Origin of the sequence: Achromobacter sp. GD03932 (genome assembly GCF_029839485.1) — a bacterium.
GTDB lineage: Bacteria > Pseudomonadota > Gammaproteobacteria > Burkholderiales > Burkholderiaceae_B > Achromobacter > Achromobacter bronchisepticus_A.
Genome location: NZ_JAOCAT010000001.1, coordinates 57,314 through 281,348, shown reverse-complemented (window position 1 = coordinate 281,348; position 224,035 = coordinate 57,314). Strand labels below are relative to the sequence as shown.

The window sequence follows — 224,035 nt, the reverse complement described above, 5'->3', positions numbered from 1 at the left end:
CCGAACCCGCGGTGCTGCAGTGCTACCGGGTGTCGCCGGGGCCGGATTTCGTGGTCATCGCCCAGGTGAAGGACATGCCGGCTTATCACGCGCTGGTGCACCGGGCCTTTACCGCGCAGGCCAATGTGCGCAACGTGCGCACCTTCTTCTCGGTGCATCGCGCCAAGTTCGAGACCCGGATAGATCTGCGGACCTGACGCGCGGCGGATCAGCGGCGGGCAAGCAGGCGCTCGAACTGCGCCAGGTAGCGGTTGCCCATTTTCTGCACGTCGTGCTCGTCGCGCACGTAAGCATAGGCGCGTTCGGTGACTTCCTGGCGGAAGGCCGCGTCGTCCAGGCAACGCGCCATGCCCTGCGCCATGGCCTGGAAATCGCCCACGGCGCACAGCACGCCGCGTCCGTCGGCCAGGCTTTCCTTCAGGCCGCCGGCATCGGTGGACACCACTGGCACGCGTTGCAGGAAGGCGTCCAGCACGCTGCTGCCCAGGGCCTCTTCCTCGGAGCTCATGACGAACACGTCGAGGATGCTGTAGAAATCTTCCACGCCCTTGCGAAAGCCTGCAAAGCGATAGACGTCCTCGATACCGAGCTTGCGCGCCTCGTCCTTGGCCTGCTGCTCGCGGTCGCCGCCGGCGCCGAAGTGCAGGAACACGAAGTCGCGGCGCGTCTTGGCCAATTCGGCTACGGCGCGCACCAGCGTGACCGGATCCTTGTCGCGGATCAGCGCGGCCGACGTGGCCATGACCTTCTTGCCGGTCAGGTCGAATTCGCGCACCAGCCGGGCGACATTCTCGGCGTCGATCTGGTGCGGCTCGACGGCGCTGCGGATGATGACGGGCTCGATCCCCAGGCGGCGCGGTTCGCCCGCGGCCATCTCGCTGATCGCCACAAACAGGTCGGCGTGGCGCCATTTGAAGCCGGTCTTCCATTCATCGCCGGGCTTGACCACGAAGGACGTGCGGCGGGAAAAAGCCACCGGCCGGCGGTGCAGCCATTTGGTCAGGACCGCCCAGGTGATGGTGTTGGCGGTCTGCGCGTGGACGATGTCGTAGCGGCCTGCGCCAGCCAGGAAGGCCAGCTGTCCGGGCACGTTGCGGCAGGTATGGGCCACGAAACCCTCCTGGCGCGCGCGCTCGGCCAGCGGCGCGCCTTCGCGGCACATCACTTCGACATCGTGGCCGGCCTTGCGGAATGCGCGCATGCAGTACAGCGTCTGCCGTTCGCCGCCGCGCCAGCCCTTCTCGAAGTTCAGCTGCAGGATTCTCATGCGCGGCCGATGCCCGAGTACTCGAAGCCCAGGCCGCGCACGTCCGCGGGCGTATAGAGGTTACGTCCGTCGATGATGAGCGGGGTCTTGAGCAGGGCTTTGACGCGGTCGAAATCGGGCGCGCGGAAGACCTTCCATTCGGTCGCGATCAGGAGCGCGTCAGCGCCGTCCAGCGCGTCGTACATGTCGGTGGCGAAGCTGATGCCGGGCTTGCCGGCCAGCGCGCGCGCGGCCTCGTGCATGGCGACGGGGTCATAGGCGCGCACCTCGGCGCCGCGGCGCGTCAGTTCGGCGATGACGGTCAGGCTGGGCGCTTCGCGCATGTCATCGGTATTGGGCTTGAAGGACAGGCCCCATAGCGCGATCTTGCGGCCCTTGAGGTCTTCGCCGAAACGCGCCACCAGTTTTTCGGACAGGCGGAATTTCTGCGCGTGGTTGGCAGCCTCGGCGGCCTCGATGACGCGCATGGGCAAGGCGTTCTCGGCAGCGGTGTTGACCAGCGCCTGCACGTCCTTGGGGAAGCAGGAGCCGCCGTAGCCCGCGCCGGGGTACAGGAAGTGATAGCCGATGCGCGGGTCGGCGCCGATGCCGCGGCGTACTTGCTCGATATCCGCGCCCAGGGCTTCAGCCAGGTTCGCCATTTCGTTCATGAAGGAAATGCGCGTGGCCAGCATGGCGTTGGCGGCGTACTTGGTCAGCTCGGCCGAGCGCACGTCCATGACCATCAGGCGGTCGTGGGTGCGCTGGAAGGGCTCGTAGATGCGGCGCATGACGCCGATGGTGTAGTCGTCGTCCGCGCCGACCACGACCCGGTCCGGGCTCATGAAGTCGTTGATGGCCGCGCCTTCCTTCAGGAATTCGGGGTTGGACGCCACGCTGAACGGAATGTCCACGCCACGCGCGGCCAGTTCACGCGCCACCACGTCACGCACCTTGTCGGCGGTACCCACCGGCACGGTGGACTTGTCCACGATCAGCTTGCGCGACGTCATGTGGCGCGCGATGTTCTGGGCGGCGGCCAGCACGTACTTCAGGTCGGCCGAACCGTCCTCGCCGGGCGGGGTGCCGACGGCGATGAACTGCACGTCGCCAAAGGCCACGCTCTGCGCGACGTCGTCGGTGAAATGCAGGCGGCCCGCCTGCACGTTGCGGCGCACCAGGTCTTCGAGGCCCGGCTCGTAGATGGGAATGCCGCCCTGGCGCAGGAGGGCGATCTTCGCCGCGTCCACGTCCAGACACATGACGTCGTTGCCCATGTCGGCCAGGCACGCCCCCGACACCAACCCCACGTAACCGGTACCCACGACCGTGATCTTCATGCCTGAACGCCTTCAAAATAGGTAATCGTTGCGCCGGGTGACTGAAACCCGGCGCCGGCCGTCATTATAGAAGCGGCCGAGGCCCGGGCCCGCCGGCGCCGTAAAGACGGTCCCTCGGGACCGCCCTAGGTCCGCAGCTTGCTGAAGCGGACCGTATTGACCACCACCGCCAGCCCGGCGCAAATGGTGCCCAGCACCAGCGCCAGGCCCGGGCCATGGGCCAGGCTGATGCTGAACGCGATCGCGACCAGCGCCGTGCCGAAACTCTGGCCGAAGACCCGGGTGGTGGCCTGCAGGCCGCCCGCCGCGCCGCTGCGCGAACGGGGCGCCGCCGACAGCATGGCGCGGTTGTTGGGCGTCTGGAAAAAGCCGAAACCCATCCCCGCCACGAACATGCCCGCGACGATGGGCCAGTTCGACACCGTGGCCGGCAGCGCCGCCAGCCACAGCATGCCGACCACCATCGCGGCCGCACCCATGCCGCTGAGCGTGGCGGCGGAGTAACGGTCGGACAGCCGGCCCGCCAGCGGAGCGATGAGGGCGGTACCCACGGGCCAGGCGCCCATCAGCATGCCCACTTCCAGATAGGGCCGGCCCAGCACCTGCTGGAAATAGAACGGCAGCGACACATAGGACGCCATCTGCGCGGCGAAGGTGCAGGCCGAGGCGCCCACCGCAAAGGCCAGCGGACGGATGCGCAGCAGGTCCACCGGCACCAGCGGCGCCGGCTGCTTGCCGACGCGGCGCACCAGCACGAAGCCGATAACCGTGGCGATCGCCACCAGGCCGATGCCGCGCAGCAGGTCCATGCCCATCATGTCCACGCCCGAAATGAAGACGCCCAGGGTCAGCATGCACAGCAGGGCGCTGATCCAGTCCAGCTTCACGTCGTTGCGCGGCACTTCCGGCAGATGGCGCAGGCCCAGCATCGTCAGCGCGCAGATCGGCAGGTTGACGGCAAAGATCCAGGGCCAGGGCGCCACCGACAGGATGGCCGAGCCGATGGTCGGCCCCAGCACCGACATGATGGCCACGGTGGTGGCGTTGATGCTGATCCCGCGTCCCAGCAGCTTCAGCGGATAGATGTTGCGCACCAGCCCGCCGAACATGCACATGAGCGACGCCGCGCCTATGCCCTGGAACACGCGCGCCGCCGTCAGCTGCCAGAGCGTGCCAGCCAGGGCGCAGCCCAGCGAGGCCAGGGTGAACAGCATCAGGCCGAAGGTGAACATGCGGCGAAAGCCGATGCGCTCGGCCAGCGCCGACAAGGGCAGCAGCATCATCACCACCGCCAGGTTGTAGGCGTTCACGATCCAGACCGCCTGGGCCGGCGACGCATTGAGGTCGACGGCGATCGTGGGCAGGGCCACGTTGGCGATGGTGGTGTCCAGAACCGACAGGCTGATGCCTGTCATCACGGTGGCCGCCGCCCAGTACCGGCGCGGCGTCGGCAGGCCGTCGGGCGGCGCGGGCTTGGCGCCGTTGGCCGGCGCCTCTCCGCTCTGCCCCGTCACGATTTCTTGACCGGGCGCTGCCATCCGTCGACGGTGACCTGCTTGGCGCGCGACACCGTCAGTTTCTCGGCCGGCGCGTCGCGGGTCAGGGTGGTGCCTGCGCCCAGCGTGGCGCCGCGGCCGACGCGCACCGGGGCCACCAGCTGCGTGTCCGAACCGATGAAGGCGTCATCCTCGATCACGGTGCGGTGCTTGTTCACGCCGTCATAGTTGCAGGTGATGGTGCCGGCCCCCACGTTCACGCGCGCGCCGATGTCGGCGTCACCGATGTAGGCCAGGTGGTTGGCCTTGCTGTCCTCGCCCAGCACGCTCTTCTTGATCTCGACGAAGTTGCCGACATGGCTGCGATCGCCAAGTTCGGCGCCGGGACGCAGACGGGCGTACGGGCCGACGCGCGCATCGCGGCCGACCTGGGCCTGCTGCAGATGGCTGTAGGCTTCGATGTGCGTGCCCGGGCCGACGCTGACGTCGCGCAGCACGCAATGCGGGCCCACGCGCACGCCGTCGGCCAGCGACACCTGGCCTTCGAACACGCAGCCCACGTCGATGAACACGTCGCGTCCGCAAGTGAGCGAGCCGCGCACATCAAAGCGCGCCGGGTCAGCCAGGGTGACGCCCGCTTCCAGCTGGCGGCGGGCCTGTTCGGCCTGCCAGCGGCGTTCCAGTTCGGCCTGCTGCACGCGGCTGTTCACGCCCAGCGTTTCCCAGGACGCACCCGGTTGGGCCGCGCCCACCGGCACGCTGTCGACCACCGCCAGGCCGACCACGTCGGTCAGGTAGTACTCGCCCTGGGCGTTGTTGTTGTCGATGCGGGACAACCAGTCCTTCAGCTTCGCGGTCGGCGCGGTGAGGATGCCGGTATTCACTTCCTTGATCTCGCGCTCGGCGTCCGAGGCGTCCTTGTGCTCGACAATGCGGCACACGTTGCCGCTGGCGTCGCGCACGATGCGGCCATAGCCGGTGGAATCATCCAACACTTCGGTCAGCACAGCGGCGCCGGCGCCGCGCGCTGCCAGCAGGCGCTGCAGGGTTTCGGGCTGTACCAGCGGCACGTCGCCGTAGAGCACCAGGGTCACGTCGTCCTTGCCATCGCCCTCAAGCAGCAGCGGCACGGCCTGCTGTACGGCGTGGCCGGTGCCTTGCTGCGGCTGCTGCAACACGAAGTGCAGGTCCGCCTGGCCTTCGTAGGCCTGCTTGACACGGTCCGCGCCGTGGCCGACCACGACGATGATGCGCGCCGGCTTCAGTTGGCGCGCGCTGTCCAGCACGTGGCCCAGCATCGGTTTGCCAGCCAGCGTGTGCAGCACTTTGGGGAGATCGGACTGCATGCGTTTACCCAGTCCGGCGGCAAGAATTACTACGTTAAGCATAGGTTCCAGTATGTTGAATGGCGACCGAGAGGCCTTGCGGCCATCTCGCCCGACGATTGAAAGAGAGGACCGACGCTAGTTGGCGTCCGGTCCGGTTTTCTTGGCGGCCTTGCGGGGCGCGGCGGACTTGCGGGCCGCCGGCTTGGATGCCTTGGCGGCGGGCGCGGCCGCGGCCTTGGAATCGCCCGGTTTGGGATTGGATTTGGCCGCCGCATCCGCGCCGGGAGCGGCAGGCGCCGCCGGCATGGAAGCTGCGGTAGCGGCGGCGATCTGGTTGAACTGCTGCTGCAGCAGATCCCACCAGGCCTTGGAAGCCGATTGCGCCGCGGCGCCCATCTGCTCGCTCATGCCTGGCGCGGCGGATTGCTGCTGTCCCGCAGCGCCGGTGGCTTCCTCGCCCTTGTTCTTGCCGCCCTCGGCGGCAGAACCAGAGGCCGCCGCCTTGGTTGCGGACTTGGGCGCAGGTTTCAGACCCAGCACCACTTCCAGCGGCGAGGCCGCGCCGCTGTCCTGGAAGGCGCTCATGTCCATGCTGGCCGCGCTGTCCACGAAGGCTCGCAAGGTGCTGATGGTGGAGCGTTGGACTTCCATGCCCTGGATCGTCCCGGACAGCATGGACAGGTTCATGCGCAGCCAGTTTTCCACCGAACGTAATTCGGCGATACGGCGGTCCAGGTCTTCCAGGTTCATCGGGGGAGCCATGGGCAGGCTGCTGGCCAGACCGCCAGGTCCGGTCAGGCCCGCCCAGGCCTGGCGCATCATTTCCATGCTGGCCAGGAGCGGGTTGCCCGACAGGTCGGAATGCTGGCCCATGCCGGGCAGAACGAACGGGTTCGTGTGTTGGTCGCTCATTCCTGGTCTCCCCTAAGACAGATATCGCCGGCAGGCGGGATCATCCGCGCAGCAGCTGATTGTTCTCCACGCGCACATGATCGCCGGACGCAAAAGCGAACGGCTGCGCGCTGCGGAACTGCCGCGTGCTGCCGTCATTCATGCGCACCGTGAGTTCATAGTGCGTCACCGTTTGTTGCTGTCTGATATTACGCTCAACTTCACGGCCTGCCAAAGCGCCGCCCACCGCGCCCAGCACGGTCAGGGCCGTCTTGCCGCTGCCGCCGCCGAACTGGTTGCCCACGACGCCGCCGACCACGCCGCCGCCGATGGTGCCGATGAGGTGGTCGCTATTGTCCTTGACGGGGACCTGCACTTGTCGGACCGATTCCACCACGCCGCAGGTCGCGCAGGCTTGCGGCGCGGGCGATTGGGGCGCGGGACGCTGGGCGGGAGCTGGCGCCTGCGCCTGAGCCTGCGGACGCGGCGCGGCGGACGCCTGGGCCCCTTGTTGCGCGGGCGCGGGCGGCACGGCGGCCTGCGGCGCAGGCGCCAGGTTGGCGCCTTCCGGCCCGGCCTCGGCCACCGGCTCGTCGGCATGCGGGTTGGCCGAAGGCGAGGGCAGCCAGCCCATCACGGCGGCCACGCCCACCGTGCACATGACGATGACGGCGATTGCGGCCGCGGCGACCAGGGGATGGATGGCGCGGCGCGCAGATTCAATTTTGGCGGATGTATTCATGACGATGCTCCATCGTTACTAACCGGCAGTGGTATAGCACCCAGGCACGGTTTCGGCGTGTTGCGATGGTGACGCTTCTTTGCAGGACTTGCGCGGGTGGACAGCATTGCCCATTCGTGGACAATAGCCGGATGGATCCCATTACCCTGCCCCAGCTCGAACAGGCCATCAACTACTGGCGCAATGTTTCGCCGTCGGTGGGCGACGAGTCCCGCCTGTGCCCCGAGGCTGCCGCGCTGGCCACCCCTTACGCGCTGATGATCATGGCGCATCGGCGCGAGATCCCCGCCGCCGAACTGAGCGAGCCGGCCCGCGCCGCGCTGGCCGGTTGGGCCGCCGCCGGCAAGTAGGCCAGGGGCGGGCGCGCCTGCTCAACCCTTGAGCAAGGCTTTGATGTCCTGCGTCAGGGCTTCCACCCCGATGTTGTTGTTGGCCAGCACGCGCGATTCGCCCTTGCCGTCCAGCAGGTAGAACGCGGCCGTGTGGTCCATGGTGTAGCTGCCGTCCTTGGTGGGCGCCTTGGCGTAATAGGCCTTGAAGGACGCGGCGGCCTTCTTCACCTGGTCCGGCGTGCCGGTCAGCCCCAGGAAGCGCGGATCGAAGGCGGTGACATACTGCTTGAGGACTTCAGGCGTGTCGCGCTCGGGATCCACCGAAATCAGCAACACCTGGACGCGGTCGGCGTCCGGTCCCAGCTTCTTCATGACCTCGGTCAGCTCGGCCAGCGAGGTCGGGCACACGTCCGGACATTGCGTGAAGCCGAAGAACACGACCACCACCTTGCCGGCGAAATCGGACAACTGGCGCGTCTTGCCGTTGTAATCGACCAGCTCCATGCCACGACCCAATTGGGTGCCGCTGATGTCGCTGCCCTTGAAGACGGGCTTGCTGTCGCCGCAGGCGGCCAGAGCGGCGGTGAAAGCGGCGGCTGCGCCCAGGCGCAGGACCAGCCGGCGGCTGGTGGAAAACACGGACATCGACAACCTCCAGGGAATCAGCGCAGCAGGCCGACCCAGTGGTCCACCAGCAGGGCGCCGAACAGCAGCGCCAGGTAGAGTATGGAAAAACGGAACATGCTGCGCGCCAGTTCGTCGCTGTAGGCGCGATACAGCCGCCACGCATAGGAAACGAACATGCCGCCCAGCACCAGCGCGGACGCCAGATAGAGTTCGCCGCTCATGCGGATGGCATAGGGCAGCAACGTGGTGGCGACCAGCGCCACGCTGTACAAGAGGATGTGCAGGCGCGTGAACTGGTTGCCATGCGTGACCGGCAGCATGGGCAGGCCGGCCTTTTTGTAATCGTGGTTGCGGTAAAGCGCCAGCGCCCAGAAGTGCGGCGGCGTCCAGATGAAGATGATCAGCACCAGGATCCAGGCCTCGGCCGGCACCGAGTCCGCCACGGTGGCCCAACCGAGCGCGGGCGGCATGGCGCCCGACAGGCCGCCGATGACGATGTTCTGCGGCGTGCGCGGCTTCAGGATGACGGTATAGATGACGGCATAACCCACGAAGGTGGCGAAGGTCAGCCACATGGTCAGCGGATTGACCAGGTGATACAGCACGAACATGCCGGCGCCGCCCAGCAGGCCGGACATGCTCAGCACCTGGAACGCCGAAATCGTGCCGCGCGCCGTGCCGCGGCGCGCGGTGCGCAGCATGCGGGCGTCGATTTCCTGTTCGATCAGGCAATTGATGGCGAAAGCGGCCGCGGCCAGCAGCCAGATGCCCAGCGTGCCGAACAGCACGCGGCGCATGTCGGGAATGCCGGGCGCCGCCAGGAACATGCCGATCACGGCGCAAAACACCGCCAACTGCGTCACACGCGGCTTGGTGAGGACGAAATACTGGCGGAACAATCCGGGCTGGGGAGCAGCAATACTGGTCATAGTGGGCCCTATTTTAAACGCGCACCGAATTGGGGCCGTAGCCCCCGGCGGGCGCACGTCCAGCTGTGGACAAACGCACCATCAACACCACCGCGGCCAGGGTCAGGCCGGCGGCGCCTCCATTGTGCAGCACCGCGATCAACAGCGGCCACTGGAAAAAGATCGTGGTCAGGCCGGTCAGCAGCTGCGCGCCCAGCAGCGCCAGCATCAGCGTGGCCGGGCCGCGCAGGCCGGGCTCGGCGCGCAGGCGCCAGGCCAGTATGCCCAGGTACAGGAACACCACGAAGGCAAAGTTGCGGTGGACCCAGTGGATCGCGGTCAGCGCCGGCTGGGAGATCATCTCGCCCGAGGGCAATTCGCCCAGCGCCCGGATGACCGAATAGCCGCCATGGAAATCCATTTCCGGCACCCAGGCTCCGTGGCACATGGGGAAGTCCATGCAGGCCAGCGCGGCGTAGTTGGTGCTGACCCAACCGCCCAGGGTCACCTGCACCAGCAGCAGGGCAAAGCCCCCGGCCACCCAGGGCTTCCAGCGCGCGGCCGCCGCGGCCACGGCCAGATGCGGACGCTCGCGCGCCGACAGCCAGGTCATCAACGCCAGCACCGACAGGCCGAACACCAGGTGTGCGGTCACGACGACGGGCATCAGCTTGTGGGTCACGGTCCAGGCGCCGAACGCGCCCTGCACGCAAACCGCGATCAGGGTCACGACGGCCAGCTTGGGCGAACGGCCCAGCTGGCTACGGTAGCGCCAGGCCATGTAGACGATGGCGATGATCAGCATGCCCAGGATGGTGCCGACATAGCGGTGGATCATTTCGATCCAGGCCTTGGACAAGGTGACCGGGCCGAAAGGCATGGCCTGCGACGCTTCGTGGATGTCGCCCATCGCGCCCAGCGGCGTCACGCTGCCGTAGCAGCCGGGCCAATCGGGGCAGCCCAGGCCGGAGTCCGTCAACCGCACGAAAGCGCCGAACATGATGAGGTCCAGCGTCAGGAACCAGGTAAAGAAAACAAGCTTGCGATAACGCGCTTTGATGCGTTCGATTTCCATAAACATCCAATCTGCGGCGCCGCGCGCGACGCATTAAAACCATCCTGCCCCAATCCGGGCCGCCATGGAGCCGGCTGTGCCGGTCCATGCACGGCGCCCGCTCGGCGCCCCCCCTTGAGGGGGAAGCGCCGCAGGCGCTCCGGGGGTGGTTACCCAATTCTCGAGCTGTACACCAGCTTGCTGATGTCCTTGCGCACCTTCACGCCATCGGCCTCGGCAGGGTACTGCATCATCAGGTTGCCCAGCGGGTCGATCACCCAGATCGGCGCCTCCAGCCCGGGCTGGCCCGCCGCAGTATCGCGCGCCAACAGGAACCGCGCCAATTGGTCCGGATTCGCGCGCACCATGACCGTGCCCTTGTAGGCTTCCAGCACCTTGTCCGGCACGGGCGCATCGTCCGTGATGAACCAGACACGCGCCAGCCGGTCGACGTTCTTGCCCTGGCTGGCATGGCTGTTGCGCGCGATGAAGAGCTTGCGGGCGCAGCTTTCCGGGCAAGCGCCGCCGTCGGCGGCCACCAGCAGCCACTTGCCCTTCAGGCTCTGCAGGTCGAAAGGCTGGCCATCCAGCGTGGTCAGGCGCAATTCCGCGGCCGCGGGCATGGGCCGCTGCGGATTCAGGAGCGCGCCGTAATTGCTGGACTCATCGGGCCACCACTGCGGATTCATGTAGACCACGACCGCCGCGACGATGGGCGCCAGCGAGCACAGGAACACCAGCAGCATCGGCATCAGGGAGCGCTTGCGTGCGGGCTTGGTAGAGGAAAGGTCGCGAGCCACTATGTATCCTGTCGTCTTGCGGGTTAAGAATCGGCGTCCCGGTCAGGCGCCGGGCGCGTTCTGCGCGCGCCGCATGCGCCGGATGGCGCCCCCCAGCACCACCAGCCATGCGACGGCGGCAATCGAGGCAAAGGCAAACCACTGTACGGCATAGGACGTGTTCTGCTGGAAGTCCACGGACGGCTGCGGCCAATCGCGCACCAGGCCGTCTTCAGCACCGCTTGCGGATTGCGACAGCACCGTGGGCAGCAGCGCCAGACCGGTGGACTTGGCGTATGCGTCCAGCGGCAGGTTCTGCACCTGCGGCAAAACGCCGCCAGCCGCGGGCAGCGATGCCGGCAAGGCGGATTGCTCCGTCCCGCCCAGCGACCAGATCTCGAACAGGCGCGGCACGCGCGGCGACAGTTCGCCCGTCACTGTCTGCTGCCCTTCGGGCGTGGCGGGCAGCGGTGGCTGCGCAGGACCCTGGCCCTGGATGCCCATGACGCGCGGAATCCAGCCGCGCAGCACCAGCACGGCGCGGCGCGCATCGGCGTCCAGCAGCAAGGGCGTGGCCAGCCAATAGCCGGGCTTGCCGTCGTGGTTGCGATTGTCCAGCAGTACACTGAATTGCGGCAGCCAGACCCCGCTGGCCTGGGCCGAACGCCAGGCGGTCATCTCGGCGGGATCGGTGGCCGGGGTCAAGGGCAGCGGCGCTTGCTTGCGGCCCGCTTCGATAGCGGCCAGAATGGCGCGTCGCTCATCGCCGCGGCGCAATTGCCATTGCCCCAGCGAAGCCAGGATGACCACGGCGACACCCAGCAACAGCAAGGCGGCTACCGTGTATCGGGTTGAATGCGGTCGGGCCATATTTCTACAATAACTACTCTGATTCGTCCGGAGACCACCATGCGCGTTTTCGTCGTCCTGGCCTTTATCGGGATTCTGGCCAGCCTGGCATCGGCTCTGGTCTACCTGATGCGGGACAAGGGAACCACCAGCCGCACGGTCAACGCGCTGACGGTGCGCATCGGATTGTCGGTGGCTCTGTTCCTGTTTGTGCTGTTCGCCCATTACATGGGCTGGATCGAAAGCACAGGCCTTAGATAGGCATCCGGGCCGCGGGTTCCCGCAAGTGCATCACGATCGCAGATGAGTAAAACGCGCCAGTTCTCACACAAGAACTGGCGCGCTTCATAGTTTCCGCGTAACGCTCAGAACCAGTACACGAACAGGTACAGGCCCAGCCACACCACGTCCACGAAGTGCCAGTACCAGGCGGCGCCTTCGAAACCGAAGTGATGGTCGGCCGTGAAATGCCCGCGGATCAGGCGAATCAGGATGACCGTCAACATGGTGGCGCCCAGCAGCACGTGGAAGCCGTGGAAGCCCGTCAGCATGTAGAACAGCGAACCGTAGGCGCCCGAATTGAACTTCAGGTTCAGCTCGGTATAGGCGTGGTGGTATTCGTAAGCCTGACAGGCCACGAAGACGAAGCCCAGGACCACGGTGGCCAGCAGCCAGAAGATGGTCTTGCCGCGATGGTTTTCGCGCAGCGCATGGTGGGCGATGGTCAACGTGACGCCGGAGCTCAGCAGCAGCGCCGTGTTGATGGTGGGCAGCCAGAAGGGTCCGACGGTCTGGAAGTGCTCGACCACGCCGGCGGGACCGAAGTTCGGCCACACGGCCTGGAAGTCGGGCCACAGCATCAGGCGGTGGTCCATGTCGCCCAGCCACGGCGTGGTGATGGTGCGCGTGTACCAGAGGGCGCCGAAGAACGCCGCGAAGAACATGACTTCCGAGAAGATGAACCAGCTCATGCCCCAACGGTAGGAACCGTCGATGCGCTTGCTGTTCAGGCCGATCTCGGATTCGTGGATGGCGTCGCCGAACCAGTAGTACAGCACCACGATCAAACCGATGAAGCCCGCCAGCAGGGTCCACTTGGCCCAGCTGACGCCGTTGATCCAGGCCGCGGCGCTCAGGCCCATGAACAGCAGCGCCACAGCCGTACGCACGGGATGACCCGAGTCGGCGGGCACGAAGTAGTACGGTGCCTCTTTACCTTGAACCGAGTGGCTTGCACTCATGGCTTTCTCCCTGGTACAGATTTATAGAATTAAGTGATTCAAGTCAGGCTGGAAACGGCCCAACGCACAATTAATACCAGCACAGTAACGAAGATAGCCGCTGCCAGCAGCCCCGCCACGATCACATGGACCGGGTTGAGCTTGGCGACGTCTTCCCGATGGCCCGCCCCCTTGCGCACGCCGAAGAACCCCCACGCCACCGCCTTCATGGTCTGAAGGAAACTCAGCTTGCGCTGGGAGGTTTCGCGCAGGTCGTCGCTCATGGCCCGCGCCTAACTGACCGCGACGCCAGACAGCAGGGCCGAGCCGCGCAGCACGGTCCAGGCAAACACGGCAATGACGAAAGCCAGCAGGACCAGACCTGCGATCTTGTTGCGGCGGCGCTGCTCGGGTGTCATTGCTGTGCTACCTGAAACATGAAAGGCTGCCTTACTTCACTTCGGGCGGGGTTTCGAACGTATGGAAGGGAGCAGGCGACGGCACGGTCCATTCCAGGCCTTCGGCGCCTTCCCACGGCTTGGCCGCGGCGGGTTCGCCCTTGCCCATGTAGCAACGCACCATCGCCCACAGGAAGATCAGCTGCGACAGGCCGAACCAGAACGCGCCGATGGTGGCCATCTGGTGGAACGTCGTGAACTGGCCCGCATAGTCGGCGTAGCGGCGCGGCATGCCTGCCAGGCCCAGGAAGTGCATCGGGAAGAAGGTGACGTTGAACGAGATCAGCGTCGACCAGAAGTGCAGCTTGCCCAGCTTTTCGCTGTACATGCGGCCGGTCCACTTGGGCACCCAGTAGTAGGCGCCGGCGAACAGCGCGAACAGCGAGCCCGCCACCAGCACGTAGTGGAAGTGCGCAACCACGTAGTAGGTATCGTGGACCTGGATATCGATCGGCGCCACCGACAGGATCAAGCCGGTGAAGCCGCCCATGGTGAACACGAAGATGAAGCCGATCGAGAACAACATCGGGGTTTCGAACGTCATGGAGCCGCGCCACATGGTGGCGACCCAGTTGAACACCTTCACCCCGGTGGGGATGGAGATGAGCATGGTGGCATACATGAAGTAGAGCTGGCCCGTCACCGGCATGCCGGTGGTGAACATGTGGTGCGCCCACACGATGAAGGACAGCACGGCGATGGAAGCCGTCGCGTAAACCATGGAGGCGTAGCCGAACAGCTTCTTGCGGGCGAACGCGGGCACGATGGCCGACACGATGCCGAACGCCGGCAAGATCATGATGTAGACCTCGGGATGCCCGAAGAACCAGAACACGTGCTGATACAGGACCGGGTCGCCGCCTGCGGCGGCGTTGAAGAAGCCCGTGCCGAAATGGCGGTCGGTCAGCACCATGGTGATGGCGGCGGCCAGCACCGGCATCACGGCCAGCAGCAGGAAGGCGGTGATCAGCCAGGTCCAGCAGAACAGCGGCATCTTCATCAGCGTCAGGCCGGGCGCGCGCATGTTCAGGATGGTGACGATGATGTTGATCGCGCCCATGATGGACGAGGCGCCCATGATGTGCAGCGCGAAGATCGCCAGGTCCATGCCCGGGCCCATCTGCAGCGACAGCGGCGCGTACAGCGTCCAGCCGGCCGCGGTGGCGCCGCCGGGCACGAAGAACGACGCGGTCAGCATGATCGCGGCCACCGGCAGCAGCCAGAAGCTGAAGTTGTTCATGCGGGCGAACGCCATGTCGGAGGCGCCGATCTGCATCGGGATCATCCAGTTGGCGAAACCCACGAAGGCCGGCATGACCGCGCCGAACACCATGACGAGGCCGTGCATGGTGGTGAACTGGTTGAAGAGTTCGGGGCGGAAGAACTGCAGGCCCGGCTCGAAGAGCTCGGTGCGCAGCAATAGCGCCAGCGTGCCGCCTTCCAGCAGCATGACGAACGAGAAGATGAGGTACATCGTCCCGATGTCTTTGTGGTTCGTGGCGAAAAGCCAGCGGCGCCAGCCGGTGGGGATGGCGTGGTGGTGGTCATCGTGACCGTGGCCGTGGCCCGGCGACACGTGGTCTACAGTGACGCTGCTCATGATGGACTCCTTCCTGCTGAGTGCCGGGCCCGATCGACGGGGCCGGCAGGGTATCTCTAACTAAACGGAACCGGTTCTGCGAGGGTGTGGCGAGGCGCGCGCAATCAGCGCGCAGCCTGCACGTCCTTCGGTAGAACCGTCGGGTCCTGCCCCTTGCCTGCATTGCTCCAGGCATGGCGCGTATAGCTGATGACCGCTGCGATTTCGACATCGTTGAGCTGCCCGCCGAATGCCGCCATCGCGGTGCCGGGCTTGCCCTTCAGCACGGTGTTGATCTGTTCGGCCTTCGGGCCCAGAACAACCTTGTCTCCGTCGAGCGGGGGGAAACTGCCCGGGATGCCCTTGCCGTTGGCCTGGTGACAGGCAACGCAATTCGCCGCGAAAACCTTTTCGCCGCGGGCAACCAGTTCGGCTTCCGTCCACTCTTTATTGGGATCGTCGGCGTTTGCCGCCATCTTCTTCTTTTGGTCTTCAACCCACTTATCGTAGTCGGCTTGCGCCATGACTTCCACGACGATGGGCATGAATGCATGATCCTTGCCGCACAGTTCCGCGCACTGGCCACGGTAGATACCAGGCTTGTCGGCGTTGAACCAGGTGTCGCGCAGGAAGCCGGGTATGGCGTCCTGCTTGACGCCGAAGTCCGGAATCATCCACGAGTGGATGACGTCGGCCGCGGTCAGCACGATGCGGATCTTCTTGTTCACCGGGACGACCAGATGGTTGTCCACTTCCATCAGGTAGAACTCGCCCTTGGGTTCGCGGTTCTCGATCTGAGCGCGCGGGGTCGAGAGCGTGGAAAGGAACTTGATGCCGGTGGCCGAGCCGTCGAGGTACTCGTAGCCCCACTTCCATTGGTAGCCGGTGACCTTCACGGTGAGGTCGGCGCTGGAAGTGTCTTTCATCGCAACCACCGTCTTGGTGGCGGGCAGCGCCATGGCGATGACGATGATGAACGGAATGACGGTCCAGGCGACTTCCACGCCCAGATGCTCATGGAAGGTCGCGGCTTTATGACCACGGGATTTTCGATGCGCCCAGATGGAGTAGAACATCACTCCGAAGACGCCGATGAAGATCACGATACAGATCGTGAGCAGCATCCAATGCAACCACATGATGTCGCGCGAGATTGCCGTCACGCCTTCATGCAGATTGAGCTGATTGACCTTCGGGCCGCCGGGCATATCTTGCACCTGAGCACCTGCCACGCTGCCAATCAGCATCGCACAAGCCCCCAGTATCCCTCTCCACTTCTTCATGCTTACCTCGAAACACGGCGCGAAGGTCCGTTCGCTAGTGGCGGAAGTCACCGGAACCGGGCAACGCGCAATTATTAGATGGTAGGGCGTGACGGGGAGATAGAGCGGCCCCTGTCGTTCCCACTCGAAATCACAAAGAAACTGGCGGATTATAGCGGACGCGCAAATAGATGTAAGTTAGTGCCCTTGAATTCGTCAGGCCCGCCCCCATCTCCGCGCGCCCCTTGACCGCGCGCGATAAACAGGGTGGCATAAAATCGTCGGCAACATCATCACCACGGTTCCACGATGCCCAAGCAGTTGTCCGACTTGTACGCCGACCTGCGTGCCCGCGCGCAAGAGCCCGCCCCGGAAGGCGCGCGCGCTTTATATATAGCGGGGCGTCGCTGCGGCTGGGCCACGCATGCGGCGTGCGACGCATTGCGCGATGCGCCCGGCATCGCAACGGACGGCGCAAGCCTGCGCATCGGCGCGGACCTGCAGCCCGGCGCAGACCTGAACGGCGTGCTCGAACAGGCCGCGCAACTGTTGCGCCAAGCCAACTGCCTACGTGGCTGGCGCGACGAATTGCTGGATGTTCTGGACGGCGACGAGCCGCTGGGCGTGATCGAACGCGCGGCGGTGCGGCCGCTGGGCCTGCTCACCAAGGCCGTGCATCTGAACGCATGGACGCCGGATGGCCGCCTGTGGGTCGCGCGGCGCGCGCTCAGCAAATCGACCGATCCCGGTATGTGGGACACCTTGGTCGGCGGCCTGGCCGGCAGCCGCGAAGACCTGGAACTGGCGCTGGTGCGCGAATGCGGCGAAGAGGCGGGCCTGGACGCGCCCGACCTGACACGGCGCTCGCCCCTGCGCACCATCCTGCGCATCCACCGCCGACTGCCCGAGGGCTATCAGGTCGAGGATGTCCTGACCAGCACCTGCGTGCTGGCAGCCGATGCCCGTCCTGCCAACCGGGACGGCGAGGTGATGGAGATCGCCACCATCGACGCGGCCACGGCCGTGCGCCAGGTTGCGGAAGGCGAATTCACGCTGGAAGCGGCGTTGGTGATCATCGAAGACATCATGCAACGCCGCGCGGCCGGCGAAATCCCGGCCTGAGCCTCGCGGCCCGCGGCTGCGCGGGCCGCCACGACTCCTGAATCAACGCGGAACGATGCCCGGCTCGCCCAGCGCCGGGGTGTCGGTGACGTTGCCGGCGAGATTCCCTGGCAGGCCGCTTGCAGGCGGCGCATCCGCCCCCGCGGCTTCGCGCGCCGCTTGGGTATCGGTGCCGGACGCAGCGCCCGCCGCTTCCGCGGCCTCGGCGGCCTGGGCCGGGCTCGGCGCCGAGGCCGGCGCGGGGACCGGGGCGGGCGCGGCATTGGCCTGCGAAAACTGCTTCCACACCTCGATTGCGCGCAGGCGTTGCTTGGCCACGACCTGGATACGTTCACGCAGATGCTCGTCGCGCGCCAGCAGGGCGTGGAAATCGCGCGAGGACAGCATCAGCAGCTTGCTGTAACCCAGCGACGTCACCTCCGGCATCAGCTGCTGTTCGCCCAGCAGGCCGAGTTCGCCGAAGAATTCACCGCTGCCCAGCTCGATCATGGTGTTGTCCGGCAGATGCACGGCCACGGCGCCCGAGGCCACGAAACACATTTCTTCGCCATGGCGGCCCTTGTTCAGCACGCGCTGGTCCGGCAGCGCCAGGCGCGGCTTGAGCAGCTTGCTGATGGCCCGCAGGGAATCGGCGGACAGGCCTTCGAACAGCGGCACGCGCTTGATCAGGTCCGCCGCGCTCATTTCGATGTCCAGCGGCGGGTGCTTGTCGATGTGGGCCCAGCGGCTCTTCAACTGCGCCATCAGGTCGGCGTAGACCTCGCCGCTGATCAGGAACTGCTCAAGCATGTCGCGGTAGCGGATACGCTCCATTTCGCGGGCCACGCGGCCCAGGTAGCTTTCCTGCAACCACTGGGCATAAGACGGATATTGCAGGTTGAGGGCCTGCATGGCGTTTTCGATCAGGTCCAGGCGGCGCTGATGCAGGGACACGATGCGCTGCGTGGCGTCCTCGCCCAGCAGGGGCGTGATCTGTTCGCGCGCGAAGGCGATCAGGCGCTGCGCGACCGACCGCTTGCTCATCAGGTTGGCGAAGCGCTGGCCCAGTTCACGCGCCAGCCAGCCCTGGAAGCCGAACAGGTAATGCAGCCGCAAGGCCAGCCGGAAACCGGTGGAATAGCGCACGTCGGCAACGATGGCGCGCTCAAAACCCGGAATGCCGCCCAGCCGGATCGCGTCCTCCAGCCGTTCGGCCCGCGCCAGCAGCGTTTCGGCCATGCGCCAGTCCACGATCTGCGCCTTCAGGATGTCGAAGAACATTTCCTCTTCGCGCTGGGCCACGATGGCCAGCCCCACCGCCACGCGCTGGTCGTCCGTCATCTGGCTGACCTGGCCGTCATGCACGCTGGTCAGGCTGGCGTCGAACACGGCGCGAATGCGGTCGCGGACCTCGGTGCCGATATGCTCGGTCTTGGCGACCTCTTCGGTCTTGCCCTGCAGGTCTTCCAGCGCCACGGCCAGCGCCTGGTTGCGGATGGTGCGCTCCACCGGCGACAACTGGTTCAGGCCCAGCATGCGAATCAGCGGCCGCAGGCTGATGCCGTTGATGAACAAGGTCAGCAGCACATAGCTGGTGGTGGCCACCGCGATGAACTGGCGCGCCTCTTCGGCCACCCCGGTCTGCTCCGTCACGGCCAGCGCCAGCGCCAGCGACACCGCGCCGCGCAGGCCGCCCCACAGCATGACAACCTTGTAGGGCCTGCTGACCTTGGTCCCCAGCCGGGTCAGGCCCAGCAGCGGCAACAGGCCGAAGACGACGATGGCGCGCGCGACCAGCGTCGCCACGAACACCACGGCCACCAGCGCCAGTTCCTGCCAGTCGGCGGCCGCCATCAGCTTGGGGATCAGCATGGCCGCGAACAGGAAGATCAGCGAGTTGGCCCAGAAGCCGAACTGCTCCCAGGCGCTGGACAGGTATTCGAAGGTGGTCGGCGACATGCGCGTGCGGCCGGTGGATCCCACCACCAGGCCCGCGATCACGGTGGCGACCACGCCCGACACGTTCAGGTAGTGCTCGGAAATGAAGAAGGACAGATAGGCCAGCGTCAGGGTCAGCGTGATTTCCGCGGTGGGAAAGCCGCGCAGCCAGGCGAACAGGAAGCAGGCCAGCCGGCCCATGGCGAAACCCGCCAGGCCGCCGCCAATGAAGTGCACGATGAAGTCGTTGAAGATGCCGCTGGCGGTGAGCTCGCCATGGCCGCCCAGCACGGCCAACAGCACGGAGTACAGGGCAATGGAGGCCGCGTCGTTGAACAGGCTTTCGCCTTCGACCAGGGTGGTCAGGCGCTTGGGCGCGCCCACTTCGCGGAAGATGCCCACCACCGCCACGGGGTCGGTGGTGGCGACGATAGCGCCCAGCAGCAGGCAGACCACCAAGCCGTAGGGCGAAATGGCGTCCAGCGTGACGCCGACCACCACGGTACAGACCACCACGGCCACGATGGCCATCATGAGGATGGGTCCGATATCGTCCATCAAGCGCCGCACGTTCATGGACAGCGCGGTCTCGAACAAGAGCACCGGCAGGAACACCATCAGGAAGGTTTCGGACGAAATCTCGAAGCGTTCCAGCGAATCCAGGAAGTCGCCGATCCAGCTGGGCGCCCAGCCGTGGACGTGCACGATGATGCCCAGCAGACAGCCGACGATGGCCAGCAGCACCGAATAGGGCAGCTTGAGGCGACCAGCCAGGGGCGGCATGAAGCAGACCAGCGTCAACAGACCCGCCAGGCCGAATACGAGAAAACCTACATCCATGTTCTGTGGGTGGAGCTTGTGTGAAGTTCCACAAGAATAGCGGCTTTTTCCTCCCGGACCGGAGCAGGAACTACCAGGAATCGTGGAGAATGCACGTTTCGTTACCCCAATGCGGACAAGCGATACGCGTCACGCCGTGTTTTTTGGGTAATGTGGAATCGCACAAACTTTGCAGGAGCGGCACTTGGCCCGGATTCATTCCCTGACCCGGCGCGACGACGCGCCCGCCATGCTGGTCCAGCTGACCGACAGCCATCTGTTCGGCGAACCTGAAACCTCGATGCTGGGCGTCAACACGGACGCCAGCCTGCGCGCGGTGCTGCGCCAGATCGAGGCGGACGGCAAGCATCCCGATCTGCTGCTGGCGACCGGCGACATGTCCCAGGACGGCGAGGCCGCAGCCTATCGCCGGCTGGCGCGCGTCCTGTCCGAGGCGCCGGCGCTGGCGCAGGCCTGCATCCGCTGTCTGCCCGGCAACCATGATCTGCCGGCCGTGATGCGCCAGGAACTGCCGCAATGGTCGGTCCCGGTGACGGACGTGGGCGCCTGGCGCGTGGTCACGCTGGACACCACCGTGCCCGGTTCCAACGCCGGCCATCTGCCCGCGAGCCAGCTCGACCTGCTGGAGGCCGCGCTGGTCGAGGCTCCGGGCCGCCACACGCTGGTCGCCATGCATCACAACCCCATGCAGATCGACAGCCACTGGCACGATTCGATGATGATCGACAACCCGCAGGCCCTGTTCAAGCTGCTGGCGCGCTGGCCGCAGGTCCGCGTGCTGCTGTGGGGCCATGTGCACCATGAGTTCGACCGCCGCCGCCACAACCTGCGCCTGCTGGCCACGCCGTCGACCTGCTTCCAGTTCAGCATCCGCGACGGCAAGCACGTGGTGGACAACATGGCGCCCGGCTACCGCTGGATCAAGCTGTACCAGGACGGTTCAATGGCGACCGGCGTACGGCGCGTGCAGGACGCGCTGTGGCATGGCGCCATGACGGCCTCCGACAACGCCCAGGCGGCCTAGACAAGCCGCGCTTCTTGCTCCGGCTGCGCACGGCGTTGGCCGCTTGAGTTCTGTGCAAGCGCAAACCGGACGCGCATAAAAAACGGGGCACCAGGTATGCATGGTGCCCCGCAAGCATCCGTCTCATAGGGGAGGGGAAAGAGGAGAAGCCGAGACGGATGACAAGACTGCTAACCGAAGTTCGCGGTCTACATGAAGTTAGGCGGTGCGATCCTCATTAAGTTTCTCGCGCCGCGCAAAATTTCCGCCCGAATTTGTATCAATATATTCATGCGCGGCCGCGGCGCGCCGGAAAAGCAAAAGGGCCGCTGATCGCGGCCCTTCGCATGGTTCGACAAGCGCCTCAAGAGGCCAGGTTGCCGCGCATCTTCTTCAGGGCGGCCGCTTCGATCTGGCGGATGCGCTCGGCCGACACGCCGAACTCCTGCGCCAGTTCGTGCAGCGTGGCGCCGCCGTCGTCCTGCAGCCAGCGGGCCTCGACGATGCGGCGCGAACGCGGATCCAGCGCTTGCAGCGCGTCGGTCAGGCCGGCGCTTTGCAGCTGGTCGCGGGCGGCGCGTTCCAGCACCCGGGTGGGTTCCTGGCGGCCCTCGTCGGACAGGTAGGCGATGGGCGCGTAGCTGTCATCGTCATCGTCCTGGTTTTCCAGCGACATGTCGCGGCCGGACAGGCGCACTTCCATTTCGCTCACGTCTTCGCGGCGCACGTTCAGTTCGCGCGCGATGTGGTCGACCTGTTCCGGATCCAGCGTCTGGCCGTCGGGGCGCATGCTGCGCAGGTTGAAGAACAGCTTGCGCTGGGCCTTGGTGGTCGCGACCTTCACCAGCCGCCAGTTGCGGATGATGTACTCGTGGATTTCAGCCTTGATCCAGTGCACGGCGAACGACACCAGGCGCACGCCGCGCTCGGGGTCGAAGCGCTTGACGGCCTTCATCAGGCCCACGTTGCCTTCCTGGATGAGGTCGGCATGCGGCAATCCATAGCCCAGGTACTGACGCGCCACCGACACCACCAGGCGCAGGTGCGACAGAATCAGTTCGCGCGCGGCGCCCAGGTCTTCCTGGTCGCGCAGGCGGCGGCCTAGCTCGGTTTCACGTTCCGCGGACAAGACCGGCAGGCGGTTGACCGAGGAGATATAAGCGTCGATCGTGCCAAGTGCGCCCGGATTGGCAATGGCCAACGCCAGGGCGTTGCCGGAAGCGGCCAACGAGGTACTGGGTTGCTTCATAGCGGGGGTCTCCGGATGGCGAAGGGATAACGACATGGATTCGATGTTAGCACTCTAGTATTGGGAGTGCTAATTCGACTATTGCGGCGCGTCAAAGTTTCATTCGTCGCATTGCGTCCCCGTTTATTTTTTCGGGGTGGTTTGCCGCCATGGGACAAACGAGCGCTGCCGGCGGATGGCCAGCCCCTGAATCCGGACGCGGTTGCGGCTTGCCCTACCAGCCCAGCCGCTTCAAGCCCTCGGCCGTAGCTTCGCCGTCGGGCCGCACGAACAGCGCCCCGCGCGGATCCATCAACACCTGGTAGCGGGCGCCATCGAACAGCGGCATATACGCAGCGCTGCCAAATTGGACATCGACGAACGGGAACCAGTTCGGGAAATTCTTCTTCAGCGATGCCAGATCCGGCGCCGGCCAGTCGTCCAGCGCGTGGACCGAGCGCGTGGCCGAGGCTTCCCGCGCCGCATCGCTATAGCGGCCGGACAGGCGCTCCAGCCGGTACAGCGGCGGCACGCCGGCCATCAGCGCCGGCAGGCGCCAGCGCACGACCCGCGCATCGATCTGCCACTGATCCCCGTAGAGGACGTACTGCTTGGTGCCGGTGCCAGGCGCGCTGGCGCTGAGCTGGAACTGGCCGTCGGCCACCTGCCGAACTTCAATATGCGCCACCGGCTCATCGGTCGTCAGGCGGAAGAATTGCACCAGCGAAAGGGCCAGCAGGCCCGACACGCATCCCAGCAGCACCAGCATCAGGCCGAACAGGCGGCGCACCGGCCGGAACTGGAACATCCTGCGGCCGCGCTCGTCTCGCGGGCCGCCGCGGCCCAGCAGCATGACGATGCCCGGCAGCAGGACGACGACGGCGCCCAGCAGTATCCAGACGAAGGGAGCGATTCCGTTGATCAAATCAGGCGTTCCTATTGAGCACAGACCGCAGGCGGCGCGCCGGGGCGCGCAAGCAGCCTGCCGCGGCAGGCCCGCCAGTATAGAAGCGCGCCCTCAGGGCGCCGGTTTTCCAAGCCGCTCGACGTGAAACCGGATGTGATCCTCGATGAACGTCGAGATGAAGTAGTAGCCATGGTCGTAGCCCGGATGGCGCCGCAGGTCCAGCGGCTGGCCAGCGGCGGCGCAGGCTGCCTCGAATACCTCGGGATACAACTGTTCGGCCAGGAATTGATCCGACTCGCCTTGATCGATCAGGATGCCAGCGGGAAACGGATTGGTGGCGCCGCGCATCAGCGCGGATGCGTCGTACGCGGCCCAATCCTCGGTCCTGTCGCCCAGGTAGGCGCCGAACGCCTTCTTGCCCCAGGGGCATTGGCAGGGCGCGGCGATGGGCGCAAACGCCGACACCGAGCGGAACTTGCCGGGGTTGCGCAGCGCCAGCACCAGCGCGCCGTGGCCGCCCATGGAATGGCCGAAGATGCCGGTGCGCGACGCGTCGCCGGGCAGGGCCTCGCCCGTGACGATGCCGTGCAGTTCCTGCGTCACGTAGCTGTACATGCGGTAGCGGTCGCGCCAGGCGGGGGTGGTGGCGTCCACGTAGAAGCCCGCGCCGGTGCCCAGGTCCCAGCTTTCGTCCTCGCCGGCCACGTTGGCGCCGCGCGGGCTGGTGTCCGGGGCGACCAGCATGACGCCAAGCTCGGCGGCCAGGCGCTGGGCGCCCGCCTTGATCATGAAGGTCTCTTCCGTGCAGGTCAGGCCCGCCAGGTAGAAGAGCACCGGAACCGGGCCTTGCTCGGCCTGCGGCGGCAGGTAGACGGAGAAGCGCATGGGCAGGCCGATCTCCGCGGACTCGTGGCGGTAATAGCGCTGCCAGCCGCCGAAGCAGCGATGCTGCGAAATGAGTTCCAGGGCGACTGCCATTGCTTTCCTCCGGTCGGAATGATGGGAAAGAACGTCTCGCGGATTAGGGGATATCCACGGTACGACGTTCCGTCGCCGAATGTTAACCTGGGCTTTATGGGGTACGAACGACAGAAAAAAAGCGATTTCCTGCCCTGACCATGATCACGGGACTTGACCAGCGCCCACCGTGGCACTATTTATATACCGTGAGCGAAGACAACCCGTTCTTCCAAATACGCAAGTCCTGACACTATGGCCCGTCTGCCCCGTCTGTACGCCCCTGGGCTGCCCCAACTGGTGCAGGCCAACTTCATCCAGCCGCTGGCGGCGCCGTCGCAGCCCGCGCCGGCCGACATATTGAACCAACTGGCCACGTGGCTGGGCGAATCCGCCCAACGCCACCGAGTCTCGGTTCACGGCTGGCTGCTTGCCAACGACCGCATCCTGCTGCTGGCCACGCCCGCGGACGAGGAAGGCCTGCCGCGCCTGATGCAGACGCTGGGCCGCAACCTTGCGGCGCGCCTGCGCGGCGGCCGGGTCTTCGCCGGCCGCTACCGCTCTGCCTTGCTGGAACCGGGCGCCTGGGTGCTGCCGTCGCTGGTCTGGCTCGAAACCTACCCGGTGCGCAGCGGCGCCTCGCAGGATCCCGATTCCTGGCCCTGGTCGTCCGCTTCCAGCCATACCGGCAACACCACCGCTGCGCCCGCGCAATGGCAGTCGGACCACGCAGACTACTGGGCCTGTGGCAATACCCCGTTCGACCGCCAGGCCAATTACCGCAAGCGCTTGCAGGACGGCCTGTCGCGCGAGGAAACGCAGCGCATCGACCAGGCTGTCTCCGGACAATGGGCGCTGGGCGGTCCCGCCTTCATCGCCAGCCTGGCCCATACCGCCAGCCGCCGGGTCGCACCTGGCCAGCGCGGACGTCCGCGCAAGAAGCCGGCGGCGGCGTCTACCGACGCGGAACCGAGTTCCTCGCCGCCCACCACGACGCCCACGTCGACATCCTCCTGATTACGGACCCGCCTGAACGGCGGGTTCTTTCATTGTGGCGTACCACTACGGCGCAGACCGCCGTGCGCATTGGCGTTTCCGCAACGCCGACGCTAGCCGCAGCTATCAAAATCCCTCAAATAATTGGGGACATATAACAAGAAAAAAGGCGATTTGTCGCATGAGCGAGCACCTTACTGGTGCATACCCTCCTGGCGAGGCCCATTTGGCGCGGTTCTTTATGCGTCACCGAATTAACCATCAATGACAGTCCATATTAAAAATAGGGGACATACCCTATTTATTCCTATTGCACCCTACTCATGTCGGGGGTATTGTCCGTCTCCTGCACTGCAACATTACGACGCAGGCCCACTGCGGAGCGCGCCATGCCCCAAATTACCCCGATCGACTCCTGTCCCCCGCCCAAGGCGACCCCCATCGATGCCAGCCGCATCGGGCTGCCTTCCGCCCAGGGCCTGTACAACCCCAAGAACGAGCATGACGCCTGCGGCGTCGGTTTCGTCGCCCATATCAAGGGCAAGAAAAGCCACGCCATCATCCAGCAGGGCCTGAAGATCCTGGAAAACCTGGACCACCGCGGCGCGGTCGGCGCGGACAAGCTGATGGGCGACGGCGCCGGCATCCTGATCCAGATTCCCGACGCGCTCTATCGCGACGAGCTCGGCCATCAAGGCATCACGCTGCCGCCTCCCGGCGAGTACGGCGTGGCCATGGTGTTCCTGCCCAAGGAAACGGCCTCGCGCCTGGCCTGCGAACAGGAGCTGGAACGCTCCGTGCGCGCCGAAGGCCAGGTCGTCCTGGGCTGGCGCGACGTGCCGGTGGACGTGGACATGCCCATGTCGCCCGCCGTGCGCGCCTGCGAACCCGTGATCCGCCAGCTGTTCATCGGCCGCGGCGCCGACGTGATGGTGCCGGACGCGCTGGAGCGCAAGCTGTACGTGATCCGCAAGACCGCCAGCCACGCCATCCAGAACATGCATCTGGCGCACGGCAAGGAATACTTCGTGCCCTCGGCCTCGGTGCGCACCGTGGTCTACAAGGGCCTGCTGCTGGCCGACCAGGTCGGCCGCTACTACCGCGACCTGGCCGACCCGCGCACGGTGTCGGCCCTGGCGCTGGTGCACCAGCGCTTCTCGACCAACACGTTCCCCGCCTGGCCGCTGGCCCACCCGTACCGCATGATTGCCCACAACGGCGAAATCAACACGGTCAAGGGCAACTTCAACTGGCTGCGCGCGCGCGAAGGCATGATGCAGTCGGCCGTGCTGGGCGACGACCTGAAGAAGCTGTACCCCATCGTCTACGAAGGTCAGTCGGACACCGCCACGTTCGACAACTGCCTGGAACTGCTGGTGAATTCGGGCTACTCGCTGGCCCACGCCATGATGATGATGATCCCGGAAGCCTGGGAACAGCACACGCAGATGGACGAAAGCCGCCGCGCTTTCTACGAGTACCACGCCGCCATGATGGAACCGTGGGACGGCCCCGCCGCGGTTGCGTTCACCGATGGCCGCCAGATCGGCGCCACGCTGGATCGCAACGGCCTGCGCCCGGCCCGCTACCTGGTCACCGATGACGACATGGTCATCCTGGCTTCCGAAGCCGGCACCCTGTCCATCCCCGAGAACCGCATCGTCAAGAAGTGGCGCCTGCAACCGGGCAAGATGTTCCTGATCGACCTGGAACAAGGCCGCATCATCGACGACGCCGAGATCAAGCTGCAGCTGGCCAACAGCCGGCCGTACCGCCAGTGGATCGAACGCCTGCAGATCAAGCTGGAATCGCTGCCGGCCCCGCGCCAGGCCGCCGTCGCCACACAGTCGCAGGTGTCGCTGCTGGACCGCCAGCAGGCCTTCGGCTGGACCCAGGAAGACTACAAGTTCATCCTGGAACCCATGGCCACGACGGGCGAGGAAGTCATCGGATCGATGGGCAACGACGCGCCGCTGGCCGTGCTGTCCGATCGCGCCAAGCCGTTCTACAACTACTTCCGCCAATTGTTCGCGCAGGTCACGAACCCGCCGATCGACCCCATCCGCGAACAGCTGGTGATGTCGCTGGTGTCCTTCATCGGCCCCAAGCCGAACCTGCTGGACATCAACAACGTCAACCCGCCGCTGCGCCTGGAAGTGTCGCAGCCGGTGCTGGACTTCGCCGCCATGGCGCAGATCCGCGACATCGAGCAGGTCACGGGCAAGAAGTTCCGCAGCTTCGAACTGGACATCACCTATCCCGCCGCCTGGGGCCCCGAGGGCATCGAAGCCCGCGTGGCCGCGCTGTGCGCGCGCGCCGTGGACGCGGTGCGCAGCGGCTACAACATCCTGATCGTGTCCGACCGCCTGGTCGACAGCGAGCGCGTGGCCATCCCCGCGCTGCTGGCGACGTCCGCAGTCCACCAGCACCTGATCCGCGCCGGCCTGCGCACCAACACCGGCCTGGTCGTGGAAACCGGCTCGGCGCGCGAAGTGCACCATTTCGCGCTGCTGGGCGGCTACGGTGCGGAAGCCATCCACCCCTACCTGGCGCTGGAATCGCTGGGCAAGATGAACGACCCCGAAAAGGCGGTCAAGAACTTCATCAAGGCCATCGGCAAGGGCCTGAACAAGGTCATGTCCAAGATGGGCATTTCCACCTACATGTCCTATACCGGCGCGCAGATCTTCGAAGCCGTGGGCCTGCAGACCGCGCTGGTGAACAAGTACTTCACCGGCACCGCCTCCAACATCGAAGGCATCGGCATTTTCCAGGTGGCCGAGGAAGCGCTGCGCCAGCACCGCGCCGCCTTCAGCACCGATCCGGTACTGGCCAACGACCTGGACGCGGGCGGCGAATACGCCTATCGCGTACGCGGCGAAGAGCACATGTGGACGCCGGATTCCATCGCCAAGCTGCAGCACGCTTCGCGCGCCAACAACTACCGCACGTACAAGGAGTACGCGCAGATCATCAACGACCAGAGCCGCCGCCACATGACGCTGCGCGGCCTGTTCGAGTTCCGCTTCGATCCGTCGCGCGCGATTCCGCTGGACGACGTCGAATCCGCCAAGGACATCGTCAAGCGTTTCGCCACCGGCGCCATGTCGCTGGGCTCGATCTCCACCGAAGCGCACTCGGTGCTGGCCGTGGCCATGAACCGCATCGGCGGCAAGTCCAACACCGGCGAAGGCGGCGAGGACGAACTGCGCTACCGCGCCGAAATGCGCGAAGGCAAGAGCACCATCAAGGACGGCGACACGCTGGCCTCGGTGCTGGGCTCGGACCGCATCGAAGCGGACGTCGAACTGAAGAAGGGCGATTCGCTGCGTTCGAAGATCAAGCAGGTGGCCTCGGGCCGTTTCGGCGTGACCGCCGAATACCTGTCGTCGGCCGACCAGATCCAGATCAAGATGGCGCAAGGCGCCAAGCCCGGCGAAGGCGGCCAGCTGCCTGGCCACAAGGTGTCGGAATACATCGCCAAGCTGCGCTACTCGGTGCCGGGCGTGGGCCTGATCTCGCCCCCTCCGCACCATGACATCTATTCCATCGAAGACCTGGCCCAGCTGATCCACGACCTGAAGAACGTGAATTCCAAGGCCTCGGTATCGGTCAAGCTGGTGTCGGAAGTCGGCGTGGGCACGGTGGCCGCGGGCGTGGCCAAGGCCAAGGCCGACCATGTCGTGATCGCCGGCCATGACGGCGGCACGGGCGCCTCCCCGGTGTCGTCCATCAAGCACGTGGGCACGCCCTGGGAACTGGGCCTGGCCGAGACGCAGCAGACGCTGGTGCTCAACCGCCTGCGCAGCCGCATCCGCGTGCAGGCCGACGGCCAGATGAAGACCGGCCGCGACGTCGTCATCGGCGCGCTCCTGGGCGCCGACGAGTTCGGCTTCGCGACCGCGCCGCTGGTCGTGGAAGGCTGCATCATGATGCGCAAGTGCCACCTGAACACCTGCCCGGTGGGCGTGGCCACGCAAGACCCGGTCTTGCGCAAGAAATTCCAGGGCAAGCCCGAGCACGTCGTGAACTTCTTCTTCTTCATCGCCGAGGAAGTCCGCGAAATCATGGCCCAGCTGGGCATCCGCAAGTTCGACGACCTGATCGGCCGCGCCGACCTGCTGGACATGCGTTCGGGCGTGGAGCACTGGAAGGCCCAGGGCCTGGACTTCGCCCGCGTGTTCCATCAAACGCAATCCGACGCCGACGTGCGCCAGACCGAAGAGCAGGACCACGGCCTGGCCGGCGCGCTGGACCACCAGTTGATCGAGCGCAGCAAGCCCGCGCTGGAACGCGGCGAGAAGGTTTCGTTCATCGTCCCCGTGCGCAACCGCAACCGCACCATCGGCGCCATGCTGTCGGGCGCGGTGGCCGCGCGCTACGGCCATGATGGCCTGCCGGACGACACCATCCACATCCAGTGCAACGGCACGGCCGGCCAAAGCTTCGGCGCGTTCCTGGCCCACGGCATCACGATGGACCTGGTGGGCGAAGGCAACGACTACGTCGGCAAGGGCCTGTCGGGCGGCCGTATCATCGTGCGCTCGCCCAACGACTTCCGCGGCTTCGGCCCCGACCACATCATCGCCGGCAACACCGTGCTGTACGGCGCGCTGGCGGGCGAGGCGTTCTTCAACGGCGTGGCCGGCGAGCGTTTCGCGGTGCGCAACTCGGGCGCGGCCACCGTCGTGGAAGGCACCGGCGACCACGGCTGCGAATACATGACCGGCGGCACCGTCGTCGTACTGGGTGCCACGGGCCGCAACTTCGCGGCAGGCATGTCGGGCGGCGTGGCCTACGTGTGGGATCCGGAACGCACGCTCAAGCAGCGCGCCAACCTGTCCATGGTCGAACTGGAAAGCATCGTGCCGCACGCGGAACAGCTCGCCCAGAACAACATCGACGTCTGGCACAGCGCGCAGCGCGGCGGTGAACGCGAAACGGACGAAACCATCCTGCGCCGCCTGGTGGAAGACCACTTCCGCTACACCGGCAGCTTCCGCGCCCGCGAAATCCTGGGCGACTGGGAAGCCTCGCGCGGCAAATTCGTGAAAATCATGCCGACGGACTACCGCCGCGCATTGGGTGAAATGTGGCGTGCAGCCAACCCGCAACAACTGGCTGCGTGAGGGATACCATGGGAAAGATTACCGGCTTTATGGAATTTCAGCGTCTGCAGGAGGCCTCCGAGGCCCCGCAGAAGCGGCTGAAGAACTGGCGCGAATTCGTGCTGCACCTGAGCGACGACCAGGCCAAGCAGCAGGCGGCGCGCTGCATGGACTGCGGCATCCCGTTCTGCAACAACGGCTGCCCCGTCAACAACATCATCCCGGACTGGAATGACCTGGTGTACCGGCAGGACTGGAAGCGCGCGCTGGACGTCCTGCACTCCACCAACAACTTCCCCGAGTTCACCGGCCGCATCTGCCCGGCGCCGTGCGAAGCTGCCTGTACCTTGAACATCAACAGCGACGCTGTCGGCATCAAGTCCATCGAGCACGCCATCATCGACAAGGGCTGGGCCGAGGGCTGGGTGTCGCCGCAGGTGCCGGCGCGCAAGACCGGCAAGAAGGTTGCCGTGGTGGGCTCCGGCCCCGCCGGCATGGCGTGCGCGCAGCAGCTGGCCCGCGCCGGCCATTCGGTGACGCTGTTCGAAAAGAGCGACCGCATCGGCGGCCTGCTGCGCTACGGCATCCCCGACTTCAAGCTTGAAAAGCACCAGATCGACCGCCGCATCTCGCAGATGGAAGCCGAGGGCGTGGAGTTCGCGCCGTCGACCTACATCGGCAATCCCAGCGACCCCGTGGCCGACGGCCTGACGGTGCGCACGCCGGAATCGCTGCTGGCCGAGTTCGACGCGGTAGTGATGAGCGGCGGTTCGGAAACGCCGCGTGACCTGCCGGTTCCCGGCCGCGAGCTGTCGGGCGTGTACTTCGCCATGGACTTCCTGCGCCAGCAGAACAAGGCGGTGGCGGGCGACCGGCTCACCAACCAGACGCTGGCCAAGGGCAAGCACGTGGTGGTGATCGGCGGCGGCGACACGGGTTCCGACTGCGTCGGCACCAGCAACCGCCACGGCGCAGCCTCGGTCACGCAATTCGAGCTGATGCCCCAGCCGCCGGAAAGCGAAAACAAGACCATGACCTGGCCGTACTGGCCGTTGAAAATGCGCACCTCCTCTTCGCACGAAGAGGGCTGCGAGCGCGACTGGTCCGTGACCACCAAGCTGCTCCAGGGCAGCAATGGCAAGGTCGAAAAGCTGATCGGCGCGCGCGTCGAATGGTTCAAGGACGAAGCCACCGGCCAAATGAAGATGCGCGAAGTCGAAGGCTCTGAATTCGAGATCAAGGCCGACCTGGTGCTGCTGGCCATGGGCTTCGTGTCGCCCGTGCAGACGGTGCTGGACGCCTTCGGCGTGGACCGCGATGCGCGCGGCAACGTGCGCGCCAATACCGACGACTACCGCACCAACGTCGAGAAGGTCTTCACCGCCGGCGACATGCGTCGCGGCCAGTCCCTGGTGGTCTGGGCCATCCGCGAAGGCCGCCAGTGCGCGCGCTCGGTGGACGCCTACCTCATGGGCAGCAGCGAACTGCCGCGCTGATCGCCACGATCAGGCTCAACCGGATCGCCGCCGAGCGCATTGCGCCGGCGGCGATTTTTTTGCCTGCCCTCCGGCCTGTTGCAACATAACCACTTTCCGATTGCGGTCTTTTCACGATTTGACACACATCAAGCGGGCCGGACGCCAGGTTTGAGAACCTGTCGTCTCACCCAATGGAAAGATCGGAGAAGAGAATGTTTTCGCTGAACGGCCGTATCCGCGCCACCGCCATCGCCGGCCTGCTCGCCGCTGGCACGCTCGCCGCCCCCGCGCACGCCCACGAAGCAGGCGACGTGCTGTTCAAGGTCGGCGTGACGCAGGTCCGCCCCTCGTCCAACAACGGCACCGTGCTCAATGGCAGCGTCGGACTCGACGTGAGCAACAACGTGCGCCCGAGCTTCACGCTGACCTACATGGCCACGCGCAACATCGGTATCGAACTGCTGGGCGCCTGGCCCTTCCAGCATGACGTCAGCGGCAGCGGCCTGGGCAAGATCGGCTCGACCAAGCAATTGCCGCCGACGCTGAGCCTGCAATGGCACATCCTGCCCGACAGCATGATCCAGCCCTACATCGGCGTGGGCATCAACTACACCCACTTCTTCGACACCCAGGCCGAAGGCGCGCTGAAGGGCTCGGACCTGAAGCTGGGCGACTCCTGGGGCGTGGCCGCGCAGCTGGGCGCGGACTTCAAGATCAACGAGCGCTGGTTCATGAACGCGGACATCCGCTACATCGACATCCGCTCCAAGGTGAAGCTGGACGGCCAGCACATCGGCACCGCGCGCATCGATCCGTGGGTCGCGACGCTGGGCGTCGGCTACCGCTTCTAAGCGCAAAAGGGCCGCGCATCACGCGCGGCATGCCTCAGCCTTGCGGCGAATCGAGCTTGTGCCGCAGGGCCTGCAAGGCCGGCGTGTCGTCATCGGCGCGCCAGACCAGCTGAGTCAGGGCCCTGCCATGCGAGCCGGACAGGGCGCCGATGCGCACCGTGTGCTCCGCCCCCAGCACCGCCAGTACCGAACGCGGCACGATGGCCACGCCCGAACCCGCCGCCACACAGGCGACGATGGCGTGGTACGAGGCGAACTCCATCACCTTGCCCGGCGCGACGCCTTCCTGGTTCAGCCAGGACTCCAGGATGCGCCGATATGAGCATCCCGCCGCGAAGGCGATCACGCTGCGCTCTCCCAGATCCTTGGGGCTGTCGATCGGGTCCCAGGCCAAGGGCGAAATCAGCGCCAGTTCTTCCTTGAACGCATCCATCGCCGCCAAGCCCTCGGCCGGAAAGGGCTGCGCCACGAACGCGGCCTCGATCTCGTAGTTGCGCACCTTGGCTGCCAGCGCCCCCGACGTGCCGGTCACCAGTTCGATCCGCACTTGCGGCCAGGCCGCGTGATAGGCCGCCAGAATGGGCGGCAGGCGCGCGGCGGCCGTACTTTCCATGGTGCCGATGCGCAGCACGCCCTGCGGGGAACCGTCGCGTACCGCGGCCTGGGCTTCGTCAGCCAGGCGCAGCAGGCGGTCGGCATAGGACAACAACACCCGCCCCTGGTCCGACAGCACCAGCCGGCGATTCTGGCGCCGGAACAGCGGCGCCTCCAGCGAGGCCTCCAGCTGCTTCAGGCGCGTCGACACATTGGACTGCACGCGGTTCAGGTGGGCAGCGGCGCGCGCCACGCCGCCCTGATCGGCAACCGCCTTGAAGATCTGCAGCGCATCGAGGTCCAAGTTTCTCATTTTGAGAACTCGCTATCTTAATAATTCACTATTAATGATATTAGTACAGCCGTAGAGTAGGGGCCATGTCAACGCCCATTTACCCTTCCGCCTCGCGCGGCGCCGCTGCCCTGGCATGGCCCGCAGCGCTGGCCCTGGCCGCCGCCATGGGCATAGGCCGGTTCGCCTTCACGCCGGTCTGGCCCCTGATGGCGCAGGAGGCCGGGCTGTCGCTGGCGCAGGGCGGCTGGCTGGCCTCCGCCAATTACGTGGGCTATCTGCTGGGTGCGCTGGCGGCGGTCGCCTGGCCCATCCGCCGGCTGCGCGGCACGCTGGCGGCCAGCCTGCTTGCGGTAGCGCTGCTGACGCTGGCCATGCCGCTCTGGCACGGCATGGCAATGTGGTGCGCGCTGCGGCTGGCCGCAGGCTACGCCAGCGCCAGCGCCTTCATCTGCGTGGCGGCATGGCGGGCGGTGCCTGCGGGCGATCCGCGCGAGGCGGACGCGTCCGCCGTGACCTACGCCGGCGTGGGCGCGGGCATTGCGCTGACGGGGCTGGCCTGCCTGGCGCTGGCGGCGTGGGGCGCGCGCGCCGACACGGTCTGGATCGCGCTGGGGGGGCTGGCGCTGGCGCTGTCCGCAATCGCCTGGTCAGGGCTGCGCCGCCAAGCCACGCCAATGCCGGCGCGATCGGCCAGCGCGGCTCGCGCCGCCCGGCTGCCGCGCGACATCCCTGCGCTGGCGCTGCACTACGGCGCGTTCGGCGTGGGCTACATCGTCCCAGCCACCTTCCTGCCGGCGATGGCCAAGGAAATCATTCCCGACCCGGCCATCTTCGGCTGGGCCTGGCCCCTGTTCGGCCTGGCCGCGGCGGTGTCCTGCCTGCTGGTGCCTCGCCTGGCGCGGGGCCGCGACAGCGTGCAAATCTGGCGCGCCGCCCAGGCTCTCATGGCGCTGGGCATGCTGGCCGTGGCCGTCTGGCACCACATCGCCGCCGTGATCGTGGCCGCTGTGCTGGTGGGCGGCACCTTCATGGTGATCACGCAGGCGGGCATGCTGGCCGCCAGGCGCTCGGCGGGTGCCTCCGCGCCGCGCGCGGCAGCCCTCATGACCGCGGCGTTCGCCGCCGGGCAGATCCTGGGACCGTTGCTGGCGTCCTGGGCCGCGCAGTGGAGCGTCGGCCTGCCGCAGGTGCTGGCGGCCAGCGCCACGCTGCTGATGCTATCCGCGTGGCGCTTGGGAAAGATCACGACAGATGACAATGCCGCTGGGCATAATGCGAACGGCCCGCGGGCCCGTTCACACTAAAAACAAAACCAGGAGTCATCTGCATGAAATCGTTGCGTCCCCTTATTGTCGCCCTGGCAGCCGCCACCGCCTTCAGCGGCGCCGCCCAGGCCCAGATCACCGACTGGCCGGCCAAGCCCATCACCATGATCGTGCCCTACGCGCCGGGCGGCTTTGCCGACACCCGCGTGCGCCTCCTGGCGCGCAAGCTGGGCGACTCGCTGGGCCAGCCTATCGTGGTCGAGAACAAGGCGGGCGCGGGCGGCGTGGTCGGCACCAACCTGATCGCGCGCGCCGCGCCCGACGGCTACACCATCGGCACGGGCAATCTGGCGCCCATGGCGGTCAACCCGACGCTGATGAAGGACATGCCCTACGATCCGCAGAAGGATCTGGCCCCGATCATCCTGATCGAGAACAGCCCGCTGGTGCTGAGCGTGAACAACGAGCTGCCCGTGAAGACGCTGGCGGACCTGATCGCGCTGGCCAAGAAGCAGCCCGGCAAGCTGTCGTTCGGCTCGTCCGGCGTGGGCGGCGCGCACCACCTGTCCGGCGAAATGTTCCGCGAGCAGGCCAAGATCGACATCGTCCACGTCCCGTACAAGGGCGGCAGCCTGGCGGCGACCGACCTCATGGGCGGGCATATCTCGATGATGTTCGAAATGGGCTATTCCGCGCTGCCCGCGATCCAGGGCGCCAAGATCCACCCCATCGCGGTCACCTCCGCCAAGCGCCTGGCCGTGCTGCCCGACGTGCCGACCATGGCCGAATCCGGTCTGCCGGGCTTCGAGTCCTATAACTGGCAGGGCATCGTCGCCCCCGCCGGCACGCCCGCGCCCATCATCGCCAAGCTCAATGCCGAGTTCAACCGCATCCTGAAGGAACCGGACGTGCAAAAGGCCATCGCCGACACCGGCAGCCAGGCCGGCGGCGGCACGCCCGAGGAATTCGGCGCCTTCATCAAGAGCGAAACCGAGAAGTGGGCACACGTCATCAAGGCTGGGAACATCCAGCTTCAGTAACTTTCCAGGAGTAATTCCATGGCTACCCGTCTGATTGATCTGCTCAAGCTGCACCATCCCATCGTCCAGGCTCCCATGGCCGGCGGCGCCACGACGGTGGAGCTGGTTTCCGAAGCATCGAAGGCGGGAGTCCTGGGTTCGCTCGGGGCGGCCTATATGAGTCCCGAGCAGATCGAGGCGGCGGCGCGCGACATCCGCGCGCGCACGCCGCTGCCGTTCGCCATCAATCTGTTCGCATCGGTGCCGGAAGAACCCATGCGCGGCGACACCGACCGCATGCTGGCGCTGATGGCGCGCTACCACCAGCAGCTGGGCCTTCCGGCTCCCGCCGAGCCCGGCCCGCAGGCCGACCCGCTGCCGCAACAGATTGAGGCCATCGTGCGGGTACGGCCGGCCGTCTTCAGCTTCACCTTCGGCCGCATGCCGGCCGCGGCCATCGCGCGCTGCCGCGAGCTGGGCATCCTGACCGTGGGTACCGCCACCACCGTGCGCGAGGCGGTCGCGCTGGAACAGGACGGCGTGGACGCCATCGTGGCGCAGGGCGCCGAGGCCGGCGGCCACCGCGGCACCTTCCTGGGCGGCTTCGAGGAATCGTTGATCGGCACCATGGCGCTGGTGCCACAGGTCGCCGACGCAGTATCCGTCCCTGTTATTGCGTCCGGCGGCATCATGGACGGCCGCGGCATCGCCGCCGCGCTCGCCCTGGGCGCCGATCTGGCACAAATGGGGACGGCCTTTCTGACCACCACGGAATCCGGCATCAATGAAGCCTACAAGGCGCTGCTGCCTGCCTCCCGCGCGGAGCAATCGCGCGTGACCCGGGCGTTCTCGGGACGGCCCGCCCGCGGCATCGAAAACGCCTTCATGCGCGAGGCCGACGCCATCGCGGCCGACATCCTGCCGTACCCCCTGCAGAACGCGCTGACGCGCCCCATGCGCACGGCGGGAGGCAAGGCCGGCAACACCGATGTGCTGTCCCTGTGGGCCGGCCAGGGCGCGCCGCTCGCGCGGCGCGAGAGCACCGCCGACCTGGTCGCGCGGCTGGTCCGGGAGACCGCGGCGGCACAGGCGCGGCGCTAAGCATATTGTTCCCTGAACCGAAAACACTGTTCCACGCGCGGGCTATCGCGTTGTGATTACAAAGCGTCGGGCTACAATGGCGCCTCGCCGCCGGGAGCCCAGGCCTAGTCTCGCCCCCGGCATATGAGTAACAGGGCGCTTCCCGACGCCGCCTGTCTTCGCCGCGCCGGCTATGAATTTTGCCGGTTGCATCGACCGGACAGCAGGGCAAGCTCCGCCGCCGAAACACCCTTTCGTTGCCCATGCCCGCTCAAACCAGCAAGACCCCGGACTTCGCCCTGCGCCTGGAAGGTGTGGCGCTAGGCTATGGTGATTTCACCGTCTTGCGCGACATTTCCATGGACGTACGCGCCGGCCAGGTCGTCGCCATCATGGGCGGCTCCGGTTCGGGCAAGACCACGCTGTTGCGCGCGGCCACCGGCCAGCTCACCGCGCAGCGGGGCCGGGTGCTGGCCTTCGGCCAGGACATGGCCCATGTCAGCCGCACCGAACTGCAATCGCTGCGCAAGCGCATGGGCGTCCTATTTCAACAGGGCGCGCTTTTCACCGACCTGAACGTGTTCGAGAACGTGGCCTTCCCGCTGCGCGAACATACCAAACTAACGGAACCCGAAGTCACCGAGCGCGTGCTGGATAAGCTCGACGCCGTCGGCCTGCGCGCAGCCGCGCACCTGAAAGTGGCGGAAATCTCCGGCGGCATGGCCCGACGCGTGGCGCTGGCCCGCGCCGTGGTGCTGGAGCCCGAACTCATTCTGTACGACGAACCGTTTGCGGGGCTGGACCCGATCTCGCTGGGCATCACCGCCCGCCTGATCCGCAACCTGGCCGACCGGCTCGGCTGCGCCTCGGTGCTGATCACGCACGACGTGCATGAATCGTTCGCCATCGCGGACCAGGTGTACCTGGTCGGGCAGGGCAAGCTTGCCGCCGCCGGCACGCCGGAAATGCTGTCGGCCTCGCAAGACCCCTACGTGCAGCAGTTCCTCAAAGGGGAGCCCGACGGCCCCGTCGCGTTCCAGTATCCCGAAACGCCCGCTTTCAAGAAGTGGCTTTCGCAACAGGAGGGCCGCCGCGCATGAGCGGATCCAACAACGCCATCGGCGCGCTGGGCGGCTGGGTACGCACCCGCGTTTCCGGCATCGGCTACTTCACCCGGTTCTTCGGCGCCATGCTGGCGCGCAGCGGCATTGCGCTGTCGCGTCCGCGGCTGGTGTCGCAGCAGGTCCATTTCATCGGCAACTACTCGCTGCTCATCATTGCCGTCTCCGGCATGTTCGTGGGCTTCGTGCTGGGGCTGCAGGGTTATTACACGCTGAACCGCTACGGTTCGGAAGAAGCGCTGGGCCTGCTGGTGGCCCTGTCGCTGGTGCGGGAACTGGGGCCCGTGGTCACGGCGCTGCTGTTCGCCGGCCGCGCGGGCACCTCGCTCACCGCGGAAATCGGCCTGATGAAAGCCGGCGAGCAACTCGCGGCCATGGAAGTCATGGCCGTCGACCCCATACGCCGCGTGCTGGTGCCGCGCCTGTGGGGCGGCATCATCGCCATGCCCATCCTGGCGGCGGTGTTCTCCATGGTGGGCATCCTTGGCGGCTGGGTCGTGGGCGTGCTGCTGATCGGCGTGGACGCCGGCGCGTTCTGGTCGCAGATGCAAAACGGCGTCGACGTCTGGAAAGACGTGGCCAACGGCGTCATCAAGAGCCTGGTCTTCGGCGTCACGGTGACGCTGGTCGCGCTCTACGAGGGTTGGCAGGCCAAGCCCACCCCGGAAGGCGTTGCCCGCGCGACCACTCGCACCGTGGTGGTGGGCTCCCTGGCGGTACTTGGGCTGGACTTCCTGCTCACCGCCTTGATGTTTGGAAATTGATACGGATCGATCATGTCTCGCGAAAAAACCGACTTCTGGGTAGGCCTGTTTGTATTGCTGGGCGCGGTCGCGCTGGCGTTCCTGGCGTTGCGCGCCGGCAACTTGAGCACCTTTTCTTTCGCCCCGACCTATACGCTGACGGCCAACTTCGATAACGTAGGCGGCCTCAAGGTGCGCGCGCCCGTCAAGAGCGCGGGGGTCGTCGTGGGCCGGGTTGCCGGCATCTCGTTCGATGACAAGACCTTCCAGGCGATCGTCTCGGTCAACCTGGAAACGGCCTATCAGTTCCCCAAGGACACTTCGGCGTCCATCCTGACGTCGGGCCTGCTGGGTGAACAGTACCTGGGCCTGACCGCGGGCAGCGAAGAGGAAAACTTTGTCGACGGCGGCAAGATCCGCTACACGCAAAGCGCCGTGGTGCTTGAACAACTGATCAGCCAGTTCCTGTACGGGTCGGCCGAGAAGCAAGGCTCGAGCGCGTCGGAACCCGCCGCGAAAACGCCAAATTAAAGACAATGCGACAGACGCGGTAACAGCAGCGCGTCCAAGGTACGCAATATCATAAGAATCGTTGATAGGGATGCCCTGATCATGAACAAGAAAGCTATTTGCAGGATTGCCACCGTCGCCGCCGCGGGCGCGCTGATGGCAGGCTGCGCCGCGCCGCAGAACCCGGATCCCCGCGACCCCTGGGAAGGCTTCAACCGGGGCGTGTACAAATTCAACGACACCGTCGACCGCGCCGTCTTCAAGCCGGTGGCGCAGGCCTATACCTTCGTCACGCCGCAGCCGGTGCGCAGCTGCGTGCACAACATCTTCAGCAACGTCGGCGACCTTTGGTCCGGCGCCAACAGCTTCCTGCAGGGCCGCGGCCACGACTTCGTCAACACGCTGGGCCGCTTCCTGTTCAACACCACCATGGGCGTGGGCGGCTGCTTCGACGTCGCCTCGGCCAATGGCGCGCGCCGCATCCCGAACGACTTCGGCACCACGCTGGGCGTGTGGGGCTTCAGCCAGGGTCCGTACCTGGTGCTGCCGTTCTTCGGCTCGTCGTCGGTACGCGACGGCGCTGGCCTGATCGGCGATTACGCCGGCACCACCTACGGCTACATGGGCGTCGATTCCATCGACAACGTCCGCCTGCGCAACTCGCTGTGGGGCCTGCGCGTGGTCGACACGCGCGCCAGCCTGCTGAGCGCCACCGACACCATCGACCGCGTCGCGCTCGATCCCTACAGCTTCGTGCGCGATGCCTATCTGCAGCGCCGCGCCGCCATGGTGCTGGGCCAGAAGGTGGACGACGAGTCCTCGCTGCCCAACTACGAAGACGACGAGGACGCCGCCGCCCCCGCCGCGCAGCCGGCGGCTCAACCCGCGGCGCAACCTGCGGCCAAGTAAGCCGCGGGGTTGCGCCCCAGTACAAGTAAGGAGTTTTGATGCGAGTTTCTTTTGTTTCCCTGCAGCGTCTGGTTTTCACGGGCCTGCTGGCCCTGGGCCTGACCGCCGGCGCGCAGGCCAAACCCGACCCCAACGGTTCTCCCGACCAGTTCGTGCTCGCCACGGCCAATGAGGCCCTGGACGTGCTGAAGGCCGACGGCTCCGTCAAGGCCGGCAACCCCGCCCGCATCAACCAGGTCGTCAACGAGCACATCCTGCCCTACGTCAACTTCCAGAAGACCACGCGCCTGGCCGCTGGCCGCTACTGGCGCCAGGCCAACGACGTGCAGAAAAAGGAACTGGCCGACGCCTTCCGCGGCACGCTGGTACGCACCTACAGCGGCGCGCTGACCCGCGTCACGTCCAGCACCACGGTGCGCGCGCTGCCGTTCCGCGGCGATCCCAAAGCCGACGACGTGGTCGTACGCACCCTGATCTCCCAGGGCAACGACCAGCCGGTGGGCGTCGACTACCGCCTGGAAAAGACGGCCCAGGGCTGGAAGATCTACGACATGAACGTCGAAGGCATCTGGCTCATCGAAAACTACCGCAACCAGTTCGCCCAGCAGATCAACCGCGACGGCATCGACGGCCTCATCAAGGCGTTGAACCAACGCAACCAATGACCGGCCTTGCGGCTGTCGCGGCCCGGCGCGCCCTAGTGGCCCGCCGGGCCGATTATTTTAGGGACAGACCAGCCGGATACCCAGGGGAATGCCAGGGCTACCGGCCAGGGCAGCGGCGGCGCGCTTATATAATGATCAATTCGCTCTTTCCGGGCCATTTCCCGCCGTCATGTCCGCCGTCAGTCTAGAAAACGTCTCCAAGGTCTATACCCCGCGCCAGCGCGGCTGGCAGAAGCTGCTCGGGCGCGCGCCCGCCGCCGGCTTCCAGGCGCTGGACAATGTCAGCCTGAACATCGAGCACGGCGAGTTCTTCGGCCTGCTCGGGCCCAATGGCGCCGGCAAGACCACGCTGATCTCGATCCTCGCCGGTCTGGCGCACGCCAGTTCGGGCCGCGCCACGGTCTGTGGATACGACGTCGTGGCCGACTACAAGTCGGCGCGGCGGGCGTTGGGCGTGGTGCCGCAAGAACTGGTCTACGACCCGTTCTTCACGGTGCGCGAGACCCTGCGCATCCAATCCGGCTATTTCGGCCTGCGCAAGAACGACGACTGGATCGACGAAATCCTGTTCAACCTGGGGCTGGCCGACAAGGCCAACTCCAATATGCGGGCGCTGTCCGGCGGCATGAAGCGCCGCGTGCTGGTGGCCCAGGCGCTGGTGCACCGTCCGCCCGTGATCGTGCTGGACGAACCCACCGCCGGCGTGGACGTGGACCTGCGGCGCACGCTGTGGGAATTCATTTCGCGCCTGAACAGGGCCGGCCACACCATCATGCTGACCACCCACTACCTGGAAGAAGCGGAAGCCCTGTGCGGCCGCATCGCCATGCTCAAGCGCGGCCGCATCGTGGCGCTGGACACCACCCAGGCCCTGATGGCCCGCGTCGGCGGGGTCGACCTGGAAGACGCTTTCGTGCGCATCATGCACGAAGGCGACGAGCAACCCGCGACCGCCCTGCAACCCGAAGAGATCTCGTCATGACCCAGCCCGCCGCGACCGCCAGCCAGCCGCTGGTGCAGCCCCGCCTGGATGCGGGCTCCGGCTTCCCGACCTTGCTGCGCAAGGAATTGCTGCGCTTCTGGAAGGTCAGCTTCCAGACCATCGCCGCGCCCGTCATCACCGCGCTGCTATACCTGCTGGTGTTCGCCCACGTGCTGGAAGGGCGCGTCATGGTGTACGGCAGCGTGCCCTACACGGCGTTCCTGATCCCCGGGCTCATGATGATGAGCATGCTGCAGAACGCCTTCGCCAATCCCTCGTCATCGCTGATCCAGAGCCGCATCACCGGCAACCTGGTCTTCATGCTGCTGCCGCCGCTGTCGCACCGCGACATCTTCGCCGCCTACGTGCTGGCGGCCATCGTGCGCGGCCTCGCGGTCGGGCTGTGCGTGTGGGTGGTGGCGCTGTTCTTTGTCTCGCTGGTCCCCGCCCACCCACTGTGGCTGGCCGTCTTCGCCGTGCTGGCCTGCGGCATCATGGGCGTGCTGGGCCTGATCGCGGGCCTCTGGTCCGAGAAATTCGACCAGCTCGCGGCCTTCCAGAACTTCCTCATCATGCCGGCCACATTCCTGTCCGGCGTGTTCTATTCCATCCACACGCTCCCCGCCTTCTGGCAGGGCGTGTCCCACTGGAACCCCATCTTCTACACCATCGACGGCTTCCGCTACGGATTCTTCTCGGTGTCGGACGTCTCCCCCTGGCGCAGCCTGGCGGTGGTGACGGGGGTGTTCCTCGCGCTATCGCTCTATGCGCTGCGGCTACTGGCCAGCGGCTACAAACTCAGGAACTGACGTCCATGCTTCCCACTCCCGCGCAAGTCCGCCAATACATCGCGGACGGCCTGCCCTGTGAACATCTCGACGTGCAAGGCGACGGCTCGCATTTCGACGCGGTCATCGTCAGCGCCGCCTTCGAAGGCAAGCGCCTGATCCAGCGCCATCAGCTGGTCTATGCCGCGCTCGGCGACCGCATGAAGGCCGAGATCCATGCGCTGTCCATGCGCACCCTGACTCCCGCCGAATACCAGCAAGCAGGCAAGTAATGGACAAGCTACGCATCACCGGGGGTTCGCGCCTGCATGGCGAAATCTCCATCTCCGGCGCCAAGAACTCGGCCTTGCCCATCCTGTGCGCGGGCCTGCTGACCGCCGACGCGCTGACCCTCAGCAACGTGCCGCACCTCAACGACACGGCCACCATGCTGCGCCTGCTGGGCCGCATGGGCGTGCGCGCCGAGCGTGACGCGGACGGCACGGTCACGCTGCAGGCCAACCAGGTCGACAAGCTGGAAGCTCCCTACGACCTGGTCAAGACCATGCGGGCCTCCATCCTGGTGCTGGGCCCGCTGTTGGCGCGCTTCGGCGAAGCCCGCGTCAGCCTGCCCGGCGGCTGCAGCATCGGCCAGCGTCCGGTGGACCAGCACATCAAGGGCCTGGCCGCGCTGGGCGCCGAAATCAGCATCGAACACGGCTTCGTGGTGGCGCGCGCCAAACGCCTGAAGGGCGCCTCGGTGCGCACCGACATGGTCACCGTCACCGGCACCGAAAACCTGCTGATGGCCGCCGTGCTGGCCGAAGGCCGGACCGTGCTGGAGAACGCCGCCTGCGAACCCGAAGTGGTGGACCTGGCGGAACTGCTCATCAAGATGGGCGCGCGCATCCAGGGCCACGGCACCAGCCGCATCGTGATCGACGGCGTGGAGCGCCTGCACGGCGCCGAACACCGCGTCATCTCCGACCGCATCGAGGCCGGCACTTTCCTGTGCGCGGTGGGCGCTGCGGGCGGCGACATCGTCCTGCGCAATACCGACGCGGACATCCTCGGCGCCACTCTGGGCAAGCTGACCGAGGCCGGCCTCACCATAGAGACCGGCCCCGACTGGATCCGCTGCGCCATGTCCTCGCGCCCCCGCGCCGTGGGCTTTCGCACGCTGGAATATCCCGGCTTCGCCACCGACATGCAGGCTCAGGTCATGGCGTTGAACGCCGTGGCCGAAGGCACCTCGGTCGTCGTCGAGACCATCTTCGAAAACCGCTACATGCACGTGCAGGAACTGCGCCGCATGGGCGCGGACATCGACATCGACGGCCACACCGCCGTCGTGCGCGGCGTGCCGCGCCTGTCTGGCGCCACCGTCATGGCCACCGACCTGCGCGCCTCGGCCAGCCTGGTCATCGCCGGCCTTGCGGCCGAAGGCGAAACCCTGGTCGACCGCATCTACCACCTGGATCGCGGCTACGACCAGATGGAAGTCAAACTGCGCGCGCTCGGCGCGAACATCCAACGCGTTACCGGCAAGGAACAGGCATGAACGATGCCCCCACCACCGTCGCCCCCCTGACCCTGGCACTGTCCAAAGGGCGCATCTTCGAAGAGACCATGCCGCTGCTGGCCGAGGCCGGCATCGAAGTCCCCGAGAATCCCGAAAGTTCGCGCAAGCTGATCCTGCCCACCAGCGATCCCGGCCTGCGCCTGATCATCGTGCGCGCCTCGGACGTGCCCACCTACGTGCAGTACGGCGCGGCCGACCTCGGCATCGCGGGCAAGGACGTGCTCATCGAGCACGCCAAGGAACAACCCGGCGGCCTGTACCAGCCGATCGACCTGAACATCGCCAAGTGCCGCCTGGCCGTGGCCGTGCGCAAGGGCTTCGACTACGAAGGCGCGGTCCACCAGGGCGCGCGCCTGCGCGTGGCCACCAAGTACGTGCAGTCAGCCCGTGAACACTTCGCGGCCAAGGGTGTGTACGTGGACATCATCAAGCTGTATGGTTCGATGGAACTGGCGCCGCTGGTGGGCTTGGCCGACTGCATCGTGGACCTGGTGTCCACCGGCGGCACCCTGCGCGCCAACGACCTGGTCGCGGTGGAAGACATCATGCCGATTTCCTCGCGCCTGATCGTCAACCAGGCCGCGCTGAAGACCCGCGGCGCCCGCCTGCAACCGCTGCTGGATGCCTTCGAAAGAGCCGCTGCCCGCAACGCCTGACCCTCGCCCGCCGCGACGCCGCGGCGGCCGTTACCTGCTTGCTCCATGACGCCATGGCCCTGATCAATCGTCTCGACTCCCGCGATCCCGGATTCAAATCCGCCCTGTCCACGCTGCTGGCCTTCGAAGCCACCGAGGACGAATCCATCGACCGCGCCGCGGCCGGCATCCTGGCCGACGTGCGCGTCCGCGGCGACGCCGCGCTGGTGGAATACACGCAGCGCTTTGACCGCATGCCCGGCGCATCGGCCCAGACGCTGGAGATCCCCAAGGCGGACTGGCATGCGGCCCTGGCCGCGCTGCCCGCGGCCCAGCGCAACGCGCTGGAAGCCGCCGCCGACCGCGTGCGCAGCTACCACGAACGCCAGCGCGCCGAGACCTGGACCTATACCGACGCCGACGGCACCATGCTGGGCCAGCAGGTGACCCCGCTGGACCGCGTGGGCCTGTATGTGCCCGGCGGCAAGGCCGCCTATCCGTCCTCGGTGCTGATGAACGCCATCCCGGCCAAGGTCGCGGGCGTGCAGGAACTGGTCATGGTCACGCCCACGCCGGACGGCGTGCGCAATCCCATCGTGCTGGCCGCCGCGGCCATCGCCGGCGTGGACCGCGTCTTCGCCATCGGCGGCGCGCAGGCCGTGGGCGCGCTGGCCTATGGCACCGCCACCGTGCCGGCCGTGGACAAGATCGTCGGCCCGGGCAACGCCTACGTCGCCGCCGCCAAGCGCCGCGTGTTCGGCGTGGTCGGCATCGACATGATCGCCGGCCCCAGCGAAATCCTGGTCATCTGCGACGGCAAGACGCCCGCCGACTGGATCGCGATGGACCTGTTCTCGCAGGCCGAGCACGACGAGCTCGCGCAGTCCATCCTGCTGTGCCCCGACGCCGCCTTCATCGAAGAAGTGCAGGCCTCGATCGAGCGCCTGCTGCCCACCATGCCGCGCGCCGACATCCTGCGCGTCAGCCTGGCCAACCGCGGCGCGCTGATCCTGGTCCAGGATCTCGAAGAAGCCTGCCGGATCGCCAACGACATCGCGCCCGAGCATCTCGAGATCTCCACCGAGCAGCCCGAAAAATGGACCGCGCAGATCCGCCATGCCGGCGCCATCTTCATGGGCCGCTTCAGCTCCGAATCGCTGGGCGACTACTGCGCCGGCCCCAACCACGTGCTGCCGACCTCGCGCACGGCGCGCTTTTCCTCGCCGCTGGGCGTCTATGACTTCCAGAAGCGCTCCAGCCTGATCCAGGTTTCGCACCAGGGCGCCCAGAAACTGGGCCGCATCGCCGCCGAACTGGCGCTGGGCGAGGGCCTGCAGGCGCATGCCGCCAGCGCCCAATACCGGATCGACCAGCCATGAGCGTGCCGGGCCGCATCGCCGGCACCGTCCGGGCGGACATCCGCGAACTGGCCGCCTATCCCGTGGCCCACGCCGAGGGCTGCATCAAGCTCGACGCCATGGAATGTCCCTACGAACTGCCCGAGGCGGTGCGCGAGGACATCGCCCGCGCCGTGCGCGACACGCCGCTCAACCGTTACCCGGCGGCCGACCTGTCGGCGCTGCAAGCGGCCGTGAAAACGGCCTTCGGCGTGCCGGATGCGGCGGACGTGCTGTTCGGCAACGGCTCGGACGAACTCATCCACATTGTGGTGCAGGCCTGCTGCAACCCGGGCGACGCGGTGCTGTCGCCCTGGCCGTCGTTTGTCTATTTCGACATGGCCGCGCGCTTCGACCACGCCCGCTTCGTCGGCGTGCCGCTGACCGCCGACCTGACCCTGGACTTGCCGGCCATGCTGGCCGCCATTCAGGAACACCAGCCCAAGGTGGTGTTCCTGGCCGTGCCCAACAACCCCACCGGCGGCCTCTGGTCCGATGAGGACGTAGCGGCCATCATCGCCGCCGCGCCCGGCCTGGTGGTGCTGGACGAGGCCTACCAGCCCTTCGCCGACCGTACCTGGATGCCGCAGGTGCTGGACGCGCCCAATGTGGTCGTCATGCGCACGGTGTCCAAGATCGGCCTGGCCGGCCTGCGCTTCGGCTACCTGGCCGGCCATCCGGCCTGGATCGCGGAACTGAACAAGGTCCGCCCGCCCTACAACCTGGACGTGCTGACCCAGGCCACGCTATCGGCCGTGCTGCGCCACAAGCCGGTGCTGGACGAACAGGCCGCCCGCCTGCGCGCGGACCGCGAACCGCTGGCCGCCGCCCTGGCCCAGTTACCCGGGGTGCGGGTATTCCCTTCCGCCGGTAACTTCGTTCTTGCCCGCTTTTCCGGCAAGCTGGACGGCAACGCCGTGCATCTTGCCCTGAAAACGCGCAAAATATTGATTCGCAACTTCTCCAACGCCCATCCGCTGCTGGCCGACTGCCTGCGCATCTCGGTGGGCGCCCCGGCCGAAAACGCCGCCTTGCTATCCGCCCTGCAAGAGATTTTGAGTGCTTAACATGCGTACCGCTGAGATCACCCGCAACACCAACGAAACCCGCATCCGCGTGGCCGTCAATATCGACGGCACCGGCAAGCAGACGATCGACACCGGCGTGCCGTTCCTGGACCACATGCTGGACCAGATCGCGCGCCACGGCCTGATCGACCTCGACATCAAGGCGGAAGGCGACCTGCACATCGACGCGCACCATACGGTTGAAGACGTGGGCATCACGCTGGGCATGGCCATTGCCAAGGCGGTCGGCACCAAGGCCGGCCTGCGCCGCTACGGCCACGCCTACGTGCCGCTGGACGAAGCGCTGTCGCGCGTGGTGGTGGATTTCTCCGGCCGCCCGGGCCTGGAATACCACATCCCCTTCACGCGCGCCCGCATCGGCGACTTCGACGTGGACCTGACGCGCGAATTCTTCCAGGGCCTGGTCAACCACGCCCTGATCACGCTGCACATCGACAACCTGCGTGGCGTCAATGCCCACCACCAGGCGGAAACGGTCTTCAAGGCCTGTGGCCGCGCCCTGCGCATGGCCATGGAAGTCGATCCCCGCATGGGCGACGTCGTGCCCTCCACCAAGGGCGTGCTGTAACACCTCCGCCATCCACCCGCAGCAGGCAGAAAGAAGTGACCACTATCGCCATCGTCGACTACGGAATGGGCAATTTCCATTCCGTCGCCCGCGCCCTGAAATACGCCGCCCCCGATGCCGACATCCGCATCTGCAGCCAACCCCAGGAAATCGCCGCGGCCGACCGCGTCGTGTTTCCCGGCCAGGGCGCCATGGCGGACTGCATGCGCACCCTGAACGAATCCGGCCTGCGCGAGGCCGTCGTGCGCGCCGCGCGCGAGAAGCCCCTGCTGGGCGTCTGCGTGGGCGAACAGATGCTGTTCGATTCCAGCGAGGAAGGCGGCACCTCCTGCCTGGGGCTGTTCCCCGGCGTGGTGCGCCGCTTCTCGGGCCCCAGCTTTGCCGACCCCGTCAGCGATGACGCGGCCTGCCTGACCGACACCGGCGCCGCCGGACTGGCCGACACCCGCCCCGAGCGCCTCAAGGTCCCGCACATGGGATGGAACAAAGTGCGCCAGACGCGCTCTCATCCTATCTGGGCCGGCATTCCGGACGAAACGCACTTCTATTTCGTCCATAGTTACTACGCCGACCCGGAAGATCCGGACCTGACTGTTGGTGAAACCGAGTATGGCCTTGCCTTTACCTGCGCGGTGGCGGCAGCTAACATTTTCGCGGTGCAGTTTCACCCCGAAAAGAGCGCCGAGCACGGTTTGCGCCTGTATCGCAATTTTGTAGACTGGCAGCCGTAGGCTCCGAGCCCACGCCCGCCAGCCCTTTCAACCCATATATTTTTTCGCTGCCCACCATGCTGCTGATCCCCGCCATCGATCTCAAAGACGGGCGCTGCGTGCGCCTGCGCCAGGGAGACCTGGACGATGCAACGGTGTTCTCTGAAGACCCCGCCGCCATGGCCACACGTTGGCTCGACCAAGGCGCGCGCCGCCTGCATCTGGTCGACCTGAACGGCGCCGTCGCCGGCAAACCCAAGAACGAAGCCCCCATCAAGGCGATCCTGGACGCTGTCGGCGACGACATCCCCGTGCAGATCGGCGGCGGCATCCGCGACCTCGACACCATCGAACGCTACCTCGACGCCGGCATTTCCTACGTGATCATCGGCACGGCCGCGGTCAAGAACCCCGGCTTCCTGCAGGACGCCTGCGGCGCCTTCCCGGGCCAGATCATCGTCGGCCTGGATGCCCGCGACGGCAAGATCGCCACCGACGGCTGGAGCAAGCTGACCCGCCACGACGTGCTCGACCTGGGCAAGAAGTTCGAGGACTACGGCTGCGAAGCCATCATCTACACCGACATCGGCCGCGACGGCATGCTGTCCGGCGTCAACGTCGAAGCCACGGTCCGCCTGGCCCAGCACGTGCGCATCCCGGTCTACGCATCGGGCGGCATCGCCGGCATCCAGGACATCGAAGCCCTCTGCGCCGTCGAGGAAGACGGCGTCGAAGGCGCCATCCTGGGCCGCAGCATCTACGAAGGCACGCTCGACTTCCAAGCGGCGCAGGCACGCGCCGACGAACTGGCAAAATGACCACCTCCAGCAGCACCCCCGCGGCCGGCGCGCCCGTGCAAAGCGCGCTGACCCGCCGCATCATTCCCTGCCTTGACGTCACCGCGGGCCGCGTCGTCAAGGGCGTGAACTTCGTCAACCTGCTCGACGCGGGCGACCCCGTCGAGATTGCCCGCCGCTACAACGAGCAGGGCGCCGACGAACTCACCTTCCTCGACATCACCGCCACCAGCGACGGCCGCGACCTGATCCTGCCCATCATCGAGCAGGTGGCCTCGCAGGTCTTCATTCCGCTGACCGTGGGCGGCGGCGTGCGCCAGGTGTCCGACATCCAGCGCCTGCTGAATGCCGGCGCCGACAAGATCAGCATCAACAGCGCCGCCGTGGCCAATCCGGAACTGGTCCGCGCCGCTTCGGACTACCACGGCTCGCAATGCGTGGTGGTGGCGATCGATGCGCGCCGCGTCTCGGCCCAGGGCGAGCCCGCCCGCTGGGAAGTCTTCACCCATGGCGGCCGCAAGGCCACCGGGCTGGACGCCGTGGCCTGGGCGCGCCGCATGGCCGCCTACGGCGCGGGTGAAATCCTGCTGACCAGCATGGACCGCGACGGCACCAAGTCCGGATTCGACCTGGAACTCACGCGCGCCGTCTCGGACGCCGTGCCCGTGCCCGTCATCGCCTCCGGCGGCGTGGGCAATCTGCAGCATCTGGCCGATGGCGTCACCACCGGCCGCGCCAGCGCGGTCCTGGCCGCCAGCATCTTCCACTTCGGCCAGCACACCGTGGGCGAGTGCAAGCGCTTCATGGCTGGCCTCGGCATCCCAGTACGGATGTAGTCCCCCCCGAAGCGCCTGCGGCGCTTCCCCCCAGGGGGGTGCCGCAGCGGACCGGCGGGGCCCGGCTCCGCGCGGCCTCGCTTGAGTGGCGCCTCGAGTTGCATAGGCCGGATTGCTTGGCATGCATTGAAAAACCCAGCTCGCCTGGCCTGAATTGGGGATAGTCTGGATCAGTTTGGGAAGCCCCTCTCAGGCGTGCAACAAGGTATTGCCGTAAGATGATGAGTCCCCACGCGCCAGTGGCGGCCTGCAAGGCGCCGCGCGAGGACAACGGATGAATGAGATGAGCAACGAACCCGCCTGGATGGCCGACGTCGTCTTCGACGAAAACGGCCTGATACCCGCCATCGCGCAGGACGCCGAAAACGGCCAGATCCTGATGGTGGCCTGGATGAACCGCGAATCGCTCGCCGAAACGGCCGCCACCGGGCGCGCCGTTTACTGGTCGCGTTCCCGCCAGCGCCTGTGGCGCAAGGGCGAAGAGTCCGGCCATGCCCAGGAAGTGCACGAACTGCGCCTGGACTGCGACGGCGACGTGATCCTGCTCAAGATCCACCAGCAAGGCGGCATCGCCTGCCATACCGGGCGCGCCAGCTGCTTCTACCGCCGCCTGGAAGGCCAGACCGACCAGGCTTCCTGGATCACGGTGGACCCCGTGCTGAAAGACCCCGAACTGATCTACAAATGACCGCTCAAGCCGCAAGCGCCGCCGAAATCCTCGCGCGCATCGCCGATACCCTGGAAACCCGCCGTCCCGAAAACGGCGGCGATCCCCAAGCCTCCTATTCCGCCAAGCTGCTGGCCAAAGGCCCCGACGCCTTCCTCAAGAAGATCGGCGAAGAAGCCACCGAACTGGTCATGGCCGCCAAGGACGGCGTGCCCGACCGCATCGTCAGCGAAACCGCCGACCTGTGGTTCCATTGCCTGGTGGCCTTGACACATTTCAAGCTTCGGCCCGAAGACGTACTGGCCGAACTGGCTCGCCGCGAGGGCCTGTCCGGCCTGGCGGAAAAGGCGAGCCGCCCGCAAGACTGAACACGGAACCCGGAAAAATGAGCGACAACTGTATTTTCTGCAAGATCGCCGCTGGCGACATCCCGTCCAAGAAAATCTACGAGGACGAGGACTTTGTTGCGTTCCACGACATTAATCCGGCCGCGCCGGTACATTTATTGCTGATCCCTCGACGTCATGTCACATCCATGCAGGATATTAAGGGGGAGGACGCAGAATGGTTGGGTAGAATGATGTCGTTAGCGCCGCGGTTAGCCGCTGAAAACGGTTGCAATCCGGGCCCTGATGGCGGATTTCGCATCATGATCAATTCTGGCGTCGAAGGCGGCCAGGAAGTCCCGCATCTGCATTTCCACATCATCGGCGGCTCGCGACCCTGGAAAGGGCGCGTGGCCCCCAACGCGTAATTCGGAGAAACATCATGGGTAGTTTCAGCATCTGGCATTGGTTGGTTGTCCTGGTCATCGTGGCGCTGATTTTCGGCACCAAGAAGCTGCGCAACATCGGCTCGGACCTGGGCGGCGCGGTCAAGGGCTTCAAGGAAGGCATGAAGGACGCCAACGGCGGCGACAAGCCGGCCGAGCCGATCGCGCAGCAACGCGTCTCCGGCGACACCATCGACGTGCAGGCCAAGGAAAAATCCAACTCCTGAGCGCCTGCTCGGCTCCCGGGCCGTCCTGAACAGGCCGGCCCTTATTGCATCCACTCCCGAGCGGCCGTCGAATGTTTGATGTCAGCTTCACTGAACTGATGGTGATCGGCGTCATCGCCCTGATCGTCATCGGCCCCGAACGCCTGCCCAAGGTTGCCCGCACCGTCGGCCACCTGCTCGGGCGCGCGCAGCGTTACGTCAATGACGTGAAATCCGATATCCAGCGCGAAATCGAGCTCGACGAACTGCGCAAGTTCAAGAGCGAAATGGAAGATGCCGCCCAGGGCGTGCAGAAGTCGCTGAACGAAACCCAGGCCTCGCTGCAGGAACCCGTCCAGCAGTTCCGCGCTGAACTCGACGAGGTCGCGCGCGAAGCCAACATCAAGGCCGAACCGTCCGTGGCCAGCGAAACGCCTGCCGAACCCGAACGCAGCATCGCGCCGCCGCCCAGCCAGAACCACAGCCTGAACCTGGACCTGGATCTGCCGCCGGTGGCTGCGCCCGCGCCCGCCGCGACCCAACAACCCGCGCCCAGCGCACCCAAGGCCGACGACGCCGCGCCCGCCGCCAAGCCCGTCGCGCCCTCCGGAACCCCGACGTGACCCAGGACGCCTCCCAAGAAGAAGGCCAGCAGGAGACCTTCATCTCCCACCTGGTCGAGCTGCGCACCCGCCTGCTGCGCGCCGCCGCCGCCGTGATCGGCATATTCATCGTGCTGTTCATCTACCCCGGCGCGTCGGCCATCTACGACGTGCTGGCCCAGCCCATGCTGGCTTCGCTGCCCGAAGGCACGCGCATGATCGCCACCGGCGTCATCACGCCGTTCATGGTGCCGGTCAAGGTCACGATGATGGCCGCGTTCATCCTGGCGCTGCCCGTGGTGCTGTACCAGGCCTGGGCCTTCGTGGCGCCCGGCCTGTACCGGCACGAGAAGCGCCTGGCGCTGCCGCTTATCGTTTCCAGCACCTTTCTGTTCATCGCGGGCATGGCGTTCTGCTATTTCGTGGTGTTCCGCACGGTGTTCCACTTCATCGCCACGTTCGCGCCGCAGTCCATCACGCCAGCGCCGGACATCGAGGCCTACCTGAGCTTCGTCATGACGATGTTCATGGCCTTCGGCATCACCTTCGAAGTGCCCGTGGCCGTGGTGCTGCTGGTGAAGATGGGCGTGGTCGAACTCTCCAAATTGAAGGCCGCGCGCGGCTACGTGGTGGTGGGCGCCTTCATCATCGCCGCCGTGGTCACGCCGCCCGACGTGGTCAGCCAGTTCATGCTGGCGGTGCCTCTGTGCCTGCTGTATGAGGTCGGGCTGATCTGCGCCCGGCTGGTCACGCCCAAACCAGAAGCAGAGAGCGAGGCCGATTCGGACTCGCTGACAGAGCGCCACTGATCCCTTCGAACGGTCCTGCCCACAAAGCAGGACCGTTTCACCTTGTGGGCGGCCCACGGCAACTCTACATTGCCCTCATGTCACTCGCCCAAAGACTGCACACCCTGATGCGCTGGCGCGGCATCAAAAGCCAGAACCAGCTGGCTCGCATTTCTGGCGTGCCGCAATCGTGCATCCATCGGATCCTCATGCGCGAAGACTGCTACTCGCCGTCTCGCGCTACCTTGCTGCGCCTGGCGCGGGCGCTGGACACCAGCGTGCCGTGGCTGACCGACGGCGTGGGGCCGGGCGGGGATGCGCCGCACAACGGCGCGTCCCCGCCGGACGACGGCCCGGACGGCTATTGCACGGAAATCTGGGCGCTGCTGCGCAATCAATCCGAAAGCACCAAGAAAGCCATCTTGTCGGCGGTGCGCCTGATGGCCAAGGACCCCGCCGCAACCTGAACCCCCACCCGCGGACCCGGCGCGGTCCTAGCGCGGCTTGCCCGGGCGCGTGCCCACCACCACCGCCAGCTCGGCTGGCTTGCCGCTGCGCAATATGCCCAGCTTGGCGCTCTGGCCCGGCGGCAGCTGCGCGATCTCCGACAGCAGGCTGGCGGTGTCCATCATGCGCTTGCCGTTGACCGACTGCACGATGTCCCCCACCCGCAGGCCGCCGCGCGCCGCCGGCCCGTCGCGCATCACGCCGGCGATGATCACGCCCGCGGTATCGCGATCCAGCCCGAACGCACGCGCCAGCTCCGGCGTCACGTCCTGCGGCTCCACGCCCAGCCAACCGCGCTTGACCGCGCCGGTCTTGACGATCTCGTCCATGACCTTGCGCGCGATCTCGATGGGGGTGGCAAAGCCTATGCCCATCGACCCGCCCGATTCGGAATAGATGGCGGTATTAATGCCCACCAGATTGCCGGCGGCGTCGACCAGCGCGCCCCCGGAATTGCCGGGGTTGATCGCCGCGTCGGTCTGGATGAAGTTCTCGTAGGTGTTCAGTCCCAGCCCGTTGCGGCCCAGCGCCGATACGATGCCCAGCGTGGTGGTCTGCCCCACCCCGAACGGATTGCCGATGGCCAGCACCACGTCGCCCACCCGCAAGCCCCGGTCCGGCGCCAGCGTGGCCGCGGGCAGGGACCGCAAGGTGGCCAGCTTCAGCACGGCCAGATCGGTGTCCGGATCCGCGCCCACCACTTTCGCGGTATCGCGACGGCCGTCGGACAGCGCAACCTCGATCGCTTCCGCGGCCTGCACCACGTGGTAGTTGGTCAGCACGTAGCCGTCCTGGTTCACGATCACGCCGGATCCCAGGCTGGTCGAGGCCTGGCGCCGCGTCACGCCCGGCACCTGGCCAAAGAACTGGCGCAGCACCGGATCGTCGGGCAGCGGAATCAGCGGCACGTTAACGTGCTTGGTGGTGTATACGTTGACCACGGAAGGCGCGGCACGGGCCACGCCGTCCGCATAGGACGCCGTGGCCTGGGCGCGCGCAGCGGGCGGTCTTGCGGCGGCCGCCGCGGACTGAGGTCCCGCCGCCGGCCCGGCCAGCCGCAGCAGGTCGGGCCGCAAGGTCGTCACGACGAATAGAATACCCAGGCAGACCGTGACGGCCTGAGCAAAGATCAGCCAATATCGGCGCATGATTCTGATAGGACTAGCTATGAGTAAAGTGGACTCCCACGTCCTGGCCAACTGGCTGGACGACACCCTGCAAACGGCGCGCTTCAAGGACTATTGCCCCAACGGGCTGCAGGTGGAAGGCCGATCCGAAATCGCACACATTATCGCCGGAGTCACGGCCAGCGAAGCCCTGCTGCGCGTGGCGGTCGAACGCGGCGCGGATGCGGTGCTGGTGCACCACGGCTGGCTCTGGCGCAACGAAGACCGCCGCGTCATCGGCACGCGCCGCGCGCGCATGGCCCTGGCCCTGAAAAACGACCTGAACCTGTACGCCTACCATCTGCCGCTGGACGCGCATCCCACGCTGGGCAACAACGCGCAGCTGGCGCGCGTGCTGGGCCTGACGCCCGCGCTGCGCGATGACGGCGCGCCGCAAACCTGTGGCCCAGACAACCTGGTCTGGCTGGGTACGGCGACGGGCGTGGCAACGCTGGGCCAGTTGGGCGAGCGCGTGGCCGAACGCCTGGGCCGCCAGCCGTTGGTGGTGGGCGACCCGGACATGCCCCTGGCGCGCGTAGCCTGGTGCACGGGCGGCGCGCAAGGCATGCTGGGCGATGCGGCGGACGCGGGCGCCAGCGCCTACATCACGGGCGAGGTTTCCGAATCCACCGTGCACCTGGCGCGCGAAACCGGCGTGGGCTTCATCGCCGCGGGCCACCATGCCACCGAGCGCTACGGCGCGCAGGCGCTGGGCCAGGCGGTCGCGGAACGCTTCGGCATCAAGGTCGAATTCGTCGACATCGACAACCCGGCATAACCGGTTCCGCCTCCTCAAGATCGCCCCCGCAAGGGGGCGTTTTCATTGCACGGCTCCCAGCGCGACCGTGCGCGCCGTCCGTGCCGAATCCGCAGGACTCGGCTAGGGGAAAACCAGAGGGCGCGATCAAGGCGGCGCCTGTGCGTCGCATCTGGTCAATCGCGGTTCTCTCCCTGTCAATTCCGCGCGCAGTCCAGCGCCCTAGCATTCCATGCAGCCGCCCGCTGCCAGCCCTTTCCGGCCGGGCCTCCTACACACGGAGCCATTGAATGCTGACCCTCTACGACCACCCGCGCTCCGGCAACTGCTACAAGGTGCGCCTGTTTCTCGCGCTCATCGGCCGGGACTACCAAAGCAGGTTCGTCGACGTGCTGGCCCGCAAGAACCAGACCGCGGAGTTCGAGCGCGTCAGCGCCTTCCAGCAGATCCCCGCGCTGACCGATGGCGACACGGCCATCTGGGACAGCCACGCCATCCTGCTACATCTGGCGCATCACTACGCCCCCGAATGGCTGGCGCCGCTGCCTCGCATCGGCGCCATGCACGCCTGGATATCGGTGTCCGCCAACGAGATCGCCAACAGCCTGCAGCCGCTGCGCCTGACGCGCGTGGTCAGCAACGCCGAGGCCGCGCACCACCTGGGCGTGAGCGAGGCCTTGCTCGACGTGCCCGGCATGCAGGCCCGCACCGACCGCGTGCTGCAGCGCCTGGAAAAGCGCCTTGCGGACCACGCCTGGCTGGCGGGCGGCGAAGCGCCGACCGTGGCCGACATCGCCTGCTACGGCTACCTGGCGCTGGCCGAGGAAGCCGCCATCGACATCGCCGCCTATCCCGCCATCGCGGCGTGGCGCAAGCGCATCCAGCAGTTGCCAGGGTACGTGCCGCCAGGACCCTGAGTCCCGCGCACAACGACAAGAACCATTACTACAAGACAAGAGGGAACCACATGGACGCCATCCAGGCCGCGCAGCCTATTGCCCAATCACACAAGAAACCGAACCTGTTCCGGGTCGCCGTTGCCACAGTCATCGGCACCGCCGTGGAAGCCTTCGACTTCCTCGCCTACGGCACCGCCGCGGCGCTGGTGTTCAACAAGATTTTCTTCCCGCAGTTCGACCCCGTCACCGGCACGCTGGCAGCCTTCGGCGCCTTCGCCAGCGGCATGCTGGCACGGCCCATCGGCGGCATCCTGTTCGGCCATTTCGGCGACCGCATCGGCCGCAAATCCATGCTGACGCTCAGCCTGCTGCTGATGGGGATCTGCACGGTGCTCATCGGGCTGTTGCCGACCTATGAACAAATCGGCATCTCGGCTGCGGTGCTGCTGGTGGTGCTGCGCATCGGCCAGGGGCTGTCGTTCGGCGGCGAGATGGGCGGCGCCATGCTGATGGCGGTAGAACACGCGCCACCCAAATGGAAGGCGTTCTTCGGCAGCCTGCCGCTGGTGGGCGCGCCCCTGGGCATCCTGCTGTCGGTGGGTTCCTTCGCGCTGGTGACGCGGTTGCCGGAAGCGGACTTCCTGTCCTGGGGCTGGCGCCTGCCGTTCCTGGCCAGCGCAGTGCTGATCGTCGTCGGCCTGTTCATCCGCCACGGCATCGACGAATCGCCTGAATTCGAAGAGGTCAAGCGCGAGAAGGCGCGCAACAGACAGTCCGTGCAAGACAAGATGCCCTTGGGCGAATTGCTGCGCGCGCACGGCAAATCGTTGCTGCTGTGCATAGGCTGCAAGATTGCCGAGGTCACGCTGATCTACACCTTCCTGGTGTTCTCGGTTTCCTACGCGGTGTCCAAGCTCGGCTTCAGCCGCGCCGACGCGCTGCATGCCTTGCTTTACGGCGCTGGCGTGCTGATGTTCACCATTCCGCTGTTCGGCGTGCTGGCCGACCGCATCGGCGCGCGCCGCGTCTGTGGCTGGGGCGGCATGCTGCTTGGACTCATGGCCATTCCGATCTTTCTCGCGGTGGGCAGCGGTTCGCTGATGGCGTACAGCCTTGCCGTCTTCGTCGCCATGGCCTTCAACTACGCGATCATGATCGCGCCGCAATCCAGCCTCTACAGCGCGCAGTTTCCCGCGGAGCTGCGCTATTCCGGATTGTCCATCGGGGTCCAGTTCTCGGCCGCCATCGGCGGCGGGCTGGCGCCGCTGATCTCGGCCACGTTGGTGCAGAAGTTCGACAGCATTCTTCCCGTCGGCGTCTATCTGGCCTTCCTCGGCATCGTGGCGGGTAGCTCCGCGTTTCTCATGAAGCCCACCCCGCAGGACCTGCGCCGGGGCTGACGCGCAGGAACGGCATGAGCAGGCGGCGCGGCGCTAGGCGCCGCCGTTGCCGCTTCTGGCGGTCTTGCGATACAGGGCCGGCGACATGCCGAAGCGTTCATGAAAGCGGCGAATGAAATGGCTCGCGTGCTGAAAGCCGCAAGACGCCGCGATGTCCTTGACCTCGACGTGCGCGCGCCGCGGATCCTCCAGCGCCTCCCGGGCCAGCTGCAGGCGGCGTTCACGCACATAGCTGGTGTATTGCAGCGAGCGCATCTTGAACAGCCGGTGCACCCAGCGCGTGGTCACGCGCAGCACATCCGCCACCGCCTGCACCGACAGTTCCGGATCGGTGATGTGGGCATCGATATAGCTGGCCAGCACCTGCCAGTTGTCGGCGGGCGCGCGCGCATCGCCCGGTATCTTCTCCAACGCCTGGCTGGTGTAGATCGAGGCCAGCAGCGCCAACAGCGCCTGCTCGGCAAATAGCGACGACGTCGGATTCGATTCCGCCTTGTCGAAGAACACATGATGCAGGCAGCGATGGGCGGTCTGCACCATGGGCAAGGCCGCCACGCCGCGTTGCGCGGTGAACTGCGACATCGCCAGGCTATGCGCGCCCAGCAGGCGCGACAGCGGCCCCTTGACCACCACGATGCGCGAATCGGTGTACATCCGGATTTCCGATGGCAGGGCGGTCGTGCGGAAGATGATGTCGCCGGGTTCCAGCGGCAGCGTCGCGTCGTTCTGCACGATGACGCCGTGGCCCGCAATCACAAAGCTCGCCAGGAACTCCGCATGCTCCAGATCGGCCGCATGCTCCGCGCGGTGGTGCACGCTGATCGGCGTGGACTCCAGGCTCACCACCAGCCCGCCCGCGCGCAGCCTGCAGGCCTGCAATAGCAGCCTGGGCGGTTCGGTCAGCGCCCTGAATTCGCCCGGCAGCACCAGCTTGTCCAGCTCGCGCTCGTAGCCCGCGATCTCCTGCGCATAGAAAGGGCGGAACTGCGGCGCAAAGTTCAGATCCGCCTCGGAACAGGCGGGCCGGGCGGATGGATTCACTGTCTGGCGGGCGCGTGGCATGCTCGGAACACTCTGTCGGGTCGGCCAACACTGGCCGAAAGGCGCCGGTCTTCCTGTCGCATTGAGTCAACCCTCGTTCGTGATCGGTCAATCGCGGGCGGCGGAGGCGGGCGTGTAATGGAGCCATTATCCCAAGGAGACCCCATGCTGGAAAAACAAGCCCATGCCGACGCCTTCTTTGCGCGCTCCGCGAACAAGCTCGACTTCGGGAACTGGAGCGAAGAAGAAAAGGTGGCGCTGAGCTGCCGCATTCTCGCCAGCGAAGGCCATTCGGAAACCCTGGCGGGCCAGATCACCGTGCGCAAGGAAGACGGCACGTTCCTGACGACGCCCTTGGCCCAGGCCTTCGACGAGATCATCCCGGCCTCGGTCATCCGCATCAACGACAACATGGAGGTGCTCGACGGCCCCGGCACGCCCAACCCCGCCGTGCGCTTTCACTTCTGGGTCTATCGCCAGCGTCCCGACGTGCAGTGCATCATCCACACGCACCCGCCCCATGTCTCGACGCTGTCCATGACGGGGCAGCCGCTGGTGGTCGCGCACATGGACGCGACGCCGTTCCACAACGACTGTGCCCATTTGAAGGAATGGCCCGGCCTGCCCATCGCCGACCAGGAAGGCGAGATCATCTCGGCGGCGCTGGGCGGCAAGCGCAGCATCCTGCTGGCCAACCACGGCTTTCTGGCAGCGGGCTCGTGCATCGAGGAAGCGCTGTACCTGTCGGTGCTGATCGAACGCGCCGCCCGCAATCAACTGCAGGCAGCCGCCGCCTATGGCGAGGTGAAACCGGTGAATGACGCGCTGGCCGCCGAATCGCACGATTTCCTGTTGAAGCCCAGCATCGTGCGCGCAAGCTTCGCCATGTTCGCGCGGCGCGTCGAACGGCAAATGGCAGCAGAACGGGACTAGGGGAAGGGAACAGGCAGCGGATCGTTCAGCGGGGGCCGGCACGCGCCGGCGGGAACGTCCGCCAGCCGCGGCCCGGATCCGCGTCCATGCGGATCCCGGGCCGGCGGCAGCATCGGATCAGGGCTTCTTGAGCAGATCGCGGATTTCACGCAGCAGCGCCACGTCTTCGGGCGTCGCGGCGGGCGCCGGCGCTTCCTCGGCCTTGGTGCGGGCCTTGTAGATGGCCTTGACCATCCAGAAGATCACGAAGGCCAGCAACACGAAGTTGATGATGATCGTGACGAAGTTGCCCCACGCAAATACGTTGGCACCGGCCTTGGTGAGGTCGGCGTAGGTCATGGGGCCGTTGTAGCCGGCCGGCATCGACAGAACCAGGAACTTGTTCGAAAAATCGACCGAGCCTCCGAGGATGAAGTTGACCAACGGCATGACGATGTCCTTGACCAGCGAATCGACGATCTTGCCGAACGCCGCGCCGATGATGACACCGACCGCCAGGTCCACTGCGTTGCCTTTGACAGCGAAATCTCGGAATTCTTTGACGAAACCAGTCGCTTTGCTCATAAAAGCACTCCCTTCGTGATACGCCCGTGAGTGGGCTGGCGCTATAATACGCGGTTGCTATGTTGTTACAAATTCCCGCGAACCCGATGCCGCAGAAGTGATGCTACTCGTAGAGCGGGCGCATCAACAAGGATAGGAAGATGAGTCAGGATACGCTGGTGCACGATGATGACGGTGCGGTTGATCCCAACCTGCCACCTGATCCTTCGCGACGTTTCTGGGTTACCACCGCCTGTGCTGTGGGTGGCGTAGCAGGTGTCGCAACGGCAGTGCCGCTTGTGAGCACGTTTTCTCCCTCCGAAAAGGCCCGCGCTGCCGGGGCTCCCGTTGAAGTGGACGTCGGCGACATTCCCGTCGGCACCATGAAGACGGTTGAATGGCGCGGAAAACCGGTCTGGATCATCCACCGGTCGCCTGAACAACTCGCTGGTCTCAAGACCCAGGACGCGCTGCTGGCCGATCCTGATTCCAAGCGCCCCGGCTTCACGCCCAAATACGCCGAAAACGAAGGCCGCTCGCGCAAGCCCGAGCTCTTCGTCTGCGTCGGCATCTGTACCCACCTCGGCTGCTCGCCCACGTCCCACTTCGAAAAGGGCGGCAGTCTGGGCGCCGACTGGCAGGGCGGCTTCCTCTGTCCTTGCCACGGCTCCACGTTCGATCTGGCCGGCCGTGTCTACAAGAACAAGCCCGCTCCCGACAACCTCGAAGTCCCGCCGTACCAATATCTCACCGACACTCGCATCATCGTGGGCGTCGATGAAGACAACAAGGCCTGACGCGCGCGTCGCGCTTTTTTCCCGAATTACGTAAGTAAATCCGCATTACGCCACGTGAGAGAAGGAGCCGTTACATGGCTGGCGAGAAAACCGTCGAGACGACAGGCCTGTTGGGCTGGCTGGACCGGCGCTTCCCGGTGACCTCTACCTGGAAAGCCCATCTGTCCGAGTACTACGCACCGAAGAACTTCAACTTCTGGTACTTCTTTGGCTCACTGGCCCTACTGGTGCTGGTGCTGCAGATCGTGACCGGCATCTTCCTGGTCATGCACTACAAGCCGGACGCGGAACGCGCGTTCCAGTCCGTCGAATACATCATGCGCGAAGTCCCGTGGGGCTGGCTGGTGCGCTACATGCACTCCACCGGCGCGTCGATGTTCTTCGTCGTCGTGTACCTGCACATGCTGCGCGGACTGCTTTACGGTTCCTACCGCAAGCCGCGCGAGCTCGTGTGGATCTTCGGCGTCGCGATCTTCCTCTGTCTGATGGCGGAAGCCTTCTTCGGCTACCTGCTGCCCTGGGGCCAGATGTCCTACTGGGGCGCACAGGTGATCGTGAACCTGTTCGCGGCCATTCCCTTCATCGGTCCTGAGCTGTCGATCTGGATCCGCGGCGACTACGTCGTGTCGGACGCCACGCTGAACCGCTTCTTTGCCTTCCACGTCATCGCCATCCCGCTGGTGCTGGTGGGCCTGGTCGCGGCCCACCTGGTGGCGCTGCACGAAGTCGGTTCGAACAACCCGGACGGCATCGAGATCAAGCAAGGCCCGAAGGACAAGTACGGCCGCCCGAAGGATGGCATCCCGTTCCACCCGTTCTACTCGGTGCACGACCTGATGGGCGTCGCCGGCTTCCTGCTCGTGTTCGCGTTCATCGTGTTCTTCGCGCCGGAAATGGGCGGCTACTTCCTCGAGTTCAACAACTTCATCCCCGCTGACTCGCTGAAGACGCCCCCGCACATCGCGCCGGTCTGGTACTTCACGCCGTTCTACTCGATGCTGCGCGCCACCACCGACGAGTTCACCTGGGTGCTGGCGGGCGCTTCCGTGCTGGGCGCCATCGCGCTGCTCGTCAAGAGCAACCTGAAGGGCTTCATGCGCATCGCCGTCCCCGGCATCCTGATCGTCGTGGCCGTGCTGCTGCGCGTGATCGACGCCAAGTTCTGGGGCGTGGTCGCCATGGGCGGCACGGTCGTCATCCTGTTCTTCCTGCCGTGGCTGGACCATTCCCCGGTCAAGTCGATCCGCTACCGCCCGACCTGGCACAAGTGGATCTACGGCATCTTCATGGTCAACTTCCTGGTGCTCGGCTACATCGGTACGCAGCCGCCCAGTCCGCCGTTGAACGTCACCTCGCAGATCGGCACGCTGCTGTACCTGGCATTCTTCTTCCTGATGCCGGTATGGAGCCGCCTGGGCACTTTCAAGAAGGTGCCCGACCGCGTCACGTTCCACGCCCACTGAGCCCACCAGATAACGGATTAACCATGATCAAGAAGCTGATTGGTGCCGTGGCCTTGATGCTCACGTGTACCGCCACCCTCGCCGCCGGAGGCGGCTACCCCCTGGACAAGGCCCCGTACCGCGTCAACGACATGGCGTCGCTGCAGAACGGAGCCAAGCTGTTCGTCAACTACTGCCTGAACTGCCATAGCGCGTCCTCGATGCGCTACAACAAGCTCAAGGACATCGGGCTGACCGACCAGCAGATCAAGGAAAGCCTGCTGTTCACCGGCGAAAAGGTCGGCGACATGATGAACGTCGCCATGACCCCGAAGGACGCCAAGCAGTGGTTCGGCACGACGCCCCCGGACTTGTCCGTGATCGCGCGCGCCAAATCCGTGAACGCCGGCCCCTCGGGCGCCGATTACATCTACACCTACCTGCGCACCTTCTACCGCGACACCGCGCGTCCCACGGGCTGGAACAACCTGGTCTTCCCGTCGGTGGGCATGCCCCACGCGCTCTGGGAAGTGCAGGGTCCGCGCGAGCTCACGACGGTCGCCATGCACGAGGTCGAAGGCAAGGAAGGCGCCCCCAAAACCTGGGAACGCGTCACCACGGTGTACGATGCACAGGGTTTTTCCACGGTCAAGGCCGAACCGGTAGCCAACTACCACGGCCATGCCACCTTCGATGCCAAATTCAAGGCCGCTAACCCGGCCCAAGTCGCAACATACGACAACGACGTCGCCGACCTGACTGCGTTCATGTCCTGGATGGCCGAACCCGTCCAGACATTCCGCGTCCGTCTCGGCGTCGGTGTCATGTTGTTCCTGCTGCTGTTCTTCCTGGTTACCTGGCGCCTCAACGCCTCGTACTGGAAACACGTGCGCTAACCGCAACGCCCCGCCAGGTTCTTATCCGTCCCCGATTGCAAATGGGGACGGCATCAGCGGATAGGGCTGTACGCCTATCCCGCCTGGCAATTGGGGCCAGCGCCTGCTAGATTAAGGCGCTGGCCTTTCGTTTTTCAATAAAGGACTTACCGCCATGATGGTGCTCTATTCCGGAACCACGTGTCCGTTTTCGCAACGCTGCCGCTTCGTGTTGTTCGAAAAAGGCATGGATTTCGAGATCCGCGACATCGACCTGTACAACAAGCCCGAAGACATCTCGGTGATGAACCCGTACGGTCAAGTGCCCATTCTGGTCGAACGCGACCTGGTCCTGTACGAGTCGAACATCATCAACGAGTACATCGACGAGCGCTTCCCGCATCCCCAGCTCATGCCCGCCGACCCGGTCATGCGCGCCCGCACCCGCCTGTTCCTCTACAACTTCGAGAAGGAACTGTTCGTCCACGTCTCGACGCTGGAAGACCGCAGCGCCAAGCCCGACGAAAAGAAGCTGGCCAACGCCCGCCAGAACATCCGCGACCGCCTGGCCCAGCTGGCCCCCATGCTGCTGAAGAACAAGTACATGCTGGGCGAGGAATTCTCCATGCTCGACGTGGCCGTGGCTCCGCTGCTGTGGCGCCTGGACCACTACGGCATCGAACTGCCCAAGAACGCGGCTCCGCTGCAAAAGTACGCCGAACGCATCTTCTCGCGTCCGGCCTACATCGAAGCGCTGACGCCTTCGGAAAAAGTGATGCGTCGCTAAGGCTGTTGCGTGATGGGTGAAACTTCGACCAAACCGTACCTGATCCGCGCGCTGCACGAATGGTGCACCGATAACGGCTATACGCCCTACATCACCGTGCAGGTCGACGAGCACACCATGGTGCCCGTCGCCCATGTGCGCGACGGCCAGATCACGTTGAACGTGGGCACGCTGGCCACCAACCGCCTGGTGCTGGGCAACGAATTCATCGAATTCCAGGCCCGCTTCAGCGGCGTGACCGAAAACGTCTACGTTCCCGTGGGTGCCGTCAGCGCCATCTACGCGCGCGAAACCGGCGCCGGCATGGGCTTCGAAGTGCAGCCCTACGAACCGCCGGAAGCGGGCGCCCAGGGCGCGACGGCCGCCGCCGCGCCCGAAGGCTCCGACGCCGACGCCGCCCCCGGCGACGACGGCGGAGACGACGACGAACCCAAACGTCCGCGCCTGACCATCGTCAAATAAGGCATCCCCGCAGGGCCGGCATTTTTTTCATTACAATGCAGCCCTTCGCGTGCCCCCGGGTACGCAGCGCCGGTGTAGCTCAGTTGGTAGAGCAGCTCACTTGTAATGAGAAGGTCGAGGGTTCGATTCCTTTCACCGGCACCAAGAACGAATGAAAAAGGCCGACTCCAGGAGTCGGCCTTTTTTTCTGCGCAGCCGGGATTCAATCCGGCTTGATCCCCGCAGCCTTGATGATCGCCACATTGCGCTCCAGTTCGGTTTCCACCTTGCGGCGGAACGCGGCCGGATCGGCGTACGTGGCGTCGAACCCCAGTTGCTCCAGCTTGGCGCGCGTATCGGGTTCAGCCATGACCGCTTCGATCTCCTTGGACAAGCGGGCGACGATGGGCGCGGGCGTGCCCTTCGGCATCACCACGCCGAACCAGGTTTCAAAGTCGTAGTTCGCCACGCCGCCTTCCGCGACGGTGGGCACGTCAGGCACCAGGGCCGAGCGCGCGTTGCCGGTCAGGGCCACGGCGCGCGCCTTGCCCGCCTTGATCTGCGGCAAGCCCGCGACCAGCGTGTCGATCGACAGCGGGATCTGATTGCCCAGCAGGTCGGCCATGGCGGGCGCGCTGCCGCGATAGGGCACATGCAGCAATTTGGCGCCGGTACGCTGCGCCAGCGATTCACCCGCGATGTGCGGCGTGGAACCGTTGCCGAAGGAACCGAAGCTCAGCGGCTGGGCGGCCGACTTGCTCTTGATGTCGGCAACGGTGGTGATGCCCGTCTGCGGATTCGTGAGGATCACGAAGGGCGTGCTGCCGGCAATCGCGACATACTCGTAGCTCTTGATCGGGTCGTAGTTCAGATTCGGATAGAGCAGCGGGTTGAGCGTGAAAGTGGGCGCTCCGGTGATCATGAACGTATAGCCGTCCGGAGCAGCGCGCGCGACGGCCGCTGCGCCGATGCCGGTATTGGCGCCCGGCTTGTTCTCGACCACGACGGTCTGCCGCAGGCGATCGCCCAGCTTGGCGGCGAACAGGCGGCCAATGACGTCCGTCGAACCGCCCGGCGGGAATGGCACGACCATCGTGATCGGCTTGCTTGGATAGTCCTGCGCCGCCGCCAGAGCCGGCCCGACAGCCAGAGCGCACAAGAATGCGCTCTTGGCGATGTGCTTGATCATGCGTAATTCCCCTTGTGTTGGTTGTGTGGTTCAGTCGACCAGAGCCGGCGTCCGGCGCCAGCATTGCGTGGCTTGCTCAAACGCGTGGGCAAGTTGCAGCAGGGCGCGCTCCTGGCGGTAGCGCCCGACGATCTGGATGCCTACCGGCAGCCCCTCGGCGGTAAAGCCACAGGGCACCGAAATGGCTGGATGCCCCGTCAGGGACAGGTAATAGCCCGAACGCATCCAGTCGATGTAATTGAGCATCGGCGTACCCTCGATGCTGCCGACGGTTTCCTGCTCGACCGGAAACGGCAGCACCTGGCTGACCGGGCCGATCATGAATTCGTATGTCTGCATGAAGGCGTGCATGCGCGCGAACAGCGCGGCGCGGTCCCGCTCCGCCTGCACGACGGCGGCGGCGGATTGCCGCAGGCCGAGCTCGATGTTCCAGATCACCGTGTCCTTGAGCAGATGCCGGTGCTCAAGCAACGCGGCCTCATAGCCCACGGCAAAGGTCTGTCCGCGCAGGGCCTGGAACGCGGCATCGGCGCCGGAAAAATCGGGGCAGGCCGGCTCCACGCGTGCGCCCAGATCCGCAAACACAGGCAGCCGCTGCTCCAAGGCCTGCACCACCGCGGGTTCGACGGGCAAATCCCCCCAGGTCGGCGCATAGGCGATGCGCACGCCTTTGAAATCGCGCTCCAGGGTGCCAAGAAAGCAGGCCGGATCCTGTTCAATGGCCAAGGGATCGCGCGAATCGGGACCGGCAGTGGCGGCCAGCAGCAAGGCCACATCGGCCACGGTGCGAGCCATGGGTCCGGCCACGGTCAACGTGTTGTAGGGACTGGCCGCGGGCCATTGCGGCACGCGGCCCGGAGAAGGACGCAGGCCCACGACATTGCAGAACGAGGCCGGATTGCGCAACGAACCGCCCATATCCGTGCCGTCGGCCAGCGGCGCCATGCCGGTAGCCAGCGCGGCGGCGGCGCCGCCACTGCTTCCGCCGGCGGTCATGCGCGGGTCATAGGGATTACGGGTGGCGCCGAATACGGTATTGAAGGTTTGCGAGCCCGCGCCGAATTCGGGCAGATTGGTCTTGCCCAGGGTGATGGCGCCAGCGGCGCGTTCGCGGCTGACGATCAGGCTGTCCCGCTCCGGCACAAAGTCGCGGTATAGCGGCGAACCATAGGTAGTGCGCATGCCGGCCGTCAGGAACGAGTCCTTGTGCACGATGGGCAGGCCGTGCAACAGACCCAGAACCTGCCCGCCTGCCTGGCGCTCGTCGGCCCGGGCCGCGCCGGCCATTGCGGCTTCGGCGTCCAGCGTAACGATGGCATTGATCCGCGGGTTCCAGGCCTCGATGCGCCGCAGATGCGCCGCCATGAGTTCCCGGGCGCTCAGATGCCCGGCTGCGATTTCCCCGCGCAGCGCAACGGCGGTCATGTCGCATAGGGTCGATTCGATAGTCATTTGCTGCCTAAAAGTATTGCTATGCAATACAAAGTATTGAATACTTAACTTTATAGTGGGTATTGCCAAGCCGGACAATCCGGGGAAACTAGCGCCTGCCCAGCCCCCGGCTGCCATCGCCGCCTGTCCCGCACTCGAGAAACCTCCATGAAAAAGCGCCAGCCATCCCCTCTCGATATCGCACCGGCAACGTTGCCGCCGGAGCCGGCGGCCGCCGACGATCCGCTGTACGTCGCATCGCTGGAAAAAGGCGTCCGGGTGCTGGAAGCATTCCGCGATGCCGGCGACTCGCTGGGCCTGACCGACATCGCCACGGTGACCGGCCTGGGCAAGAGCGCCGCGCAACGCTTCGTGCATACCTGGGAACGCTTGGGCTATCTGGTCAAGGAAGCCGCCTCGCGACGCTACCGCCTAGGGCCGCGCGTGGTGGAGCTCGGCTACTTTTTCCTGCGCAGCGACCGGCTTGTATCCATGGCCGCGCCGCACCTGGTCGCGCTGCGGGATCGTTGCGGGTTGGCGGTGCATATGAGCGTGCTGGCGGGCAGCGACATGATCTATCTGTTGCGCCTGCCCAGCCGCCAAATGACCCTGGCGGAAATGCTGCCGGGACGCCGCATGCCGGCATGGTGCAATAGCGCGGGACGCATGCTGCTAGCGCAGCTGGACGACGAAGCCGTGCGACAGGCGCTTCTGCGTTCGCCCCCGCGCGCCTTCACCCCTCGCACCGTGATCGATCCCGAAGCGTTGCTGGCGCTGGTCCGGCAAGCCCGGGATGAGGGCTACGCCCTGACCGAAGACCAGGTCCTGCAGAATCAGGTGGGCGCGGCCGTGCTGCTGCGCGATGCCCGCGCCATGCCGCTGGCCGCCATCAGCGTCAGCGCGCCGCGCCACGACTATTCCACCGACCGCCTGGTGCGCGACATCGTGCCCCAGCTGTTCCGCACGGCGCAGGCAATCCAGAGCGCCTGAACCCGCGCGCGGGGCCGTTTTGCATTCTTCCGTTTTTTTGTGCATAATTCGCCCCCTCTACCTGTTCCCCGATAGCTCAGTCGGTAGAGCGACGGACTGTTAATCCGCAGGTCGCTGGTTCGAGCCCAGCTCGGGGAGCCAAAGAATGCAGTACTGAAGGGCCCGCAACTTGTTGCGGGCCTTTTGCATTTGGACGCGGCGCAAGCGGCCTGTTTGCCGGGCCGCGCGCGGCGTACGATGATGCGCATTCCCTCATCACCACATCGCCTGCCTCCATGCGTTCCGCGCGATCCCTGCCTGCCCTGGTTTCCCTGCGCGCCTTTGAAGCGGCCGCGCGGCGCATGAGCTTTTCGCTGGCCGCGCAGGAACTCTTCGTGACGCAAAGCGCCATCAGCCACCATATCCAACGGTTGGAAGCCGAGCTGGGCGTGGCGCTGTTCGAGCGGCTCACCCGCGCCGTGGCGCTGACCGCGGCGGGTCAGGCCTATTACGAGCGCGTGCACGCGGCCTTCGAACTGCTGCGCCAGGGTACCGACGAGATCCGTGCGCCCGAGACTGTGCGGCAGACGCTGCGCGTCGGGCTGCTGGCCTCGTTCGCCACGCGCTGGCTGGCGCCGCGCCTGGCGGCGTTTGCCGCCGCTCATCCCGACATCGATCTCCAATTGCAGCCCGACATCGGTTTGGCGGACGTCGCGGGCGGCGAGGTCGACGTCGCCATCCGCTACGGGCGCGGCGTGTGGCCCGGCGTGCGGGCGCGGTTGATCATGGCGGAGCGGCTGTCGGTGGTCTGCGCGCCCGCGCTGATCGCGGGCAGGAAACGCCCGCGCACGCCGCAGGATCTGCTGCGCTTTCCGTTGCTGGCCTCGCATGCCCGCCATCCCTTCGAATGGGACGCCTGGGCCCGGCATCATGGCGTGGACCTGGGCGGCGTGCGGCCCGTGCGTCTGCATGACTACAACATCGTTGTGGAAGCGGCGCTGGCGGGGCAAGGCATGGCGATGGGCCGCCACCGCCTTATCGCCGCCCAGCTCGCCAGCGGCGCGCTGGTGGAGGCCCTGCCTGACGCCGCGCTCGAAGCTCCCCGTATCGGCTGGTGGTTCGTGACGCCGCGCGGCGCGCTTGGCGACGCGGCGCAGCGCTTCCACGCGTGGCTGGCGCAGGTAGCCGCGGAGCAAGACGATACACATTAGTTTTACTCATGTGTACTGCGCGAAAATTGATTGGTCAGGGTCCGCAGCGGCCGATAGCATGAGGCTTGCCCTTAGTTTCCCTATTCAGGAGTCCCTCATGACCCGCTCGATCTCCGGCCGCGTGGCCGAACTTGGCCTGACCCTCGAAGCCGCCGCCGCTCCCGCCGCCAACTACGTGCCCTTCGTGCAGGAAGGCAACCTGCTGTATATCTCGGGCCAGATCTCCCGCAAGGACGGCAAGGCCGCCTATCTGGGCCGCCTGGGCGACCAGGTTTCTGACGCCGATGGCGTGGCAGCGGCGCGCTTGTCGGCGCTGGGCCTGCTGTCGCAGATCGCCGCCGCCACCGGCGACAAGCTGGACCGCGTGGCGCGCGTCGTGCGCCTGGGCGTGTTCGTGGCCAGCACGCCGGATTTCAACCGCCAGAGCGCCATCGCCAACGGCGCCTCCGACCTGATGGTCGAAGTGTTCGGCGACGCCGGCCGCCATGCGCGCAGCGCCGTCGGCGTGGCGTCCCTGCCCCAGGGCGTGGCGGTGGAAATCGAAGCCGTTATCGCGCTCACGCAAGCCTGATCCCCGCCGGAGCCGCCATGTCCGCCCCCTTGACTCCCAGCGCCGTGGAGGCGTTGCGCGCCCAGACTCCAGGCGCGCACACCACCGTCCATTTCAATCACGCCGGCGCGTCGCTGCCCTCGGCCGCCACGCTGCACGCCATCCACGCCCACCTGCAACGCGAAGCCACGCAAGGGCCTATGGAAGCGGGTGTGCGGTCGCGGGAGCTGATCGAGCAGGCTCGCACGCTGGCGGCCCGGCTGCTCAACGCGGACGCGGCCGAGATCGCGCTGACCGGCGGCAATTCGCCCGGCTGGGGCGCGGCCTTCGCGGCGATGGCGCCGTGGCGCGCCGGCGACCGCATCCTGGTGGGCCGCCACGAATGGGGCGGCAACCTGGCCGCCATGCGGCTCAAGGCGCAGCGTGCTGGCGCCACGCTGGAAACCATCCCCTCGGACGACAGCGGCTGCGTCGATCCGCAGGCGCTGGAGGCCATGCTCGATGAGCGGGTGCGCTTGATCGCGCTGACCTGGCTGCCCGCCAACGGTGGCCTGATCAATCCGGCCGCCGCCATCGGCAGCGTGGCGCGCCGTCACGGCATCCCGTACTTCGTGGACGCGGCGCAAGCCGTCGGCCAGTTGCCCGTGGACGTGGCGCAGATCGGCTGCGATGTGTTGAGCGGGGCGGGACGCAAGGCATTGCGCGGCCCGCGCGGCACCGGCCTGCTATATGTGCGGCGCGACTTCCTGGACCAGCTCACGCCCGCCTTTGTCGACACCCATTCCGCGCCCCTGGGCGCCGATGGCGAACCCGTACTGCGCCAGGACGCCGCGCGCCTGGAATCGGCGGAGGCCTCGCTAGCGCTGCGCTGCGGCCTGGCCAACGCCTTGCAGGAAGCCCTGGACATCGGCCTGCCAGCCATCCGCGCGCGCATCGCCGCCACGGCCCAGGCCCTGCGGACCGAACTGGCAGCCATCCCCGGCATCACGGTGCTGGACCAGGGCCGCGAACGCTCGGGCCTGGTGTCCTTCGACCTGGCCGGCCAGGACGCGGTATCCGTGCAGCGCGCCATGGCCGCGCAGGGCATCACCATCGGCAGCAACGGCGTGTCCTACACGCCGCTGGACATGCAGGCGCGCGGCCTGACCCAGATCGCGCGCGCCTCGGTCAGCTATCTGACCAACGACGCGGAAATCGATCGCCTGCTGGAAGGGCTGCGCGCGCTGACCCGCTAGGGCTTTGCCCGGCCCTGGGCCAAGCTCAAGCCGCCGCGCCCCGCGCGAACGGCGTCCACTTGGTGAAGACCAGCAGGTTGCCCAGCATCACCAGCGCCAGGCCCAGCAGGGCCGGCGCCGTCCATTGATACCCTTCGGCAAAGGTGGACACGCTCAGGGCCACAACCGGGAACAGCACCGTGCAGTAGGCGGCCCGCGCCGGGCCCATGCGGCCCACCAGCGTCAGATAGGCGGTGAAGCCGATCACGGAGCCCGGAATCGCCAGATAGAGCAGGGCGCCGACGTAGGAAGGCGAGGTATCGAAGTCGAATGGCAGACCCGCCGCCAGGCACCCCGCCAGCAGGATGGCTGCGCCATAAAGCATGCTGTAGGCATTGCCGGTCAAGGGCCGGATGCCGGCGCGCTGCTGCAGCGACGACAGCATGTTGCCCGTCGAAAAGCAGAACGTGCCCAACAGGGCAAAGCCCAGGCCCAGCAAGGTTTCATGGCTGGCCTCCTGCCCCGCCAATTCGGGCCAGAACAACAGCACCAGGCCGGAAAAGCCCAGCGCGCCGGCCGCCATCACGCGCGGCGCGACGCGGGTGCCGAACCACAGGCGGGCATTCAGCGCGTTCCACAGCGTCGCCGCCGAAAACACCACCGACACCAGGCCGCTGGGAATCCATTGGGTCGCCGTGTAGAAGCACAGGAAGTTCAGGCAGAACAGGCACAGCCCCTGGCCCACGCAAAGCCAGTGGCCGCGCCGGTCCATTTTCTGCAGCTTGCGGGTCAGGGCCAGGGCCGCGAACAGCACCAGGCCCGCCAGCGCAAACCGGTAGAAGATGGAGACGGGAATGGCCACCACGCCCAGCTGCAGCTTGATGGCGATCCAGGTGGTGCCCCAGATGACGACAGTGAGGAAATACAGGAAGAGGTTCACGATGCGATGCTGAAACAGGGACGCGGAAGGGTGGTCCGCAAGACCGTCGGGAAACCAAGTTTGCGCCTCCCCGGCCCGCAAGAATTGCCGGTTCTTGCGGTTTTCTTTCGCGCGCGCACGCGTCGCGCGCGGGATCGCAGTAGCATTCCACCCATATGGCTACCGTCGCCTCGGCCCCGGCCGATTTCTCCGTCTTCCGCACCCTGGCGAGTTCCACCGCAACGCTGGGGCGCGCCGCCGCGCTGGGCGATGGCATCGCCATTTCGCAATGGTCGCGCAGCGCCCACGAAACCATGGGCTACGACAACCCGGGCCATCACACCCTGTCGCTCTATCTGCGCGGCGGCGACAAGTCGTTCCGCCTGGGCCCGGACCGGCTGCACGGCGGCGCCGGCAAGTTCTGCGTGCTGCCCTCGGAGCACTATTCGCGCTGGTGCATGAACGACAGCGTGCAGTTCCTGCACCTGTACATCGCTCCGGAACGCCTGGCCCGCGAAGCCGTCATGCGGCTGGACTGCGAGCCCCGCACACTGGAACTGCGCGACCGCACCTACATCCACGACGACTCGCTGATCGACGTCTGCCGGCAGCTGCTGGAAACCGACTGGAACCAGCCAGCCGACCGGCTGGCCGCCAGCAGCGCCGCCGAAACAGTCCTGCACCATCTGCTGAACCAGGGTGTGGCGCGCAAGCCCGCGGCAACGCTGCGCGGCGGCCTCGCGCCCGTCGTGCGCCGGCGCATCATGGACTACGTGGACGCGCACCTGGCCGAGCCGCTGACGCTGGACGAACTCGCGGGCGTGGCGGCGCTCTCCACCTACCACTTCGCCCGCATGTTCCACACCTCTTTCGGCGAGCCGCCGCACGCCTGGGTGCGGGCGCGGCGGCTGGCACATGCGCGCAAGCTGCTGGCGGCCGGCAAGGGCGACCTGGCCGGCATTGCCCAGGCCTGCGGCTTCGGCAACGCCAGCCATCTGGCGCGGGTCTTCCGCGACACCGTCGGCGTCACGCCCGGACAGTACCGCAGCGCCCGCGCCAGCCACTGACGCGTGGGGGCTGCGGCCCCGTTTCCCGTCCCGCCCGGTCTACAATGGTCCACCGCCCCCAGGGCCTGACCGTACCGCCGCCCGACGCGATGCCGTCTACGACCTCTCGCGATTCCACCCCCACGCCTGACCCCCTTGGCGCCGGCCCCGTGCGCGCGCACTGGCTGGCGGAGCTGATACGCCTGCGCGAAGCGCATTGGGGGCCCTTGGAAGACGCTGCCGCGGTGCGCCGCGTGCGGCAGCAGGACGCCGATCTGCCCACGCGCATCCTCGCCCGCGCCGCGTTGCTGGCGCAGCGCGAGAATCTCATCCCCCTGGTCGACAAATGGCGCCGTAGCGCGCTCGCCATGTTGGCCGCGTTGTTCCTGCTGGCCGCGATGTCCGGCGCCGGCGCCGCGCTGGGCGCGCTGGGAGACGGCTCCCGGCCGGTCAACGTGCTGTGGGCGCTGGGCGCCTTGCTGGGCCTGCATGCGCTCACCTTCCTGCTGTGGCTGGCCAGCTTCCTGCTGCGGGCGTCCTCCGTCACGGGACTGGGACGTCTCTGGCTCTGGGCCACGCGCAAGCTGGCCCGCGGCCCCGACAGCGCGCTGGTACCCCAGGCTTTCCTCAACCTGCTGGCCCGCGCGGGCGCCTTGCGCTGGCTCTTCGGCAGCGTCAGCCACCTGCTGTGGCTGACGGCTCTGTGCGCAGCGCTGGCGGTGCTGCTGGCCGTGTTGTCCACCGCCAGCTACCGCTTCATCTGGGCCACCACCTTGCTGGCGCCCGACACCTTCGTGAGCCTGACGCAGGCGATCGGCTGGCTGCCAGCCCAGCTGGGCTTTCCCATGCCGGATGCGGCCATGATCCGCGCCAGCGATGGCGCACAGGCCTTGCCCGCCGAGGCGCAGGCGCAGTGGTCGCTCTGGCTGATCGGCGTGCTGGTGGTCTACGGCATCCTGCCCCGCCTGCTGGCCGGCGTCCTGTGCGTGGCGGGATCGCTACGCACCTTGCGCCGCCTGCGCATCGATCCCTCACTGCCCGGCTTCTCCGCCCTGCGCGACCGCCTGGAGCCGCCCGCCCTGTCCACCGGCATAGACCGCCCCGTCGATCCCCTGCACGAGCCGCGCGTCGGTGCGCCGCCGCTCGCGGGCCTGGGCGGCCAGCCAGTGCTGCTGGGACTGGAGCTGCCGCCGGACCTGGCCTGGCCGCCCGCCGACATGCCCGCGGGCGTCCAGCAGGCCGGCAACCTGGATACCCGCGAAGAGCGCAACCGCGTGCTGGACGCGCTCGCCGGCCAGGCCGCCACGCGCATGCTGATCGCCTGCGATGCGCGCCAGACGCCGGACCGAGGCACGCTGTCGCTGATCGCCGAACTGGCCGCGCACGCGGAACAGACGCGCGTATGGCTGGTCACGCCGCGCGCGGACGCCGAAGCTCCCGCCACCCGCGCCTCTCTATGGCGCGAACGCCTGCTGGCGCTGGGCCTGCCCGCCGACGCCGTGCTGCAGGCGCCCCTGGCCCCGCTTGCGTGGCTGGAGTCCGGCCATGGCTGAGGATCTCATCAAGATCGCGCTGGTCGGCCATACCAACACCGGCAAGACCTCGCTGCTGCGCACGCTGACGCGCGACACCACCTTCGGCGAAGTCGCCGACAGCCCCGGCACCACGCGCCACGTCGAAGGCGCGCGCCTGCGGCTGGAAGGGCGGGCCGTATTGGAATGGTTCGACACGCCGGGCATGGAAGACAGCATCTCGCTGTTGGAATACCTGGAAACGCTCGACGGCCCGCAAGAACGCCTGGACGGGCCGGCGCGCATCCGCCGCTTCCTCGACACGCCCGAGGCGCATGGCCGCTACGAGCAGGAAGCCCGCGTACTGGCCAAGATGCTGGACTGCGACGCCGCGCTGTACGTCATCGACGCGCGCGATCCGGTGCTGGGCAAGCACCGCGACGAACTCGCCATCCTGGCCGCTTGCGGCCGTCCTCTGCTGCCGGTGCTGAACTTCGTCAACGCGCCCGCGCATCGCGCCGACGAATGGCGCGCCGCCATGGCCCGGCTGGGCCTGCACGCGGTCGTGGAATTCGACACCGTCGCGCCGCCGCTGGATGGCGAACAGCAGCTCTACGCCAAGCTCGGCGTGCTGCTGGACCGCCACGCTGCGGCACTGGCCCGGCTGTCCGCCAACCTGGCCGAGCAGCGCCGCGCGCGCCGCGGCGCCGCCTACGAACTGCTGGCCGACCTGCTGATCGACGTAGCGGCCTTGCACGTCTCCAGCGCCAGCGACGAGGCAGCGCTCGCGGCCGCCTCGGGCAAGCTGCGCGATCAGGTGCGCCAGCGCGAGCAGACCTGCGTCAACGCCCTGCTGGCGCTCTACAACTTCCGCGCGGCCGACTTCACCGATGATGCGCTGCCCTTGCAAGGCGAACGCTGGGGCATGGACCTGTTCCATCCCCAGGCCTTGAAGGACATGGGCGTGCAGGTGGGCATGGGCGCCGCAGCGGGCGCCATGGCCGGCGCGGCGGTGGATCTGTTCAGCGCGGGCTTGAGCCTGGGCACCGGCATGCTGATCGGCGCCGCCGCTGGCGGCCTGTGGCAAGGCGTCGAGAAGCTGGGCAAGCGCGTGGCGGGCAAGCTGCGCGGCTGGCGCGAGATCAGCGTCGACGACGCGGTGATGCGTCTTTTGGCCCTGCGGCAGCGGCAACTGATCGAAGCGCTGGAGCGCCGCGGCCATGCCGCGCGCGAGCCATTGAGACTAGACCATCCGGAGGACAAAGCCTGGCGCAAAGGGCCCTTGCCCGAAGCGCTGAAAGAGGCCCGCAGCCGACCCGAATGGTCGGCCCTGGGCGAGCACTACGAAGACAGCGACCGCCGCAAGCGCGTGGTGCGCGAATTGGCGAAAACCCTTGCCGACGCGCCGCCGCCCGGCGCCTGAGCCCACAGCCGCCAGCCTTGCCGAACGCACCATTCCACGCCGCCGGCAAGCAAGTACTAACCCCAATCCAAACCGATTGACGCTTAAACGAATGCGTCTATAAGATTCGTCCTACATCGATGCGGGTCCGTCCCCGTCATGATAATCACAAGGGGTTGGGTCTATCGTGAAGTCGAAGTCCTACGCAGTGATACCCGGCAGCGCCATCACCGGCGCGCACGCAGCTCGCGCTGCGTCCCGCCAGACCCCAATCCGTTTTTCGTCGTAAGCAGCAACGCCATGCCCCGGATCCCCATGGGGCCGGGGCCCTGTCACTTCTGTCGCGCTATCCGCGCACCACACGGAGCATGAGGGCTATGCGTACTTTTCCCCACCTGAAGCAAGCTGCGCTCGCCGCTGCCATCGCCGCATCGCTGGCATTCAGCGCCGGCGCGGCCGCCAAGACCTTTCACTGGTCCTACCAAGGCGATGCGACGTCCATGGATCCGATGGCCCTGAACGAAACGTTCACGCTGGGCTTCCAGGGCAACATCTACGAAACGCTTGCCGGCTACGACGGCAATCTGAAACTGACTCCGCTGCTGGCGGAAAGCTGGGAAAACCCCGAACCCACGAAGTGGGTGTTCAAGCTGCGCAAGGGCGTGAAATTCCATGACGGTTCACCGTTCACGGCGGACGACGTCATCTTCTCCTGGAAGCGCAGCCTGACCCCGGGTTCCGACATGAAGGGCTACGGCGCCAAGGCCTCCGACATCAAGAAGGTGGATGACTACACCATCGAAGTCACCACGCCCACGCCCAACCCGATCCTGCCGCGCGAATGGGTGTTCCTGTACATCATGAGCAAGTCGTGGTCGGAAAAGAACAAGACCACCGAAGCCACCAACGTCAAGGGCGACAACCAGGGCAACTACGCCAACCTCAACGCCAACGGCACCGGCCCCTTCATGCTGGCCTCGCGCCAGCCCGACGTGAAGACCGTGCTCAAGCGCTACGACGGCTACTGGAACAAGAACATCAAGACCAACGTCGACGAGGTCATCTTCCAGCCCATCACGCAGGAAGCGACGCGCGTGGCCGCGCTGATCTCCGGCGAAATGGACCTGGTGCAGCCGGTGCCCGTGCAGGACTGGAAACGGCTTGAAGACGCCAAGGGCGTCAAGCCGCTGACCGCGCCCGAAGCGCGCGCCATCTTCATCGGCATGGACCAGGACCGCGACGAGCTGCTGTTCTCGGACGTGAAGGGCAAGAACCCCTTCAAGGATCCGAAGGTACGCGAAGCCGTGGTGCTGGCCGTGGACACCAAGGCCATCAACGAGAAGATCATGCGCGGCGCGGCCAAGCCGCTGGGCTCGCTCATCGCCACCGCCATCAACGGCTATGACGATTCCTTCGGCGCGCCGTACAAGCCGGATCCCGAACGCGCCAAGAAGCTGCTGGCCGAGGCCGGCTATCCCAAGGGCTTCACGGTCACCATGGACTGCCCGAACGACCGCTACGTCAACGACGAGAAGGTCTGCCAGGCCGTCGCCGGCATGCTGGCGCGCGTGGGCATCAAGATCAACCTGCTGGCGCAGACCAAGTCGAAGTACTTCGGCAAGATCCTGCTGCAGGCCGGCAATCAGACCAGCATGTACATGCTGGGCTGGACGCCCAGCTCCACCGACGCGCACAACACGCTGCTGAACCTGACCTCGTGCCGCAATGCCAAGACCGCGGCGGGCCAGTTCAACCTGGGCGGCTATTGCAACAAGAAGGTCGACGAACTCACCGACAAGATCGGCGTCGAAACCGACCAGGCCAAGCGCAACGCCATGATCAAGGAAGCCTTCGAGATCGTGCGCAACGACTATGGCTACCTGCCGCTGCACCAGCAGCCCATGTCCTGGGGCGTGAAGGACAACATCAAGGTCATTCAGCGCGCCGACGACGTGCTCGACCTGCGCGACGTCGTCCTGCCGTAAACCGGCGACGCGAACCCCGGGCGGCGCATGCCGCCCGGGCGCGCCCGGCCCAGCCCCGGCTCCCACTATCCGAGGGAAACGCGGCCCGGCGTCATCTGAATCCGAGGGCTCCCGATAATGCTTTCCTTTATTGCGCAACGGCTTATCCAGTCGGTGCTGGTGATGTTGACGGTGGCGCTGATCGCGTTCGCCATGTTCCGCTATGTGGGCGACCCGATAGCCAGCATGGTGGGCCAGGACACCACCCCTGAACAACGCGCGGAACTGCGTGAACAGCTGGGCCTGGACGATCCCTTCGTGGTGCAGTACGCGCACTTCGTGGCCAACGCCGTGCGCGGCGACTTCGGCATGTCGTACCGCCATCGCCGACCCGTCAGCGAACTGCTCGAAGAGCGCATGCCGGCCACGCTGGAACTGTCCTTCGTATCTGCCGTAATGGCGCTGGCCCTGGGCATACCCATGGGCATCTACACCGCGCTCAAGCGCCACGGCGTGCTGTCCAAGGCCTTCATGGCGATCTCGCTGGCCGGCATCTCGCTGCCCACCTTCCTCATCGGCATCCTGCTCATCCTGTTCTTCGGCGTGCAGCTGCGATGGCTGCCCAGCTTCGGGCGCGGCGACGTGGTCAGCCTGGGATGGTGGACCACCGGCTTTCTGACCAAATCAGGCTGGCTGGCGCTGATCATGCCGGCCATCACGCTGGCGCTGTTCCAGATGACCCTGATCATGCGGCTGGTGCGCGCCGAGATGCTGGAAGTGCTGCGCGCCGACTTCATCAAGTTCGCGCGCGCCCGCGGCCTGCCGGAACGGCTGATCAATTTCCGCCATGCGCTGAAGAACACCATGGTGCCCGTCATCACCATCACGGGCCTGCAGCTCGGCTCCATCATCGCCTTCGCCATCATCACGGAAACCGTGTTCCAGTGGCCGGGCATGGGCCTGCTGTTCATCCAGGCCATCAGCATGGTGGACATCCCCGTCATGGCGGCCTATCTGGTACTGATCGCCTTCATGTTCGTGGTCATCAACCTGGTCGTGGACCTGCTGTACTTCGCCGTGGACCCGCGTCTGCGCGTGCAGAGCAAGTAAAGGACTCATCATGATTGCTCGCATCGCTCCCTTCTTCGCCCGCGCCGCCGACAGCGACCTCTGGCACAGCTTCAAGCGTTCGCCCGGCGCCATCATCGCCGCGATCGTCACGCTGGCCATCCTGCTGGGCGCGCTGTTCGCCCCCGTGGTCGCGCCGCACAACCCCTTTGACCTGGCGTCCCTGAGCATCATGGACGCCAATACGCCGCCGGCCTGGGAAGAGGGCGGCAGTCCCGATTTCCTGCTGGGCACCGACGACCAGGGCCGCGACATCCTGTCGGCGGTGCTGTATGGCTCGCGCGTGTCGCTGCTGGTGGGCTTCGCCTCGGTGCTGTTCTCGATGGTGCTGGGCGTGACGCTGGGCCTTATCAGCGGCTACGCCGGCGGCCGCATCGACAGCTTCATCATGCGCATCGCCGACGTGCAGCTCTCGTTTCCCGCCATCCTGGTGGCGCTGCTGATCGACGGCGTGGCGCGCGGCCTCCTGCCGCGCGACATGCACGACCAGCTCGCGCTCTACGTGCTGATCTTCGCCATCGGCATCTCCGGCTGGGTGCAATACGCGCGCACCGTGCGCGGCTCCACGCTGGTGGAACGCAACAAGGAATACGTGCAGGCGGCGCGCCTCATCGGCATCGGCCCCTTCACCATCCTGCGCCGCCACATCCTGCCCAACGTGATGGGACCGGTGCTGGTCATCGCCACCATCCACCTGGCCATCGCCATCATCACCGAAGCCACGCTGTCCTTCCTGGGCGTGGGCGTGCCACCCACGGCGCCATCGCTGGGTACGCTGATCCGCATCGGCAACAGCTACCTGTTCTCGGGCATGTGGTGGATCTCCATCTTCCCCGGCATCGCGCTGGTGGCGCTGGTGCTGTCGGTCAACCTGCTGGGCGACTGGCTGCGCGACGCGCTCAACCCCAAGCTGCGCTGAGGACGCCATGGCCCTGTTGAACATCGACGATATCCGCATCGAATTCCCCAGCCGCCGCGGCACGCTGGTAGCCGTGGACGGCGTCTCGCTTTCCTTGGAAAAAGGCGAGATCCTGGGCGTGGTAGGTGAATCCGGCGCCGGCAAGTCCACCATCGGCAACGCCGTGATCGGCCTGCTGGAGGCTCCTGGCCGCCTGGCGGGCGGATCCGTGCTGCTGAACGGCGAACGCATCGACACGCTGAACCCGGCGCAACAGCGCAAGGTGCGCGGCCGCCGCATCGGCATGATCTTCCAGGATCCGCTGACCTCGCTGGACCCGCTGCAGACGGTGGAAAGCCAGCTGGTCGAGACCATGCAGGTACACCTGAACCTGTCGCACGCCGAAGCGCAGAAGCGCGCGGTGCAGTTGTTGGCGCAGGTCGGCATCGACAAGCCGGAACTGCGCGTCAAGCAATACCCGCACCAGTTCTCCGGCGGCATGCGGCAACGCGTGGTGATCGCGCTGGCGCTGTGCTGCGAGCCCGAAGTCATCATCGCCGACGAACCCACCACCGCGCTCGACGTGTCGATCCAGGCGCAGATCCTGGAACTGCTCAAGAAGCTGTGCCGTGAAGAGCAGGTGGGCATGATCATCATCACGCACGACATGGGCGTGATCGCGGACGTGACGGACCGCGTGGCGGTGCTGTACCACGGCAAGCTGGTGGAACAAGGCCCCACATCCAAGATCCTGGGCGACCCCGACCATCCCTACACGCGCAGCCTGATCTCGGCCGTGCCGCGTCCCGACATCAAGCTGCGGCGCTTCCCGCTGGTGACTTACATCGAGGACGTGAAGAAACCGGCGCAGCCGCTGGACCTGGCCACGCACTGGCTGGGCCAGCGCCGCGACTTCGGCGCGCGCACCGGCGGCCCGCTGGTGCAGGTCAACGACCTGAGCATGCGTTTCGTATTGAAGAACGCCCTGCTCAAGCGCAACCAGCGCACGCTGGACGCCGTCAAACGCGTCAATTTCTCCATCGGCGAGGGCGAGGTCTTCGGCCTGGTGGGCGAGTCCGGTTCCGGCAAGTCCACGGTGGCGCGGCTGATCTCCGGCCTCTACACGCCGAGCGAAGGCTCGGTCAATTTCGGTGGCACGGACCTGACCGCGCTCAAGGGCGAGAAACAGCTGAACCCATTCCGGCGGCAGATCCAGATGATCTTCCAGGATCCGTTCTCTTCGCTCAATCCGCGCATGCGGGTACTGGACATCGTGGCCGAGCCGATCCGCTTCCACAAGCTGGCGGCCAGCGAAGCGGAAACGCGCCGCATCGTGGCCGACCTGCTGGACGTGGTGGGCCTGGCCGATCGCGCCGCCGAGCGTTTTCCGCACGAGTTCTCGGGCGGCCAACGCCAGCGCATCTGCATCGCGCGCGCGCTGGCCACGCGACCGCGTTTCCTGATCTGCGACGAACCGACCTCGGCATTGGACGTGTCCATCCAGGCGCAGATCCTGAACCTGCTGAAGGACCTGCAGGAAGAACTCGGGCTGACCATGCTGTTCATCAGCCACGACCTGCCGGTGATCCGCCAGATGTGCGACCGCGTGGGCGTGATGCGCTATGGCGAACTGCTGGAAGTGGCCAACACCGAAGACCTCTTCGAACGTCCGCAGCATCCCTACAGCCAACACCTGCTTGGCCTCATGCCCCGCCTGCAATCCATGTCCCGCGAGGGGCTGGACGTGGCGAGGTAGCGCCAGGCGCAACCCGGAGCGAGACATGACGGCGACACGACAGACCCTGTTCATAGGCGGCCAGGTTTTCGACGGCAAGGGCACGCTGCTGCCCAACCACGGCGTGCTGGTCGACGGCCGGCACGTGGCGCGCGTGGCGCCGGCCGGCGAGTTTTCCGGCTATGCCGGCGCGACCGTGCGCACGGACGGCATGACGCTGATGCCCAGCCTGGCCGACTGTCACGTCCATCTGGTCTACACCGGCGGCGCGGATCCCAATGCGCAACTGAGCAAGCAAGGCCCCGCGCAGATCACGCTGACGGCGCTGGAGAACGCCCAGGCCAGCCTGCGCGGCGGCGTCACCGCGCTGCGCGATTGCGGCGGCAAGGACTACCTGGAATTCGGCGTGCGCGACGCCATCGCGCGCGGCGTGTTCCCCGGCCCCACGATCAGGGCTTCGGGCCGCATCATCTGCATGACGGGCGGCCACGGCAACCGCATCGGCCGCGTGGCCGACGGCTGTGAGGACGTGATCAAGGCGGTGCGCGAACAGGTCCACGCCGGCTGCGACCTGGTGAAGATCATGGCCACGGGCGGTGTCATGACGCCGGGCGTCAGCCCAATGGACGCGCACTACAGCTTCGACGAAATGAAGGCCGGCGTGCATGAGGCCAAGCGCTTTCGCAAGAGCACCGCCAGCCATGCGCAGGGCACGCTGGGCATCCTGAATGCGGTGCGCGCCGGCATCGATTCCATCGAGCACGGCATCTTCATGGACGACGAATGCCTGCGCGAGATGCTGGACGCCCAGACCTATCTGGTGCCCACCATCGCCGCGGTGCGCAACATCATCGCCAACGCCGACAACGGCATCCCCGCCTACGCGGTCGAGAAGGCGCGCGCGGTGGAGCAGCGCCACCGCGAGTCGTTCCAGATGTACTACAAGGCAGGCGGGCGCATCGCGCTGGGCACCGACGCCGGCACCCCGTTCAACCTGCACGGCGAGAACGCCATGGAACTCGCCTACATGGTCGAGTTCGGCATGACGCCCGTGGACGCGCTGATCGCCGGCACCTCGCGCGGACATGACCTGATGGGCATGGACCAGCACGGCGCCATCGCCGAGGGCAACGTGGCCGATCTGCTGCTGGTGCAGGGCGATCCCACCGAGGACATCATGAAGGCGGCCGACAAGCGCTTCCACGTCGCGGTGCTGCGCAACGGCGAAGTGGCTGCCGGCGCCTTGCCGCGCTGAAACGCAACAGCCTCGGCCCGCAATAAAAAAAGGCCGCCGCGCCCTGGGCGCGGCGGCCTTTGTACAGCTCGATGCGAGAGACTGGCCGGCTTAGCGGGCGCCGCCCATCGCGCCGCTCATGACCATCATCAGGAACTGTTCGACCGGCATCTTCTTGCCGTTGAAGTCGACCTGGCCGTCAGCGTAGTTCAGGTAGGTCACGATGTTGTTGTTTTCGACCTTGGCCATGCCCATGGCGGTGGCCATGGTGCCAACCATTTCAGCCTGGCCCTTGGCGGTCTGCTGAGCCTGCTCGGCCGGCACGCCGCGCACCTGGGGCTCGATGGCCATCAGGTCGCTCAGGTTGCCCTTGGACAGCACCAGCTTGGCGTTGAGCTTGCGGATCACCTGCTTCAGCGTGTCGGCGAACTCACCGTCCAGCGAGGCCGGCTTGGCCATGTCCAGGTCCAGGTTGAAGGTCGACGTACCGTTGGCCGTGCGCACTTCCAGCGGCGACACCGCCAGCGTCGGGTTGCCGGCCAGCAGCAGTTCGACGTTGGTCTTGATGACCTGCTTTTCTTCGTCCGTGAACTGGGGCGACTGCTCTTCGCCCTTGCTCTGCATCATGCGGCGCGAAGCGGCTTCATAGACGTCGTTCAGCGCCTTGAAGGCCTTCGAATCCAGCTTCTGCGCGTCCAGCACCAGCTTCAGGCCGGCCATGTCCTTTTCCTGCACGTTGATCATGCCGAAATCCATGGCCATCTTCACGCCCATGAGCGAGTTGGCTTCGGTCATGTCGACGGTGATCGCGGTGTCCTTGAGCTGGACCGGCGGCTTTTCCTTGGACGTGATGGTCCAGTTCTTGAGCGCGACCTTCTGGCTGCCGACATACATGTCGTTCGACGCCGGCGTCATGTCGCTGGTCAAGGTCAGGCCGGTCATGGCCATGCTGACGATGTCGCTTTCTTCGGATTCGCCCGCCAGCGTCAGGCTGTCGGCCTTCAGCGCGACCGTGCCGTGCTTGCTGCCGGTGGCGTAGGTCACGTCGCCCTTCATGCCCGAGAACTTCAGGCTGTTGGCGTCCTTGGCGAACTCGACCGGAGCCATGTCGAAGTTGCCGCTGATGTTCTTGGCGTAGCTGACGCTATAGGCGCCGGACAGCGGCACCGCGCCCTTGGCGGCGGCGAACCATTCCTTGACCAGGGGCGTTTCTTCCAGCTGGAAGCGGCTGGCCACCATGGCGGGCGCGAAGGAACCCGACTTCAGGTTGGACAGCGGGAAAGGTCCATGGTCCAGGTGCTCGACGAACAGCAGCTCGTGCTCCGTGACCGGCTGGCCCTCGGCGGGCGCCTCGGTGAACTTGATGCGGTAGCGCTCGGTGGACGAGAACACGCCACGGTCGAAGGACACCAACTCAACCACGGGGGTCACGCCCCACTTTTCGCCGACCTTCTTCAGTTCAAGGTTGGCCTGCTCGATCGATTGCTTGACGAAAGCCTCGGCCTTCTGGCCCGTATACCAAGCCGTGCCGGTCCATACTGCGCCCAGCGCGACGACTACGCCCACAATTGCCGATTTTTTCATTGCGATCCTTTATTCTTCAAATGGATGAAAGCGGACGGATTATAGGGATTGCAGCCTAGGGAAAACACTTATTTCGTGCAAAGGCGCAGCAATGTGTTGCTTATTGATACAGAACTGGCCCGCCCGGGCGGTGCTGCAACGCCACATCAGCTACAATCCGTCGGTGCGTTTTGCCAATCTGCGCACGTCCGCTAGGCCCTTCGCTGCCGAGCTTCGCCCATCAGGGCGCTTCCCTTTTCTCCTTTATTCGTCCGCCTGGATTGGAGTCTCTCAACTTGAGCGACGGGCTGCCGCTGGAGTTGTTTTGACTACCTCTTCCCCTTTTGCCGACCTCGGGCTGGCTGATTCCCTGTTGCGCGCCATTGCCGAAACCGGCTACACCGCGCCCACCCCCATTCAGGCCCAGGCCATTCCCCAGGTCCTCAAGGGTGGCGACCTGCTCGCCGCCGCACAGACGGGCACCGGCAAGACCGCCGGCTTCACGCTGCCCATCCTGCACCTGCTGATGCAGAAAAAACCCGAGCTGCGCAAGCCCGGCCGTCCGCGTTGCCTGATCCTGACCCCGACGCGTGAGTTGACCGCGCAGGTCGAGGAATCGGTGCAGACCTATGGCAAGTACACCCCGCTGTCCTCCATGGTGATGTTCGGCGGCGTCAATATCAACCCCCAGATCTCCGCGCTGAGAAAGCCGCTGGACATCCTGGTCGCCACCCCCGGCCGCCTGCTGGACCACTGCGGCCAGAAGACCGTGGACCTGTCCGGCGTCGAGATCCTGGTGCTGGACGAAGCCGATCGCATGCTGGACATGGGCTTCATCCGCGACATCCGCAAGGTCCTCGCGCTGCTGCCCAAGCAGCGTCAGAACCTGCTGTTCTCGGCCACCTTCTCCGACGAGATCCGCACCCTGGCGCGCGGCGTGCTGAACAATCCGGGCGAAGTCTCCGTCACCCCGCGCAACACCGCCACCGAGCTGGTCACCCAGACGGTGCACATGGTGGAACAGCACCACAAGCGCGACCTCATCAGCCACATCATCCGCGAAAGCGGCTGGCACCAGGTGCTGGTGTTCACCCGCACCAAGCACGGCGCCAACCGCCTGGCCGAAAAGCTGGTCAAGGACGGCCTGACCGCCGCCGCCATCCACGGCAACAAGAGCCAATCGGCCCGCACCCGCGCCCTGGCCGGCTTCAAGGACAGCACCGTGACGGTGCTGGTCGCGACCGACATCGCCGCCCGTGGCCTGGACATCGACCAACTGCCCCAGGTGGTGAACTTCGAACTGCCCAACGTGCCTGAAGACTACGTGCACCGCATTGGCCGCACCGGCCGCGCCGGCGCCACCGGCGCCGCGGTCTCGCTGGTCGACAACAGCGAAATCAAGCTGTTGAAGGACATCGAGCGCCTGATCAAGAAGACCATCGAGCGCAAGCCCGTGGAAGGCTGGACGCCGCCGGCCACGACCGCCGCGGCTTTCGACCGCCAGGAACGCGACGAAGACAACCGCAGCCCGCGCGGCGGCGGCGGCCGCAATGGCGGCCGTAGCGGCAACGGCAATGGCAACGGCGGCCGCTCGCGGCCGGCCCAAGGCCAGGGCCAGTCCCGCGCCGCGGCTGGCGGCCGCGCCCCCGCCCCGGCCCGTGCCGGCGGCGAAGGCCGCGCCAACCATGGCTCGCGCGACGGCAAGCCCGCCGACCGTCCGGCCCACGCTGGCCGCAACGAAGGCCGTCCGCAGCAGAACCACCGCCGTCCGGAAGGCTCCGGCCGCGCCGCAGGCAATGGCGGTTCCGGACGCCCCGCGGGCGCGCCGCGCGCCGCGCTGCTGAGCAAGTAATATCACCGCAACCGCCCCCCACGGACCCGCGCCATGCCCTTATCTACCTGGTTGACGTTCTTCCTGGCCTCCTGGGCCATTTCGTTCTCGCCTGGCGCGGGCGCGATCTCGGCGATGTCCTCCGGCCTGAAATACGGCTTTGCGCGCGGCTACTGGAACACGGCCGGCCTGATCATGGGCATCCTGTTCCAGTTCGTGGTGGTGGCCGTGGGCCTGGGCGCGGTGCTGGCCACGTCCGAGATGGCCTTCAACGTGGTCAAGTACCTGGGTGTGGCCTACCTGATCTACCTGGGCGTGCGCCAGATCCGCACGGATGCGGCGCCTGTCACGGTGGATTCCGGCGACCCCAAGCGCGCCACGATCCGTGAACTGGTGCTGCGCGGTTTCCTGATCAACACCATGAACCCCAAGGGCACGGTGTTCCTGCTGGCCGTGGTGCCGCAGTTCGTGGACACCGCGCTGCCGCTGACGCAGCAATACGCGGCCATCGCCGCCACGCTGGCGTTCACCGACCTGGTGGCCATGGGCGTGTACACGCTGCTGGCGGCGCGCGTGCTGCGCCTGCTGCGCAGCGCCAAGCATATCCGCTGGATGAACCGGACCTTCGGCTCGCTCTTCATCCTGGCCGGCGTGTTCCTGGCTTCGTTCCGCCGCCATTCCTGAACCTCATGCGCGGGGCATGCGCCGGCGACGGTGCATGCCCCGCGCGTTTTCATGCCCGATACCGGACCGCGCCGGGCCCAAAAGCGGCGCCAAGTAAAATCCTTCCGATCATGAACATCCCTCACGAAGTAGCGCGGCGCCGTACGTTCGCCATCATTTCCCACCCCGACGCGGGCAAGACGACACTGACCGAAAAGCTGTTGCTGTTCGCAGGCGCGATCCAGATCGCCGGCAGCGTCAAGGCGCGCAAGGCTTCGCGCCATGCCTCGTCCGACTGGATGGAAATCGAAAAGCAGCGCGGCATTTCCGTGGCGTCCTCGGTGATGCAGATGGAATACCGCGATTGCGTCATCAACCTGCTCGACACCCCGGGCCACGCGGACTTCTCCGAAGACACGTACCGGGTGCTGACGGCGGTGGACGCCGCGCTCATGGTGATCGACGCCGCCAACGGCGTGGAACCGCAAACTATCCGCCTCTTGCAGGTCTGCCGCGCGCGCAACACGCCCATCATCACGTTCATCAACAAGATGGACCGCGAAGTGCGCGAACCTTTGGAACTGCTGTCCGAGATCGAAGGCCACCTGGGCATGGACGCGGTGCCGTTCTCCTGGCCGGTCGGCATGGGCAAGGCTTTCGGCGGCGTGTTCGACATCCGCCAGGACCGCATGCGCGTGTTCCGTCCTGGCCAGGAGCGCCGCTCGGACAAGGACGACTTCATCGAAGGCCTGAGCAATCCCGAAATCGCCCGGCGCTTCGGCTCGGCGTTCGAGCAGGCCAGCGGCGAGATCGAACTCATCAACGAAGCCGCGCCCGCCTTCGACCGCGAGCAGTTCCTGGCCGGCAAGCAGACACCCGTGTTCTTCGGCTCCGCCATCAACAACTTCGGCGTGCAGGAAGTGCTGGACGCGCTGGTCGAACAGGCGCCGCCCCCGGGCCCGCGCGAGTCCATGCAGCGCCTGGTGCAGCCCGTGGAACCCAAGTTCACCGGCGTGGTTTTCAAGGTGCAGGCCAACATGGATCCCGCCCACCGCGACCGCGTCGCGTTCGTGCGCGTGAGCTCGGGCCGCTTCGAGCGCGGCATGCGCCTGAAAGTCGCGCGCACCAACAAGGAAATGCGCCCCAACAACGTGGTGTCCTTCCTGTCGCAGCGGCGCGAGCTGCTGGACGAGGCCTATGCCGGCGACGTGATCGGCATTCCCAACCACGGCGTGCTGCAACTGGGCGACGTGCTGACCGAAGGCGAGACGCTGCAGTTCACCGGTCTGCCGTTCTTCGCCCCCGAGCTGTTCCAGGCCGTGGAAGTGAAGGACCCGCTGCGCACCAAACAGTTGCGTACCGGCCTCACCCAATTGGGCGAGGAAGGGGCCATCCAGGTGTTCCGTCCCGAGGCCGCCGGCGGCTCGCTGCTGCTGGGCGCAGTCGGACAACTGCAGTTCGAAGTGGTCGCGCACCGCCTGAAGACCGAGTACGGCGTGGACGCGCGGATGCTGCCTTCCCGCTACACAATGGCACGTTGGATTACGTCTGAAAACCCCAAGGCGCTGCGCAAGTTCATGGATGCCAATGCCGCCCATATCGCCTATGATGTTGTGGATGCGGCGGCGTTTTTGATCGGTTCTCCCGCGCAGTTGCGCGTGGCCGAGGAACTGTATCCCGATGTGAAATTCCATGCCATGCGGGAGCACGGCGGCAAGGTTTTCGGAGACAAAGCGTAGACCCGTTGGGGTCCCGCACGGCAGATGAGGGTAGCAATGTCTTGGCGTTTCTTATTCGCAACGCTCCTGATCGCGCTTGGCGCGTCGGCCTGGGGCGGTATTCAACTGGGTGATTGGCTGGTGGCGCATGCGCCGGTGGCCGCGCCCGCTCCTGGCCAGGATGCCGCGGCATCCCAGCAACCCGTGCTGGATGCCAACGGCCGTCCTTACGTGGCCCAGCCTCCGCAGCCGCGCATCGACGGCACCTTGGGCGTGCCCGACAAGCCGTCCGACCGCGAGTGGCAGGTCAACACGGTTTCCCTGTTCGACAGCGTCAGCGATCCCGCGGTGAAGATCTCGCGCGAACGCATCAGCCCGGATCAGGCCCGCGAAATCGCGGCGGCTTCGCAAGTGCCGCTGCCCTCGGGCGCGTCTGACGTCAGCACACTGGATCTGCAGGCTCCCGGCACGTCCACCGCCATCAATGGCGGTCAGGTCCAGGCCGGCGGCTACGGCACGCCGCAAATGGTCCAGGCGCCCCCGCCGCCCCCGAACACCGCTCAGGCGCCCGGCGCCCTGGGCTGGCAGGACGCGCTCAAGCGCGAACTCGCGCATTGCGCCACGCAAGGCTTCTTCGAGCGCCCCTCGTGCTCCTGGGCCGCGCGCAACAAGTACTGCGGGCCCAACCGCGCCTGGGGCACCATGGCCGAGTGCCCGGCTCGCCCGAATTGACGTATCGGCGCGCGGCATGCGCCGCGTGGCACCGACAAAAAAAATGGAGCCCCACGGGGCTCCATTTTTATGACCGGAACATTACTCCGGCACGGACATCTGGCTTTGCAGATAGTTCTGGATGCCGACCTTGTCGATCAGGTCGATCTGCGTTTCCAGATAGTCGATGTGCTCTTCGGTGTCGTCCAGGATGTCCTGGAACAGATCGCGCGAGACATAGTCGCGGACCGATTCGCAATGCGCGATCGCTTCCTTTACGGTCGCCTGCGCGCCTTGCTCCAGCTTCAGGTCACAGGCCAACAATTCCGGCACGTCCTCGCCGATCAGCAGCTTGTGCAGGTCCTGCAGGTTGGGCAGGCCGTCCAGCATGAAGATGCGCGCGATCAAGCGATCCGCATGCTTCATTTCGCCGATGGACTCTTCGTACTCGTGCTTGCCCAGCTTGTCGAAGCCCCAATGGTTCAGCATGCGGGCATGCAGGAAATACTGGTTGATGGCCGTCAGTTCGTTGGTCAGTTGCTTGTTCAGGAACTGGATGACGGTTTTGTCGCCTTTCATGATGGACTCCTTGCAGTCAGGCGCGACGCAGATGCATCGCGACAAAGGAGCGCACGATGCCGCGCGTACGCAACCCCGGCAGACTACCATCTGGCGCGGGGCCGCGCCTAGCCTTGCGCTGTATTTGGTAAACCGCTTTAGGACCGCTACAAGAAAGCGACAAGCTAATGAGAATGAGTATGCGTGCCTGATGCCTTGCATACGCGCATCAATGCCTGCGCGGCCTGACGCTGCGCGATGCGGCGGAATCCGTCGTCCGATCGGCGCAACCGCATGCGCCGATATGCCATCAGCCTGCACGAAACGCGCCAACTTGCGGCCGGCGGCGTTTCGTTGCGGATCGGCAACCCCGGCTGCGGCGGCGCGTTACTCGGCGCGCCGCGTCGCCAACCAGATTCCCAACGCGATCGGAACGATGCCCATCAAATCCAGCCACGACACGTGCTCACCCAGCACCAGCCACCCGAACAGCAGGCCCAGCGGCGGCATCAGGAAATGCAGCGCGCTCGCCGCCGTGGCGCTGGCGCGGCCCAGGATCATGAACCACAGGTAGTAGCCGCCCATCGACACCGCGACGATCATGTAGGCCATGCTCCAGAACAGGCTGGCGGTCATGCGCGCGTCGCCGATGTTCTCGTGCATCAACGCAAACGGCAGCAAGGCTGCGGCGCCGGCCAGGGACTGTATGCCCGTGGACGTCCACAGGCCCGAGGACGGCTTCAAACGCTTGTAGAGCAGCGTGCCCGCCACCAACGCCACCAGGCCACCCGTGACCAGCAGCGTGCCATGCAGGTCCTCCTGCATGCCCGACAAGCGCGAACGCAGCACCAAGGCCACGCCCGCCAATCCCAGGCACAGGCCCAGCAGCTTGCGCCAACCCAGCCGCTCGCCCAGCACCGGACCGGCCAGCACGCCGATAAGCAGCGGGTTGGTGCTGATCAGCACCGCAGTGAACGCCGACGACACCGTCGTCATGCCCGACCAGCTCAGGCCCAGGTACAGCGCGTTGTTCAGCGCCCCCAACAGGATCAGCGCAGCCAGGTCACGCGCGCCCGGCATCTTCCAACGGCCGCTCGCTGCCGCCAGGCCCAGCATCAACGCTCCCGCGATCAGGAAGCGGATGGTCAGCAAGGTCAGCGGCGGACAGTCCCGCACGGCGATCTTGGCCGCGGCGAACGCCGAGCTCCACAGAAAGCAAAACGCTGCGATGGGCGCCCAACTGATGCCCGGCGAGGCTTGAGCGGGAAGGGCGGCGGCAGAAAGGGGCGAGGAGGCCTTCATGATGAGTCCGGAAGGTGGCGCTGAGCCGCGGTGGCGGCGGATGGACGAATTCTGCGCGGCCGCCCATCCATTGACAAACTCTTTATTCGGATCGAAAGTATTTAAAAAATGAATGCATGGAGCGGCCGATGCCAGACCTCGATCTTTTGCACAGTTTCGTGTCCGTCGTGGATGCCGGCGGCTTCACGGCGGCGGGCGAACGCGTGCACCGCAGCCAATCCACCGTCAGCCAGCAGATCCGCAAGCTGGAGGAATCCTTGGAATGCGCACTGTTCGTGCGCGAAGGCCGCCAGGTCTCGCTGACCGAGGACGGCGAACGGCTTCTGGGCTACGCGCGGCGGATGCTGGCCCTATCCACCGAGGTCCGGGAAGCCGTCAGCGGACGCAAGCGCGTGGACGTGATCCGGCTGGGTATCCCGGACGACTTCGCGGCCGACACACTGACCATCCTGGTGTCGGAATTTGCGCGGTCCCGTCCGGGCGTGCGGCTATCGGTCCGCTGCGACCTGACCTCGGCGCTCACCCGTGCACTGGAACGCGGCGACCTGGACGTGGCGCTGCTCAAGCGCGAGCCCGGCGCGGGCGCCGCGTTGGCCGCCTGGCCCGAACAATTGCATTGGATTGGCGCCCCGGGGCTGGACGTCCCGGCAACCGAGCCGGTACCGCTGGTCGCGTTTCCGCAGGGCTGCATCTACCGCAACCGCGCCATCCATGCCCTGGAAGCTGCGGGCCGGCACTGGCGCATCGCCTACGAAAGCCCGAACCTGATGGGCTTGCAAGCGGCATTGACTGGGGGGTTGGGGGTGGCGCTGCTGGAGCGGCGCTGCCTCTTGCCGGACCATCGGATCATCGATGCGGGCCTGCCTGCGGTGCCCTCGACCGAACTGGCGCTATGCCTGGCCGACACGGTGCGCGAGCCTGCGCGTCAGCTGGCAATGGCTATCCGGGAATTCTGCGAGAAAGAAGCGACGCGGCCCGCTGCGTGACGGCAGCGAGCCGGAAAGAAACGACTATCCTCAGGCGATCGCGACCAGGGGAATCGGGAAGCTGCTGTTGGCAGCAGGCGCGCCCGACTCGACCAAAGCGGCCGGAGGATTGACCGGAACGGCAATGGAACGCACGTCGCACACGCTGGAGCAGCGGCCGCCCGGCAGGTATTCGGTGGCGGTAGCCGCGCAGCAGCCGCAGCACGTAGCCACGCCCAGCTCGAATTGCAGGTCGGAAAGCGTCGTCGCGCCCGCGTCCACGCTGGCGCGGACTTGGCGTTCGGTGATGGCATTACATACGCAAATGTACATGAGAATAATTATCGAAAATTATTCTGCTACTGACAAGCCCCGCGTGCAAATAAATTTGCAACCAAAGTGTCACGCAAGTCTTTGAAATTAGGGACGAATTTTCCCAACCCCGTCCCTCATTTCAAGAACCCGCTCAGCGGGCTGCCGCCTGCGCCTTGCGCAACGCCGCCGGGGCAATCCGCAGCGCTTCCCGGTACTTTGCCACCGTCCTTCGGGCGATGACTATCCCCTGATCAGCCAGCTTTTGCATGATCTGGCTGTCGGACAAAGGCTTGGCCCGGTTCTCTTCGGCCACCATCTGGCGGATGAAGGTCTGCACCGCCGTGGCCGAGGTGGCATCCCCGCCATCCGTCGAAACCCCCGTACCAAAGAAGCGCTTGAGCTCCAGCGTGCCAAACGGAGTGAGCATGTACTTCTGTGTTGTGGCCCGTGAAATGGTGGATTCGTGCAAACCGAGCTCACCGGCGATGTCCTTCAGGATGAGAGGCCGCATGGCGGCCGGCCCCTGGCTGAAGAAGGCCGTCTGGTGCTGCACGATGGCTTGGGCCACGCGCAGGATGGTGTCGAAGCGCTGCTCCACGTTGCGGATCATCCAACGGGCCTGCTGCAGCTGCGATTGCAGCCCCGCATGCGCGGATTCCTTCTGGTTGCCCAGCATCTGGGCGTACAGCCCGTTGATCTGCAGCTTGGGCACGGCGGCGCTGTTGAGGGTGACCTGCCAGCCGCCGCGCGTCTTGCGCACGATGACGTCCGGCACCGCGTAGTCGGCCGCGGGCACGGTCCAGGCACGCCCGGGGCGGGGCTCCAGGCGCAGGATGAGGGCATGGGCCGAGCGGAACGTGGCCTCATCGCAGCCCACGGCCGCGCACAGGCGCGCGGCGTTGCCCGTCGCCAGCAGCGCGAGGTGCTGCGCGCAGATCTGGCGGGCACAAGCCAGGACCGCGGCGTCCGCCGCTTCGGGCAGCCGATCCAGATCCGGGTTGCGTAGCTGCAACAACAGGCATTCCGCCATGTCGCGCGCGCCTATGCCGGGCGGATCGAACGACTGCAACAGCGACAGGGCCGCCTTCAGCTCGTCGATGTCCGGTTCCAGTTCGGGTGGCAACCAGTCCAGGATTTCCTCCAGCGGCGATCCCAGGTAGCCGTTTTCGTCCAGCTCATCGATCAGGAGGCCGGCCAGCGCAGCGTCGCGCGGCGCGGCGCGCGTCAGCATCAGCTGGCCCAGCAGATGTTCGCGCAGCGTATCCGGCCGGGCGGCCTCGGGGCGGCTGGAATCTTCGTCGGGGTAGACCCCGCCCGAGCCCGGCATTTCGTCCACCGGCGTCTCGCGTTCGGCGGCGGGCTCGTCATCCTGCACCGAGGATTCGCGGTCGGACTCGGCCGGCGCCTCGGCCGACGGCGCTTCGTCCTGCCGCTCCAGCAGCGGGTTCTCCGCCAGCACCTGCGAAATCTCGGCTTCGAGGTCGAGCGTGGACAGCTGCAACAATCGGATCGATTGCTGTAGTTGTGGCGTCAGCGTCAAATGCTGACCTGGTCGCAGTTCTAAAATTGGACGGGTCATAGGTACAATATTTTGCATGATGAATCTGACTTCGCCCGCAAGCGTCCGCCAGGACTGCCGCCTCATAGGCCAGACCCTGCTCAAACTGGCGCTTCCCCGACTCATACTGCGTGCGATCGTCATCGCCGTCGCTGTGGTCATCTGGTATCTGGCCGCCAACTGGATACTGAATTTCGGCCGCACCGTGAACTACGAGTTCCTGCACTCCCTGGGGCAGCCGACCATGGACATGGTGCAGAAGGTCAACCCCTACATCTGGTGGGTGGTGGCCGGCATCTGGACCCTGATCGTGTTCTTCACGATGCGCGCCTGGCTGTCCGCCAGCCTGGCTTCCGGCAGCGCCACGCCGGTCGAAACCAGCGTGCTGGCCGACCTGGCGCCCAACCTGTCCGACGAGACCCTGGGCGTGCTGCGCTGGACCTGGGGCGATCGCCAGGAGCCCTTCACGGTGGGCGATCTGCGCCGCTCCCTGTCTGAAATTCGCCACAACCGCGCCGGCAAGATCGCCATGGTCGCGGAACAGGCCCGCATTCTGGAGTCGTCCGACCGCCAGCCGCGCGATCCGCGCGACGAAGTCCGCCGCGAAGCGCGCAGCGAACGCTACGTGGAGCCGCGTATCGGCCCGGCCCGCTAAGCCCGTCCTTCCTTCCCTCCAATGCCATAGCAGGCCGCCGACAGGCGGCCTGTTTTTGTTTCGGCCGTACGCTTGGCCAGCCACATTGCGCGCCCCTCAGCCCCATCCAACGCATTTTGCTGAATATTCTTCAGCAAAATGCGTTGTCACGCGCCCGTATTCCACCCCATCACAAAAGAGTATTCAGTTGCACTTCTGGCGAAAATATGTTCGACTAGCAACTTATGGCCGCTAACCGCACCCCCTTCGCGATTGCCACCGGACGCTACGACGCTCCGGTTGCCGGCCTGCGCGCTCGTTTCTCCTCCTACGCGCTATCGCTATACCTACCGATCGGTTGCCGGGCCTAGTGTCCCCGTGGTAGCTCGGCAACCACGTTTGCCACACGCGATTTCCCCCTTTTATCTCTGAATCCTGCCGGTCAATCACGGCAACTCCTGGCACAAGGCCGCAATCCGGTCGCGTAGCCGCCTAGGGAAGCATTCCCGGGATTCAAAAGAAACCGATCGAGGTGTAGTAATGATGCTTGCCAACCCCGCCACCAAATACGTCCCCTTCGCGCCCTTTACCCGCGACTTTTCCGAACGCACCTGGCCCAGCCGCCGCATCACCAAGGCGCCGATCTGGATGAGCACCGACCTGCGTGACGGCAACCAGGCCCTGATCGAGCCGATGAGCGTCGAGCGCAAGCTCCGCTTCTTCGAACAGCTGGTGAAGATCGGCTTCAAGGAAATCGAAGTAGGCTTCCCGTCCGCTTCGCAGACCGACTTCGATTTCGTGCGCAAGCTCATCGACGAGAAGCGCATTCCCGACGACGTCACCATCATCGTGCTGACCCAGTCGCGCGAAGACCTGATCAGCCGCACGGTGGAATCCGCCGCTGGCGCCAAGCAAGCCATCGTCCACCTGTACAACGCCTGCGCCCCGGCGTTCCGCAAGGTCGTGTTCAACATGAGCAAGGACGAGATCAAGAACATCGCCACCACCGGCACGCGCCTGGTGAAGCAGTACATGGCGCAGCACCCGGAAACGCAATGGCGTTACCAGTACTCGCCCGAAGTCTTCAGCACGACCGAACCCGAGTTCGCATTGGAAGTCTCCAACGCCGTGGCCGACGTATGGCAGCCCACGCCCGAGTGCAAGATGGTGCTGAACCTGCCCGCCACCATCGAGGCCACCAGCCCCAATCTGTACGCCGACCAGATCGAATGGATGCACAAGAACCTGGCGCGCCGCGACAGCATCGTGCTCAGCGTGCACCCGCACAATGACCGCGGCACCGCCGTGGCCGCCGCCGAATTCGCCGTGATGGCCGGCGCCGACCGCATCGAAGGCTGCCTCTTCGGCAGCGGCGAGCGCACCGGCAACGTCGACCTCGTCACGCTCGCATTGAACCTCTACACGCAGGGCGTGCATCCGGGCCTGGACTTCTCGGACATCGACGAAGTGCGCCGTTGCGCCGAGTACTGCAACCAGTTGCCGGTCCACCCGCGCCACCCGTACGCGGGCGACCTGGTCTTCACCGCGTTCTCCGGCTCGCACCAGGACGCCATCAAGAAGGGCTTTGCCCAGCAGCAGGCCGACGCCGTCTGGGAAGTGCCTTACTTGCCGATCGACCCGGCCGACCTCGGCCGCAGCTACGACGCCGTCATCCGCGTGAACAGCCAATCGGGCAAGGGCGGCGTGTCCTACCTGCTCGAACAGGAACACGGCCTGGTGTTGCCGCGCCGCCTGCAGATCGAATTCAGCCGCGCCATCCAGCGCGTCACCGACGAGACCGGCCGCGAAGTCACGGCCGACGACGTGCACACGATCTTCAACCGCGAGTACCTCGAGCAGAAGTCGCCGTGGAAGCTGGTGCGCCACCGCATCGACGGCAATCCGTCGGCCGGCGAAGGCCAGCATTTCAGCATCGAGGCCGAATTGGAATACAACGGCGAACGCCGCATCGTGACGGGCAAGGGCGACGGCGCCATCTCGGCCTTCGTGGCCGCGCTGGACGTGCCCGTTCGCATCATGGACTACCACGAGCACGCCATCGGCACCGGCACCGACACGCGCGCCGCTTCGTATGTCGAACTGCGCGTCGGCGAATCCAGCACGGGCTTCGGCGTGGGTATCGACCGCGACATCGTGACGGCTTCGTTCCAGGCCGTGCTGAGCGCCGTCAACCGCCACATCAATGCCGGCGCCGTGACCGCAACCGAGCAAGAAACCGCCGAAACCGCGTGATCCGCAATCCGGCGTAAAAAAAGCCAGCCTTATCGGGCTGGCTTTTTCTTTGCGCGCGCGCCGCGCTTATCCGCGCGGCCAGATGTCGGCCGCGCCGATATCCGGCGCAGTGGCGGCCAACAGCCGCTGATGAACCCACTGCGCCATCGCCAGCGTGCGATGGTCGCTATAGCGCGCACCGACCAGCTGCAGCCCCACGGGCAAGCCCTGCGGGCCGGTAGCGAAGGGCAGGCTGAGGGTAGGATGGCCGAATACCGTCCACGCGCGCGAGAACTGCGGATCCCCCGTCCCCAGGTCCGCGAACGGCGCCTCGCCGCTGGCGCTGGGCGCAAGCAGCACATCGTATTTGTCGAACCACGTGTCCACGCGCGCGCGCGACTCGGCGACGCGCATCAGGTTCTTCTGATGTTCTTCAGCGGTAATGCGCGAGCCCGCTTCCAGGATGGCCTGGATCTTGGGGCTGAGCTGCGCCGCATGCTCCAGGCGCTCGTAGGCCAACGCCTGCGAAGCTTCAAACGCCATGATGTCCGAATGCAGCTGCACCAGCACGCAATGCTCTGGCGGCAGCGGCAATTCTTCGACCACGGCGCCTGCGCGCGACAGAATGGCCGCGGCCTGCGCGTAGGCTTCTTTGGTTTCGGGCAGCGCATGCCGCCATTGCAGGCTGCGGTACATGCCGATACGCGGCTTGCCGTCATAGGCCAGATCGAGCATGCGCGGATCGCGCATCAGCACGGAAGCAAACAGCGCCACGTCCGGCACCGAGCGCGCGAAACCGCCGATGGTGTCCAGGGACTCCGCCAGGCTTTTGACGCCCGCGCGGGAAATGCTGCCAAAGGTGGGTTTGAAGCCCACGATGCCGCAATAGGAAGCGGGGCGGATGATGGAAGCCGCGGTCTGCGTGCCCAAGGCGAAGGGCACCATGTCGTCGGCCACCGCCGCAGCCGAGCCGCTGGACGAGCCGCCCGGCGAGTAGGCTTCGTTGCGAGGATTGCGCGTGGGGCCTGCCAGATAAGTGGCGAATTCCGTCGTCACGGTCTTGCCGACGACGATCGCGCCCGCGCCCCGGCACAGCGCCACCGAGGCCGCGTCCAGGCCCGGAAGGTGGCGTTCGTAGATGGGCGAGCCGTAGCGCGTGGGCAGGTCGACCGTGTCGAACAGGTCCTTCACGCCCATGGGCAGGCCGTGCAGCACGCCGCGCAGCGCGCCGCGGTCCAGCTCCTGCGCACGCTCCAGCGCAGCCTGCTTTTGCAACGCGGTCCAGGCATGGATGGTGCTTTCGCGTTGTTCAATGCGCGCGAAGCAGGCGCGCACCAATTGCTCTGCGGTCAATTCGCGCCGTTGCAGCTTGCGCGCGGCTTCCAGCGCGCCAAGTCTGTTCAAGGCAGTAGACATGGTCCTTTCCTCTTTACCGGCGCCGCGCTACGCGCGGCGGCTCAACTACGCACCCGGTCCCCTTGACCGAGGATCCGCCATGCCGCGCGGTTTTCTGCCGCGACGTTCAAGTGGACCAATCCCAACCATTGTGCGCCTTGCGTCAATTAGGAAATACCCAAGAAAGTCTGATTTTTCCCTGGAAATTGCGCGCCGCGCCTTGGCTTTGTGTTGTTGCGTCGGCATCAGCATAGCGCAAACCCGTGCAACACAAAGGTCATATTTGTCGAGTAAGATGAAATCGTTTTCACGAATCCCGGCAGCAATCCCGCCATGGCCTCGCGCTCGTCGCCCCGCTTTTCCATCATTGAAGTGGCCCGCAAGGCCGGGGTGTCCCCGGCGACGGTTTCGCGCGCGTTCAACCAGCCCGAGATCGTGCATCCGGACACGCTCGCGCATATCCGCAATGTCGCCAAGCGGGCCGGCTTCCGGCCTAACCGCGTGGGCCGCAGCCTGCGTTCCGGCAGCACGCGCACCATCGGCCTGATACTGCCCACGCTGTCCAACCCAGTCTTCGCCGAATGCTTCGAAGGCGCGGAGCGGCGCGCGCGGGAATCGGGCTACAGCGTCATGCTGACCGCCACCGGCTACGATCCCGCGGTGGAATCCGCCGCGGTCCAGGGCCTGATGGACCATCAGGTCGACGGCCTGATCCTGACGGTCGCCGACGCCGCCAAGAGCGCCACGCTGGACGACCTGGACCATGCCGGCATTCCTTACGTGCTCGTCTACAACGAATCTGGCGCCCATCCCTTCGCATCGGTCGACAATCGCGCCGCCGCCAGCGACATGGTGGCACATCTGGCCGCGCTGGGCCATCGGCGCATTGCGCTGGTCACGGGCCCCTTGACCGCATCGGACCGCGCGCGCCGCCGGCTGACGGGCGCGCGCGCCTGCGCCAAACGCCTGGGCCTGGACGCCATCCAGCACATCTCCATGAGCTCGCACACGGGCAGCGACCTCGACGCCCTGAAAGCGGCGCTGCGCGGCAAGCAGGCGCCCACCGCCTTGTTCTGTTCCAACGATCTGCTGGCCACCGCCGTGATCGCGGACCTGGTGGGCCTGGGCCTGTCGGTGCCCGCCGACATCTCGGTATGCGGCTTCGACGGCATGCGCTTTGGCGCCTTGCTGACGCCGCCCCTGACCACCGTGGCCCAGCCCAGCGACGGCATCGGCGAAACGGCCTGCTCGAACCTGCTGGCGCAGATCCAGGGCCAAGCGCCGCACTCGGACCGCCTGCCGCATTGCATCGTCGTCGGCGGCACCGCCGCGCCAGTGCGCCGCTGAGGCCTCTCTCTACAACAACCATTCTTCTGCATACGCGTCATGCTCATCGCACAAATCACCGACCTGCACATGCGCACTCCGGGCGACAAGGCCTACGGCATCATCGATCCGGCGGCGTTCCTGGCGCCCGCGGTGCGCGCACTCAATGCCCTGACCCCGCGCCCCGATTGCGTGCTGATCACGGGCGACCTGACCGACCTGGGCCGCCCGCACGAATATCAAGTGCTGCGCGAACACCTGCAGGCGTTGGAAATTCCGTACTTCCTGCTGCCCGGCAACCACGACGACCGCGCCCAGCTGCGTGCGGCCTTCCCGGACCACGCCTATCTGCAAGGCGAGAGCCCCTTCATCCAGTACGCCATCGAGACCTATCCGCTGCGCATGCTGGCGCTGGACACGGTGGTACCCATGAAGAGCCATGGCGAACTCTGCCAGGACCGCCTGGACTGGCTGGCCACGCGCCTGGCCGAACAGCCCGAGCGGCCCACGCTGGTCCTGATGCACCATCCGCCTTTCCTGACGGGTATCGAGCACATGGACGCCATCGGCCTGCTGGCTGGCGCCCCCGAGCTCGAACGCATCGTGGCGCGCTTTCCCAATGTGGAGCGCGTGCTTTGCGGCCACCTGCACCGCACGATCTTCCAGCGTTTCGGCGGCACCATCGCGTCCACCTGTCCGGGCACCGCGCACCAGCTCGCAATGGAGTTGGGGCCGCGGCCAACGCTGCAATACATCATGGAACCGCCGGGCTACCAGCTGCACTGGTGGCAAGGGAAGAACCTGGTCACGCATCACGCAGTCATTGGGGAATACCCCGGCCCATACCCCTTCGGCTGAGGCCGACGCTAGACTACGAAAGTTTGTCCTGCCATACATCCGTCATGTTTGCGCTGCACAATGAAAAGGTTTTCATAACAGGCAACAATGCGGATCTAACTATTAGATCTTCGAGACAGCATGTCATCCATCGTCCTGGATAACCTCACCAAACAGTACGGCAACGCTGCCGCCATCCATGGCGTGAGCTTCACCGTTCCCGCCGGCAGTTTCACGGTCCTGCTGGGGCCGTCCGGCTGCGGCAAGTCCACCACGCTGCGCATGATTGCCGGGCTGGACACGCCCACCTCCGGCACCATCCACATCGGCGACCGCGACGTCACCCAGCTGCCGCCCGCCAAGCGCCGCATCTCGATGGTGTTCCAGTCGTATGCCCTGTTTCCGCACCTGTCCGTGCGCGAGAACATCCTGTTCGGCCTCAAGGTGCGCAAGGAGCCCGCGCGCGACTATGACCGCCGCCTGCAACGCGTGGCGGGCCTGCTGGGCCTGAACCATCTGCTGGACCGCAAGCCCTCGCAATTGTCGGGCGGCCAGCAACAGCGCGTGGCGCTGGGCCGCGCCGTGATTTCCGAAGCGCCGGTGTGCCTGATGGACGAACCGCTGTCCAACCTGGACGCGCAGCTGCGCCATGAAATGCGCCGCGAGATCCGCGCCTTGCAGCAGGACCTGGGCATCACCATGGTCTACGTGACGCACGACCAGACCGAGGCCATGAGCATGGCCGACCAGGTGGTGCTGCTGCGCGGCGGCAAGATTGAACAGCACGACACGCCCGACGGCCTGTACGCGCGTCCCGCCACCGAATTCGCGGCGCGCTTCATCGGCACGCCGCCCATGAACCTGATCGGCCTGACCTCCGCGCAGGGCGCCACCGTCATCGCCGGCACGCAGAGCCGCGCCATCGCCGGCGCCCCCGCGGGCGCCGTGAAGCTGGGCGTGCGTCCCGAACACATCCGCATCGACGCCGACGGCGTTCCCGCCACCGTGGAAAGCGTGGAGTACTTCGGCGCGGATTCCATCGTGGTCTGCCGCGTGGGCGACACCAGCGGCGTGGCCGTGCGCGTGGGCGGCCATCTGCGCGCCGGCGCAGGCGAAACACTGGGCCTGTCCTGGGAGGACGGCCAGCAGCACTTCTTTGCCGCCGATTCGGCGGTCATCAACTCCGCTGGCCGCTAGGGCCCGTACACAGGAAAGGAAAACAACATGCGTCGCATCGTACTGAAAACCCTGGCCGCCAGCCTGGCCGCCGCCTGCCTGTCGCTGCCTGCGCAAGCGCAGAACAAGCCCGTCGAGGTGGAGTTCTATTACCCCGTCGCGGTCGGCGGCCCCATCACCAAGATCGTCGACGACATGGTGGCGGATTTCCAGAAGGAAAATCCCGACATCAAGATCAAGCCGATCTACGCGGGCTCCTACCAGGACTCCATCGCCAAGGCGCTGACCGCGCTCAAGGGCGGCACCCCGCCGCAGCTGGCGGTGTTGCTGTCCACCGACATGTTCACGCTGATCGACGAAGACGCCATTGTGCCGATCGACAGCCTGGCCAAGAGCGACGCCGACAAGAAGTGGCTGGGCGGCTTCTATGACGCCTTCATGCAGAACAGCCGCACCGGCGGCCATACCTGGGGCGTGCCGTTCCAGCGTTCGACCATCGTCATGTACTACAACAAGGACCTGTTCAAGGCCGCGGGCCTGGATCCCGAACGCGCGCCGGCGACCTGGGCCGAACTGGTCGAGTACGGCAAGAAGCTGACCAAGCAGGACGCCTCCGGCAACACCACGCAGTGGGGCATCGAGATCCCCTCGGGCGGCGCGTTCGCCTACTGGCTGTTCCAGGCGCTGACCACGCCCAACGGCGCGATCCTGATGAACGAGGCCGGCAACGAGGTCTATCTGGACAAGCCTGCGGTGGTGGAAGCCGCGCAGTTCTGGCACGACCTGTCGGCCAAGCACAAGATCATGCCGACCGGCACCATCGACTGGGGCACCACGCCCAAGGACTTCCTGGAAAAGAAGGCCGCCATGGTCTGGACCACGACGGGCAACCTGACCAACATCCGCAAGAACGCCGACTTCCCGTTCGGCGTGGCCATGATGCCGCAGCAAAAGCGCGGCGGCAGCCCGACCGGCGGCGGCAACTTCTACATCTTCAAGAGCGGCACGCCGGCGCAGCAGCAGGCCGCGCTGAAGTTCGCGCAATGGGTCACCACGCCCGAGCGCGCCGCCGACTGGAGCATCGCCACGGGCTACGTGGCCGTGACCCCGGCCGCCTGGCAGACCGAAAAGATGAAGAAGTACGCGCAGGAAGTGCCGGCCGCCGCGGTCGCGCGCGACCAACTGGAAGTCAGCGTGGCCGAGTTCTCCACGCATGAGAACCAGCGTGTCACCAAGACCCTGAACGACGCCCTGCAAGCCGCCCTGACGGGCTCCAAGACGCCGCAGCAGGCCCTGACCGACGCGCAACGCGAGGCCGACCGCATACTGCGTCCCTACAAGTAAACCGACAAGCACGATGAGCCGCTCTTTAAACGCGCTGTACGGCTGGCTGCTGTTGCTGCCAGCCCTCGTGCTGCTCGCCGCCTTCACGCACTACCCGGCGGTGGCGACGCTATGGCACAGCTTTTTCTCCACCCCCAAGGGCGCGCGCCCCGCGCGCTTCGTGGGGCTGGACAACTACGCCGTCATGCGCGACGACCCGGTGTTCTGGCAGTCGCTGTGGAACAACCTGTGGTTTGCGCTGGGGACCATTCCCACGTCCATCGGCATCGCGCTGGTCATGGCGCTGTGGGTCAACCGCAACCTGAGCGGGCGCGGCTTCCTGCGCATGGCCTACTTCACGCCGACGGTGCTGCCCATGGTGGCGGTGGCCAACATCTGGCTGTTCTTCTACACGCCGCAATACGGCCTGATCGCCCAGGTGATGCAGCTGTTCGGCGCTACGGGCCCCAACTGGCTGGGCAACCGCGAGACCGCGCTGCCCGCGCTGATGCTGGTGACGGTCTGGAAGGAAGCCGGCTTCTTCATGATCTTCTACCTGGCCGCCCTGCAGACGGTATCGCCGTCGCTGCGCGAGGCCGCGATGCTGGAAGGCGCATCGCGCTGGCAGTACTTCCGCCGCATCCTGTGGCCGCTGCTCATGCCCACCACGCTCTTCGTGCTGATCAATGCCCTGATCAACGCGTTCCGGCTGGTGGACCACGTAGTGGTGATGACGCGCGGCGGGCCGGATAACGCCAGCACGCTGTTGCTGTACTACATCTACCAGGTGGGTTTCAGTTTCTGGGACACGGCTTACGCCGCCACGCTGACCGTCGTGTTGCTGGTGGTGCTGGCGCTGACCGCGCTGGTCAAGTTCCGCTGGCTGGACCGCAGGACGCACTATCAATGAAAGACAAGCTCGATACCTTGGGCGCCTGGGCGCTCGGCCTGCTGTGGATCCTGCCCCTGGCCTATGCCATGTGGGCGGCGTTCCACCCGCCCGCCTACGCGACCCGCTTCGACCTGTTCGCGCCGCTGACGCTGGACAACTTCGTGCGCGCCTGGCACGCGGCGCCGTTCCCGCGTTATTTCCTCAACACCTTCCTGCTGGTCACCATGGTGCTGGCGGCGCAACTGGTGCTGTCGACCCTGGCCGGCTACGCCTTCGCGCGCTTCGAGTTCCGCGGCCGCGATTTCGTCTTCATGCTGGTGCTGCTGCAGCTGATGATCATGCCGGACGTGCTGCTGGTGGAGAACTACCGCTCCATGAGCCAGCTGGGCATCCGCGACACGGTGTTCGCCATCGGCCTGCCTTACTTTGCATCCGCCTTCGGCATCTTCCTCTTGCGCCAGACCTTCAAGACGGTGCCGCGGGAACTGGAAGAAGCCGCGCGCATGGAAGGCGCCAACGCGCTTCAGGTGCTGTGGAAGGTGTATGTGCCGCTGGCCAAGCCGATCTACGTGGCCTACGGGCTGGTTTCGGTCAGCCACCACTGGAACAACTTCCTGTGGCCGCTGATCATCACCAACTCGGTCGAATCCCGGCCGCTGACGGTGGGCCTGCAGGTGTTCTCGTCGACCGACCAGGGCATCGACTGGTCGGTCATCACGGCCGCCACGCTGATGTCGGCGGCGCCGCTCCTGATCGCCTTCCTGCTGTTCCAGCGGCAATTCGTGCAATCGTTCATGCGGGCTGGCATCCGCTAGACCCGCCTGCGGGACCGGCCCAAATGAAAACTGCCCCTATGGGGGCAGTTTTTTCTTGGGGTTGAGGCCGGATCGCTCAGTAACCTACCGTCAGCCCCGGCAAGTCCACGGTGATGCGCGGACGCTCCAGCGCCAGCGCCAGGTGCTCCGCGAACTCGCGCGCCTCTTTTTCGTCGGAGGACAGGGTGTCGTAGCCCAGCGCATCGGCCACGCCCAGCACCTTGTCCAGCAGCAGGACCTTGCCGCTGGGACGCAGCGGTTCGCAGCCCAGCGTTTCCCAGGCGCTGTCGAACCAGTCGCGCGCATCGCTCTGGCGCTGCGGCGAGGGCTCGACGCTGGCCGAGAGGTCAAGCGAACGGCGGGAATCGAAAACGATGGTGATGTCGCTGCGCATGTCGGGGTTCCTTGGGGTGGCGTCAGGCGAGTAGGGTAGGCAAAAAACGCCGGGCAGATTGTCCGCCCGGCGACATTGGGCTCGCCGGCTTACCAGCCGCGCGACACCTCCCAGGTGACTTCGGCGTTTGCCGCCAAGGACTGGCGCATCATGTCGAGCAGGGGGAAGGCGCGCTCCTTCAGGCCCACCATGCGGGCCATGGGCGAGGCCGGGGCCTTGTCCTCGTCCTCTTCCTCGGAGCCGTCATGGGCGCTCTGGTATTCCTCGATCGCGCGTTCGATGCCGCTGATGGCCGGCCCCAGCTGCTCGACGGTGAAAACGCCGCGCTCCGGGATCTTGTCCTTGAAGGACTTGCCCGCCGCCAGCAGCAGCGCGCCGGCATGGTCGGTCAGCATCAGAACCTCGGCCACGACCTTGGAATGAAAGGTGATCAGCATATTCCAGTCTCCCACATTGATTACTTACATACACTACCGCAACACCAGGGGACTGCCAACTGGCCTGGGGAAGCAGGTCCGACGACCGGCGCCATGTGTCCCCCCGGACCCTTCCTTGCGGCGTTCCCGCCCAGGGCGCAGGCCGGTTCCATGGCCAAATCAAGCTATGATTCAGGAGATTCCCGTGACAGCGGGACCTGACGCGGCCATGAAGCCGGCACGCGCGGTCCGCCCGGCTACGCCGCCCCTGTCCGCTCCGCCCGACAGGCCCGGCCTGTGCGGGCGCGTCCGTCACTAACTCAGAACTTCTCCAGACGCCCATGCTCCTCGAGCAACAAAAACAGCTTATCTCCCTGATCCAGGCCGCCGTCGCGCAAAGCCTGCCCGACGCCGTGGCAAATGTGCTGCTGGAGCGCCCCAAGGTCGCCGCCCACGGCGACGTCGCCACCAACGTGGCCATGCAGCTGGCCAAGCCGGCCCGCCGCAACCCGCGCGAACTGGCCCAGGCCATCGTCGACGCCCTGATGGCCCAGCCCGGCGCCGCCAGCCTGATCGAGTCCGCTGAAATCGCCGGCCCCGGCTTCATCAACCTGCGCATCACCGCCGCCGCGCGCCAGGCCGTCATCGCCGCCGTGGCCGAGCAAGGCGCCGCCTTCGGCCGTGCGCCGCGCAACGGCGAGAAGATCCTGGTCGAATTCGTGTCGGCCAACCCCACCGGCCCGCTGCACGTGGGCCATGCCCGCCAGGCCGCGCTGGGCGATGCCATCTGCCGCCTGTACGACGCCATCGGCTGGGACGTCACCCGCGAGTTCTATTACAACGACGCCGGCAACCAGATCCAGAACCTGGCCATCAGCGTGCAGGCGCGCGCCCGCGGCCTGACGACCGATTCCCCCGAGTGGCCCGCCGACGGCTACAAGGGCGACTACATCGCCGACATCGCGCGCGACTTCCAGGCCGGCGCGACCGTTCACTCCGATGGCGTGGACGTCACCGCCACGGGCAACGTCGACAACCTGGACGACATCCGCGTCTTCGCCGTGGCCTACCTGCGCCGCGAACAGGACCTGGACCTGCAGGCCTTCGGCCTGGCATTCGACAACTACTACCTGGAAAGCTCGCTCTACACCTCCGGCCGGGTCGAAGCGACCGTCAAGGCGCTGATCGCCGGCGGCCACACCTACGAGGAAGGCGGCGCGCTGTGGCTGCGCACCACCGAACTGGGCACGGGCGACGACAAAGACCGCGTCATGCGGAAGAGCGAAGGCGGCTACACCTACTTCGTGCCGGACGTGGCCTACCACAAGGCCAAATGGGAGCGGGGCTTCCATCGCGCCGTGAACATCCAGGGCAGCGACCACCACGGCACCGTGGCGCGCGTGCGCGCCGGCCTGCAGGCGCTGGAAGAGGGCATTCCCAAGGAATACCCGGCCTACGTGCTGCACAAGATGGTCAAGGTCATGCGCGGCGGCGAAGAGGTCAAGATCTCCAAGCGCGCCGGCAGCTACGTGACCATGCGCGACCTGATCGACTGGGTGGGCCGCGACGCGGTGCGCTACTTCCTGATCCAGCGCCGCGCCGACACGGAATTCGTGTTCGACGTGGACCTGGCGCTGTCCAAGAGCGACGAGAACCCGGTCTATTACATCCAGTACGCGCACGCCCGCATCTGCTCGGTCATCAACAACGCCGCCATGCCGGCCGCCGACGTGGCCCAGGCCGACGCGGCGCTGCTGACCGCCCCGACCGAATTCGCGCTGATGCAGCGCCTGGCCGAATTCCCCAACGTGGTGGCGCTGGCGGCGCAGGAACTGTCGCCGCACCATATCGCCTTCTGGCTGCGCGACTGCGCCTCGGATTTCCACGCCTGGTACAACGCCGAGCGCGTGCTGGTCGACGACACGGCCCTGAAGCTGGCCCGCCTGCGCCTGGCCTCGACCACGCGTCAGGTGCTGGCCAACGGGCTGGAGCTGATGGGCGTATCGGCGCCCGAGCGGATGTAACATCGGTTCATGGCAACCAAGCGCAAAACCACCCGCCGTTCCTCCGGCGAAAGCGGCAGCACCCTGTACGGCGCGCTGGCCGGCTTGCTCATCGGCCTGATCGTGGCCGCCGTCGTCGCCTTCTACGTCACCAAGGCGCCAGTGCCCTTCGTCGACCGAGCCAGCCGCCAGGGCGACAACGGCAAGCTGCCGGACCCGCGCCAGGCGCCAGACCCCAACGCCGGCCTGTACGGCCGCGACGGCGGCGCCGGCACCCCGTCCACCGGCCCGACCGCCACGGCGCCCGCGCCGCTGCCCGGGGCCGGTACCGGCCAGGCCACCGGACCCGCCGCCTCCAAGGGCGACGATACCCCCGCCAAGCTGGACGACCTGGGCGCGCTGATTGCCACCCTGCCTACGTCCAAGGCGCCCGCCGTGGCTTCGGCCGCGCCGTCCGCCGCCCCCAGCCAGGCGCCCACGCCTATCTCCAAGGCCGCCCCCGCCGCCGCGCCCGCGCCGGCTCCCAAGCCGGCCGCCACCGCGTCCGCGGCCAACGGCACGTATTACCTGCAGGCTGGCGCCTTCCGGGGCGAGAACGACGCGGAATCCCTCAAGGCCCGCATCATCCTGCTGGGTCTGCCGGTGGCGGTGCAAAAGGCCGAAGTGAACGGCAAGCCCATCAATCGGGTCAGGGTGGGCCCGTTTGCCCGCCTGGACGACATGAACCGGGCACGCGGCCGCCTGGGCGAGAACAAGATCGAAACCGCGGTGGTGCGCCAGTAATGTGGGCCACCGCGCGCGCAAGCATTGAACTTATCCGGCCCCGGGCCTGTCTGTAACTTTTTACTCAGGAACCTCTCATCCATGCTGTCCCCCAAGATAATCCGCATCCTGGCCGCGGCCGCGCTGACCGCCACGGCATTCTTCAGCCCGGCTAGCCACGCGCAAGGCACGCAGCAGTCCATCGCCATCAACCCGCCGCTGCCGTCGGACACCCCGGGCAAGATCGAGGTCCTGGAATTCTTCGCCTATACCTGCCCGCACTGCGCCGCCATGGAACCCATGGTTGAGGACTGGGCCAAGACCGCGCCGCCGGACGTGGTGCTCAAGCAGGTTCCGATCGCGTTCAACGCCGGCATGAAGCCGCTGCAGCAGCTCTACTACACGCTGCTGGCGCTGGACCGCCCGGACCTGCACCCCAAGGTCTTTGCCGCCATCCACGGCGAGCACAAGCGCCTGTTCGACAAGAAGGCGATGGGCGAATGGATCGCCACGCAGGGCGTGGACCGCGAGAAGTTCGACTCGGTCTTCGACTCGTTCAGCGTGCAGACGCAGGTGCAGCGCGCCACCCAGTTGGCCGACGCCTACCGCATCGACGGCACCCCGTCGTTCGCCGTCGGCGGCAAGTTCATGACCTCGCCGGTCATGGCGGGCAACAGCTACGAAGGCGCGCTGAAGGAAGTGACCCGCCTGATCCCGCTGGCGCGCAACTGATACGTTCCAGCCGGAATCCACAACGCCCCGAGCCTGCCGGCCGGGGCGTTTTTCTTTGCAGTTCCCGCCTGGGCCCGCGCTACACTTTCCGCACAACAAATCGCCGCAACAGCGGCACACAATGGGTGGAAGACAAATGAAGCAGCGATTCCCGCGCAAACGCGCGATGCTGGGCCTATGCCTGGCGCTGGCCGCCGGCCTGGCGCAAGCCAACGAAACCGACGGCGTGAAGATCGGCGTACTCACGGACATGGCGGGCGTCACCGCCGACGCCACCGGCCGCGGCTCGGTCGAAGCCGCCCGCCTGGCCATCGAGGAAATGGGCGGCACCCTGCTGGGCAAGCCGATTTCGCTGGTCTCGGGCGACCACCAGCACCGGCCCGACATCGGCAGCGGCATGGCGCGCAAGTGGTACGACACCGACGGCGTGGACGTGATCGTGGACGTGCCCAACTCGTCGGTCGCGCTGGCGGTGCAGGGCATCGCGCGCGACAAGAAAAAGCTGGTGCTGTTCTCCAGTCCTGGCACCACCGCGCTGACCCAGGCGCAGTGCTCGCCCTACGGCGTGCAATGGACCTACACCACGTATGCGCTCTCGCGCGGCACGGCGACCGCGGTGGTCAACGAGGGCAACAAACGCTGGTTCATCCTGGCGTCCGACTATGCTTTCGGCAAGCAGCTGGCGGCGGACACCGAGGCCGTGGTCAAGGCCAACGGCGGCGAGGTCGTCGGCACCGTCTACCACCCGCTGAACGCCTCGGATTTCGCGTCCTTCCTGCTGCAGGCGCAGGCATCCAAGGCGCAGATCATCGCCATCGCCAACGCCGGCGGCGACACCATTTCGGCCATCAAGCAGGCCGCGGAATTCGGCATCGGCGGCGCGCAGCAGCTGGCGGCCATGCTGCTGCTGATCACCGACGTGCACAGCCTGGGCCTGCAAGCCGCGCAGAAAACCTATCTGACCGTGCCGTCCTACTGGGACATGAACGACGGCACGCGCGCTTTCGCCAAGAAGTTCGAGGCCCGCGTGGGGCGTCCCCCCACCTTCCTGCAAGCCGGCGTCTACGGCTCGGTGCGCCATTACCTGCAGGCCGTGAAGGCGGCAGGCACGGTGGACGCCGACGCCGTCATGGCCAAGATGAAATCGCTGCCCATCGACGACCCGTTCAGCCTCAACGCGCACATCCGCGAAGACGGCCTGGTGGTGCGCGACATGATGCTGGCGCAGGTCAAGACGCCGGCGCAGTCGAAGGCGCCCTGGGACTACTACAACATCGTGCGCAACATCCCCGGCGCGGCGCTGGCCTGGCCCTTGTCGGAAAGCCAATGCCCGCTGGTCAAGCCATGACGCAGGCGGTTCCCCGGGCAGTGGCCCTGGCCGACTTCGGCAGCTTCTACGCGGGCGGGCGGCAGGTGCGCATCGACGGCCTGCCTCGGCGCGATATCGCGTTCACGCAAAGCGCGTCGCTGGCGTATGACCCCAACGGGCTGTATCACTTCGAGCAGGCCTACGTGCAGTACTTCATCCCGGCGCGGCTGGCGCATCCGCTGCCCATCGTGCTGCTGCATGGCGGCGGCATGACGGGCGCGATGTGGGAGCAGACGCCGGATGGCAGGCCGGGCTGGATGCAGCATTTCCTGCGGCAGGGACATGCGGTGTACGTCGTGGACAACGTCGAGCGCGGCCGCGCGGGCTGGGCGCCGTTCACGCAGGTCTGGCCCGAGCCGCCCATCATCCGCAATGCCGAGGAAAGCTGGACGCTGTTCCGCTTCGGCCGCGCCGAGGACTATCCGGCACGGCGTGCGTTCGACGGGCAGCGCTTTCCGGTCGCCGCGTTCGACGACTTCATCCGCCATGCGGTGCCGCGCTGGCTGGGCAATAACGATGCGGCATTGCAGGGGTTCTGCGCGGTGCTCGACCGCGTCGGACCGTGCCTGGTGATGGCGCACAGCCACGGCGGCGAAGTCGCCTACCGCGCGCTGCACGCGCGGCCGGACCTGGTGCGCGGGGTCATCGGCATCGAGCCCTCGGGCTACTCGTCCGAGGTGACGGCCCAAGCCGTGGCGGACAAGCCCTTTCTGTTCGTCTATGGCGACTACCTGGACGCGACGCCGCTATGGGAAAAGCTGTGCGCCACCGGCCAGGCCTATGCCGATGAGCTGACGCGCCAAGGCGCCCGCGTGCAAACCTGGCGCCTGGCCGACATGGGCATTGCCGGCAATTCGCACATGCCCATGATGGACGACAACAGCGACGACATCGCCGCGCGCATCGGCGCGTGGATACGCGGCGCGGCCGCCTGAGGCCGCCGCGCCTTGCGCCGCTCAGCCCTGGACGGCGGCGGCCTTTTCCAGCGCCTGGGTCAGGTCGGCAATGATGTCGTCCGGCGACTCCAGGCCGATGTGCAGGCGCACCAGGGCGTTGTCGCCTTCGCCCCAATAGCGGTGCTTGGCCAGGTCCTTGCTCGACACCAGCTGCACCAGGCTTTCATAGCCGCCCCAGGAAAAGCCGATGCCAAAGAGCGTCAGTGAATCCACGAACACGCGCGCGGCCGCCGGCGACAGGCGCAGCTCGACGGAAAGCATGCCATTGGAGCCGGTGCAATCGCGCTGCCACAGGGCGTGGCCGGGATCCTGCGGCCAGGCCGGGTGGAACAGGCGCACGGTCTCGGGACGGCTCTTGAAGAATTCGCATACCTGCAAGGCATGGCGCGCGTGCTGGGCCATGCGGATGGGCATGGTGCGTACGCCGCGCAAAGCCAGCCAGGCGTCGTCCGCGCTGATCGAATAGCCCATGGCGTACTGCGTGCGGTTGAGCTTGCGGGCAATCTGCTCGTCATTGGTGACGACGGCGCCCAGCATCAGGTCGGAGTGCCCGCCCACGTACTTGGTGCCGGCGATGACGGATACCTGCGCGCCCAACGTCAGGGGACGGTAGATGTAGCCCGAACCCCAGGTATTGTCGGTGGCCAGCACCAGCCCGTGGCTCTGCGCGAAAGCGGCCATGGCGCCCATGTCCAGCATCTCGAACAGCAGCGATCCCGGAGATTCGACGTACAGCAGCTTGGTGTTGGGACGCACCAGCGCTTCGAGGTCCTCGCCGGCCGCGAAGTAGGTGATCTCGATGTTCATGCGCTTGAGCACCGCGTCGTCGAGTTCGCGCATCGGACCATAGACGCAGTCCGAGATCAGGGCGTGGTCGCCGGCCGAGCACAGGGCCATCATGACCATGGTCATCGCCGACAGGCCCGAGGATGCCAGGTAGCAATGCGTGCCGCCTTCGAGCTGGGTGAAGACTTCTTCCAGCGCCGCATGCGTGTCCATGCCCATGCGCCCGTAGGTGGAGGCGCGGCCGCCTGCCGCCTTGCTGCGCTGGGCCTTTTCGAGCGCTGCGAGGTTCTCGAAGCGCACCGTGCTGGCCCGCATCGGCGGCAGGGGTACCGGCGCGGTGCCGGTTTCCGGGTTGAACGGGGCGGTGCCTGCGTGCTGCAGAAGCGTATCGATGTGTTTGGTGGGCATCTTCAGTGGACTGCTTGCGTATGGACAGGGACGGAATAAAAGCGATCAGGAAGAACCATATCAGGCCAGGCGCGGCCTGTCCCTATTCGCCGATCCAGGTAACGGTTTCGGATTGCGGTGCGCGGCTGGTGCGATAGCTGTTGGCGGGGTGCGCCGTGTCGGCATAACCGAAGGAAATGCCGCAGACCACGCGGCGATCCGCGGCGATGCCGAGCTCATCGCGCAGCACTTCCGGATACATGGCCAAGGATGCCTGGGCGACGGTCGCGACGCCGTTGGCCTGGGCCGCCAGCAGGAAATTGGCCACATAGCCGCCGCAATCCATCGCGCCGTATTCGCCCAGCGCCTCGTCGGTGGTGACGATGGCCACGTGCGGCGCATCGAACAACTGGAAATTGCGCATTTCCTGGCGGCGGTATGCCTCGCGGTCGCCACGAGCCACGCCGACCGCGCCATACAGCTGGAAGCCTGATTCGCGCCGGCGGGCCAGGTACTCGCCCTGGTATTCGCGCGGAAACGGAAAATCCGGCGTGAAGCCAGACTGTTCCGCGCGGCGTTGCAGCGCGTCGCGCAGGCGTTCCGTACCCGCGCCTTCGGTGATCGTCACCTGCCAGGGCTGGCAGTTGCACCAGGACGCGGCGCGCTGCGCCAGATCCAGGATGCGTTCGATGGTGCCGCGCGCGACGGGCTGGGGCAGAAAGGCGCGGCAGCTGTGGCGCGCATGCAGCCAAGCTTCGAGTGCGGCATCGGGGCGCGCGTCTGCGTCCCGCAAGGGTTGCGGGGAATGCGGCATGGCGGTGAAGGGCATGGCGGTCGTCTCTCCTGATCGGGTCGCACACGCCCGCCAGGGACGCATGCGGCATGCATGATGAGCACGTCTTTCCCTTTATGATGCCACTTCCGGCCTTCCAGAGCCGGCCGAACCGTTCCAGGCGACCCCCATGCTGCCCATCGACACCCTGATCGCATTCTTCGGCATTGCCGTCCTGCTGGCCCTGACCCCGGGGCCCGACAACCTGTTCGTGTTGATGCAATCCGCCATCTGGGGCCGCAAGGCCGGCATGTTCGTGGTGCTGGGGCTGTGCACGGGACTGCTGGGACATACGGCCGCCGTGGCCGTCGGGCTGGCGGCCGTGTTCGCGGCCTCGCCCATGGCCTTCACCGTGCTCAAGCTGGCGGGCGCCGCGTACCTGGCCTATCTGGCGTGGCAGATCCTGCGCGCGCCGGTCGAAGCCGAGGACGGCAAGCGCCCCGAACCCATGAAGCCCGGCGCGCTCTATCGCCGCGGCATCGTGATGAACCTGACCAATCCCAAGGTGTTGCTGTTCTTCTTCGCCTTCCTGCCGCAGTTCACCTCGCCGGCGCTGGGCCGGGTGGGCCTGCAGACCATGCAGCTAGGCGCGGTGTTCATGGTGTCGACGCTGCTGGTGTTCGGCGCCATCGCCTTCTTCTCGGGCGCGTTCGGGGAATTGCTGCAGCGTTCGGTGACGGCCAAGCGCTGGCTGAACCGGATCGCCGCGCTGGTGTTCGTCGGGCTGGCCGTGCGGCTGGCGACGGCCTCGCGTTGAACGGGCGGGGCAGGCCCTCGCAAATGCGCCCGCTCTGAGAGAGCCACGCGCATTCTTCATGAGCATATGTGGAATTTGACGTTTGCGGACCTGGGCCGGCGGTTCAAGATTGCCGCATCGCCCCAGGAAAGGCATAGGCACGGACACCGATAGCCCCCCTTGCGGCGCAAGGAGCGTGGCCATGAATCTAAGCAAACACTTGCGCAGGAAAGCCCCCACCCAAGCGCTGGCCACGGTTGCCAGGCGGGCCGGATGGGCTGCCGTTGCGCTGGCATGCCTGTCCTTGCCTGCGCACGCCCAGACCGACTATCCGTCCAAGCCCTTGCGCCTGGTCGTGCCTTACCAGGCTGGCGGACAGGTCGACGTCATTGCACGATCGGTAGCCGAAGGCCTGGGCAAGCGGCTCGGCCAGCCCGTGCTCGTAGAGAACAAGCCTGGCGCAGGCGGCATCATCGCCACCAATCACGTCGCCAAATCGGCCCCGGACGGCTACACCCTGCTATTGACCCTTGCCACGCCGATCACCGCCAACCTCGTGCTCGACAAGAAGCTCCCCTACGATCCGCGCACCGAGTTGCGGCCGATCTCCGATATCTCCAAGAGTTCGGGCGTGATCGTGGTCCACGGTTCGTTGCCCGTAAGGAACATGGACGAGCTGATAGCGCACGCAAGAAAAGAACCTGGCGCGCTTCGAATGGGTTCGTGGGGACCGGGCTCCCCGCCGCACGTCATTCAGCGCTACATGAACAAGACTTATGGCATCGACATCCTGAACGTGCCCTATAAGGGTGAACTGCCGATCGTGACGGCATTGCTTGCCGGCCAGATCGACGTGGCCCTGGCTTCCGCGTACACCCTCAGGCAGCACCTCGCCACCGGCAAGATACGCGCCCTCGCGGTGCTCGGCGGAAAGCGGATCAGCAGCCTGCCAGACGTACCGAGCATGGCCGAGGCAGGCTACGACGATGAGGCGTATCGGACCGTGACGCCGACGACGCTGCTTGCCCCTGCCCAAACGCCCGCCGACATCGTCGAACGCCTGGGTCGCGAGATCAGCGCCACGGTGCAGAGTCCTGAGGTCCGCGAGCGGCTGCTCGCGATGGATCTGGAGCCGATCGGAAACCTGCCCCACGAAGCCGAGGCCGAGTACCAGACCTATCTTCCGATCGTTCTAAAGCTGACCACCGACGCAGGGGTGACGCTGGACTGAGGCCGGATTCAGGCGGCCGAGAACCGCACGATGCCGTCCGCGCCCAGCGCGCGCTTGAGCTTGCCTTCGAAATACAGCGCGTGCAGGTGCGCCAGCGCCTCGCCCATGGCGAAGGTCAGCTGGTGCAGGTCGAGCTTGCGCTTGAACAGCACCGGCACGATGTCCGTGGTCGATTGCGGCTGAACGGCACAAGCTTCCAGCACTTCCGCCAGGCGGTCGCGATGGTGTTCGTGCTGTTGCGCGATGCGCTCGTGCAGGCCCTTGAAAGGCCGGCCATGCGATGGCAGCACCAGCGTGTCTTCGGGCAGGTCGGCGTAGCCATCCAGCGAACGCAGGTACAGGGGCAGGGGATTCGCGTCGGGCTCGTAATCGAACACGCTGACGTTGGTGGAAATGCGCGGCAACACCATGTCGCCAGAAATCAGCACGCGCAGGTCCGGGGAATACAGCGAGGCATGTTCCGGCGCGTGGCCGTAACCCACGATGACGCGCCAGTCGCGCCCGCCGATGCGCACCTCATCGCCGTGCATGATGCGGGTGTAGCGCGCGGGCACGGCCGGCACCAGGTTGGGGTAGTAGTTGGCGCGCTGGCGGATCTGCTCTTGCGCGTCCGGGTCGGTCAGGCCATGGCGCGCGAAGTGATCCACCGCCGATTGGCCGCCCGGACCGCCGCCGGCCTCGCCGCGGCGCGAGGACCACAGCGACGCCACCATGAAGTCCGTCATCGTCATCCACAGCGGGGCGTTCCAGCGTTCGCACAGCCAGTGCGCCAGGCCGATGTGGTCGGGGTGCATGTGGGTGACGATCACGCGCAGCACCGGCAGGCCTTCGAGCTCGGTCTCGAACACGCGTTCCCACAGCGTCTTCACTTCATCGCGCGTGATGCCACAGTCGACGATGGTCCAGCCGTCGCGCCCGTCGATGTTGTCGCGCAGCAGCCAGAGGTTGATATGATCCAGCGCGAACGGCAGAGGCATCCTGATCCACTTGACCCCATCCGCCACCCCGTGCGAACGGCCGGCTTCGGGCTGGAAATCGGCCCAGGGGTACTGCAGTTTCTGTTCGTTCGGATTCATTGCCTCTCCTCCACGCTTGACGATTGGGTCAAGTCATCATAATTTACGTTTACGTAAACTGCCACAAGCCGCATGTCCCCGTCAACCTGGACTATCTCAGAGCTCTCCCGCGAGTTCGACGTCACGCCCCGCACGATCCGCTTCTACGAAGACCAGGGGATCGTCAGCCCGGCGCGTGAAGGACGCAACCGGGTCTTCGGGCCACGCGACCGCACGCGCCTGAAACTGGCCCTGCGCGGCAAGCGCCTGGGCCTGCAATTGTCCGAGATCCTGACCCTGATCGACATGTACGACGGGCCGGGCGACACCGAGGTCCAGCTGCGCCAGTACCTGAGCGTGCTGGAACAGCACCGCGCCACGCTGGAACAGCAGCGCCGCGACATCGAAGATACCCTGCGCGAGATCGCGCAGCAGGAACAGCAATGCCGCGAGTTGCTCGCGCAAAAGCCCTAGGGGCGCACGCATGGCCGCCCTGCAAACCCTCGCGCTGTTCGTCCTGACGGCGCTGGCCGAGATCATCGGCTGCTATCTGCCTTACCTGTGGCTGCGCAAGGGCCATTCAATCTGGCTGCTGGCGCCTGCCGCGGCCAGCCTGGCGCTGTTCGCCTGGCTGCTCACGCTGCACCCCACGGCCTCGGGCCGCGTGTACGCGGCGTATGGCGGCATCTATATCGGCATGGCGCTGCTATGGCTGTGGGCCGTGGACGGCGTGCGTCCCAGCATGAGCGACTGGCTGGGCGTGGGCCTGTGCCTGGCGGGCATGCTGGTGATCATGTTCGGGCCGCGCAGCGCGTAGGCTGCGACAAACCGCCACAAGAAAGACCCCACTGGGCGCCCGCTGTCTTGGGACAGGCCGAAAAAAAAGCGCGCGTACCCACAGGGTCGCGCGCTTTTTGTTGGGGCAAGGCTTACTCAGCCTTGATGTTGCCTTCCTTGATGACCCGCGCATTGTTCGCGAATTCCGCCTGCACCTGCTTGGCGAAGGCCTCGCCCGTGGCGGTGCCTGGCTGCAAGTACGACTTGGCCAGCAGATCCTGGAATTCAGCGCTGGCGACTGCCTTGGCCAAAGCCGCCTGCAAGGGCTGGGCGACCGTCGCCGGCAGCTTGGCCGGCGCAAACACGCCGAAGTTCGAGTAGTACTGCGCCTGCGGCATCTTCAGTTCCGCCATGGTGGGCACGTCCGGCCAGGCGGCCAGGCGCTCGGGCGCCATCACGGCCAGCGGCTTGAGCGCGCCGCTGGCGACGTGCGGCAGCACCACGTCGCTATTGACCACCAGCAACTCGACCACGCCGCCCAGGCCGTCGGTCAACGCCTGGCTGTTGCCGCGGTAAGGCACGTGCAGCATCTTGGTGCCGGTCTGCGCCGTGACGGCCGACATGCCGATGTGGGCCACGGTGCCCTGGCCCGGCGTGCCGTAGCGCACGCCGTCGGGATGCGACTTGGCGTAGTCGATCAGGCCGGCGAAGTCCTTCACCGGCAGCGCCTTGGTGGCGACGATGGCGACGGGCGCGACCGCCACGCTGGCCACCGGCGTCAGGTCCTTCATCGGGTCGTAGTTGGTCTTGGCCAGATGCGGGAAGATCGTCAGCGGGCTGGTGGAGGCCAGCAGCAAGGTGGTGCCGTCCGGCTGCGCGCGCGCCACGAAGTCGGTGCCGACGGACGCGCCCGCGCCCGGCTTGTTCTCGACGATGACGGTTATGTTGCTTTCCTTGCGCAGGACGTCGCCCAGGCGGCGTCCGATCGCGTCGGCGCTGCCGCCCGCGGTGTAGGGCACGACCAGCGTCACCGGCTTGGCCGGCCAGTTCTGCGCCATCGCGCCGCTGGCCATGATCGCCAAGGCCGCCCCCGCGGCCTTGATCAGCAATGTCTTCTTTTTCATATCGTCCTGGTAATGTTGCGTGGCACTGCGTCAGATAAAACGAAAAGCGTGAAGCACATCAGGCCAGATAGCGTTGCGCCAGGCGTACCCAGTACGACGCGCCAGCCGGAATCAGGGAATCGTTGAAGTCGTAGCTGGCGTTGTGCAGCATGCAGGGACCCAGGCCGTGGCCTGCCATGCGGTGCTCGCCGTCGCCGTTGCCCAGGAACACGTAGCAGCCGGGTTTTTCCTGCAGCAGAAAGGCGAAGTCCTCCGAGGCCATGGCCGGTTCGATCACCATTGCCTTGTCCTCGCCCACGACCTCGCGCATGACTTCCATGCAGAACTCGGTTTCGGCGACGGTGTTCACCAGCGCCGGGTAGCGGCGCTCGAAGAACACGTCGGCTTCGCAGCCGTGCGCGGCGGCGATGTTGCCTGCAATCTCGTTCATGCGGCGTTCGATCAGATCGACCACGTCCGTGCTGTAGGCCCGCACCGAGCCACCCAGCCAGGCGCTATTCGGAATGACGTTAATGACGCTGCCGCCGGCCTGCACCTGCGTGATCGACAGCACGGCCGCATCCAGCGGGCGCTTGCTGCGCGTGAGAATGGTCTGCAGCGACTGGCCGATGGCGAACAGCGCGGGCACCGGATCGCTGCAGTCCTGCGGCGCGGCCGCGTGGCCGCCCTTGCCGCGCACGGTGATCTTGAAGCCGTTGGCGGCCGCCATCATCGGGCCGGAGCAGACGCCGATGGATCCGGCGGGCAGCCCCGGCCAGTTGTGCAGGCCGAACACGGCTTCGCAGGGAAAACGTTCGAACAGACCGTCCTGGATCATGGCGCGGCCGCCCGCGCCGCCTTCCTCGGCCGGCTGGAAGCACAGGTACACGGTGCCGTCGAAGCCGCCTTCGGCCTGCAGGTGGCGCGCGGCGGCCAGCAGCATGGCGGTGTGGCCGTCATGGCCGCAGCCGTGCATCTTGCCGTCGTGGCGCGAGCGGTGCTCGAACTGGTTCTCTTCCTGCATGGGCAGGGCGTCCATGTCGGCGCGCAACATGATGGCGCGATCCGACGTGCCGCGCTTGATCACGCCGACCACCCCGGTCTTGGCGATGCCGGTGTGAACCTCGATGCCCCAGCCGCGCAGCGTGTCCGCCACCACCTTGGCCGTGCGGTGCTCTTCGTAGCAGAGCTCCGGATGCATGTGGATATCGCGGCGCAGCGCCACAATTTCGTCCAGGTTGGATAGTTCGAGCACGGCAGACTCCATCGCAATGATTCAGGATTCAAGGATCGGCTGGCATCTTACTCAGCGCAACTCCCTGGGCAGGCCGGAATTACCTAGGGATAACCCGACTCCAATTTACGTTTACGTAAACGTAATATTTGCGGTGCATCATTGCGCAGCGATGGCCGATCGGCGCATCATGAGCCACGCGCGGCAAGCTGGCGCCGGACACAGGCGCCCACAAAATAGTAAGTACCTACTATCACGGAGACAGCGATGAACCTTCCCGGCCTGAACTTCGACCTGGGCGAAGATCTGGACATGCTGCGCGACGCGGTGCGCAATTTCGCACTGGCCGAGATCGCGCCGCGCGCCGCAGAAGTCGACCGCAGCGACCAGTTCCCCATGGATCTCTGGCGCAAATTCGGCGACCTCGGCGTGCTGGGCATGACGGCCGACGAGGAATACGGCGGTGCAAAAATGGGCTATCTGGCCCACATGGTCGTGATGGAGGAAATCTCCCGCGCCAGCGCGTCCATCGGTCTATCCTACGGCGCGCACTCCAACCTGTGCGTGAACCAGATCAACCGCAACGGCACCCCCGCCCAGAAAGCCAAATACCTGCCCAAGCTGATTTCGGGCGAACACGTGGGCGCCCTGGCCATGAGCGAGCCGGGCGCGGGTTCCGATGTGGTCAGCATGAAGCTGCGCGCCGACAAAAAGGGCGACCGCTACGTACTGAACGGCACCAAGATGTGGATCACGAACGGCCCCGACGCCGACACCCTGGTGGTCTACGCCAAGACCGACCCCGAAGCTCACCAACGTGGCATCACCGCCTTCCTGGTGGAAAAGGGCTTCAAGGGCTTTTCCGTGGCGCAGAAGCTGGACAAGCTGGGCATGCGCGGCAGCCACACCGGCGAACTGGTGTTCCAGGACTGCGAAATCCCCGAAGAAAACGTGCTGGGCCAGGTCAACGGCGGCGTCAAGGTGCTGATGAGCGGCCTGGACTACGAACGCGCCGTGCTGTCCGGCGGCCCGGTAGGCATCATGCAGGCCGTGATGGACGTGGTCGTCCCCTATATCCATGACCGCAAGCAGTTCGGCCAGGCCATCGGCGAATTCCAGCTGATCCAGGGCAAGGTCGCTGACTTGTACACCACGCTGCAAGCCAGCCGCGCCTTCTGCTACCAGGTCGGCAAGAACCTGGACCGCCTGGGCGCCGAGCACGTGCGCCAGGTGCGCAAGGACTGCGCCGCGCTGATCCTCTACACCGCCGAAAAGGCCACCTGGATGGCGGGCGAGGGCGTGCAGATCCTGGGCGGCAACGGCTACATCAACGAGTACCCGGTGGGCCGCCTGTGGCGCGACGCCAAGCTGTACGAAATCGGCGCCGGCACCAGCGAAATCCGCCGCATGCTGATCGGCCGCGAACTGTTCAACGAAACCGCCTGAGCCACGCCGCCATGATCCGCATGTCCGACGTCCAGCACATCGAGCAGGCGCCCGCTCCGGGCCCATCGCCGCTGGACGTCGCGCGGCTGATCCTGGCGGGCTTCGACCGCCACTACGCGCTGTTCCGCTACAGCGCCCAGCGCGCCAAGGCGCTGTTCGAATCCGGCGACTGGCACGGCATCCAGCGCCTGTCGCGCGAGCGCATCGAGTACTACGACATGCGGGTGCGCGAATGCGCCACCCAACTGGAAGGCGTGCTGCGCGGCCGCCCCGAAGGCGCGGTCGGCGCCAACGGCAGCGCGGCGCCCGCCCTGAGCGATGCGCAGACCGCGTTCTGGCAACAGATCAAGCAGGAATTCGTGGGTCTGCTGGGCGACCACCGCCAGCCCGAATGCGCCGAGACGTTCTTCAACTCGGTGTCCTGCCGCATCCTGCATCGCGACTACTTCCACAACGCCTTCCTGTTCGTCCGCCCGGCCATCGCCACCGACTACCTGGACAGCAGCATCCCGTCGTACCGCGTGTATTACCCCGCCACCGACGGGCTGGAAAAAAGCCTGATCCGCATGGTGGCGGATTTCGGCCTGGCGCTGCCCTTCGAAGACCTGCCGCGCGACACCCGGCTGCTGGCGCGCGCCGCGGTCAAGCAGCTGCGCGCGATCCTGCCGCGCCACGTCGGCCGGCGCATCGCCAGCGATTGCCAGATCCACGCGCTGGGCTCGCTGTTCTTCCGCAACAAGGGCGCCTACATCGTCGGCCGCCTGATCAACCAGGGCACGGTGTATCCCTTCGCGGTGGCGCTGATGCGCAACCCGGCGGGTCAGGTCGTGCTGGACGCGCTGCTCCTGGGCGCCGACGACCTGAGCACGCTGTTCAGCTTCACGCGCGCCTATTTCCTGGTGGACATGGAAACGCCGGCCGCGGTGGTGAACTTCCTGTCCAGCCTGCTGCCGCGCAAGCCCAAGGCCGAGCTCTACACCATGATCGGCCTGCAGAAGCAGGGCAAGACGCTGTTCTACCGCGACTTCCTGCACCATCTGGCCCATTCGCGCGACGCTTTCGACATCGCCCCCGGCATCAAGGGCATGGTGATGTGCGTGTTCACGCTGCCGTCCTATCCCTACGTGTTCAAGCTCATCAAGGACCGCATCGACAAGGACGGCATGGACCATGCCACCGTGCGCCGCAAATACCAGATGGTGAAGCTGCACGACCGCGTCGGCCGCATGGCCGACACCTGGGAATATTCACAGGTGGCGCTGCCGCGCGCCCGTTTCGCGCCGGCGCTGCTGGAAGAGTTGCGCCGCCTGGTGCCCAGCCTGATAGAGGAAACCGGCGACACGGTGGTCATCCGCCATGTCTACATCGAACGGCGCATGACCCCGCTGAACATCTATCTGCGCCAGGCGTCGGACGCGCTGCTGGACCCGGCCGTGCGCGAATACGGGGACGCCATCCGCCAGCTGGCGGCCGCCAATATCTTCCCCGGGGACATGCTCTACAAGAACTTCGGCGTCACGCGCCTGGGCCGGGTCGTTTTCTACGATTACGACGAAATCCAGCGCATGACCGAAATGAATTTCCGGCGCATTCCGCCCGCCCCCAACGAAGAGGCGGAACTGGCGTCGGAACCCTGGTATGCCATCGGTCCGAATGATGTCTTCCCCGAAGAATTCGGACGCTTTCTGCTAGGCGACCCGCGCGTGCGCGGCGCCTTCATGCGTCACCATTCCGACCTGCTGGAACCGGAGTGGTGGCAGGCCTGCCGCGCCCATGTGGCGCAGGGCCGGATTGAAGAATTTTTCCCTTACGATACGGACAGACGCCTGCGTCCGGAACGCCCTACGGGCGAACCCGCGGCCTCGTAACCCCAGAGCTGTCCCGACCCTCACAGGAGCTAGCCATGTCAGATCCCATCGTCATCGTTTCCGTCGCCCGCACGCCCATGGGCGGCATGCTGGGCGCCTTGTCCGGCCTGGCCGCGCACGAGCTGGGCTCGATCGCCATCAAGGCCGCCGTCGAACGCGCCGGCATCAAGCCCGAGCAAGTCGAAGAAGTCATCATGGGCAACGTGCTGCAGGCCGGCCAGGGCCAGGCCCCGGCGCGCCAGGCAGCACTGGGCGCCGGCCTGCCGCTGGGCGTGGCTTGCACCACCATCCACAAGGTCTGCGGCTCGGGCCTGAAGGCCGCCATGTTCGGCCATGACCTGCTGGCCGCGGGCAGCGCCAACATCGTCGTCGCTGGCGGCCAGGAAAGCATGAGCAACGCGCCCTACCTGCTGCTCAAGGGCCGCCAGGGCTACCGCTACGGCCACAACACCGTGTATGACCACATGGCGCTGGACGGCCTGGAAGACGCCTACGACAAGGGCAAGGCCATGGGCGTGTTCGCCGAAGATTGCGCCGCCAAGTATTCCTTCACGCGCGAACAGCAGGACGCGTTCTCGCTGGAATCGCTGCGCCGCGCCCGCGCCGCGTCGGAAGACGGCAGCTTCAAGTGGGAAATCGCCCCCGTGACCGTGGCCGGCCGCAAGGGCGACACCGTGATCGACACCGACGAAGCCCCCACCAAGGCCATGCCGGAAAAGATCCCCACCCTCAAGCCCGCCTTCAAGAAGGACGGCACCGTCACCGCCGCCAACTCCTCGTCGATCTCCGACGGCGCCGCCGCCATGGTGCTGATGCGCGCCTCCACCGCCGAGAAGCTCGGTGTGAAGCCGCTGGCCCGCATCGTCGCCCACAGCCAGCATTCGCAAGAGCCGAACTGGTTCACCACCGCCCCCGTGGGCGCGCTGAAGAACCTGTTCGCCAAGACCGGCTGGAAGGCCGAGGACGTGGACCTCTACGAAATCAACGAAGCCTTCGCGGTGGTCACCATGGCTGCCATGGCCGACTTCAAGCTGCCGCATGACAAGGTCAACGTCCACGGCGGCGCCACCGCCCTGGGCCACCCGATCGGCGCGTCCGGCGCCCGCCTGATGGCCACCCTGGTCGGCGCGCTGCGCAAGACCGGCGGCAAGCGCGGCGTGGCCACGCTGTGCATCGGCGGCGGCGAAGCCGTTGCCATGGCGATTGAAATGATCTGACGCAACGCCGGGGGGCTTCGGCCTCCCGGCTTTCGATGGATTCCGCTGCGCCTTTCTTGCATGGCGTCATAGCGCGACGGGTCGGTCGCGCGCCATGCAGGAAAGGCGCAACGAAATCCCTCTTCGGTACCCCTGACCGACAAGAATGCCCGGCCCACCGGGCAGCGAGACAAACCGCTCCACGAGCGCCTTCAAATTTCCAACAAGCAGGACGGGTGGAACCCCATGCCCATCATCGAATCCCGCATCAATCCGCGGTCGCAGGACTACACCGACAATGCGCAGGCCATGCAGGCGCAGCTGGACGATCTGGACCAGCAACTGGCCCATACCGCGCTGGGCGGCAGCGAAGCCGCGCGCGCCAAGCACGTGGCGCGCGGCAAGCTGCTGCCGCGCGACCGCGTTGAACACCTGATCGATCCGGGCACGCCGTTCCTGGAACTGTCGCCGATGGCGGCGCACGGCATGTACGGCGGCGAAGCCCCCGGCGCCGGCGTCATCACCGGCATCGGCCGCGTGGCCGGCACCGAATGCGTGATCGTCTGCAACGACGCCACGGTCAAGGGCGGCACCTACTACCCGATGACGGTCAAGAAGCACCTGCGCGCGCAGGAAATCGCCGCGCAGAACCATCTGCCCTGCGTCTACCTGGTGGATTCGGGCGGCGCCAACCTGCCGCAGCAAGACGAGGTCTTCCCCGACCGCGAACACTTTGGCCGCATCTTCTACAACCAGGCGCAGATGTCCTCGCAGGGCATTTCGCAGATCGCCGTGGTGATGGGCTCCTGCACCGCCGGCGGCGCCTACGTGCCCGCCATGAGCGACGAGTCCATCATCGTCAAGAACCAGGGCACCATCTTCCTGGGCGGTCCGCCGCTGGTGAAGGCCGCCACCGGCGAGGAAGTCAGCGCCGAGGACCTGGGCGGCGGCGACGTGCACACGCGCCTGTCCGGCGTGGTCGACCACCTGGCCGCCAACGACATGCACGCGCTGCAACTGGCGCGCAACGCCGTCGCGCGCCTGAACCGCAAGAAGCCGCAGCCGCTGGCCACCATCCCGGTGCGCGAGCCGCGCTACGATCCGAACGAACTCAACGGCATCATCCCGGCCGACACCCGCAAGCCCTACGACGTGCGCGAAGTCATCGCGCGCATCGTGGACGGCTCCGAGTTCGACGAGTTCAAGGCGCGCTTCGGTCCCACGCTGGTCACTGGCTTCGCGCACATCCATGGCATGCCCGTGGGTATCGTGGCCAACAACGGCATCCTGTTCTCGGAGTCCGCGCAGAAGGGCGCGCACTTCATCGAACTGTGCGCACAGCGCAAGATCCCGCTGGTGTTCCTGCAGAACATCACCGGCTTCATGGTCGGACGCAAATACGAAAACGAAGGCATCGCCCGCCACGGCGCCAAGATGGTGACGGCCGTGGCCACCGCCAACGTGCCCAAGTTCACCGTGCTGATCGGCGGTTCGTTCGGCGCCGGCAACTACGGCATGTGCGGCCGCGCCTATTCGCCGCGCATGCTGTTCATGTGGCCCAACGCCCGCATCTCGGTCATGGGCGGCGAACAGGCCGCAAGCGTCTTGGCCACGGTCAAGCGCGACGGCATCGAGGCCCGCGGCGGCCAGTGGTCGGCCGATGAGGAAACCGCCTTCAAGGCGCCGATCCGCGAACAGTACGAACGCGAAGGCCATCCCTATTACGCCACCGCGCGGCTGTGGGACGACGGCATCATCGCGCCGGCCGACACGCGGCGCGTGCTGGGGCTGGCCCTGTCGGCGGCCTTGAACGCGCCCATCGAGGACACCAAGTTCGGCGTGTTCCGCATGTAGGGCGGCTTGGCCGTCCCCATTGCAGCCCAAGAATAATTTCAGCCTGGATGACATCCATGTTCGACACTTTGCTGATTGCCAACCGCGGTGAAATCGCCTGCCGCGTGGCCGCCACCGCCCGCCGCATGGGCATCCGCACCGTCGCGGTGTATTCCGACGCCGACGCCAACGCCCGCCACGTCGCCGCCTGCGACCAGGCCGTGTACATCGGCGGCTCCGAGCCGCGCGCCAGCTACCTGCGCGCCGACGCCATCCTGCAAGCCGCGCGCGATACCGGCGCGGGCGCCATCCACCCCGGCTACGGTTTCCTGTCTGAGAACGAAGCCTTCGCCGAGGCCGCCGAGAAGGCCGGCATCGCCTTCGTCGGGCCGCCGGCCTCCGCCATCGCCGCCATGGGCAGCAAGTCCGCCGCCAAATCGCTGATGGAAAAAGCCGGCGTGCCGCTGGTGCCCGGCTACCACGGCGACAACCAGGACCCGCAATTCCTCAAGACCCAGGCCGACGCCATCGGCTACCCCGTGCTGATCAAGGCCAGCGCCGGCGGCGGCGGCAAGGGCATGCGCGTGGTCGAATCGTCCGGCGCGTTCCTCGATGCGCTGGCCTCATGCCAGCGCGAGGCCGCCTCCAGCTTCGGCGACGACCGCGTGCTGATCGAACGCTATCTGCAGAAGCCGCGCCACATCGAAATCCAGGTATTCGCGGACACGCACGGCAACTGCGTCTACCTGTTCGAACGCGATTGCTCGGTACAGCGCCGCCACCAGAAGGTGATCGAAGAGGCCCCCGCGCCCGGCATGACCGAAGAGCGCCGCCGCGCCATGGGCGAGGCCGCCGTGGCCGCCGCGCGCGCCGTGGGCTACGTGGGCGCAGGCACGGTGGAGTTCATCGCAGAACCCGACGGCCGGTTCTACTTCATGGAAATGAACACGCGCCTGCAGGTCGAGCACCCGGTCACCGAAATGATCACGGGCCACGACCTGGTCGAATGGCAACTGCGCGTGGCCGCCGGCCAGCCGCTGCCGGCGCGCCAGGAAGACCTGCGCATCCAGGGCCACGCCATCGAGGCCCGCATCTACGCCGAGAACCCCGAGAAGGGCTTCCTGCCGTCCATCGGCACGCTGGCCTACCTGGGCCTGCCGGCGCACACCGCATTCGCCAACGGCGACATCCGGGTCGACGGCGGCGTGCGCATGGGCGACACCATCACGCCGTTCTACGACCCCATGATCGCCAAGCTGATCGTGCACGGCGCCGACCGCGACCAGGCCCGCGCCCGCATGCTGCAGGCCCTGGCCCAGACGCAGGCCGTGGGCGTGCAGACCAACGTGGCTTTCCTGTCGCGCCTGATGCAGGACAGCGCCTTCGCCGCGGCGGACCTGGACACCGGCCTGATCGAACGCCAGCGCGCCACGCTGCTGCCCGAACCCCAGGCGGCCAATCCCGCCACGCTGGCGCTGGCCTGCGCCGCGGTGCTGGTGCGCCAAGGCCTGGCGCAGCCGCAGGCTACGGGTGGCAAGCAGCCCGCCGACCCCTGGGACGCGCGCGACGGCTGGCGCCTGGGCGGCCGCTACCAACGCCAGCTGCAATGGGTGGACAACGGCGAGACCCGCCACGTCACCGTCGCCCGCCAGGGCGGCGTCTGGACCCTGGACAGCGGCGCAGGCCCGCAGGCCTTCCTGTGGCGCGCCCACGCCAGCGCCAACCCCAATCTGGCCTACGGCCTGCGCATCACGCTGGACGGCCATGAAAGCGCCGGCACGGTCGTGCTGCACGCCGAAAAGGCCCACGTCTTCGGCGAAGCCGGCGTGCACGTGCTGGACCTGTACGATCCGCTGGCGCATTCGCAGGACACCCAGGGCGAACACGGCGGCGGCCTCACGGCCCCCATGCCCGGCAAGATCATCTCGATCTCGGTCAAGGCCGGCGACACCGTGGAAAAGGGCCAGCCGCTGCTGGTGATGGAAGCCATGAAGATGGAGCACACCATTTCCGCGCCCGCCGACGGCAAGGTCTCAGAAGTGTTCTACGGCGTGGGCGATCAGGTAACGGAAGGCGCCGAGCTGGTCGCCATCGGCGAGTAGCCAGGCGCGCAGTAACAAAATCGTCATCCTCCCCGCCGCCCGCGGGTGCATCATGGGCGCTCCTGCATTTTCACAGGAGTACCCATGATGAGTGCTATGCCCTCCGAATCCGCGGCGCCCCGGCTGTTCCCAACCCTGCGTTGCCGCGATGCGGACGCCATGCTGCGCTGGCTTACTGGCGTACTGGGTTTCACCGAACACGCCGTCTATCGCGACGACGGCGCGGTGCAACATGCGGAACTGGCTTATGGCAGCTCCCTTTTGATGCTGGGTCCTGACCGCGACGACGCCCATGGCAAGCTGGTAGGCGACCTGCAAGGACGCCGCACCGACGCGCTGTATTTGGCGGTGGATGATCCGGACGCCCTGCACGCGCAGGTCCAGGCGTCCGGCGCCACCATCGAAACCCCGCCCTACGACACCGCCTACGGCAGCCGTGAGTTCGCCTGCCGCGATCCGGAGGGCAACCTGTGGAGCTTCGGGACGTATTGGCCGAAGGCATAACGGCAGGCACGGCCGGGGGCACATGAGCCGCTCTTAGTTTCCCGTCAGCGACTTCTCCCTAGAATGCGGGGGTCCGGCGCCCGTCGCGCGCCCAAAGCGCCATCCCCCAATGCCCGCCCCCGATTCTCCCAGTCCGCTTCAACGTCCCGCCTTCCTGCATTACCTGTTCGCGCGCATCGGCGCGTCGCTCGCCTTCCAGATCGTCTCCGTCGCGGTGGGCTGGCAGATCTATGCATTGAGCGGCAGCGCCCTGGACCTGGGCCTGATCGGCCTGGCGCAATTCCTGCCCATGGCGGCGCTGACCCTGGTGGTGGGCCACGTAGCCGACCGCTACGACCGCCGCAAGATCGTGGCGGTATGCATGGCGCTGGAGGCGCTGGCCACGCTGGTGCTGGCGATCGCGGCCCTGCACGGCGTGGGCGGCAAGACGCTGATCTACGCCACCATCATCATCATGAGTTCGGCCCGCGCCTTTGAAGCGCCGACCCTGGCCACGCTGATCCCGGCGGTGGTGCCGCGCGAATGGCTGCCGCGCGCGACCGCGCTGGCCTCGTCCGGCGGACAGATCGCGCAGATCGCGGGTCCTGCGCTGGGCGGCGTCGGCTACGGGCTGGGAGCAGGGTGGATCTATTGCGTGGCGGCGGCCCTGTACCTGTCCGCCTTCGCCTCCATCGCCACGCTGGTCATCGAACGCGCCCCGCCGCGCAAAGAACCGACCACCTGGCGCACGCTGTTCGCCGGCATCACCTTCATCTTCCAGCGGCGCCTGCTGCTGGGCACCTTGTCGCTGGACCTGTTCGCCGTGCTGCTGGGCGGGGCCACGGCCTTGCTACCTATCTTCGCCAAGGACATCCTGAACGCCGGCCCCTGGGCGCTGGGCGCGCTGCGCGCCGCTCCCGCTTGCGGCGCCGCGCTCATGTCCTTGACGCTGGCCCGCCTGAGCCTGGGCGAACACGTCGGCCGGCTGCTGTTCGGCGCGTTGATCGTGTTCGGGCTGGCGACCACGGTATTTGGCCTGTCGACCTCGATCCCGCTGTCCATCGGCGCGCTGGTGGTGCTGGGCGCGGCGGACGCGGTCAGCGTGGTGGTGCGCTCGTCGCTGGTGCAGCTGAACACGCCCGACCATATGCTGGGACGAGTGAGCGCGGTGAACACGCTATTCATCGGCGCCTCAAATCAGCTGGGCGAATTCGAGTCCGGCGTCATGGCCGCGGCCTTCGGCGCGGTGCCCGCGGTGGTGATCGGCGGGGTCGGCACGATTGCCGTGGCGGGGTTGTGGATGCGGTGGTTTCCCGAGCTGAGGAAGCTCAGGAGCTTGCACACGCCCTGAAGCGATAAGGCGCGGCTCCTCCTGGCAGCGCCTGATAATCTTGATACAATAAGAATCATTATCATTTGATCAAGCCATGCCTACGCGCCCAGGTCACAGAACCCGGCGCCGGACATCGACAGGGGCATCATGGGGGAGCGGTTCTTCGGCGTGATCGCCGAGGCGTACAAGGCGTGGAACGCGGAGCTGGTCGGTTTCCTGAACCGGCAGCTCAAGCGTTCGCCCGAGGCCGCCCAGGATCTGGCGCAGGAGACCTTCGCCAAATGGCTGGCGGCGCATGACGGCGCCACGCCGCCGGAGAAGCCGCGCGCCTATCTGTACGAGATCGCCCGCAACCTGCTGCGCGACCACTGGCGCCGCGAGAGCGTGCGCGACGAGCACGTGGTGGCCAGCTTGGACGACCAGGGTTTCGAACCCACGGCCATGGGCTTGGCTGCCTCCGCCGGCCTGCAGCCCGAAGCACGCGCCGACGCCAGCCAACGCCTGCGATTGCTGCAGGCCGCCATCGACGAGATGCCGCCGCGCCAGCGCGAGGCCTTTCTGCTTTATCGGTATGATGAGCTGCGTTGCGAGGACATCGCCGACCACATGGGAATCTCTGTGCGCGCGGTCGAAAAGCATCTGCAACTGGCGCTGGCGCACTGCAAGCGCCGTGTCCACGGCGAAACGCCATGACCCGATCCCTACCTTTGTCCGCTGTCGAAGAGGCCGCGAGCGCATGGTTCATGCGCCGCCGGGAGCGCGCGTCCGATGCCAGCGCCGAACAGGCCTTCCAGTCCTGGTTGCAAGCTTCGGCCGAGCACCGGCGAGAGTACGAGCGGCTGGAGCTGGTGTGGGAAGACATGGCGGCGCTGCCGCGCCCGAACTCCGCGCGCACACATTCGCAACCCACCAGCCACGCTCAGATCCCGCCGCGCAGCCGGCCGCAGTCCCGGCCCCGCGCGTGGTCGGCACCGGCCCGCCGCCCGGCCTTCCTGCGCTGGGGCGGCGCCCTGGCCGCGACGCTGCTGATGGTGGCTGCCGCCTACCAATACGTGCCCATCAGCTACGAGACCGTCGCCAACGCGTCCACCCAGACCCGCAGCCTGGACCTGCCTGACGGCACCCGCCTGCATGCCAACGTCGGCACGCGCGTGAGCGTGCGCTACACGCTCGCCGAGCGCCACATCCGCATCGACGGCGGCGAGGTCTACATCGACGCCGCGCCCGACCGCCGGCCGCTGATCGTGGCCGCGGGCGATGCGGAGCTGCGCGACATCGGCACCGAGTTCAACGTGCTGCTGCTGCCCGACGTGCTGCAGGTCGGCGTGCGCAGCGGCGAAGTCAGGCTGGACGCCCAAGGCGCCAACGCCCCCGCCGCGCAGACGCTTCAGGCCGGCGACACGGTGCTGCTGTCGCGCGCAGACGCGCGGCTCTTGCGCCGCCAGCAGGTACCCGCCAGCGAGATCGGCGCCTGGCAGGGCGGCGTGGCGGTGATGCACGACACCACCTTGCAGCAGCTGGCCGGCTATCTGGCCCTGTACCGCGACACGCCGCTGCGCTTTGCCGACGAGCGCGCCCGGGGGTTGCGCCTGTCCGGCACGCTGGATCTGCGCCAGCCCGACGCGGTCCTGGACATGCTGCCCGGCCTGCTGCCGGTGACGGTAAGCCGGCGGCCGGATGGCGTCGCGGTGATCGGCAGCCGCTGAAGACAAGAATTAAGAATTATTTTTAATTAGACAGGTTCGGGTTTTGACGGTTGGCGCGTCTTCCCCAGTTGAAGATCCACTTCCAGACTGGGGAAAGTCCATGGCGCAACGCCATTTTCATCGTCGGCTGAGCGCCGGCCGTTACGCGCTGCTGTGCGCGCTGTCCATGACTGCCGCGCTGGCAGTCCAGGCGCTGGCGCCGTCCGCGGCCCATGCGCAGAGCGCCGCCGCGCAAACCTTCGACCTGCCCGCCGGCAGCCTGGCCGACGCGCTGGTGGCGCTGGGCCGCCAGGCGCAGCTGCAGGTGCTGTTCAGCCCCGACGTGGTGGCCGGCCTGAGCGCCCCCGCCGTATCCGGCTCCATGACGCCGCAGGCCGCGTTGAACCGCCTGCTGGCGCGCAGCGGTCTGGTGGCCGTGCAGAGCGGCTCCGGTTTCGTGGTGCGGCGGCCGGCCGACGCATCGCCCGCCGATGCCACCACGTTGGCGCCCGTGACGGTCACCGGCCGCGACCTCACTGTCACCGAAGGCACCGGGTCCTACACGGCGCCTGCCGTCACCATCGGCAAGAACGCGCAAAGCCTGCGCGAGATCCCGCAATCGGTCTCGGTGGTGACGCGCCAGCTGCTGGACGACCAGAACCTGACCACGCTGGACGATGCCATGCGCACCGTCACCGGCATCACGGTGGAAGCGGGCAGCATCGGCGGCAACCATGGCAACTTCTACTCGCGCGGCTATGCGCTGGACACGATCCAGGTCGACGGCGTGAACACGCCGGCCAGCACCGGCAACGACCTGTCCTCGGGCTTCGGTCTGGCCATCTACGATCACATCGAAGTGCTGCGCGGACCTTCGGGCCTGTACCAGGGCGCGGGCGATCCCGGCGGCACGGTGAACCTGGTGCGCAAGCGCGCGCAGAAGGAATTCGCCTTCAGCGGTCAGGTCATGACGGGATCGTGGGACCGCTACTACACCGAGGCCGACATCACCGGTCCCTTGGACAGCGATGGGCGCCTGCGCGGCCGCCTGGTGGCGTCCTATGACGACCGCAAATCCTTCGTCGACGGCGTGTACACCGAGAAGCCGCTGTTCTACGGCACCCTGAGCTTCGACCTGACGCCCGACACCGTCCTGACCGCTGGCGCCACGTACCAGCAATACAAGGGCCGCCCCTTCTTCGGCCTGCCCGGCTACACCGACGGCCGCTTGCTGGACGTGCGCCGCTCCACCAACCTGGACCCCAGCTGGAACCACATCACCGAGGAAGTCACCGAGTACTTCGCCGACGTGGACCACCGCCTGGCCAACGGCGGCCGCATCAAGGTGAGCGGCATCTACCGCGAACAGGATGAGCCCAGCCGCGAATTCGGCTGGTCCGATTGCGCGGTGGACCCGATCACCGGCGACACCTGCCTCATCAGCTGGAAGTACCGCAGCCACTGGAAGACCTACGGCATGGACGCCTTCGTGGCCACGCCCTTCGAAGCCTTCGGCCGCCAGCACGAGCTGACCGTGGGCGCCGACTACCGCAACGTCCACAAGAACTTCCGCTACGGCGGCGGCGACAACGCCGACACCAACCTCTACCACCCCAACAACAACATCCCCAAGCCGGACTACCAGTACACCAACGGCAACGACAGCAAGACCGACCAGTACGGCCTGTATGCGCGCACCAATCTGCGCGTGACCGACGCGGCCACCCTCATCGCCGGCGGACGCTTCACCTGGTGGGAAAACCGCACGCAGAACCGCAACGCCTACTTCAACCAGTTCACCAACACCAGCGACAAGATCAACGGCAAGTTCACGCCCTACCTGGGCCTGGTGGTGGACCTGAACGAGCAGTTGTCCGCCTACGCCAGCTACACCAGCATCTTCACGCCGCAGACCGTCACCGACGTCAGCGGCCAACTGCTGGACCCGCGCACCGGCAAGCAATTCGAGATCGGCCTGAAGGGCGAATTCCTGGACAAGCGCCTGAACGGCCACGCCGCGCTGTTCCGCATGGAAGACGAGAACCGCTCCATGACGGACCCGGACAATCCGCTGTTCTCCATGGCCGCGGGCAAGATGCGCAGCCAGGGCTTCGAGGCGGAAATCAGCGGCAGCCCCGCGCCGGGCTGGGACATCACCGCCGGCTACGCCTACACCACCACCAAGACCCTGAAGGGCACGGAAGAGCAGAAGTCGCAGCAATACGCCTTCATCACGCCGCGCCACACCTTCAACCTGTGGACCAAGTACACCTTCGCCACCGGCACGCTGGAAGGCCTGTCGCTGGGCGCGGGCGTACGCAGCGTCAGCAGCATGTACCGCCTGAACGGTCCGGTGAAATTCGAGCAGCGCCCGTACACCACCGTCTCCGCGCAAGCCGGCTACCGCTTCAACAAGCACCTGGAAGGCACGCTGACGGTGAACAACCTGTTCGACAAGGTCTATTACCAGCGCGTGTGGGCGGCGTATGGATCGAACTACTACGGCGAGCCGCGCAGCGTGATGCTGAATCTGCGGGCGACGTACTGAGAGAACGCGCCGCGCGAAACCCATCCCCGTGCTGCAACGGGCGATGGGTTTCGCGCGTTGCAGGACAGTTCTGTCCGCCACGTCTTTCTTGCGCCACACCCATCCTCCAATCCCCGAGCAAAACGCCGATTCCGTGGCAGACTAGCCACAGGCGCTCCATGCATTGCAGTCCGACACAATTGGCAAATTGTTGTCCGACGCGGATTGCAACGGGCGATTAGGATGGCGCCGCACAGACAGAGACAGGCGATCACAAGGCTTTCCCGCCTGAGGCCGACAAGAAGATGTCCGACACATGAAAACCATTCAGAAAACCCGCCCCCGTAGCCGTTTGCTCCGCACCGCCATGGCCGGCCTGCTGACGTCCACCTTGGCCGCGCTGTTCAGCCCCGCCGCAACCGCCGCCGAATCCGCCAGCGCCGCCACGCTACCGCCCACCGCCCAGGCCGCCGCCATCGCGCCGCCCGATGTGGCTACGGTGATGTATTCCATCTACCAGATCGACGGCAAGGGCGCCGACTCCTACGAAGTCGCCAACGGCAGCATCGCCACCTTCTGGTTCGGCCACGCCTTCGAACTGGGCGGCACGCGCTACTACACCGGCTTCACCTGGGACACCCGCGAACGCTACGGCAAGCCCGGCGAGGACGAAGTCGGCCCCGGCGTCCAGGTCAACCTGGCCGAAGCCACGTTCACGCAAACCGGCTCCACGCCCGACCGCCCCTGGCAATTCCGCGGCATGAAGCATTCCGTCGGCGAATTCGGCGCCTATGAAAAGCCGGAAGACGTGGACACCCGCCGCAAGCCGGTGGAATACCGCACGCCCTCCGGCAAGCTGCTGCTGGCCGTACCCACCGAAGGCTTCGACAACGGCATCAGCTTCAGCGGCTACGCGCTGCTGGTCTTCAATCCGGCGGGCCCGGACGAAGGCGCGGGTTGGACCTACGTGGGCAGCATCAACACCGGCGAAGACAACAGCGCGGCCTGCGCCGAAGGCGACGTCATGCCCTGCGTGGCCAGCTCGGGCGAACTGGTCTTCTCGGCGCACGGCGGCAGCGACATGCCGCGCGTGACCGTCAAGCGCAGCGGTACGGAAATCTCCGGGCCGGACAAGACCCGCCAGCTGGGCGCGGGCGATGCCGTCATCTACGCCTACGACACGGCCAGCAAGAAGTACGCGGAGAAGTAAGGCCGGCGTCGATGGCGGCAAGGCACGCAAGCCGGCTTGCCAACGGCTGCGATGCCCGCGCGGTTTGCGCTGCTACGTGAGATTCAAACCGCCATCGGAAAGCAGGATCTCGCCGGTCAGATAGTCCGACGCGGCCAGCATGGCGACCGCCTGCGCGATATCCTCCGGACTGGCCGCGCGGCGCATCGGCGCCTTGTCGCGCCACAATGCCTGAGCCTGCGTCCAATCGGCCGTCATCGGCGTATCCACCAGACCCGGCGCAACCGCATTCACCCTGATATGCGGCGCCAGCGAAAGCGCGAGCAAGCGCGTCACATGATTGAGCGCCGCCTTGGTTGCCGCATAAGGAATGGACGCGCCTTTGGGCCGCACGCCCGCGTGCGAACTCACGTTGACCACGCAAGCAGGCCGGCCATGCGCCGCCGCCGCTTGCAACGCGGCCTGCGCCTCGGCCACCAGGCGAAACGGCGCCACCACGTTGACCTCATGCAATTCATGCCAGATGTCCGGCGTGGCCGCGGCCAGGTCCGCATGGGGAATGACGTGGCTGATTCCGGCGTTGTTGACCAGCAAATCCAGCCGCCCCCATGCCGCGACGGCCTCCCGAACCAATCGGACCCGGTCGGCATCGTTCGCCAGATCCGCCTGCACGTAGACAGCGTCACCCAGCTCGCGCGCCAGGGCATGGCCGGCTTCAGCCGAGCGCCGTGAATGCACGACCACGGCATAGCCGTCCCGCGACAGGCGGCGGGCAATGGCCTCGCCTATGCCGGAGGTGGAACCCGTGATCAAGGCAACAGGACGCGTGGATTGCAGATTGGACATCGAGGAATCTCTTGCTCTGGAATGCGCCGCATGCGGCGGTTAGCTACAACTTAATACCGTGATGAAAGCCCCAACCTGAGAGGCAAGATTCAGGCTGCCGCGCCGCCGTCCTCGCGCGACGCTTCCAACTCTTCGGACACCCACTCGCAGAACGCGCGCGTCAGCGGATCGTCCTGGCTGTCCCGATGCACCAGCCAGGCCCACTTCGGACCGCGCACGGTCTGCTCCGTCAACGCCGCCAACGCGCCGTCGCGGCGCGAGCGCTCGGCCAGCAGGCTACTGACCAGCGCCATGCCCAGGCCTTCGCGCGCCGCATCCAGCAACAGGCCGGGGTCGGAAAAATTCATGCCCTGGCCATGCTGGCCCACGTCGGTTCCGCCCTGCGTTTCCCAATGGCTCCAATCCATCTCGCGCTCGCCATGCAGCGTGGCGCGCGTGTCCGCCGCCAGCAGGCGCGGATGGCAGGCTGGGTACATACGGTCCTCGACCAGCACGCGGAACGCGCAATCGGCTTGCGGACCCAGATCGTCGCGCAGCGCGATATCGATGGTCTGCTTGGCCATGTCCGGCGCGGCATCGCTCGTGTACAGCCACAGGTCCGCCTCGGGATGCAGGGTGCGGAAGGCTTCCAGCCTGGGCAGCAGCCAGTGCCGCGAAAACGCCGGGCTGGTGTTCACGATCAACTGATTCGGCTTGCGGTACTGGTCCAGCCTGCGTATGCCGGCCGCCAACTGCTGCAACATCGCCTGCGTCGTGCCCAGCAGATCCCAGCCCGCATCGGTCAGCGACACCGCGCGCCCCTGACGGAAGAACAGCGGCTGGCCCAGATAGTCCTCCAGGCTGCGCACCTGCTGGCTGATCGCCGACTGGGTCAGGTGCAGCTCGTCGGCCGCCTTGTGGAAACTGCCGAGGCGGGCGGCCGCCTCGAAGCCGCGCAGCACGTTCAGGGGAGGCCATTGCTTGAGCATATCGATAAGCCCTGCTAATCATAATTCCGCTAAATATATCGCTAGTCCACGCGACCAGGCGGGAAATACACTGCAATTCAAGCGGTGCGCACCGTAGCCTCCAACATAACCGTTTTTTATCGATCATCCCGAATTCCAGGAGCCCGACGTGCCCACCCGCCGCCAACTCATCCAACACACCGCCACGCTCATGGGCGTCCACGCCGCCGCCTCGCTGGGCCTGGGTCTGCCCGCCTCCGGCGCGCGGGCGGCGCAAGCGCCCCGGTGGCACATGCCTGACGAGGGCGCCCCCCAGGCCCGCGCCTTCATCGCCTTCGGCGCCCAGGACGCCATCTGGGAAGACTTCACCGCCGACGTCCAGGCCGCGCTTGGCCGCATCGCCCGCGCCATCGCCGCGCACCAGCCCGTCACCGTGTTCTGCCGCAGCCGCGAACGCAGCCTGGCCGAACGCCATTGCGGCGCGGACAACGTGAGCTTCGTCGAAACCCGCCTGGACGACATCTGGATGCGCGACATCGGCGCCAACTTCGTGCTCGACGGGCGGGGCGCGGTCACCGGCGTGGACTTCAACTTCAACGGTTGGGGCAACAAGCAGCGCCATGCAGCCGACGCCAAGATCGCCGCTGAAACCACCGAGATCACTGACACCGAATACCTGCAAAGCGAACTGGTCGGCGAAGGCGGCGGCATCGAAGTCGACGGCCGCGGCACCGGCATCATGACCGAAAGCAGCTGGATCAACGCCAACCGCAATCCCGGCTGGAGCAAGGCAGAGGTCGAGGAGGAGCTGAAGCGCTGCCTGGGCCTGCGCAAGATCATCTGGCTGCCCGGCATCAAGGGGCGCGACATCACCGATGCCCACGTCGATTTCTACGCCCGCTTCGCGCGGCCAGGCGTCGTCGTCGCCAACCTCGACATGGATCCCGACTCCTACGACTACGCGCTGACCCGCAAGCACCTGGAGATCCTGCGGCGCGCAACGGATGCCGACGGCAAGCCGCTGGAAATCCACACTGTGAGCCCGCCGCTCAATCCGCGGGATAGCAAGTTCCTGCGCGACAACCCCGACTTCGCGGCCGGCTATATCAACTATTTCGTCATCAACGGCGCGGTCATCGCGCCGGAATTCGGCGATGCGGAGGCGGACGCGAAGGCGCGCGATCTGCTGGCCCGCCTGTATCCGGGCCGCAAGGTCGTGCGGTTGGATATCGACGCCATTGCGTCAGGCGGCGGCGGGATTCATTGCGTGACGAATCAGTTGCCGATGGCGTAGTTCGCGGGGCTCAGCGAGTAGTCTCGCGGACCGGTTCAGCAGACACCGTTGCAGCGTGGCGGCCGTGGTAGAGTCGTGCGTCCTTCCTCGTCGCCACGCTTCACAATCGGGCTGACCCATCCGGCAGCAAGCCGGCACCCGCAGGGCGCGCGTGGCAAACCCTAAGCGGAGCGGAGCATGCACACCCAGACATCGGCCATTACCCCGTCGCGTACCGCCTTGCTGGTCATGCACTATCAGACCGACATCATGGAACTGTTCCCGTCGGTCGCCCCCGCCTTGCTCAGCAACACGCGGCAACTGTGCGACGCCGCGCGGCGCGCCGGCGTCAGCGTCTATTTCGCCAAGATCCATTTCAGCCCCGGGTATCCTGAAGTCAGCCCCTTGAACAAGAACGGGCAGGGCATCAAACAGCTGGGCCGCTTCGTCCATGACCGTATCTCGCCGGAACTCGACCGCCGCGAGAACGAGCCCATCATCATCGCCCACCGCGCCAGCGTGTTCTTCGGCACCGATCTGCAAGTGCGGCTTTCCGCGCAAGGCATCGATACGCTGATCATGGCCGGCGTCGCGTCGACTGGCGTAATGCTGTCGTCGATTGCGCATGCCAGCGATGCGGACTATCGCCTGCTGACGGTCAAGGACTGCTGCTACGACCCGGACCCGATCGTGCATGAACATCTGTTCGCGACCGCCTTTGCATCGCGCACCACCGTGCTGTCGCTGGACGATGCCTTGTCCTTGCTGGCCTAGCGGCCTGCCGGAAGAATGCCTGCCTCCATGATCCCGAAGAGGTCACCCTCGCTGCCCATCATGTCTTTTCGAACGATTCCTGCAGAACCTTACGCGCCGCGCCGCATGGCGTTCATCGAGCAATGGCGCGAAGACGGTCTGGCCATCAAGGCCTACGCGATACAACGCAATCCCGATCCCACGGTTGCGCTGCTCTCCGCTGAAGTAGCCGCAGCCGCCCGCAAGACCGCAATGGCCACGTTGCAAGACGCCGCCCGCGACCCGCGCGCTACGGGCCTGGGCTTCTGCATCGTGCACGTGGGCGAGGAAGCCGTCTGGCTGCTGGCGGACTGGTGGATATCCGGCGGCATCCTGTGCCAACAGATGTACTCCGCGCCGCTGGATCAGCCCGAGCAGTTTCAGCCCGTGCAGGGACCGTTCATTGCCTGCGTATGGGAGCTGGAAGTGACCGCGCATGAGCGCGGCGCGTGGATGCGGCATGCGCTGCGAGAAACGCCGGATATCGACGCCTACATGGCGGACGTGCTGCCTGCGGGCAGCTATTGAGACTGCCTCAAACCGCGCAGCGCTTATTTCCTGAGATAGGACTTCTTGCCGCTATCGGTGTAGCAGAACGTTCCGCCCCGCGGCCCAGTGCAGTATTGGCCATCACGGCAGCTACATGCGCCATTCGAACCGGACGCCGAGGGCTTGGAAACAAGGGGCTGTGCGCCGGAATCCGGACTTGAGCACACGCGTTTCGATGCGCTGATCGAACCGTCGCGGCACAGAAACTGTTCTCCGACGCAACGCTCCACGCCGCCCTTCTTTCCTGAGCAGGGATAGTTCGCCGCATGGGCCGTCGCGGCAAACAGCAGGGCCGCCAACAACAGACCAAGACGCATCGTTATTCCCATTGCAAGTAGGCAAGAACAGCGGCGGGAGCGGACTGCGATCAGCCCGTGCAACGGCCTTCGGCCGCCAGGTTCACTTCGGACTTGGAGATCACCCGCTGACCTTCCTCTTCCGTTACCTGCTCCACGCCGGCGCCGCCCACGAATACGCCCATCTTGATGAATTGGCGCACGAAGTAATTCTTGCCCGCCTCCATCATTACCATGAGGTCGTTCGGCGAAAACTCCGACTCGGTGGAAACTTTGTGCTGCTCGTTGCCAGCCACCTGCGTGTAGAAGAACACGCGGTCTGCCGTTTCGCCCAGACACTTGCCATTGACGTACACGTCCTTCTTCAGCGCCTTGCCCACAAAGCTGTCCCGGTAGACGTACAGGCCGGACTTTCCTTCATCCGGCGCCGGGAAGGATTTGGCCTGCTTGTTTTGTTCAGCTGGCGCCATCGGCACATTGGCGCAACCCGCGATCGCCATCACGCAAGCGGCAGCGGCCGCCAACTTCAACATCTTTTTATTCATGTGATTCATCTTCTTCAGCTTAGTTATCTGCCGCTTCCTGCCCTCCGCAGGGGAACGGGTAAATGTATCCAAGAGATTCTAATAATGTCACATGAATACCAAATAAGCTATCTCGCAGTAGGAAATGCTGCTATTCCGGGATTAGAACTGGCAGACTACGAGTCCCCGGCGACATCGCAGCCTGACATCTCCCTCGCCCATGAATAAAACCGAAGGCGCAACCTTCCTGATGGCCTACGACAAGGGCAGCTCGCACTTCAGCGATCTGCACTTCCACGACTGCACCTTCGACAACTGCGCCCTGTCCATGGTCAAGACCCCACAGCGCATGTCGCGCGTGCAGAACGTGCGCCTCTCCAAATGCCGCGCGGTCAACTCGATGATCCAGCCCTGCATGTTTGAAGATGTGCTGATCGAGGACTTATCCACCAATCCCATCCTGCTGGTGTGGGCCTCGTTCTTTCGCCGGGTCAAACTGGTGGGCAAGATCGGCAAGCTCAATCTCAACCTGACGCCCACCGCGTTCTGCAAGGACGAGCGCCTCCTCGATCAGTTCGCATCCGCGCGCGCCGCCTTCTACGCGGAGACGGATTGGGCCTTGGACATCAGCGAAGCCAAGCCGCTGGGCCTGCGTTGCGAAGGCGTGCCGCTGCACCTGATCCGGCGCGATCCGCAGACGCAGGTCATCGTGGACAAGCAGGGGCGTTATCCGGGGTATGAGGCGCTGGGAGCGGATTTCATTCAAGCCTTCCCGGGCATCGCCAGCGTGCTGCAGGGCTTTGACGAATCACCCGACCAGTCCAAGCTGCTGACCGCCTCGCTGGCTGCGCCCAAGGCGCGGCGGGAGGAGGAGAAGGGCGCGATCGCGGAACTCCGGACCTTGGGGTTCGTGGAAGAAGGTTCAGCGTAGTTCTGCGCGCAAGCCGGTCAGGGCGTTACCGGAAATACGGCGCAAGCCAAAACCACGCCACAACACTTATCCCCAGCCATAGCGTCACGATCATCACCGCGCCTGCCACACTGCGCGGCTTCTTGCCCTGCGACTGCATCCAGCCATCCGCCTGAACCCTGCATTCCTGCAGCACATCGGGCGGCAACAGCTTGATGGCCAGCCAGATCAGGCCGGGCAATAACAGCACGTCATCGACGTAACCCAGCACGGGAATGAAGTCGGGAATCAGGTCGATGGGGCTAAACGCATAGGCCACCACGAACAGGCCCAGCGCCTTGGCGTACCAGGGCGTGCGGGCATGCCTGCCGGCAAACCAGAGCGTCAGGCCGTCGCGTTTGATGCGCTTGGCCCAGGCTTTCAGGCGATCACTGAGGTTCATGCTTGTAATCTGACATGCCGTCAAGCCGTCAGGGGCCAACCGGAAACAGAAGCCGCGGCATGGGCAGCTATTCCGTCCCCACCGCCCGGATCAGGCTCGGCGCGGCCGCGGATTCCGGCTTGTAGTGCCGCGTGGGCGCACGGTACATCAGGTCGCGCAGCGCCTCATTTAGCTTGGCCAGCTTGAAACTGCCTGCGTCCGGCGCCTGGCGAAAGTCCCCCAGGCTCGCCGGCAGGCGCGTCAACGTGATCGAGTCCATCGTGCAGACCGGATCGAAAACCAAGAAGTCAGACTACACTTCCCCGGGGCGAATCCGCAGCCTGACGCCTTGCTTCGGACGGCTCTGACTGCCCGGGCTCGGCCCGCGGGACGCACGGCCTCCGGATTGAAGAACACGACAACTGCGAGACGACACATGCGTGCTTTGAAACTGGTTTTCCTGCTGGCAATGCTGCATCTCGGCATCCCAGGCCTGGCGCAGGCCGAACAAGGCTGCCCCGACGGCTTCATGCCCAACGCCGCCGGCACGCCGGGCCAGCAATGCGTGCCGATTCCCGGCCAGACCCGCCCACAGGGCGGCACCGGCGCGCAAACCGCACCCGACCAGCCACGCTGGACCACCCGCTGGGGCGCAATCGCCTACGACCCGCCGTCCGGCTCCGTCGGCATCGCTGCCGACAAGACCAGCAAGGCCACGGCCGAACGAGCCGCGCTGGAACATTGCGCGTCCAAAGGCGGCAAAGGTTGCGAGACCAACATCACGTACTACAACCAATGCGTAGCGGTGGTATATGGCCCTTCGCCCAAAGGCGAGGGCGTGTTGATGAATTCCGCCAGCGCCGAAACCAAGGAACTGGCGCAATCCCTGGCCATCGAGACTTGCGAGAAGGGCACCGGCACGAGCTGCAAGACCTTCTATACCGGCTGCAGCTATCCAGTAAGGATTCAGTAACGCACCGGCTGCGAATTCCGAACCATGACGTGACACGGAATATTCGCCACGTCACGCAGCACGACAAGCGGCAGTCATGGCTGACTGCATACGCAATGCCGGAACGCATCGCGCAGGGTAGACTGGCCCCCTGTCCATCCCTATCGAGTCCTACTCCATGCTAGTCAAAGCCCTGCGTGTCGGCCTGGGTCAAATCATCGTGTTGGGCGACGCCCTCACGCGCCCACGCCCGCAACAGCGCTCCGCGCAAGGCCAGGCCGCGGTCAACGCCGAAGCGGCCCAGCTGTCGCTCTACCAATTCCACGCCTGCCCGTTCTGCGTCAAGACGCGACGCGCCATCCACAAACTGAACGCGCCCATCGCGCTGCGCGACGCCAAGGGCGATCCCGAAGCGCGCGCGCAACTGCAGGCAGGCGGCGGCAAAGTGAAGGTGCCGTGCCTGCGCATCGACGATACAGCAGGCACGCGCTGGATGTATGAGTCCAGCGACATCATCGCCTACCTCGAACAACGCTTCGCCAACGTGGCCTGACGGAAGCGCATGGGCATGACCCGCCTGGCTCGCCTGTTTCTCATCACCCTGGCCGCCATGGGTGCACTGGCCGGCTGCGATTCCTCGTCCTTGAAGCCCGCGCCGCCCGGATCAAAACTCAACGCCGAAACCATCGCCACGCGCGACACGCCGCCGGAGCTGCAGTTCAAGGGCGTGCTGGCCGGGCAGCCCGTGCATCTGCTGGTGCATGAATGCAAGGTGTACAAGGTCGAGCCAGCCGAAGGCGAGAACGTGATGTGGACGCTGGTGCTTGAAGGCGACTTCTCTCTGCTGCCGACCATCTGCGTGCAGCAGCGGCTGACCGAGAGCAAGGGGGTGGTGACTGCGTTCTTGGGGAGGCAGGCATTTGGCGCGGGCGGGTGTTGCACGGGGACGCCGGAGTATCGGTCCAAGGACGGCGTGAATTGGAAGCCGCGTTGAGTGCCGACTTTGTGTTCGCCGGCGCTGACTACGCCGTACCCCAAAGGAAAGCCACAGATGGCAAATGACGACCGCAGCCTGATCATTCCCAGAAGAACGCCCGAATCAGCGGCTATGACGGCCAACATCAAACGCGCGATGACGATCACCGCCGCCCTCAACCGCCTGACCTTCAATGACGCCGCCGAAGTCCGCGCCTTGTTCAGCGAACTGATCGGCAAGGCGGTTGATGAGAGCTTCCTGTTGATTCCGCCGTTCTACACGACCGGAGGTCCCGACATCAGCGTTGGGCGCAATGTCTTCGTCAATCAGAACTGCACTTTCTATGACTTGGGTGGGCTGAGCATTGCCGATGATGTGATGATTGGGCCGAACGTCAGCCTCATTACGTCTGGACATCCGATCGAACCTTCGCGGCGTCGTGATTTCGTCACTGCGAAGCCCATTGTGATCGAGAGGAATGTCTGGATCGCGGCGGGTGCGACCGTTATTGGTGGCGTGACTGTGGGGGAGAACTCGGTGGTCGCGGCGGGTTCGGTGGTCACCAAGGATGTGTCGGCGAATACGCTGGTGGGTGGGAATCCGGCTAGGGTGATTCGGTCGATTGCTGAGTAAGGCGGGCGCTCGAGCGCCGCGCCTCTGGCTGCTAAGTTTGGCTACTGGATCGACGATGGCGCGCCGTGCGTGATGTCGCCGAGATCCGCATCCACCTCGCAAAAGCGTGCCTGCGCCAGCATGGCATCGGTCAAGGTGCCCAGGTGATCGCACAGGCCTTCTACTCCACCCATCAACGCCGCCACCGTCCAGGCGTCCAATGGCTGCCCACCGGTTGCGTCGGGTTCGGAGGCGCTGTTGCCGACCATGCGGGCGATGGCTTCGATGGCGTGGCGAGCTCGGTCTATGTGGTGGAGATGGGAGAGGGCGACCGGGCCGAGTTCGGGATCGGATTCGACGGACCAGGGGTTTTGGGTGAGGGGGTGGGATTGCATGACAGGCTCCAAAGACAAGTTAGGCCTGCTCCCCACTTCCAAATGGGGTGGGCGGGCACATGGCAAGGTTGGAAGACCGGCGTCTTTGGAAACCGGCGTGCGCGAACGCACCCTCGCCAAGGCCCGCCCATAGGGACGTGCAGAGGCATTCGGACGTGAAAATGCCGCCTGAGCGGCGGCAGTCCGCCAAAGACATTGCCGGCTTCCAAACCGGGCTACCTGTGGTGCGGTAGTGGGGGGAGTATACGGTACGGCGAAACGCGATTTGGGCAGGAGGACAGATTTGCTACAGGAAGGCGATACTTATACCAAGGCCGAACGTCCGCTTTTGACCCATTTCGGCCGTCCGGGTGTGTGGCCTCATGCGCCTCGTCTTAGGTGTGGCACAGTCGCCGCAGTGCAGATGTGTATTAATCCATCAGCTCAGGTTGCGCCCTATGGCCGTGGCCATAGCCGCTTAATTAAGCTCTTGACCCATGACATGCAGAACTCGATGGAATAAGGAAGGAACCGATTTGCTCCATGGAGATCCGGTTTCACGCGGTTTTCCTCGACGAAAGGAATCCCAATTTCACTAGCAAAAAAATTGCTTACGACCCAAAGGTGGTGCTAATGCCGGCCGACGGCAGGCGCTCTGAATCTCCGTCCATACGTGAAAACCCGCTCGCTCGCACCGCCGGTCAGGGGTAAAGTGGGGTAGCGTGACTTCAGCCAGCACTCGGGCGGGCTGTTTTACAGCAATGCTGCTGTCCTGAAACCAAGTAAAAAATTATTCGCCCACTGTAATTTTTAAGCCACAAAGGAGAGCATTCATGGCACTTAAACCAGGACCAAAGCCGATAGCACAATCAACTGGAAAACCGGATCAGCGCCGCCGCGATAACAAAACCACACCAGGGAATACACCATCCCTCAAACCTAGCAAATCTAGCAATCCCCCAAAAAGTAAATGATAGGGGGCTCTCGTTAATTTGCCGATCTAACCCGGCAGTCGATCGGATCTGCACGAAATACCGCGCAGGCCGATCACTTCTACATTGGATGACGGCTATTGACCGATGATCCGACCGGCTGCTCTTGGCCGGAAGCGGATTCTGAGGGTGCCAGATCAGAGCCTTCAGCTGATGAGCCTTTGGGCGTATGCTTTCATAAAGTAGAGATGTTTGTGACACTGTTTGTGACACCCCCTAGGAGGATGTCATTCCCATTAGCGTGTTCAAGCCCGCGCCAGGATATGTCGATCAACTTCTCGGCCGCATAAATTCCTCAAACGTGGGAAAATTTTATTTTCTTGAGAGTATCTGGTGCGTTGGGAAACGTCGTCGAGACTGGCATTCCGATAATCTCGGCTGCGAACCGGAGACTGAATTTCAGAACTTTGACTATTAATTTTTTCCACCCTCGAGAAAAAAAGAGCCATTCTCAATGCTACGCATGATGCTTAGAGCAGATCGGATTGATCCAGCACCATAAAATCGTCGGGACGCAATAGCCGAGCACTGCAGCTCATGATATGAACATCTCCGTTGACGCGTACGTATAACTGTTGGTCATGAGCGCGAATGGCATTGTGATAATCGTCGCCCTCAAGGTCAACTTTGACCAACCTATCTATATCGTCGACCTTGCATTGGATGGTTGCTGTGCCAAGCTTTTCGCCTTGAGGTCTGCTGAGATTCTTGACGAAACCCGTAATTCTGCGGTTCTCAAGAACGTAGTCTTCCTTATAGTAGGCCGAGGCCTTGCTCAAAGTCTCTAGCTGATTTGCGTCGAATGCGAAGGTCCGAGGCTCGGTCTCGAACAGACGCCCTACTTGGAACGCAACCCTAATCTCGAAGCAGCGATTCCGATGTATTCCACTCAGGCCCAAAAGCGCATCACACATGTTGGCGCTTGCTCCGCTGAGAATTGCATTGTCAAAGGCGCGGAGACTTTGATTTCCTTCAAACTCTGAACTAGCTTTTTCAAGTGCGTCGAGCCCAGCAACTAAACTCTGCGTGACCGCTTGTGCATGTGGTACGGACTCCACGGTCTGGTTATCAGACTCCGGATTTTCATTGATCGGCGCAATCACGTTGACTATATAACTACCGATCTCTGTCTGCCCGAGAAGCAAGGTATCAATGTACGCTCTAGCGTCCGCGGTTATCTTACCGATGAACTGCTTTCGCTTCGAGTGTAGGGACTGCGCGGCGGAAAGAAGCAGTTCCCTCGTGTTTTCAATCAGGAGAACTCCGTCATTCATCGGAATAGTGCCGTCACGCGTGTCGGGATGAATCACGCGCACGCTTACCACATTTGCAAAGATGCGTCCGACGTCGTCTTCCACCTGTTGGACAAATCTGTTTTCAGCGGCCGCGATGGCGACAATCGCTTCTTTGAGCCGTTGCTCGTGATCCTTCGCGGTGGGAAACGGAAGTACGACCTCGGCATTCGCATCGCCGTGCCGATGCCAAATAGTTGCCACACTTTTTATTTTGCCATCCTCGAACCAGTCCTTCAGCTCGAGGTACGACCGCAGTTGTCCGACCGTGACCCGGACGACGCGGTTATCCACGTTGTTGTCCGGAATCACAATGATTCTCCTGCGCTCGCGCGCTCCATCATTTGCAGCAGGGTTTCATGGGTCAGGCGCTGCGCTAGTGGCACAGGCACGGTAACGGTCTTTTCGTTATCTCTTGCCTCTGCGTATCGAAGCGAGGCCCAATAGCATACGTGGTGAAGCGCTATATGAGTCGGATTGTGGGCAATCCATTCTTCGACGTTCTCGGGGACCACCATCACAGCAAGGTAGCGCGGTGCCACGAAATCGTCACCACGTAGATCGTTGTAATTCTTCACTGGCAGCGGAAATCTAATACTGTCGTCGACGATCAGATCCCGACTCGTGCACTTCAATTGCAATTGAATAATCGGGCTGCGCCACCGCCCCGGACCAAAATTTCCTTGGGCCTGAAAGGTCACGTCGATGCTGTCGTTATCCACTCGGAAATCGCCTCGGTTCACCCCTGCGCGCGCCGCAAGGGCGCAGATATACGCATAGTTAAACTCCTCCTTCTGCCGCTGCGGATCCATCGCATTGCCCGTGTGTTCAGTAGAGCACTGTATGTTACACAAATGAAACAATCTCGGCAGCTGTATGTTCGTACAGTACAACGGGATACGTACTTGGTAAATCCCTTGTGTACCTAGCTAAACACTCATTGGAGCGGGAAGAGGTCGGAGTTATCGTCGCCATGCCCTGCTTGGCGGCGCTCGGCAATTAAAGGCTCTCCTTTTCGTTCGTGGCGAACTAGCAGTCAACGTGCCACTCAGCTGCGCCAGGTCTTCGGTGAGAGCGCGCGCCGTCAAGATGCATTTCTAAGCAATAGGAGAGAGCGACATAGAACGCTTGGCGCCTCGGCGGAGCGATGCGCGCATAGCACTCAGCTTGCCCGCATACAACGTGCTCCACCACAGCTACAGAATTTAGGACGCCGCGGTGGCATATTGGGCTGGTCGCACCCGGATGACAACCACTTCGGAACGCCGCAATCATCTCTATTGACGCCGAAGTATTCATTTTGGCGTTGATGCGTGAGTGAGGAAATCGTGGCAATCGATTTCCTCGAGCGGACGCATTGAGAATCAGCTCAAAACCAGACCAAATCAGCTCATTTCTTGAGCTGATTACTGCTAAATTGAGCTGATTCAACATCTTCGGCTCTTGCCATGACTGTCCGCAAAGACATCCTTCAGTTTCTGCGCGCCCAACAGCGCGAGCCCCTCCCCTGGGTGAGTTCCAGCGAACTGGCCTACCGAACCGGCGTCAGTTGGTCCACGGTGAAGCGCCAATTGGAAAACCTGCGCAAGGCCGGATTGGTGCTGCGCGAGGGCCAGGGCCGGGCAACCCGTTACCGGATTGCGGACGAAACACCTGCATCGACACTCCCAACGGCCATTGCCATGCGGCTGGCGGAGCCGGCGTCCGGGGCCACCGGAATGATCTGGTCGGAGCGCGGTCAAGCCCTGCTGGCCCGACTCCGGCAACCGTTATCCGCCCGGGCGCCCGTGGGATACGAACGCGCTTTCGTGGACAGCTATGTGCCGAACCAGAGTTCTCTGTTACCGCCTTCGCTGACTCAAGACTTGGCCGACGAAGGCCGCATGCCAGGCCAGTCGCCAGCCGGCACTTACGCGCGCCGGGTACTGGAACCACTACTGCTCGACCTATCCTGGTCATCCTCTCGACTGGAAGGCAACCGGTATTCCTTGTTGGCCACGCAGGAACTCTTCAAGCACGGAATAGCCGGGGAAGATCTGGATGCAGTGATGCTGCTCAACCATAAGAGGGCCATCGAGTTCCTGGTCGATGCGGTGCCCGCACATGGCCTGACGTCCGCCGTGATCGGCAACCTTCACGCGATCCTGCTGGAGGAACTATTGGCCAATACCGACGGCCTGGGCCGCATCCGCCAGATCGTGGTCAACATCGGGGACACGACTTACGTGCCGCTCCAGGCGCCCTTGTTGCTGCAGGAAATGTTCGACCAGATTGTGGAGAAAGCTCGGCTTATCAAGAACCCGGTCGAAGCGGCATTCTTTCTGTGGGTGAACCTTGCATATCTACAGCCTTTCGAGGACGGCAACAAGCGGACCAGCCGCCTGGCGGCCAACATTCCGCTGATGCTTTACAACTGCGCGCCGCTGTCCTTCCTGGACGTGGAGGTACAGGACTACGTCCACGCCATGTTGGGAGTCTATGAATACGGCGACGCGACGCTGGCGACGGAGCTGTTCGCCTGGGCCTATCGGCGCTCGATCCGCAAGTACGCCGTGCAACTGAACGCTGCGGGCGTGCCGGATCCCGTGCGATTCCGATTCCGGGAAAAACTGAACGAGGCGATTGGCCGGGTGCTGCATGAGCAGCAAACGGCCGAGGCCGCGACGGCGACGCTGGGCATGTCCGAAGACAATGTCCAGTTATTCCGCCCGATACTGGCGCAGGAACTGCGCATACTTGATGTGTACAACTGCGCGCGCTATCGGTTGTCGATGGACCTGGTGCAACGATGGGTCGAGGCCGGGCGGCCACACTGATGCACACCTGCGGAACAAAAGCCGCAAACACTGCGGCTCTCTAGTCTCGACACCGATAGATGCGAATCAGGGCTTCCCCTCACCGCAGACCCTTCAGGTGTTGTCTTTCACCACAGTACTGAGTCCATTAACCTTCACAGACGCAATACCGTTATCCCGAGACGCAGTACCTGAGTACATTTCACTGCGCCCAATGGCTTGCCCATTCACCGCGGTCAACATGAAATAAGGTGATCCATCAGTTGCAGTCTTGCGCTGATATCTCTCGTCGATCGGCGAGTTCTGGCGAACGGACGCAATGCCATCCTGAGCGCTGGTTTTAGTGGTGTAGCGCTCGCTCGTCAGAATGACTTCATGATTCCCGGCTTTCAGATTGAACATGTACTGATCGCCGCTGCGCTTCAACTCGTAGTAACCGCTCATAGAAACCTCCAATATCTGGTTAGTTCAACAATGGGTCGATACTGCGATGCACACACATGAATGCCGGTTGATGTTAGTCCATGTCCCGCGTTCAGGAAACCTCCGCCTACTTGTTCTTCGGGCGAACAGGCGCGGAGGAAACGCCCGCCTTGATCTTCGAGGAAGCATCACGCGGCAATGCGTTTCCAGTTGCCACCCGTGATGACTCCAGCAGCTAATAGCTCCGCAGCTCACGGCAAATTATCTTGACCGTGGTCAACTGCTGGAGCCGCAGCCTCAAGCGTCGGGTTCGATAGATATTGGTATCGTCGAGGTCAAAGGCGCAGTCTGGTTCGGACGCGCTGCAAGTGAGCAGAGCGAGCGACTTGAGCCGATTGTTAGACTGCACAGCCGAGCGCTGGAAATTGTGCCTGCGGCGAGCATAACCTACCGAGCAACCAATACGCCGATTTTTGGCCCAGATGGTTATTTTGTGCTCCGCATTTTCACTCTTCGAAAGCACCCCCTCAGCCCAAAAAAATAGCATCAGACCGAAGTTCAGCACTCAAGAACGTAGTCTGACACTATTGCCTTGCAACACCGGCATTTCGCGCGCGCCCATCGCTAGATAGGCGATAATATTCGTATGCACACGCAATGCAACATCACATAGCCGACAGACTACCTAGACTCTCCATGCCCATTCCAGATTTTCAGACTTTAATGTTGCCCGTCTTACGCTCCTCTGCAATGGGCGAGGTAAGAATCTCTGATGTTGTTCAATCCTTGGCGAATCAATTCCAGTTGACCGAGGAAGAACGTTCAGAGTTGCTTCCCTCTGGGAAGCAAACCACCTTCGCTAACCGCGTACACTGGGCAAAGAGCTATCTTGGTAAAGCCGGACTCGTCGAACTCACCCGCCGAGGTCACTTTCACATCACAAATCGCGGACGCGAAATACTGGCTAACCCGCCTTCAAGAATTGATATTCGCTTCTTGGAGCAGTTTCCTGAATTCGTGCAGTTCAGAGAAACAGGCACCAGTACTGATGGCACAGCAAACACGGCCAGAACGGTCGAAGCTGTGCAGGCAAGTGGCATGACACCGGATGAGATTATTCGGAAAGCACAAACGGAACTAGACGACGAACTCAGCCTTGATCTGCTAAATCGCGTTACCGCAGCCCCGCCTGATTTCTTTGAACGCCTCGTCGTTCAACTATTGCTAGCGATGGGATACGGTGGCTCGACCAGCGAAGCGGGTAGAGCCTTGGGCAAAAGCGGAGACGGTGGCGTCGATGGTGTCATCGACCAAGACTCCCTGGGCCTCGATCGCATCTATGTCCAAGCCAAACGCTATGCTGACGGCAACAACATCGGACCCGGCGCAATTCGTGATTTCTTTGGATCGCTGGATCGATTCAAGGCCAACAAAGGACTCTTTGTCACCACTTCAGGCTTTTCATCATCCGCCCGTGACACCGCCGAATTGCTTAGCAAGCGCATCGTTCTCATCGATGGTCGCCAATTAGCAAAGTTGATGATTAGATTTAACGTTGGATGCCGGGTCGAAGAGACTATTCAGCTCAAAAAACTTGATGAAGAGTTTTTTGAGTAGTTGCTGTCCAGGAACTTAGGGTTTGACATAAACCACCTAACACAAAAAACTAGGGCCGCTTTTAGCGGCCCTAATTACTTGTCTGCGCTAGCTAACGCCGATCAAGCCTTACGCACCTGAGCAATCAACCCATCCAGCTGCGTCAGCATCGTATCGATTTCCTCAGCCGTCACATTCAACGCCGGCATGAAGCGCAGCAAATTCCCGCGCGGCGCATTCAGCAACAAGCCGTTGGGCGCCAGATTGCGCGCAGCTTCGACGATTGCAGGGCCGTCGTCGCGATCCATCACCAGCGCGCGCAGCAGGCCCATGCCGCGCTCGCCCTTCATGCCGTACTTGGCCGACAGAGCCAGCAGGCCTTCGGACAGCTGCTTGGCGCGAGCATTGACCGACTCCATGAAGCCCGGCGCGGCAAGCGCATCAAACACAGCGACGCCAACAGCAGCCATCAGCGGATTGCCGTTGTACGTGCCGCCCTGATCGCCGTGCGAGAACACGCAAACTTCCTGACGAGCCAGCAGCGCAGCCAGCGGCACGCCGCCGCCAATACCCTTGGCCAGCGTCATGATGTCCGGCACAACGTCGGATTGCTGGTACGCAAACATGGTGCCCGTACGCCCCATGCCGGTCTGCACTTCATCAACGATGAACAGCAGCTTGTGCTCGTCGGCCAGCTTGCGCAGGCCTTGCATGAATTCCTTGGTGGCGGGGATGACGCCGGCTTCGCCTTGCACGGGTTCGAGCATGATGGCGACGGTCTGGTCGTCGATCAGCTTGCGCACGGATTCCAGGTCGTTGATTTCGGCCTTGGGGAAGCCTTCGACCTGCGGGGCGAACATCTTGTCCCAGCCCGGCTTGCCGGACGCGGACATGGTGGCCAGCGTGCGGCCGTGGAAGCCGTGGTTCATGGTGATGATCTTGTAGGCGCCCTTTTTATTGACCTGGCCCCATTTGCGCGCCAGTTTGATGGCGCCTTCGTTGGCTTCGCCGCCGCTGTTGGCGAAGAAGACGCGGTCGAAGACCGAGGCGCCGGTGAGGCGCTCGGCCAGCTCGATGGAGGGCAGGTTGTAGAACGCCGGCGACGGGTTCATCAGCAGCTTGGACTGATCCAGCAGGGCCTTCTGCATTTCCGGGGCGCAGTGGCCCAGGGTGTTGACGGCCCAGCCCTGGACGAAGTCCAGGTATCGCTTGCCCGCGTGATCCTCCAGCCAGGATCCCTGGCCGCGCACGAACACGAGGTCCGGGCGGGAGGTGATCTCCATGAGGGCGTTGGTCTTGAACTGGCTGAATTCCATGGCGGTTCCTGCGGAATGAGAGAACAGGGATTAAAAGTAATTGGACGATGCCAATAGGCGAATTTAGCACCGACGGGGGGATGCTATCGTGACGCACCCCCAGCCGATCCGCCCCGGGCCGCCTCAAAAGGGCAGACAACGCGGGCGCTCTATTTTATGCAACAGGCGCGACCCCGCGCGCAGCCCTTTTGTCGCTTTTTACTGACCAATCATGAAACGTATTCTTTCCAGTCTTGCCGCCGGCCTGGCGCTGGCGACGGCCACGGCGACCGCGCATGCCGATTTTCCCGAGCGCCCCATCCGCCTGATCGTGCCGTTCCCGCCCGGGCAGGCGACCGATATCTTTGCCCGCGCGCTGGCCGAAAAGCTGGGCGCGGCAGTCAAGCAGCCCATCGTGGTGGAGAACCGCGCGGGCGCGGGCAGCAACATCGGGATGGAGCAGGCGGCGCGCGCGACGCCGGACGGCTACACGCTGGTGATCGCGGGCTCTGCCGCGGCGGTGAACCAGACGCTGTACAAGACCATCAACTACAGCCTGACCAAGGACTTCGCGCCGGTGTCGGGGGTGTTCTCGGTGCCGCTGATGTTCCTGGCGACGCCGGCTTCGGGGATTACCTCGCTCAAGCAGCTGGTGACGCAGGCGCGCGCCAATCCGGGCGAGCTGGCCTATGCCAGCGCGGGCATCGGCGGCACGCAGCATTTGTCGGCCGAGATGTTCAAGGCGGCGGCGAACATCGACATCCGCCACATTCCGTACAAGGGCAGCGGCCCGGCGCAGGCGGATTTCCTGGGGCATCAGGTGCCGTTGATGGTGGACTCGGTGACTGCCGGCCTGCCGCATGTGCAGAGCAAGAAGGCGGTGGCGCTGGCGGTGACGACGGCCAAGCGCCTGCCGCAGCTGCCGGACGTGCCGACCGTGGCGGAATCGGGTTATCCGGGTTTCGAGGCGATCGGCTGGGCGGCGGTGCTGGCGCCGCGCGATACGCCGGCCGAGGTAACGGGCTATCTGAGCAAGCAGATCGGCCAGGTGCTGAATTCGCCGGACATGCAGAAGTTCTTCCGCGACCGCGGCGCGGAGCCGATGCCGCTGACGCCTGATGCGACCGGCACTTTCATCACCGGCGAAGTGAAGAAGTGGGGCGAAGCGGTGAAGCAGTCGGGCGCGCAGGTCGACTGACGAACACGCAAGACGTCATGCCCCCAGCAAACCGCCCCGCATCGACGGGGCGGTTTGCATGATGGGCTGAGGTAAAGCGATGACGGCTTAAGCCGGATCACCCGGCTGGCCCGACCGTCCGGGCTCTCCCGGTTGCCTGGGTTCTTCCGCAGGTTGCCCCGGATTGCCGGGTACTTCCGGCGGCATGCGGCCCGGGTCAATATCATCCGGACCAGGCTTGCCCGGCACCTGGCCGGGTGCCTGCTTTTCCGGTGCGTCGCCGGGTTCCTGTCCGGGGCGCTGGGACGGGTCGATGCCGGGTTGGTAGGCGGGATCGCCGGGCTTCTGGTTCGTGTTCATGGATGTCTCCTGAAGATTCACGTGTAGCGCTCACGCGCAGCGGCACGCGTATCGTGCAAGCCCACGATAGAAGCCATGTTCGCGTTCGCCCAGATCACGCGGGACGACTTTATCTAGTACTTTCTTCTTATCTCTTGCTCAACCAGGAGCCAGAATGAAGAAGACTGCCACGGCGTTCACCACGGAACGCCGCCATCTGCTGGAAATCATCGACGGCCTGATCGAGGGCATCATCCTGCTGGACCAGGACCGCCGTATCGTCTGGGCCAACGACACGGCGCTGGCCATGCACGGCGTGACGGATCTTGCCGCGCTGGGCGGCACTGCCGTCGGCTACCGCAAGGCATTTGCGCTGCGTTACCGCAACCGTCGCGCCTTGCGCGCGGCGCAGTATCCGCTGGACCGCGCGCTGGCGGGCGAGGCTTTCAAGGACGTGGTGGTGGAAGTGACCAGCCGCCGCGATCCGGATTTAAGCCGCATGCACCAGGTGCGCAACCTGGTGCTGCGCGATGCGCAGGGCGCGGCTGAAGGCATGGTGCTGGTGCTGCTGGACGTGACCGAGCAATACAGCGCGGAAGAGCGCTTTGAACGAACCTTCAACGCCAACCCCGCGCCGGCCGTGATCTGCTCGCTGGCGGATCTGCGGCACATCAAGGTCAATGACGGTTTTCTGGCCATGACGGGCTACACGCGCGAACAAGTGCTGGGCAAGACGCTGCGCCAGCTGGACGTGCTGGGCGACACGCCGCAACGCGAGGATGCGCTGCACCGGCTGGCGGAAGGAACGACCATTCCGCAGACGGAAACCATCATCGCGGTGCAGGGCGGCAGCGACAAGCTCGTGATCGTGGCGGGCCAGCCCATCGAGGTCGCGGAGCAGCCCTGCATGCTGTTCACCTTCAACGACCTGGAGCCGCGCCGCAAGGCCGAGACGGCGCTGCGCGACAGCGAACAGCGCTTCGCCACGGCGTTCCGTCTTGCGCCCGTGCCCATGACGCTGAGCACCACGGCAGGCAAACTGCTGGAGGTCAACGATGCCTTCGTCGCAACCACCGGCTACGACGCCAAGACCTTGGCGCGCGACGAGGATGCGCTGGCGCAGCTATGGACGGACCCGCAGGCCTACGACCGCGCCATGGCCTCGCTGGAGCAGGGCGCCAGCGTACGCAGCCAGGAAATGGCGTTGCGCACGCGCGACGGCGCACTGCTGGACTGCCTGGTGTCGGCCGCGCCGGTGTCGATCCAGGACCAACCCTGCGTGCTGGCGGCGATCCAGGACATTACCGAGCGCAAGCGCAACGAGGTCGAGCTGATGGAGGCGATCGAGACGGTGATGCAGGACACCTCGTGGTTCAGCCGCACCGTCATCGAGAAGCTGGCGCAGATCCGCACGCCCCAGGGCGCGCCGCAGGGGCAGAGCGAATTGGCCGACCTGACGCCGCGCGAGCGCGAGATCCTGGGCCTGATGTGCCAGGGCCATACGGACCCGGAGATCGCGGCCAGCCTGCATCTGTCGCGCAACACGGTGCGCAATCATGTGGCGGCGCTGTACAGCAAGCTGGACGTGCACCGGCGCAGCGCCGCCATCATCTGGGCGCGGCAGCGCGGCATCGTGGGATATGAAAAGCCGGCACGCAAGCAGGCACAGAAACAGCCCGGCAAGCAGACTACAAAGCAGGTCCACAGGATTCGGTAGAAAAGTACCAGTCGATCTGATGCGCGCGCTTCTTACACGCGCGCCATGCGCTTCCTATAGTGGGTTCGTCCGCAGCCGGAGCCAGGCTTCGAAGGCCTCTCCCGCGCGGTTTCACGCAACCTGGAATTAGGAGCGACAACATGGATAACGACCGCATCAAGGGCGCAGCCAAGGAAGTCAAAGGCTCGATCAAGGAAACGGCAGGCAAGCTGACCGGCAACCGCGAGACCGAGCTTGAAGGGAAGGCGGAAAAAACCGTGGGCAAGGTGCAGCGCAACGTCGGCGAGGCCAAGGATCAGGCACGGGACTTGCTGAACAAGAAGTAGCGCGGCTGCCTGTCGGCATGGCCCGCTACGCCCATGAACGCCGAAAGGAGAAAAAAATGACGCATCGAATCTGGCTTGCGCTGCTGCTGGCAATCACCGCCATCACGGCCGGTTGCAACACGATGGAAGGCGCCGGCAAGGACATCGAACGTGGCGGGGAGAAGATCCAGCAGAAAGCCCAGTAAGTCCTGAACCGGTAGCCTGCTTTATCGGCCGGCGCGCTAACCGCGCGCCAGCCTTTTTGCGTTTGGGCGCCGCAATTCAGCGCGAGAAGCCGCGCGCCGAAATCTCCCAGATGTCCTGCACCACGCCGTCCTCGAACACGACCAGTCCGTCGTGCAGGTTAAAGGTCGGGTCCACGTGCGCAGGCACCAGACGCAGCACGCTGCCCAATGCGGGCGCCGTAGCGCCGGGTTCCACACGCACCACGCTGTGCTCGTCGTTGATGGCGGTGCAGGTCAGGCCGGACTCGCCGTAGACGGCGGGCGGGCCGCACTCGGCGGAGGCCGATTTGAGGCCGGCGTCCAGCACTACGCGGTCGGGCGTGGGCGTGCTCATCACGGTGGACAGCAGGAACAGGCTGTTCTTGAAATTGAGCGGGCCGCCCCATTCGTTGGCGCCGTAGTCGCCATCCATGAAGGCATAGGATCCGGCCTGCAATTCGGTGTAGACGCCGCTGGCCGCGTCGAACTCCACGCTGCCGGTGCCGCCGCCGGTGATGGTGTCGCAGGCGATGCCGCTTTGACGCAGTAGCTGCGCGTAGGAAGCTGCGATGCGCGCGGCCTGGCGGGAGACGGTGGCGCGTTCTTCGCGCGTGCGGTAGTGCTGCACCGACCCGTGATAGGCCTGCAGGCCCGCGAAGTTCAAACCGGGCAGCGCGCGCGCCTGCTGCGCCAGCGCCAGGACGGTGGCGTCGTCGGACACGCCGCAGCGGCCCTGGCCTACGTCCACTTCCACCAGCACGTCGATCTCGGCGCCAGCCTGCACCATGGCGGCCGACAACTGCGCCAGGTTCTGGGCGTTGTCCACGCAGACGCTGATCTTGGCGGCGCGCGCCAACTGGCCCAACAGCGTCATCTTGGCCGCGCCGACGACTTCGTTGCTGATGTGGATGTCGCGGATGCCGGCGGCCACGAAGGGCAGGGCTTCGCTCACCTTCTGGCAGCAGATGCCGCGCGCCCCCAATGCCACCTGCCGCAATGCAATCTGCGGGCACTTGTGGGCCTTGGCATGCGGCCGCAGCGCCACTTCGTGGCGATCAGCCCAGGCCTGCATGGCGCGCAGGTTGGCTTCGAAGGCGGTCAGGTCCAGCGCCAGGCTGGGCGTGTCGACGCGGGCGAGGGGATCGCCCGGCTGGGCGGCGGGGGGCAGCGCAATGCCGCGTATGACTTCCTGGGACATCTTGGAAACTCCGTTATCAGCACTGCAGGGATGTAACCGCACACCATAACCAAAGCGGGACCACCCATAACCTTGGGCGATGCGACCCCCTGGAAAACCATAGCCCTGTAATCATTGGCTACAGGGGGTGGGCATGACAGAATTTCATCATAAAGAAAGCCCCCGAGGGGAGGCAGATTTTTGCCGGGGGAATTCGCCCATCGGCAGAAATCACATTACTGATACCCGTCAGCAAGAATTCGGAGAAGCTCGCATGAAACTCAAGACCTGGATCACCGCCCTGACCATCGCGGCAGCCGCCGTCGGCGCCGCCGGTTCGGCGCAGGCCCAACAGTTCTTCCGCATCGGCACCGGCGGCACCGCCGGCACCTACTATCCCGTGGGCGGCATCATCGGCAACGCCGTGTCGCAACCCGGTAAGCTCATCGCCACCGCGGTGGCCTCCAACGGCTCGGTCGCCAACATCAACGGCGTCATGGGTGGCTCGTTCGAAGCGGGCTTCACGCAATCCGACGTGGCCTTCTGGGCCTATAGCGGCACCGGCACCTTCGAAGGCAAGCCCAAGGCTCAGGACCTGCGCCTGATCGCCACGCTGTACCCGGAAAGCATCCACCTGGTGACGCGCAAGGGCTCGGGCATCAAGGGCGTGGCCGACCTGAAGGGCAAGCGCGTGTCCATGGACGAGCCGGGCTCCGGCACGCTGGTGGACGTGCGTCTGATCCTGGGCGCCTACGGCCTGACCGACAAGGACATCAAGGCGGAATACCTCAAGCCCAACCAGGCTGGCGACAAGCTCAAGGACGGCGGCCTGGACGCGTTCTTCTTCGTGGGCGGCGCCCCCGCCGGCGCGATCGCCGAACTGGCCTCCACCGGCAATATCGAACTGGTGTCGCTGGTCGGCCCGGAAATCGACGCGCTGCGCGGCAAGCAGGAATTCTTCACGCCTGACGTGATCGCCGCCAACACGTACCAGAACATTCCTGAAGTGAAGACCATCTCGGTCAACGCGCAGATGGTCACCTCGGCCAAGATCCCCGACCAGGTGGTGTACGACGTGACCAAGGCGCTGTACAGCGACGCCACGCGCAAGACGCTGGACGCCGGCCACGCCAAGGGCAAGCTGATCACCAAGGAAAACGCCGTCAAGGGCGCGGGCATCCCGTTCCACCCCGGCGCGGAGAAGTTCTACAAGGAAGTCGGCCTGCTCAAGTAAGCGAGCCGGGACTTCTTTCACGGATAGATCACGGCGCAGTCTGACCCGCCGTGTTTGAGCAGGGCCGCCACGAGCGGCCCTGCTTGCTGCATCACCAGAGACTCACCGCGATGGAAATTGACCACGAGAAAACCCAGCAGCTGGCGGAAAAGTACGACTCGGAAATCCGCTTCCGCCCGCTGGACAAGACGGCCACCTGGATCGTGTCGGGCCTGCTCGTCACCTTGTCCCTCTTTCACTACTACACGGCCGGCTTCGGCCTGTTGCGCGAAGCCACGCACCGCGGCGTACATCTGGCCTTTGTACTAAGCCTGATCTTCCTGGTGTTCGGCTTTTCCAAGTCGCACTACCAGCGCCAGCCCAAGTCCACCTGGTACTCGCCCGGCGGCATTCCGCTGTACGACTGGATCATCGCCATCGCGCTGGCGCTGTCGGTGCTGTACATCCCCTACATCTTCGAGGACCTGGCGTTCCGCGTGGGCAATCCCATGCCGATGGACGTGCTGATGGGGTCCATCCTGCTGATCGGCCTGTTGGAAGCCACGCGCCGCGCCATGGGCTGGCCGCTGCCCATCATCGCCATCGTGTTCATGGCGTATGCCATGTTCGGGCCGTATTTCCCGGGCCTGCTCAAGCATGCCGGCAACACGTGGTCGCAGGTCGTCAACCACATGTACCTGACCAGCCAGGGCGTGTACGGGGTGGCGGTCGGCGTGGTCGCGACCTACGTCTTCCACTTCGTGCTGTTCGGCGTGCTGGCCACCCGCATCGGCCTGGGCCAGCTGTTCCTGGACGTGGCCTCGACGGTCGCCGGACGCTATGCCGGCGGGCCGGCCAAGGTGTCGGTGTTCGGTTCGGCCATGTTCGGCATGCTGTCGGGGTCGTCGGTGGCCAACGCGGTCACGGTCGGCTCGCTGACCATTCCGGCGATGATCCGCATCGGCTATCCGCGGCACTTCGCCGCGGGCGTGGAAGCGGCCAGCAGCACGGGCGGGCAGATCACGCCGCCCATCATGGGCGCGGCCGCCTTCCTGATGATCGAATTCCTGGGCATTCCGTACCAGCAGATCGCCATCGCGGGCATCTTCCCGGCCTTCCTGTACTTCTTCGGCATGTTCATGCAGGTGCACTTCGAGGCCAAGCGCGAAGGGCTGCGCGGCCTGACCGAAGAAGAAATGCCCAAGCTCAAGCAGTCGTTCAAGATGCGCTGGCCGACGCTGATCCCGCTGGTCCTGCTGATCGGCGTGCTGGCCAGCGGCCGCACGCCCTACCTGGCGGCGTTCGCCGGCATTACGGGCTGCATCGTGGTGGGCCTGCTGAATCCGTTCCAGCGGCTGCGCCTGCGCGACCTGTATGAAGCCTTCGAGACCGGCGCCAAGTACGCGCTGGCAGTGGGCGCGGCCGCGGGCACCGTGGGCATCGTGATCGGGGTGGTGACGCTGACCGGCGTGGGCTTCAAGATCTCGTACATCGTGATCTCGGCCTCTCAGGCGCTCGCCGGCGGCGCGGCCATGATCATTCCGGACGCGCTGGCCAACATGCAGACGCTGACGCTGATCGCGGCGCTCATCATGACCGGCATCGTCTGCATCCTGATGGGCTGCGGCGTGCCCACCACGGCGAACTACCTGATCATGGTGGCGGTGGCCGCCCCGACGCTGGTGCAGCTGGGCGTGCAGCCGATCGCGGCGCACTTCTTCGTCTTCTATTTCGGCATCCTGGCGGACATTACGCCGCCCGTGGCGCTGGCGGCGTATGCGGCGGCCGGGATGGCGGGCAGTGATCCATTCAAGACCGGCAACACGGCCTTCAGGCTGGGCATCACCAAGCTGATCGTGCCGTTTGTGTTCGTGTTCTCGCCGTCGCTGCTGATTTCGGTGCAGGGTTTCACCTGGTACGACTTCTTCGTGACGCTGTTCGGCTGCATGGTCGGCCTGGTGCTGCTGTCGGCGGCGTTCTCGCGGTTCATGCTGGTGGGCATGAAGAGCTGGGAGCGCTGGCTGTGCACCATCGGCGCCTTGCTGACCATCCTGCCGGGCCTGACCAGCGGCTTGATCGGGCTGGCGATCTGCATCCCGGTATTCATGCGCCAGTTGGCGCAGCTGAAGCTGGAAAGCGCCCCCAAGGCCGCCTGACCAGCGGCCCGGATACAAAAAGGGGCGGATCTGCAGGGTCCGCCCCTTTTTGCTCCGAATCATGAATATTGGCAGCTTTTAAGGTGAAAATGTGTGCACATTAGCGCAGGGTGACTCCATACAACATTCCACCCTCCGGCCGGTTGCCCACCCCTATAAATCAGCGTAAAGTAAAATTCATGTTTGCTGGTCTGCCGATATGCGGGCCGACTGTGCAAACAGGCACAAAACTGCGCCATATGTTCGATATCCTGGTTTATCTGTACGAGAATTACTACACGCCGCAAGCCTGTCCTGCGGCCGACGTGCTCGCAAAGCGGCTTGCCGCCGCCGGTTTCGAGCACGAAGACATCGACGACGCCCTCGGCTGGCTCTACGGCCTGGCCGAAACCACCGAACGCTGCGTCGATCTCGCCCAGGCCCCCGCCACCGGCACCCGGATCTACACCGACAACGAATACCAGCAGCTCGGCACCGAATCCATCGGCTTCATCGCCTTCCTGGAATCGGCCGGCGTGCTGCCCGCGCCCTTGCGCGAGATCGTCATCGACCGGGGTCTGGCGTCGCCGGAAACGCCCGTGCCGCTGTCCAAGATCAAGATCATCGCCCTCATGGTTCTCTGGAGCCAGGAAGCCGAGATCGACAATCTGGTCCTGGAAGAGCTGCTGGACGAAGACGGCACGCGCTTGCTGCATTGAACGGTATCCGCGTCGCTTGATGCCGTTACTCCTTACCCGCGCGCCGCGCCGCGCGGGCGTCCCATCGTGAATTACGTCGGCCGCTTCGCCCCCAGTCCCAGCGGCCCGCTGCATGCGGGCTCGCTGGTTGCCGCGCTGGCCAGCTGGCTGGACGCGCGCGCCCATGGCGGACGCTGGCTGCTGCGCATCGAAGACGTGGACACGCCGCGCACGGTGCCGGGCGCGGCCGAGGTCATCATGGGCCAGTTAAAGGCGCTGGGCCTGGACTGGGACGGCGACATCATGTGGCAGTCGCGCCGTCATGACGCCTACCAGGCCGCCTTCGACTCGCTGGCCGCGCGCGGCCTGATCTACGGCTGCGGCTGCACCCGGCGCGAAATCGCGGATTCGGCGCTGCGCGGCCAGACCGCGCCCGGGGCCGACGGCGAACGGCCGTATCCCGGCACCTGCCGCCACGGCTTGCCACCAGGCCGCGAGGCCCGCGCCTGGCGCGTGATCATGCCGGAAGGCGTGGAACATTTCGTCGACCGCTGGCTGGGGCCGCAGGAACAGGACGTGGCGCAGGCGGTGGGCGACATCGCGCTAAGGCGGGCTGACGGCCTGTGGGCGTACCAACTCGCCGTAGTGGTGGACGACGCCGCGCAAGGCGTGACCGACGTGGTGCGCGGCGCGGACCTGCTCAGTTCCACCGCGCGCCAGCGCGTGCTGCGCCGGCTGCTGGGCCTGTCGCCGGTGCGCTACCTGCACGTGCCGCTGATCCTGGACGCTTCCAGCGGCCTGAAACTGTCCAAGCAGAACGGCGCCCCGCCCATCGACACCGGCGCGCCCCTGGCGGCGCTGATGGCCGCCTGGCGCGCCTTGGGCTTCGACCCCATCGATGCCGCGGACCGCGGTCATTTCCTGCGGGAAGCCACCGCGCAGTGGGCGCGGCGCTTCCCGCTGCCCGCCGCTACAGCGGCTTGAGGTCCTGGTCCAGCATCCGGACGAGCAGGGCCTCGCCGTTTTCCGCCACGCGCAACTCGCCGTACTTGGCGACCTGATAGCGCTCGGCCTGGCCTTCCGGGAAGAAATAGGCGTTGGTCACGATGCGCACGCTGTTGTCGCGGATGCGGTAACGCAGCGGCACTTCGGCATCGGTATGCGGGTGCGTATCGGGCTGGATGCGTAGCGGCTGCCCGACGCCGCGTGCGTCCGTCTGCAGCATGACATAGCCGTCCGGCTCGTAACCCATGACGGAGTCCTCGGCTTCGGGACGCTCGCCGCCCAGCCGCAGGCGCGTGACTTCCCGGCTGGCCGCGAAGTTCAGCGCCATGTAGTCGCCTTGCATCAGCGAACGGGGATCCACCGGAGCCAGTTCCAGGATGACCACCTTGCCCGACGCCAGCAGTTTTTCACGCTGCCAGATGCCGCCGTTGGCGACCGCCAGCACCAGCACCAGGCCGCCCAGGATGGCCAGCGTGCGCCAGCGCAAGGGCGCCGACACCGGCGGCAGGGCCCCGCGTCGGCTGGGCGCGATGGTGCGCATCAGGCGCGGCACCAGCCACACCAGGGCGCGCAACACGAACAGCAGCACCGCGGCGCCGCCCAGCCACAAGGCCTTTTGCAGTAGCGGCACGTCCAATTGGTAGTAATAGACACCCAGATAAGCCAGCAGGCTGATCACCGCGAACACAACCAGGCGGAACTGGTTCAAGCCGAAGCCCAGCAGCAGCCAGGCCAGCGCGAAACCCACGCCTGGACTGGGCAGCCAGAACAGCGACAGGATCAGCAGAGCTATCGGGACACCCCAGGTGACGCCCGCAGTCAGTACATGGCGGCGGGGCCAGAGCACCGCGAAGGCGGCCGCGACGGGCAACAGCGCGCCCGCAATGACCAGCACGGCCGTGTGCGGATTCAGCTGCCACATGGCGGGCAGTTGCTGGGCGGAGATGCCCCCGGCCAGCCATACCATGCCTTGCACCGACAGCAGGAAGGCCCAGGCCAGCGGTTGCAGCGCATGGGCGCGCTTGCCGCCCAGGCGGTGGCTCAGGCTGAAGATGACGGCGGTGGCCCAGGCGCCGGTCACGGCAATGGGCAGCCACACGAAGGTCGCGCGCATGGCGTCGAAGCCCAGCCATGCGTCCAGCAGGTCTTCGCCGCTCAGGTCGGGCGACAGGCCGCGCCAGATCAAGCCCGCCCCCGCCGCGGCAATCAGCAAGCCGCTCAGGAAGCGCAGGATGACGTCGGGTCCGACGGCATAGACCGTAGCCGCCATCAGCAGCACGAACACGCAGGCGCTGGCGAACGAGGTCGAGCTGGATAGCCCGAAGATGATCAGGATTTGCCCTGCGAAGGCCATGGCCGTGCCGCACTGGCGCCAGAACGGGCCAGCATCGCTGCGCAGCACCGCCACACCGGCCGCGCAAAGCACCAGCCCGGCCACCAGCGCGCCGCTTTCAGAGGTAATAAAGCCCGAGAACGCGATGAACACCAGCAGCAGCACAGTCGACAGCCAGGCGCTCAGGCCCAGCAGGCACTGCACGTACCAGGGCGGATCCGCCTGCGGCGCCGGAGCGGGCGCCAACTGCGCGACCGGCGCGCTGGCGTCGGCCGGGTCCACCGAGTTGCCGGCCGAAGCCGCAGCCGGTTCGGAATCGGCGGCCGCGGCCACCGCCGTCTGCGGGTCGCCGGCAAGCCGGCGCAGCCAGCGCGCGGCCAAGACGGCCTCGGCCATGAGCAGCGCCGCCAGCGGCAGGGCCGCCCAGACGCCGGGCTCCAGGCGCAGCAGCCATTCGCCCGCCACCCGCAGCGACACGCAGATGACGCCGGCGGCCAGCATGGCCAGGATGATCAGGTCGCGCCGGCCCTTCTGATAATAGAAGCCCAGGCCCAGGGTCACCGCGACCCAGGCGATGCCGTTATAGAGGCCCAGGCCGCGGCCCAGGAAGTCGCCAAGCATCTGGGTCAGCACCAGCACGCTGATTGCCAGGGCGGCCAGGACCCGCGGACCGACCAGGGTGCTGGCGCGCCAGCGGCGGGCAGCCAGCTCCCAGCCCAACAGCAGCACCAGGTTCAGGCCGGCCATCATCAGGCCGGGCACGCCCGGGCCGCCGAATATCAGCACCCAGGAGAACACCCGCTCGCCCAGCCACAAGGCCACCGCCACGTTCAACACCAGTGCCCATAGCAGCCAGACGGCCTGGCTGCCGGCGGCCAGCGCCCAGGGCAGCAGCAGCAGCGCCCACCAGGCGAACAGTTCCCAGGTATCGGCGCCAGTCTGGTAAGTTTGGCCTAGTAATGCGAGCAGCGCGCCCAGGAGGATGCCGGCCAGGGCGAGCAGGGCGCCTGGTATGGTGCGGCGCACGCCAGGACTCGCCCGCAGGCGCAGTCCGGTCCAGGCAGCGGCCAGCGCGCAAACCGCCAGGAGGCCCTGGATACCGGCGAAACGCTGGATTTTGGTCATGTCCTGCCAGTTGGCCGCGACCCAGCAAACCGCCGCGCTGCCCAGCAGCAAAACACCTAGCCAGAGGGTGCTGCGCGCCAGAAATTGACGCCAGGCGTGTAGTTCGGATCCCGCTTGTCTTTCAGTGCCGACTTGCATCTGGCGAATCTCCGATCTTATTATCCGCGCTACTACGGCGGGACTGCCGCCACTGGATACACATGAATAAAACGCTGATTATTGCCGAGAAGCCCTCGGTAGCCCTCGATATATCACGCGCCTTGGGAGGCTTTGCGCGCGAGGGCGACTATTTTGAAAGCGAACGTTACGTCCTCGCGTCCAGCATAGGCCACTTGCTGAGCTTGGTCGCGCCCAACGATCCGGTCAAGGGAAAATGGAGCTTCACGCACCTGCCCGTGATTCCGCCCGAGTTCGAACTGGGGCCCACCGACAAGAAATCGGCCGAACGGCTCAAGCTGCTGGTCCGCCTGGCCAAGCGCAAGGACGTCGACGCCATCATCAACGCCTGTGACGCCGGGCGCGAAGGCGAACTGATCTTCCGCTACATTATTCAGTACGCGGGCGTGAAGAAGCCGATCCAGCGCCTCTGGCTGCAGTCGATGACCCAGGCTGCCATCCGCGAAGCCTTCGCCAACCTGCGCGACGACGTCCAGCTCAAGCCGCTCGAAGCGGCCGCCCGCTCGCGCGCCGAAGCCGACTGGCTGGTGGGCATCAACGGCACCCGCGCAATGACCGCCTTCAACAGCAAGGACGGCGGCTTCTTCAAGACCCCGGTCGGCCGGGTGCAGACGCCCACGCTGGCCATCGTGGCCGAGCGCGAGGAGCGCATCCGCCGCTTCGTGCCGCGCGACTACTGGGAAGTGCGCGCCACCTTCGTGGTGGCCGCCGGCCTGTACGAAGGCCGCTGGATCGACCCGGAATTCAAGAAAGACGACCGCGACCCCGAAAAGCGCGAATCGCGCCTGTGGTCGCAGGCTGCCGCCCAGAGCGTGGTGGCTGCCTGCCGCGAACAGCCCGGCAGCGTCACGGAAGAATCCAAGCCGTCGACCCAGATGTCGCCGGCCCTCTACGACCTGACTTCGCTGCAGCGCGAGGCCAACGGCCGTTTCGGCTTTTCGGCCAAGACCACGCTGGCGCTGGCGCAGACCCTGTACGAACGGCACAAGGCGCTGACCTACCCGCGTACCGATTCGCGCTACCTGCCCGAGGACTACATCAACACCGTCAAGGAGACCATGCGCGCATTGGCGCAGGGCGGCTCCAATGCGGTGGGCGGCCTGGCCCGCCACGCCGGCACGGTGGTCAGCGAAAACTGGGTCAAGCCCAACCGCCGCATCTTCGACAACAAGAAGGTGTCGGACCACTTTGCCATCATCCCCACGCTGCAGATCCCGCACGATCTGAGCGAAGCCGAGGCCAAGCTGTACGACCTGGTGCTCAAGCGCTTCCTGGCCGTGTTCTTCCCCGCCGCGGAATACCGCGTCACCACCCGCATGACCGAAGTGCAGGGGCACCGCTTCCGCACCGACGGCAAGGTGCTGGTCAGCCCGGGATGGCTGGCCGTCTACGGCAAGGAAGCCCAAGGCGAAGACGCCAACCTGGTGCCTGTGGCGGACGGCGAGACCGTGCGCACCGAGGACGTGGAAGCCGTCGGCCTGACCACCAAGCCGCCGGCGCGCTTTAACGAAGGCACGCTGCTGTCGGCCATGGAAGGCGCGGGCAAGCTGGTGGACGACGAGGAACTGCGCGAGGCCATGTCCGAGCGCGGCCTGGGCACGCCGGCCACGCGCGCCGCCATCATCGAAGGCCTGCTCAACGAAAGCTACCTGCGCCGCGAAGGCCGCGACCTGGTGCCCACCGCCAAGGCGCGTCAGCTGATGACGCTCTTGTCCGGCCTGGACGTGACCGAACTGACTTCGCCGGAACTCACCGGCGAATGGGAACACAAGCTCAAGCAGATCGAGCAGGGCGGGCTGGGCCGCGAGGCCTTCATGCGCGAGATCGCGCAGATGACCCAGGTCATCGTCAAGCGCGCCAAGGAATACGAGCGCGACACGGTGCCGGGCGATTACGCCACGCTGCAGACGCCGTGCCCCAAGTGCGGCGCCGTGGTGAAGGAAAACTATCGCCGCTTTGCCTGCACCGCCTGCGACTTCTCCATCGGCAAGCACCCGGGCGGCCGCACCTTCGAGCTGCCCGAAGTGGAAGAGCTGCTGGCCAAGCGCGAGATCGGTCCGCTGCAAGGCTTCATCAGCAAGATGGGCCGTCCGTTCGCCGCCATCCTGCGCATCAGCGACGAGTACAAACTGGAATTCGACTTCGGCCAGAACGACGAGGACGACAGCGAGGCCGTGGACTTCTCCGGCCATACGCCGGTGGGCTCCTGCCCCAAGTGCCAGTCGCGCGTCTTCGAGCATGGCATGAGCTACGTCTGCGAGAAATCCGTCGGCCCCGAAAAGAGCTGCGATTTCCGTTCGGGCAAGGTCATCCTGCAGCAGGAGATCTCGCGCGAACAAATGGAAAAGCTGCTGACCAACGGCCGCACCGACCTGCTCGACGGCTTCGTCTCCAGCCGCACCAACCGCAAGTTCAAGGCCTTCCTCGTCCGCCAGCCGGACGGCAAGATCGGCTTCGAGTTCGAGCCGCGTCCTGAAAAGCCGGGCCGCGCGCCGGCCAAGACGGCTGCCAAGACCGCGACCAAGACCGCCGCGAAAAAGGCGCCGGCCAAGAAGGCTGCGGTGAAGAAGACCGCAACCAAGACGGCCACGAAAACGGCGGTCAAGAAAGCGGTGAAGAAGGCGGCGCCGAAAAAAACCGCCGCGTAAAACGGGCGCGGCGCCTGGCGCGCCGCCTCCCGACCATCGCGCACAACGCCCGGGCAACCGGGCGTTTTCCATTGTTGGACGCCAGTGGCTGGGGTATTGTCTACGCCAAACCGCTGCAACCAGACCTATACCGAGGACGACATGAGCAACAGCCCCGACTTCACCACCCGCCGCCGCGTGCTGGCCGCCGCTGGCGCGCTGGCCGGCATCAGCCTGGTCAATGGCCGCGTCGCATTCGCGCAGCCCAAGCTGGGCCGCGTCGTCTACGGCCAGGGCAGCATCGACCCGTTCTTTGCCGCGGGTTATGTCGCGCTGAAGAAAGGCTACTTCGGCGAGGGCGGGCTGGAAGTCGAATACCTGAACTCGCAGAGCGGTCCGCGCACCAACCAGCTGCTGGCCGCGGGCCAGATCGCGTTCGGCGCCACCGCCGCCACGGCCGCCCCCGCGCTGACGCTGGCCGGCAAGCCCGCCACGCTGGTGTTCGGCTTTGACCGCAAGCTCACCTACGCCAACGTCATCGTGCGCCGTGAAGACTTCGAAAGCGGCAAGATCAAATCGTTAAAGGACCTGGCCGGCAAGCGCGTGGGCGCGACCCAGCCGCAGTCCAGCACCTGGCTGATGGCGCTGTACCTGATGCAGAAGGCCGGCGTGGCCGACAAGGTGGACATCCGCCCGCTGGGCGACCTGGCCACCATGCTGGGCGCGCTCAAGACCGGCTCCGTGTCGGCCAGCATGGCCACCATGTCCATGATGGAACAGGCGCAGCAGGAAGGCTGGGGCGTGCCCATCTTCGACGCCACGACTGAAAGCTCGTGGAACGAATTCATGGGCGGCGACGTGCCCGGCATCGCGGCCCTGACCTTGCAGGACACCATCCAGAAGCGCCCCGAAGTGGTGCAGGCCTTCGTCACGGCGCTGGTCCGCGCGCAGGACTTCATCAGCGCCAACAGCGCCGCGGCCGTCACCGACGCGATCTACGACGATTACCTGAACGCCTTCCCGCGCGCGGCCATCGAGAAGACGCTGGGCGTCTACAAGGAAACGGTGTTCCTGAAGGACAACATCATCACCCAGGACGCCTATGACCGCATGACGGCCATCATGGGTGACGGCCGCCAGTTCTCCAATGACGAGATCAAGACCGTGCCCTACGACCGTTGCGTGAACATGAGCTTCGTGCGCCGCGCGCGGGGCCTCTGATGATCACGCTGGACAAGGTAGGCAAGGCCTACCAGACCCGCCAGGCGACCACGCACGCGGTGGGCGAGGTCAGCCTGACGATCCCGGAAGGCGAGTTCGTCTCCATCGTCGGGCCGTCCGGCTGCGGCAAGAGCACGCTGCTGAACATGATCGCGGGTTTTCTGCGCCCGACCACCGGCACGATCCGCGTGGACGGCCGCGTCGTGGACGGGCAGGTGCCGCCAGCCCTGGGCTACATCTTCCAGAAGGACACGCTGCTGCCTTGGTTCAGCGTGAGGAAGAACGTGGCGCTGGGCCTGAAGTTCCAGGGCGTGGCCGCCGACAAGATCGAGCGCCGCGTGGCCGAGCTGCTGGAAATGGGCCACTTGAGCCAGTTCGCCGACGCCTTTCCGCACCAGCTATCGGGCGGCATGCGGCGGCGGGTGGCGCTCTTGATGAGCCTGGCGGTCGAGCCGCGCATCCTGCTCCTGGACGAGCCCTTCGGCGCGCTGGACACGCACACCAAGACCCACCTGCACCGCGAGCTGATCGAGATCTGGCGCAAGCTGGGCCAGACCATCGTCATGGTCACGCACGACCTGGACGAGGCCATCCTGCTGTCGGACCGTGTGGTGGTGCTGTCCGGGCCGCCCAGCCGCGTGCTGCTGGACGAGCGCATCGAGATCCCGCATCCGCGCGATGTGTTCACGCTGCGCGAAACGCCGCAGTTCGTGACCCACGTGCAAAGCCTCTGGAGCGTGCTGGGACAGCAGTTCCGCGCCGCCGCCTGAATCCCTACGCGTCATGACCACCTCTTACTCCGCCGATTCCCTGCAGGACCAGCTGCGGCTGGACCGCCGCGCCAGCATCGCGCGCCGGCTGCGCATCACCATGTGGCAGGTGCTGATCCTTGCCATCATCCTGGGTTCCTGGGAAATACTCACGCGCATCCCCTGGTTCGCCCAGAACACGCTGTTCGATCCCTTCTTCATCAGCCAACCCTCGCGCGTGGCCGTGCGCCTGTGGGAATGGCTGCAGCCCGGCCCGCGTTCGGTCTGGCCGCACCTGTGGCTGACCTTGCAGGCCACCATGGTGGGACTGCTGGTGGGCGTGGGCAGCGGCTTCGTGGTGGGCATGACGCTCAGCCGCAGCCGCTTCCTGGCCGACGTGTTCAACCCCTTCATCGTGGCCTTCAACTCGATGCCGCGCATCGCGTTCGTGCCGCTCATCACCATGTTCTTCGGACTGGGCCTGGCTTCCAAGGTGGTGACGTCCTGGTTCGTGGTGTTCTTCCTGGTGTTCTTCAACACCTACAAGGGCGGACGCAGCGTGGAACGCGAGCTGGTGGACTTCTGCCGCACGCTGGGCGGTTCGCCGCGCCAGATCCTGTGGCGGGTGCGCATCCCGACCGCGGCCGCGTGGACCTTCGCCGCCTTGCCGAATGCCATCAGCTTCGCGCTGATCGGCGTGGTGCTGGCGGAGTTCGTGGGGTCCACGACGGGCATGGGCTATCTGATGATCACCGCGCTGGCGACGCTGAACGCCACCGACATGTTCGCGGCGGTGACGCTGCTGTCCATCGTCGGCATCGCGCTGGTTTATTGTGTGACCTGGCTGGAACGCCGGCTGCTGCATTGGGCGCCGGAGTTCCGGGAATAGGTAGATCTCCCGCAGCGTTGCGCGCTTCCCCCGGGGAGCGCCGCTGCGGACCGGCGGAGCCGGATCCGCGCGGCCCTGATTGAGACCAAGCACTTTGGACGACTGACATGAACACGCTGCCGTATCTGCGCAACTTCGACCTGACGGGACAAGTCGCCCTGGTGACCGGCTCGGCCCGCGGGCTGGGCTTCTGTATCGCACGCGCGCTGGCCGGCTGTGGCGCACGCGTGCTGATCAACGGCCGCAACGCCGAAGCCGTCGCGGCCGCGGCGGCTGAATTGACCGCCGCCGGCCTGGACGCGCATCCGCTGCCGTTCGACATCAGCGACGACGCCGCGATGGAACGCGCTTTCCAGGACATAGACCGCGACCACCGCCGCCTGGACATCCTGGTGAACAACGTCGGCGCGCGCAACCGCAAGACGCTGCGCGACACCAGCCCCGCCGAAATCCGCGAGCTTATCGACACCGACATGGTCGCCGGCATGCTGCTGGCCAAGTTCGCCGCCGAACGCATGGTGCGCCAGGGCAGCGGCCGCATGATCGCGATCACTTCGGTGGTAGGCGAACTGGCGCGCTCGGGCGATGCGGTCTATCCCGCGGCCAAGCAGGGTTTGACGGGCATGGTGCGCGCGCTGGCGGCGGAATTTGGCGGTCACGGCATCACCAGCAACGCCATCGCGCCTGGCACCTTCGCCACCGAGACCAATGCCGCCATGGTGGCCGACCCCGACGTGGGACCGCGCATCGCCACACGCAACCCCATGGGACGTTGGGGCGAACCGGAGGAAATCGCGGGCGCCGCCGTGTTCCTGGCGTCGCCCGCGGCGTCATACGTGAATGGACACGTGCTGGTGGTGGACGGAGGCTTGTCGATCCAGTTCTGATGCAGGGTGCTGGGCTGCGCAGGCAGCCCGGCGGCGGTCAGGTCAGGTCGTCTCGTCCTGATACCAGACGCCCTCGGCCAGCATCATCTTCTGATGCCCGTGCCCCGCAGGCATCATCGGGAAGCAGTTCTCCTGTGCCGTCACGGCCACGTCCAGGAAGTAGGGGCCGTCGTGCGCCAGGCACTCGGCCAGCGCGGCGTCCAGCTGCGCCGGATCATCCACGCGCGCGGCGCCCCAGCCAAAGGCGCGGGCCAGCGCCACGAAGTCGGGAAGCGAGGCGTTGTAGCTGTGGCTGTAGCGCCCGCCATGAATCAGTTCCTGCCATTGCCGCACCATGCCCATGTAGCCGTTATTGCACAGCACGACCTTGACGGGCGTCTGGTGCTGCATGGCGGTGGACAGTTCCTGGATGTTCATCAGCACCGACGCGTCGCCGCTGACGCAGACCACGGTCTTGTCCGGATGGGCGACCTGCGCGCCGATGGCGGCAGGCACGCCGTAACCCATGGTGCCGGCGCCGCCCGAGGTCAGCCAGCGGTTGGGCTTGTCGAAGCGCAGGTATTGCGCGGCCCACATCTGGTGCTGGCCCACGTCGGTGGAGACAATGGCGTCGCGATCCGCCAGCGCCGCATTCAGGCGCGACATCAGGTGCTGCGGCAGGATCGCGTCGGCGGCCGGGGTATAGCCCAGGCAGTCCTGGGCGCGCCAGGCGTCGATGCGCTTGTACCAGGGCGCCAGCCGCGCTGCGTCCATGGGATCGTCGCCGAGTTCGGCGCGCAGGGCGCGCACCAGCGGCAGGCAATCGCCCACCAGCGCCACGTCCACGCGCACCACCTTGTTGATGGAAGCCGGGTCGATGTCGATGTGGATCTTGCGCGCATGCGGGCAGAACTCCGACAGCTTGCCGGTAATGCGGTCGTCGAAGCGGGCGCCGATGCAGACCACCAGGTCCGCGTTATGCATGGCGAGGTTGGCCTCGACCGTGCCGTGCATGCCCAGCATGCCGACGAACTGCGGGTCGGACGCGGGGAATGCGCCCAGGCCCATCAAGGTCAGGGTGCAGGGCGCGCCGGTATGGCGCACCAGATCCGTAAAGGCCTCGCAAGCCTCGGGACCGGCGTTCACCAGCCCGCCGCCGCCGTAGAAGATGGGGCGCTTGGCCTGGGCGATCAAGGCGGCGGCGCGGCGCACGGCCGACTGCGGCAGCTTGGGAGCCAGCTTGCCCGCCTGGCGGCGCGCGCGCAGCGCGGCCAGCTTCTGCTGCGAGGGCACGGCATCGTCGTCCGCGTCGCGCGGCACGGCCAGCTGCACGTCCTTGGGGAAATCCAGCAGCACCGGGCCGGGGCGGCCCTGGCGGGTCAGCTCGAAGGCGCGGGCCGTCACCGCGGCCACATCGTCCACCGAACGGACCTGCGTATTCCACTTGGTCACGGAGCGCGAGATGCCGATGGCGTCGCATTCCTGGAAGGCGTCCGTGCCGATGGCGGCCGTGGCGACCTGGCCGCTGATGCAGAGCACCGGGATCGAGTCGCACATGGCATCCAGCAGGCCGGACGTGGTGTTGGCCATGCCCGGGCCGGACGTGACGAAGACCACGCCGGTGCGGCCGGTGCTGCGGGCGTAGCCCTCGGCGGCGTGCACGGCAGCCTGCTCGTGGCGCACCAGCACGTGACGCAGGCGCGGCTCGGCGTACAGGGCGTCGTACAGCGGCAGCACCGCGCCGCCGGGGTACCCGAAAATGGTATCCACGCCGCACGCGATCAGCGTATCGAGCAGAATTTTCGCCCCGTTATCGGCGGGGCGTTCAGTGGCGGCAAGCGCGGCGGCGGCGGTGGGGTGCAGGCGATCGTTCATGCTATCTATCTTATTCGTAGATCGGAAGAATATTTATCTTCTTTTCCACGGATAACCGATGAACGGAGTAAATTTATCTTTGATTTTAAGGAATCAAAGAAAATGAACCTGGACAAGTTTGATCTCGCCATACTCAAGGTGCTGCAGGACAACGCGCGCGCCAGCCTGAACGACATCGGCGCGGCCGTGGGCCTGTCGTCCACACCGTGCTGGAACCGCATCAAACGCATGGAAAGCGCCGGCGTGATCCGCGGCTATACCGTCGACATCGATCCGGCCAGCCTGGGCTTCATGGACACGGTGATCGTGCACGTCACCCTGGAAAGCCACAGCGAGGAAACGCTGTACGAGTTCGGCCGGGCGCTGGCGCAGATCCCCGAGGTGCTGGAGGCCTTCCTGGTCTCGGGCGACTACGACTATTACATCCGCATCGCGGTGCGCGACACGCGCGACTACGAGCGGCTGCTGCGCGAACAGCTCTACCGCATCCCGGGCATCCGGCACAGCAAATCCTGCTTCGTGCTGCGCCGGTTGAAGGAAACCAAGCTGCCGCTGACGGGATTGGCGGAATAGGCGCGCGTTAGCGCAGCACGAAGTCCACCGGCACGGCGGGCTCGGGCAGGGGCCGCACGCCCAGTCCTTCCAAGAGGTCGATCTCGATCACGCGGGCCAGCGCCGACAGCGGCAGGTCGTTTTCGTCGGAGCCGAAGGGATCTTCCAGTTCGTCGCCCACCGCGTCCAGGCCGAAGAAGGTATAGGCCACGATGGTGACGGCCGCCGGCATCATGTATTCCAGCGTCCCCACCAGGCCGAAAGGCAGCAGCAGGCAGAACAACCAGGCCGTGCGATGCAGCAGCAGCGAATAGGCGAAGGGCGACGGCGTGAACTTGATGCGCTCGCAGGCCGCCTGGATGGCGGCGCAGGCAGCCACGCGCTGGGTCAGGGCCTGGTACAGGATGTCGCTCAGCTCGCCGCGCCGCAAACAGGCCGCCAGGTCGCGGTTGATGGCCATGAGCAGGGCGTCGGGCACGTTGCGGCAGCCGTTGAGGGTCTCGGCCTCGTCCTGCTGCACCCAGGGGCGCGCGGCAGAAGCCATGTCTTCCTGCCGCAGCCGCGCCGCCAGCGCGTAGCCGAAGCCGATGCAACGGCGCACGATGCGTTCCTGCACCGGGTTGGCGGTGCTGGCCGCCAGCAGCACCGCGCTTTCGCGCGCCAGGCTGCGCGCCTGCACGATCAGCTCGCCCCATTGCTTGCGCGCTTCCCACCAGCGGTCGTAGCAGACGTTGTTGCGAAAGCCCATGAACACGGACAGGGCCAGTCCGAACAGCGAAAACGGCACCGCCGACAGATGCGCGGGCGAGAACCATTCCTGGTGATACATCCACACCACGAAGCAGGACAGCGCCGTGATGACGAGGATGCGGCTAAGGATCCGCGGGATGATGGACCCGCGCAAGACAAAGAACAAGGCCAGCGCGGAAGGACGCGGACGGACAATCATGGTGCTAACCGAAGGAACGAGGCGGCGCACACTATACGCCTGTCGAGCTGTCAAAAACGCGCCGATATAATTCTGTTTCGTCTCACCGCCACTTCCACCGAGCAATGACCACCGAAGACACCCCGATCAAGCCCTGGCATGTCGTCCGCCGCTCCAAGCTGCACGGCAACGGCGTCTTCGCCGCGCGCAAAATTCCCGCGGGCACGCGCATCATCGAGTACGGCGGCGAGCGCATCAGCGCCAAGGAAGCCGACCGCCGTCATCCGACCAATCCGGACGATCCCTTCCACACCTTTTTCTTCGCGCTCAGCTCCGGCCGCGTGATCGACGGCGGCGACCAGGGCAACGACGCGCGCTGGATCAACCATTCCTGCCAGCCCAACTGCGAGGCCCAGGAAGGCAAGCACGGCAAGCGCGTCTACATCGTCGCGCTGCAGGACATCCCGCGCGGCACCGAACTCTCGTACGACTACGGCCTGGTGCTGGACGGCCGCATCACCAAGAAGCTGAAGGAAGGCTACCGCTGCCTCTGTGGCACGCCGCCGTGCCGCGGCACCATGCTGGCGCTGCCGGCCAAGAAGAAAAAGAAAGCGGACGCGCCCGAGGCCGCCGAAACCGTCGCCTGAGCATCGGCGGGGTCCGACCCCGCTCACGCCGAAGACCCCAGACGCGGCAAGCGTATTCCAGGCCCCGCTCCGGACAGGCGTACAATCCGTCAGGTCGTTAACACGACATGCAGTACGTCTTCAGGGCGGGGTGCAATTCCCCACCGGCGGTATGCCATGCAATGTGGCGAGCCCGCGAGCGCCCGGCGTCCTTTGTGGACACCGGGGTCAGCAGATCTGGTGAGATGCCAGGGCCGACGGTCATAGTCCGGATGAGAGAAGATGTGCCGGCACAACGGTAGCACCGGGCGCACCCGCGCCCGGACTGCCGTATTGCGTTCGGCTGTCGAGTAGCCCTGAAACGTTTTTCGCCCCTTTCAACTTGCGAGAGCGTTTCAAATGTCCAACGTTACCCTTACCCCGCAGTCCCCCATCCCCAGCCTGGCTTCTCAGCCTTTCGCCGCTCGCCTGCAGCGCGCCCTGCATCATCTGCGCCTGGGCCGACCCGTCATTCTCATGGACGACTTCGACCGCGAGAACGAGGCCGACCTGATCGTAGCCGCCGACAAGCTGACCGTGCCGGTCATGGCGCAGCTGATCCGCGACGGCAGCGGCATCGTTTGCCTGTGCCTGCCCGGCGAAACCCTGGACCGGCTGGAACTGCCGCCCATGGTCCAGCGCAACCAGAGCCGCTTTGCCACCGCCTTCACCGTTTCCATCGAAGCGCGCGAAGGGGTCAGCACCGGCGTATCGGCCGTGGATCGCGTCACCACCATCCGCGCCGCCATCTCGCCGTCGGCGCAGAGCGAAGACATCGTCAGCCCGGGCCATGTGTTCCCGCTGCGCGCCCAGCCGGGCGGCGTGCTGACCCGCCGCGGCCACACCGAAGGCTCGGTGGACCTGGCCGTGCTGGCCGGCCTGCGTCCGGCCGGCGTACTGTGCGAACTGATGAATGCCGACGGCACGATGATGCGCGGCGCCGCGCTTGAGCGCTATGCCGCGCAGCACGGACTGGTGGCGCTGACCATCGCCGAACTGGCAGACCATCTGCAACAACTGAAGGACGGCCAGGCCGAAGCGATCGACGACGAAGTGCTGGAGATGGCCGCGACGGTCTGATCTTTGTGCTGGCGGCGCCGAAGCCGGCGCCGCCATTTTTTACCTCCGCGTCCTGAGCGCCATGGCCACGACCATCGCCGCCAGCGCGCACGCGCCGCCCATCGCATACACCGCGCCATAGCCTTGCTCGCCGGCCAACCAGCCGGCAGCCGGGCTGCTCAGACCCAGAGCCACGTCCAGGAAAGCCACATACGCGCCCATGGCCGCGCCCCGGCTGGCCGCGGGTACGCGGCGCACGGCCTCGACGCCGAAGGCGGGAAACGCCAGCGAATAGCCCGCGCCCGTCAGCAGCGCACCGGCAAAGGCCCACGCCGGCGTGGTTCCAGTCCAGATCAGCCACTGCCCCGCCGCTTCAATCAGCACGCAGACGAGCGCCACGCGCGCGCCGCCCAGCTTGTCCGGCAAGCCGGCAAAGAACACCCGCGCCAGGATGAAGCCCGCGCCGAACGCGGTGAACATCCACGCCGCGCCGTCCCAACCGCGCTGCGAAAACAGCAGGCTCACGAACGCGGTGATCACGCCGAATCCAACGCTGGCCAGGGCCAGGCCTGCGCCGGGCAGCAGCACCAGGCCCAGCACTTTGTAGAAAGGCGTGCGCACGCCCCCCGCCGCGCGTACCCCGCGCAGCGGCAGCACCAGCGCCAGGGCCGCCAGCGGAATCAGCGCCGTGGCCCAGGCAATGCCCGCAAAGCCCGTGACGCCGTAGAGCCGCATGCCGGCGGGCGCGCCCAGCGCATAGGCGGCGTAGATCGCCACGCCGACCCAGGCCATCACGCGGCCCGCGTTCTGCGGCCCCACGCGGCCCACGCCCCAGCTCAGCGCGCCAGTGACGATAAGACTTTCGGCGCAGCCCATGAGCGCGCGTCCGGCCAGCAGCGCGGCCAGCGCCGCCTGCGGCCGCGCCGACAGGTCGTCGGCCAACAGATAGAACAGGCCCGCGATGGAGCCCAGCACAAAACCGCCCACCACCGCGCGCTTGGCGCCGCGGCGGTCAGCGAGCGAGCCCGCGTAGGCGCGCGACAGCAAGGCGGCGGCGAACTGCAGGCCGGCCACCACGCCAACCACCAGCGCGCCCAACGCCAGCGTGCCGTCTACATACAGAGGCAGCACCGGCATGGGCAGGCCGATCATGAAGAACCCGACGAATACCGCCAGCGCCAGCGGCAGCACTTGCGCGAAAACGGAGCGCACGGGCCCCTGGGCCGCGGGCATGGCCCCGGCCGTCGATGAATGCGACATTGAATTTCCTTAAGTGAGAGATGCGCAATCCGGAACCAGTTTGAAAACCGCCGATGGCATAATCGCCGTGTGCGGGCGATGAACCGGATTGCCTGCTGGAAATTTTATGAGCCGTTGCTCATATTCGATACTCGCCTTTCACAGTACCCATGACTGCCATCCCACAGCCCCGGAAATCGCCGCGTCAGCTCAGATCCCAGCACACCGTAGAGACAATTTTGCAAGCCACGGCTCGCGTTCTGGCGACCCATGGCTATGCTGGCACCAATACCAATCTGATCGCGGAGACGGCCGGCGTCAGCGTCGGTTCGCTGTATCAGTACTTCCCCAACAAGAACGCCCTGATCGCGGCGCTGCATAACCGCCACGACAACCAGATGCTGGACGTGATAGACGCGGTCCTGGACAGCAATCCCGCGGCCACGCTGCGCGAACGCGTCGCGGCCATTGTCGAAGCGATGCTGCACGCCCACATGCTGGAGCCCGCGCTGCATCGCGTGCTGGAAAGGGAGTTTCCGCTGTTCGACCAGCCGCACGAGCACAGCCGCGCGGATCAGGATATCCACAGGCGCATGCGTCATCTGCTGGAACTGCATCGTGCCGAAATCGCGCAGCAGGACCGGGATCTGGCGACCTATGTGGTGTTGCGCATCATGGAATCGCTGGTGCATGCCGCAGCGCTGGAGCCGCCCGCGGGATTCTCGACGCGGCAGCTGGAACAGGCGGTGGTCGACGCGGTGATGGGGTATCTGGGCGAGCCGGCCGCGCGTCCCGCGCCGCGCAAGACGGCGAAGACTGCGCGCCGCTAGCCGCGCAATGGTTCGGGGCCGTCAGCGCCCCGGTTCGCGGGCCATCTGCGCCAGGCAGTCGGCCGCGCTGCCCGTGACGATGCGGGCGCTGCACGCCAGCATCAGATTCAGGTTCAGGCCAAAGTCTTCCACGGTGTAGCCGTGCGCATCGACCATGCGCGATGCGCCGTCGTCTGCCGCCGCGCCCACCGCCACCTGATCGATCAGCGAACCGGCCTGGCCGGTATAGCCCCATACCGGCTTGCCGCAGGCGATGGCGTAGCCGACTTCGAAGGCCGTGCCGGAATCGGGTTCGGCGCCGCGGAACGGATTCAGGTTGGCCATCACCATGTCGGCGCGCCGTATCAGCGCGACGTTCTCGCGGTAGATCCATTGCGCCAGCGACGGACCCGATAGATCCTGCGGCGCCTCGTTGTCCAGCGGGAACAGGCCGTCGAACCCATAGGTGGCGCAGAGCGCCTTCAAGCGTTTTCCGTGCGCCGCCGCATCGGGCAGGAACACGTCGAAACCCGCCAGATATACGCTGCGCATGTTGGTTACTCCGGATCGGAAACGTTGAAGGCTTCGCCAGTGGCGAAGAAGGAGCCGCCGGCCACGTAATGCACCGAACGGCGCTCGTCGTCAGGGAAATGCCAGCGGTTGCCGGAAAACACTTCCGGCGCGGCCCACGCGGCCACGACTTCGCCGATGAAGAGGTCGTAGGCCTGCTGATTGTGCGGCTCGGGCACGACGCGGCACTCCAGCCAGCCCAGGCAACCGCTGATGAGCGGCGCGCCGATCTTGCTGGCGGGGAACGTCGTCAGGCCGCTGGCCTGGAACTTGTCCTCGTCGCGCCCGGAATTGGTGCCCACCCGCAGCGTGGCGCGCGCCTGCGCACGCGACGGGATGCACAGCGCGAACTCGCCCGAAGCTTCGATCAATCCGCGCGTGTAGGTGTTCTTGTCCACCACCACGAGCATCTTGGGCGGACTGAAATCCAGGGGCATGGCCCAGGCGGCCGCCATGACGTTGCGCGCATCGCCATGAGCGCTGGTCACCAGCACCGTGGGGCCGTGGTTCAGCAGCAGATAGGCGCGGGACAGGTCTACGGGTTCGATGCTGGACATGCGGCGCTTCCTAGAACATGCCGTTCTTGTTGGCGGGGTTCTCGGGGATTTCCTGGCTAACGTCCCAGTGTTCCACGATCTTGCCGTCTTCCACACGGAAGATATCCATCACGGCCTGGCCGCGGTCTTCCGGCGAATCGCGCCACAGGTTGTGGATAAGCACCAGGTCGCCCTCGGCGATCACGCGCTTGATCTCGACGATGGACTGCGGATGCTGCTCGAAATAGGCGGGAAAGAAATCCACCAGGGGACCGACGCCGTCCTGCATATAGGGGTTGTGCTGGACGTAGTTCGGGCTGACGTACAGGCGCACCGCCTCGTCGACGTCGCGGTCCTGGAACATCATGCGGAAGAACGCCACCACAAGGTCCTTGTTGGACTGAGGCGCTGCCGCGCTTGCCGGCGCGGCAGCCACACAGGTTGCGGCGACCAGCAAGCAAACGGCCAACGATTTCAACTTCATACGCATACGGGGCAAACTCAGGTATCGGAACGCCGGCTGGCGGTGCGCCAGTTTACAAACAAAAACATGGATCCCGGGCCTTGGCCCCCAATGAAAAAGGGCCTCTTGCCGAGGCCCTTCGTGGTCCCGCCGACGGCCGGGCTCAATAGCCGACGGTGTAGCGGCGGCGCGAATGCTTGGGCGTCTCGAGTTCATCGACCAGCGCAATGGCATAGTCTTCCATCGAAATCCAGCTCTTGCCTTCGTCGTCGGCCAGCAGGGTGTCGTCGCCCAAACGGAACGTGCCGGTGCGCTCGCCCGGCTCGAATAGCGCCGAAGGCGACAGGAAGGTCCAGTTCAGCACTTTTTCATGGCGCAACGTGTCCAGGAACACCACGCCGGCGCGCGCTTCGGGCTTGTAGGCGTCGGGGAATTCGGGGGTGTCGATCAGCATCTTGCCGGGGGCGACCAGCAGGCTGCCCGCGCCGCCGACCACCAGCAGGCGCGGCACGCCCGCATCCTTCACGGCGCTCAGGAGCGGCTTGGCGTCCGACGACACGAAGCGCGACGCGCTGATCACGGCGTCGTGGCCCTTCAGCAACGAGGTCAGCGCTTCGGGATCGGTGGCGTCGCCCTGCTTGATGGTCAGGCCGAGCTGCGGATTCACGTCGGACAGGTTGCGGGCGATGCCCGTGACCTGGTGGCCGCGCTTGAGCAATTCGTCCGCCACGCGCGAACCCACGCGGCCGGTGATTCCGATCAATGCAACTTTCATGGTCTTGCTCCTTGGGTAGGGGGAGCCAGGGCCGCCGCGACTTGCGGCGCAACACGTTTTGGCTCAGGCAAAGCCATACTATTCGTACAAATCCGATCGAAAAACCCGTAAAACCGGATGAGTTTTTTGCAATTTATGCACCAATACTTGGCAAACCCGCCCGCAACGGACCGAAGAGGCAGCCCTGCCGGCGTCTTCGCCGCCCTCAGACCAGTGTGCTCCCGACGGCACCGCTTGAACAGGGGGCCGCCGGGAAGCGCTGCGATCAGGCTGCGGCGCGCTGCGCCTGATAGACCTGCAGATGCGCGTAAGCCGTGCGCAGGTAGGTCGCGTCCACGCCCAGGGTGCGGGCGCGCCGCACCATGTCGCCGACGATATGATCGGCCTCGACCGGCAGGCCCTGGCTCAGGTCGCGGAACATCGACGCGGTCACGGGCTGGGTGCGGTCCCCGATCACCTTGCGCGCCGAGGCGTCGGCCTCAGGCCGCACCGCATGGCCCGAGGCGGCGGCAACGGCTTGCGATTCCTGCAGCAGCCCGGTCATGATGTCGATGCCGTCATCAGAAGAGGCAATCTGCCCGATCGTGCCGCGCATCAGGCAGGTGGCGGCGGCCATCGTGGTCAGGAACACGTATTTCTCCCAGATGTCCTGGTAGATGTCGGTGCTCAGGCGGCTGACGTACTCGCCGCCGGCCAGGGCCTGTTCCAGCGCGACGCAGCGTTCGCTGCGGGCGGGGCCGGCGCGCTCGCCGAAGACGATGTTGGCGTACTTGCCCAGATGCACCACTTCGCCCTCGGGACCCAGGGTGGCGTTGATCTGGCACAGTCCGCCCAGCACCCGGTGCGGCTCGAACTCGCGGTCCAGCACGTCGTACTGCAGCACGCCGTTCATGATGGGCAGCACGGCGGTATCGGGTCCGACCGCGGGGCGGATGGCCTCGATGGCGCTGGCCAGGTCATAGGCCTTGCAGCTCAGCACCACCACGTCGTAGCTGCCTTGCAGCGTCTGTTGCGTGACCAGCTGCGGCTGCAGCGTGGCGTCGCCCAACGGGCTCTTGATGCGCAGGCCCTGTTCGCGGATCCGCGCGGCGCGCGGCTCGCGCACCAGGAAGGTCACGTCCGCGCCCGCCTGAGCCGCCCGTCCGCCGAAGTATCCGCCGGTGCCGCCGGCACCCAAGAACAACATCCGCATGCCTGTCTCTCCTTGTAGGCTGCCCGCCGTCTGCGCGGGCTCATGGCGGCATTATGCGCCTTGCGGGGGGAGCGGGTGCTCGTGCTCCTGCCAGGCTTGATATCCGCCGCGCAGCGCCCAGGTCTTGGGATAACCGGCAGCGCGCAGCCGCGACGCCAGCAATGCCGCCGACACCTCGTTGGGGCAAGCGCAGTACACCACGATGTCGGACTCCAGCGCCTGGGCGTCCAGCCGAGGCAAGGGGGCTTTCAGGTCCACGGCGATGGCGCCGGGGATGCGCTGCTCTTCGCGCAGCGCTTCGGGGCGCACGTCGAACACCAGCGCGTTGCGGCCGTCCTGGCGCCACTGCATCAGCTCATCCACCGACAGCCGCGGAATCACGCGCAGGCTGCGCAGCAGGATCCGGCGCCGCAGGAAACGCGCCAGGATGTACAACGCCAGCACCGCCGCCAGCACGCCCAGCCCCATGGCGCCGTAGGTGCCCAGGATCTCCAGCACGTCGTTGATCACGTTGTGGAAGAGGCCGCCCAACAGCAGGGCCGAACCCGACCAGATCAGCGAGCCCACGATGTCGTAGCCCAGGAAACGCCGGTAGGGCGTGCCCGTCAATCCCGCCATAACGGTGGACAGCGCCCCCGCACCCGGCAGGAACTTGCACACCAGCAACGCACGCACGCCTATGCGCAGGTACAGGCGCTGCGTCTGCCGGATGCAGGAATCCTGCGACAGCGACATCTTGCAGATCACGCCCAAAAGACGCGAGCCGTAGCGCTGGCCAGCGGCATACCAAAGGCTGTCGGCCAGCAGGCAGGCGACCGTAGCCGCCATCCAGGGCACGAGCCACCCGCCCGCGCCGGCCAGCGCGCCGGCGGCGATCAGCATGGGATAGGCGGGCACCGGCAAGCCGGCCTGCTCGACCAGCACGTTGGCAAACACCAGCCACCCGCCGTACTGTTCCAGCAGCAGTTGTATATCTTGCATGGGGTCTTCCAGCTTGCCGCGCCACGCGCGCGGCTCATGCCTGCGATTTTAGGCGCGCAGACCGGAGATCGGCGCATCGGCGGCCGCAACGGCCCGTTCCATACGGCCGCTCTGTCCACCCCTTGAAACGCCGCGCACCGTCCTGGTGCCACCAATCCCCGCCAGGGTGCCTATAATCCTGCCCGGCCATCAGGTTTCCCCGACTTGTCGCGGGAATGCCCCATGGCATACAACTTGCTTCGCCAGGGCTGGCAGCGAACCCGACCATTCGGATGGGGCGCGTCGCCTGGCGCTCCCCATCCGATGACCGATCCCACGCCCTCGTTTCCGTACGCTAGTCCCGGCACGTCTGCCGGCGGCCGCCATATGGAACCGGGCCGCGGCCGCGCGCGCTCCAGCAGCGCGCGGATCGGTGCCCAGCGCGCATCGCCACCAATCCCCATCCCTTTCCCTCCCTTCGCAGGAGTCACCCGCATGAAAGCCTTTTCCACCCCGTCCGTCGCCGGCATCGCCCGCCGCGGCCTGCTCAAGCTGGCCGCCGCCGCCGCCGGCGCGCTGCTGTTCTCGGGCGCCGCCCAGGCTCAGGCGCCCGCCAAGACCAAGGTCGCCGCCATCTACACGGTGCCGGTCGAACAGCAATGGGTGTCGCGCATCCACAAGGCGCTGGTCGCGGCCCGCGATCGCGGCGAGATCGAATACACGTTCTCGGAAAACGTCACCAACGCCGATTACGAGCGCGTGATGCGTCAGTACGCGGAACAAGGCAACAAGCTGGTGGTGGGCGAGGCCTTCGCGGTGGAAGCCGCCGCCCGCAAGGTGGCCAAGGACTATCCGCAGACCGCTTTCCTGATGGGTTCTTCGGGCAAGCCGCAGCAACCCAACTTCTCGGTGTTCGACAACTACATCCAGGAACCCGCCTACCTGACCGGCATGATTGCCGGCGGCATGAGCAAGACGGGCAAGATCGGCCTGGTGGGCGGCTACCCCATTCCTGAAGTGAACCGCCTGATGCACGCCTTCATCGAAGGCGCCAAGGAAGTGAACCCGCAGACCGAATTCACCGTGACCTTCATCGGCTCCTGGTTCGATCCCCCGAAGGCCAAGGAAGCCGCCTTCGCCATGATCGACAAGGGCGCGGACGTGCTCTATGCCGAGCGCTTCGGCGTATCGGACGCCGCCAAGGAGCGCGGCAAGCTGGCCATCGGCAACGTGATCGACACGCAGCAGCAGTATCCGGAGACCGTGGTCGCCTCGGCGCTGTGGAGCATGGAACCCACCATCGACGAAGCGCTCAAGCAGGTGCGCGCCGGCACGTTCAAGGCCGATGACTACGGCCAGTATTCGCTGATGAAGCACAAGGGCTCGTCGCTGGCGCCGCTGGGCACCTTCGAAAGCAAGATTCCCGCCGACCTGATGGCCAAGGTCCAGGCCAAGCAGAAGGCCATCCTGGACGGCAGCTTCAGCGTCAAGGTCAACGACAAAGAACCCAAGTCCTCGGCACGATGAACCACGCGCCTCTCGCCCTGCAACTGTCGGGGATCACCAAACGCTTTGGCAGCCTCACGGCCAACGACGACATATCGCTCACGCTGCGCCAGGGCGAAGTGTTGGCCTTGCTGGGCGAGAACGGCGCCGGCAAATCGACCCTGGTGTCGATCCTGTTCGGCCACTACGTGGCCGACGCCGGCAACATCGAAGTCTTCGGCCAGGCCTTGCCCGCCGGCCGGCCCGACGCCGCATTGGCGGCCGGGGTCGGCATGGTGCATCAGCACTTCACGCTGGCCGACAACCTGACCGTGCTGGACAACATCATGGTCGGCACGGAATCGCTGTGGAAGCTGGCGTCCGGCCGCGGCAAGGCCCGCCAGCGCCTGGTCGAACTCGGCCAGCGCTTCGGCCTGGGCGTGGATCCGGACGCGCGCGTCGGCACGCTGTCGGTCGGCGAGAAGCAGCGGGTCGAGATCCTGAAGGCGCTGTATCGCGGCGCGCGCGTCCTGATCCTGGACGAGCCCACCGCCGTGCTCACGCCGCAGGAAGTGCAGGACCTCTTTGCCACCTTGCGCGGCTTCGTCAACGAAGGCCTCGCGGTGATCTTCATCTCGCACAAGCTCGACGAAGTCATGGCGGTGTCGGGCCGCGTGGCGGTGCTGCGCCAGGGCAAGCTGGTGGCCGAGCGCGAAACCGCCAGCACCAGTCCGGCCGAATTGGCCGAGCTGATGGTGGGCCGCAAGGTCGTCATGCCGCACGCCGAAGCCGTGGCTGCGGCCGAGCAGGCCGCGCCCGTGGTGACCTTGTCGCAAGTGACGGTGCGCGACGGCCGTGACGGCGCGACGCGCCTGGACAGCCTGGACCTGGTTGTCCACAAGCACGAGATCGTGGCGATCGCGGGCGTGGCCGGCAACGGCCAGCAGGCGCTGGTGTCGGTGCTGACCGGTTTGCGCCAGCCCAGCGACGGCACCATCCGCCTGGGTCCCGAGCATGCGGCGGCGCCCACCACGCCGGCCGGCTGGACCGCGGCCCACGTCGGCCGCATCCCGGAAGACCGCCACGGCGAAGGCGTGATCGGCGACAGTCCCTTGTGGGAAAACGCCATCGTCGAAGACCTGAAGGACCCGCGCTTCGCGCGCTGGGGCCTAGTCCGGGCGCGAGCGGGCAAAGCCTATGCCCAGGCCCTGGCCAAGCAGTTCGACGTGCGCGCCGCATCGCTCGACGTGCGCACCCGCAGCCTGTCCGGTGGCAATATGCAGAAGCTGATCCTGGGCCGCACGCTGGCCCGCGAACCGCGCTTCATCGTGGCCGACCAGCCCACCTGGGGCCTGGACATCGGCGCGGTCGCCTATGTGCGCGAGCAGCTGCTTGCGGCGCGCACGCGCGGCGCGGGCGTGCTGCTGGTGTCCGAAGACCTGGAAGAGATCTTCGCCCTGGCCGACCGCATCGCCGTACTGTGCGGCGGCAAGCTGATCGCCGTGAAGCCGGTGTCCGAATGGACGCCCGCCACGGTGGGCCTGGCCATGACGGGCACGCAGGGATGAAAACCCGCCACGTCCCGCGCGTCTCCACACCCTACCGAGCATTACTCGCATGAAACTGATCCTGGAACGCCGCCCGGAGCCCAGCCGCCTGGCGCTGGCCGTGGCGCCCTTCGCGGCCATCGCCTTCACGCTGGCGGTCTGCACCCTGCTGGTGGCCTGGGCCGGCGCCCCCGTGGGCCGCACCTATGCCTTGCTGTTCGAAGGCGCATTCGGCTCGCGCTTCGCGCTATCCGAAACCCTGACCCGCGCGACCCCGTTGATGCTGACCGGCCTGGCCTGTGCGGTGGCATTCCGCGCGCGCTTCTACAACATCGGCGCCGAGGGCCAGCTATACCTGGGCGCTCTGGCCGCGGTGGCAGTCGGCGGCCTGCATGACGGCACCGGCTTCGACCTGCCCGTGCCTGCGCTGTTTGCCGGCATGATGCTGGCGGCGGCGCTGGCTGGCGCCTTGCTGCTGTTGATCCCCGCCATCCTCAAGACCCGGCTGGGCGTGGATGAAGTGGTGACCACGCTGCTGGGCAACTTCATCGTGCTGCTGTTCGTGTCGATGATGCTGGACGGCCCCATGAAGGACCCCATGGCCATGGGCTGGCCGCAGTCCGTAGCGCTCAACGGCGACCTGGAGCTCGGCAAGCTGATCGAGCGCACCCGCGCCCATACCGGCCTCTTGTGGGCTGCCGGCCTGGCGCTGGGGCTGTGGCTGCTGAACCGCTACACCGTGTTCGGCTTCCAGATGCGCGCGGTCGGCGCCAACGCGCACGCCTCGCGCTTCCTGGGCTTGCCGGTGAACCGCGTGATGCTGGGCACCGCCATGCTGTCGGGCGCGCTGGCCGGCCTGGCGGGCGCGATCGAAGTGGCGGGCCGCACCGGCTACGTCACGCTCGACATGTCGCCGGGCTATGGCTACACCGGCGTGGTGGTGGCCATGCTGGCCGGCCTGCATCCGCTGGGCGTGATCCTGGCCAGCCTGTTCGTGGCTGGCATGCTGGTGGGCGCGGACAGCATGAGCCGCGCCATCGCGGTGCCGAACTACATCGCCGACGTCATCGTCGCCACTTCGTTGCTCGCCATGCTGGTCGCGACGCTATTTGCGCAGTACCGCCTGCGCCGCAACCGGGCCTGAGGAGCGCGCCATGGAATGGATGGATCTGATGAGCTCGTCGGCGTTCTGGGTGGCGGTGCTGCGCCTGGCGACGCCGCTGATACTCGGCACGCTGGGCGTGCTGCTGTGCGAGCGCGCGGGCGTGTTGAACCTGGGCATCGAAGGCATCATGGCCGCCGGCGCCTTCACCGGCTGGCTGGTGGTGTATCTGGGCGCGCCGCTGTATGTGGGCGTGCTGGTGGCCGCTTTTGCGGGCGCGGTATTCGGCCTGCTGCACGCGGTGCTGACCGTGCCGCTGGGCCTGTCGCAGCACGTGTCCGGCCTGGGTGTGACGCTGCTGGCCACCAGCCTGAGTTACTTCGCCTATCGCGTCACGTTCCCCAGCGTGAACACGCCGCCCACGATCACGCCTTTTGCAGAAATGAAGTTCCTGGACGGCATTCCGCTCATCGGCCCGGTGCTGGCCGGGCAGACGCCCATGACCCTGCTGGCCCTGGCCGCGGTGCCGATACTGGCCTGGGTGCTGAACCGCACGCCGGTCGGCCTGGCGATCCGCATGGTGGGCGAGAACCCGGCCGCGGCCGAAGGGCAAGGCCTGTCGGTCACGCGCCTGCGCATGGGCGCCATCGTGGCCGGCTCCGCGCTGATGGGCGTGGCAGGAAGCTTCCTGACGCTGGCGGCGTTCAACGCCTTCTTCTTCAACATGGTCAACGGCCGCGGGTGGGTCTGCGTGGCGCTGGTCGTGTTCGCGTCGTGGCGGCCCGGCAAGGCGCTGCTGGGCGCACTGATCTTCGCCTTCTTCGACGCGCTGCAATTGCGCATGCAGCAAGGCGGCGCAGCGCTGCCCGGCCTGCCGGAGTTGCCGTACCAGGTCTATCTGATGCTGCCCTACGTCCTGTCCATCCTCGCCCTGGTGGTGATGGCGCGTCGCGCCGCCTACCCGCAGGCGTTGATGAAGCCCTACCGCAAAGGAGAGAGGTAGAGGAAGGGCCCACCCCCCGAAGCGCTGCGCGCCTCCCCCTCAAGGGGGCGACGCTACGGACCGGCAAAGCCGGCTCCGTGCGCCCCGGATGGGATGCGCCAGCTCAACGCGAAGAACGGGGGCCGCAGTACCATGAACAACAGAAACCTTCCGCAAGGAATTCCATGCTCGATCTGATTCTTAGACACTGCACGCTGCCCGATGGCCGCCAGAACATCGACATCGGCATCGCCGGCGGCCGCATCGCGGCCTTGGAGCCGGCGCTGAAGGCCGAGGCCGCGCAGATCGTGGACGCGGCCGGCCAGCTGGTGGCGCCGCCTTTCGTCGACGCGCACTTCCATATGGACTCCACGCTGTCCTTCGGACTGCCGCGCGTGAACCAATCCGGCACGCTGCTGGAAGGCATCGCGCTGTGGGGCGAGCTCAAGCCGCTGCTGACGCAGGAAGCGCTGGTCGAACGCGCCCTGGCCTATTGCGACTGGGCCGTGGCGCGCGGCCTGCTGGCGATTCGCTCGCATGTGGACGTGTGCGATCCGCGCCTCCTGGCCACGGAAGCGCTGCTGCATGTGCGCGAGAAGGTCAAACCCTACCTGGACCTGCAGCTGGTGGCCTTCCCGCAGGACGGCGTGCTGCGCGCCCCCGGCGCCCTGGACAACCTCAAGCGCGCGCTGGACATGGGCGTGGACGTGGTGGGCGGCATTCCGCACTTCGAACGCACCATGCAGGACGGCGCGGAATCGGTGCGCATCCTGTGCGAACTGGCCGCCGAACGCGGCCTGCGCGTGGACATGCACTGCGACGAAAGCGACGACCCGCTGTCGCGCCACATCGAGACGCTGGCGTACCACACGCAGCGCCTGGGCCTGCAAGGCCGCGTGACGGGTTCGCACCTGACGTCCATGCACTCCATGGATAACTACTACGTCTCCAAGCTGATTCCGCTGATGCGCGAAGCCGGCGTGTCCGCCATCGCCAACCCGCTGATCAACATCACGCTGCAAGGCCGCCACGACACCTATCCGAAGCGCCGCGGCATGACGCGCGTGCCCGAGCTGCTGGCCGCCGGCGTGCCGGTGGCTTTCGGCCATGACTGCGTGATGGACCCCTGGTACAGCCTGGGTTCGGGCGACATGCTGGAAGTGGCGCACATGGGCCTGCACGTGGCCCAGATGACGGGCCAGGACGCCATGCGCGCCTGTTTCGAAGCCGTCACCACCACGCCGGCCAAGATCCTGGGCCTGGACGAAACCGGCCTGGCGGTCGGCAAGCGCGCCGACCTGGTGCTGCTGCAGGCGCGCGACGCGGTCGAAGCGCTGCGCCTGCGCGCCACCCGCCTGATGGTGCTGCGCGCGGGCCAGGTGGTGGCGACCACGCCGCCCGCCACCGCCACCCTGAACCTGCCGGGCCGTCCGGCCCAGGTCAGCTTCCAGACGCCGGCGCGCTGAGCACGTCTGGCGCGGCGCACACGCCGCCGCGCCTTACTTCAGCGGCATGCAGATGCGCGTCTGCAATTGCGCCGGCGGCGTGGTGCGCGGATCGTTCAGATACTGCTCGAACATGGGAAAGTCCGCCGGCACCTCGCCGCTGGCCGGCAGCCATTGCGAGAACATCCAGTTGTAGGCCTTGTCCATCTCGTTGTAGGGCCCGGTGTACGTCAGGATGGCGCAACGGCCTTCCGGAATCTCGAAGCGCTCCAGCTCGCCCCCCAGGTCCGCATCCGGCGCCACCGACATGCCGGCCATGGAACGCAGCTGGCTGGCCGGTACCTGCTCCGGGTCGTCCAGGTACACGCCGTAGCCGATGGAATCCGGCTGCGCGATGCCGCGGCTGACGGCCAGCATGAAGGCGCGCGTGAACAGCGGGCCGATTTCCTGATAGCTGCCGCGATGCGGCAGGACCGCCAGCGTCGCGCCCGGAAAGGTTTCGATCTTGATGGGATACATGCCTAGCTCCTGTGGGTCGAAGGGACGGGAGCGGACAGCCCGGTAACGCCCCGGCGATATGCCGAAGGTCGCGCCGAATGCCCGGTTGAACGCCGCGTCCGACTCATAGCCGGCGCGCTGCGCCACCTCGCGCAAGGAAGCCTCGGAATTTCCCAGCGCCACCGCCGCGCGGTGCATGCGGATGCGCTGCACGGTGGCGTTCACCGTCTCTCCCATCATGGCGCGGTAGACGCGATGGAAGTGGTACGGCGACAGGCAGGCCAGCTCGGCCAGCCGGTACAGGTCCGGGTCGGCGTCGGGGTGGCTTGCCAGCCAGCGCAGGACGGGTTCCAGGCGCTGGCCATAGAGGTTCAGGGTTGCGGGCTTCATGCGGTCTCCTTGGAGAGCAATGTAGCGGGCCGGCCTTTGCAGATTTTGCGCTTTTTGGCCGGCCGCGGGCAGGGGGCCGTCAGCGCCCGATCTCCCGGTTCCAGCGCGCGTTGAATGCGGGCCGGGTCTCGTTGATCTGATCCCAGTTCGGTATCTTGGCGTTCGACATATAGCCCTGGAAGCGCTGCAACGCGTCCGCGTGGCCCGCTGGCGCCAGCACGTTGCGGTTGGACGGGAAGTGTCCGCCCATCTCCAGCGCCTTCGTCTGCGCCTGCTCGGACAGCAGGTACAACGCCAGCTTCTGCGACAGCTCCGGCTCGCTATTGCCGGCGACCACGCACTCACCCACCATCAGGATCATCGAACCCTCCTTGGGCTGCGCGTATTCCACGTGCACGCCCCGCATCTTCAGGCGGGAGATGGCCGTGGGCGTCCAGGGAAACAGCACCGCCTCGTCGGCCTGCACCATATCGGCCAGGCGCGCCGAATCCGGCAGGTATGCACGCACGTTCGGACCGACCACGGCCGGCCAGTGCGCGAAGCCCGGTCCGTAGTTCCGGTCGTCTCCGCCCAGGATGCGGTTGATCATCAGGAATGCGTGCAGGCCAAAGGTGCTGCTGGAAGCCGACTGCACCACGACCTGGCCCCGGTACTTCGGATCGGCGAGGTCCATCCACGACGTCGGCGGCGCCCAGCCGCGCTCGGCGAACACCTTGGTGTTGTAGCCCAGGCCCGTCATGCCGATGTCGATGCCCGCGGCCATGCGGTCCTTCTTCAGTGCGGTGGGATACAGCTCCTTCAGCACCGGATCGTCGTTGAGCTGCGTGCACAAGCCCATGGAGATCGCGCGCGCCATGATGCCGTCGTCCAGGAACATGAGGTGCAGCCGCGGCTTGCCCTTGTCGGCCTGGGCGCGCGCCAGCACCTCGGTCGACATGCCCGGCACCACCACGATCCTGACGTCGTGGGCGCGTTCGAAATCCGGAAACACATACTGCGAGAACGCGCGTGCCATGTCGCCGCCGTTCATGCCTACGTACAGTGTGGTCTGCTGCGCTGCGGCTCCGGCCGACAACAGCGCCGCCAGGGCCGCGCCCAGCACCGCCCCCACGCGGCGCCGCCCGTTTTGTTTGTTACGCGTCATATTGGTTCCTGCATGGGCTCATGCGACCTCCCGAATCGGCGTGCCAACGAAAAAAGCCTGGCACGCTACCGTATCCAGGCTTTTTCTCATGGGCTGCCGAACCGTTCAGTTCGGGTAGGTTCCGGGCAGCAGGATGCTGCGGTCGCCGGGCTCGATCGAGCGACGGCCGCACAGCGCCATCGTCGTATCCATTTCCTTGTACAGGATCTCCAGCACGCGGGTCACGCCGGCCTGGCCATAGGCGCCCAGGCCGTACAGGAATGCGCGGCCGATCATGGCGCCGCGCGCGCCCAGCGCCACGGCCTTCAGGATGTCCTGGCCGGAACGCACGCCGCCGTCCATCCACACTTCGATCTTCGAGCCCACGGCGTCGGCGATGGAGGGCAGGGCGGCGATGGACGACATGGCGCCGTCCAGCTGGCGCCCGCCGTGGTTGCTGACGATGAGCGCGTCGGCGCCGCTATTGGCGGCCGATTGCGCGTCCTCGACATCCAGGATGCCCTTGATGATGAGCTTGCCGCCCCAGCGCTGCTTGATCCATTCGACGTCGTTCCAGCTCAGGCTCGGGTCGAACTGTTCGGCCGTCCATGCCCCCAGCGAGGACAGGTCGCTCACGCCCTTGGCGTGGCCGACGATGTTGCCGAAGGTGCGGCGCTTGGTGCCCAGCATGCCCATGCACCAGCGCGGCTTGGTGGCCAGGTTGATGAGATTACGCAGGGTGGGCTTGGGCGGGGTGGACAGGCCGTTCTTGATGTCCTTGTGGCGCTGGCCCAAAATCTGCAGGTCCAGCGTCAGCACCAGCGCCGAACAGCCGGCGGCCTTGGCGCGGTCGATCAGGTTGGCGACGAACTCGCGGTCGCGCATCACGTAGAGCTGGAACCAGAACGGCTTCCTGGTGGCCGCGGCCACATCTTCCAGCGAGCAGATGCTCATGGTGGACAGGGTGAAGGGCACGCCGAAGTCCGCCGCTGCCTTGGCCGCCAGGATTTCGCCATCCGCGTGCTGCATGCCGGTCAGGCCCGTGGGCGAGATCGCCAGCGGCATGATCACGTCGTGGCCCACCATGGTGGTGCGCAGCGACCGGCCTTCCATATTGACCGCCACGCGCTGGCGCAGCTTGATCTTCTGAAAATCGCTTTCGTTGGCGCGGTAGGTGCCTTCGGTCCAGGCGCCGGAATCCGCGTAGTCGTAGAACATGCGCGGCACGCGCTTCTGCGCGATGGCGCGCAGATCTTCGATGCAGGTGATCGTAGAAAGGTTAGCGGTCATGGAGTGGTCTATGGAGTGTTGGGGCGCCAGCTGCGGCTCGTTATTCTTGGACGCCGGGCCGCCAGCTGCGGGCAGCTCCAGCGATTGCGCGGGCCTCCCAGGCCCCACAACGCCGCCCAGTATACGCGCCGAGGCCGGCAAGCGTCGCTTGCCGGCCTCGTTCGCGCCCCCCCTTTTATCGCAGGGACTCTTGCGGCCCCTGCGCCCCCGTTATCGCGGCCAGACCTTGGACACCGCCCGAATCGTGGCCCAGGCCACCCAGCGCGGGCTCGTCAGCCGCGCGGCGGGCAGACGGCGCATCACGTCCACGGCCAGTCCGCCGCGCTTGTGCCACTGTTTCTTGCGGGTCTGGCTGTCGGTCCAGCGGCCTTCCAGCCACGGGAATTCGCGGCGGCCCGGCTTGTAGACCGGCGGCGTGTTGTAGATCAGGATGTAAGCCAGCCGCGGCGCCTGCGAGGTATTCGGCCCGGTGAAGTGCAGCGTGCGGGCGTCATGCACCGTGATGCCGCCCGGGTCCAGCGGCTCCGGCACCGCCTGGTCGCGCGGAAAATCGCCGCAGCATTCAAGCGGATGCAGGGTCTTGTCGCCGCCCGGCGAACGGTGCTCCAGCACGTCCCATTTGTTGGAACCCGGAATGAACTGCATGCAGCCGTTTTCCGTGGTGGCCGGCTGCAGCGCCAGCCAGATGCTGAGTTCGTTGTAGATGAAGTCCGGCGAGCGGAAAGCCTCGTCCTGATGCCACGGCGTTTCCGGTCCGTGCGGCCCTGGCTTGAGCAGGGCGTGTTCGCCGTACAGGGCCGCCTCGGGGCCCAGCAACTGGCGCGCCAGCTCCAGGGTGCGCTCGTGGTACTCGGTCTTCAAGAGGCCCGGGGCATAATGGCGAGGATCGTGCAAGCTGGGAAACTTGGCAGGTTTGGACGGGTCGTCGCGGCTCACAAAGTCATACTGCGCCCCCTCGTTGTAGCCGGTCTTGTTCGCGAACAGGTCGAGCAGCGTCCTGCGGATGTAACCCACCTCGTCCTGCGGGCACATGTCCTTCAGGGCCAGGTAGCCCTGTTCCCTGTAGCGCGCTGTCTCGGCTTCCGACAACAAACTGGTCTCTTCCATAATGGCTTCTCCAAGCTCTGGTAACGGGTGTTCCCGCTGGCACGTTTTGACATGAGCTCTAACGTATCGCCAGGCGCCCCCCCGGCCTATAGACCATCCGCCGTAGTCACTACCGTCTACGTACAACGCCGAGCGCGGCGCCTCATCCAAGAGAGAATCGATGCAAGACCCTAAAGCCGATACCCATATCGAGACCGTGCACGTCACCGTCACTGGCACCGTGCAAGGCGTGGGCTACCGCCACGCCACGGTCCGGCGCGCCCACATGCTGGGCGCCAAGGGCTGGGTGCAGAACCTGCCGAACGGCACGGTCGAAGCCATGGTGCAGGGCACCGCCGACCAGGTCGACCACATGCTGGAATGGCTGCGGCGCGGCCCCCCGGGCGCCAGCGTGCAGGAGATCACCACCCGCCGGGAGTACACCGATAAGCGTTACATCCGTTTCGAGCAGCTGTGAGGCCATCGCCTCTGCTCGCCGTTATGGGCTAGTCTGGTCGGCCGATACGGACGCGAAAGGAAAAAAGGCGCCTGCCGAAAGACTCAGCGCGTGCGCAGCCAGCGCCCGCCCAGCTGGTTGAAAAGCAGGCCGGCCAGCACGCAGGCCACGCCCACCCATTGCAGCGTCTCCAGGCGTTCGCCGAAGGCAACGGAAGCGGCCCATAGCCCCACCACGGGCACCAGCAGCGAAAACGGCGCGATCTTGGCGGCGGCGTGGCGCGTGAGCAACTGCGTCCACAGCGTGTAGGCCACCAAGGTGGCCAGCACCGCCAGGTACAACACCGACAGGATCTCTCCCCAGCCTATGTTCATGATCATGCCGACCACCGGCTGCCAGCCGTCGATCAGCACGGCCAGCAGCAGGAAAGGCAGCACCGGCGCGGCGCTGCTCCAGGCGATGAAGGCAAACGGGTCGTAGCCCGGCGACTTGCGGCTGGCCAGGCGCACGATGATGTTGGACACGGCCCACATGAACGCGCCGCCCAGCGTCAGCACGAACCCCGCCATGGTCATCTGGCCCGGCCCTTCGCCGCGGCCGCCGGCGATGACCGCCAGCCCCAGCGCCGCCACGCCCAGCCCGATCCAGTGATGGCGCTGCGCGCGCTCATGCAGGATGGGCGCGGCCAGCAGCAGCGTGAAGAACGCCTGCGTCTGGATCACCAGCGACGCCATGCCGGCCGGCATGCCGAACTTCAAGGCGGTAAAGAGCAGCCCGAACTGGCCCAGGCCCTGCACCAACCCGTAAGCTGCAACCCAGCGCCACGGCAGCCTGGGCGCACGCACGAAGAGAATCAGGGGGAAGGCCGCCAGCGCGAATCTCAGGGCGCCCAGCAGCATGGGAGAGAGGCCCCGCATGCCGACCTTCATGGCGACGAAGTTGGTGCCCCAGATGACCACGACCGCCAGTGCGCAGAAATAGTCTTTTCGGGAAAGATGGGTCGTGGTCATGCGGCATTATCGCATCGCGCCACCGCCGCCGAACGGAGCAGATCAGCCTGCCTTCAGCACCGTTTCGAAGGCTCGCACAGCCGCGTCGATGTCGGCATCGCCGATGTGGCGGTGGGTCACGCAGCGCAGCCGCGTGCGGCCCCAGGGGCGCACCAGCAGGCCCGCCGCCTGCAGGGCCGCCACCCACTCCGTGTTGCTCATGCCCGTGCCGGCGGTCTCCACCTGCACGATATTGGTCTGCGGTTCGGTGGCCGAGATGGCCGGTCCCAGGCGGTTGACGCCCGCGCTCAGGCGGCGCGCGCGGACGTGATCCTCCGCCAGCCGCCCGGTCATGGTCTGCACGCCTTCCAGGCCGGCCGCGGCCATGATGCCCGACTGGCGCTGGGTGCCGCCCAGCATGCGGCGCAGCACGCGCGCCCGCGCCATGACGGGCTGGCTGCCGGCCAGCACCGCGCCCACCGGCGCGCTCAGGCCCTTGGACAGGCACAGCGACACGGTGTCGGCATGGCGGGCGATCTCGCCCGCCGCCACGCCCAGGGCCACGGCCGCATTGTAGAGGCGCGCGCCATCCAGGTGCACCGGCACGCCCGCGGCACGCGCCAAGCCATGGACCGCCTGCATGTGATCCAGCGGCAGCACCGCGCCGGCGGCGTTATTGTGCGAGGTCTCCATCGTCACCAGCGCCGTCTTCAAGCGGTGGCCGCCGGCCAGCAAGGCGTCCTCCAGGCGGTTCAGGTCCATGGCGCCGTCAGTACCGGGCAGGCCCAGGTAGAACGAGCCGGTGAACGTGGCCGCCCCGCGTTCGGACGTGTACATGTGGGCGGCCGATTCCAACACCACCTGCTCATTGCGCTGCGTCTGCGCCAGCACCGCCAGCAGGTTGGCCATGGTGCAGCTGGGCACGAACAGCCCGGCTTCCTTGCCCAGCTGGCCGGCCACATACGCCTCGAGCTCGCGCACGGTAGGATCGCCGTCCAGGCCGTCATCGCCGATGGGCGCGGTGCGCATGCGTTCGTACATGGCCGCGGTGGGATGGGTGACCGTGTCGCTGCGCAGGTCGACGGGTGCGCGGGCGGCGGCGGGGGAGGTCTGGGTCATGGCTGTCAGTGCTGCAGGATTTTGGAAAGAAACTGGCGCGTGCGCGGCGCACGCTCCTCTACATCGCCGAAGAACTGCTCCTTGTCGCAGTCTTCCACGATCTTGCCGCCGTCCATGAAGATCACACGGTCGGCGACGCGGCGCGCGAATCCCATTTCATGGGTCACCACCATCATCGTCATGCCCTCGGCGGCCAGGTCGGTCATCACGTCCAGCACTTCGTTGACCATCTCAGGGTCCAGCGCCGAGGTCGGTTCGTCGAACAGCATCACCACCGGGTCCATCGACAGCGCGCGCGCGATCGCCACGCGCTGCTGCTGACCGCCCGACAGTTCGCCGGGGTGCTTGTCCTTGTGCGCCGACAGGCCCACGCGCTCCAGCAGGGCCAGCGCGCGCTGGCGCGCTTCGTCCTTGCCGCGCTTGAGCACCTTGAGCTGGCCCAGGCACAGGTTCTCCGTCACCGACAGGTGCGGGAACAGCTCGAAATGCTGGAACACCATGCCGGCCACCGCGCGCAGCTTGGGCAGGTTGGTGCGCGGATCGCCCACCGAAATGCCGTTGACCTGGATCTCGCCTTTCTGGAAGGGCTCCAGCGCGTTCACGGTCTTGATCAGCGTGGACTTGCCCGAACCCGACGGTCCGCACACCACCACGACCTCGCCGCGGCCCACGGTGGTGGAGCAATCGTCCAGCACCTGGAAGTCGCCATACCACTTGCTGACCTGCTTGATCGCTATCATCGGGGGCTTGGAAGAGAGTTGCATTGTTGAAACCTGTGGATAACTGGAAGCGCTGCGCTAGCGCAGCACCCGCGTGCGCTTTTCCAGCAGCTTGACCAGGCGGGACGCCGTGAAGCAGATCACGAAATACACCACCGCCACGAACAGATAGAGCTCCACCAGACGGCCGTCGCGCTGGCCGATCTTGGCGGCCGCGCCGAGGAAATCGGTCAGGGACAGCACATACACCAGCGAGGTGTCCTGGAACAGGATGATGATGCGCGTGAAGAGCGCCGGCAGCATGTTGCGGAACGCCTGCGGCAACACCACATAGCGCATGCCCTGCCAGTGGTTCAGCCCCAGCGCCATGCTGGCCGACACCTGGCCGCGCGCGATCGACTGGATGCCCGCGCGCATGATTTCGCAGAAGTACGCGGCCTCGAAAAGGGTGAAGGTGATCACCGCCGAATTGAACGCCCCCACGCGCAACGGCGTGGGCGACCCAACCACCCAGGCGGCGATGTAGGGCATCAGGAAGTAGAACCAGAAGATCACCAGCAAGAGCGGGATCGAGCGCATCACGTTCACGTAGATGCCCGCCGGCACCGACAGGATCTTGAAGCGCGACAGCCGCATCATGGCCAGCAGCGTGCCCAGCGCCAGGCCCATCACGCCGGCCAGCGCGGTCAGGGTCAGCGTGAAGGTCATGCCCGTCTTGAACAGATAGGGCAGCGCCGCCCAGATCACGTCGAAATCGAATTTGCCCATGGCTTCGTCCTAGGGCCTTTTCGCCGAACCGATCAGTCCGGGAACCGCGACATGGCGTTCGAGCAGCCGCATGCCCAGCACCACCATGCCGTTGATGATCAGGTAGATCACCGTGGCCGCGGAAAACGCCTCGAAGATGTGGAAGCTGAATTCCGCCATCGAACGCGCCTGGCCGGTCAGCTCCAACAGCCCGATCGTCAGCGCCACCGACGAATACTTGATAGTGCCCATGAACTCGGAGGTCAGGGGCGGCAGCACAATGCGGAACGCTTCCGGCAGGATGATGTAGCGGTACACCTGCGCCTCGGTCAGGCCCAGCGCGGTGCCCGCCTGGAACTGGCCGCGCGGCAGCGACTGTATGCCCGCGCGCAGCTGCTCGGCCACCCGCGCCGATCCATAGAACCCCAGGCACAGCACCGCGGGTACGAACTGGCCCCAGGGTTGCGGCATCTGCTTCATGGCCAGGCCCCAGGCATGCGGCAGCAGTTCGGGCAGCACGAAGTACCAGAGGAACATCTGCACCAGCAGCGGGATGTTGCGGAACACCTCCACATAGGTCGCGCCCAGCGCGTTCATCAGGCGCGAGCTGGCGGTGCGCATCACGCCCAGCACTGACCCCAGCAACAGCGAGAACACCCACGCGGTCAGGGCCAGCGCCAAGGTCCAGCCCACGCCGATGAAGATCGTCTCCAGAAAGGTATGCACGCCGTCCGGCGACATATCCAGGAAGATGCTCCAGCTCCAGTTGTAATTCATGCCCCGTCCCTTGATGGCGATGCCAACCGCGCCTGGCAGCCGGCTTCCTTGCACGCAAGCCGCGGGACGCCAGGCGTCCCGCGCGCAGCCTGCTTACTCGTACGCCTTGGGATCGCCGGAATCGGTCGGATTGGCCAGCGCGCGCTTGAGCGCATCGCTCATCGGGTACTTCAGGTTGATCTGCTTGGGCGGGATCGGCGCATTGAAGTACTTGTCGTAGATGGCGGCCACCTTGCCCGTCTTGATCAGATCGCGCACGGCATCGTCCACCACCTTCTTGAAGGCCGGATCGTCCTTGGGTTCCATGATGCCGTAGGGCGCCATTTCCAGGCCCTTGGTGCCAATCACGAAGGCGTCGGGATTCTTCGACGACGCCACCGCGCCATAGGCGATGCCGTCATCGTTGGCCGAACCCGCGGCGCGGCCCGATTCCACCATCAGGATGGTTTCGGCGGTGTCCTTGGTGGGCGCCATGGTGATGCCCAGGTTGCCCTTGGCGTTCAGCTGCGAGATCAGCCGGAAGGTCTGGCCGCCGGCCTGCGCGGCGATCGACTTGCCGCGGAAGGACTCCAGGTTGTTGGGATCCACGCCGCCGTCCTTGCGCGCCACCAGCACCACCTGCGCCACAAAGGTCGTGGGCGCGAACGACACCAGCTTGTGGCGTTCGAGGTTGTTGGTGGTGTTGCCGCATTCCAGGTCGATGGTGCCGTTGGCGAGCAGCGGAATGCGCGTGGCGGAAGTCGTCGGGTTGTAGCGCACCTCCAGCTTGGGCAGCTTCAGGGCGGCCTTCACGTATTGGGCGACTTCCTGGCAGATCTCCACCGTGTAGCCGATCGGCTTCTGGTTGCCGTCCAGATAGGCAAACGGGACCGAGGTCTCCGGATGGCCCAGCGTGATCACGCCGGTTTCCTTGATCTTGTCCAGGCGGCTGGGGCCTTCGGCCTGGGCGGTTGCGGCGCTGCCCAGGAAGGCCGCGGCGACGGAGATCGCAGCAAGTGCTTTCATCTGATTCCCTTGGCGCCGTTCGAGCGGCGCATGTTTATGTTCACGATCGACGGCGCCAGCCAGGCTGACAGCCGCCTCGTCCCGCGATGAGCCCCGCGGCTGGCGAAAAGTATCAACTAGCGGTATGGTTTTATCCAGTTCCAATCGAGTATTCCTCTATACGGATTTGACATGGCCATTCCACGGATGGGCTTGAGACACATCGAGGCGTTCCGCGCCGTGATGATGACCGGCTCCATGACCGCCGCCGCACGGCGCGTGCACACCTCGCAGCCGCACGTTAGCCGCTTAATTGCGCAATTGGAAGCCATTACCCAGTTCGCCTTGTTCGACCGCAATGGCAGCCGCCTGACCCCGACCCAGGACGGGTCGCGCTTCTTCCAGGAAGTGGAAAAGACCTTCATCGGCCTGGCCGGCCTGGAATCGGCGGCGGCCAGCATCCGCTCGTTCAGCGCCAGCCGCCTGAGCGTGGCCGCCATGCCGCGGTTGGCAGGCGGGCTGCTGGCGCGCATCGTCGCGGCCTTCAAGACGGAATACCCGGACGTGATGGTGTCCATCCATTCCGGCAACGCCAGCACGGTGCACAACTGGATCAGTTCGGGGTTCTGCGACACGGGCCTGGCCATGCTGTCGGGAGATTCCCCCGGCATCCAGGTCGAGCCGGTGCTGACCATGAGCTGCGTCGCGGTGGTGCCCAAGGGCCATCGCCTGGCCAAGCTGAAGAAACTCAAGCCCGCCGACTTCGCCGGCGAACCGTTCGTGGCCTTCACCAGCGGCACGCCGTTGCGCGAAAAGATCGACACGATATTCAAGACAGCCAAGGTCGAACGCCAGACCGTGGCCGAAGCTGGCCTGGGTTCGTCGATCTGCGCCCTGGTGGGCGCGGGCTTGGGCGTGGCGCTCATCAACCCGCTGGCCGCGCGCGAGGAATACGCCGCCCACAACGTCGAGATCCGCCCCTTCAGCCCCGCCGTGCCGGTGACGGTGGCGCTGCTCTATCCGCCGTACCACACGCGCACGCGACTGGTCAGCGTGTTTTCACGTTATGCGCACCAGCTCATGCAGGAAGAGATGGGGGATCTGAAGGCGCGGCCGGGGCGGTGACGCCGCGCTGGTGCCATCAGCGCTCTGCGGCGCCTTGCTCCAGATACCGCTCGGCCTCGCCCGATTGCTTCAACGCATCCCACTGCGCCAGCGTCAGCTGAGGCATCTGAAAGGCCGCCTGCGGCCGGCAATACCAGCCTGGATTGTGCAGGCGCGCCAGCAGGTCCATCGCCGGACCATCCAGATAGAGATGCTCCCGGTCCGCCACCACGTCGTCACGCACATGCATGGCCGCCACCTGCGCCACGATCAGGCTGCGGCGGTCGATGCGCAGCAGTTCATGCACGCGGCACTCGAACGCCACGGGCGACTGCGCCACCCAGGGCACCTCGATGCGCCGCGACGGCGACAGCTCCAGGCCAGCCTCCAGGGACTCGTCCACGCCCGCCGGAAAATCCACCGCCGTCACGTTCATCCGGCCGGCCTGCGGGGCGGACACCAGGCTCACGGTGAACTCGCCGCGTTCGGCGATGTTGCGCGCGGTGTCCTTGGGCGCATCGCCGCGCACGCCGATGCCGACGCAGATCAGCGGCGGATCGCCCGACATCAGGTTGAAGAACGAGAACGGCGCCACGTTCGTCGTCCCTGCGGCGTCGCGCGACACGATCCAGGCGATGGGCCGCGGCACGATCGCCGCGGTCAGCAGCTTGTAGCGCGCCGGGCCCGCCAGGTCATTCAGATCGATGAACATGGCTTATCCCCAACCCCTCAGTCCCGGCCCTGCGACGGCGCGGCGCCTTGCGCGGCCTTCGCGTCGGCGAAGGCGCGGTCGCTGCGCTTGCAACGGCAGCGGCCGATCTGGTGCAGCTCGATCAGGTTGCCCACCGGGTCGCGCAGGAACAGCTGCATAAGCTCGGGCGCGGCCACGTTGTCCAGCTTCCAGTAGTCCACCGCCAGACGCTGCAGTTCCGTCTCGGCCGCCGCGATATCGCGCACGGCCAGCGCCACGTGGTTTTCCACAGGATCACAGCCCGGGCCTTGGGAATAGGGCGAGGGGCCGTCGCTGCCCAGCAGGTGGATCTGGCAGTCGTTGCCCATGTCCAGGAAGTAGCCGGCGATGCCCGGAATCTCCCAACGGCCACGGTCCGTGTCCAGTCCCAGCACGTCTCCATAGAACGCGCCCATGGCCGCGACCTTGTCCAGCGACATGCGCACCGCGTGATGATGCAGTTCCAGAACTTCCAGCGCCATTTGTCTCTCCTCGGTTCTCATACGGCCTGCGCCCACGCGCGGCCACGGCTCGAATGTTGGTCCCGGACGGGACGCCGGGGAATGCCGTCTGGCGCAATCCAGAAGTGCATCAGACGCAACCCTGAAACGCCCGCCCGGTTTGCCGGCCGCGCTATGCTTGGTCACATGAAACCGCTAGACCTGAATCTGCTATTGACCCTGGACGTGCTGATCCAGGAAGGCAGCGTCGTCGGCGCGGCGCGCCGGCTGAACCTGAGCACCCCCGCCATGAGCCGCAGCCTGGCGCGCATCCGGGAGGCCGTCGGCGACCCCGTGCTGGTGCGCTCCGGCCGCGGCCTGGCGCCCACGCCCCGGGCGCTGGCCCTGCACGCGCAGGTGCGCCACGTCATCGAACAGGCGCAGGCCGTCTTCACGGCCTTCGGCGAGGACATCAACCTGGCAACCCTGACGCGCGTCTTCACCCTGCGCGCCAACGACGTGTTCGTGGGCGGTTACGGCGGCCGGCTGCGCGAGCACCTGCGCCGTTATGCGCCCCGCGCCGTGCTGCGCTTCGTCTCCGAAGGCAACCACGACGCCGACGCGCTCAGCGGCGATGCCGATCTCTATATCGGTTCTTCCCAGAAGTTCGGCGCCGACATCAAGGTGCAGACCCTGTTCACCACCGCGTTCTGCGGACTGGCGCGCAAGGAACACCCGATCTTCAAGGCGCCCATCACCCCGCAGCGCTTCTGCGCCTACGACCACGTCAGCGTGTCGCGCCGCGGCCGCGCGCAAGGCCCGATCGACGACACCCTGGAAGAACTCGGGCTGGCGCGCCACGTCACGCTGATCACGCCCACCTTCCACGCCGCGATCTTCGCGCTGGCCGATTCCGACCTGGTGCTGCCGTCCATGCCGCAGAACCTGATGTCCGGCGTCGAACGCCTGGGCCTGAAGCTGAGCGCCTTCGAGGTGCCGGTGCCCATGCGTCCGGTCACCGTGGTGCAGGCCTGGCCGCCGCGGCTGGACAGCGACCCCGCGCACCGCTGGCTAAGGCAAACGATCAAGCAGGTTTGCGGCACGCCGCCGGATGCGGCGGCGGGGTTGTAGATAGTTCGCCGTCAACGTAGCAGCTTGCGCGGGAAAACACCCTGAATTCGATCACAAGGCGCTTAAGGATCGATTTAAGGTGCCTTCTCGATCTCCCGCAGATCCAACCACGCCACAAGCAGAAACCCGCCGGCCAACCCCAGATGTTCAAAGAACGAGTTGGCCGCCATGAAGCGTTCCTGCCCCACGGGCATCTCCCAAAAGCGCAACGCAATACCGGTCGCCACCAACGTGAATGCAGCTAGCGCCAGCGCGCCCAGCCATCGCAGCCGGCCCGTCAGGATCATCAGGGAAGCAACCAGTTCCAGCGCAATCACCAGCACCGCGAACAACGGCCCGGGCGACAGCCCGAAATGCGCCATTTCGCGCAGCGCACCGGGAAAATCGAAGAGCTTCACCAGCCCGCCCTGCAGGTAGGCGGCGCACAGCCCCAGATAGGCCAGGAACCGCAGCGCCGAGGCGCCGAACAGCGGGCGGGCCAGGTCGGCCAGGCGACGTTCCCATTGGAAAGCAGCGTTCATGGCCAGCCTCCTCAGACGGCCCAGCAGGAGCAGCCCAGCGCGCCGAAGAAGCCCTGCGGATCGGAGCTGGGCGCATTCGACGCCCATGCGCGGGCATGGTCGTGTCCATGCAGGCCGCAGGAGCTGGCGCACGCGCAGGCCGCCATGTTGCGGTAGCCCAGCGAATTGCGGCCGGCGCCGTCTGGATCGCCCCAGGCGCCATAGCCGCCGAACAGCCGGGTAGACGACCAGTCGGGCATGGCGGGCGGCAGCGGGTTGTCGTCCAGCGGCGCGAATTCGCCCGCGCCGTAGACCACCCGCCCGCCCACCACGGTCAGGTCCGAGGTCAGGAAGGAGATCTCGTCCTCGGTGCAGCTGAAGTAGTCCTTGTCCGGCACGATGAAGTCGGCCAGCTGGCCCGGTTCGATGCGGCCGCGCTTGCCTTCCTCGTTGGAGAACCAGGCCACATTCTCGGTCCACATGCGCAGCGCCGTCTCGCGGTCCAGGCAGTTGCGCGCAGGGTAGAGGCGGGTGCCGCCCACGGTCTTGCCGGTGACCATCCAGGACAAGGACACCCAGGGGTTGTAGGACGCGACACGGGTCGCATCGGTACCGGCCGAGACCTTCACGCCGCGCTGCAGGATCTTGGCGACGGGCGGCGTGGCTTCGGCGGCCTTCGCGCCGTAGCGTTCGATGAAGTACTCGCCCTGGTAGGCCATGCGGTGCTGTACGGCAATACCGCCACCCAGCGCGGCAATGCGGTCGATCGATTTGTCGGAGATGGTCTCGGCGTGGTCGAAGAACCAGTTCAGCCCCGTCAGCGGCGTATCGCGATGCACTTTCTCGAACACGTCCAGCGCGCGCGAGATGGTCTCGTCGTAGGTGGCGTGCAGGCGCCACGGCCACTTGTTCTGCACCAGCACGCGCACGACCTCTTCCAGTTCGCCTTCCATTTCGGGCGGCATGTCCGGACGCTCCACGCGGAAGTCCTCGAAGTCGGCAGCCGAGAACACCAGCATTTCGCCCGCGCCGTTGTGGCGGAAGTAGTCGCTGCCCTGCTTGTACTTCACGCTCGACGTCCAGTTGAGGAAATCTTCCTTTTCCTGCTTGGGCTTTTGCGTGAAGAGGTTGTAGGCCAGGCGCACCGTCATCTGGTTCTCGTCGGCCAGCTTCTGGATCACGGCGTAGTCGTCCGGATAGTTCTGGAAGCCGCCGCCCGCATCGATCACGCCGGTCACGCCCAGCCGGTTCAGCTCGCGCATGAAGTGGCGCGTGGAATTGACCTGGTAGTCGAAGGGCAGCTTGGGGCCCTTGGCCAGGGTGGCGTACAGAATGGTCGCGTTAGGTTTGGCCAGCAGCAGCCCCGTGGGATTGCCCTGACCATCGCGCATGATTTCGCCGCCCGGCGGATTGGGCGTGGTCTTGGTATAGCCCACCGCGCGCAGCGCTGCGCCGTTGAGCAGCGCGCGATCATACAGGTGCAGGATGAACACCGGCGTGTCGGGCGCGATGGCGTTGATCTCCTCGATCGTGGGCAGGCGCTTCTCGGCGAACTGATGCTCGGTAAAGCCGCCCACCACGCGCACCCATTGCGGCGCGGGCGTGATGGCGACCTGGCGTTTCAGCATGGCCATGGCGTCGGCCAGCGAGCGCACGCCGTCCCAGCGCAGCTCCATGTTGTAGTTCAGGCCGCCGCGGACCACGTGGGTATGGTTGTCGTACAGGCCCGGCAAGGCCGCGCGGCGCTTCAGGTCGACGACCCGCGTGCCGGCGCCGGCCAGCGGCATGACTTCGGCGTCCGAACCGACCGCCACAAAGCGGCCGTTCTTGATCGCGACAGCGCTGGCCTGCGGCTTGCCGCGGTCCAGCGTGGTGATGCGGCCATTGTGGAAAATGACGTCCGGCGTGGCGTTGGACATGTTGGAATCTCCTTTTGAACTGGCGATGGCGGGGCGTCCCAACATACCGTTGAGCGCCAGGGCGGAAGCTACACCGATGAGATCGCGACGGGTAGGCATGCAATATCTCCTTGGATGCGGGAACCGGCTCAGCCGTGCTCCTTGTCTTGAGCCTGGTGGCGGCCAGGCAATTGCCCGAGCACGTGGCTCACGGCCTTTTCCTTGTCACAGGCCGCGACGAAGGCGGTGCCCTTGAGCAGTTGCTTGCCCACGGGAATGACCTGCTCGCCGACCAATATGCCCAGCAGGCCGATCAACGCCACCAGCGGCGGAGCGGGCGAGCGGACCTGCAGAAGGCTGTAGACCACGCCGACCAGCAGTCCGGCGCCCAGGGAAAGTAGATAGATCTTCATGTGCGTCCTCGCGTTGTGTAGGGGTTATGAGCGCGCGCCGCTCATGCGTGCGTATCGGCCAGGAGCACTTCGGCATCGTCCAAGGCCATGAGGCGCACATCGGTTTCGTCGCGGATGGCGGCGCCATCGCCTGAGCCAATCTCCACGCCGTTGACTTGCAATCTGCCCTTGGAGGCGACCAGATAGCCGCGGCGGCGGCCGCGCGCGAAGCGGTAAACGACGGATTCGCCTGCTTTGAGCGCCACCGCAAGCACGCGCGCGTCGCTGCGGATGGGCAGCGCATCATCGTCGCCGTCGATGCCGCTGGCCAGCGTGATGAAGCGTCCCTTGCAGGCTTCGCGGGTAAAGGACTTCCGGCCCCAACTGGGCGGCGCGCCGCGGCGGTCCGGCTCTATCCAAATCTGGAAGACATGCGCGGGTCCGCCTTCCATATTGAATTCGGCATGCGTCACCCCACTGCCCGCGCTCACGACCTGCACTTCGCCAGCGCGGGTGCGGCCGCGATTGCCCAGATCGTCTTCATGGGTGAGCGCGCCTTCCCGCACGCAGGTGATGATTTCCACGTCCGAGTGCAACAAGGGCGGAAACCCTGCGCCCGGCGCGATGGTTTCATCGTTCCATGCGCGCAGCGCGCCCCAGCTCATGCGCTCGGGGTCCTGGTAGGCCGCGAAGGAAAAGTGATGCTTGGCATCCAGCCAGCCGCGGCGCTCGTGGCCCAGGCTCGCAAGCGGACGGCGCTCAATCATGATGCGCCTCCGTGGCCGGACTGTCGCCGATCACGGCGGCATGCTTCATGTGGTTCATGGACGTGCTCCCGATGCTGCCCGTCAGCGCTTCAAGGCCAGGAAGTGATGCACTTCGGGCTTTTCCGGCCCCATATGAAAGCGCAGCGCTTCCGCTTGCAGATCGGCATCGGCGTGCGACACCCGGTGATGCTGGCGCAGGTGTTCGGCCCAGGATTCGACGAAGAACCACTCGACCACCCGCTGCGGGTCACTGGTGTGCTCGACCACGCCCCAGGCATAGGCGCCATCGCGCAGTCGCTCTTGCGACAGGCGCTGCATCGCATCCAGAAAGGCAGGGCGGTCTTCCTGGCGGATGCGGTACTCGACCTGCACCAGCACCGGACCGCGGTCGTGGGCCACCGGTTCAGCGACCAGCGGCTCCGGCCAGTGATTCGACGCCTGCAGATCCGCCTCGCCAACCGGCAGGCTGGCGCGATGAAACAGCAGCGCAACCGCGACCAGTCCGGCGGCGCTGACCGCCAGAGCGTAGGGCACGCCGATCTCGCGCGCCACCAGGCCCCAGCCCAAACTGCCGGCGGCCATCGCGCCGTTGAAGACCATCAGGTACACCGCCAGTCCGCGGCCGCGCACCCAGTTGGGCAGCACGGCCTGGGCCACGCCATTGAACGTGGTGAGCGCGGTAATCCAGCCCATGCCCAGCACCACCAGCATCAGCACGGCCAGCCATTGCGGTGGCGCGAACACCAGCACGGCCATGACCGCCGCGCTGGCCACCGACGCCAGCAGCACCAACCCGTCGGCATTCAGGCGGGCGCCCAGCCTGGGCAGCAGCAGGGCGCCGATGATGGCTCCTGCGCCCACCGCGCCCAGCAGCACGCCGTAAAAGCCCGAGGAGCCGCCCAGCATCTGCCGCGCCACCAGCGGCAACAAGGCCCAGACCGCGCTGGCGAACAGGAAGAAGACGGCGGCGCGCAGCAACACGCGGTGCAGCTCCTTGCTGGCCCGCGTGTAGCGCAGGCCGGCGCGGAACGCGCCGAAGAAGTTCTCCGACAGCGCGCTATCGACGGCCGCGGGACGCTTCCACCACAGCAGTGCGGCAATGACGAACACGTAGCTCAGCACGTCCAGCCCATAGGTGACGGCCGCGCCGAAGCTGGCCAGGATCAGGCCGCCCGCCGCCGGACCGATGGCGCGGGCGATGTTGATGCCCAGCGAATTGAGCGCCACCGCGCCCTTGAGTTCTTCGCGCGGTACGAGTTCGGGGACGATGGATTGCCAGGTCGGTCCCATCAAGGCCGCGCCGATGCCGCCGACGAAGGTCAGGGCGATCAGGTAATCGACCGTCAGCGCGCCGAAATGCGACAGCAGCAGCAGCGTGCCGCTGACCGAAGCAAGCAGCAGCTGCACGAAGATCAGGAAGCGGCGCCGGTCCAGGATGTCGGACAGCACGCCAGCGGGAATCGCCAGCAAAAAGATGGGCAGGGTCGCCGCCGTCTGGATCAGTGCCACCGCGGCCGGGCTGGCCGACAGGTCGGTCACCAGCCACGAACTGGCCACGTCCCGCATGAAGCTGCCCACGTTGCCCAGCACGGTCGCAGCCCACAGCACGGCGAACACGGACTGGCGCAAGGGCGCGAAGGTGCCGCGCGCGGCGGGATTCTTCTGGTCTGGCATGGGACTCTCCTGGATCGCGCCAGGCGGCATTCGGACCCGCAAGTCCCGCCGCCCGCCGTGTTCAAAACGCCGTGTTCAAAAACAAGGCGCCGGACCGGCCAGACGCTGTCTGGACGATCCGGCTTGCGGTTTACTTGGCGGGGTTGGGGCCGATGCGTTCACCGTGCTGCACGCGCTCTGCCAGCTTGTGCACGTGGGTGACGGCGTAGTCGATGCCCATGCCGTAGGCGCCGGAGTGTTCCTTCACGATGCCGGTGACGGCGTCATAGGTCTCCTTGCGGGCCCAGTCGCGCTGCCATTCCAGCATCACCTGCAACCAGGTCATCGGCACGGCGCCAGCCTGCACCATGCGGTCCATGGCGTACTTGTGCGCGTCCACCGAGGTGCCGCCCGAAGCATCAGCCACCATGTAGATTTCGTACTCGCCTTCCAGCATGGCGCACAGCGCGAAGGTGGTGTTGCAGACCTCGGTCCACAGGCCGGCGACGATCACCTTCTTGCGGCCATTGGCGGCCAGCGCGTCGCGCACGTTCTGGTCGTCCCAGGAGTTCATGGAGGTGCGCTCCAGGATCTTGTTCTCGGGGAACACAGCCAGCAGTTCGGGGTAGGTATTGCCGGAGAAGCTGTCGGTTTCGACGGTGGTGATGGTGGTGGGGATATTGAAGGCGCGTGCAGCTTTGGCCAAGCCCACCACATTGTTCTTCAGCGTCTGGCGGTCGATGGACTGCACGCCGAAGGCCATCTGCGGCTGCTGGTCGATGAAGATGATCTGGCTGTTCTGCGGGGTCAGGACTTCGAGGCATTTATTGGCGGACATGGCGGATCTCTCTTTAAGGAAAACTATCAAGGAAGGCGGCAGCGAAGAATTCGGTGTAGCTGGCAAACCATCCCGGTCTGCACCGTTGCGACGATGGCGGGGTGCCGCTGGAAGGGCCCGTACATCTCGTCTGTCGGTGTATGCATAGTAGGGAGCGGCCGCGTTCCTGAGAACCCGCAGCATGGAATTCCATCCTTTCCATTTCTTGCATGATGACCATGGCGTGACAGTCCTTTGCTGCGCTGCGTTCAACACCATTCTTGTCCATGCCATAGGCAGGGGCTATCATCGGCGCGGGCATTTCCCAGGAATACGAGATGAGCAAGCTGCCGGATTTAGAAGGTTGGGCGATCTTCGCCAAGGTCGCCGAGACCGGATCATTCGCCAAGGCGGCGGCCGAGTTCGCCTTGTCGCAGGCCACGGTTTCCAAGACCATCAGCCGTCTGGAAGCCCGCATGAAAACGACGCTATTTCATCGCACCTCCCGCAGCATGACTTTGACGGAATCCGGCTACGCGGCGCTGGAACGCGCAGCGCGCATCTTGGAGGAAGGCGAGGCGGTCGAATCCGAGGTGACCGAAAAGTCGAGCAGCCTGCGCGGCAAGATCAGGCTGTCCGCGCCCATGTCCTTCGGAGTCACACATCTGGCGCCGATGCTGCCTCCCTTCATGCAGGCCAATCCCGACGTGGCCCTGGAGATCGAATTCAGCGACAAGCAGGCCGACCTGGTCTCCGAACGCTTCGACCTGGCGCTGCGCATCTCCAACCTCGTGGACTCGAAGCTGCTGGCACGCCGCCTGTGCTCGGTGCGCATCCTGCTGGTGGGCGCACCCAGCTACTTCAAGCGCGCGGGACGGCCCAAACATCCAAAGGACCTGGCGCAGCACACGGCGCTGCAATACATGTATGCACGCAACGGCACGAGCTGGCGTTTCCGTCATGAAAAGCACGGCGAGTTTTCACAGTCGCTGCCCGTGCACCTGAACGTGAACAACGCCGAAGCCCTGACGCCGGCGCTGCAGGCGGGCATGGGGCTGGCACTGCAGCCGGAGTTCCTGGCGTGGAAGGATTTGCAATCAGGTGCGCTGGAAACCGTGATGGACGACTGGCAGGTGGATCCCATCGCCTTGCACATCGTCACCCCGCCTGGTCGCCGCCGGCCGGCCCGGGTGCAGGCGTTCATCGAATATCTGGCGGAGCGCTTGACGGCTGAGCCCTGGGCCAATGATGTGCAGGTGTAGAAGGATTGCGTGGTCCGGACCGCGCCGGACTCGCGCATGAAAAAGGGGCTGCGCAAGCAGCCCCTTTTCTATGACGTCCAGGATCTCTGCCAAGATCCGGCGCGATCTGTAGGATCCCATCAGCATTTAGATATCACGTGCCGTCGCCCTAAGGCCATCTAACATCTGGTAGGTCGTACCAGATCGAGCCGTCCCATTTCGTTAGATTTTCCTATGCCTGTTCTCCGCACTCCTTACGGCTTGACTGGCCCTCGGAGCGGACATTTTGAGGCGTACCTCCGCAGTTGACAGCCGGGATCCCGCTCGGCTCAATTGCCTTGGGTGCGGCCGGCTCGCAATACAACTCCTTCCAGAGCTTTTCTGCCTTGGTCACGCCTGAAGATGCGCGAATGACAATAGCCAGCCCGACAAGAGAGGGGAGAAGCAAGAGCAAAGCTAGCAACCTCTGCTGCTTCACGAGCGAGTGCACCTGATCTTTCATGCTGCCACTTGCTAACGCCCTGCATAGGTCGAGCAGCTCCGACTTCCGAAAGCCTGTTTTCTCCATAAGATCCGGACTGTCGGCAGCGCATTCCGTGGCAGCGAAAACCCAGTCTTCGCCCCATAGGGTCATGTTTCTCACCGTATTCGCGTCCGTCTTGAACCAGACATTCGACTCTTTCATGTGAAAGTACCCGTAGGGCGAAGCGAACAAGGAACCAGCGATCATAAACAAGGCCCACAATACGACGACGAGGAAGAATAGAACCGGTTTCCACATCTTGTGCGGCCTGCGCACGACCGCCGGATTGCGCACATCAACCCAGCGCCACAGAGTTCTCAGCTTCAAGATCCCGACGTTGTTGGCTTCCGCCCAGCTATTAAGCTGGTGCAGGTCGGCCAAGGATTGCAAGGGCATGCGATAGAAAAACCTGAAGATCTCCAGGTCGCGACTTTCCTGTTGGATTTTTTTCAGCACTGAATCCTGGGCTTCGCGCCGACCTGCTGCGATTCGCCAAAGTCGGTCCAAAAGAAAGTGCGCGGATCCCGCGCGCGCCCAGATCCAAAGGCATAGCAGTAAAAAAAGCCCTGCCCAAAGAACAGGCGCGATCCAGGGAGCCTGGACGAGAGGGGTAAACAGTTCAAGCATCTATCTTCCTTGCTCTGAGGGACAAGAGCCCAGATACTAACCACCTTCGCAACAATCCATTCCGGCAAGAAGCAAGCAACTGCCCGTGGCTTCGAGCGGGCAGCTCGAGATCCCTCACGAGATCCGCAAACGTCTTATGTCCCAATCTGGAGATAAGCGCTACTTCGTCCTCCAGATGGACGGAGCGCTTACATGGGCTTTGATAAGCCTTCCCTAGCAAACAGTAGCGATAATTCGCAGTCAAGATTCGGCCCCCCTTCGCGCATAACAGGCGAGGCGAGGAATCAAGCTAGGCTCGCACCATTTCCAAACCGTTTGAGCTCAATACTTCGAGCATCCGCAAAAAAAAGAGGCTGCAAAAGCAGCCTCTATCACGAACTCTAAATTGCCCGAGAAAATCTAGGTGTTCACGGAATTCAACACGATCAGGCGTCGATATTCCCCGCCGACAGTGCATGCGTCTCGATGAAGTTGCGGCGCGGTTCCACGTCGTCGCCCATCAGCGTGGTGAAGACTTCGTCGGCCGCGATGGCGTCCTCGATCTGCACGCGCAACAGGCGGCGCACCTTCGGGTCCATGGTGGTTTCCCACAGCTGTTCCGGGTTCATTTCGCCCAGACCCTTGTAGCGCTGCTTGGAGATGCTGCGGTCGGCTTCGCTGCGCAGCCACTGCATGGCTTCGCGGAAGTCGGACACAGTCTGTTCCTTGCGCTTGTCGCCTTCGCCGCGGGCGGCCAGCGAACGCGAGCCGACCTTGCCCAGGAAGCTCTTGGCGGCCTTGGACAGGACCGCGTAGTCCGAACCGTTGACGAAGTCCGCGTCGATGATGCTCACGCGCACGTTGCCGTGGTGCATGCGCTGCACCGACAGGCGATGGCGCTCGGTGGCCTCGTCGAACTCCGGCACGACTTCCACCCCGTTGCCGCTGACCGGGTCGCGCATGGCGTCGGCCAGGCGGCGGGCGGAGTCGGCGGTGGACTCGGCCGACTCCAGGTTGATCTCCACGCCTTCGGCCATGGCCGACAGCGCGCCCACGTCGAACACGCGCGACAGGCGCGCGATCACGGCGTCGGCCGCGACGTACTGGCGGGCCAGGTCGTTGAGTTCGTCGCCGCGGATGATATTGCCGCCCGAGATGATTTCGGCATCCTTCAGCGCCAGTTGCAGCATGAACTGCGCTTCTTCCTGGTCGTCCTTCAGATACCGTTCTTCACGGCCGACCTTGACCTTGTACAGCGGCGGCTGGGCGATATACACGTAGCCGCGCTGCACCAGCTCAGGCATCTGGCGGTACAGCAGCGTCAGCAGCAGGGTGCGGATGTGCGCGCCGTCCACGTCCGCGTCGGTCATGATGATGAGGCGGTGGTAGCGCAGCTTGTCGACGTTGAAATCAGGACCGATGCTGGTGCCCAGCGCGGTGATCAGCGTGGCGATCTGTTCGCTGGCGATCAGGCGGTCAAAACGCGCCTTCTCGACGTTCAGCACCTTGCCGCGCAGCGGCAGGATGGCCTGGAACTTGCGGTCGCGGCCTTGCTTGGCCGAGCCGCCTGCGGAGTCACCCTCGACGATGTACAGCTCGCACAGCGCGGGGTCCTTTTCCTGGCAGTCGGCCAGCTTGCCGGGCAGGCCTGCGCCTTCCAGCACGCTCTTGCGGCGGGTCATTTCGCGCGCCTTGCGCGCGGCTTCGCGGGCGCGGGCGGCTTCGACGATCTTGGCGCACAGCGCCTTGGCGTCGTTCGGGTGTTCCAGCAGCCAGGTTTCCAGCGTACGCGCCACGGCTTCTTCAACGGCCGGACGCACTTCGCTGGAGACCAGCTTGTCCTTGGTCTGGCTGCTGAACTTGGGCTCGGGCACCTTCACCGACAGCACGCAGGCCAGGCCTTCGCGCATGTCGTCGCCGGACGTTTCGACCTTGGCCTTCTTGGCCAGTTCGTTGTCGGTGATGTACTTGTTGATGATGCGGGTCATCGCCGCGCGCAGGCCAGTCAGGTGCGAACCGCCGTCGCGCTGCGGGATGTTGTTGGTGAAGCACAGCACGCTTTCGCTGTAGCTGTCGTTCCACTGCATCGCCACTTCGACGCCGACCGGCACGCCGCCCGCCGAGGACTCGGTCGTGACCGAGAACACGTTCGGGTGCAGCACGGTCTTGCTGCGGTTGATGTATTCGACGAAGCCCTTCACGCCGCCGGAGAAGGCGAAGTTCTCTTCCTTGCCCTGGCGCTGGTCGATCAGGCGGATCTTCACGCCATTGTTCAGGAACGACAGCTCGCGCAGGCGCTTCGAGAGGATCTCGTAGTGGTACTCGATGTTGTTGAAGATGATCGGGTCGGCCAGGAAGCGCACTTCGGTGCCGCGCTTGTCGGTCGTGCCGGTCACCGCCAGGGGCGCGACGCGCTCGCCCTGGCGGAACTCCATCTGGTGCACTTCGCCGTTGCGGCGAATGGTCAGCCGCAGCCATTCGGACAGCGCGTTCACGCAAGACACGCCCACGCCGTGCAGGCCGCCAGACACCTTGTAGGAGTTCTGGTCGAACTTGCCGCCGGCATGCAATTCGGTCATGACGATTTCGGCCGCGCTGCGGTGGAATTCGTCATCCTTGTGGATGTCGGTGGGAATGCCGCGGCCGTTGTCGGTGACCGAGATCGAGTTGTCGGTGTGGATCGTGACGACGATGTCGTCGCAGTAGCCGGCCAGGGCTTCGTCGATGGCGTTGTCGACGACTTCGAACACCATGTGGTGCAAGCCGGTGCCGTCGGATGTGTCGCCGATGTACATGCCGGGGCGCTTGCGCACGGCCTCCAGCCCCTTGAGCATCTTGATCGAGTCAGCGCCGTAGCCGCTGTTCTCGGGAGTGGTGTTCTGCTGATCTGACATGTCTGTATCGATAACGCTTTAAAGAACGGCCTGGCGGCCGGACCGCCCACGGGCCCTCAGGCCCGCAAGCGGCACAAACCCACGATGGGCGCGGATCAAATCCGCATGGGCATGACGACGTACTTGAACTGGTCGTCTTCGGGCAGGGTGATGAGCGCAGACGCGTTGGCGTCGGGCATGACCGACCACTGGATGTTGTCCACCTTGACGTTGGACAGCACGTCGAGCAGGTAGCCGACGTTGAAGCCCACATCGAGGGCTTCATGGCCGTAGTCGATGTCGATTTCTTCCTGCGCCTCTTCCTGCTCGGCGTTGGAGGACGAGATCTTCATCTGGTTCTGCGCCAGTTGCAGGCGCACGCCCTTGAACTTGTCGGTGGTCAGGATGGCGGCGCGCTGCAGGCTGCCCTGGAGCGCTTCGCGGCCGACCAGGAAATGGCGCGTGTAGTTGGTCGGGATCACGCGCGTGAAGTCCGGGAACTTGCCTTCCACCAGCTTGGAGACGAGTTCCACGTCGCCGAAGCGGAAGCGGATCTGGCCCGGCGCCACGTCGATGGAAACGGGCTCGTCGGAGTCTTCCAGCAGGCGCTGCATTTCCAGCACGGTCTTGCGCGGCACGATCACTTCATGGCGTTCGCTGATGCCGTCGGCTTCGGTCGAGCAGTGCGCCAGGCGGTGGCCATCGGTGGCGACCGCGCGCACGCGGCCCGGTTCAAACACCAGCAGCATGCCGTTCAGGTAGTAGCGGATGTCCTGTTGCGCCATGGCGAAGTGCACCATGTTGAACAGGTGGCGCAGCGTGCGCTGCGGCATGGTCAGCGACACGTCCCACTGCTCGGGCTGGGCCACGGTGGGGAATTCGCTGGCGGCCAGCGTCTGCAGGGCGAAGCGGCTCTTGGCCGACTGCACCGACAGCTTGTTGCTGGCCAGCGCCAGGCGCACGTCGCCGGTGTCCGGCAAAGCCTTCAGGATATCCAGCAACTTGCGCGCCGCGACCGTGGTGGATTCGTTGTCTTGACCCACGCCGAAGTCGGCATGGGTGGTGATCTGTACTTCCAGGTCGGTCGCAATGAAGGCAACCTTGTTGCCTTCCTTGCGCATCAGGATGTTCGCGAGGATGGGCAGGGTATGGCGTCTTTCGACGATGCCCGCCACAGTCGACAGCGGTTTCAGCAATGCATCGCGTGTGGTTTGTACGAGTTGCATGTTCATCCTTTTAGAGTTTGTTCCAACACGTGCAGGGTATGGTTGAGCTCCGCTTGCTTGGCGCGGGCGTCGGAAATCTTGCGTACGGCATGCAGCACGGTGGTGTGATCACGGCCACCGAACAGATCGCCGATTTCCGGCAGGCTTTTCTGGGTCAGCTCCTTCGCCAGGTACATCGCGACCTGGCGCGGCAAAGCGATATTGGCGGGCCGGCGTTTCGAATACATGTCGGCCACTTTGATCTTGTAGAAATCCGCCACCGTCTTCTGGATGTTCTCCACGGTGATCTGGCCGTTGGACACGGACAGCAGGTCCTTCAGGGCTTCCTTGCAGACATCCACCGTGAGCACGTCGCGGCCATGGAAGCGCGCATAGGCCAGCACCTTGCGCAGCGCGCCTTCCAGCTCGCGCACGTTGCTGCGCAGGTGCTTGGCGATGAAGAACGCCACTTCCTCGGGCATGGGCACGCCTTCGGATTCCGCCTTGCGCAGCAGGATCGCCACGCGCATTTCCAGTTCCGGCGGCTCGATGGCCACCGTCAGGCCGGAGTCGAAGCGCGAGATCAGGCGGCTGTCGATGCCCGACAGTTCCTTCGGATAGGTATCGCTGGTGATGATGATCTGCTTGCGCTGGGCCACCATCGCTTCGAACGCGTAGAAGAATTCTTCCTGCGTGCGGTTCTTGCCGGAGAAGAACTGGATATCGTCGATCAGCAGCAGGTCGAGCGAATGGTAGTAACGCTTGAAGTCGTCGAACGCCTTGCGCTGGTAGGCCTTCACCACGTCGGACACGTACTGGTCGGCATGCACGTAGCGCACGCGCACGCCGGTGCCCGCCGCCACCATCGCATTGCCGATGGCGTGGATCAGGTGGGTCTTGCCCAGGCCCACGCCGCCGTACAGGAACAGCGGGTTGTAGGACGTGCCAGGGTTCTCGGCCACCTGCAACGCAGCGGCGCGCGCCAGCTGGTTCGCCTTACCCGTCACGAAGTTCTCGAACGTCAGGTCGGTGTTCAGGCGCGAACGCTCGTACACGATGCTTGCCGCGTCCGCGTTCACCGCTTGCGCGGCCTGCGCGGCCGCCGTGGTCGCCGGGGCTGCGGGGGCGGGCGCTACCGGGGCCATCGGTGGCGGCGCGCCGCCTGAAGGGGAAGCAGCGGACGGATACGCGGGCGCCGCGGGTGCGGCGCGTACGGGCGCGACCGGCATGCGCGGCGTGGCGCCTTGCGTCGGCAACTCGAACAGCACCTGCACCGGACGCTCGAACCACTCCGCGGCCAACGCTTCGATCTGGTGGGAAAAGTTCTTCCGTACCCAATCCAGTTTGAACCGGTTGGGAGCGGCAACGCGCAGCACCGCCTGCGTTTCGTCGTACGCAAGCGGGACCAGCGGTCGTATCCACGCGCTGATTTGTTGGGGGGGGAGTTCCTGCTCAAGACGACTGACGCAGGTCTGCCAGAATTCTTTCATGTCGCTCTTATTCAAACCTCGATTCTACCTTGCCTGGGCTGGGGTTATCCACAGGGTAGGGCATAAGCGTCCACGCAGCGCTGCCTTAACTGTTTGACAAGACAGGGAAAACTTGCTGAAATGGTGGGCTTTTCCGAATTCTGTCTGTCAGAAGGTTCCACAGGGAGCTTAGCCGCGCTTGTGGGCAATGGTGTCTAACGATGCCTGCCGCCCACGTAACTGCCTGGTTTTGCTTCTAATGCGTCGCCCGGGGTTTCCCGGTCAGAGCCCCGTCTACGAGCTGTTTTTTTGCACCTGTTGCAAAAATGCTCATTAGATACCCGCTTCCTGAATACGCGACCAGGAACCCTTCCGGGCAGGTCCCTTCTGACTTTTGTTCTTTTTGTGGATCGTCCATGAAACGTACCTACCAACCTTCCGTTACCCGTCGCAAGCGCACCCATGGTTTCCGCGTGCGCATGAAAACCCGCGCTGGCCGCGCCATCCTGAACGCCCGCCGCGCCAAGGGCCGCAAGCGTCTGGCCGTCTAAGTCCTGTTTTTCCGGCTTGTCCGGAAAAGCCTGACGCCTGATTTTGCAGTCCATGCCGCGCTCCACGCTTCCGCCGGAGGCGCGGCTGCATCGCCCCTCCGAGTTCGCCGCCGCCCTCAAAGGCCGGCGTCTTGCCCGAGGGGCGTTCTTCATTGTGAGCGCGGCTCCCAATGATCTGCCTCCCGGCCAGGACGCCTGCGCGCGTCTGGGCCTGGTGATCGCCAAGCGGTTCGCCGCCCACGCCAGTACGCGCAACGCCATCAAGCGGGTCATCCGCGAAGCGTTCCGCCACCGGCGCCTGGGATTGCCGGCCAAAGATTACGTCGTGCGCCTGCATAGCAAGGTTGCGCCCGCCACGCTTACCGCGCTGAAACGCGCGGCTAGAGCCGAAGTGGACGCTCACTTTGAGCGGATAGCGCGATGATCAAGGCTTTACTCATTGCCCCGATCCGGTTCTACAGGTTTTTCCTGAGCCCCTGGATCGGCCGGCAGTGCCGCTTTACCCCGACCTGCTCGGCGTATGCGATCGAAGCGATCGAGCGCCACGGCGCCTGGCGCGGCTTCTGGCTGGCAGTCCGGCGCATCGGCCGCTGCCACCCTTGGTCGCCGGGCGGATTGGACCCGGTTCCGCCGTCCAAGGGAACCAATGGCCCCTCGTGCTGTTCCCACAGCCACCGCACCGAGCACGATTGACGCTAAACTGGCGGGCTTTGCTGGCCCGTATTCACCTCAGTAGGCACCATGGATATCCGACGAACCGTCCTCTGGATGATTTTTTCCTTCTCGCTGTTGCTCCTATGGAACAACTGGCAGATCCATAACGGCAAGCCGTCGCTGTTCGGCCCCACGCCTGCCGCCACCACGAGCGAGCCGCAGGCCGCCGCGAACAACGCAACGCCTTCGGTGCCCAGCACGCCCGCCCCGGCGGCTGCCGCCGCGTCCGCCGTGCCTGGCGCCGCCGCACCTGCTGCCGCGCGCTCGGAAGAGGTCGTCATCACGACCGACGTGCTGCGCCTGACGTTCGACACCATGGGCGCCCAGCTGGTGCGCGCCGAACTGCTGAAGTACCCGGCCACCGGCCAGCCCGACAAGCCCACGGTGCTGCTGGACCGCGCCGCCGGCCTGAACTACGTGGTGCAGACCGGCGTGGTCGGCGCCCCCAACGGCCAGAGCTTCCCCACGCACCAGACGCCTTTCCGCGTCGTGTCCTCGGAGCGCCAGCTGACCGGCGACAACCTGGTGGTCGCCTTCGAAGGCGAATCGGGCGGCGTGAAGGTCACCAAGACGTTTACCCTGCACCGCGGCCGCTATGACATCGACGTGCGCCACGACCTGGCCAACGTCAGCGCCGGCCCCGTGTCGCCCGCCCTGTACCTGCAGCTCGAACGCGACGGCAACGACCCCGCCGACACGTCCAGCTTCTATCACACCTTCACCGGTTTCGCCGTCTACTCGGAACAGGACAAGTTCCAGAAGATCACCTTCAGCGACATCGAAAAGAAGAAGGCCAGCTACATCAAGCAATCGGACAACGGCTGGATCGCCGTGGTTCAGCACTACTTCGCCACCGCCTGGGTGCCCCCGCAGGGCAAGCCGCGCACCAACGAACTGCTGGAAGTGCAGAAGAACCTGTACGCCGCGCGCAGCATCGAGGCCGTGGGCGAGATCGCCCCTGGCGCCGCCACGCGCGTGGATTCGCACCTGTGGGTCGGTCCCCAGGACCAGAAGGCCATGGCCGCCCTGGCCCCCGGCCTGGAACTGGTGGTCGACTATGGCTGGCTGACCATCATCGCCAAGCCGCTGTTCAAGCTGATGACCTGGCTGCATTCCATCCTGGGCAACTGGGGCTGGACGATCGTTGCGCTGACCGTGCTGATCAAGGCCGTGTTCTACCCCCTGGCCGCCGCCAGCTACCGCTCCATGGCCCGCATGAAGCAGGTGGCTCCGCGCCTGCAGGCCCTGAAGGAAAAGTACGGCGACGACAAGCAGAAGCTCAACGCGGCCATGATGGAGATGTACCGCACCGAGAAGATCAATCCACTGGGCGGCTGCCTGCCCATGGTGGTGCAGATCCCGGTGTTCATCTCGCTGTACTGGGTGCTGTTGGCCAGCGTGGAAATGCGCGGCGCGCCGTGGATCCTGTGGGTGCACGACCTGTCGATCCGCGATCCGTACTTCATTCTGCCCGCCATCATGATGGCCACCATGTTCCTGCAGATCAAACTGAACCCGACGCCCCCGGACCCCGTCCAGGCCAAGGTCATGATGATCATGCCGCTGGTGTTCGGCGGGATGATGTTCTTCTTCCCGGCCGGCCTGGTGCTCTACTGGTGCGTCAACAACACCCTGTCGATCGCCCAGCAGTGGTCCATCACCCGCGCCATGCAGCGCAAGACGGAAGCCGCAGCCAACCGCTGATATCTGCTCCCGCACCAGAAACCGGTCCCTTGCGGACCGGTTTTTTTTCGCCCCGCGGCCGCCTTCCGATGCCGATCCCTGGTTTTCTTGATAGTTATTCTTTATCAAGTTTTATAGATCAATCAACTTCACACAGTAAGGCAAGACCCCTATGATGTGTCGGAGATGGCCCCAGGCCGGCAATGCCGGGCTATCCCAGACACGGCGCGGGCCCTTCTGCGGCCCCGCATTCCAGGCATTTCATAGGGAGTGTGCTATGACCGACAAGAAGACGCATCTGACCACCGCCGCTGGCGCGCCGGTGGCCGACAACAACAACACGCTGACGGCCGGCCCGCGCGGCCCGGCGCTGTTGGAAGACTTCTGGCTGATTGAAAAGCTCGCCCACTTCGACCGCGAACGCATCCCCGAACGCGTGGTGCACGCCAAGGGTTCGGGCGCCTACGGCACCTTTACCGTCACCCACGACATCTCGCGCTACACCCGCGCCAACATCTTTTCCCAAGTCGGCAAGCAGACCCCGCTGTTCCTGCGTTTCTCGACCGTGGCCGGCGAGCGCGGCGCGGCCGACGCCGAGCGCGACGTGCGCGGCTTCGCCATCAAGTTCTACACCGAGGAAGGCAACTGGGATCTGGTCGGCAACAACACGCCGGTCTTCTTCATCCGTGATCCGCTGAAATTCCCGGACTTCATCCACACGCAGAAGCGCGACCCCAAGACCAATCTGCGCAGCGCCACCGCCGCCTGGGACTTCTGGTCGCTCAATCCCGAATCGCTGCACCAGGTCACCACCCTGATGAGCGACCGCGGCATTCCGGCCAACCTGCGCCAGCAGCACGGCTTCGGTTCGCACACGTTCAGTTTCATCAACAAAGACGGCGAGCGCTTCTACGTGAAGTTCCATTTCAAGTCGCAGCAAGGCATCGCCTGTCTGAGCGACGAGGAAGCGGCGCAAGTGGTCGCCCATGACCGCGAAAGCTCGCAGCGCGACCTGTTCGAGAACATCGAAAAGGGCAACTTCCCGAAGTGGACGCTGAAGGTGCAGATCATGCCCGAGGCCGAAGCCGCGACGTACCACATCAACCCCTTCGACCTCACCAAGGTCTGGCCGCACGGCGACTATCCGTTGATCGAAGTCGGCGTGCTGGAGCTGAACAAGAACCCCGAGAACTACTTCGCCGAGGTGGAGCAGGCCGCCTTCACGCCGGCCAACGTGGTCCCCGGCATCGGTTTTTCGCCGGACAAGATGCTGCAAGGCCGCCTGTTCTCCTACGGCGACACGCACCGCTACCGCCTCGGCATCAACCACCACCAGATCCCGGTGAACGCGCCGCGCTGCCCGTTCCACAGCTTCCACCGCGACGGCGCCGGCCGTGTCGACGGCAACGTCGGCGCAACGCTGAACTACGAGCCCAACAGCGCGGGCGAGTGGAAGGAAACCCCATCGGCAGGCGAGCCGCCGCTGGCGCTGGACGGCCAAGCCGCAGCGCGCTGGAACCACCGCGTGGACGATGACTACTACTCCCAGCCGGGCGCCTTGTTCCGCCTGATGACGCCCGCACAGCAGGAGCTGCTGTTCGGCAACATCGGCCGCCACATGGCTGGCGTGCCGGAAGAAATCCAGCGCCGCCAGCTGGAACACTTCCGCAAGGCCGATCCCGCCTACGCCGCCGGCGTGGCCAAGGCGCTGGGACTGAAGCTGTAATCCGCGACGTACACAAGTGCAAGGCGGCCCCTCGGGGCCGCCTTTTTTTGACTGCTGCGCGGCTCTGCGCCAAGGCTATCAGCGCTGCATGCCCCAGCGCCTGACCGTGAAACGCTCCACGGTATCGAACACCAGGTTTTCCACAAGCAGTCCGATGATCACCACCGCCGCCAGCCCCGCGAACACGCGATCTGTGTATAACTCGTTGCGGTTCTGGAAGATGTACCAGCCCAGCCCGCCCTTGCCGCTGGAAGCTCCAAATACCAGTTCCGCGGCGATCAATGTGCGCCACGCAAAGGCCCAGCCTATCCTCAGTCCGGCCAGAATGGCGGGCAAGGCGGCAGGCACCAGAATCTGCAACACGTAGCGCAGGCCGCTCAACCCATAGTTGCGGCCCGCCATGCGCAAGGTATCCGATACCCCCAGAAAACCCGCGTACATGTTCAGCGCCAGCGCCCACAGCACCGAGTGGATCAGCACGAACACCAGGCTGCCTTCGCCCAGGCCGAACCACAGCAACGCCAGTGGCAGCAGCGCGATCGCGGGCAGGGGATTGAACATGGCGGTCAAAGTGGACAGCAGATCGCGCCCGAAACGCGTCGATACCGCCAGCGTGGTCAGCACGAAGGCCAGCAACACACCCGCCGCATATCCCTGCGCCAGCACGCGCAGCGATTGCCCGGCGCGCGCCAACAGCTCGCCGCCGGCGATGCCCTGCACAAAGGCGACCGCCGTTTGCGATGCGCTGGGCAGCAGCAGGTCGTTATCGGTATAGCGCGCCGCCAGCTCCCAGATGCAGGCCAACAGCGCCAGGATCGCCAGCTTGCGCAGGCTGGCGTGCTGCCACAGGCGTTCATGCCAGGGCAGGGGCGCTTCGGCCGCCTGTGCAGGCAAGGGCGGCAGCTCGTACTCCACTTCGGGACGGATGGGCACGGCGCCTGCATATGCGTTGTTCATGCGGGAGTCCTTCAGGCCGCGGCCCGTTCAGCGGCAAGTTCAGCAGGCGGTTCCGCCGCCGCCACGTCGAACAGCAGATCATGGACGCGCCGGGCCGCGGACTGGAACGCAGCCGAGCCCTGGCTGTGCAGTCCGAAGGCATGAGCGTTCAGCTCCGCGCGCACGCGGCCCGGATGTGGCGACAGCAGCAGCACGCGGCTGCCCAGCACCAATGCCTCTTCGATCGAATGGGTGACGAACAGCAGCGTAAAGCGCACCTCTTCCCACAATGCCAGCAGCTCTTCCTGCATGCGCCGCCGCGTCAATGCGTCCAGCGCCGCGAAAGGCTCGTCCATCAACAGCACGCGCGGCTGCATCGCCAGGGCGCGCGCGATCGCCACGCGCTGCTTCATACCGCCGGACAGCGTATGCGGATAGGCATCGGCAAACGCGGACAGCCCGACCTTGTCCAGGTAGTGCATGGCCCGCTCGTCGGCCTCGCGTCGGCCGAGCTTGC

At 65.7% G+C, this 224,035-nt stretch carries 216 protein-coding genes, 2 tRNA genes and 1 riboswitch (2 of these 219 cut by a window edge); of the genes, 132 read left to right on the top strand and 86 right to left on the bottom strand.

Going from position 1 to position 224,035, the window contains the following annotated elements; all coding sequences use genetic code 11:
- Window positions 1–197: the 3' portion of an Lrp/AsnC family transcriptional regulator gene (locus tag N5C88_RS01340; protein ID WP_118932270.1), read on the top strand. Its footprint begins 292 nt before the window's first position; only the last 197 of its 489 coding nucleotides appear in the window; the start codon falls outside the window, past its left edge; its stop codon occupies window positions 195–197.
- Between the two features lie 11 nt (window positions 198–208).
- Here the strand turns inward: N5C88_RS01340 and N5C88_RS01335 are convergent, their stop codons facing one another.
- The 6 genes from N5C88_RS01335 to N5C88_RS01310 all read right to left on the bottom strand — a co-directional run bounded on the left by N5C88_RS01335 (window position 209) and on the right by N5C88_RS01310 (window position 7,043).
- Window positions 209–1,267, bottom strand: a complete 1,059-nt coding sequence (locus N5C88_RS01335) for a glycosyltransferase family 4 protein (protein WP_251878537.1) — start codon at window positions 1,265–1,267, stop codon at window positions 209–211.
- Window positions 1,264–2,586, bottom strand: coding sequence for a UDP-glucose/GDP-mannose dehydrogenase family protein (locus tag N5C88_RS01330; RefSeq protein ID WP_054455429.1), 1,323 nt, complete (start codon window positions 2,584–2,586; stop codon window positions 1,264–1,266). Before N5C88_RS01330 ends, N5C88_RS01335 begins: the two co-directional genes overlap by 4 nt.
- A gap of 125 nt (window positions 2,587–2,711) precedes the next feature.
- Entirely contained in the window at window positions 2,712–4,124 is a 1,413-nt protein-coding gene (locus N5C88_RS01325; RefSeq protein ID WP_280014500.1) for an MFS transporter, read from the bottom strand.
- Window positions 4,097–5,470 (bottom strand): bifunctional UDP-N-acetylglucosamine diphosphorylase/glucosamine-1-phosphate N-acetyltransferase GlmU, encoded by a 1,374-nt coding sequence (glmU, locus tag N5C88_RS01320; RefSeq protein WP_118932267.1) that lies wholly within the window; start codon window positions 5,468–5,470, stop codon window positions 4,097–4,099. The genes N5C88_RS01325 and glmU overlap by 28 nt, the downstream gene beginning before the upstream one ends.
- A gap of 75 nt (window positions 5,471–5,545) precedes the next feature.
- The gene (locus tag N5C88_RS01315; RefSeq protein ID WP_280014499.1) at window positions 5,546–6,322 is read right to left on the bottom strand and encodes a PhaM family polyhydroxyalkanoate granule multifunctional regulatory protein; all 777 of its coding nucleotides are present in this window, start codon (window positions 6,320–6,322) and stop codon (window positions 5,546–5,548) included.
- A gap of 40 nt (window positions 6,323–6,362) precedes the next feature.
- The gene (locus N5C88_RS01310; protein ID WP_059376884.1) at window positions 6,363–7,043 is read right to left on the bottom strand and encodes a glycine zipper 2TM domain-containing protein; all 681 of its coding nucleotides are present in this window, start codon (window positions 7,041–7,043) and stop codon (window positions 6,363–6,365) included.
- A 131-nt stretch (window positions 7,044–7,174) separates the two neighbouring features.
- On the opposite strand from N5C88_RS01310, the gene N5C88_RS01305 reads away from it, so the two are divergent.
- Entirely contained in the window at window positions 7,175–7,393 is a 219-nt protein-coding gene (locus N5C88_RS01305; protein ID WP_059376882.1) for a DUF3717 domain-containing protein, read from the top strand.
- A 21-nt stretch (window positions 7,394–7,414) separates the two neighbouring features.
- Here N5C88_RS01305 and N5C88_RS01300 read toward each other — a convergent pair whose 3' ends face one another.
- From N5C88_RS01300 to N5C88_RS01280, 5 genes are all read right to left on the bottom strand, one after another.
- Window positions 7,415–8,020: an SCO family protein gene (locus N5C88_RS01300; protein ID WP_059376881.1), complete on the bottom strand. Its 606-nt coding sequence runs from the start codon at window positions 8,018–8,020 to the stop codon at window positions 7,415–7,417.
- Window positions 8,021–8,037: 17 nt separating this feature from the next.
- The gene (cyoE, locus tag N5C88_RS01295) at window positions 8,038–8,931 is read right to left on the bottom strand and encodes a heme o synthase (protein WP_059376878.1); all 894 of its coding nucleotides are present in this window, start codon (window positions 8,929–8,931) and stop codon (window positions 8,038–8,040) included.
- Window positions 8,932–8,944: 13 nt separating this feature from the next.
- The gene (locus N5C88_RS01290; RefSeq protein ID WP_059377620.1) at window positions 8,945–9,979 is read right to left on the bottom strand and encodes a COX15/CtaA family protein; all 1,035 of its coding nucleotides are present in this window, start codon (window positions 9,977–9,979) and stop codon (window positions 8,945–8,947) included.
- A 155-nt stretch (window positions 9,980–10,134) separates the two neighbouring features.
- A complete protein-coding gene (locus N5C88_RS01285; RefSeq protein ID WP_175161972.1) occupies window positions 10,135–10,764 on the bottom strand; it encodes a hypothetical protein in 630 nt (209 codons plus the stop codon).
- A 42-nt stretch (window positions 10,765–10,806) separates the two neighbouring features.
- Window positions 10,807–11,613, bottom strand: a complete 807-nt coding sequence (locus N5C88_RS01280; protein WP_059376876.1) for an SURF1 family protein — start codon at window positions 11,611–11,613, stop codon at window positions 10,807–10,809.
- Between the two features lie 39 nt (window positions 11,614–11,652).
- Here N5C88_RS01280 and N5C88_RS01275 point away from each other — a divergent pair, with 39 nt between their 5' ends.
- Complete coding sequence (locus N5C88_RS01275; protein WP_059376874.1) at window positions 11,653–11,853, top strand: twin transmembrane helix small protein; 201 nt, start codon at window positions 11,653–11,655, stop codon at window positions 11,851–11,853.
- A 104-nt stretch (window positions 11,854–11,957) separates the two neighbouring features.
- Here the strand turns inward: N5C88_RS01275 and N5C88_RS01270 are convergent, their stop codons facing one another.
- From N5C88_RS01270 to coxB, 5 genes are all read right to left on the bottom strand, one after another.
- Window positions 11,958–12,833 (bottom strand): cytochrome c oxidase subunit 3, encoded by an 876-nt coding sequence (locus tag N5C88_RS01270; RefSeq protein ID WP_042795688.1) that lies wholly within the window; start codon window positions 12,831–12,833, stop codon window positions 11,958–11,960.
- A gap of 38 nt (window positions 12,834–12,871) precedes the next feature.
- A complete protein-coding gene (locus N5C88_RS01265; protein WP_013390978.1) occupies window positions 12,872–13,096 on the bottom strand; it encodes a DUF2970 domain-containing protein in 225 nt (74 codons plus the stop codon).
- Window positions 13,097–13,105: 9 nt separating this feature from the next.
- Window positions 13,106–13,231: a cytochrome oxidase small assembly protein gene (locus N5C88_RS01260; protein ID WP_013390977.1), complete on the bottom strand. Its 126-nt coding sequence runs from the start codon at window positions 13,229–13,231 to the stop codon at window positions 13,106–13,108.
- A 31-nt stretch (window positions 13,232–13,262) separates the two neighbouring features.
- Window positions 13,263–14,870, bottom strand: a complete 1,608-nt coding sequence (ctaD, locus tag N5C88_RS01255; RefSeq protein ID WP_054455447.1) for a cytochrome c oxidase subunit I — start codon at window positions 14,868–14,870, stop codon at window positions 13,263–13,265.
- Window positions 14,871–14,974: 104 nt separating this feature from the next.
- The gene (gene coxB / locus N5C88_RS01250; RefSeq protein ID WP_059376871.1) at window positions 14,975–16,132 is read right to left on the bottom strand and encodes a cytochrome c oxidase subunit II; all 1,158 of its coding nucleotides are present in this window, start codon (window positions 16,130–16,132) and stop codon (window positions 14,975–14,977) included.
- A 288-nt stretch (window positions 16,133–16,420) separates the two neighbouring features.
- On the opposite strand from coxB, the gene N5C88_RS01245 reads away from it, so the two are divergent.
- Window positions 16,421–17,233: an NUDIX domain-containing protein gene (locus N5C88_RS01245; protein WP_059376863.1), complete on the top strand. Its 813-nt coding sequence runs from the start codon at window positions 16,421–16,423 to the stop codon at window positions 17,231–17,233.
- 42 nt (window positions 17,234–17,275) lie between these two features.
- Here the strand turns inward: N5C88_RS01245 and N5C88_RS01240 are convergent, their stop codons facing one another.
- Window positions 17,276–19,990 carry a cation:proton antiporter gene (locus N5C88_RS01240; RefSeq protein ID WP_059376860.1) on the bottom strand — a complete coding sequence of 905 codons (2,715 nt, stop codon included), beginning with the start codon at window positions 19,988–19,990 and terminating at the stop codon, window positions 17,276–17,278.
- A gap of 184 nt (window positions 19,991–20,174) precedes the next feature.
- Between N5C88_RS01240 and cpdA the strand changes: the two genes are divergently transcribed.
- Entirely contained in the window at window positions 20,175–21,014 is an 840-nt protein-coding gene (gene cpdA, locus N5C88_RS01235) for a 3',5'-cyclic-AMP phosphodiesterase (RefSeq protein ID WP_280014498.1), read from the top strand.
- Between the two features lie 343 nt (window positions 21,015–21,357).
- Here the strand turns inward: cpdA and rpoH are convergent, their stop codons facing one another.
- The 3 genes from rpoH to fghA form a co-directional block, all read right to left on the bottom strand.
- Entirely contained in the window at window positions 21,358–22,278 is a 921-nt protein-coding gene (gene rpoH, locus N5C88_RS01230) for an RNA polymerase sigma factor RpoH (RefSeq protein ID WP_175161969.1), read from the bottom strand.
- A 178-nt stretch (window positions 22,279–22,456) separates the two neighbouring features.
- The gene (locus N5C88_RS01225; protein ID WP_251878521.1) at window positions 22,457–23,146 is read right to left on the bottom strand and encodes a hypothetical protein; all 690 of its coding nucleotides are present in this window, start codon (window positions 23,144–23,146) and stop codon (window positions 22,457–22,459) included.
- A gap of 93 nt (window positions 23,147–23,239) precedes the next feature.
- The gene (gene fghA, locus N5C88_RS01220) at window positions 23,240–24,106 is read right to left on the bottom strand and encodes an S-formylglutathione hydrolase (RefSeq protein ID WP_280014497.1); all 867 of its coding nucleotides are present in this window, start codon (window positions 24,104–24,106) and stop codon (window positions 23,240–23,242) included.
- Window positions 24,107–24,340: 234 nt separating this feature from the next.
- On the opposite strand from fghA, the gene N5C88_RS01215 reads away from it, so the two are divergent.
- From N5C88_RS01215 to N5C88_RS01200, 4 genes are all read left to right on the top strand, one after another.
- The gene (locus tag N5C88_RS01215) at window positions 24,341–25,102 is read left to right on the top strand and encodes a hypothetical protein (protein ID WP_059376848.1); all 762 of its coding nucleotides are present in this window, start codon (window positions 24,341–24,343) and stop codon (window positions 25,100–25,102) included.
- Window positions 25,103–25,470: 368 nt separating this feature from the next.
- Complete coding sequence (locus N5C88_RS01210) at window positions 25,471–30,210, top strand: glutamate synthase-related protein (RefSeq protein WP_059376846.1); 4,740 nt, start codon at window positions 25,471–25,473, stop codon at window positions 30,208–30,210.
- 8 nt (window positions 30,211–30,218) lie between these two features.
- Window positions 30,219–31,685 (top strand): glutamate synthase subunit beta, encoded by a 1,467-nt coding sequence (locus N5C88_RS01205; RefSeq protein WP_054455468.1) that lies wholly within the window; start codon window positions 30,219–30,221, stop codon window positions 31,683–31,685.
- Between the two features lie 194 nt (window positions 31,686–31,879).
- A complete protein-coding gene (locus tag N5C88_RS01200) occupies window positions 31,880–32,518 on the top strand; it encodes an OmpW family outer membrane protein (protein WP_059376841.1) in 639 nt (212 codons plus the stop codon).
- 34 nt (window positions 32,519–32,552) lie between these two features.
- Here N5C88_RS01200 and N5C88_RS01195 read toward each other — a convergent pair whose 3' ends face one another.
- Entirely contained in the window at window positions 32,553–33,425 is an 873-nt protein-coding gene (locus tag N5C88_RS01195) for a LysR family transcriptional regulator (RefSeq protein ID WP_118933491.1), read from the bottom strand.
- A gap of 65 nt (window positions 33,426–33,490) precedes the next feature.
- On the opposite strand from N5C88_RS01195, the gene N5C88_RS01190 reads away from it, so the two are divergent.
- From N5C88_RS01190 to N5C88_RS01065, 26 genes are all read left to right on the top strand, one after another.
- The gene (locus tag N5C88_RS01190) at window positions 33,491–34,711 is read left to right on the top strand and encodes a YbfB/YjiJ family MFS transporter (protein ID WP_118933490.1); all 1,221 of its coding nucleotides are present in this window, start codon (window positions 33,491–33,493) and stop codon (window positions 34,709–34,711) included.
- Between the two features lie 23 nt (window positions 34,712–34,734).
- Window positions 34,735–35,712: a tripartite tricarboxylate transporter substrate binding protein gene (locus tag N5C88_RS01185; protein ID WP_118933489.1), complete on the top strand. Its 978-nt coding sequence runs from the start codon at window positions 34,735–34,737 to the stop codon at window positions 35,710–35,712.
- Window positions 35,713–35,730: 18 nt separating this feature from the next.
- Window positions 35,731–36,792, top strand: coding sequence for a nitronate monooxygenase (locus tag N5C88_RS01180; RefSeq protein WP_280014496.1), 1,062 nt, complete (start codon window positions 35,731–35,733; stop codon window positions 36,790–36,792).
- Between the two features lie 242 nt (window positions 36,793–37,034).
- On the top strand, window positions 37,035–37,871 hold the full coding sequence (locus N5C88_RS01175; RefSeq protein WP_059376827.1) for an ABC transporter ATP-binding protein: 837 nt from the start codon (window positions 37,035–37,037) through the stop codon (window positions 37,869–37,871).
- Window positions 37,868–38,656 carry a lipid asymmetry maintenance ABC transporter permease subunit MlaE gene (gene mlaE / locus N5C88_RS01170; RefSeq protein WP_013390959.1) on the top strand — a complete coding sequence of 263 codons (789 nt, stop codon included), beginning with the start codon at window positions 37,868–37,870 and terminating at the stop codon, window positions 38,654–38,656. Before N5C88_RS01175 ends, mlaE begins: the two co-directional genes overlap by 4 nt.
- 12 nt (window positions 38,657–38,668) lie before the next feature.
- Window positions 38,669–39,166 (top strand): outer membrane lipid asymmetry maintenance protein MlaD, encoded by a 498-nt coding sequence (gene mlaD, locus N5C88_RS01165; RefSeq protein ID WP_059376825.1) that lies wholly within the window; start codon window positions 38,669–38,671, stop codon window positions 39,164–39,166.
- 81 nt (window positions 39,167–39,247) lie between these two features.
- A complete protein-coding gene (locus N5C88_RS01160; RefSeq protein ID WP_059376823.1) occupies window positions 39,248–40,054 on the top strand; it encodes a VacJ family lipoprotein in 807 nt (268 codons plus the stop codon).
- Between the two features lie 38 nt (window positions 40,055–40,092).
- Window positions 40,093–40,719: an ABC transporter substrate-binding protein gene (locus N5C88_RS01155; RefSeq protein ID WP_059376820.1), complete on the top strand. Its 627-nt coding sequence runs from the start codon at window positions 40,093–40,095 to the stop codon at window positions 40,717–40,719.
- A gap of 169 nt (window positions 40,720–40,888) precedes the next feature.
- Complete coding sequence (locus N5C88_RS01150; RefSeq protein WP_059376817.1) at window positions 40,889–41,701, top strand: ABC transporter ATP-binding protein; 813 nt, start codon at window positions 40,889–40,891, stop codon at window positions 41,699–41,701.
- The gene (locus tag N5C88_RS01145; protein WP_118933486.1) at window positions 41,698–42,510 is read left to right on the top strand and encodes an ABC transporter permease; all 813 of its coding nucleotides are present in this window, start codon (window positions 41,698–41,700) and stop codon (window positions 42,508–42,510) included. The genes N5C88_RS01150 and N5C88_RS01145 overlap by 4 nt, the downstream gene beginning before the upstream one ends.
- A 5-nt stretch (window positions 42,511–42,515) precedes the next feature.
- The gene (locus N5C88_RS01140) at window positions 42,516–42,761 is read left to right on the top strand and encodes a BolA family protein (RefSeq protein ID WP_059376809.1); all 246 of its coding nucleotides are present in this window, start codon (window positions 42,516–42,518) and stop codon (window positions 42,759–42,761) included.
- Window positions 42,761–44,029: a UDP-N-acetylglucosamine 1-carboxyvinyltransferase gene (gene murA, locus N5C88_RS01135; protein ID WP_059376799.1), complete on the top strand. Its 1,269-nt coding sequence runs from the start codon at window positions 42,761–42,763 to the stop codon at window positions 44,027–44,029. Before N5C88_RS01140 ends, murA begins: the two co-directional genes overlap by 1 nt.
- On the top strand, window positions 44,026–44,706 hold the full coding sequence (hisG, locus tag N5C88_RS01130) for an ATP phosphoribosyltransferase (RefSeq protein ID WP_059376797.1): 681 nt from the start codon (window positions 44,026–44,028) through the stop codon (window positions 44,704–44,706). Before murA ends, hisG begins: the two co-directional genes overlap by 4 nt.
- A gap of 53 nt (window positions 44,707–44,759) precedes the next feature.
- Window positions 44,760–46,064 (top strand): histidinol dehydrogenase, encoded by a 1,305-nt coding sequence (gene hisD / locus N5C88_RS01125; RefSeq protein ID WP_118933484.1) that lies wholly within the window; start codon window positions 44,760–44,762, stop codon window positions 46,062–46,064.
- A complete protein-coding gene (gene hisC / locus N5C88_RS01120; RefSeq protein ID WP_280014494.1) occupies window positions 46,061–47,149 on the top strand; it encodes a histidinol-phosphate transaminase in 1,089 nt (362 codons plus the stop codon). Before hisD ends, hisC begins: the two co-directional genes overlap by 4 nt.
- A gap of 1 nt (window position 47,150) precedes the next feature.
- Window positions 47,151–47,738, top strand: a complete 588-nt coding sequence (gene hisB, locus N5C88_RS01115) for an imidazoleglycerol-phosphate dehydratase HisB (protein ID WP_013390948.1) — start codon at window positions 47,151–47,153, stop codon at window positions 47,736–47,738.
- Window positions 47,739–47,773: 35 nt separating this feature from the next.
- Window positions 47,774–48,469 (top strand): imidazole glycerol phosphate synthase subunit HisH, encoded by a 696-nt coding sequence (gene hisH / locus N5C88_RS01110; RefSeq protein WP_118933482.1) that lies wholly within the window; start codon window positions 47,774–47,776, stop codon window positions 48,467–48,469.
- Window positions 48,470–48,525: 56 nt separating this feature from the next.
- Complete coding sequence (gene hisA / locus N5C88_RS01105) at window positions 48,526–49,266, top strand: 1-(5-phosphoribosyl)-5-[(5-phosphoribosylamino)methylideneamino]imidazole-4-carboxamide isomerase (RefSeq protein WP_280014493.1); 741 nt, start codon at window positions 48,526–48,528, stop codon at window positions 49,264–49,266.
- Entirely contained in the window at window positions 49,263–50,081 is an 819-nt protein-coding gene (gene hisF / locus N5C88_RS01100) for an imidazole glycerol phosphate synthase subunit HisF (RefSeq protein WP_059376785.1), read from the top strand. Before hisA ends, hisF begins: the two co-directional genes overlap by 4 nt.
- 283 nt (window positions 50,082–50,364) lie before the next feature.
- Window positions 50,365–50,769, top strand: coding sequence for a phosphoribosyl-AMP cyclohydrolase (gene hisI, locus N5C88_RS01095; protein WP_054455509.1), 405 nt, complete (start codon window positions 50,365–50,367; stop codon window positions 50,767–50,769).
- A complete protein-coding gene (locus N5C88_RS01090) occupies window positions 50,766–51,116 on the top strand; it encodes a phosphoribosyl-ATP diphosphatase (protein ID WP_013390944.1) in 351 nt (116 codons plus the stop codon). The genes hisI and N5C88_RS01090 overlap by 4 nt, the downstream gene beginning before the upstream one ends.
- A 17-nt stretch (window positions 51,117–51,133) precedes the next feature.
- Window positions 51,134–51,502, top strand: a complete 369-nt coding sequence (locus tag N5C88_RS01085; protein WP_054455512.1) for a histidine triad nucleotide-binding protein — start codon at window positions 51,134–51,136, stop codon at window positions 51,500–51,502.
- 14 nt (window positions 51,503–51,516) lie between these two features.
- The gene (gene tatA / locus N5C88_RS01080; protein WP_054455514.1) at window positions 51,517–51,747 is read left to right on the top strand and encodes a Sec-independent protein translocase subunit TatA; all 231 of its coding nucleotides are present in this window, start codon (window positions 51,517–51,519) and stop codon (window positions 51,745–51,747) included.
- A gap of 71 nt (window positions 51,748–51,818) precedes the next feature.
- Window positions 51,819–52,349: a Sec-independent protein translocase protein TatB gene (tatB, locus tag N5C88_RS01075; RefSeq protein WP_059376782.1), complete on the top strand. Its 531-nt coding sequence runs from the start codon at window positions 51,819–51,821 to the stop codon at window positions 52,347–52,349.
- Window positions 52,346–53,137 (top strand): twin-arginine translocase subunit TatC, encoded by a 792-nt coding sequence (gene tatC / locus N5C88_RS01070; RefSeq protein WP_059376778.1) that lies wholly within the window; start codon window positions 52,346–52,348, stop codon window positions 53,135–53,137. Before tatB ends, tatC begins: the two co-directional genes overlap by 4 nt.
- Before the next feature lie 77 nt (window positions 53,138–53,214).
- On the top strand, window positions 53,215–53,583 hold the full coding sequence (locus N5C88_RS01065) for a helix-turn-helix transcriptional regulator (protein WP_059376775.1): 369 nt from the start codon (window positions 53,215–53,217) through the stop codon (window positions 53,581–53,583).
- A gap of 27 nt (window positions 53,584–53,610) precedes the next feature.
- Here N5C88_RS01065 and N5C88_RS01060 read toward each other — a convergent pair whose 3' ends face one another.
- On the bottom strand, window positions 53,611–54,771 hold the full coding sequence (locus N5C88_RS01060) for a trypsin-like peptidase domain-containing protein (protein ID WP_280014492.1): 1,161 nt from the start codon (window positions 54,769–54,771) through the stop codon (window positions 53,611–53,613).
- Between the two features lie 19 nt (window positions 54,772–54,790).
- On the opposite strand from N5C88_RS01060, the gene N5C88_RS01055 reads away from it, so the two are divergent.
- The 3 genes from N5C88_RS01055 (at window position 54,791) to N5C88_RS01045 (ending at window position 57,845) form a co-directional block, all read left to right on the top strand.
- Window positions 54,791–55,567, top strand: coding sequence for a Nif3-like dinuclear metal center hexameric protein (locus N5C88_RS01055; protein WP_118933481.1), 777 nt, complete (start codon window positions 54,791–54,793; stop codon window positions 55,565–55,567).
- A 269-nt stretch (window positions 55,568–55,836) separates the two neighbouring features.
- Window positions 55,837–56,463 carry a glutathione S-transferase family protein gene (locus N5C88_RS01050; protein WP_059376767.1) on the top strand — a complete coding sequence of 209 codons (627 nt, stop codon included), beginning with the start codon at window positions 55,837–55,839 and terminating at the stop codon, window positions 56,461–56,463.
- Window positions 56,464–56,513: 50 nt separating this feature from the next.
- On the top strand, window positions 56,514–57,845 hold the full coding sequence (locus N5C88_RS01045) for an MFS transporter (RefSeq protein WP_059376763.1): 1,332 nt from the start codon (window positions 56,514–56,516) through the stop codon (window positions 57,843–57,845).
- Window positions 57,846–57,878: 33 nt separating this feature from the next.
- On the opposite strand, the gene N5C88_RS01040 is transcribed toward N5C88_RS01045, so the two are convergent.
- Window positions 57,879–58,907, bottom strand: a complete 1,029-nt coding sequence (locus N5C88_RS01040) for an AraC family transcriptional regulator (protein WP_280014491.1) — start codon at window positions 58,905–58,907, stop codon at window positions 57,879–57,881.
- 144 nt (window positions 58,908–59,051) lie between these two features.
- Here N5C88_RS01040 and N5C88_RS01035 point away from each other — a divergent pair, with 144 nt between their 5' ends.
- Complete coding sequence (locus tag N5C88_RS01035) at window positions 59,052–59,819, top strand: aldolase (protein WP_118933479.1); 768 nt, start codon at window positions 59,052–59,054, stop codon at window positions 59,817–59,819.
- A 117-nt stretch (window positions 59,820–59,936) separates the two neighbouring features.
- Here the strand turns inward: N5C88_RS01035 and mscL are convergent, their stop codons facing one another.
- Window positions 59,937–60,383: a large conductance mechanosensitive channel protein MscL gene (gene mscL, locus N5C88_RS01030; protein WP_042795720.1), complete on the bottom strand. Its 447-nt coding sequence runs from the start codon at window positions 60,381–60,383 to the stop codon at window positions 59,937–59,939.
- A 140-nt stretch (window positions 60,384–60,523) separates the two neighbouring features.
- Here mscL and petA point away from each other — a divergent pair, with 140 nt between their 5' ends.
- The 6 genes from petA to N5C88_RS01000 all read left to right on the top strand — a co-directional run bounded on the left by petA (window position 60,524) and on the right by N5C88_RS01000 (window position 64,869).
- Window positions 60,524–61,159, top strand: a complete 636-nt coding sequence (petA, locus tag N5C88_RS01025; RefSeq protein ID WP_054455534.1) for a ubiquinol-cytochrome c reductase iron-sulfur subunit — start codon at window positions 60,524–60,526, stop codon at window positions 61,157–61,159.
- Between the two features lie 74 nt (window positions 61,160–61,233).
- Entirely contained in the window at window positions 61,234–62,622 is a 1,389-nt protein-coding gene (locus N5C88_RS01020) for a cytochrome bc complex cytochrome b subunit (RefSeq protein WP_059376757.1), read from the top strand.
- 23 nt (window positions 62,623–62,645) lie between these two features.
- Window positions 62,646–63,497, top strand: a complete 852-nt coding sequence (locus N5C88_RS01015; protein WP_059376756.1) for a cytochrome c1 — start codon at window positions 62,646–62,648, stop codon at window positions 63,495–63,497.
- A gap of 154 nt (window positions 63,498–63,651) precedes the next feature.
- On the top strand, window positions 63,652–64,263 hold the full coding sequence (locus N5C88_RS01010; RefSeq protein WP_006388039.1) for a glutathione S-transferase N-terminal domain-containing protein: 612 nt from the start codon (window positions 63,652–63,654) through the stop codon (window positions 64,261–64,263).
- A gap of 12 nt (window positions 64,264–64,275) precedes the next feature.
- Window positions 64,276–64,725, top strand: a complete 450-nt coding sequence (locus N5C88_RS01005) for a ClpXP protease specificity-enhancing factor (protein WP_118933478.1) — start codon at window positions 64,276–64,278, stop codon at window positions 64,723–64,725.
- A 68-nt stretch (window positions 64,726–64,793) separates the two neighbouring features.
- Window positions 64,794–64,869, top strand: a tRNA-Thr gene (locus N5C88_RS01000).
- Between the two features lie 58 nt (window positions 64,870–64,927).
- Here the strand turns inward: N5C88_RS01000 and N5C88_RS00995 are convergent.
- Window positions 64,928–65,893, bottom strand: a complete 966-nt coding sequence (locus tag N5C88_RS00995; protein ID WP_280014490.1) for a tripartite tricarboxylate transporter substrate binding protein — start codon at window positions 65,891–65,893, stop codon at window positions 64,928–64,930.
- A 30-nt stretch (window positions 65,894–65,923) separates the two neighbouring features.
- A complete protein-coding gene (locus N5C88_RS00990; RefSeq protein ID WP_280014489.1) occupies window positions 65,924–67,345 on the bottom strand; it encodes an amidase in 1,422 nt (473 codons plus the stop codon).
- 147 nt (window positions 67,346–67,492) lie between these two features.
- On the opposite strand from N5C88_RS00990, the gene N5C88_RS00985 reads away from it, so the two are divergent.
- The 5 genes from N5C88_RS00985 (at window position 67,493) to N5C88_RS00965 (ending at window position 71,289) form a co-directional block, all read left to right on the top strand.
- On the top strand, window positions 67,493–68,314 hold the full coding sequence (locus N5C88_RS00985) for an IclR family transcriptional regulator C-terminal domain-containing protein (RefSeq protein ID WP_280014488.1): 822 nt from the start codon (window positions 67,493–67,495) through the stop codon (window positions 68,312–68,314).
- A gap of 65 nt (window positions 68,315–68,379) precedes the next feature.
- Window positions 68,380–68,455: transfer RNA gene (locus tag N5C88_RS00980), tRNA-Asn, on the top strand.
- 134 nt (window positions 68,456–68,589) lie between these two features.
- A complete protein-coding gene (gene gcvA / locus N5C88_RS00975) occupies window positions 68,590–69,504 on the top strand; it encodes a transcriptional regulator GcvA (RefSeq protein WP_280014487.1) in 915 nt (304 codons plus the stop codon).
- 97 nt (window positions 69,505–69,601) lie between these two features.
- Entirely contained in the window at window positions 69,602–70,075 is a 474-nt protein-coding gene (locus N5C88_RS00970; RefSeq protein ID WP_054455544.1) for a RidA family protein, read from the top strand.
- A gap of 17 nt (window positions 70,076–70,092) precedes the next feature.
- Window positions 70,093–71,289 carry an aminotransferase class V-fold PLP-dependent enzyme gene (locus N5C88_RS00965; protein ID WP_059376736.1) on the top strand — a complete coding sequence of 399 codons (1,197 nt, stop codon included), beginning with the start codon at window positions 70,093–70,095 and terminating at the stop codon, window positions 71,287–71,289.
- Between the two features lie 25 nt (window positions 71,290–71,314).
- Here the strand turns inward: N5C88_RS00965 and N5C88_RS00960 are convergent, their stop codons facing one another.
- Window positions 71,315–72,208, bottom strand: a complete 894-nt coding sequence (locus N5C88_RS00960) for an EamA family transporter (RefSeq protein WP_280014486.1) — start codon at window positions 72,206–72,208, stop codon at window positions 71,315–71,317.
- 155 nt (window positions 72,209–72,363) lie between these two features.
- Here N5C88_RS00960 and N5C88_RS00955 point away from each other — a divergent pair, with 155 nt between their 5' ends.
- The 8 genes from N5C88_RS00955 to N5C88_RS00920 all read left to right on the top strand — a co-directional run bounded on the left by N5C88_RS00955 (window position 72,364) and on the right by N5C88_RS00920 (window position 83,126).
- Window positions 72,364–73,254 carry an AraC family transcriptional regulator gene (locus N5C88_RS00955; RefSeq protein WP_280014485.1) on the top strand — a complete coding sequence of 297 codons (891 nt, stop codon included), beginning with the start codon at window positions 72,364–72,366 and terminating at the stop codon, window positions 73,252–73,254.
- Window positions 73,255–73,343: 89 nt separating this feature from the next.
- On the top strand, window positions 73,344–74,786 hold the full coding sequence (locus N5C88_RS00950; RefSeq protein WP_280014531.1) for a DUF2868 domain-containing protein: 1,443 nt from the start codon (window positions 73,344–73,346) through the stop codon (window positions 74,784–74,786).
- Window positions 74,779–76,167 (top strand): GTPase/DUF3482 domain-containing protein, encoded by a 1,389-nt coding sequence (locus N5C88_RS00945; RefSeq protein WP_280014484.1) that lies wholly within the window; start codon window positions 74,779–74,781, stop codon window positions 76,165–76,167. The genes N5C88_RS00950 and N5C88_RS00945 overlap by 8 nt, the downstream gene beginning before the upstream one ends.
- A 356-nt stretch (window positions 76,168–76,523) precedes the next feature.
- Window positions 76,524–78,131, top strand: coding sequence for an ABC transporter substrate-binding protein (locus tag N5C88_RS00940; RefSeq protein WP_059376729.1), 1,608 nt, complete (start codon window positions 76,524–76,526; stop codon window positions 78,129–78,131).
- 117 nt (window positions 78,132–78,248) lie between these two features.
- Window positions 78,249–79,220, top strand: a complete 972-nt coding sequence (locus N5C88_RS00935) for an ABC transporter permease (protein WP_059376727.1) — start codon at window positions 78,249–78,251, stop codon at window positions 79,218–79,220.
- 10 nt (window positions 79,221–79,230) lie between these two features.
- The gene (locus N5C88_RS00930) at window positions 79,231–80,157 is read left to right on the top strand and encodes an ABC transporter permease (protein ID WP_059376724.1); all 927 of its coding nucleotides are present in this window, start codon (window positions 79,231–79,233) and stop codon (window positions 80,155–80,157) included.
- A gap of 7 nt (window positions 80,158–80,164) precedes the next feature.
- Window positions 80,165–81,892, top strand: a complete 1,728-nt coding sequence (locus N5C88_RS00925; protein ID WP_280014483.1) for an ABC transporter ATP-binding protein — start codon at window positions 80,165–80,167, stop codon at window positions 81,890–81,892.
- Between the two features lie 25 nt (window positions 81,893–81,917).
- Window positions 81,918–83,126: an amidohydrolase family protein gene (locus tag N5C88_RS00920; protein ID WP_059376720.1), complete on the top strand. Its 1,209-nt coding sequence runs from the start codon at window positions 81,918–81,920 to the stop codon at window positions 83,124–83,126.
- Between the two features lie 90 nt (window positions 83,127–83,216).
- On the opposite strand, the gene N5C88_RS00915 is transcribed toward N5C88_RS00920, so the two are convergent.
- Window positions 83,217–84,689, bottom strand: coding sequence for a YdgA family protein (locus N5C88_RS00915; protein ID WP_280014482.1), 1,473 nt, complete (start codon window positions 84,687–84,689; stop codon window positions 83,217–83,219).
- Between the two features lie 304 nt (window positions 84,690–84,993).
- Between N5C88_RS00915 and N5C88_RS00910 the strand changes: the two genes are divergently transcribed.
- The 4 genes from N5C88_RS00910 (at window position 84,994) to N5C88_RS00895 (ending at window position 89,612) form a co-directional block, all read left to right on the top strand.
- A complete protein-coding gene (locus tag N5C88_RS00910) occupies window positions 84,994–86,520 on the top strand; it encodes a DEAD/DEAH box helicase (protein WP_187774072.1) in 1,527 nt (508 codons plus the stop codon).
- A 33-nt stretch (window positions 86,521–86,553) separates the two neighbouring features.
- Entirely contained in the window at window positions 86,554–87,183 is a 630-nt protein-coding gene (locus tag N5C88_RS00905; protein WP_059376713.1) for a LysE family translocator, read from the top strand.
- A gap of 110 nt (window positions 87,184–87,293) precedes the next feature.
- Window positions 87,294–88,901, top strand: a complete 1,608-nt coding sequence (locus N5C88_RS00900) for a peptide chain release factor 3 (RefSeq protein ID WP_054455568.1) — start codon at window positions 87,294–87,296, stop codon at window positions 88,899–88,901.
- Between the two features lie 36 nt (window positions 88,902–88,937).
- A complete protein-coding gene (locus tag N5C88_RS00895) occupies window positions 88,938–89,612 on the top strand; it encodes a hypothetical protein (protein ID WP_059376711.1) in 675 nt (224 codons plus the stop codon).
- 81 nt (window positions 89,613–89,693) lie between these two features.
- On the opposite strand, the gene bfr is transcribed toward N5C88_RS00895, so the two are convergent.
- Window positions 89,694–90,170: a bacterioferritin gene (gene bfr, locus N5C88_RS00890; protein ID WP_013390908.1), complete on the bottom strand. Its 477-nt coding sequence runs from the start codon at window positions 90,168–90,170 to the stop codon at window positions 89,694–89,696.
- A gap of 366 nt (window positions 90,171–90,536) precedes the next feature.
- Window positions 90,537–91,451 carry a DMT family transporter gene (locus N5C88_RS00885; RefSeq protein ID WP_280014481.1) on the bottom strand — a complete coding sequence of 305 codons (915 nt, stop codon included), beginning with the start codon at window positions 91,449–91,451 and terminating at the stop codon, window positions 90,537–90,539.
- Window positions 91,452–91,579: 128 nt separating this feature from the next.
- Between N5C88_RS00885 and N5C88_RS00880 the strand changes: the two genes are divergently transcribed.
- Window positions 91,580–92,437: a LysR substrate-binding domain-containing protein gene (locus N5C88_RS00880; protein ID WP_059376701.1), complete on the top strand. Its 858-nt coding sequence runs from the start codon at window positions 91,580–91,582 to the stop codon at window positions 92,435–92,437.
- A 30-nt stretch (window positions 92,438–92,467) separates the two neighbouring features.
- Here the strand turns inward: N5C88_RS00880 and N5C88_RS00875 are convergent, their stop codons facing one another.
- Together N5C88_RS00875 and rpoN are read right to left on the bottom strand one after the other, a co-directional pair.
- Entirely contained in the window at window positions 92,468–92,749 is a 282-nt protein-coding gene (locus N5C88_RS00875) for a (2Fe-2S)-binding protein (RefSeq protein WP_054455575.1), read from the bottom strand.
- A gap of 133 nt (window positions 92,750–92,882) precedes the next feature.
- A complete protein-coding gene (rpoN, locus tag N5C88_RS00870; protein WP_118934761.1) occupies window positions 92,883–94,328 on the bottom strand; it encodes an RNA polymerase factor sigma-54 in 1,446 nt (481 codons plus the stop codon).
- Here rpoN and N5C88_RS00865 point away from each other — a divergent pair.
- A complete protein-coding gene (locus tag N5C88_RS00865; protein ID WP_118934763.1) occupies window positions 94,327–94,944 on the top strand; it encodes a hypothetical protein in 618 nt (205 codons plus the stop codon). The genes rpoN and N5C88_RS00865 overlap by 2 nt on opposite strands.
- Before the next feature lie 519 nt (window positions 94,945–95,463).
- Window positions 95,464–97,176 (top strand): 2-isopropylmalate synthase, encoded by a 1,713-nt coding sequence (leuA, locus tag N5C88_RS00860; RefSeq protein WP_054455581.1) that lies wholly within the window; start codon window positions 95,464–95,466, stop codon window positions 97,174–97,176.
- A gap of 66 nt (window positions 97,177–97,242) precedes the next feature.
- Here the strand turns inward: leuA and N5C88_RS00855 are convergent, their stop codons facing one another.
- Window positions 97,243–98,571, bottom strand: a complete 1,329-nt coding sequence (locus N5C88_RS00855; protein ID WP_118934766.1) for an amidase — start codon at window positions 98,569–98,571, stop codon at window positions 97,243–97,245.
- Window positions 98,572–98,883: 312 nt separating this feature from the next.
- Between N5C88_RS00855 and N5C88_RS00850 the strand changes: the two genes are divergently transcribed.
- From N5C88_RS00850 to N5C88_RS00825, 6 genes are all read left to right on the top strand, one after another.
- Window positions 98,884–99,897 carry a LacI family DNA-binding transcriptional regulator gene (locus tag N5C88_RS00850; protein WP_059376693.1) on the top strand — a complete coding sequence of 338 codons (1,014 nt, stop codon included), beginning with the start codon at window positions 98,884–98,886 and terminating at the stop codon, window positions 99,895–99,897.
- Window positions 99,898–99,936: 39 nt separating this feature from the next.
- Window positions 99,937–100,734, top strand: coding sequence for a phosphodiesterase (locus tag N5C88_RS00845; RefSeq protein ID WP_118934769.1), 798 nt, complete (start codon window positions 99,937–99,939; stop codon window positions 100,732–100,734).
- 120 nt (window positions 100,735–100,854) lie between these two features.
- Window positions 100,855–101,910: an ABC transporter ATP-binding protein gene (locus N5C88_RS00840; protein WP_059376689.1), complete on the top strand. Its 1,056-nt coding sequence runs from the start codon at window positions 100,855–100,857 to the stop codon at window positions 101,908–101,910.
- Between the two features lie 27 nt (window positions 101,911–101,937).
- Window positions 101,938–103,233: an ABC transporter substrate-binding protein gene (locus tag N5C88_RS00835; protein WP_059376680.1), complete on the top strand. Its 1,296-nt coding sequence runs from the start codon at window positions 101,938–101,940 to the stop codon at window positions 103,231–103,233.
- A gap of 13 nt (window positions 103,234–103,246) precedes the next feature.
- Window positions 103,247–104,122, top strand: a complete 876-nt coding sequence (locus N5C88_RS00830; RefSeq protein WP_059376674.1) for a sugar ABC transporter permease — start codon at window positions 103,247–103,249, stop codon at window positions 104,120–104,122.
- Entirely contained in the window at window positions 104,119–104,919 is an 801-nt protein-coding gene (locus N5C88_RS00825) for a carbohydrate ABC transporter permease (RefSeq protein WP_042795754.1), read from the top strand. The genes N5C88_RS00830 and N5C88_RS00825 overlap by 4 nt, the downstream gene beginning before the upstream one ends.
- Before the next feature lie 76 nt (window positions 104,920–104,995).
- Here the strand turns inward: N5C88_RS00825 and N5C88_RS00820 are convergent, their stop codons facing one another.
- Together N5C88_RS00820 and N5C88_RS00815 are read right to left on the bottom strand one after the other, a co-directional pair.
- On the bottom strand, window positions 104,996–105,313 hold the full coding sequence (locus tag N5C88_RS00820) for a hypothetical protein (protein ID WP_059376671.1): 318 nt from the start codon (window positions 105,311–105,313) through the stop codon (window positions 104,996–104,998).
- A gap of 89 nt (window positions 105,314–105,402) precedes the next feature.
- Complete coding sequence (locus tag N5C88_RS00815; protein ID WP_059376669.1) at window positions 105,403–105,750, bottom strand: DUF1840 domain-containing protein; 348 nt, start codon at window positions 105,748–105,750, stop codon at window positions 105,403–105,405.
- 320 nt (window positions 105,751–106,070) lie between these two features.
- On the opposite strand from N5C88_RS00815, the gene argS reads away from it, so the two are divergent.
- The 5 genes from argS to N5C88_RS00790 all read left to right on the top strand — a co-directional run bounded on the left by argS (window position 106,071) and on the right by N5C88_RS00790 (window position 111,530).
- Window positions 106,071–107,753, top strand: coding sequence for an arginine--tRNA ligase (gene argS / locus N5C88_RS00810; RefSeq protein ID WP_175181657.1), 1,683 nt, complete (start codon window positions 106,071–106,073; stop codon window positions 107,751–107,753).
- A gap of 9 nt (window positions 107,754–107,762) precedes the next feature.
- Window positions 107,763–108,515 carry an SPOR domain-containing protein gene (locus N5C88_RS00805; protein ID WP_251878486.1) on the top strand — a complete coding sequence of 251 codons (753 nt, stop codon included), beginning with the start codon at window positions 107,763–107,765 and terminating at the stop codon, window positions 108,513–108,515.
- 81 nt (window positions 108,516–108,596) lie between these two features.
- Window positions 108,597–109,226, top strand: a complete 630-nt coding sequence (locus tag N5C88_RS00800; RefSeq protein ID WP_054455603.1) for a thiol:disulfide interchange protein DsbA/DsbL — start codon at window positions 108,597–108,599, stop codon at window positions 109,224–109,226.
- A 136-nt stretch (window positions 109,227–109,362) separates the two neighbouring features.
- Entirely contained in the window at window positions 109,363–110,574 is a 1,212-nt protein-coding gene (locus N5C88_RS00795; RefSeq protein WP_280014480.1) for an ABC transporter substrate-binding protein, read from the top strand.
- Complete coding sequence (locus tag N5C88_RS00790) at window positions 110,553–111,530, top strand: alpha/beta fold hydrolase (RefSeq protein WP_280014479.1); 978 nt, start codon at window positions 110,553–110,555, stop codon at window positions 111,528–111,530. The genes N5C88_RS00795 and N5C88_RS00790 overlap by 22 nt, the downstream gene beginning before the upstream one ends.
- A gap of 21 nt (window positions 111,531–111,551) precedes the next feature.
- On the opposite strand, the gene metC is transcribed toward N5C88_RS00790, so the two are convergent.
- Together metC and N5C88_RS00780 are read right to left on the bottom strand one after the other, a co-directional pair.
- Window positions 111,552–112,751: a cystathionine beta-lyase gene (gene metC / locus N5C88_RS00785; RefSeq protein ID WP_251879582.1), complete on the bottom strand. Its 1,200-nt coding sequence runs from the start codon at window positions 112,749–112,751 to the stop codon at window positions 111,552–111,554.
- A 76-nt stretch (window positions 112,752–112,827) separates the two neighbouring features.
- Window positions 112,828–113,553, bottom strand: coding sequence for a nitroreductase (locus tag N5C88_RS00780; RefSeq protein WP_280014478.1), 726 nt, complete (start codon window positions 113,551–113,553; stop codon window positions 112,828–112,830).
- 133 nt (window positions 113,554–113,686) lie between these two features.
- On the opposite strand from N5C88_RS00780, the gene N5C88_RS00775 reads away from it, so the two are divergent.
- Both N5C88_RS00775 and N5C88_RS00770 read left to right on the top strand, forming a co-directional pair.
- Window positions 113,687–114,313: a LysE family translocator gene (locus N5C88_RS00775; protein WP_059376646.1), complete on the top strand. Its 627-nt coding sequence runs from the start codon at window positions 113,687–113,689 to the stop codon at window positions 114,311–114,313.
- Between the two features lie 181 nt (window positions 114,314–114,494).
- On the top strand, window positions 114,495–115,523 hold the full coding sequence (locus tag N5C88_RS00770; RefSeq protein ID WP_280014477.1) for a tripartite tricarboxylate transporter substrate binding protein: 1,029 nt from the start codon (window positions 114,495–114,497) through the stop codon (window positions 115,521–115,523).
- An 8-nt stretch (window positions 115,524–115,531) separates the two neighbouring features.
- Here N5C88_RS00770 and N5C88_RS00765 read toward each other — a convergent pair whose 3' ends face one another.
- Window positions 115,532–116,599: an MBL fold metallo-hydrolase gene (locus N5C88_RS00765; RefSeq protein WP_280014476.1), complete on the bottom strand. Its 1,068-nt coding sequence runs from the start codon at window positions 116,597–116,599 to the stop codon at window positions 115,532–115,534.
- A 72-nt stretch (window positions 116,600–116,671) separates the two neighbouring features.
- On the opposite strand from N5C88_RS00765, the gene N5C88_RS00760 reads away from it, so the two are divergent.
- Window positions 116,672–117,052 (top strand): MerR family DNA-binding transcriptional regulator, encoded by a 381-nt coding sequence (locus tag N5C88_RS00760; protein WP_059376638.1) that lies wholly within the window; start codon window positions 116,672–116,674, stop codon window positions 117,050–117,052.
- A 10-nt stretch (window positions 117,053–117,062) separates the two neighbouring features.
- Entirely contained in the window at window positions 117,063–117,395 is a 333-nt protein-coding gene (locus N5C88_RS00755) for a YnfA family protein (RefSeq protein WP_118934054.1), read from the top strand.
- 112 nt (window positions 117,396–117,507) lie between these two features.
- Here the strand turns inward: N5C88_RS00755 and N5C88_RS00750 are convergent, their stop codons facing one another.
- Together N5C88_RS00750 and N5C88_RS00745 are read right to left on the bottom strand one after the other, a co-directional pair.
- Window positions 117,508–118,479, bottom strand: a complete 972-nt coding sequence (locus tag N5C88_RS00750) for a tripartite tricarboxylate transporter substrate binding protein (RefSeq protein WP_059376634.1) — start codon at window positions 118,477–118,479, stop codon at window positions 117,508–117,510.
- 58 nt (window positions 118,480–118,537) lie between these two features.
- On the bottom strand, window positions 118,538–119,713 hold the full coding sequence (locus N5C88_RS00745; RefSeq protein ID WP_118934069.1) for a M20 aminoacylase family protein: 1,176 nt from the start codon (window positions 119,711–119,713) through the stop codon (window positions 118,538–118,540).
- A 246-nt stretch (window positions 119,714–119,959) separates the two neighbouring features.
- Here N5C88_RS00745 and N5C88_RS00740 point away from each other — a divergent pair, with 246 nt between their 5' ends.
- The 11 genes from N5C88_RS00740 to N5C88_RS00690 all read left to right on the top strand — a co-directional run bounded on the left by N5C88_RS00740 (window position 119,960) and on the right by N5C88_RS00690 (window position 135,375).
- The gene (locus tag N5C88_RS00740) at window positions 119,960–121,138 is read left to right on the top strand and encodes an isovaleryl-CoA dehydrogenase (RefSeq protein ID WP_059376629.1); all 1,179 of its coding nucleotides are present in this window, start codon (window positions 119,960–119,962) and stop codon (window positions 121,136–121,138) included.
- A gap of 11 nt (window positions 121,139–121,149) precedes the next feature.
- A complete protein-coding gene (gene aceK, locus N5C88_RS00735) occupies window positions 121,150–123,006 on the top strand; it encodes a bifunctional isocitrate dehydrogenase kinase/phosphatase (RefSeq protein ID WP_059376627.1) in 1,857 nt (618 codons plus the stop codon).
- Between the two features lie 35 nt (window positions 123,007–123,041).
- On the top strand, window positions 123,042–124,223 hold the full coding sequence (locus tag N5C88_RS00730; protein WP_059376625.1) for an acetyl-CoA C-acetyltransferase: 1,182 nt from the start codon (window positions 123,042–123,044) through the stop codon (window positions 124,221–124,223).
- A gap of 225 nt (window positions 124,224–124,448) precedes the next feature.
- Window positions 124,449–126,056, top strand: a complete 1,608-nt coding sequence (locus tag N5C88_RS00725) for a carboxyl transferase domain-containing protein (RefSeq protein ID WP_059376622.1) — start codon at window positions 124,449–124,451, stop codon at window positions 126,054–126,056.
- A 56-nt stretch (window positions 126,057–126,112) separates the two neighbouring features.
- Window positions 126,113–128,137, top strand: coding sequence for an acetyl/propionyl/methylcrotonyl-CoA carboxylase subunit alpha (locus N5C88_RS00720; protein ID WP_251878471.1), 2,025 nt, complete (start codon window positions 126,113–126,115; stop codon window positions 128,135–128,137).
- Window positions 128,138–128,221: 84 nt separating this feature from the next.
- Complete coding sequence (locus N5C88_RS00715; protein ID WP_118934050.1) at window positions 128,222–128,641, top strand: VOC family protein; 420 nt, start codon at window positions 128,222–128,224, stop codon at window positions 128,639–128,641.
- A gap of 109 nt (window positions 128,642–128,750) precedes the next feature.
- A complete protein-coding gene (locus N5C88_RS00710) occupies window positions 128,751–129,971 on the top strand; it encodes an MFS transporter (protein ID WP_118934049.1) in 1,221 nt (406 codons plus the stop codon).
- A gap of 129 nt (window positions 129,972–130,100) precedes the next feature.
- Window positions 130,101–130,646, top strand: a complete 546-nt coding sequence (locus N5C88_RS00705) for a sigma-70 family RNA polymerase sigma factor (RefSeq protein ID WP_280014475.1) — start codon at window positions 130,101–130,103, stop codon at window positions 130,644–130,646.
- The gene (locus N5C88_RS00700) at window positions 130,643–131,659 is read left to right on the top strand and encodes a FecR domain-containing protein (protein WP_280014474.1); all 1,017 of its coding nucleotides are present in this window, start codon (window positions 130,643–130,645) and stop codon (window positions 131,657–131,659) included. Before N5C88_RS00705 ends, N5C88_RS00700 begins: the two co-directional genes overlap by 4 nt.
- A gap of 100 nt (window positions 131,660–131,759) precedes the next feature.
- A complete protein-coding gene (locus tag N5C88_RS00695; protein WP_280014473.1) occupies window positions 131,760–134,186 on the top strand; it encodes a TonB-dependent siderophore receptor in 2,427 nt (808 codons plus the stop codon).
- A gap of 295 nt (window positions 134,187–134,481) precedes the next feature.
- On the top strand, window positions 134,482–135,375 hold the full coding sequence (locus N5C88_RS00690) for a hypothetical protein (RefSeq protein WP_118934045.1): 894 nt from the start codon (window positions 134,482–134,484) through the stop codon (window positions 135,373–135,375).
- A 72-nt stretch (window positions 135,376–135,447) separates the two neighbouring features.
- Here the strand turns inward: N5C88_RS00690 and N5C88_RS00685 are convergent, their stop codons facing one another.
- Complete coding sequence (locus tag N5C88_RS00685; protein WP_280014472.1) at window positions 135,448–136,200, bottom strand: SDR family NAD(P)-dependent oxidoreductase; 753 nt, start codon at window positions 136,198–136,200, stop codon at window positions 135,448–135,450.
- Between the two features lie 89 nt (window positions 136,201–136,289).
- Window positions 136,290–137,168, bottom strand: a complete 879-nt coding sequence (locus N5C88_RS00680; RefSeq protein WP_059376583.1) for a LysR family transcriptional regulator — start codon at window positions 137,166–137,168, stop codon at window positions 136,290–136,292.
- A gap of 148 nt (window positions 137,169–137,316) precedes the next feature.
- Between N5C88_RS00680 and N5C88_RS00675 the strand changes: the two genes are divergently transcribed.
- The 3 genes from N5C88_RS00675 to N5C88_RS00665 all read left to right on the top strand — a co-directional run bounded on the left by N5C88_RS00675 (window position 137,317) and on the right by N5C88_RS00665 (window position 139,740).
- Window positions 137,317–138,441 carry an agmatine deiminase family protein gene (locus N5C88_RS00675; RefSeq protein WP_280014471.1) on the top strand — a complete coding sequence of 375 codons (1,125 nt, stop codon included), beginning with the start codon at window positions 137,317–137,319 and terminating at the stop codon, window positions 138,439–138,441.
- 177 nt (window positions 138,442–138,618) lie between these two features.
- The gene (locus N5C88_RS00670) at window positions 138,619–139,194 is read left to right on the top strand and encodes an isochorismatase family cysteine hydrolase (protein WP_059376572.1); all 576 of its coding nucleotides are present in this window, start codon (window positions 138,619–138,621) and stop codon (window positions 139,192–139,194) included.
- A 60-nt stretch (window positions 139,195–139,254) separates the two neighbouring features.
- Window positions 139,255–139,740 carry a hypothetical protein gene (locus N5C88_RS00665; RefSeq protein WP_280014469.1) on the top strand — a complete coding sequence of 162 codons (486 nt, stop codon included), beginning with the start codon at window positions 139,255–139,257 and terminating at the stop codon, window positions 139,738–139,740.
- Window positions 139,741–140,128: 388 nt separating this feature from the next.
- Here the strand turns inward: N5C88_RS00665 and N5C88_RS00660 are convergent, their stop codons facing one another.
- The gene (locus N5C88_RS00660) at window positions 140,129–140,674 is read right to left on the bottom strand and encodes a DUF2846 domain-containing protein (RefSeq protein WP_280014467.1); all 546 of its coding nucleotides are present in this window, start codon (window positions 140,672–140,674) and stop codon (window positions 140,129–140,131) included.
- 127 nt (window positions 140,675–140,801) lie between these two features.
- Here N5C88_RS00660 and N5C88_RS00655 point away from each other — a divergent pair, with 127 nt between their 5' ends.
- Entirely contained in the window at window positions 140,802–141,512 is a 711-nt protein-coding gene (locus tag N5C88_RS00655) for a hypothetical protein (RefSeq protein WP_280014466.1), read from the top strand.
- Between the two features lie 25 nt (window positions 141,513–141,537).
- Here N5C88_RS00655 and N5C88_RS00650 read toward each other — a convergent pair whose 3' ends face one another.
- Together N5C88_RS00650 and N5C88_RS00645 are read right to left on the bottom strand one after the other, a co-directional pair.
- Window positions 141,538–141,933 carry a YkvA family protein gene (locus N5C88_RS00650; RefSeq protein WP_280014465.1) on the bottom strand — a complete coding sequence of 132 codons (396 nt, stop codon included), beginning with the start codon at window positions 141,931–141,933 and terminating at the stop codon, window positions 141,538–141,540.
- A 67-nt stretch (window positions 141,934–142,000) separates the two neighbouring features.
- Window positions 142,001–142,216 carry a hypothetical protein gene (locus N5C88_RS00645; RefSeq protein ID WP_280014464.1) on the bottom strand — a complete coding sequence of 72 codons (216 nt, stop codon included), beginning with the start codon at window positions 142,214–142,216 and terminating at the stop codon, window positions 142,001–142,003.
- Between the two features lie 132 nt (window positions 142,217–142,348).
- Here N5C88_RS00645 and N5C88_RS00640 point away from each other — a divergent pair, with 132 nt between their 5' ends.
- The 4 genes from N5C88_RS00640 (at window position 142,349) to N5C88_RS00625 (ending at window position 144,473) form a co-directional block, all read left to right on the top strand.
- The gene (locus tag N5C88_RS00640) at window positions 142,349–142,885 is read left to right on the top strand and encodes a DUF4189 domain-containing protein (RefSeq protein ID WP_280014463.1); all 537 of its coding nucleotides are present in this window, start codon (window positions 142,349–142,351) and stop codon (window positions 142,883–142,885) included.
- Between the two features lie 157 nt (window positions 142,886–143,042).
- Window positions 143,043–143,417, top strand: a complete 375-nt coding sequence (locus N5C88_RS00635) for a glutaredoxin (protein ID WP_280014462.1) — start codon at window positions 143,043–143,045, stop codon at window positions 143,415–143,417.
- 15 nt (window positions 143,418–143,432) lie between these two features.
- On the top strand, window positions 143,433–143,858 hold the full coding sequence (locus N5C88_RS00630) for a hypothetical protein (RefSeq protein ID WP_280014461.1): 426 nt from the start codon (window positions 143,433–143,435) through the stop codon (window positions 143,856–143,858).
- Between the two features lie 57 nt (window positions 143,859–143,915).
- Window positions 143,916–144,473, top strand: a complete 558-nt coding sequence (locus N5C88_RS00625) for a sugar O-acetyltransferase (protein ID WP_280014460.1) — start codon at window positions 143,916–143,918, stop codon at window positions 144,471–144,473.
- A 41-nt stretch (window positions 144,474–144,514) separates the two neighbouring features.
- Here N5C88_RS00625 and N5C88_RS00620 read toward each other — a convergent pair whose 3' ends face one another.
- The 3 genes from N5C88_RS00620 to N5C88_RS00610 form a co-directional block, all read right to left on the bottom strand.
- Window positions 144,515–144,847 (bottom strand): hypothetical protein, encoded by a 333-nt coding sequence (locus N5C88_RS00620; protein WP_280014459.1) that lies wholly within the window; start codon window positions 144,845–144,847, stop codon window positions 144,515–144,517.
- 1,441 nt (window positions 144,848–146,288) lie between these two features.
- On the bottom strand, window positions 146,289–147,422 hold the full coding sequence (locus N5C88_RS00615) for a hypothetical protein (protein ID WP_280014458.1): 1,134 nt from the start codon (window positions 147,420–147,422) through the stop codon (window positions 146,289–146,291).
- Window positions 147,419–147,922 (bottom strand): DUF4365 domain-containing protein, encoded by a 504-nt coding sequence (locus tag N5C88_RS00610; RefSeq protein WP_280014457.1) that lies wholly within the window; start codon window positions 147,920–147,922, stop codon window positions 147,419–147,421. The genes N5C88_RS00615 and N5C88_RS00610 overlap by 4 nt, the downstream gene beginning before the upstream one ends.
- A gap of 636 nt (window positions 147,923–148,558) precedes the next feature.
- On the opposite strand from N5C88_RS00610, the gene N5C88_RS00605 reads away from it, so the two are divergent.
- A complete protein-coding gene (locus tag N5C88_RS00605) occupies window positions 148,559–149,926 on the top strand; it encodes a Fic family protein (RefSeq protein ID WP_280014456.1) in 1,368 nt (455 codons plus the stop codon).
- Window positions 149,927–150,019: 93 nt separating this feature from the next.
- Here N5C88_RS00605 and N5C88_RS00600 read toward each other — a convergent pair whose 3' ends face one another.
- Entirely contained in the window at window positions 150,020–150,349 is a 330-nt protein-coding gene (locus tag N5C88_RS00600) for a YegP family protein (protein WP_280014455.1), read from the bottom strand.
- A gap of 675 nt (window positions 150,350–151,024) precedes the next feature.
- Between N5C88_RS00600 and N5C88_RS00595 the strand changes: the two genes are divergently transcribed.
- A complete protein-coding gene (locus N5C88_RS00595) occupies window positions 151,025–151,945 on the top strand; it encodes a restriction endonuclease (RefSeq protein ID WP_280014454.1) in 921 nt (306 codons plus the stop codon).
- A gap of 101 nt (window positions 151,946–152,046) precedes the next feature.
- On the opposite strand, the gene N5C88_RS00590 is transcribed toward N5C88_RS00595, so the two are convergent.
- The gene (locus tag N5C88_RS00590) at window positions 152,047–153,240 is read right to left on the bottom strand and encodes an acetylornithine transaminase (protein WP_280014453.1); all 1,194 of its coding nucleotides are present in this window, start codon (window positions 153,238–153,240) and stop codon (window positions 152,047–152,049) included.
- Between the two features lie 211 nt (window positions 153,241–153,451).
- Between N5C88_RS00590 and N5C88_RS00585 the strand changes: the two genes are divergently transcribed.
- Window positions 153,452–154,417 carry a tripartite tricarboxylate transporter substrate binding protein gene (locus N5C88_RS00585; protein ID WP_280014452.1) on the top strand — a complete coding sequence of 322 codons (966 nt, stop codon included), beginning with the start codon at window positions 153,452–153,454 and terminating at the stop codon, window positions 154,415–154,417.
- An 87-nt stretch (window positions 154,418–154,504) separates the two neighbouring features.
- On the opposite strand, the gene N5C88_RS00580 is transcribed toward N5C88_RS00585, so the two are convergent.
- Window positions 154,505–154,756, bottom strand: a complete 252-nt coding sequence (locus N5C88_RS00580) for a hypothetical protein (RefSeq protein WP_280014451.1) — start codon at window positions 154,754–154,756, stop codon at window positions 154,505–154,507.
- A gap of 154 nt (window positions 154,757–154,910) precedes the next feature.
- On the opposite strand from N5C88_RS00580, the gene N5C88_RS00575 reads away from it, so the two are divergent.
- From N5C88_RS00575 to N5C88_RS00565, 3 genes are all read left to right on the top strand, one after another.
- Window positions 154,911–156,452 (top strand): helix-turn-helix transcriptional regulator, encoded by a 1,542-nt coding sequence (locus tag N5C88_RS00575; RefSeq protein WP_118934970.1) that lies wholly within the window; start codon window positions 154,911–154,913, stop codon window positions 156,450–156,452.
- A gap of 140 nt (window positions 156,453–156,592) precedes the next feature.
- Entirely contained in the window at window positions 156,593–156,778 is a 186-nt protein-coding gene (locus N5C88_RS00570; RefSeq protein ID WP_059376519.1) for a CsbD family protein, read from the top strand.
- Window positions 156,779–156,834: 56 nt separating this feature from the next.
- Complete coding sequence (locus N5C88_RS00565) at window positions 156,835–156,963, top strand: entericidin A/B family lipoprotein (protein WP_013390837.1); 129 nt, start codon at window positions 156,835–156,837, stop codon at window positions 156,961–156,963.
- A gap of 76 nt (window positions 156,964–157,039) precedes the next feature.
- Here N5C88_RS00565 and N5C88_RS00560 read toward each other — a convergent pair whose 3' ends face one another.
- Window positions 157,040–158,179 carry a DSD1 family PLP-dependent enzyme gene (locus tag N5C88_RS00560; RefSeq protein ID WP_280014450.1) on the bottom strand — a complete coding sequence of 380 codons (1,140 nt, stop codon included), beginning with the start codon at window positions 158,177–158,179 and terminating at the stop codon, window positions 157,040–157,042.
- 253 nt (window positions 158,180–158,432) lie between these two features.
- Between N5C88_RS00560 and N5C88_RS00555 the strand changes: the two genes are divergently transcribed.
- From N5C88_RS00555 to gluQRS, 4 genes are all read left to right on the top strand, one after another.
- On the top strand, window positions 158,433–159,392 hold the full coding sequence (locus tag N5C88_RS00555; RefSeq protein ID WP_059376513.1) for a TAXI family TRAP transporter solute-binding subunit: 960 nt from the start codon (window positions 158,433–158,435) through the stop codon (window positions 159,390–159,392).
- Window positions 159,393–159,502: 110 nt separating this feature from the next.
- Window positions 159,503–161,527, top strand: coding sequence for a TRAP transporter permease (locus tag N5C88_RS00550; protein WP_059376509.1), 2,025 nt, complete (start codon window positions 159,503–159,505; stop codon window positions 161,525–161,527).
- 239 nt (window positions 161,528–161,766) lie between these two features.
- Window positions 161,767–162,225 carry a DUF494 domain-containing protein gene (locus N5C88_RS00545; RefSeq protein WP_042795808.1) on the top strand — a complete coding sequence of 153 codons (459 nt, stop codon included), beginning with the start codon at window positions 161,767–161,769 and terminating at the stop codon, window positions 162,223–162,225.
- Between the two features lie 66 nt (window positions 162,226–162,291).
- Window positions 162,292–163,188: a tRNA glutamyl-Q(34) synthetase GluQRS gene (gene gluQRS, locus N5C88_RS00540; RefSeq protein ID WP_280014449.1), complete on the top strand. Its 897-nt coding sequence runs from the start codon at window positions 162,292–162,294 to the stop codon at window positions 163,186–163,188.
- Here the strand turns inward: gluQRS and N5C88_RS00535 are convergent.
- A complete protein-coding gene (locus N5C88_RS00535) occupies window positions 163,175–165,805 on the bottom strand; it encodes a GDYXXLXY domain-containing protein (protein WP_059376505.1) in 2,631 nt (876 codons plus the stop codon). The genes gluQRS and N5C88_RS00535 overlap by 14 nt on opposite strands.
- A gap of 62 nt (window positions 165,806–165,867) precedes the next feature.
- Here N5C88_RS00535 and N5C88_RS00530 point away from each other — a divergent pair, with 62 nt between their 5' ends.
- The 5 genes from N5C88_RS00530 to N5C88_RS00510 all read left to right on the top strand — a co-directional run bounded on the left by N5C88_RS00530 (window position 165,868) and on the right by N5C88_RS00510 (window position 172,217).
- Entirely contained in the window at window positions 165,868–168,492 is a 2,625-nt protein-coding gene (locus tag N5C88_RS00530) for a DNA topoisomerase III (protein ID WP_280014448.1), read from the top strand.
- Window positions 168,493–168,633: 141 nt separating this feature from the next.
- On the top strand, window positions 168,634–169,692 hold the full coding sequence (locus tag N5C88_RS00525) for an ABC transporter substrate-binding protein (RefSeq protein ID WP_118932757.1): 1,059 nt from the start codon (window positions 168,634–168,636) through the stop codon (window positions 169,690–169,692).
- Complete coding sequence (locus N5C88_RS00520) at window positions 169,692–170,462, top strand: ABC transporter ATP-binding protein (protein ID WP_059376495.1); 771 nt, start codon at window positions 169,692–169,694, stop codon at window positions 170,460–170,462. Before N5C88_RS00525 ends, N5C88_RS00520 begins: the two co-directional genes overlap by 1 nt.
- Before the next feature lie 13 nt (window positions 170,463–170,475).
- The gene (locus N5C88_RS00515; protein WP_059376487.1) at window positions 170,476–171,330 is read left to right on the top strand and encodes an ABC transporter permease; all 855 of its coding nucleotides are present in this window, start codon (window positions 170,476–170,478) and stop codon (window positions 171,328–171,330) included.
- 107 nt (window positions 171,331–171,437) lie between these two features.
- Window positions 171,438–172,217: an SDR family oxidoreductase gene (locus N5C88_RS00510; RefSeq protein ID WP_059376484.1), complete on the top strand. Its 780-nt coding sequence runs from the start codon at window positions 171,438–171,440 to the stop codon at window positions 172,215–172,217.
- A 42-nt stretch (window positions 172,218–172,259) separates the two neighbouring features.
- On the opposite strand, the gene ilvB is transcribed toward N5C88_RS00510, so the two are convergent.
- Entirely contained in the window at window positions 172,260–174,080 is a 1,821-nt protein-coding gene (ilvB, locus tag N5C88_RS00505) for a biosynthetic-type acetolactate synthase large subunit (RefSeq protein ID WP_280014530.1), read from the bottom strand.
- 93 nt (window positions 174,081–174,173) lie between these two features.
- Here ilvB and N5C88_RS00500 point away from each other — a divergent pair, with 93 nt between their 5' ends.
- Window positions 174,174–174,644 carry an Lrp/AsnC family transcriptional regulator gene (locus N5C88_RS00500; RefSeq protein ID WP_013390823.1) on the top strand — a complete coding sequence of 157 codons (471 nt, stop codon included), beginning with the start codon at window positions 174,174–174,176 and terminating at the stop codon, window positions 174,642–174,644.
- A 7-nt stretch (window positions 174,645–174,651) separates the two neighbouring features.
- On the opposite strand, the gene N5C88_RS00495 is transcribed toward N5C88_RS00500, so the two are convergent.
- On the bottom strand, window positions 174,652–175,572 hold the full coding sequence (locus tag N5C88_RS00495; RefSeq protein ID WP_059376476.1) for a bestrophin family protein: 921 nt from the start codon (window positions 175,570–175,572) through the stop codon (window positions 174,652–174,654).
- A 104-nt stretch (window positions 175,573–175,676) separates the two neighbouring features.
- On the opposite strand from N5C88_RS00495, the gene N5C88_RS00490 reads away from it, so the two are divergent.
- A complete protein-coding gene (locus N5C88_RS00490; RefSeq protein WP_118932755.1) occupies window positions 175,677–176,198 on the top strand; it encodes an SET domain-containing protein-lysine N-methyltransferase in 522 nt (173 codons plus the stop codon).
- A 112-nt stretch (window positions 176,199–176,310) separates the two neighbouring features.
- Window positions 176,311–176,465, top strand: a riboswitch (FMN riboswitch).
- Between the two features lie 111 nt (window positions 176,466–176,576).
- Window positions 176,577–177,296, top strand: a complete 720-nt coding sequence (ribB, locus tag N5C88_RS00485; RefSeq protein WP_088143601.1) for a 3,4-dihydroxy-2-butanone-4-phosphate synthase — start codon at window positions 176,577–176,579, stop codon at window positions 177,294–177,296.
- A 39-nt stretch (window positions 177,297–177,335) separates the two neighbouring features.
- Here the strand turns inward: ribB and N5C88_RS00480 are convergent, their stop codons facing one another.
- Complete coding sequence (locus N5C88_RS00480) at window positions 177,336–178,535, bottom strand: arabinose transporter (protein WP_059376468.1); 1,200 nt, start codon at window positions 178,533–178,535, stop codon at window positions 177,336–177,338.
- A 149-nt stretch (window positions 178,536–178,684) separates the two neighbouring features.
- Here N5C88_RS00480 and N5C88_RS00475 point away from each other — a divergent pair, with 149 nt between their 5' ends.
- Entirely contained in the window at window positions 178,685–179,344 is a 660-nt protein-coding gene (locus tag N5C88_RS00475; protein WP_059376463.1) for a TetR/AcrR family transcriptional regulator, read from the top strand.
- A 21-nt stretch (window positions 179,345–179,365) separates the two neighbouring features.
- On the opposite strand, the gene N5C88_RS00470 is transcribed toward N5C88_RS00475, so the two are convergent.
- The 6 genes from N5C88_RS00470 to N5C88_RS00445 all read right to left on the bottom strand — a co-directional run bounded on the left by N5C88_RS00470 (window position 179,366) and on the right by N5C88_RS00445 (window position 183,840).
- Window positions 179,366–179,875 (bottom strand): nucleoside 2-deoxyribosyltransferase, encoded by a 510-nt coding sequence (locus tag N5C88_RS00470; RefSeq protein ID WP_251878408.1) that lies wholly within the window; start codon window positions 179,873–179,875, stop codon window positions 179,366–179,368.
- 5 nt (window positions 179,876–179,880) lie between these two features.
- On the bottom strand, window positions 179,881–180,450 hold the full coding sequence (locus tag N5C88_RS00465) for a flavin reductase family protein (protein WP_280014446.1): 570 nt from the start codon (window positions 180,448–180,450) through the stop codon (window positions 179,881–179,883).
- A gap of 10 nt (window positions 180,451–180,460) precedes the next feature.
- Complete coding sequence (locus N5C88_RS00460) at window positions 180,461–180,919, bottom strand: nuclear transport factor 2 family protein (protein WP_118932751.1); 459 nt, start codon at window positions 180,917–180,919, stop codon at window positions 180,461–180,463.
- 136 nt (window positions 180,920–181,055) lie between these two features.
- Window positions 181,056–181,667 carry an NAD(P)-dependent oxidoreductase gene (locus N5C88_RS00455; RefSeq protein WP_059376457.1) on the bottom strand — a complete coding sequence of 204 codons (612 nt, stop codon included), beginning with the start codon at window positions 181,665–181,667 and terminating at the stop codon, window positions 181,056–181,058.
- A 265-nt stretch (window positions 181,668–181,932) separates the two neighbouring features.
- Window positions 181,933–182,859, bottom strand: coding sequence for a 2-dehydropantoate 2-reductase (gene panE / locus N5C88_RS00450; protein WP_059376456.1), 927 nt, complete (start codon window positions 182,857–182,859; stop codon window positions 181,933–181,935).
- 51 nt (window positions 182,860–182,910) lie between these two features.
- On the bottom strand, window positions 182,911–183,840 hold the full coding sequence (locus tag N5C88_RS00445; RefSeq protein ID WP_059376452.1) for a DedA family protein/thiosulfate sulfurtransferase GlpE: 930 nt from the start codon (window positions 183,838–183,840) through the stop codon (window positions 182,911–182,913).
- 474 nt (window positions 183,841–184,314) lie between these two features.
- Here N5C88_RS00445 and N5C88_RS00440 point away from each other — a divergent pair, with 474 nt between their 5' ends.
- From N5C88_RS00440 to N5C88_RS00420, 5 genes are all read left to right on the top strand, one after another.
- Window positions 184,315–185,346, top strand: a complete 1,032-nt coding sequence (locus tag N5C88_RS00440; protein ID WP_059376449.1) for a BMP family protein — start codon at window positions 184,315–184,317, stop codon at window positions 185,344–185,346.
- Window positions 185,343–186,872 carry an ABC transporter ATP-binding protein gene (locus tag N5C88_RS00435; RefSeq protein ID WP_280014445.1) on the top strand — a complete coding sequence of 510 codons (1,530 nt, stop codon included), beginning with the start codon at window positions 185,343–185,345 and terminating at the stop codon, window positions 186,870–186,872. Before N5C88_RS00440 ends, N5C88_RS00435 begins: the two co-directional genes overlap by 4 nt.
- Window positions 186,873–186,921: 49 nt before the next feature.
- Complete coding sequence (locus N5C88_RS00430) at window positions 186,922–187,995, top strand: ABC transporter permease (RefSeq protein WP_059376442.1); 1,074 nt, start codon at window positions 186,922–186,924, stop codon at window positions 187,993–187,995.
- A 10-nt stretch (window positions 187,996–188,005) separates the two neighbouring features.
- Entirely contained in the window at window positions 188,006–188,956 is a 951-nt protein-coding gene (locus tag N5C88_RS00425) for an ABC transporter permease (protein ID WP_118932749.1), read from the top strand.
- A gap of 164 nt (window positions 188,957–189,120) precedes the next feature.
- Entirely contained in the window at window positions 189,121–190,401 is a 1,281-nt protein-coding gene (locus N5C88_RS00420) for an amidohydrolase family protein (protein WP_059376437.1), read from the top strand.
- 33 nt (window positions 190,402–190,434) lie between these two features.
- Here the strand turns inward: N5C88_RS00420 and N5C88_RS00415 are convergent, their stop codons facing one another.
- From N5C88_RS00415 to N5C88_RS00400, 4 genes are all read right to left on the bottom strand, one after another.
- Window positions 190,435–191,268 carry an AraC family transcriptional regulator gene (locus tag N5C88_RS00415; RefSeq protein WP_118932748.1) on the bottom strand — a complete coding sequence of 278 codons (834 nt, stop codon included), beginning with the start codon at window positions 191,266–191,268 and terminating at the stop codon, window positions 190,435–190,437.
- Between the two features lie 79 nt (window positions 191,269–191,347).
- Complete coding sequence (locus tag N5C88_RS00410) at window positions 191,348–192,412, bottom strand: extracellular solute-binding protein (protein WP_059376429.1); 1,065 nt, start codon at window positions 192,410–192,412, stop codon at window positions 191,348–191,350.
- 105 nt (window positions 192,413–192,517) lie between these two features.
- Window positions 192,518–193,681: an alpha-hydroxy acid oxidase gene (locus tag N5C88_RS00405; protein WP_280014444.1), complete on the bottom strand. Its 1,164-nt coding sequence runs from the start codon at window positions 193,679–193,681 to the stop codon at window positions 192,518–192,520.
- A 210-nt stretch (window positions 193,682–193,891) separates the two neighbouring features.
- On the bottom strand, window positions 193,892–194,788 hold the full coding sequence (locus tag N5C88_RS00400; RefSeq protein WP_059376419.1) for a phytanoyl-CoA dioxygenase family protein: 897 nt from the start codon (window positions 194,786–194,788) through the stop codon (window positions 193,892–193,894).
- Window positions 194,789–194,948: 160 nt separating this feature from the next.
- On the opposite strand from N5C88_RS00400, the gene N5C88_RS00395 reads away from it, so the two are divergent.
- Window positions 194,949–195,245: an acylphosphatase gene (locus N5C88_RS00395; protein WP_059376413.1), complete on the top strand. Its 297-nt coding sequence runs from the start codon at window positions 194,949–194,951 to the stop codon at window positions 195,243–195,245.
- An 83-nt stretch (window positions 195,246–195,328) separates the two neighbouring features.
- On the opposite strand, the gene N5C88_RS00390 is transcribed toward N5C88_RS00395, so the two are convergent.
- The 6 genes from N5C88_RS00390 to N5C88_RS00365 form a co-directional block, all read right to left on the bottom strand.
- Entirely contained in the window at window positions 195,329–196,234 is a 906-nt protein-coding gene (locus N5C88_RS00390) for an EamA family transporter (RefSeq protein ID WP_280014443.1), read from the bottom strand.
- 42 nt (window positions 196,235–196,276) lie between these two features.
- Window positions 196,277–197,332, bottom strand: a complete 1,056-nt coding sequence (locus N5C88_RS00385) for a GntG family PLP-dependent aldolase (RefSeq protein WP_118932746.1) — start codon at window positions 197,330–197,332, stop codon at window positions 196,277–196,279.
- A gap of 5 nt (window positions 197,333–197,337) precedes the next feature.
- Window positions 197,338–198,072, bottom strand: a complete 735-nt coding sequence (locus N5C88_RS00380) for an amino acid ABC transporter ATP-binding protein (protein WP_041652034.1) — start codon at window positions 198,070–198,072, stop codon at window positions 197,338–197,340.
- A gap of 57 nt (window positions 198,073–198,129) precedes the next feature.
- On the bottom strand, window positions 198,130–198,819 hold the full coding sequence (locus N5C88_RS00375) for an ABC transporter permease subunit (protein ID WP_118932745.1): 690 nt from the start codon (window positions 198,817–198,819) through the stop codon (window positions 198,130–198,132).
- A gap of 9 nt (window positions 198,820–198,828) precedes the next feature.
- Window positions 198,829–199,575, bottom strand: coding sequence for an amino acid ABC transporter permease (locus N5C88_RS00370; protein ID WP_059376401.1), 747 nt, complete (start codon window positions 199,573–199,575; stop codon window positions 198,829–198,831).
- Window positions 199,576–199,668: 93 nt separating this feature from the next.
- Entirely contained in the window at window positions 199,669–200,580 is a 912-nt protein-coding gene (locus N5C88_RS00365) for an amino acid ABC transporter substrate-binding protein (protein WP_059376395.1), read from the bottom strand.
- A gap of 171 nt (window positions 200,581–200,751) precedes the next feature.
- Here N5C88_RS00365 and N5C88_RS00360 point away from each other — a divergent pair, with 171 nt between their 5' ends.
- Window positions 200,752–201,684: a LysR substrate-binding domain-containing protein gene (locus N5C88_RS00360; protein WP_088143578.1), complete on the top strand. Its 933-nt coding sequence runs from the start codon at window positions 200,752–200,754 to the stop codon at window positions 201,682–201,684.
- A gap of 16 nt (window positions 201,685–201,700) precedes the next feature.
- Here the strand turns inward: N5C88_RS00360 and N5C88_RS00355 are convergent, their stop codons facing one another.
- Entirely contained in the window at window positions 201,701–202,375 is a 675-nt protein-coding gene (locus tag N5C88_RS00355; RefSeq protein WP_280014441.1) for a flavin reductase family protein, read from the bottom strand.
- Window positions 202,376–202,392: 17 nt separating this feature from the next.
- Complete coding sequence (locus N5C88_RS00350; protein ID WP_054455770.1) at window positions 202,393–202,875, bottom strand: VOC family protein; 483 nt, start codon at window positions 202,873–202,875, stop codon at window positions 202,393–202,395.
- A gap of 165 nt (window positions 202,876–203,040) precedes the next feature.
- On the opposite strand from N5C88_RS00350, the gene N5C88_RS00345 reads away from it, so the two are divergent.
- A complete protein-coding gene (locus N5C88_RS00345) occupies window positions 203,041–203,964 on the top strand; it encodes a LysR family transcriptional regulator (RefSeq protein ID WP_118932742.1) in 924 nt (307 codons plus the stop codon).
- A 74-nt stretch (window positions 203,965–204,038) separates the two neighbouring features.
- Here N5C88_RS00345 and N5C88_RS00340 read toward each other — a convergent pair whose 3' ends face one another.
- The 6 genes from N5C88_RS00340 to N5C88_RS00315 form a co-directional block, all read right to left on the bottom strand.
- Window positions 204,039–204,485, bottom strand: a complete 447-nt coding sequence (locus tag N5C88_RS00340; RefSeq protein ID WP_059376370.1) for a DoxX family protein — start codon at window positions 204,483–204,485, stop codon at window positions 204,039–204,041.
- 11 nt (window positions 204,486–204,496) lie between these two features.
- Window positions 204,497–206,383 (bottom strand): amidohydrolase, encoded by a 1,887-nt coding sequence (locus N5C88_RS00335; RefSeq protein WP_280014529.1) that lies wholly within the window; start codon window positions 206,381–206,383, stop codon window positions 204,497–204,499.
- A 128-nt stretch (window positions 206,384–206,511) separates the two neighbouring features.
- Entirely contained in the window at window positions 206,512–206,775 is a 264-nt protein-coding gene (locus N5C88_RS00330) for a XapX domain-containing protein (RefSeq protein ID WP_059376366.1), read from the bottom strand.
- A gap of 41 nt (window positions 206,776–206,816) precedes the next feature.
- Window positions 206,817–207,521, bottom strand: coding sequence for a pirin family protein (locus N5C88_RS00325; RefSeq protein ID WP_280014440.1), 705 nt, complete (start codon window positions 207,519–207,521; stop codon window positions 206,817–206,819).
- A gap of 81 nt (window positions 207,522–207,602) precedes the next feature.
- A complete protein-coding gene (locus N5C88_RS00320; protein ID WP_059376359.1) occupies window positions 207,603–209,195 on the bottom strand; it encodes an MFS transporter in 1,593 nt (530 codons plus the stop codon).
- A gap of 130 nt (window positions 209,196–209,325) precedes the next feature.
- Window positions 209,326–210,012, bottom strand: coding sequence for a hydrolase (locus N5C88_RS00315; protein WP_280014439.1), 687 nt, complete (start codon window positions 210,010–210,012; stop codon window positions 209,326–209,328).
- A gap of 317 nt (window positions 210,013–210,329) precedes the next feature.
- On the opposite strand from N5C88_RS00315, the gene N5C88_RS00310 reads away from it, so the two are divergent.
- A complete protein-coding gene (locus N5C88_RS00310; RefSeq protein WP_280014438.1) occupies window positions 210,330–211,253 on the top strand; it encodes a LysR family transcriptional regulator in 924 nt (307 codons plus the stop codon).
- Between the two features lie 211 nt (window positions 211,254–211,464).
- Here the strand turns inward: N5C88_RS00310 and N5C88_RS00305 are convergent, their stop codons facing one another.
- The 4 genes from N5C88_RS00305 to dnaA all read right to left on the bottom strand — a co-directional run bounded on the left by N5C88_RS00305 (window position 211,465) and on the right by dnaA (window position 217,929).
- The gene (locus N5C88_RS00305) at window positions 211,465–212,382 is read right to left on the bottom strand and encodes a DUF6216 family protein (protein WP_251878388.1); all 918 of its coding nucleotides are present in this window, start codon (window positions 212,380–212,382) and stop codon (window positions 211,465–211,467) included.
- 425 nt (window positions 212,383–212,807) lie between these two features.
- Window positions 212,808–215,255, bottom strand: coding sequence for a DNA topoisomerase (ATP-hydrolyzing) subunit B (gyrB, locus tag N5C88_RS00300; RefSeq protein WP_059376348.1), 2,448 nt, complete (start codon window positions 215,253–215,255; stop codon window positions 212,808–212,810).
- A gap of 95 nt (window positions 215,256–215,350) precedes the next feature.
- A complete protein-coding gene (gene dnaN, locus N5C88_RS00295) occupies window positions 215,351–216,460 on the bottom strand; it encodes a DNA polymerase III subunit beta (protein WP_054455945.1) in 1,110 nt (369 codons plus the stop codon).
- 2 nt (window positions 216,461–216,462) lie between these two features.
- On the bottom strand, window positions 216,463–217,929 hold the full coding sequence (gene dnaA, locus N5C88_RS00290; RefSeq protein WP_059376347.1) for a chromosomal replication initiator protein DnaA: 1,467 nt from the start codon (window positions 217,927–217,929) through the stop codon (window positions 216,463–216,465).
- A gap of 395 nt (window positions 217,930–218,324) precedes the next feature.
- Between dnaA and rpmH the strand changes: the two genes are divergently transcribed.
- The 5 genes from rpmH to N5C88_RS00265 all read left to right on the top strand — a co-directional run bounded on the left by rpmH (window position 218,325) and on the right by N5C88_RS00265 (window position 222,582).
- Window positions 218,325–218,459: a 50S ribosomal protein L34 gene (gene rpmH, locus N5C88_RS00285; protein ID WP_003816025.1), complete on the top strand. Its 135-nt coding sequence runs from the start codon at window positions 218,325–218,327 to the stop codon at window positions 218,457–218,459.
- Window positions 218,460–218,511: 52 nt separating this feature from the next.
- Complete coding sequence (locus tag N5C88_RS00280; protein WP_013397083.1) at window positions 218,512–218,883, top strand: ribonuclease P protein component; 372 nt, start codon at window positions 218,512–218,514, stop codon at window positions 218,881–218,883.
- Window positions 218,880–219,152 (top strand): membrane protein insertion efficiency factor YidD, encoded by a 273-nt coding sequence (gene yidD / locus N5C88_RS00275; protein ID WP_059376344.1) that lies wholly within the window; start codon window positions 218,880–218,882, stop codon window positions 219,150–219,152. The genes N5C88_RS00280 and yidD overlap by 4 nt, the downstream gene beginning before the upstream one ends.
- A 48-nt stretch (window positions 219,153–219,200) precedes the next feature.
- The gene (yidC, locus tag N5C88_RS00270; RefSeq protein WP_059376335.1) at window positions 219,201–220,877 is read left to right on the top strand and encodes a membrane protein insertase YidC; all 1,677 of its coding nucleotides are present in this window, start codon (window positions 219,201–219,203) and stop codon (window positions 220,875–220,877) included.
- 256 nt (window positions 220,878–221,133) lie between these two features.
- A complete protein-coding gene (locus N5C88_RS00265) occupies window positions 221,134–222,582 on the top strand; it encodes a catalase (protein ID WP_059376332.1) in 1,449 nt (482 codons plus the stop codon).
- A gap of 78 nt (window positions 222,583–222,660) precedes the next feature.
- Here the strand turns inward: N5C88_RS00265 and N5C88_RS00260 are convergent, their stop codons facing one another.
- Window positions 222,661–223,539, bottom strand: a complete 879-nt coding sequence (locus N5C88_RS00260) for an ABC transporter permease (RefSeq protein ID WP_280014437.1) — start codon at window positions 223,537–223,539, stop codon at window positions 222,661–222,663.
- Between the two features lie 11 nt (window positions 223,540–223,550).
- Window positions 223,551–224,035 carry the 3' portion of an ABC transporter ATP-binding protein gene (locus tag N5C88_RS00255; protein WP_280014436.1) on the bottom strand. The gene runs 361 nt beyond the window's last position, so 485 of the gene's 846 nt are visible here — the last part of the coding sequence; its start codon lies beyond the right edge, outside the window; it ends in the stop codon at window positions 223,551–223,553.

What these genes read in the sequence shown, in the direction of transcription:
- N5C88_RS01335 (WP_251878537.1), bottom strand. Translation starts at nt 1,267, where the DNA reads ATGAGAATCCTGCAGCTGAACTTCGAGAAGGGCTGGCGCGGCGGCGAA.
- N5C88_RS01330 (WP_054455429.1), bottom strand. Translation starts at nt 2,586, where the DNA reads ATGAAGATCACGGTCGTGGGTACCGGTTACGTGGGGTTGGTGTCGGGG.
- N5C88_RS01325 (WP_280014500.1), bottom strand. Translation starts at nt 4,124, where the DNA reads ATGGCAGCGCCCGGTCAAGAAATCGTGACGGGGCAGAGCGGAGAGGCG.
- glmU (WP_118932267.1), bottom strand. Translation starts at nt 5,470, where the DNA reads ATGCTTAACGTAGTAATTCTTGCCGCCGGACTGGGTAAACGCATGCAG.
- N5C88_RS01315 (WP_280014499.1), bottom strand. Translation starts at nt 6,322, where the DNA reads ATGAGCGACCAACACACGAACCCGTTCGTTCTGCCCGGCATGGGCCAG.
- N5C88_RS01310 (WP_059376884.1), bottom strand. Translation starts at nt 7,043, where the DNA reads ATGAATACATCCGCCAAAATTGAATCTGCGCGCCGCGCCATCCATCCC.
- N5C88_RS01305 (WP_059376882.1), top strand. Translation starts at nt 7,175, where the DNA reads ATGGATCCCATTACCCTGCCCCAGCTCGAACAGGCCATCAACTACTGG.
- N5C88_RS01300 (WP_059376881.1), bottom strand. Translation starts at nt 8,020, where the DNA reads ATGTCCGTGTTTTCCACCAGCCGCCGGCTGGTCCTGCGCCTGGGCGCA.
- cyoE (WP_059376878.1), bottom strand. Translation starts at nt 8,931, where the DNA reads ATGACCAGTATTGCTGCTCCCCAGCCCGGATTGTTCCGCCAGTATTTC.
- N5C88_RS01280 (WP_059376876.1), bottom strand. Translation starts at nt 11,613, where the DNA reads ATGGCCCGACCGCATTCAACCCGATACACGGTAGCCGCCTTGCTGTTG.
- N5C88_RS01275 (WP_059376874.1), top strand. Translation starts at nt 11,653, where the DNA reads ATGCGCGTTTTCGTCGTCCTGGCCTTTATCGGGATTCTGGCCAGCCTG.
- N5C88_RS01270 (WP_042795688.1), bottom strand. Translation starts at nt 12,833, where the DNA reads ATGAGTGCAAGCCACTCGGTTCAAGGTAAAGAGGCACCGTACTACTTC.
- N5C88_RS01265 (WP_013390978.1), bottom strand. Translation starts at nt 13,096, where the DNA reads ATGAGCGACGACCTGCGCGAAACCTCCCAGCGCAAGCTGAGTTTCCTT.
- N5C88_RS01260 (WP_013390977.1), bottom strand. Translation starts at nt 13,231, where the DNA reads ATGACACCCGAGCAGCGCCGCCGCAACAAGATCGCAGGTCTGGTCCTG.
- ctaD (WP_054455447.1), bottom strand. Translation starts at nt 14,870, where the DNA reads ATGAGCAGCGTCACTGTAGACCACGTGTCGCCGGGCCACGGCCACGGT.
- coxB (WP_059376871.1), bottom strand. Translation starts at nt 16,132, where the DNA reads ATGAAGAAGTGGAGAGGGATACTGGGGGCTTGTGCGATGCTGATTGGC.
- N5C88_RS01245 (WP_059376863.1), top strand. Translation starts at nt 16,421, where the DNA reads ATGCCCAAGCAGTTGTCCGACTTGTACGCCGACCTGCGTGCCCGCGCG.
- N5C88_RS01240 (WP_059376860.1), bottom strand. Translation starts at nt 19,990, where the DNA reads ATGGATGTAGGTTTTCTCGTATTCGGCCTGGCGGGTCTGTTGACGCTG.
- rpoH (WP_175161969.1), bottom strand. Translation starts at nt 22,278, where the DNA reads ATGTCGTTATCCCTTCGCCATCCGGAGACCCCCGCTATGAAGCAACCC.
- fghA (WP_280014497.1), bottom strand. Translation starts at nt 24,106, where the DNA reads ATGGCAGTCGCCCTGGAACTCATTTCGCAGCATCGCTGCTTCGGCGGC.
- N5C88_RS01215 (WP_059376848.1), top strand. Translation starts at nt 24,341, where the DNA reads ATGGCCCGTCTGCCCCGTCTGTACGCCCCTGGGCTGCCCCAACTGGTG.
- N5C88_RS01210 (WP_059376846.1), top strand. Translation starts at nt 25,471, where the DNA reads ATGCCCCAAATTACCCCGATCGACTCCTGTCCCCCGCCCAAGGCGACC.
- N5C88_RS01205 (WP_054455468.1), top strand. Translation starts at nt 30,219, where the DNA reads ATGGGAAAGATTACCGGCTTTATGGAATTTCAGCGTCTGCAGGAGGCC.
- N5C88_RS01200 (WP_059376841.1), top strand. Translation starts at nt 31,880, where the DNA reads ATGTTTTCGCTGAACGGCCGTATCCGCGCCACCGCCATCGCCGGCCTG.
- N5C88_RS01195 (WP_118933491.1), bottom strand. Translation starts at nt 33,425, where the DNA reads ATGAGAAACTTGGACCTCGATGCGCTGCAGATCTTCAAGGCGGTTGCC.
- N5C88_RS01190 (WP_118933490.1), top strand. Translation starts at nt 33,491, where the DNA reads ATGTCAACGCCCATTTACCCTTCCGCCTCGCGCGGCGCCGCTGCCCTG.
- N5C88_RS01185 (WP_118933489.1), top strand. Translation starts at nt 34,735, where the DNA reads ATGAAATCGTTGCGTCCCCTTATTGTCGCCCTGGCAGCCGCCACCGCC.
- N5C88_RS01180 (WP_280014496.1), top strand. Translation starts at nt 35,731, where the DNA reads ATGGCTACCCGTCTGATTGATCTGCTCAAGCTGCACCATCCCATCGTC.
- N5C88_RS01175 (WP_059376827.1), top strand. Translation starts at nt 37,035, where the DNA reads ATGCCCGCTCAAACCAGCAAGACCCCGGACTTCGCCCTGCGCCTGGAA.
- mlaE (WP_013390959.1), top strand. Translation starts at nt 37,868, where the DNA reads ATGAGCGGATCCAACAACGCCATCGGCGCGCTGGGCGGCTGGGTACGC.
- mlaD (WP_059376825.1), top strand. Translation starts at nt 38,669, where the DNA reads ATGTCTCGCGAAAAAACCGACTTCTGGGTAGGCCTGTTTGTATTGCTG.
- N5C88_RS01160 (WP_059376823.1), top strand. Translation starts at nt 39,248, where the DNA reads ATGAACAAGAAAGCTATTTGCAGGATTGCCACCGTCGCCGCCGCGGGC.
- N5C88_RS01155 (WP_059376820.1), top strand. Translation starts at nt 40,093, where the DNA reads ATGCGAGTTTCTTTTGTTTCCCTGCAGCGTCTGGTTTTCACGGGCCTG.
- N5C88_RS01150 (WP_059376817.1), top strand. Translation starts at nt 40,889, where the DNA reads ATGTCCGCCGTCAGTCTAGAAAACGTCTCCAAGGTCTATACCCCGCGC.
- N5C88_RS01145 (WP_118933486.1), top strand. Translation starts at nt 41,698, where the DNA reads ATGACCCAGCCCGCCGCGACCGCCAGCCAGCCGCTGGTGCAGCCCCGC.
- N5C88_RS01140 (WP_059376809.1), top strand. Translation starts at nt 42,516, where the DNA reads ATGCTTCCCACTCCCGCGCAAGTCCGCCAATACATCGCGGACGGCCTG.
- murA (WP_059376799.1), top strand. Translation starts at nt 42,761, where the DNA reads ATGGACAAGCTACGCATCACCGGGGGTTCGCGCCTGCATGGCGAAATC.
- hisG (WP_059376797.1), top strand. Translation starts at nt 44,026, where the DNA reads ATGAACGATGCCCCCACCACCGTCGCCCCCCTGACCCTGGCACTGTCC.
- hisD (WP_118933484.1), top strand. Translation starts at nt 44,760, where the DNA reads ATGGCCCTGATCAATCGTCTCGACTCCCGCGATCCCGGATTCAAATCC.
- hisC (WP_280014494.1), top strand. Translation starts at nt 46,061, where the DNA reads ATGAGCGTGCCGGGCCGCATCGCCGGCACCGTCCGGGCGGACATCCGC.
- hisB (WP_013390948.1), top strand. Translation starts at nt 47,151, where the DNA reads ATGCGTACCGCTGAGATCACCCGCAACACCAACGAAACCCGCATCCGC.
- hisA (WP_280014493.1), top strand. Translation starts at nt 48,526, where the DNA reads ATGCTGCTGATCCCCGCCATCGATCTCAAAGACGGGCGCTGCGTGCGC.
- hisF (WP_059376785.1), top strand. Translation starts at nt 49,263, where the DNA reads ATGACCACCTCCAGCAGCACCCCCGCGGCCGGCGCGCCCGTGCAAAGC.
- hisI (WP_054455509.1), top strand. Translation starts at nt 50,365, where the DNA reads ATGAGCAACGAACCCGCCTGGATGGCCGACGTCGTCTTCGACGAAAAC.
- N5C88_RS01090 (WP_013390944.1), top strand. Translation starts at nt 50,766, where the DNA reads ATGACCGCTCAAGCCGCAAGCGCCGCCGAAATCCTCGCGCGCATCGCC.
- N5C88_RS01085 (WP_054455512.1), top strand. Translation starts at nt 51,134, where the DNA reads ATGAGCGACAACTGTATTTTCTGCAAGATCGCCGCTGGCGACATCCCG.
- tatA (WP_054455514.1), top strand. Translation starts at nt 51,517, where the DNA reads ATGGGTAGTTTCAGCATCTGGCATTGGTTGGTTGTCCTGGTCATCGTG.
- tatB (WP_059376782.1), top strand. Translation starts at nt 51,819, where the DNA reads ATGTTTGATGTCAGCTTCACTGAACTGATGGTGATCGGCGTCATCGCC.
- N5C88_RS01065 (WP_059376775.1), top strand. Translation starts at nt 53,215, where the DNA reads ATGTCACTCGCCCAAAGACTGCACACCCTGATGCGCTGGCGCGGCATC.
- N5C88_RS01060 (WP_280014492.1), bottom strand. Translation starts at nt 54,771, where the DNA reads ATGCGCCGATATTGGCTGATCTTTGCTCAGGCCGTCACGGTCTGCCTG.
- N5C88_RS01055 (WP_118933481.1), top strand. Translation starts at nt 54,791, where the DNA reads ATGAGTAAAGTGGACTCCCACGTCCTGGCCAACTGGCTGGACGACACC.
- N5C88_RS01050 (WP_059376767.1), top strand. Translation starts at nt 55,837, where the DNA reads ATGCTGACCCTCTACGACCACCCGCGCTCCGGCAACTGCTACAAGGTG.
- N5C88_RS01045 (WP_059376763.1), top strand. Translation starts at nt 56,514, where the DNA reads ATGGACGCCATCCAGGCCGCGCAGCCTATTGCCCAATCACACAAGAAA.
- N5C88_RS01040 (WP_280014491.1), bottom strand. Translation starts at nt 58,907, where the DNA reads ATGCCACGCGCCCGCCAGACAGTGAATCCATCCGCCCGGCCCGCCTGT.
- N5C88_RS01035 (WP_118933479.1), top strand. Translation starts at nt 59,052, where the DNA reads ATGCTGGAAAAACAAGCCCATGCCGACGCCTTCTTTGCGCGCTCCGCG.
- mscL (WP_042795720.1), bottom strand. Translation starts at nt 60,383, where the DNA reads ATGAGCAAAGCGACTGGTTTCGTCAAAGAATTCCGAGATTTCGCTGTC.
- petA (WP_054455534.1), top strand. Translation starts at nt 60,524, where the DNA reads ATGAGTCAGGATACGCTGGTGCACGATGATGACGGTGCGGTTGATCCC.
- N5C88_RS01020 (WP_059376757.1), top strand. Translation starts at nt 61,234, where the DNA reads ATGGCTGGCGAGAAAACCGTCGAGACGACAGGCCTGTTGGGCTGGCTG.
- N5C88_RS01015 (WP_059376756.1), top strand. Translation starts at nt 62,646, where the DNA reads ATGATCAAGAAGCTGATTGGTGCCGTGGCCTTGATGCTCACGTGTACC.
- N5C88_RS01010 (WP_006388039.1), top strand. Translation starts at nt 63,652, where the DNA reads ATGATGGTGCTCTATTCCGGAACCACGTGTCCGTTTTCGCAACGCTGC.
- N5C88_RS01005 (WP_118933478.1), top strand. Translation starts at nt 64,276, where the DNA reads ATGGGTGAAACTTCGACCAAACCGTACCTGATCCGCGCGCTGCACGAA.
- N5C88_RS00995 (WP_280014490.1), bottom strand. Translation starts at nt 65,893, where the DNA reads ATGATCAAGCACATCGCCAAGAGCGCATTCTTGTGCGCTCTGGCTGTC.
- N5C88_RS00990 (WP_280014489.1), bottom strand. Translation starts at nt 67,345, where the DNA reads ATGACTATCGAATCGACCCTATGCGACATGACCGCCGTTGCGCTGCGC.
- N5C88_RS00985 (WP_280014488.1), top strand. Translation starts at nt 67,493, where the DNA reads ATGAAAAAGCGCCAGCCATCCCCTCTCGATATCGCACCGGCAACGTTG.
- gcvA (WP_280014487.1), top strand. Translation starts at nt 68,590, where the DNA reads ATGCGTTCCGCGCGATCCCTGCCTGCCCTGGTTTCCCTGCGCGCCTTT.
- N5C88_RS00970 (WP_054455544.1), top strand. Translation starts at nt 69,602, where the DNA reads ATGACCCGCTCGATCTCCGGCCGCGTGGCCGAACTTGGCCTGACCCTC.
- N5C88_RS00965 (WP_059376736.1), top strand. Translation starts at nt 70,093, where the DNA reads ATGTCCGCCCCCTTGACTCCCAGCGCCGTGGAGGCGTTGCGCGCCCAG.
- N5C88_RS00955 (WP_280014485.1), top strand. Translation starts at nt 72,364, where the DNA reads ATGGCTACCGTCGCCTCGGCCCCGGCCGATTTCTCCGTCTTCCGCACC.
- N5C88_RS00950 (WP_280014531.1), top strand. Translation starts at nt 73,344, where the DNA reads ATGCCGTCTACGACCTCTCGCGATTCCACCCCCACGCCTGACCCCCTT.
- N5C88_RS00945 (WP_280014484.1), top strand. Translation starts at nt 74,779, where the DNA reads ATGGCTGAGGATCTCATCAAGATCGCGCTGGTCGGCCATACCAACACC.
- N5C88_RS00940 (WP_059376729.1), top strand. Translation starts at nt 76,524, where the DNA reads ATGCGTACTTTTCCCCACCTGAAGCAAGCTGCGCTCGCCGCTGCCATC.
- N5C88_RS00935 (WP_059376727.1), top strand. Translation starts at nt 78,249, where the DNA reads ATGCTTTCCTTTATTGCGCAACGGCTTATCCAGTCGGTGCTGGTGATG.
- N5C88_RS00930 (WP_059376724.1), top strand. Translation starts at nt 79,231, where the DNA reads ATGATTGCTCGCATCGCTCCCTTCTTCGCCCGCGCCGCCGACAGCGAC.
- N5C88_RS00925 (WP_280014483.1), top strand. Translation starts at nt 80,165, where the DNA reads ATGGCCCTGTTGAACATCGACGATATCCGCATCGAATTCCCCAGCCGC.
- N5C88_RS00920 (WP_059376720.1), top strand. Translation starts at nt 81,918, where the DNA reads ATGACGGCGACACGACAGACCCTGTTCATAGGCGGCCAGGTTTTCGAC.
- N5C88_RS00915 (WP_280014482.1), bottom strand. Translation starts at nt 84,689, where the DNA reads ATGAAAAAATCGGCAATTGTGGGCGTAGTCGTCGCGCTGGGCGCAGTA.
- N5C88_RS00905 (WP_059376713.1), top strand. Translation starts at nt 86,554, where the DNA reads ATGCCCTTATCTACCTGGTTGACGTTCTTCCTGGCCTCCTGGGCCATT.
- N5C88_RS00900 (WP_054455568.1), top strand. Translation starts at nt 87,294, where the DNA reads ATGAACATCCCTCACGAAGTAGCGCGGCGCCGTACGTTCGCCATCATT.
- N5C88_RS00895 (WP_059376711.1), top strand. Translation starts at nt 88,938, where the DNA reads ATGTCTTGGCGTTTCTTATTCGCAACGCTCCTGATCGCGCTTGGCGCG.
- bfr (WP_013390908.1), bottom strand. Translation starts at nt 90,170, where the DNA reads ATGAAAGGCGACAAAACCGTCATCCAGTTCCTGAACAAGCAACTGACC.
- N5C88_RS00885 (WP_280014481.1), bottom strand. Translation starts at nt 91,451, where the DNA reads ATGAAGGCCTCCTCGCCCCTTTCTGCCGCCGCCCTTCCCGCTCAAGCC.
- N5C88_RS00880 (WP_059376701.1), top strand. Translation starts at nt 91,580, where the DNA reads ATGCCAGACCTCGATCTTTTGCACAGTTTCGTGTCCGTCGTGGATGCC.
- N5C88_RS00875 (WP_054455575.1), bottom strand. Translation starts at nt 92,749, where the DNA reads ATGTACATTTGCGTATGTAATGCCATCACCGAACGCCAAGTCCGCGCC.
- N5C88_RS00865 (WP_118934763.1), top strand. Translation starts at nt 94,327, where the DNA reads ATGATGAATCTGACTTCGCCCGCAAGCGTCCGCCAGGACTGCCGCCTC.
- rpoN (WP_118934761.1), bottom strand. Translation starts at nt 94,328, where the DNA reads ATGCAAAATATTGTACCTATGACCCGTCCAATTTTAGAACTGCGACCA.
- leuA (WP_054455581.1), top strand. Translation starts at nt 95,464, where the DNA reads ATGATGCTTGCCAACCCCGCCACCAAATACGTCCCCTTCGCGCCCTTT.
- N5C88_RS00855 (WP_118934766.1), bottom strand. Translation starts at nt 98,571, where the DNA reads ATGTCTACTGCCTTGAACAGACTTGGCGCGCTGGAAGCCGCGCGCAAG.
- N5C88_RS00850 (WP_059376693.1), top strand. Translation starts at nt 98,884, where the DNA reads ATGGCCTCGCGCTCGTCGCCCCGCTTTTCCATCATTGAAGTGGCCCGC.
- N5C88_RS00845 (WP_118934769.1), top strand. Translation starts at nt 99,937, where the DNA reads ATGCTCATCGCACAAATCACCGACCTGCACATGCGCACTCCGGGCGAC.
- N5C88_RS00840 (WP_059376689.1), top strand. Translation starts at nt 100,855, where the DNA reads ATGTCATCCATCGTCCTGGATAACCTCACCAAACAGTACGGCAACGCT.
- N5C88_RS00835 (WP_059376680.1), top strand. Translation starts at nt 101,938, where the DNA reads ATGCGTCGCATCGTACTGAAAACCCTGGCCGCCAGCCTGGCCGCCGCC.
- N5C88_RS00830 (WP_059376674.1), top strand. Translation starts at nt 103,247, where the DNA reads ATGAGCCGCTCTTTAAACGCGCTGTACGGCTGGCTGCTGTTGCTGCCA.
- N5C88_RS00825 (WP_042795754.1), top strand. Translation starts at nt 104,119, where the DNA reads ATGAAAGACAAGCTCGATACCTTGGGCGCCTGGGCGCTCGGCCTGCTG.
- N5C88_RS00820 (WP_059376671.1), bottom strand. Translation starts at nt 105,313, where the DNA reads ATGCGCAGCGACATCACCATCGTTTTCGATTCCCGCCGTTCGCTTGAC.
- N5C88_RS00815 (WP_059376669.1), bottom strand. Translation starts at nt 105,750, where the DNA reads ATGCTGATCACCTTTCATTCCAAGGTCGTGGCCGAGGTTCTGATGCTG.
- argS (WP_175181657.1), top strand. Translation starts at nt 106,071, where the DNA reads ATGCTCCTCGAGCAACAAAAACAGCTTATCTCCCTGATCCAGGCCGCC.
- N5C88_RS00805 (WP_251878486.1), top strand. Translation starts at nt 107,763, where the DNA reads ATGGCAACCAAGCGCAAAACCACCCGCCGTTCCTCCGGCGAAAGCGGC.
- N5C88_RS00800 (WP_054455603.1), top strand. Translation starts at nt 108,597, where the DNA reads ATGCTGTCCCCCAAGATAATCCGCATCCTGGCCGCGGCCGCGCTGACC.
- N5C88_RS00795 (WP_280014480.1), top strand. Translation starts at nt 109,363, where the DNA reads ATGAAGCAGCGATTCCCGCGCAAACGCGCGATGCTGGGCCTATGCCTG.
- N5C88_RS00790 (WP_280014479.1), top strand. Translation starts at nt 110,553, where the DNA reads ATGCCCGCTGGTCAAGCCATGACGCAGGCGGTTCCCCGGGCAGTGGCC.
- N5C88_RS00780 (WP_280014478.1), bottom strand. Translation starts at nt 113,553, where the DNA reads ATGCCCTTCACCGCCATGCCGCATTCCCCGCAACCCTTGCGGGACGCA.
- N5C88_RS00775 (WP_059376646.1), top strand. Translation starts at nt 113,687, where the DNA reads ATGCTGCCCATCGACACCCTGATCGCATTCTTCGGCATTGCCGTCCTG.
- N5C88_RS00770 (WP_280014477.1), top strand. Translation starts at nt 114,495, where the DNA reads ATGAATCTAAGCAAACACTTGCGCAGGAAAGCCCCCACCCAAGCGCTG.
- N5C88_RS00765 (WP_280014476.1), bottom strand. Translation starts at nt 116,599, where the DNA reads ATGAATCCGAACGAACAGAAACTGCAGTACCCCTGGGCCGATTTCCAG.
- N5C88_RS00760 (WP_059376638.1), top strand. Translation starts at nt 116,672, where the DNA reads ATGTCCCCGTCAACCTGGACTATCTCAGAGCTCTCCCGCGAGTTCGAC.
- N5C88_RS00755 (WP_118934054.1), top strand. Translation starts at nt 117,063, where the DNA reads ATGGCCGCCCTGCAAACCCTCGCGCTGTTCGTCCTGACGGCGCTGGCC.
- N5C88_RS00750 (WP_059376634.1), bottom strand. Translation starts at nt 118,479, where the DNA reads ATGAAAAAGAAGACATTGCTGATCAAGGCCGCGGGGGCGGCCTTGGCG.
- N5C88_RS00740 (WP_059376629.1), top strand. Translation starts at nt 119,960, where the DNA reads ATGAACCTTCCCGGCCTGAACTTCGACCTGGGCGAAGATCTGGACATG.
- aceK (WP_059376627.1), top strand. Translation starts at nt 121,150, where the DNA reads ATGATCCGCATGTCCGACGTCCAGCACATCGAGCAGGCGCCCGCTCCG.
- N5C88_RS00730 (WP_059376625.1), top strand. Translation starts at nt 123,042, where the DNA reads ATGTCAGATCCCATCGTCATCGTTTCCGTCGCCCGCACGCCCATGGGC.
- N5C88_RS00725 (WP_059376622.1), top strand. Translation starts at nt 124,449, where the DNA reads ATGCCCATCATCGAATCCCGCATCAATCCGCGGTCGCAGGACTACACC.
- N5C88_RS00720 (WP_251878471.1), top strand. Translation starts at nt 126,113, where the DNA reads ATGTTCGACACTTTGCTGATTGCCAACCGCGGTGAAATCGCCTGCCGC.
- N5C88_RS00715 (WP_118934050.1), top strand. Translation starts at nt 128,222, where the DNA reads ATGATGAGTGCTATGCCCTCCGAATCCGCGGCGCCCCGGCTGTTCCCA.
- N5C88_RS00710 (WP_118934049.1), top strand. Translation starts at nt 128,751, where the DNA reads ATGCCCGCCCCCGATTCTCCCAGTCCGCTTCAACGTCCCGCCTTCCTG.
- N5C88_RS00705 (WP_280014475.1), top strand. Translation starts at nt 130,101, where the DNA reads ATGGGGGAGCGGTTCTTCGGCGTGATCGCCGAGGCGTACAAGGCGTGG.
- N5C88_RS00700 (WP_280014474.1), top strand. Translation starts at nt 130,643, where the DNA reads ATGACCCGATCCCTACCTTTGTCCGCTGTCGAAGAGGCCGCGAGCGCA.
- N5C88_RS00695 (WP_280014473.1), top strand. Translation starts at nt 131,760, where the DNA reads ATGGCGCAACGCCATTTTCATCGTCGGCTGAGCGCCGGCCGTTACGCG.
- N5C88_RS00690 (WP_118934045.1), top strand. Translation starts at nt 134,482, where the DNA reads ATGAAAACCATTCAGAAAACCCGCCCCCGTAGCCGTTTGCTCCGCACC.
- N5C88_RS00685 (WP_280014472.1), bottom strand. Translation starts at nt 136,200, where the DNA reads ATGTCCAATCTGCAATCCACGCGTCCTGTTGCCTTGATCACGGGTTCC.
- N5C88_RS00680 (WP_059376583.1), bottom strand. Translation starts at nt 137,168, where the DNA reads ATGCTCAAGCAATGGCCTCCCCTGAACGTGCTGCGCGGCTTCGAGGCG.
- N5C88_RS00670 (WP_059376572.1), top strand. Translation starts at nt 138,619, where the DNA reads ATGCACACCCAGACATCGGCCATTACCCCGTCGCGTACCGCCTTGCTG.
- N5C88_RS00665 (WP_280014469.1), top strand. Translation starts at nt 139,255, where the DNA reads ATGTCTTTTCGAACGATTCCTGCAGAACCTTACGCGCCGCGCCGCATG.
- N5C88_RS00655 (WP_280014466.1), top strand. Translation starts at nt 140,802, where the DNA reads ATGAATAAAACCGAAGGCGCAACCTTCCTGATGGCCTACGACAAGGGC.
- N5C88_RS00650 (WP_280014465.1), bottom strand. Translation starts at nt 141,933, where the DNA reads ATGAACCTCAGTGATCGCCTGAAAGCCTGGGCCAAGCGCATCAAACGC.
- N5C88_RS00640 (WP_280014463.1), top strand. Translation starts at nt 142,349, where the DNA reads ATGCGTGCTTTGAAACTGGTTTTCCTGCTGGCAATGCTGCATCTCGGC.
- N5C88_RS00635 (WP_280014462.1), top strand. Translation starts at nt 143,043, where the DNA reads ATGCTAGTCAAAGCCCTGCGTGTCGGCCTGGGTCAAATCATCGTGTTG.
- N5C88_RS00630 (WP_280014461.1), top strand. Translation starts at nt 143,433, where the DNA reads ATGACCCGCCTGGCTCGCCTGTTTCTCATCACCCTGGCCGCCATGGGT.
- N5C88_RS00625 (WP_280014460.1), top strand. Translation starts at nt 143,916, where the DNA reads ATGGCAAATGACGACCGCAGCCTGATCATTCCCAGAAGAACGCCCGAA.
- N5C88_RS00620 (WP_280014459.1), bottom strand. Translation starts at nt 144,847, where the DNA reads ATGCAATCCCACCCCCTCACCCAAAACCCCTGGTCCGTCGAATCCGAT.
- N5C88_RS00610 (WP_280014457.1), bottom strand. Translation starts at nt 147,922, where the DNA reads ATGGATCCGCAGCGGCAGAAGGAGGAGTTTAACTATGCGTATATCTGC.
- N5C88_RS00605 (WP_280014456.1), top strand. Translation starts at nt 148,559, where the DNA reads ATGACTGTCCGCAAAGACATCCTTCAGTTTCTGCGCGCCCAACAGCGC.
- N5C88_RS00600 (WP_280014455.1), bottom strand. Translation starts at nt 150,349, where the DNA reads ATGAGCGGTTACTACGAGTTGAAGCGCAGCGGCGATCAGTACATGTTC.
- N5C88_RS00595 (WP_280014454.1), top strand. Translation starts at nt 151,025, where the DNA reads ATGCCCATTCCAGATTTTCAGACTTTAATGTTGCCCGTCTTACGCTCC.
- N5C88_RS00590 (WP_280014453.1), bottom strand. Translation starts at nt 153,240, where the DNA reads ATGGAATTCAGCCAGTTCAAGACCAACGCCCTCATGGAGATCACCTCC.
- N5C88_RS00585 (WP_280014452.1), top strand. Translation starts at nt 153,452, where the DNA reads ATGAAACGTATTCTTTCCAGTCTTGCCGCCGGCCTGGCGCTGGCGACG.
- N5C88_RS00580 (WP_280014451.1), bottom strand. Translation starts at nt 154,756, where the DNA reads ATGAACACGAACCAGAAGCCCGGCGATCCCGCCTACCAACCCGGCATC.
- N5C88_RS00575 (WP_118934970.1), top strand. Translation starts at nt 154,911, where the DNA reads ATGAAGAAGACTGCCACGGCGTTCACCACGGAACGCCGCCATCTGCTG.
- N5C88_RS00570 (WP_059376519.1), top strand. Translation starts at nt 156,593, where the DNA reads ATGGATAACGACCGCATCAAGGGCGCAGCCAAGGAAGTCAAAGGCTCG.
- N5C88_RS00565 (WP_013390837.1), top strand. Translation starts at nt 156,835, where the DNA reads ATGACGCATCGAATCTGGCTTGCGCTGCTGCTGGCAATCACCGCCATC.
- N5C88_RS00560 (WP_280014450.1), bottom strand. Translation starts at nt 158,179, where the DNA reads ATGTCCCAGGAAGTCATACGCGGCATTGCGCTGCCCCCCGCCGCCCAG.
- N5C88_RS00555 (WP_059376513.1), top strand. Translation starts at nt 158,433, where the DNA reads ATGAAACTCAAGACCTGGATCACCGCCCTGACCATCGCGGCAGCCGCC.
- N5C88_RS00550 (WP_059376509.1), top strand. Translation starts at nt 159,503, where the DNA reads ATGGAAATTGACCACGAGAAAACCCAGCAGCTGGCGGAAAAGTACGAC.
- N5C88_RS00545 (WP_042795808.1), top strand. Translation starts at nt 161,767, where the DNA reads ATGTTCGATATCCTGGTTTATCTGTACGAGAATTACTACACGCCGCAA.
- N5C88_RS00535 (WP_059376505.1), bottom strand. Translation starts at nt 165,805, where the DNA reads ATGCAAGTCGGCACTGAAAGACAAGCGGGATCCGAACTACACGCCTGG.
- N5C88_RS00530 (WP_280014448.1), top strand. Translation starts at nt 165,868, where the DNA reads ATGAATAAAACGCTGATTATTGCCGAGAAGCCCTCGGTAGCCCTCGAT.
- N5C88_RS00525 (WP_118932757.1), top strand. Translation starts at nt 168,634, where the DNA reads ATGAGCAACAGCCCCGACTTCACCACCCGCCGCCGCGTGCTGGCCGCC.
- N5C88_RS00520 (WP_059376495.1), top strand. Translation starts at nt 169,692, where the DNA reads ATGATCACGCTGGACAAGGTAGGCAAGGCCTACCAGACCCGCCAGGCG.
- N5C88_RS00515 (WP_059376487.1), top strand. Translation starts at nt 170,476, where the DNA reads ATGACCACCTCTTACTCCGCCGATTCCCTGCAGGACCAGCTGCGGCTG.
- N5C88_RS00510 (WP_059376484.1), top strand. Translation starts at nt 171,438, where the DNA reads ATGAACACGCTGCCGTATCTGCGCAACTTCGACCTGACGGGACAAGTC.
- N5C88_RS00500 (WP_013390823.1), top strand. Translation starts at nt 174,174, where the DNA reads ATGAACCTGGACAAGTTTGATCTCGCCATACTCAAGGTGCTGCAGGAC.
- N5C88_RS00495 (WP_059376476.1), bottom strand. Translation starts at nt 175,572, where the DNA reads ATGATTGTCCGTCCGCGTCCTTCCGCGCTGGCCTTGTTCTTTGTCTTG.
- N5C88_RS00490 (WP_118932755.1), top strand. Translation starts at nt 175,677, where the DNA reads ATGACCACCGAAGACACCCCGATCAAGCCCTGGCATGTCGTCCGCCGC.
- ribB (WP_088143601.1), top strand. Translation starts at nt 176,577, where the DNA reads ATGTCCAACGTTACCCTTACCCCGCAGTCCCCCATCCCCAGCCTGGCT.
- N5C88_RS00480 (WP_059376468.1), bottom strand. Translation starts at nt 178,535, where the DNA reads ATGTCGCATTCATCGACGGCCGGGGCCATGCCCGCGGCCCAGGGGCCC.
- N5C88_RS00475 (WP_059376463.1), top strand. Translation starts at nt 178,685, where the DNA reads ATGACTGCCATCCCACAGCCCCGGAAATCGCCGCGTCAGCTCAGATCC.
- N5C88_RS00470 (WP_251878408.1), bottom strand. Translation starts at nt 179,875, where the DNA reads ATGCGCAGCGTATATCTGGCGGGTTTCGACGTGTTCCTGCCCGATGCG.
- N5C88_RS00465 (WP_280014446.1), bottom strand. Translation starts at nt 180,450, where the DNA reads ATGTCCAGCATCGAACCCGTAGACCTGTCCCGCGCCTATCTGCTGCTG.
- N5C88_RS00460 (WP_118932751.1), bottom strand. Translation starts at nt 180,919, where the DNA reads ATGCGTATGAAGTTGAAATCGTTGGCCGTTTGCTTGCTGGTCGCCGCA.
- N5C88_RS00455 (WP_059376457.1), bottom strand. Translation starts at nt 181,667, where the DNA reads ATGAAAGTTGCATTGATCGGAATCACCGGCCGCGTGGGTTCGCGCGTG.
- panE (WP_059376456.1), bottom strand. Translation starts at nt 182,859, where the DNA reads ATGCGGATGTTGTTCTTGGGTGCCGGCGGCACCGGCGGATACTTCGGC.
- N5C88_RS00445 (WP_059376452.1), bottom strand. Translation starts at nt 183,840, where the DNA reads ATGCAAGATATACAACTGCTGCTGGAACAGTACGGCGGGTGGCTGGTG.
- N5C88_RS00440 (WP_059376449.1), top strand. Translation starts at nt 184,315, where the DNA reads ATGAAAGCCTTTTCCACCCCGTCCGTCGCCGGCATCGCCCGCCGCGGC.
- N5C88_RS00435 (WP_280014445.1), top strand. Translation starts at nt 185,343, where the DNA reads ATGAACCACGCGCCTCTCGCCCTGCAACTGTCGGGGATCACCAAACGC.
- N5C88_RS00430 (WP_059376442.1), top strand. Translation starts at nt 186,922, where the DNA reads ATGAAACTGATCCTGGAACGCCGCCCGGAGCCCAGCCGCCTGGCGCTG.
- N5C88_RS00425 (WP_118932749.1), top strand. Translation starts at nt 188,006, where the DNA reads ATGGAATGGATGGATCTGATGAGCTCGTCGGCGTTCTGGGTGGCGGTG.
- N5C88_RS00420 (WP_059376437.1), top strand. Translation starts at nt 189,121, where the DNA reads ATGCTCGATCTGATTCTTAGACACTGCACGCTGCCCGATGGCCGCCAG.
- N5C88_RS00415 (WP_118932748.1), bottom strand. Translation starts at nt 191,268, where the DNA reads ATGAAGCCCGCAACCCTGAACCTCTATGGCCAGCGCCTGGAACCCGTC.
- N5C88_RS00410 (WP_059376429.1), bottom strand. Translation starts at nt 192,412, where the DNA reads ATGACGCGTAACAAACAAAACGGGCGGCGCCGCGTGGGGGCGGTGCTG.
- N5C88_RS00405 (WP_280014444.1), bottom strand. Translation starts at nt 193,681, where the DNA reads ATGACCGCTAACCTTTCTACGATCACCTGCATCGAAGATCTGCGCGCC.
- N5C88_RS00400 (WP_059376419.1), bottom strand. Translation starts at nt 194,788, where the DNA reads ATGGAAGAGACCAGTTTGTTGTCGGAAGCCGAGACAGCGCGCTACAGG.
- N5C88_RS00395 (WP_059376413.1), top strand. Translation starts at nt 194,949, where the DNA reads ATGCAAGACCCTAAAGCCGATACCCATATCGAGACCGTGCACGTCACC.
- N5C88_RS00390 (WP_280014443.1), bottom strand. Translation starts at nt 196,234, where the DNA reads ATGACCACGACCCATCTTTCCCGAAAAGACTATTTCTGCGCACTGGCG.
- N5C88_RS00385 (WP_118932746.1), bottom strand. Translation starts at nt 197,332, where the DNA reads ATGACCCAGACCTCCCCCGCCGCCGCCCGCGCACCCGTCGACCTGCGC.
- N5C88_RS00380 (WP_041652034.1), bottom strand. Translation starts at nt 198,072, where the DNA reads ATGATAGCGATCAAGCAGGTCAGCAAGTGGTATGGCGACTTCCAGGTG.
- N5C88_RS00375 (WP_118932745.1), bottom strand. Translation starts at nt 198,819, where the DNA reads ATGGGCAAATTCGATTTCGACGTGATCTGGGCGGCGCTGCCCTATCTG.
- N5C88_RS00370 (WP_059376401.1), bottom strand. Translation starts at nt 199,575, where the DNA reads ATGAATTACAACTGGAGCTGGAGCATCTTCCTGGATATGTCGCCGGAC.
- N5C88_RS00365 (WP_059376395.1), bottom strand. Translation starts at nt 200,580, where the DNA reads ATGAAAGCACTTGCTGCGATCTCCGTCGCCGCGGCCTTCCTGGGCAGC.
- N5C88_RS00360 (WP_088143578.1), top strand. Translation starts at nt 200,752, where the DNA reads ATGGCCATTCCACGGATGGGCTTGAGACACATCGAGGCGTTCCGCGCC.
- N5C88_RS00355 (WP_280014441.1), bottom strand. Translation starts at nt 202,375, where the DNA reads ATGTTCATCGATCTGAATGACCTGGCGGGCCCGGCGCGCTACAAGCTG.
- N5C88_RS00350 (WP_054455770.1), bottom strand. Translation starts at nt 202,875, where the DNA reads ATGGCGCTGGAAGTTCTGGAACTGCATCATCACGCGGTGCGCATGTCG.
- N5C88_RS00345 (WP_118932742.1), top strand. Translation starts at nt 203,041, where the DNA reads ATGAAACCGCTAGACCTGAATCTGCTATTGACCCTGGACGTGCTGATC.
- N5C88_RS00340 (WP_059376370.1), bottom strand. Translation starts at nt 204,485, where the DNA reads ATGAACGCTGCTTTCCAATGGGAACGTCGCCTGGCCGACCTGGCCCGC.
- N5C88_RS00335 (WP_280014529.1), bottom strand. Translation starts at nt 206,383, where the DNA reads ATGTCCAACGCCACGCCGGACGTCATTTTCCACAATGGCCGCATCACC.
- N5C88_RS00330 (WP_059376366.1), bottom strand. Translation starts at nt 206,775, where the DNA reads ATGAAGATCTATCTACTTTCCCTGGGCGCCGGACTGCTGGTCGGCGTG.
- N5C88_RS00325 (WP_280014440.1), bottom strand. Translation starts at nt 207,521, where the DNA reads ATGATTGAGCGCCGTCCGCTTGCGAGCCTGGGCCACGAGCGCCGCGGC.
- N5C88_RS00320 (WP_059376359.1), bottom strand. Translation starts at nt 209,195, where the DNA reads ATGCCAGACCAGAAGAATCCCGCCGCGCGCGGCACCTTCGCGCCCTTG.
- N5C88_RS00315 (WP_280014439.1), bottom strand. Translation starts at nt 210,012, where the DNA reads ATGTCCGCCAATAAATGCCTCGAAGTCCTGACCCCGCAGAACAGCCAG.
- N5C88_RS00310 (WP_280014438.1), top strand. Translation starts at nt 210,330, where the DNA reads ATGAGCAAGCTGCCGGATTTAGAAGGTTGGGCGATCTTCGCCAAGGTC.
- N5C88_RS00305 (WP_251878388.1), bottom strand. Translation starts at nt 212,382, where the DNA reads ATGCTTGAACTGTTTACCCCTCTCGTCCAGGCTCCCTGGATCGCGCCT.
- gyrB (WP_059376348.1), bottom strand. Translation starts at nt 215,255, where the DNA reads ATGTCAGATCAGCAGAACACCACTCCCGAGAACAGCGGCTACGGCGCT.
- dnaN (WP_054455945.1), bottom strand. Translation starts at nt 216,460, where the DNA reads ATGCAACTCGTACAAACCACACGCGATGCATTGCTGAAACCGCTGTCG.
- dnaA (WP_059376347.1), bottom strand. Translation starts at nt 217,929, where the DNA reads ATGAAAGAATTCTGGCAGACCTGCGTCAGTCGTCTTGAGCAGGAACTC.
- rpmH (WP_003816025.1), top strand. Translation starts at nt 218,325, where the DNA reads ATGAAACGTACCTACCAACCTTCCGTTACCCGTCGCAAGCGCACCCAT.
- N5C88_RS00280 (WP_013397083.1), top strand. Translation starts at nt 218,512, where the DNA reads ATGCCGCGCTCCACGCTTCCGCCGGAGGCGCGGCTGCATCGCCCCTCC.
- yidD (WP_059376344.1), top strand. Translation starts at nt 218,880, where the DNA reads ATGATCAAGGCTTTACTCATTGCCCCGATCCGGTTCTACAGGTTTTTC.
- yidC (WP_059376335.1), top strand. Translation starts at nt 219,201, where the DNA reads ATGGATATCCGACGAACCGTCCTCTGGATGATTTTTTCCTTCTCGCTG.
- N5C88_RS00265 (WP_059376332.1), top strand. Translation starts at nt 221,134, where the DNA reads ATGACCGACAAGAAGACGCATCTGACCACCGCCGCTGGCGCGCCGGTG.
- N5C88_RS00260 (WP_280014437.1), bottom strand. Translation starts at nt 223,539, where the DNA reads ATGAACAACGCATATGCAGGCGCCGTGCCCATCCGTCCCGAAGTGGAG.